The following is a 226355-nucleotide window of genomic DNA, read 5'->3' as shown; positions in this document are numbered from 1 at the left end:
AGGCGCGTCAAGTCTTTGGCGCAAACGACTGAACCCACGCGGATTTTCTCTGATTATCATGGATAAGGACGGGCAGGTGAAGCAGCGCAAGCCCTCACCGTGGAGCGTGCGTGCGATTTCGCGGGCAATCGACAAGTTCCCGCTGCGCCGCGAAGAGATCGGCCGTGTCGGGCTGAAACCTTGATTCTTGCGCAAACCCGTCCTGGCGCCTATATTTGAGGCATCAGAAGGGAGTTTGCGCCATGTCCGCAAATTATACGCCGAAGCCAATTACCGTGAGAACCGGCCCGCGTCCGGGCTACTGACCCGTCCGGTCCCGTCCATATTGGACCGGATCGCCGCCATCGCGGCCTCACCCAACTCGATCGCACCGAGTTTCATAGAGATATAATCGCGATACATCGCCGCGGCCCGCTCGGGGCCGATTTTCGCCGTGTCGAGCACGCGAAGATCGGCAATCATCGCGCCAATCGCATTCAACTGGCTGTAATACAGAACCACCGGGTCGACCGTCCCGCGTGGCAACACGTGCAACTCGCTGAGGATCGCGCGAAAAATCGCGTCGTTATGCTCGGTCGGGATGACGGGGAAATACCCCGGCTCGGCGATGATGCGCTCGGCGATCTCGGCGCCGTAATCCTGCACCTGATCGCGTTCGAGCACCGCCACATGGGCGCGGATCTCGGCAAAGATGGCGCGCTGCACGTCGCGCACTCGCTCGGCCCGGCTTTTCGCATCGCGCCGGCGGCTCTGGAAGGCGACGACCCACCAGCCCGCGGCAATGAAGAACCCGGCAATCACCGCCGATTGCGCCTGAGGCGAGATGAATTGATCCAGCGGTGCGGCCATGCTTGGCGTCCTGCGTCGGTGGCGGGTCCGTCATGGATAGGCCATTCCCCGCGCCGTGTCAGCAGCGCAGCGACCTGACAGAGCCGCGCGATGCAAAAACGCCGCCCGCGGGGAAAATCGGGGCGGCGTTTCGTCAGCCCTGGGGCTGTAAAGCGCGCTCGGCCTTACTGGCAGAAGCGAACATCGTTGCACAGCGCACCGGCTGCGGCACCTGCGGCGGCGCCTTTATAGACGTCGCTTTCATCCTTGCCGGCGACATGAGCGATGGTGGCGCCCGCCGCCGCGCCGATCGCTGCGCGGTCGACATCGGTGGGGTTGATGTTCTGGGTGCAACCGGCGACGGCAAGCGCAACAAGCGCGGCCGCAGCCGAAAACTTGAATTTGGACATATCGGAGTTCTCTGTTCTGGGCCCGGCATCTGCCATTCGGTCAGTGTCCCGGGCGAGGGATGGCTGCGGCCGCCGTGACGGCAGCCGCGTCGCCGTGATGAAGGTTACTGCGCGCAGACGCCCGCGTCGTCGCAAAGCGCGCCAGCGGCTGCGCCGAGCACCGCGCCGGTCCCGACATCTTCGTCAAAGGCCTTGGCGGCCACGGCACCGGCACCGGCACCCACCAGGGCGCGCTGCGAATCCGCGGACATATAGGTGCCACCGCCATAGGGCCCCTGGGCACAAGCCGAAAGACCGGCGATCGCGAGAACGGCACCGGCGAGGCGGAGAGAAGTCTTGGTCTGCATGTTGCACTGCCTATGTTTGGTCGCCCATTGGCGGGCATTTCTGTTTGCGAACACCACATTGCCACATTGTGTGGCTTCGGAAAACTGACAAGCGCGTGACATGGTTGCGAGCGGCAACCGCTTGCTCATGCCGGGTCGTCATCCTCTGCCGGACCGTCCTCCCAATCTTCGCCGAACTGATCGTCATCGGCAAAAATTTCGGGAAATCCGGCCTGTGCCTTTGACATGTCGACTCGCAGAAGCTGGTCGTAATCGGTCGGGTCCAACTTTCCGACCGCCACCACTTCGCGCCCCAGAAGCCAGGAAAGACGTCCGGCGTCCAGATTGCCGCGTTCGAATTCCTCTTCGCCGAAATGCGCGATCAGCGCTGCCAGAAACCCCGCATCGGCACGCCGGTCGGCGGGGCTGCGGTCGCGATAGCGCTCTCGCGCAGTCAGCTTGGTCGCGCCCTTGGGATTGGCGCGGCGGATGGTGAACTGGAAATCAGTCGAAGGCAGGCGGGAGGGAAAGCCGCGATGCTTCAGCATGGCGTGGTCCTCTGTGACGTGACGCGCGGTGCGCCAGAGGCGTCCGCGCGTCGGTCGCCAAGATCAGTTGGCGCCGTATTTGCCCGTATAGACCGGCTCTTGGGTGACGGGCTGCCCGACCGGCATGGTCACTTCGGGCTGGCGCGGCTGGCATGCGGCCAGAACGCCCATCGCAACGAGGGCAAGCGCGATTTTTTTCGACATGGTCTGCTCCTGTATGGTGGGGCTTCAACGCCCCTTTCTTGTCGGTTGTCGCGCGGATGCGCGGACGCGCTGATTCTAGGGGGGAAATCCGCCCCGCGATAGCCGGGTTCGCCCGGCTCGGCGCGTCTTCGCCGAGATGTGGCAGCGTTGCATCAGGTCTCAGAACGGTTCCCAGATACAGGCGTCACGTCCTTCGGGGAGGCTGAACGCCTCGAAAAGCTGCACCGCGCCGACGGCAAGCCCGGTCTCGTCAAGCTCGCGATCGGCCAGCGAGATCACGATCTCGGTCGGGGGCGGATCGGTCTCGGCCAGCCGGGGCAGGACGAAATGCTCGCACAGCCAGACGATGTCATCATGCATCGGGTCACGGACCAGCAGATCGGGGGCGCGCGGCACGGCCGTCGCGGGGTCGGCGCCGCTGCCCCCGTTATCCTCGGCCAGCGCCCGCGTCGCCGCAGCGATACCGTTGAAGGCGACAAGCGGCAGTTGCTCGAGTTCTTCGGCCGAGATCAACCCGTCCTGTAGCGCGTCGGCCAGAATTTCCGCCGCGGGGTCGCGTTCGGAGGCGGCAAGATCCTCGAGCGCCGCCATATCCTCATCGGTCAGCCGCTCCATCGGCTCGGGCTCGGCGGGGGGGATAAGATAGGCGAGGCCCGGCGCCACGAAGCGAAAACGATGGGTCAGCCCGTTCGGACCTTCGCGGCCTTCGATCAGATCCTGAAAATAGATCTTCTGGCCCGAGGGAACGGGCAGCGGCGCCGTTTCCTCGGCCAGCGCCGGCAGGCCGATCAGGGCAAGGGAAATGGCAGCGATGAGGGGATTCATGCCGCCCCCGCGCTGCCGGTATCCGGGGCGGGGCGGAAGGGCGCAATCGCGCAGACACCCGGCAAACCCGCCGGAGACGATTGCAATGACTGATGATACTCGTTCAACATGGCCGTCCCGATGCCTGCTCGATGCCAGCTTTCGGCGCGGCAGACAAGAGAACAACCGCAAAATGGTAAACTGTTGCAGCGCCGCAAGACCACGAACCGCTGAGGCAGAGCGCTTGACCTTGTCAGCCGTGCCGCGCAAGAGAAAATCATGGTTCTGAAAATAGACAGCTCCGCCCTCAGGGCGAATTATCACGCTCTTGCGACACGTTCCGGCCAGGCGCGCGCCGGTGCGGTGGTCAAGGCTGGCGGGTACGGGCTTGGCGCGGGCGCTGTGGCGCGGATCCTTGCCGAGGCGGGGGCAGAGGATTTCTTTGTCGCGCTCGCTTCCGAAGTGGCCCCGGTGCGCGCGGCGGTGGGCGATGCGGCGCGGGTCTATGTGTTTGCCGGGCATATGGAAGATTGCGATCCCGGATCGGCGATCCCGATGCTGAACAGCGCCGAACAGTTCTTCCGCGACCGCGCCATGCGCCCCGGCCAGCCCTTCGGCATCCAGCTTGACAGCGGCATGAACCGGCTGGGGATGGAGCCGGGCGAATGGGCCGCGATCCGGGACGAGGCGCTCGGCCAGGGACCGGCGCTGATCATGTCGCATCTGGCCTGTGCCGACGAGCCGGACCACCCGATGAATGCACAGCAGCTGCGATGCTTTCGCGAGATGACCGACGGTGTCACGGCGCCGCGCAGCCTTGCGGCCACCGGAGGGATATTGCTTGGTCCGGAGTATCACTTTGACGTGACAAGGCCCGGGATCGGGCTTTATGGCGGGCAGCCCTTCGCCGAGGCGCAGCCGGTGGTCCGCCTGTCGCTTCCCGTGATCCAGACCCGCGAGGTGCTGGAGGGCGAGACGGTCGGCTATGGCAACAGCTGGACCGCAAAGTCGCGGACCCGCGTGGCCACGGTCGCTGCGGGCTATGCGGATGGCATTCACCGTGCGCTTTCGTCGGACGGAGATGCGCCGCGTATCGCGCTCTGGGCTGGGGATAAGGCCTGCCCGGTGATCGGGCGCGTGTCGATGGATCTGATCACGGCGGATGTCTCGGCGCTGCCGGATGTGCCGCCCGCGCTTGACCTGCTCGGGCCCCGGCAGGGTATCGACGCGGTGGCCGACGCAATCGGCACCATCGGTTACGAGGTGCTGACCTCGCTCGGGGGCCGCTATGAGCGGCAATTCCTCTGAGCGCGGCGCGACTGGCATCCGGAATGACGTGAAGTTTGCGTGACAGCACAGCCGAATTTGATCGAAACACTTGTGAAAACCCGCATCGCACCCCACCATGAGGGGGAAACCAGACCGGAGACCTCATTGGGCCTGACCCCGACCGCACCCGATACCGCCGCGCAAGACGCCACCACCCAGGGCGAGACGCTTCTCGAATTTCCCGACAACCGGCTGTTGATCGAACTCTGCGGCCCGGCTGACAAGAACCTCTCACAGATCGAGGCCGCGCTCGGCGTGCATATCCTGCGCCGCGGCAATCTGCTGGCCGTGGTCGGCGAGGCTCAGGCCCAATCCGAAACCGCGCAGCTGCTGCGAGCGCTCTACGCCCGGCTGGAACAGGGCCGCCCCGTGACATCGGCAGAGATCGACGCCGCCTTGCGCATGGGCCCGGATGCGGAACCCGCCTCGCTCTCGCCGGATGAGCAGCTGGAGATGTTCGGCAAGGGTCCGATCGAGCTGCGCACCCGCAAGAAGACCGTCGAGCCGCGCACCGATGCACAGAAGGATTATGTGCGCAATCTCTTCGCGAATGAGTTGGCCTTCGGCATTGGCCCGGCAGGGACGGGCAAGACCTATCTCGCGGTGGCGGCGGGTGTCACCATGCTGATCGGCGGCCATGTCGACCGCATCATCCTGTCGCGCCCGGCGGTCGAGGCGGGCGAGCGTCTGGGCTTTCTCCCCGGCGATATGAAGGAGAAGGTCGATCCCTATATGCAGCCGCTCTATGACGCGCTGAACGATTTCCTGCCGTCGAAACAGCTCGCCAAGCTGATGGAGGAAAAGCGGATCGAGATCGCGCCGCTGGCGTTTATGCGGGGCCGCACCCTGGCCAATGCCTTCGTGGTGCTGGATGAGGCGCAGAATGCCTCGACCATGCAGATGAAGATGTTCCTGACCCGCCTCGGCGAGGGCTCGCGCATGGTCATCACCGGCGATCGCAGCCAGATCGACCTGCCGCGCGGGACCCAATCGGGGCTGGTCGATGCCGAAAAGATTCTGCGCGGCGTCAAGGGCGTCAGCTTCAACTATTTCACCGCCAAGGACGTGGTGCGCCATCCTCTCGTCGCCCGCATCATCGAAGCCTATGACGCCGCCGATGCCGAGGCGCTCGCGCGGGGCCAGGAGACGCCGCGCGGCAGCTATGCGCCCCGCCGCACGCCCGGATCCTCGGGGCAGGGTCGCAGCGATGGCTGAGATCGACGTGGTCATCGAGGATGACCGATGGGAAGCGGCCCGGCTCGACGAGTTGGCGCGGCGTGCGGGGCAGGCGGCGCTCGACTGGCTGAACATGGATGCCGATCTCTGCGTGATGGGCTGCGACGACAGCCGCATCGCCGCGCTGAACGGCGATTTCCGTGACAAACCCGCGCCGACCAATGTGCTGTCATGGCCTGCGGTCGAGCATGTCGATCACCCGGCCGGAGCCAACCCGCCGCGACCCGACACGGATGAGCTTGGCGATATCGCGATCTCCTTCGATAGCTGCGCGCGCGAGGCTGAGACGCAGGGCAAGGCGTTTGATGCGCATGTGACCCATCTTCTGGTCCACGCGGTGCTGCATCTCGCCGGCTACGATCATCTGAACGATGCGGATGCCGAAACCATGGAGGCTGCCGAGCGTTCCATTCTCGAACCGCTCGGCATTGACGACCCCTATCAGGAGAGGAATTCATGAACAGCGACGCGTCCCGAAGTCCGGAAACCCATGCCGCTCCGGCCGATGATCCCGCCGGCTGGGCGGATGGCGTCGGCGGTGAGGGCCGGGACTTGCCGACCTCACGAGGCAGTTTTTTCGGGCGGTTGCTGGGGGCCTTTGGTGGCGGCGAGGAGGATGATGAGATCCCGGATGCGCATCGCGCGCCGCAGCCGGTCGCGCCGGGCATGGTCAATCTGCGCCGGATGCGAGTGGATGACGTCGCGATCCCGAAAGTCGAAATCGTGGCCGCGCCGGTCACTTCCAAGCTTGAAGAGCTGGTCGAGATGTTCCGCGAGCATGGTTTTTCGCGCGTGCCGGTGTTTCGCGGCACGCTGGACAGCCCGCTTGGCCTCGTGCATCTGAAAGATCTGGCGTTGAAACACGGCTTTGGCGCGAAACCGAGCGGCAAGTTCTCGCTGCGGCCGATGCTGCGCCCGCTGATTTACGTGCCGCCGTCGATGCCGATCGGCGTGTTGCTGCAGCAGATGCAGAAAGACCGCATCCACATGGCGCTGGTGATCGACGAATATGGCGGGGTGGACGGGCTGGTCACCATCGAAGATCTGATCGAGCAGGTGATCGGCGAGATCGAGGACGAGCATGACGAGGCCGAAGGCGGGCTCTGGCTGGCCGAAAAACCCGGGCACTGGCTGGTGCAGGCGCGCGCGCCTTTGGATGAGCTCGAGCAGGAGACGGGGCTGCGTCTCGTCCCGTCCGAGGAAGAAGATGATATCGATACGCTCGGCGGGCTGATCTTCATGCTGACCGGGCGGGTGCCGGTGCGCGGCGAGGTGATTCCGCATGAATCCGGTGCCGAATTCGAGGTGGTCGATGCCGATCCCCGGCGGATCAAGCGCGTACGTCTGCGCCTGCCTTCTCAGGCCACGGGGCAGGTATCTTCGACATCTGCGCAAGCCGATGGTCAGCACGGAAAGGCTGCCAGCGAAGGCTGATTGCGTGACGTGGCTCTTGCGGCGGCGTGCGATCGATGGGTGTACTCACCGCTCACCGCTCACCGCTCACCGCTCACCGCTCACCGCTCACCGCTCACCGCTCACGGCTGCCTTTCCTGAGTGAGGGCGCTGTGTTGAACCGATAGGCTGGACGGGTGGACGGCTTTCCGGCGTTTGAAATCTGGCGGCTGCGTGGCATGTGAGGCACATCGCCGCATGCATTCCGGATTTCTACCTCGGGTTTCTGCACGACCGCAGCCGAAGACAACGTCTTCAGCCCTCGCCGCGGCGGCGGAGCCAGCAACGATCAATAGCTTCGGATCAACCCCACAAGGCGACCTTGCACCCGAACCTTGTCCTCAGGCAGGACGCGCGTTTCATAGGCAGGGTTGGCGGCTTCCAAAGCGATCATCGCGCCCTTGCGGCGAAAATATTTGAGGGTCGCCTCATGCTCCTCGACCAGGGCGACGACGATGTCGCCATTATGCGCCGCGCTTTGTTCACGGATTACGACGAGATCGCCGTCATTAATCCCGGCCTCGATCATCGAGTCACCCTTCACTTCAAGCGCGAAATGGGTTTGGCGGCCAGACAGCATCGTGCCGGGCACGGCGACATGATGCGAGATTTCTGAGATCGCCTCGATCGGGACACCTGCCGCGATGCGACCCATCACCGGAAGGTCGACCGCATTTGAACTGACGGGCATGCCCCCAGAGGGCGGGGCGGACAAATCGCGACGATCCCCGTCAATGACCTGAGGCCGGAAGCCCTGTGCAGATTGCGCCAGCGATTCGGGAAGGCGCAGAATTTCGAGTGCCCGCGCACGGTGCGGAAGCCGTCGGATGAAGCCCCGTTCCTCGAGCGCGGTGACAAGCCGGTGAATGCCGGATTTCGATCGCAGGTCGAGTGCGATTTTCATTTCATCGAAAGATGGCGGTATACCATCCTGCGCCATGCGCTTTTGAATGAATTCGAGCAGTTCGATCTGTTTCTTTGTCAGCATGTTCCGGCCCCGTTGCGCGGTCGTTCGATAAATGTTCTGGCATGGATGAATCTACAGGTCAACACTCTGTGCGTGTTTCGGTAAATATCCGGTTAATCGAGCCGCATGAACTCGACGAACGTCCCCTTTTTACGCGCCGGGTCATTTGGCGGGCGCACCAGCAACGCGTCGGCCTCTGCCAGCAGACCGAGCCTGGCAGAGTCCTGGTCGGGAAACGGGGTGACCACCTCTTCGCAATTGACGTTCTCCAGCGCCGCGCGCAGGAAATGCATCCGGTTACCTTCCGCGCTCAGATCACTGCCCAGACGGCCCCGCCGCAGGCGCTCTTCACGGGGCAGCCCCACCATTTCGCGGAGCAGGGGTCGCATGAAAATTTCTGCGCAAACGATTGACGAAACAGGATTTCCAGGAAGTCCAAGCATTGCAGACCCCTTGATCTTGCCGGCAATCAGCGGCTTGCCCGGACGCATTGCAACCTTATAGAATTCACGCTGCATTCCCAGCCCTTCGGTGACCGCAGCGATCAGGTCGTGATCGCCGACCGAAGCACCTCCGATCGTGACGATCAGATCCGCACCGGCAGCACGGCTGAAGCGGTCCCGAAGGCTGTCAATGCTGTCCGCGGCAATCGGGAGGCACTCTGCCTCGGCCCCGGCGAGACGCGCCACCGCCGCGACGGCGATGTCGTTCGAGCAGATGATCTGATCGGGCGAGGGAGTGCTGCCGGGCGGGACCAGCTCATCTCCTCCGGCGATAATGGCGACGCGCGGGCGGCGAACGACCCGAAGTTCGGCAATGTTCATCGCCGCAATCAGGCCGAGATCCCGCGCGCTGAGGGGGCGCCGAGGGTCGAAATGGGTTCCTTTATGAAAATCAATACCTTGAGACCGAATATTGTCGCGTTTCTGCGCTTCGATCACGCGGATATGGTCCGTCTCGCGTTTCACATCCTCCTGCATGACGACGAGATCGTAACCCTCTGGGACGGGTGCGCCGGTGAAGATCCGAACGGCCGTTCCCGCAGCGGCTTCTCCTGTCCAGGGCCGGCCCGCCGCGGCTTCGCCGATGACCCTCAAAGGGCCATCAAGATCTGTACGGCGGAGCGCGTAGCCATCCATCGCCGCCGAATGAAAAGGTGGCTGTGTCAGCTCTGCCTGCACCGGCGCGGCGAGCACCCGACCCAAGCCTTCGGACAGCGGAATGCTTTCTGAAGGCAGCGGTCTGGCCAGGGAAAGAACCCGCGAAACTGCATCGCTGACAGAGATCATTTTGCGCTATAATACCCTGATTTTCCGCCGGTTTTTTGGATCAGGCGGATCTGCTCGATGCGCATTCCCTTTTCCGCAGCCTTCAGCATGTCATATATCGTCAGGCAGGCGGTCGTGACTGCGGTCAGTGCCTCCATCTCGACACCGGTCCGGCCGGTCGTTCGCACGGTGGCAGTCACGCGGATGCCGGGAAGTGACGGGTCGGGCACAAGGTCAAGCGCCACTTTCGAGAGCGGAAGCGGGTGACAGAGAGGGATCAGATCGGCCGTCCGCTTGGCCCCCATGATCCCCGCAAGCCGCGCCACCCCCAGCACATCTCCCTTTGCCGCGCCGCCCTGCGCCAGGTCGAGCGTTTCAGTCGTCATGATGACGCAGCCCTCGGCCACGGCCTCGCGCGCGGTCTCCGGCTTGGTCGAGACATCGACCATATGTGCCTGACCTCGCTTATCAAAATGCGTGAGGCTCATGCCGCCCCCAGAAGGTCGCGCGTGGCGGCGGTGACATCAGGCTGACGCATCAGGCTTTCCCCGATCAGGAAGCGCCGCGCCCCGGAGCGCGCCATCCGATCGAGATCGGCGCGCTCGAACAAGCCGCTTTCGCAGACCAGTTCACGGTCGTCGGGCAGATGGGCCGCGAGGCTTTCCGTCGTCGCAAGATCCAGCTCGAAGGTCTTGAGATTGCGGTTGTTTATTCCGATCAGCTCGGATTTCAGCCGCAGCGCGCGATCCAGCTCAGCCCGGTCATGCACCTCGATCAGCGCGTCCATGCCCCAATGCAGCGCCGCATCCTCCAACTCGGCGGCCAGATTGTCGTCCACCGTGGCCATGATGATGAGAATCGCATCGGCGCCCCAGCTTCGCGCTTCGGCGACCTGATAGGGGTCATAAAGAAAATCCTTGCGCAGCGCCGGCAGATCGACGGCAGCGCGGGCCGCCGAAAGGAATTCCGGAGCGCCCTGGAAGGATGGTGTATCGGTCAGAACCGAAAGACACGCCGCGCCGCCATCGCGATAGGCAGCGGCAAGGGCAGGCGGGTTGAAGTCTTCGCGGATCAGCCCGCGCGAGGGGCTGGCCTTCTTGATCTCGGCGATCAGCGCATAGCCGGTCCTGGCCTTTTCACGCAGCGCATGGGCGAAGCCGCGCGGAGGCTCGGCTTGGCGCGCGTTCTCTTCGATCTCTGCCAGCGAACGGGTCGCCTTGGCGGTGGCGATTTCGTCGAGCTTATAGCTCTTGATCCGGTCGAGAATATCCATGCGCGCGACCTTAATCGCGCTGTGTCGTCAGGGAAAGCCCCGGAGACTGCGCGGCGGGGTCAAAGCGCGTTTCGATCCATCAGCAGCGTGCCCCATAGCGCGATCAATAACGCCAAGCCTGACGCCACGGTCCGGACGATATTCCATCTCTGCCAAGGCGCGGAATAGGCGTTCCAGATCCGCCCTGCTTCCTCGATGCTGTCGGGGACGGCGATCCGGGCCAGCGCCTCGTTCATCGGCACATTGACGGTCATGGTCAGCACCAGCCCGCCGCAGAGATAGATTACCGCCGCGGCGCCGAAACACATGGCCGGCGCGCGTTGCGTGGGCAAGAGCAGCGCGGCGACGGCGCCAAGCGCCACCGGGGTCAGGAAGAAGGACGGGAAGAAAACGGCATTGCGGACCGAGGCGTTCATCGCCTGCATCGCCGCAAGGGCGTTGCGCGGATCGGCTGCGTCCAGACCCCACATGGTCGAGCAGATCCAGGCGTAAAAGAAGCCGAACACCGCTGCGTTCAGCATCAGCGCGGTCATGGTCAGAGAGAGGATGACAGGTTTCATTTGCGCCTCCGTAAGCGTATAAACTGATACGGTTACAGTTTGGCGTATTAATGTATACGCTTTATGTCAATGCGGAACGGAGCAGCTATGCGCGACGAAAAACGACGAGAGCGGCACGAGGCGATTGCCGCGGCCGCCTATGAAGCGCTTGCCGCACATGGCTATGGGGGTGCGTCCATGCTGAGGGTGGCGAAGGCGGCGCGGGCTTCGAACGAGACGCTGTATCGCTGGTATGGCGACAAGGACGGGCTGTTCGCGCAGATGATCGCCGATAATGCTGCCGAGACGCGCGGGCTTCTCGACGCGGCTCTGGGCAGTGGCGCCGACCCGGTTCCGGCGTTGCGCGAGGTGGCGCCGGTGCTGCTCGGGATGCTGGTCGGCACGCGCTCGGTTCTGCTGAACCGGGCGGCAGCGGCGGATGCGTCGGGACGTCTGGGCGCGGCGATCTCGGCGGGCGGTCGCGGCGAGGTGATGCCACGGCTGGAACGGCTTCTGGCGCCGCTTTGCGCGGGGCAGGGCTTCGATCCGGCGCAGGCGGTGCGGTGGTTTCTGTCGCTTCTCATCGGAGACTGGCAGATCCGCCGGGTGATCGGCGACATGGAGGCGCCGAGCCGCTCCGAGATTGCGGCGCGGAGCCAGAGCGCCGTAGATGATCTGCTGCGCTTGATCGGGCCCGCATCCTAGCGCTGTGTATTTCCGATCCAGTCGATTGGCGGCTCGCCGCACGCGCGCAGCCACGCATTCACCCGCGAGAAGGGGCGCGAGCCGAAGAATCCGCGCCGCGCCGAAAGCGGGGAGGGATGTGCCGTTGCGATCACCAGATCCTCGGGGCGCGGCAGGTCGGAAAGCGCCTTCTGCGCGTGGTTGCCCCAGAGAATGAAGGCCTGGCGGCGATGGCGCTGCGCCTCGGACACGGCCTCGCGGGCGAGCCGGTCCCAGCCCCATTTCGAATGAATGCCAGCCGCACCCGGCATGACCGAGAGCGAGCTGTTCAGCAAAAGCACGCCCTGCCGCGCCCAATGCGAGAGATCTCCCGAGGGCGGGCAAGCCTCAAGATCGTCGCGCATCTCTTTGAAAATATTGCCGAGGCTGCGTGGCAGAGGCGTGGTTTCCGTCACCGAGAAGGCCAGCCCATCGGCATGGCCAGGTGTCGGATAAGGGTCTTGCCCAAGGATCACGACACGCGTGGCATCGGGCGGGGTCAGCTCCAGCGCGCGAAAGATCGCCTTCGGTCCCGGCAGGAAGTCCAGCCCCGCCAAACGCGATTCGAGCTCGGGCCAGCGGTCGCGAAAGAACGGCAGATGCGCCCATTCTTCGGGTGGGGTCACACCGGCACCGCGCGGGCGAGGGCGGCAAGCTTGGTGCCCGCCGCGCCCGAATCGATACTCTCCGCGGCCATCGCGGCCCCTTCGCGCAGATCGCCCGCGCGCCCCGCAACCAACAGAGCCGCAGCGGCATTCAGCAAGACCGCATCGCGGTAGCCGCTTTTTTCGCCGTCGAGCAGCGCTCGGACCGCTGCGGCATTATGCGCGGCGTCGCCGCCCACGATCTCGGAGAAATCATGACGCGGCAGCCCGGCATCCTCCGGGGTGACGGTGAACTCGGTGATCTCGCCGTCTTTCAGTTCGACCACAAAACTGTCGCCAGAGATCGCAAGCTCATCGGTTCCGTCCGAGCCGTGCAGCAGCCAGACATGGTCCGACCCCATCTCGCGCAGCGTTGCCGCCATCGGGCGGCACCATTTCGCGTCGAATGTGCCGGTCAGCTGGCGCTTGACCCCGGCGGGATTGGTCATCGGGCCGAGCAGGTTGAAAATCGTGCGCGTCCCCAGCTCGGCGCGGGGCGGGCCGACATGGCGCATCGCCGGGTGATGGACCGGCGCCATCATGAAGCAAAGCCCGGCTTCCTTCAGCGCCGCCTGCGACTGCGCCGGGGTGGCCATGATGTTGATGCCAAGCTCGGTCAGCGCATCGGCCGCGCCGGATCTCGACGAGAGCGCCTTGTTGCCATGCTTGGCGACTGGCACTCCGGCGCCGGCAACCACAAGCGCCGCAGCGGTCGAGATGTTCAGCGTCTTGCGCCCGTCTCCGCCGGTGCCGACAATGTCCATCGCGCCTTCCGGTGCGGTGATCCGGTTCATCCGCGCCCGCATCGCGCCGGTGGCGGCGGCCATTTCGTCGACCGTCTCGCCGCGCACCCGCATCGCCATCAGCAGGCCGCCGATCTGCGCGGGCGTCGCAGCCCCTTCGAACAGCGCGGCAAAGGCGGCGTCGGCCTCTCCCTGTGTCAGGGGGCGTTCGGCGGCAAGCCCGATCAGCGGGCGGATATCGGTCGTCATGCAGGTTCCGGCGTTGAGCAGCGTTGCAGAAAGTTGCGGATCATGGCGTGACCATGTTCCGAGGCGATGGATTCGGGATGAAACTGGACGCCTTCGATGGGCAGCGCGTGATGGATAAGCCCCATGATCGCGCCGTCATCCGTCCGCGCGGTCACGCGCAGCGCATTGGGCAGGCTGTCGGGCGCGACGTTCAGCGAGTGATATCGCGTCGCTTGCAGGGGCGAGGGCAGCCCTGAGAAAACCCCGGTCGCGTCATGGCTGATCGCGTCCACCTTGCCATGCATGATCCGGTCGGCGCGGACCACGCGACCGCCAAACGCCTCGCCGATCGCCTGATGGCCCAGGCAGACCCCGAAAAGCGGCAGGTCTTTGCGTTCGGCCACCGCCCGGATCAGATCGAGGCATATCCCCGCCCGTGCCGGGTCGCAGGGGCCGGGAGAGATCACGATGCCGTCAGGCTGCATGGCGAGCGCATCGGCCACCGAGAGCGCATCATTGCGCCGCACCTCGACCTCGGCGCCTTCCTCGCCCAGATAATGCACGAGATTCCAGGTGAAGCTGTCGTAATTGTCGATAAGCAGGATCATGTCAGTCCGTGGCGATAGGGGGTGAACCCGGCGGGATCACGTCTTATAGATGTGCGAAATGGTCCGGCGGGGCAAGCCGCCGGGCGCAGGAAATGGAGCAGGGATGGCGAGATCTGACGGATTCGGGCGCGGTATTCTGCATGGCGGGCTGATCGGCATCGCCGCTCTGGCAGGGTTGTCGCTGGCCCTGCCGGTGCCGCGCGGCGATGGGCGCGACGCGCTGCCTGCGCTCGATCCGCCCGAGGAGACGGTCGCTGCACCCGACACCTCTGACGCCGGTGACACAGGCAGCGCGCAGGATATAGCGCCGGAAGACATCCCCGCCATCGGGACGGACGCCGCCGCCGATGCAACGCCCGATGCTCCGGAGAATACAGTGACGCCCGCGCCAGACAGCGCGAGCGAAGACAGCGATGCCGGACAGGCTAGCAATGCGGCTCCCGCGACCGAGATGGCGCCGCCCGCCGGATCGGAATTCGCCCGCGCCGAGGATCTGCCGCCGACGGTGCCGGGGGTGGGCGCGGCACCGGACACGCCCGATCTTGCCGAAGCGCCCGTCGTCGCCGCCCCCGCCGCCGAAACCGCGCCAGAGCTGGCCACTTTGCCGGCGGATCGCCCTGAAACTCTGGACCGGACCGATATTCCCGAAGCTGCCGCCGACAGCGCTCAGACGGCGCCTGCCGCGCCGGATGCCGAGACCGCGCGTCCGGCTGCGGCGTCGCTGCCCGAGCGCGTGGCTGAGCCGGGACCGGATGCCGGGCTAGATGCGGAATCGCGCGAGGCTCCCGAAGCTCCGCAGCCCGACCCGGTCGCTGAGGAGACAGGCGATGCGGCGACCGAAGGCTCGGGAACCGCGGCGCAAGCCACGCGGGGTTCGCCGCCGAGCCTCGTGACGCCCGACTCGACGCGCGAAACCGTGCCAGAAGCGCCCCAGCCTGCCGGGGCGGATGCGGCCGACAGCATTGATGCCGAACCCGAGGCGGCAGATGCAGAGGAGCCAGACAGCGCAGCAGCGGCCATGCCGACAGAGCCTGTTCAGCCCGACACAACCCCGGCGGTGACGCTGTTGCCCGCGACCGGCGCGGCAACGCCAGCCGAGACCGACGACGCCGAGGGCGACGCTGCCGAAGCACCCGCCAGCGCGCCGGCCAGAGATGCCGCCTCCGCCGACACGGACGCGGCTGACCCCGGCACCCCCACATCGGATTCCGCAGCCGAACGCCCCTCGCTGTCTGCGCCCGATCTCGGCATTCCAAGCATTTCCTTCTGAGGCTGCCATGACGCCGACAAACCCCGCCCTTGCCACGACCTTCGCGCCTCCGGTGATGGAAGCGCGGCGCTGGCTCGCCGGCGCCGAGTTTCCACCCGACCGTCCGCTGCTGAATGTCAGCCAGGCCGCCCCGGTCGAGCCGCCGCCCGAGCCGCTGCGCCGGGTCATTGCCGAGGCGGCGATGATGCGCAACGAGGCGCATCTCTACGGTCCGGTCCTCGGCAATGACGATCTGCGCGAGACGCTTTCCGCCAGCTGGTCGCGCTTTTACGATCACCCCGTCGCCCCGGACCGGGTTGCGATCACGCAGGGATGCAATCAGGCCTTCTGTGCGGCCATTGCCTCTTTGGCCGGTGCGGGGGATGAGGTCATCATCCCGGTGCCGTGGTATTTCAATCACAAGATGTGGCTTGACATGCAGCAGATCCGCGCCGTGCCGCTTTGCTGCGGGCCGGACATGGTCCCGCGTGCCGGGGATGCGGCGGCGCTGATCGGACCGCGCAGCCGCGCCATCGTGCTGGTCACGCCGAACAACCCGACAGGCGCCGAATACCCGGCAGATACGCTGCGCGAATTCTATGAATTGGCCCGCGCGCATGGTCTGGCGCTGATCGTTGACGAGACCTATCGCGATTTCGACAGCCGTGACGGCCCGCCCCATGACCTGCTGCGCCAGCACGGTGCGGAGGAGACGCTGATCCAGCTTTACAGCTTTTCCAAGGTGTTCCGACTGACCGGGCATCGCGTCGGTGCGCTGATCACCGGACCGCAGAGGCTCGCAGAGATCGAGAAATTTCTCGATACGGTGGCGATCTCTACCGGGCAGCTCGGTCAGATCGCGGCGGAGTGGGGCTTGCGCAATCTGACCGGCTGGGTGGCCAGTGAACGGCAAGAAATCCTCGGGCGGGCCGATGCGATGCGGGAGGCGACGCGGGATCTGCCCGGCTGGAAGCTGCTCTCGGCCGGGGCCTATTTCGCCTGGGTCGAGCATCCGTTCGATCAGGGGGCGGAGGTGATCGCGCGCCATCTGGTCCGCGAGGCCGGCGTGCTGATGCTGCCGGGAACGATGTTCATGCCCGATGGCGAGGGTCGGCAGGCGATGCGCATCGCCTTCGCCAATATCGACCGACAGGGCATCGCCACGCTGACCGCGCGGCTGGCCGGGTTCAGCCGCAACGGGGCCGCTAACGCGCGCACTTGAAGCGCGCGTCGCGCGCCCCTACAACCGCTGCCGAACGCTTAGAAGGATATGACGCATGAGCAGCCTGCGCACCAAGGGCAAATCGACCATTGTCTGGATCTTGATGGGGCTGCTGCTGCTTGGTCTGGGCGGGTTCGGGGTCACCAATTTCTCGGGCGGTTCAACCGAGATCGGTTCGGTCGGCGCGACCGAGATCGACGCGCAGAGCTATGCCCGCGTGCTCGACAACCAGCTGACCGACCTGGCCCGGCAGACTGGCCAGCGGATGAGCATGGATGAAGCGCGCAGCATGGGCGTGACCCGCTCGGTGCAGGCGCAGCTTTTCACCTCGGCGGCGCTTGAGGAAGAGGCGCGTCAGGCGGGCGTCTCGGTCGGCGATCGCAACGTGGCCGAAGCGATCACCGGCGCGGGTGCGTTTCAGGGGCCGGGCGGGTTCGACCGCGCCGCTTACGCCGAGGTGCTGCGCCGCGAGGGCCTGTCCGAGGGCGAGTTCGAGGACGATGTCCGCGCCGACCAGTCCAAGCTGATCCTTCAGGATGCCGTCGTGTCCGGCGTCGAGGCGTCTCCGGCGCAGGTCGAGCGTCTGGTCGAATGGACGCTCGAGCAGCGCGACGTGTCATGGATCGAGCTTACCGAGGCGGATCTGACCGCGCCGGTCAGCGAACCGGATGAGGACACGCTGCGTGCATGGCATCAGGCCAATGAGGACCGCTTCACCGCGCCAGAGATCCGCAAGATCAGCTATGCCTGGCTGACGCCAGAGATGCTGGCCGGCTCGGTCGAGCTGGATCAGGACGCGCTGCGCGATCTCTACGCGTCGCGGGCCGATGAATACGATCAGCCGGCGCGGCGTCTGGTCGGGCGGCTCGTGTTCGAAAGCGAAGAGGCGGCGCAGGCGGCGCGGGATCGCATTGATGCGGGCGAGGCGAATTTCGAGACCATTGCCGGGGAGCGCGGGCTGAGCCTTGCCGATACCGATCTGGGCGAGGTCACCGAGGCCGGGCTGGGCGCTGCGGGCGGCCCGGTCTTTGCGGCCGAGGATAACGGCGTTGTCGGGCCGGTCGAGACCGATCTGGGCCCGGCGCTGTTCTCGGTCAATGCGATCCTCGATCCGGTGAGCATCAGCTTCGAGGAGGCGCTGCCCGATCTGCGTGCCGAAGCCGCCGCCGACCGCGCCCGCCGGGTCATCGCCGATCAGGGGCCCGGCATCGAGGATCTGCTGGCCGGCGGCACGACGCTGGAACAGCTTGCCGAGGAAACCGAGATGGCGTTCGGTCAGATCGACTGGACCGATGAGAACGAGCCGGTGCCGGGTGAGATCGGCGGTTACACCGCGTTCCGCCAGCAGGCCGCGGCGGTCACGCAGGAGGATTATCCCGAGCTGTTCGAGCTGGATGATGGCGGGATCTTCGCGCTTCGGCTGGATGAGATCGTGCCGCCGACGCTGATCCCCTTCGAAGAGGTGCGCGACCGCGTCGCCGAGGACTGGGCACAGGCCGAGGCACGCCGTCAGCTTGTCTCGATCGCCGAGGAGATGGAGGTGCAGGCCGTGGCCGAAACCATCCCTCAGCCCGATGCGGTGACGGTGCGCGACGGGGATGCGGATGCAGCCGGGGAAAGCGCGACGGCCAGCCCGGCGGAGGGCGAAGGATCACAGTCCGGTCAAGCCGCCTCGGGCGGCGCGGCGGAGCCTGCCGCTGCATCCGAGACCATCGCGGCGCCGCAAAACTGGATCACCGAGAAAGGTCTTTATCGCGACGGCTATGTCGAAAACGCGCCGGCCTCGCTGGTCCCCGAAGCCTTCGCGCTCGATGAGGGTGAGACCGAGATCCTCGAGGATGGCAACCGCGTGGCGCTGATCCGCGTGGACCGGATCATCCCCGCCGATCTGGAGGGGCAGGTCGCGGCCGATGCCACGGCCAGGTTGCAGCAGCGTATGAACGGGTCGTTGCAAACCGATATTTTCGATTATTACGCCCGCGCCATACAGGCCGAGAACGGGATCTCGATCAACCAGTCGGCGGTGGCCGCCGTCGAATCGCAGATGTGAGCGATGCGCATTTCTCCGGATTTCGAGGCGTTTCGCCCGGGCTGGGACGAGGGCCGCAACCAGCTTCTGACGATGCGGCTCGCCGCTGATCTGGACACGCCTGTCAGCCTGATGCTGAAACTCGCCGAGGCGGCGCCGAACAGTTTCGTGCTGGAAAGCGTGACCGGCGGCGAGGTCCGGGGACGCTATTCCATCGTCGGGATGCGGCCCGATCTGATCTGGGAATGCCGCGCCGGACAGGCCCGGATCAATCGCGAGGCACGCTATTCCGATAGGTTTGCCGATGACGATCGCCCCGCTCTGGATAGCCTGCGCGCGCTGATCGCGGAAAGCCGGATCGAGATGCCGGATGATGTGCCTGCCGCGGCGGCGGGGCTGTTCGGCTATCTCGGCTATGACATGATCCGGCTGGTCGAACATCTGCCGGATGTGAACCCGGACCCGCTCAACGTGCCGGATGCGATGCTTTTGCGGCCTTCGGTCGTGGCGGTGCTGGACGGGGTGAAGGGCGAGGTCACTCTTTGCGCGCCGGTCTGGCACGACAGCGCGATCAATGCCCGCGCCGCCTATGCCCAGGCGGCAGAACGGCTGGCCGAGGCGCTGCGCAGCCTTGACCGGATGCCGCATGAGCCTCGCGAGATGGGCCGCAGCCACGACATCGGCGCGCCGCGTTCGAATTTCACCCATGAGGGCTACAAGCAGGCGGTCGAAAAGGCAAAGGACTATATCCGCGCCGGCGACATCTTCCAGGTCGTGCCGGCGCAGCGTTGGGCGATGGAGTTCCCGCTGCCGCCGTTTTCGCTGTATCGCAGCCTGCGGCGCACGAACCCGTCGCCCTTCATGTTCTTCCTCAATCTCGAACCCGAAGAAGGCGGCTTCCAGATCGTCGGTGCCAGCCCCGAGATCCTCGTGCGGCTGCGCGACGGCGAGGTCACCATCCGGCCCATCGCGGGCACCCGTCCGCGCGGCGGGAACGAGGCCGAGGACCGCGCGCTCGAGGCCGATCTGCTGGGGGACCAGAAAGAGCTGGCAGAACATCTGATGCTGCTCGATCTGGGCCGCAACGATGTCGGGCGCGTGGCCAAGATCGGCACGGTGCGCCCGACCGAGAAATTCGTGATCGAGCGCTATAGCCATGTCATGCATATCGTCTCGAACGTCGTCGGAGAGCTGCGCGAGGGCGAGGATGCGCTGTCGGCATTGCTGGCCGGATTGCCCGCGGGGACGGTTTCCGGCGCGCCAAAGGTCCGTGCCATGCAGATCATCGACGAGCTGGAGCCTGAAAAGCGCGGCGTCTATGGGGGCGCGGTCGGGTATTTCGCCGCGAATGGCGAGATGGATATGTGCATCGCGCTGCGCACCGGCGTCATCAAGGACCGGCAGCTTTACATCCAGTCGGGCGGCGGCGTCGTCTATGACAGCGATCCCGAGGCCGAATTTCAGGAAACCGTCAACAAGGCCCGCGCGCTGCAACGTGCCGCCGAAGAGGCCGCGCGCTTCGTGCGTGGCAATGGCTGACGGCACGCCCCCGGTAGTCCCGCATCACGGATTGCAGGCGCTGCGTTTCTTCCGCAGTCTGTAACCCTGCGCGGGATGGCCTGGCCATGACCGAAATCACGGAAGGAGGCAGGGGATGCGCATTCTCATCACGGGTGCCAATCGCGGCATTGGCGCGGGTCTGAAAGCGGCCTTCGAGAAACGGGGCGATGAGGTGATCGGCACCAGCAGGGGCGGCGGGGACGGGTTGTTGCGCTGCGATGTGACCCAGCCGGAATCGGTCGCCGCGCTTCGCGACGCTGTCGGGGCTGACGGTCTCGACCTGCTTATCTGCAATTCGGGGGTCTATCTGGACAAGGGCGCACCGCTGGAAGGCGGCTATGATGCCCAGATCTTCCAGCAGAGCTTTGCGGTGAATGCGACCGGCGTGTTCCTGACCATCGAGGCGCTGCTGCCCGCCTTGCGCGCGGCCAAGGGACGGATCGCGATCCTGTCCTCGATGATGGCTTCGGATTCGCGGGCGCCAGGTGGGAGCCTTGCCTATCGGGCCTCGAAGGCAGCGGCGCTGAATCTGGGGCGAAACCTGGCGCGCGAACTGGAAGGCTGCGGCATCGCGGTCGGGATTTATCACCCCGGCTGGGTCCGCACCGAGATGGGCAGCCAGGCGGCGGATATCTCGGTCTCGGAATCTGTGGCGGGTCTGGTGCAGCGTTTCGACGCGCTGAGTCTGTCGGATACGGGCTGTTTCGAATCCTATGACGGGCAGCGCCTGGAGTTCTGAGCCGCACGGCAACCAAGACGCAACGCAAAAAGGGCGGCCCAGGGGCCGCCCTTTCGCATTCGGATCATCGCAGCGGTTACTGGGTGGTTTCCGCTTCGGTTTCCGTCTCGGCTTCCATGGCCGCATCGGCTTCCGGTGCGGTCTCCATGGCGGCGTCGCCTTCCATACCAGCGTCACCTGCGGCCGGTGCCGGGGCAGGGGCCGCCTCACGCTCGCGGAACACGTATTCCGGCGCGGCTTCGGCCTCTTCCTGCGTCAGCTCGGTGGTGATCTCTTCCGCGTCATAATTGACGGTCAGCTGATCCCACGGCACGGCAATCTGCTTTTCACCGATCCCGAGGAAACCGCCAACGCCGATGATCGCAGCGATCATGGAGCCATTTTCGGTGTCGAGGATCAGGTCGTTCACATCGCCGATGCTGTCGCCATCGGGCGACGTCACCGAAGCGCCGGTGATCCAGTCAACGCGCAGCTCGTTCATCGACTGCTCGCGAGCGATCTTGTCGCTATTCGCCATTTCGGCTTCCAGAGCGGCCTCTTCAGCGTCTTCGGCAGCAGCTTCCGCGTCAACGGCTTCGGCGTCGGCCTCCATGGTGTCGGCTTCCATGGTTTCAGCTTCCATGGTTTCCGTTTCAGCGGCATCGGCCTCGGTCGTCTCGGCGTCCATAGCGTCGGCAGCCTCGTCGCCGGCTGCGTCCGCGGCGTCGGCGGCCTCATCCGCCGCATTATCGGCCGATGCAGCCGCGTCTTCGGCGGCGTTTTCGGTCGCGTCGGCGGCGTCGTCAGCAGCTTCACCCGCCGCATCAGCCGCGTCGCCTGCCGCGTCAGCCGCATCACCCGCAGCATCGCTGGCCGCATCAGCAGCGTTACCGGCAGCGTCGCTGGCCGCGTCGGCAGCGTCACCGGCAGCGTCGGCGGTGGCTTCAGCGGCGTTTTCCGTCGCCTGCGCCGTGTTTTCGACCGCCTCTTCAGCAGCATTATCGGCTTCCTGAGCGATGGCGAAACCGGACAGCGGCAGCACCAGAGCAGTGGTCAAAAGAATCTTACGCATGTGATTATCTCCTCAAGCGTTTTGACGAGCACCGAGCCGGCGCCCGCATCACGCAGACAATCCGCACCGGGCAGTTTTGGTTCCGGGCTTGACAAATTATTGAGCGGCGGATTTCCGCCGAAGCCATCCAGGTTTGACGCCCGTTCAGCCGAATGCTCAGTCGTCGCCGCGATAGGGCCGCACATATTGCAGCGCCATGTCCCACGGGAAAAAGATCCATGTGTCCTGACTGACTTCGGTCACATAGCTCTGCACCATCGGCTTGCCCTTGGGCTTGGCATAGACGGTGGCGAAATGCGCCTTGGGATACATATCGCGGATCAGTTCGAGCGTGCGGCCCGAATCCACCAGATCGTCGACGACGAGAATGTCCTCGCCATCCTTCATCAGCCCGGCATCCGGTTCCTTCAGCACCTGTAGATCGCCCTGACCCGCCGAGGCCGCCACACCGCGATAGGATTTGACAGAGATCGTGTCGATGGTGCGGATATCCAGCTCACGCGCGACAATCATCGCCGGGACCATGCCGCCGCGTGTCACCGCCACCACTGCGCGCCAGTCCGTGCCGTCAAGCCGCCAGGCAAGTGCGCGGGCGTCTCGGTGCAGCTGATCCCAGCTGACATGGAATCCCTTTTCATGCGGGAGGCGGTCTTTATCGGTCATGGTCCCTCTCAGTTCTTGAAGATCAGCAGCGCGGCCAGCACGAACAGCGTCAGCGCCGCAGTCCGGTCGATCCAGAATTTCGCGCCAAAATAGCGCCGCCGCGGCCCCGCTGTCGACATGCCAATCGTCACCACCGCGTACCAGAACAGCTCGGTCGAGAGTGCCGTTGCGTAAATCGAGGCCTGGCGGGGCAGGGTCAGTTCACCGGGGAAAAGTTGCAGGATGAGCGTGGCATAGAACAGCGCCGGCTTGGGATTGGCGAGATTCAGCAGCACCCCGCCCATGAATCCGCGCCCGAAGCGCTTCTCGGCGGCCTCCGGCAGCGGATCGGGCGCGCTGCGCCAAAGCTGGAAGGCGATCCAGCCGATATAGATGCCGCCGAGGATCTTCACGCCGTGATAGATCTGCGGATGCGTCTCGAAGATCAGCGCCAGCCCGGCCAGCGCAAAGAGGCACCAGAGCGAGGCGCCGAGCGCAAGCCCCAGCCCGAAGGGCAGGGCGATATCCCGCCCGCGCGAAAAAGAGGTCTGGATCGCGGCGACGATGGCCGGTCCCGGCGACAGCAATGCGACCGTTATCAGCCCGATCAGCGCCAGATAGGGTTGCAGCCCGTCCAGATCAGCCGTCCTTGCGCCCCGACACCACGTCGATATCCGGCGCATCGACGGCTTTCATGCCGACCAGATGATAGCCTGCATCGACGTGATGCGTCTCGCCGGTGACGCCGCTGCCCAGATCGGACAGCAGATACAGCGCGGAGCCGCCGACCTCGTCCTGTGTGACATTCCGCCGCAACGGCGAGTTCAACTCGTTCCATTTCAGGATATAGCGGAAATCCCCGATCCCGGATGCGGCGAGCGTCTTGATCGGCCCGGCACTGATCGCGTTGACGCGGATGCCGTCCTTGCCGAAATCCTCGGCGAGATAACGGACCGATGCCTCGAGCGCGGACTTGGCAACGCCCATGACATTGTAATGCGGCATGACACGTTCGGCGCCATAATAAGTCAATGTGACCATGCTCCCGCCTGCCTCCATCAGCGCTGCCGCGTGACGTGCGGCCATGGTGAAGGAATAGACAGAAACATCCATCGTTTTCAGGAAGTTGTCGCGCGTTGTTTCGGCGTAGCGTCCGCGAAGCTGGCTCTTGTCCGAATAGCCGATGGCGTGGACGAGAAAGTCGAGCTTGCCCCATTCCTGCGCCAGCGCCTCGAACATCCGGGCGACCGTTTCCTCGTCGGTGACATCGCAATCGAAAAGCTGAGTGCTGCCCAATTCGCGGGCCAGCGGCTCGGCCCGCTTCTTCATCGCCTCGCCCTGATACGAGAGCGCGATCTCTGCCCCCTGATCGGAGAGCGCCTTGGCGATTCCCCAGGCAATCGACTTGTCGTTGGCCAGACCCATGATGAGTCCGCGCCGCCCCGACATCAGCCCTTGGCCTTCGCTGCTTGACATGCCCCTCTCCGTCTTACCTTTTTGGCAGGATTAGGCCAAAGAGTGAGGGGCATCAAGCATGAGCGCGCGCGAGGGGATATTCGCCGGCGACGATCCGTTCGGGATCGCACGGCAATGGCTGAGCGAGGCCGAGGCCTCGGAACCCAACGATCCGAGCGCCATCGCGCTGGCGACGGTGGATGAAAACGGGATGCCAGATGCCCGCATGGTGCTGCTGAAGGAAATCGAGTCGCATGGCAATGGCGACGGCGCTTTCCTGTTTTATACGAATTACGGCAGCAGCAAATCGCGCCAGATCGCGGCGACCGGGAAGGCTGCCTTCGTGATGCACTGGAAATCGCTGCGCCGCCAGATCCGGGTGCGTGGCACGGTGACCCGTGAAGAGGGTGAACAAGCTGATGACTACTTTGCGAGCCGGGCGCTTGAGAGCCGCATCGGGGCCTGGGCATCACGGCAGAGCCAGCCAATCGAATCGCGGGACGCGCTGCTGCGTGAGGTTCGGGCCCAGGAGACCCGCCAAGGCACCAACCCAGCGCGACCGCAATTCTGGGGAGGGTTCCGGATCTCGCCTCTAGAAATCGAGTTCTGGGGTGACGGCGCGTTTCGCTTGCATGATCGCTTCCGTTGGACCAAAACGGCATCCTCAGCCGACTCGCCTAAGGCTGGGCAAACCACTTGGAAAGTGGAGCGATTGTCTCCGTAGAAAGATGTAAAAGCGTATATGATTGAAATGTATGGGCTGAAAGCGTCTTTACGTAGCGTCAAGTAATCTATGTTAATGGGGACTACGCGGATTAGTTATGTGACAATTTCGGTGGTAGAGTGACTCTGGGTGTGCCGCCGGGGTTCGCGTCGGGGCAAACTTAAAGCAGTGGTATGACGATAGCAGACGACAGTTTGGTTACCGAGGTCAGCGGGTCGATAAAGTGGTTCGATCCTGCACGCGGATTCGGCTTCATCATCAGCGATGAGGTCGGGCCGGACATTCTGCTGCACACCAATGTCCTGCGGAATTTCGGACAGGGTTCGGTGGCTGACAGGGCGCGGATCACCGCGCTTGTCCAGCACACCGCGCGCGGGCTGCAGGCAGTGAAGATTGTGTCAATCGAGCCGCCGGAAGGCGATGGCGGGCCGCCGATCAGCGACCTGGCCGATACACCGCCCGAAAAGCTCGCCGAGCTGCCTTTCCTTCCGGCTCGGGTCAAATGGTTTGACAAATCGAAGGGCTTCGGTTTCGCCAATATCTTCGGTCAGTCGGGCGATGTCTTTCTGCATTGCGAGGTGCTGCGGCACTCGGGTCTTTCCGATCTCGGCGTGGGCGAGGCCGTCGCCTTGCGGGTCGTCGACGGAAGGCGCGGCTTGATGGCGGCGCAGATCGCACCCTGGGAGAAGGGCAGCAGCGCCGCCGAAGACGAGGCAGAGATGGAAGACAAAGGCTGATGGCCATGAATGCCCGCCAGCTCGCGTCGCTTATGCTGGCGGTGTTGCCGCTGCCGCTTTGGGCGGCGCCGCAATGCGATCCGGGGCAGGCCATCTTTCCCGACGCCGATGTGAGCGTCGCGGTCGAGATCGCCGATGACCCTGGCGAGCGTGCGCAGGGCCTGATGAACCGAGAAGAGCTGGCCCCCGACTCGGGCATGTTGTTCATCTATGAATCCCCGCGTGAGGCGTCGTTCTGGATGAAGAACACGCTGATACCGCTGGATATGATCTTCATGGATGAGACCGGCACGATCCGGCATATCCACGAAAACGCGCAGCCGCGTGATCTGACCCCGATTCCCGGCGCCACGCCCGACGACCCCGACCCCGAGCGGCTGATGGTGCTGGAGGTGGATGGCGGCGATGCCGCGCGTCTGGGGCTGAAAATCGGTATGGCGATGGCGCATCCGCGGCTCGATCCGGATCTTGCCGCCGCGCCGTGCCAATAGGGCTTTCCCCCCGCCGCATCTGGCGCTAGAACCTCTTGCGTCGGGGCGTGGCGCAGCCTGGTAGCGCGACGGTTTTGGGTACCGTAGGTCGTAGGTTCGAATCCTATCGCCCCGACCATCCCTTGATCCGCATCATCGACGGCAACCGCCCTGGCGCGGGCGCAGCCCTGCCATGCGCGGCTTGAAGCGAGAGGGGCGCAGTGACTACATCCTGCGCAACAGGGCCGGAACAGGTCGGTCAGATATTCGGAGCAAGCTTATGAAGAAGATTGGTTTTCTGTCCTTTGGCCACTGGTCGCCAGAGCGCGGCTCTCAGGTCAAGACCGCCTCGGACGTGCTCACCCAGTCGATCGAGCTGGCCGTCGAGGCCGAGAAGCTTGGCATCGACGGGGCCTATTACCGCGTCCATCATTTTGCCCGTCAGCTCGCCTCGCCATTCCCGCTTCTGGCGGCGGTCGGGGCGCGGACCTCGTCGATCGAGATCGGCACGGGCGTGATCGACATGCGCTATGAAAATCCGCTCTATATGGTCGAGGATGCCGGCGCGGCGGATCTGATCTCGGGCGGGCGGTTGCAGCTGGGGATCAGCCGGGGCTCGCCAGAGCAGGTGATCGATGGCTGGCGCTATTTCGGCTATCAGCCGCGCGAAGATGAAGATCACGCCGCGATGGCCCGCCGTCATGCGGCGGTGTTCCTGAAACAGCTCGAAGGCGAAGGCTTCGCACAGCCCAACCCGCAGCCGATGTTCCCGAACCCGCCCGGATTGCTGCGCCTGGAACCGCATGCGCCGGGTCTCCGCGAGCGGATCTGGTGGGGCGCGGCCTCGGACGCCACGGCACGTTGGGCCGCTGAGATGGGGATGAACCTGCAAAGCTCGACGCTCAAAACCGACGAGACGGGCGAGCCGTTCCATATTCAGCAAGCCAATCAGATCCGCGCCTATCGCGAGGCGTGGAAGGCGGCGGGGCATGAGCGCGAGCCGCGCGTTTCGGTGAGCCGGTCGATCTTTGCGCTGATGACGCCCGAAGACCGGATGTATTTCGGACGCGGCGGGAAAGAGCAGGATCAGGTCGGGATCATCGACCGGACCCGCTCGATCTTCGGGCGCGGCTATGCCGACGAGCCTGACAAGCTGATCGAGCAGCTACTTGCGGATGAGGGCATCGCAGAGGCCGACACGCTGCTTTTGACGGTGCCGAACATGCTGGGCGTCGAATATAACGTGCATGTGCTCGACAGTATCCTGCGCCATGTCGCGCCTGCGCTCGGCTGGCGCTGAGCTGAACGAAGCGATGCGCCCGGATTTTTTCCGGGCGTTTCCTTTCAAATTAAGGGGTTAAGCCAAAAAAATTTCGCGCGGCGCTCAGTCTCGTTTCTGGGCCGCGCCACTGCCGCGTATCACCTCTGGCGCGGGGACATATTCCTGCTTGTCGTCCACCGGCAGATCGAACTGGCCTTCGCCCCAATTCGCTGCGCGCCATTCCTCGCGGGCGTGGCGGATCTTGTCGCGGCTCGAGGCGACGAAATTCCACCAGATATAGCGCGGGCCGTTCATCGTCGCCCCGCCAAGCGCCATCAGCCGCGCGCCTTGCGGGCCGGCGGCGACGGTGATGCGGTCGCCGGGGCGGAAAATCATCATCCTTCCCGCCTCGAATTCGTCCCCCGCAACCGTGATCGAGCCTTGCGTGACATAGATGCCGCGATCCTCGTGATCGTCCGGCAGGGGGAAGCGCGCCCCGGGGGCGAGCGTCACATCGAGATAGAATGTGTCCGAATATAACGTCGCCGGGGCTTGCGCGCCGTAGGCGTGGCCGAGGATCAGCCGCGCCTCGATCCCCTCAGCCTCGAAATGCGGCAGTTCGGTCTTGCCGTGATGTTCGAAGATCGGCTCCATCTCTTCGCGCTCTTCTGGCAGGGCGATCCAGGTCTGAATGCCGAACAGGCTATGCGGCCCGCGCCGCGCCTGGGCAGAGGTGCGTTCGGAATGGGTCACACCCTTACCCGCGACCATCCAGTTCACCGCGCCCGGCAGGATCACCTGATCGGTGCCGATACTGTCACGATGGTGGAAATCGCCCTGATAAAGATAGGTCACAGTCCCCAGCCCGATATGCGGATGCGGGCGCACGTCGATGCCTTCGCCGGTCAGGAACTCTGCCGGGCCGGCCTGATCGAAGAAGATGAACGGCCCCACCATCTGCCGCTGCGGAGCGGGCAGGGCGCGCTTGACCTCGAAGCCGCCAAGATCGCGGGCACGGGGCACGATCACCGTCTCGATGGCGTCGAGCCCGATTTCGTCGGGATTGCCGGGTGTCAGGGTGGGATTCCAGCTCATGCCGTGCTCCTTGCCACGTGGCGCTGCGGTGCTGGTCAGACAACGCCACATATGCTTAGCTGGTTCAAACCGATGAAAGCCGCGCGCCATGCAAGACGACACACCGCACAAGCCCTATAAAAGCCCCGCCGGTGGCTGGGGCGCCGCCGCCGCAACGGCGAAAGTGCTGATTGAACAGAGCGTTGTCAGAAAAGGTTCGCGCGCCCTTCTGGAGATGAACCAGCCCGGCGGGTTCAAATGTCCGAGCTGCGCTTTTCCCGACCCGGCGCATCGCAAGAAGCTGGAATTCTGCGAGAACGGCGTCAAGGCGCTGGCTCACGAGGCGACGCGGCATCGCATCACCCGCGACTTTTTCGCGCAGCACAGCGTCTCCGAACTCTCCGCGCAGAGCGATTACTGGCTGGAGATGCAGGGGCGGCTGACCGAGCCGATGCGCTATGACAAGGCGAGCGATCATTATGTGCCGGTGTCATGGGATGACGCCTTTGCGTTGATCGCCCGTCATCTGAACGCGCTCGACGATCCGAACCGGGCAGAGTTCTATACGTCGGGCCGGACCCCGAACGAGGCGGCATTCCTGTTCTCGATCTTCGTGCGCGAATTCGGGACCAATAACTTCCCCGACTGCGCCAATATGTGCCACGAGCCGACCAGCCGGGGCCTGCCCGCCTCGATCGGGATCGGCAAGGGCACGGTGGTGATGGAAGATTTCGATCACACGAAGGCGATCTTTATCTTCGGGCAGAATACCGGGACCAACTCGCCCCGCATGATGGCCAATCTGGTCGAGGCGCGCAAAAGGGGTGTGCCGGTGGTGGCGGTCAATCCGCTGCCGGAACGCGCGTTGATGCGGTTCGCCGATCCGCAGAACCCCGCACATATGGCGACGTTTCAGGCGACCGACATCGCGACGGAGTTCGTTCATGTGAAGGTCGGCGGCGATCTGGCCCTGCTGAAGGGCATCATGCGGGCGCTGTTCGAAGCCGATGCGGCGGGCGAGGCGGTGCTGGATCACGATTTCATCACCGCGCACACCCACGGGATCGAGGCGCTGAGGGACGACATTCTGGCGCAGGACTGGGCCAAGATCGTCGCCGCTTCGGGCATCGCGGAAGATCAGATCCGCGCGCTGGCCCGGATCTATGCCGCCTCGGAAGCCTCGATGTTCTGCTACGGCATGGGGCTGACCCAGCATCAGAACAGTGCCGAGCTGTTGCAACAACTGGCCAATCTGCTGCTGCTGCGCGGCAATTTCGGCAAGCGGGGTGCGGGGATCGTGCCCATTCGCGGTCACTCCAACGTGCAGGGCGATCGCACCGTCGGAATCGACGAGAAGCCGACCGAGACCTATCTGGATCGGGTCGAGCAGGTGTTCGGCTTTTCGCCGCCGCGCGCGCATGGCCACAACGTGCTTGAATGCCTCTATGCGATGGAATCCGGCGAGGCACGGGTCTTCATCGGCATGGGCGGCAACTTCATCCGCGCGGTGCCCGACACGCCCCGCGCCGAAGCGGCGATGCGCGGCATGGATCTGACCGTTGGCATTGCCACCAAGCTGAATCGCGGGCATCTCGTGCATGGCTCCGACGCGCTGATCCTGCCGGTGGTGCCGCGATCCGAAATCATCCGCACCGTCAAGGGTGAGCAATTCGTCACGATCGAGGATGCGATGTGCAATGTCACGGCCTCGCGCGGCCCGCTGGAACCGGCGGCCCCGGATCTGCTGCCCGAGGTCGAGATCGTTTGCCGCATGGCCATGGCGACGCTGCCCGACAGCAAGCTGCCCTGGGCCGAGTTCATCGAGGATTACGACCTGATCCGCGACCGGATCGCGGATGTCTATCCGGGACTCTTCAAGGATTTCCGCAGCCGGATCAGGGCGCCGGAAGGGTTTCATCTGGATGTGCCGCCGCGCCGCCGGGAATGGAACACCGAGACAGGGCGGGCGAATTTTCTTGTCTTTGCCGGGCTCGATACCGATGAGCCGGTCGCCGAAGAAGGCATGCTGAGGCTGGCGACTCTGCGCTCGCATGACCAGTTCAATACGACCATCTACAGCCATAACGACAGGTATCGCGGGGTCCGGGGCGACCGAATGGTGCTGTTCATGAATGCCGAGGACATGGCAGAGCGGGGCATCGCCAAGGGCGCCTCTGTGGCGGTCGAGACGATCAGCGCCGACAACCGGTCTCGGCGCGTCGCAGGGCTGAGCGCCATTGCCTATCCGCTGCCGCGCGGCTCGGTCGCCGGATATTTCCCCGAGCTGAACCCGTTAATGCCGTTCGAGCATCATGACCGCATGACCGGGACTCCTGCGGCGAAGTCGATCCCGGTGCGGGTGGCGGCGGCGGTCCGGCCCTGAACGCTGCGCGCAGCCGGTGGCTGGACCTCGGCCCTCGCGGCGCGTAAAGACCCGGCCAGACCGAAACCACCGCACGGGATCGAGACATGGGTTTTCGCATGGGGATCGTCGGGCTGCCGAATGTCGGCAAGTCCACGCTGTTCAACGCGCTCACGCGCACCGCAGCCGCGCAGGCGGCAAATTTTCCTTTCTGCACCATCGAACCCAATGTGGGCGAGGTGGCGGTGCCGGATCAGCGGCTCGACAGGTTGGCAGGCATTGCCAAATCCAAGCAGACCATCCCGACCCGGATCACGTTCGTCGATATTGCGGGCCTCGTGAAAGGGGCCAGCAAGGGCGAGGGTCTGGGCAACCAGTTTCTTGCCAATATCCGCGAGGTGGACGCCATCGCCCATGTGCTGCGCTGCTTCGAGGACGGTGACGTCACCCATGTCGAGGGCCGCGTGGACCCGCTCGCCGACGCCGAGACCATCGAGACCGAGTTGATGATCGCCGATCTGGAAAGCCTCGAAAAGCGGCTGGCCAATCTCGCGCGGAAAATCAATGCGGGCGACAAGCAGGCCAAGGAAGATGCGCGGCTGATGAACGCGGCGAAAGAGGCGCTGGAGGCAGGCCGACCGGCACGCACGGTCGAGATCGCCGAGGATGACCGCAAGGCGTGGACCATGCTGCAATTGCTGACCGCGAAGCCGGTGCTCTATGTCTGCAACGTGGCTGAGGACGAGGCTGCGACCGGCAATGACTATTCGGCACAGGTCGCGAAGATGGCCGAAGAGCAGGGCGCGGGCCATGTCGTGATCTCGGCCAGGATCGAGGAAGAGATCAGCCAGCTCGACGCCGAGGAAGCCGAGATGTTCCTTGGCGAGATGGGGCTGGAAGAGGCCGGGCTGGACCGGCTGATCCGCGCCGGATACGAGCTGCTTGGGCTGCAGACATATTTCACCGTCGGCCCCAAGGAAGCCCGCGCCTGGACAATCCGGCAGGGCACGCTTGCCCCGGCAGCGGCGGGGGTGATCCACGGCGATTTCGAGCGCGGTTTCATCCGGGCCGAGACCATCGCCTATGACGACTATGTCGCCGGCAATGGCGAAGCGGGCGCGCGCGAGGCGGGCAAGCTGCGGGTCGAAGGCAAGGGCTACGAGGTCAAGGACGGCGACGTCCTGCATTTCCTCTTCAACGCCTGATCGGCGCGGCGGCGCATTCAGCCGCGCGCCACCTCGGCAATGGATACGGTCTTGAGGATCGCATAGACGCGGCAGCCCGGTTCCAGCCCGAGCGCGCGCAGCGAGCGCGGCGTGATCCGCGACAGGATCGCGGTGTTCTCGGCCAGCCGGACCTGAACCAGAACACCGCCGGGCCCATCGGTTTCGATCCGCGCCACATGGCCCTCGAACAGGTTCAGCGCCGAGATCCGATGCGGCTTTTCGGTCGCGAGCATCACCTCTTGCGCCAGAACCCGGACCCGGACCGGGGCGCCCGGCTTCAGATCAGGTCGCGCCACCCATATCGGCCCCGCCGGGCCTTCCAGCCGAGCCAGCCCGTCCGGCTCTTGCGCGGCGACCCGCGCCGGGATCAGCGCCCCGGTCTCGCGCCCCAATGCGGCGCCGCTCGCCGGGTCCGACAGCAGTTCGGCCACCGTGCCATCGGCGGTGACGCGACCCTGATCCAGCATCACGACCCGGTCGGCGAGACGGGAAATCTCGGCGACATTGTGGCTGACATAAAGGATCGGAAGTCCCAAGTCGCGCAGCGCTTCGAGATAGGGCAGGATTTCGGCCTTGCGCGCCTCGTCGAGCGCGGCGAGCGGTTCGTCCATCAGCAGCAGCCGCGGACCGGACAGGATCGCGCGGCCAAGCGCCACGCGCTGCCGCTCTCCGCCCGACAGCGCGCCGGGACGCCGGTCCAGAAATGCGCCGATCCCCAGCAGATCGACGATCTCTGTGACGCGCCGGTCATCGGGGCGGTCCGCGCGCGGGGCGAAGCGGCGGCCATAACCGAGATTGCCGCGGACGCTCAGATGCGGGAACAGCCGGGAATCCTGAAACACATAGCCAATCCGGCGCATCGCCGGCGGCACGAAGATCCCGCGCGCCGTATCGGTCAATATATCGGTGCCAAGACGGATAACTCCGGCATCCGGGCGCATCAGCCCGGCCACCGCGTTGACCAGCGTCGTCTTGCCCGCGCCGGAACGGCCGAACAGCGCCGTGACGCCCGATCGTGCCTGAAACGCTGCCTCCAGCGTCAGACCGTCGAAGCGGTGGCGGATATCGACCGAGAGATTCATCGGCCCGAAATCCGTCTTGCCACGGCGCGCCCGGCCCATTCCGCAGCGATCAGCGCCAACAGCGCGATGGACAGCGACACCAGCACCAGCCGGACCGCCTGCGCCTCTCCGCCCGGAACCTGCAATTGCGCATAGATCGCGGTAGGCAGCGTCTGGGTCTGGCCGGGAATGTTCGACACAAAGGTGATCGTCGCGCCGAACTCGCCGATGGCCTTGGCGAAGGCGACGATGCTGCCTGCAAGGATGCCGGGCAGGATCAGGGGCAGGGTGACGGTGGCAAAGACGGGCAGCGCGCGCGCGCCCAGAGTGGCGGCGGCCTGTTCCAGCTTCGGGTCCACCGCGTCGATGGACAGGCGGATCGTGCGCACCATCAGCGGAAAGGCCATCACCGCTGCCGCCAGAGCCGCCCCGGTCCAGCGAAAGGCGAAGCTGACGCCGAACCACTCGGCCAGCGGAGCGCCCAGGACGCCCTGCCGCCCGAAGGCGATCAGCAGCAGATAGCCGGTGACGACCGGTGGCAGGATCAGCGGCAGATGCACCGCCATGTTCAGCACCTGCCGACCCGGAAAGCGCCAGCGCGACAGCGCATAGGCGACGAGGATCCCCAGCGGCAGGCTGAGCGTCACCGCCCAGAAGGCCACCCGCAGCGAGAGCGCCACCGCCTGCCATTCCTCAGGGGCGAGCCAGCCCGCCATTATGCCCCGCGCTCAGTCAAGCGGCGCGAACCCGTGCGCGGCAAAGATCGCGTCCGCTTCATCTTCCGAAAGCGCCGCGAAGAACCCTGCCGCTGCATCCGAAGCGCCGTCGAGCAGCGCGGCGGGATAGGTGATCGGCGGGTGGCTGTCCTCGGGGAATGTCCCGGCCAGATGAACGCCCGCTTCGGCCTTGGCGTCGCTGGCATAGACGATCCCGAAACCGGCCTCGCCCCGGGCCACGAGCGCGAGTGCGGCGCGCACATTATCGGCCTGCACCACCTGCGGTGCGACCGTATCCCACAGCCCGAGACGGTCGAGCGCCGCCTTGCCGTACTGGCCCGCCGGAACCGCCTCCAGCAGACCCATCGCCAGCTTTTCGGCGCCGATAAGGGCGGCGAGATCCAGATCCGCGCCGATCTCGACCGGCGCCACTCGGTCATGGGCGATCAGCGCCAGCCGGTTGCCCAGCACATCGCGTCGCCTCCCGGCCGTGCTCAGCCCGGCCCCTTCGACGGCATCCATCCAGCCAGGATGGGCCGAGATGAAGATCTCGGCCGGCGCGCCCGCGACGATCTGTCGGGCCAGAAGCCCGGACCCGGCATAGGAAATCGCGATCTCATCGCCGGTCTCGGTCTCATAGGCCACGGCGACCTCATCGAGCGCGTCCTTCAGCGACGCGGCTGCAAATACGGTGATCTGCGCCGCCGCCGCCGGGACCGCAGCGACAAGCAGCGTCGCAAGCGCGGCAAGCAATCTCATGAGCGGAGCCCCCTGATGATCCGCCGCACATATTGACTGTTCGTGACAGACAGGCAACCCATCGGACAACAACGATGCTGGAGGCGCGTATGACCGGATACGGAACCGAATGGTGCCGCGCACAGGCGATGCGCCTGCTGGAATTTCATGCCCCTGCGCTGAACCCGGCAGGCGGTTTCTACAAGCTGGCAACGGATGGCACGCCCTTGCCCGACACCACCCGCGAGCTGCACGAGACGACGCGGATGATCCACGCCTATGCGCAGGGTGCGCGGCTCGGTTTTGCCGGGGCAGAGCGGATCATGGATCACGGGATCCGATTTCTTTTCGAGGGTCATCTCGATCTGGTGCATGGCGGGTTCTGGTGGAGCGTCGATGATGCCGGTCCGGTTGATCGCCGCAAGCAGGCTTATGGTCACGCTTTCGTTTTGCTGGCCGCGGCTTCGGCGGCGCAGAGCGGCCATCCCGATACGTCGCGACTGCGCGAAACGGTGATGACGGTGCTGCGTGGCCGGTTCTGGGAGGACCCTCCCGGCGCGGTGTCGGACATGTTCGAAGAGGACTGGACCGGCGCGCCGGATTATCGCGGCGGCAACGCCAATATGCATCTCACCGAGGCGCTCATCGCGGCCTATCGGGCCTGGGGTGACACGGCGGATCTGGAGATGGCGCGGTCGATTTCCGGCTTCATGATCGACCGTCACGCGCGCGCCCAAGGCTGGGTCGTGCCCGAGCATTTCACCCCGGATTGGAGGATCGACCGGAATTTCGCCGGCGACCCGATGTTCCGCCCGCCCGGCACAACGCCGGGCCATGCGATTGAATGGGCGCGGCTGATCCTAGAACTGCGCGAGGCTGGCAGCGCGGCGGCGCGGGATGACTGGACGGTCGGGGCGGCGCGGGCGCTGTATGACCGCGCCCTGCGTACGGCGTGGCTGCCCGAGGGCGGCTTTGCCTATACGCTCGACTGGCAGGACGGCATCGACAACCGGCGCCGCCTGTGGTGGCCCGTGGCCGAGGCGGTGGCGGCGGCCAATACGCTGCACCAGCTGACGGGCGAGCAACGCTACCAGACCGATGCGCATCGTTTCTGGCAGCATCTCGACCGCCATCATCTCGACCACGAGCGCGGCGGTTTCTTCGCCGAGATCGACGGCAACAGCGCGCCGGTCGAGACGCTGTTCCCCGGCAAGCCCGACATCTATCATGCCATGACGGCCCTGGTTTCGGGGATCTGAGCAGCAGCGAAAAGGTTCCGCGCGCGCCGATACAGCGCCGCAGCGTGGCGAAGCGGCCACAGCACAAACCGCGCGCCCCACCGCCAGCCCTGCATCGCCTGCCATGCGGCGCGACCGGATGCCGCATCCGGCGTCGCGCGGGGGACGGACAGATGTCATCTCCATTGACATTTTACCGGGCGCGTCGGAACCTGTCTTTACCAAACTTCGGGTAGGCAAATGGGAGGTGACCATGAATATCGACCTCTCGCGGCGCAGTTTTCTGAAACTGGCAGGCGCGGGTGTGGTGGCGACGTCGCTGGGGTCTATGGGCTTCGGCGAGGCTGAGGCTCAGGAACTTGCGCATATCAAGCCGTTCCGCCTGGCGACGCTGACCGAGACCCGCAACACCTGCCCGTATTGCTCGGTTGCCTGCGGCATCATCATGTATTCCGAGGGCGACGCCCGTGAGGGCCAGGCTGAGCTGATCCATATCGAAGGCGATGTGGACCATCCGACGAATCGCGGCACGCTCTGCCCGAAGGGCGCGGCGCTGAAGGATTTCGTGAAATCCGACACGCGCCTGACCGAGCCCAGGATCCGCCGCCCCGGCAGCGCCGAGTTCGAGCCGATCAGCTGGGACGAGGCGCTCGACCGCATCGCGCGGGCCATGAAGGACGACCGCGACGAAAACCTCGTGCAGTTCAACGAGGACGGGGTGCCCGTCAATCGCTGGACCACCGCCGGGGTCCTGGCAGCCTCCGCCACGACGAACGAAACCGCCTGGGCGACCTTCAAGGTCATCAAGGCGATGGGGATCGCGGGATTCGATAACCAGGCGCGCGTCTGACACGGACCGACGGTGGCCAGTTTGGCCCCAAGCTTCGGTCGCGGTGCGATGACCAACTCCTGGACCGACATCAAGAACACCGATCTGGTGATCGTGATGGGCGGGAATGCCGCAGAAGCCCACCCCTGCGGTTTCAAATGGGTCACGGAAGCCAAGGCGCATCGCGGCGCCAAGCTGATCGTGGTCGATCCCCGCTTTACCCGCACGGCGGCGGTCAGCGATTACTATGCCCCGATCCGGCCCGGCACCGATATTGCCTGGCTGATGGGCATGATCCGCTGGATGATCGAGAACGATAAGGTCCATTGGGAATATGTCCGCAACTTCACCAATGCGGGCTTCATCGTGAAGGATGAATTCGGCTGGGAAGACGGACTGTTTACCGGCTATGACCCGGCGACGCGCGACTATGACCGGTCGAGCTGGGATTACGTGATCGGCGAGGATGGCTATGCCCAGACCGATCCGACACTGGAAAACCCGCGCTGCGTCTGGCAGCTTCTGCGCGCCCATGTCGATGCCTATACGCCCGAGATGGTCGAACGGATCACCGGCACGCCGGCGGACAAGTTTCTCCATATCGCCGAGATGATCGGCGAGACGGCGGCGCCCGACAAGACCATGACCTCGATGTATGCGCTGGGTTGGACACAGCATTCCAAGGGCAGCCAGAATATTCGCGGCATGGCGATGTTGCAGCTGATCCTCGGCAATATCGGGGTGATGGGCGGCGGGATGAACGCGCTGCGCGGGCATTCGAACATCCAGGGCCTCACCGATATGGGGCTGATGTCGAACCTGCTGACCGGCTATCTGTCGATGCCGACCGAGGCCGAGGTGGACTATGCCACCTATATGTCCACGCGCGAATTCAAGCCGCTCAGACCCAACCAGACCAGCTACTGGTCGAACTATTCCAAGTTCATGGTCTCGTTCATGAAGGCGATGTTCGGCGATGCCGCGCAGCCCGAGAACGACTGGGCCTATCACTATCTGGCGAAGCTCGATGTGCCGAATTACGACGTGCTGCGCATGTTCGAGCTGATGAATGAAGGACAGGTGAACCTGTATTTCTGCCAGGGCTTCAATCCGCTTCTGGCCTTCCCCAACCGGGGCAAGCTGACGGCGGCGCTGTCCAAGCTGAAACTGCTGGTCACCATCGACCCGCTGGAGACGGAGACCGCGCGGTTCTGGGAAAATCACGGCGAATATAACGACGTGGACCCGGCCTCGATCCAGACCGAGGTGATTCAGCTTCCCTCGACCTGCTTTGCCGAGGATGAGGGCTCGCTGACCAATTCCGGGCGCTGGCTGCAATGGCACTGGCCGGGCTGCACGCCTCCGGGCGATGCGAAGCTGGACACCTGGATCATGGCGCAGATCTTTGTGCGGGTGCGCGAGCTTTATCGGCAGGAAGGCGGTGCTTTCCCCGACCCGATCCTCAATCTCAGCTGGGAATACGAGGATGAGGGCGAGCCCTCGGCGCAGGAACTCGCGATGGAGGTCAATGGCCGTGCGCTCAGCGATGTCAGCGACGGTGAGAACTCCTCCGAGGTGCTGCTGAGCGCGGGGCAACAGGTGACGAACTTCACCCAGCTCAAGGATGACGGCTCGACCATGTGCGGTTGCTGGATCTATTCCGGTTGCTGGAACGAGGACGGCAACAACATGGCGCGGCGGGACAATTCCGACCCGTCGGGGCTTGGCGTCTATCAGAACTGGACCTGGTCCTGGCCGGTAAACCGGCGGATCCTCTATAACCGCGCGTCTTGCGATATCGAGGGCCGCCCCTACGATCCGGAGCGGATGCTCATCGAGTGGAACGGAGAACGCTGGGTCGGCAACGATGTGCCCGATATCGGCGTGACATCGCGCCCCGAAGAGGTCGGTCCGTTCATCATGAATCCCGAAGGCACGTCGCGGCTCTTTGCGCGCGGCATGATGCGGGACGGGCCGTTCCCGACCCATATGGAGCCCTTCGAAAGCCCGATGGCCAATGTGTTCAACGCAGAGATGCGCGGGAACCCCGTCGCGCGGGTCTTCGAATCCGATGTGGCCGATCTGGGCACATCGGACGAGTTCCCCTTTGTCGGCACCTCTTACCGGCTGACCGAGCATTTCCACTACTGGACGAAGCACAACAAGGTGAACTCGGCGCTACAGCCCGAATTCTTCGTCGAGATCTCGGAACAGCTCGCCGAGGAGAAGGGCATCGCCAAGGGCGGTCGGGTCCGGGTCTGGAACAAGCGCGGCTCGATCACGGCGGTCGCGGTGGTGACCAAGCGGATCAAGCCGCTGATCTGTGACGGCAAACCCGTTCATGTCGTCGGCATTCCGCTGCATTGGGGCTTTACCGGCGTGGCGAAGAAGGGCTTCGGGCCGAACTCGCTGACCGTGTTCATCGGTGACGCGAATATCGAAACGCCGGAATCCAAGGCCTTCCTGGTCAATATCGAACCCGCAGAGGAGCCCGTGGCATGAGCAATACAGCACCGGCCCCGACTACGGCCGTATCGAACCCCTCCGTTGAGCCGCTATCGCCGAATTTCGGCGATGGCGCGGTGATGCGGGCCTCGGCCACGCCAAATCTGCCAGAGCCGACCCAGCAGATGGAAAAGGTCGCCAAGCTGATCGACATTTCCAAATGCATCGGCTGCAAGGCGTGCCAGTCGGCCTGCGTGGAATGGAACGAAACCGATCCCGAGATCGGGACATGCAACGGGACCTATGACAACCCGCATGACCTGACCTCCGAAATGTTCACGCTTATGCGGTTCAACGAATGGGAGGACCCCGACACCGGCAACCTGGAATGGCTGATCCGCAAGGATGGCTGCATGCATTGCGAGGACCCGGGCTGCCTGAAGGCCTGCCCGGCGCCGGGTGCGATCGTGCAATACACCAATGGCATCGTTGACTTCATCCACGATAAATGCATCGGCTGCGGGTATTGCATCCAGGGCTGTCCCTTCGACATCCCGCGCATGTCTCCGACCAAGAACGTGACCTATAAATGCACGCTCTGTTCGGATCGCGTGGCGGTGGGGCAGGGTCCGGCCTGCGCCAAGGCCTGCCCGACCCAGGCCATCGTCTTCGGCACCAAGGACGACATGATCGCCCATGCCGAGACCCGCGTCGAGGATCTGAAGTCGCGCGGCTATGACACCGCCTCGATCTACGATCCGCAGGGCGTCGGTGGCACCCATGTCTTCTATGTGCTGCCCATCGGCGACAAGCCCGAACTCTATTCCGACCTGCCGGCCGATCCGCAGATATCGACGCTGGTCGAGGGCTGGAAGGGGCCGGCCAAGACGGTCGGGCTCGCGGCGATCGGTCTGGCCGCGGCGGGCTCGATCCTGCATTCCATCTTCGGCAAGGCCAACACGGTGAGCGCCGAGGATCAGGAAGAGGCCGCGGAACTCGTCGATGCCGAGATGGCCAATGGCGAGATCGACCCCGGACCGCAGGACAGGGAGCAGATCTGATGGCACGGCGGGAATATTCGGAATCGACCGACAAGATCGTGGCGACCGAACCGGTCGAGATCCGCCGCTATGCCACGCATACACGGATCAATCACTGGTTCACCGCGATTCTCATCATTCTGCTGATCCTGTCGGGCTTTGCCCTGTTCCACCCCTCGCTGTTCTTCCTGACAGCGCTGTTCGGGGGCGGGCAGGCGGCGCGCTATATCCACCCGATTTTCGGCGTGGTCGCCTGTATCAGCTTCCTGCTGCTGTTCATCCAGCTCTGGCGGCTGAACCTGATGCGGCGCGAGGATCTGACCTGGGCCAAGAACATCAACGAACTCCTTGCCGGTAACGAAGAAAAACTGCCCGAGCTGGGCAAGTATAATTTCGGCCAGAAAGTGGTGTTCTGGGGGATGTTCTGGCTGCTGCTGGCGATGGTCGTCTCGGGCGTCATGATCTGGCAGCAATTCTTCCCGAACCTCGTCTCGATCGAGACGCGGCGTTGGGCGGTGGTGGTGCATTCCGTGTCGGCCGTGCTGTCGGTGCTGATCATCATCGTGCATATCTACGCGGCCTTCTGGACGCGGGGCACGCTGCGCGCCATGACCAGCGGGCGGGTCACCGGTGGCTGGGCCTGGAAGCATCACCGCAAATGGCTGCGGGAAGTTGCTAGACGTCAGGATACACCTCCGGCAGAATAAGAGGCGGCCCGGTCGCGGGCCGCTTTTTTTCCCAGCCGGCAGGTGGTCATGAGCCTTCGTCCCGATCCGTCCGTCATCAGCAATATCTCGACGCCGGATTTCGCCCGGCTGCCCGATCCGCATCGGCTTTTCGCCACCCGCGCAGCGCGGCTGCGCAAGCTGGCTGAAGGGGCGCGGCTGGCACCATATCTGAACTTTCTGGCGGATCTCTGCGAAATACAGGCGCAGCTGGTGACCGATTTGCCCGCCCCGCCGCCGGTCGATGCCGATACGGTGGCGCGCAACCGCTCTTACCGGATGCCACCGCTGGATCGCGCTGAGCTGGTCGGATCGGCGGCCCTGTCCGAAACGGTGGGCGCGTTACTCGAACGTGCCAGCAAGATCGAGATGCCCGATCAGGCCCGCGCCGCGCTGCGGGCGCTGCGCGACGCGCCCGAGCAGGATCGCCGGGCATTGCTGTCGGACATCGCTTCGGACCGCGTGCCTGAAGGGTTTGCCGCGCCTGCGGCATTTCTCGCTGCGGCCTTGCAGCTGCTCGCTGTACGGATGGCGGCGGGGCTTGATGCGGAACAGCTTGTGCCGATTCGCGTGGGTATCTGCCCATCCTGCGGCGGACGCCCCTCGGTCTCGATGGTGACGGCCACGCTGCATACCGAAGGCGCGCGCTATTGCTGCTGCGCGACCTGCGCGACCCAGTGGAACGAGGTGCGGGTGAAATGCACATGCTGCGGCTCGACCAAGGGGATCGGCTATCGCGCGGTCGATGACGGCGCGGCGAGCGATCAGCCCATCAAGGCCGAGATCTGCAAGGAATGCAAAAGCTGGGTGAAGATCCTGTATCAGAATGTCGATACCACGCTGGAGCCGTTCGCCGATGACGTCGCCAGTCTCGGGCTGGATGCGCTGATGCGCGAGACGGAATGGGACAGGGGCGGCTTCAACCCGTTCCTGATCGGCTATTGACCGAGGCGCTTCGGCATCTCCCCTCGGTCGACAGGCTGTTGGGAAGCGATGCGGGCGCGGCGCTGACCGCGGCGCATGGCCGTCTGCGAGCGACCGAGGCGATCCGCGAGGCCGTGGCCAGCCTGCGCAAGACGGTTCTGGGCGGCGAGGCCATGCCCTCCGATCCCGGAGCTTCGGTGCTGGCGGCGGCCGAGGCGTCGCTGAGCCGTCCCGATCCGCTGCGCCCCTGCCTGAACCTGACAGGCACGGTGCTGCACACCAATCTCGGCCGGGCGTTGCTGCCCGAAGACGCGATTACCGCCGCGACAGAGGCGATGCGAACGGCGGTGGCGCTGGAGTTCAGCCTTGAAACCGGCGGGCGCGGCGAGCGCGACGATCATCTGCGTGGACTGCTTTGCGAATTGACCGGGGCCGAGGACGCGACCGTCGTCAACAACAATGCCGCCGCCGTTCTGCTGGCGCTGAATACGCTTGCAGCGGGGCGCGAGGCGGTGGTCTCGCGCGGGGAGCTGATCGAGATCGGCGGCGCATTCCGCATCCCGGACATCATGGCGCGAGCCGGTGCAAGGCTGGTCGAGGTCGGCACCACCAACCGCACCCATCCGAAGGATTACCGCGCCGCGCTTGGTCCCGAAACCGGGCTTGTGATGAAGGTGCATTGCTCGAATTACCGCATCGAAGGCTTCACCCGTGAGGTCGAAGCGCCCGATCTGAAGCCCATCGCGGCCGAGGCCGGAGTGCCCTTGATGAATGATCTCGGCTCGGGTTCGCTGATCGATATGTCGCGCTATGGGCTGCGGCGCGAGCCGACCGTGGCCGAGGCGGTCGAGGCCGGGGCGGATCTGGTAACGTTTTCCGGCGACAAGCTGCTTGGCGGACCTCAGGCGGGTTTCATCGTCGGTCGGGCTGATCTGATTGCGCGGATCAATGCCAATCCGATGAAGCGAGCGATGCGGCTCGACAAGATCCGTATCGCCGCCCTGGCCGCGGTGCTGCGGCTATATCGCGATCCCGACACTGTGATGGCGCGGGTGCCGACGCTGCGGATGCTCAGCCGTCCGAAGACCGACATCGCCGCCCAGGCCGAGCGGCTGCGCGCGCCGGTGGGGGTTCTTCTCGCACCGCTCGGGGTCGAGGTGAGCCTTTGCGATTGCGACAGTCAGGTCGGATCGGGCGCACTGCCGACGGACACGCTGCCGAGCAGCGGGCTGCGTCTTGTCGCCGCTGGCGGCCCCGGCGGCCGAGACCCAGAGCGCCTCGCCGAACGGCTTCGCGGCTTGCCCATGCCGGTAATCGCGCGCATTTCCGAGGGGGCGGTGATCCTCGATCTGCGCACGCTGCGCGACGACGCCCAGCTTCTCGCCGCTTTGGAGGATGCCGCGCCGTGATTCTCGGCACGGCTGGCCATATAGACCACGGCAAGACGGCGCTGGTGCAGGCCCTGACCGGGGTGGATGCGGATCGGCTGGCCGAGGAAAAGGCGCGCGGCATCACCGTTGATCTTGGCTTTGCCTATGCGGATCTGGGCGATGGCTCGATCACGGGTTTCGTCGACATGCCGGGCCATGAGCGGCTTATCCACAACATGATCGCCGGGGCGGGCGGCATCGACGCGGCGCTGATCGTGATCGCTGCCGATGACGGGATCATGCCCCAGACCCGCGAGCATCTGGAAATTCTGTCGCTGCTTGGGCTGCGTCGCGCTGTGGTCGCGATCAGCAAGGCCGACCTGGCCGGCGATGAGCGAATCGAAAAGCTGCGCCGCGATATCGGCGCGACGCTTGCCGCGACGCCCATGGCCGGGGCAGAGGTGATCGCCGTCTCGGCAAGATCCGGTCGGGGCATTGCCGATCTGCGCGACCATCTGGCCGGCATGGCCGCCGAGACCGCCGAGCGAAGCCGGGCGGGGCGCTTTCGCATGATCGCTGACCGTGCTTTCACGCTGGACGGGGTCGGCACGGTGGTGACCGGGATGGTCGTGTCGGGAACAATCGCGCCGGGTGACGATCTGATCATCTCTCCGGCCGGGCATGAGGCGCGCGTTCGCGGCCTGCGCGCCCAGAACCGCAAGACCCTCCGAGCCGGGGCGGGCGAACGGGTCGCCGTCAATCTGAGCGGCATTGCCAAGGAGGGGATCCATCGCGGCGATGTTCTGCTGGCACCATCGCTTCAAGCGCCGAGCGCGCGGGTCGATGCGGTGCTGCATTGGGTCGATGCCAGGGCGTTCACCAGCGGGCTGCGCGCGCGGCTGCATGTCGGTGCAGCCGATGCCGAGGTGCGTGTGGTTTCGCTGGGCGGCAGGCTTGGTGCAGATGGCGGGAGGCTGGTGCAACTCGTGCTCGACCGCCCGCTTGCACTTGGCTGGGACGAGGCTTTTCTGCTGCGCGATCTCTCGGCGACGCGCACATTGGGCGGCGGCCGATTGCTGGATCTGCGCCCGCCCGCGCGCCGCCGTGCAACCGAAGAGCGCCGCGCGACCTTGGCGGCGATGGCGGAACCCGACCCGGAGGCCGCGCTGCAAAAGCTGCTCGACACCTCGCCGCATCTTGTCGATCTCGACGGTTTTCTGCGCGACCGCGCGCTGGCCGATGATGGGGCGGTCGTTCCGGGCGCGGCGATCCTTGGCGCGTCCCCGCGCTATCTTCTGTCGGCCGAGCAGCACGCGGCGCTGATGGCGCAGCTATCCGAGCGGCTTGCGGAGTTTCACGCCGCCAATCCCGACCTTCAGGGCATGGCGCGCGAGGCGCTTCGGCTGGCGCTGCGCCCGCGCCTGCCCAAACCCGGTTTCGCCGCATTGCTGCGCGAGGCCGCGGCTGCCGGGCAGGTCGCGCTCGATGGCGGATTTGCCCGGCTGCCGAGCCATGCACCGCAGATGAGCGCCGAGGACGAGACGCTGTATTCGCGCATCGCTCCGGCGCTCGGGGGCGAGACGCGGTTCCGTCCGCCGCGCGTGCGCGATCTCGCCGCCGAGACCGGCGTGGACGAGCGAGAGATCCGGCGGATGATGAAATTCGCCGCCCGGCTCGGCCGGGTGGACCAGATCGCGCAGGATCATTTCTTCCTGCGCGAGACCACTGCCGAGATGGCCGAGATGGTGCGAGCGCTGTCGGACGATGCTGACGGTGGCTGGTTCACCGCCCCTGCCTTCCGAGACCGCACCCGGAACGGGCGCAAGGTGGCGATCCAGATCCTCGATTTCTTCGATCGCGTGGGGCTGACCCTGCGGCGCGGTGATCTGCGCCGTGTGAACCCGCATCGCGCCGAGCTGTTCTGAACTGCGATGCGCCAGCTCGATCTGCGGGCAGTTCCGTTAACCGGAAGAACTTTATCCGGTCCAACGCCTTGATAGCCCAAAATTCCGGCATTAGGGTTCGGCAGAGTAAATTTTCATCGCTGCGGGAGGAGAGATGTCCGAGAGGGATGACCGGGCGCTGCTGCGCGTGGACGATCTGTCGATTGCCTTCGGCGGGGCCGATCCGGTGGTTCGCGACCTCTCTTTCGCGGTGGCGCGCAACGAGACCCTGGCGATTGTCGGCGAATCGGGTTCGGGCAAGTCAGTCAGCTCGCTGGCTGTGATGGGTCTTTTGCCGCATGTCGGCGGGCGGCGTGTATCGGGCCGGATCGAATTCGACGGCGCCGATCTGACCCAGGCCCCGCAACAGGCGTTGCGCAAGCTGCGCGGCAATCGCATGGCGATGATCTTTCAGGAGCCGATGACATCGCTCGACCCGGTCTTTACCGTTGGCGACCAGATCGGAGAGGCGCTTCGGCTGCATCGTGGCATGACCGGATCGGCAGCGCGGACCGAGGCGGCGCGGCTTCTCGACATGGTGCGGCTTCCCAATGCGCGCGATCAGCTGAAGCGCTATCCGCATCAGCTTTCGGGCGGGATGCGGCAGCGGGTGATGATCGCCATGGCGCTGAGCTGCAATCCCGACCTCCTGATCGCAGACGAACCGACCACGGCGCTCGACGTGACCATTCAGGCGCAGGTGCTCCAGATCATCCGCGACATGCAGCGCGAACTGGGCACCGCGGTGATGTTCATCAGTCACGATATGGGCGTGGTTTCGGAAATGGCCGACCGCATTCTGGTGATGCGGCATGGCGAAAAGGTCGAGGAGGGCCCGGCCGAGCGGGTCATCCGCAATCCGGAGGCCGATTATACCCGCGCGCTGATGGCCGCGGTGCCGAAGATCGGGGCGATGCAGGGCCGGATCCGCCCGGCCAAGTTCGATCTTCCCGGACAGCCACCGCAGACGGGCGATCACCCCGACCCGGCAAAAGAGCAGGGCGACATGCCGCTTTTGCGGGTCGAGGATCTGTCGACGCGCTATGATCTCAGCTCGGGGCTGCTCGGGCGGGTCACGCGGCGCGTCCATGCCGCCGAGAACATCAATTTCGACATTCGCGCCGGTGAGACGCTGGCGCTTGTCGGGGAATCCGGCTCGGGGAAATCGACGGTCGGCAAGACGCTGCAGCAGCTCGTCAGCCCGAGCGAGGGCCGGATCCTGTTTCGTGGCGTCGATGTGCTGGCGCTGTCGGCGGCCGAGCGGATGCGCTTCAAGCGCGAGATCCAGTATGTGTTTCAGGACCCCTATGGTTCGCTGAACCCGCGGCGCACGATCCGGCGCAGCCTGCTCGAGCCGATGCAGGTGCATGGGCTGGTGACCGATCCCGACCGGCAGGTGGCCGGCTTGCTGGAATCCGTCAATCTCTCACCCGATCTGGCCGGGCGCTATCCGCATGAATTCTCGGGCGGGCAGCGGCAGCGGATCTGCATTGCCCGCGCGCTTGCCTGCCAGCCCTCGCTCATCATCGCCGATGAGGCCGTCTCGGCGCTCGACGTGTCGGTGCAGGCGCAGGTCATCAACCTGCTGATGGATCTTCAGGCCGAACGTGGGCTGGCCTATCTGTTCATCAGCCATGACATGGCGGTGGTCGAACGGGTCAGCCATCGCGTCGCGGTGATGTATCTGGGACAGATCGTCGAGCTGGGCACCCGGCAACAGATCTTCGAAGATCCGCGCCACCCCTATACGCGCCGGTTGCTTGAGGCGGTGCCGGTGATGGATCCCGGCCGCGCCCCGCCGCGACGCGAGATGACCGGCGACATTCCGAGCCCGATCCGCCCGGTGGATGATCCGCCGCCGCTGCATCGACTGATCGATCTTGGCGATGGGCATTTGCTGGCCGAAAATCACGAAGAATTCGAACAACAGGAAGGAAAAGCAGCATGACAAATTTCAGGACAACACTCGTCTCCGCCGCGCTTGCCGCGCTGATCGGCATGCCGGCCATGGCCGAGGGCACGCTGACCGTCGCTCAGCGGCAGGATGCGAATAACTGGGATCCGATCGACACGTTTCTGGTCGCCTGGTCTTCGCCCGGGGGAAGCATCTTCGACGGGCTGATCCGGCGCGACGAAAATCTTGAACTGCAACCCGGCCTCGCCACTGAATGGGAAGTTCTGGAAGACGGGATGCGGCTGCGCTTCAAGCTTCGCGAGGGCGTCAGCTTCCACAATGGCGAGCCTTTCAACGCCGAGGCAGTGAAATACACTTTCGACCGGCTATTGGGCGATGAAGGGGCGGCGGGGCCTCAGCGTTCCAACTATACCTCGATCGAAAGCGTCGAGATCGTGGATGACAGCACCGTCGAATTTGTCATGAACAAGCCCGATCCGGTGATGCTGACCAAGCTTTCGGGCTATGGCGCGATGATCGTGCCGCCGCAATATATCGAGGAAAACGGCGAAGAACATTTCGACCTGAACCCGGTCGGCACCGGCCCGTTCAAATTCGTCTCTTACGAACCGAGCGCACGGCTCGAGCTTGAGGCCAACCCCGATTACTTCGACGGCGCGCCCGAGCTGGACAAGCTGATTTATCGCTTTATCCCCGAGGCCTCGACCCGTCTGGCCGAGCTGCAATCGGGCGGTATCGACATCGACCATAACCCGGTCTTCGCCAACCTGCCGGTGCTGGAAGGCACGGACGGGATCGAGGTGATCTCGGTGCCCGGCCCGACCGTCTATGGGCTGCGCTTCAACACCAAGGAAGGCATCACGACGGATGCGAATGTGCGCCGCGCGCTGATCATGGCGACCGACCGGCAGGCGCTGATCGACGCATTTCTGGGCGGCAACGGCCAGATCATCGCCGAGATGCAGGGGCCGCTGTCATTCGGATATGACGAAGCGCTGGAGCCCTATCCCTATGACCCGGAGCAGGCGAAGCAGCTTCTGGAAGAAGCGGGCGTCGAGCAGGGGGCAGAGATCACCATAGATTACCGTGCCTCTCACGCCGATTTCGGCGAGGTGGTGCAGGCGATGACCGGCTTCTTTGCCGAGGTCGGCATCAATGCCAGCGTGAACCCGGTCGAGGATGCTGTGTTCCTGAACGAGCTGGTGCCGCAGGGTCAGGTGAACGAGCTGTTCGAATTCGCCTGGGGCGGATGGACCTTCGATTACGACAACACCGCCTATCTGATTTATCACGACGGCGAGGTCTGGAACCCCTTCGGCACCACGCCCGAGATGAACGCGTTGCTGGAAGAACAGCGCGAGGTGGCCGACCCCGATGAGCGGCTGCGCATCCTGCGCGAGATCGCCGAGATGGCCAAGGACGAGGCTTATCACCTGCCGGTCTATAACGAGAACCAGATCTACGCCGTCTCGGACCGGGTCGAGGGTTTCGTGCCGGCGCCCGATCAGCGGGTGCGCTATACCGAAGTCAGCGTGACCGAATAATCCCGGAACCGGGCGGCCCTCGCTTCGGGGGCCGCCTGATCGCCAGACAGGGAAGCGATGCCTTTTCTAAGCTATATCCTCAAGCGTCTCTTCCAGGCGGTCTTCGTGATCGTGGTGGTGACGCTGTTCGTCTCCTACGCGATCCGGCTGACCGGCGATCCGGCGGTGATGATGACCGGCAACAGCGCCAGCGTCACCGAGGCGGATCTGGAACGTATCCGCGAGGCGCTTGATCTGAACCGGCCCTTCATCGAGCAGTATCTTGGCTTCATGGGCGGGCTGTTCACCGGCGACCTGGGCAACAGTTTCTTCCGAGGCTCGGTCGCGGGGCTGATCGCGCAGGCGCTGCCGGCGACGCTGCTTCTGGCGTTGAGCTCTATCCTGATCTCGATCCTGCTGTCGATCCCGCTTGGCGTCTATGCGGCGACGCATCGCGGCTCGATCGCGGATCAGGCGATCCGGATCTTTTCTCTGGTCGGGCTGTCCTTCCCGAATTTCTGGCTGGCCATCATGCTGATCCTGCTGTTCTCGGTCAAACTGCAATGGCTGCCCGCATCGGGCTTTGACGGTCTGCAATCGCTGATCATGCCGGCCGCGACGATGGGGGTGATCCTGACCGCGACCAATCTGCGCATCGTGCGCACGACCATGCTCGACGTGCTTTCGGCGCAATATATCATGGTCGCCCGCGCCAAGGGGCTGGCCGAGCGGCAGGTGGTCTATAAGCACGCGCTGCGAAACTCCTCGATCGCGCTCGTCACCTATCTGGGCCTGCAATTCGGCGCGCTGATGGGCGGCGTCGTGGTGGTCGAGATGGTGTTCAACTGGCCCGGCATGGGCTCGCTCGCCTTGCAAGCGATCAGCCAGCGCGACTATCCGGTGCTTCAGGCGGTGATCTCGATTCTCGCGATCATGATCGTGCTGGTGAACCTGCTGGTCGATCTTGCCTATGTCGCGCTCGACCCGCGCATCCGGCTGGAGTGAGGCGATGAAGGCATTTCGGAATCTCGAACTGTATCTCGGCGCCGGGCTGATCATCATCATCGGCGGCATCGTCCTGTTCGCGCCGCTGCTGTTCCCCGATGGCGGATCGAAGATGGATCTGACGGCGCGGCTGATGCCGGCGTTCCAGGACCCTGCGCATCCTCTGGGCACCGACACGCAGGGGCGCGACCTGCTGGCGCGCATCGCCCATGGCGGGCGGGTCAGCTTTCTCGTCGGGCTTTTATCGGCAGCGGGCGCGGTGGTGATCGGCACGGTGATCGGGCTGATGGCCGGGTATTACCGGGGCTTTGCCGACATGTTCCTGATGCGCTTCGCCGATGTGCAGTTGGCGCTGCCCTTCATCCTGCTGGCGATGACGGTGATTGCGATCATCGGGCCGGGTCTGGACCGGATCGTGATCCTGATGATCGTGGCGCAATGGGTGCAGTATGCGCGGCTGATCCGCGGTGCCACGCTGACGCTGCGCGACGCGGAATATGTGCAGGCGGCGCGCGCCTATGGGCTGGGCAATATGCGCATCATCTTCGGGCATATCCTGCCAAACGCCATGGGTCCGCTGGTCATCCTCGCCACGCTGAACGTCGCCAATAACATCCTGCTGGAAAGCAGCCTGACCTTCCTCGGCTTCGGCATCGACCCGCTGACACCAAGCTGGGGCGGCATGCTGGCGAGTGCGCGGAACTATGTGCAGACCGCGCCCTGGCTCACCATCTTTCCCGGCCTGGCCATCATGCTGACGGTGCTTGGGCTGAACCTGCTGGGCGACTGGCTGCGCGACCGGCTGGATCCGCTGGGCCACACCAAATGAGCTGGACGGAATTTCCGCGAACGCTGGATCATCTGCCCGCCGACGCGCAGGAGGCATGGCTGTTCGAAAGCCCCGCTGCCCGGCAAAGCGCCGAGAGGCGATTGGGGATCAAGCTGCGCTCTGCCTATAAGACGCTGCTGCATGAGGTGCTGGAGCGCGGATTGCTGCGCGGGGCCGAAAGCGCCTCGATCCGCTGCCCTGTGGTTGAGGGGGACGATCCCGACCGCTTCCGGCTCGAATGTTATCCGCTGAGCGATCTGGTCGCCACCCGCATCCGCTATGAGATGGTGCCCCATCTCGGGGACGGGTTGCCGTGCTATCACATCCTGCGCGATGACGGGATAACCCACGAGGTGCCGGTGCCGGTCCGCTGGCGCGAGGTGGCCGGGGTGCGGCTGCTCTCGGCCTGCGGCTGGCAACGCAGCAATGACCGGCCGGGAAGCCATCTGCCAACCGAATATGAGGCGATCTTCGAGGCGGTCTGTAGCCATCTCGGGCAGATCGACATCTCGGGCAGCCCGCCTTTCTTCGACCGGCTGGAGATCCGGGTAGAAGCGCCGTTCGAGGATGTGCCGCTGCCGGTCGGTGACGAACATATCTCGCTGGCCGAGGCGCTGCATGAGGATTTGTATTTCACCGCGCTTGAGATTTTCCAGCATCGGCTCGGCCTGCCCGAGCTTTCGCGCAGCTTGCTTCCGGGGCAGGTCGCGCCCTTCATCCGCTTCGGAGAAACGCCGCGGCTGAACATCCGAACGACCCGTCCCGATCCGGGCGAAGATCCAGAGTTCGGCGATGCCGCCTCGCTGGAGCGTGCAGGCCACTGGATCGGGGCCGCGACGATCAAGGCACATCTCGACCGGCTCGGCGGCACGGCCTTCGAGGCGAGCTCGCGGCAGGGCAGGCCGGTCTGGGGGCGGGTGGTGAACGAGGCGGCCCCGATGCGGCTCGCGCTCAGCGCGGGGCAGCACCCGAACGAGACCTCGCCGATGGTCGGTGCGATGCGCGCGGCGCAGGCGCTGGCGGGGCAGGGGGTCGGCTTTACCTTCTGCCCGCTGCTGAACCCCGATGGATATGCGCTGTTTCGCGAACTCTGCGCGATCCATCCCGGTCACATGCATCACGCCGCGCGCTATACGGCGGGGGGCAACGATCTGACCTTCGGCGAGGGGTTCGAGAACGACGCGCTGCAACAATCCCGCGCCCTCAGCCGCGCCGATGTGCATGTCAATCTGCACGGCTATCCCTCGCATGAATGGACGCGCCCGCTGACCGGCTATGCGCCGCGCGGCTTCGCACGGTGGGCGATCCCGAAAGGCTTCTTCCTGATCTTGCGGCATCATCCGGGATATGAGGATCTCGGGCGGCGGGTTCTCGACGCCGCGATCGGGGCCGTGGCCGGGCATGATGCGCAGATGCGGGTCAACCGCGAGATGTTGGCCCGGTATCGCAGCATCTTTCCCGAGCCGGATTTCGAGATTGCGGCGGATGCGATCCCCTGCGACGTGCAGATGCGCGAGGACGAGCTTTTCCCGGTCACGCTGATCACCGAGGCACCCGACGAAACCATTCAGGGCGAGGATTTCCGCATCGCCCAGGAAACCCAGTTCCGGGTCGTCATGGCCGTCGCCAATGCTCTGTCGGGAGACAGCCTGTCTGTGTGATGCCGGGGCGGCGATCAGCCTAGCTGCGCGGCTCGCCTTTCAGCGAAAGCCCCGATGCAACGGGCGGCTGCCATGTCTTCGATTGCGGCACCGCGCCCGCAGCGGTGGTGCCGATCTGAGCGCCGCCCGTGCCGCCGGTCCAGCCGGTATTGCCGGCATTCTCGGGCGCGGTGGCGTCCTCGCCCGGCGCGGGCTGTGTTTCCGGCGTGGCGACTGCACCGGTTGAGCCGACCTCTTCCTGGGTGCCCTCCTGCGTGGCCTCGGCGGGCTGATCGGCCTGCGCCTGCTCGCCGGTATCGGCAGCGGCGCTTTCCGGCGCGGGGTCGGCCTCGCTCTCCGCTTCGGCGGTGGCCTCTTCCTCGGGTACGCCATCGGGACCTGCGATCTCGGAACTGCTCTCTGCCGCGTCGCTGTCTGCGGTTGCGGCCTCGTCAGATGCTGGGTCTGCGTCCTCGGACGCGTCCGGCGATGTTTCATCGTCTTCGATGATCGTCACCGCCTGAGTCGTATCGGCCTGCGCTTGCGTGGCACCGGTCGTCGCTTCAGCAGGGGTGGCGGCGGCGGTCGTGGCATCTGTTGCGCCATCCCCTGGCGCGCCATCTTCGCTGAGGGGGCGCACCGTATCAGAGAGCGCCGGGCTCTCTGCCGCAGGCACCGCGGCGGTGCCAAGCTCTTGCCCGGCATAGCTCTGCGCGGCGGGCGCGTCCGGGATCGGCTCGGGAGAGGCATCGGCCCAGACGGGCAGCGCGACGGTTGCGACGAGAAGCGGCAGCAGGGATTTGCGCATGACGTTTCCTTTTCTGGCCTTGCGTCGGGCTGGGCATCAGCGGCAAAACGCATGCCGGGGATGGTGGTTCCCGACATGCTAGGCGCGACGGGCGCGGCGCAGCAAGCGAAATCGCGGGGTTGACCGTTGCGGCGCGGCGCGGTTCAGTCCCGGCATGACAGGCAGGGGCAGGATATGAGCGTGATCGGTGTCAGGGCGAACCGGCTGTCGGACGGTGCCGATATCGCGGTCGATCTGGCCGAGGAAACCGCCATCGCCATCACCTATGACGGCACCACCCAGGCGGTGCTGATGGGCTCTCCCGCCGATCTGGAGGATTTCGCCTATGGCTTCTCGCTGACCGAGGGGATTGCCACCCCCGATGAGATCGACGCCGTGGCCCCCGAGCAGGTGGAGAACGGGATCGACCTCCGGGTCTGGCTGAAACCTGAGGCGGGGCAGCGCTATCTGGGTCGGCGGCGGCGCACGGTCGGCCCGGTGGGCTGCGGGCTTTGCGGGGTCGAGACGCTTGCCGCCGCCATGCGCGCCCTGCCGCAGGTCAGCGGCGCGTGTCGGATATCGGCGGATGCGCTCGACACGGCGGTGGCCGCGATGGATGAGGGGCAGGCGCTGCGCGATGCGACCGGCGCCACCCATGGCGCGGGGTTCTTCCTTCCCGGCGAGGGGCTGGTGGCGCTCCGCGAGGATGTCGGTCGTCACAACGCGTTGGACAAGCTCGCCGGGGCACTGCTGCGTGCCGGTTATGGGCCGCGCATCGGCGATGGGGCGGTGGTGATGACCAGCCGGATCTCGGTCGATCTGGTGCAGAAGACAGCGATACTCGGCGCGCCGGTGCTGATCGCGCTCGCGGCGCCGACCTCTGCGGCGGTCAGCGCGGCACAGGGCGCGGGGATCGGGCTGGCGGCGCGGGCGCGGTCCTCGGAGCGGGCCGAGATCTATGCGCGGCCCGACCGCTTCGGCTGAGGCGGATCAGTCGCGCAGCCAGTGCATCAGCACCCATGCGAGCGCGGAACAGATCAGCGCCGCCGACATCACCGGGACGGTGGTGCCGTCATAGGCCAGCCCCACCGGCGTGGCGAGCGCCACCGCGCCGAGCGCCGACAGCGCCGCCACGATGCTCGCCGTCATGCCCGCCAGATGCGGCATATGCTGTAGCGCGAGCGCGTTGAGATTGCCGAATGTCACGCCGGCCATGAAGAACAGGCTGACCGCCCACAGGAAGAAGGCATAAAACGCCGCGTCGCCCTGCAACGCGCCCGTTCCGACCAGCAAAAGCGCCAGCGAGGCCGATACGACCTGCATCGCATAGGCCGCCCGCGCAATCCGCCGCATCCCGAAGCGCATGACATAGCGCGCATTGATGATCGTCCCAAGGCCCGACAGCAGCGCCATCACCGCGAACCAGCGCGTGAAGCTGTCTGCGCGGCCAAAGGTCTCTCCGAAAAGCTGCTCGGAGCTGGACAGAAGCGAGAACATCTGCGCGAAGCCGAAGGTCAGGGTGAGCGTGCACAGCATGACCTGACGGTTCGACAGCACTTCGCGGGTCGAGGCAACGAGCCGCCTTGCGCTCAGGGGGATGCGCCGCTCGGGTGGCAGCGTCTCGGGCTGGCGCAGCCCGACCCATGTCACGCCGATCAGGCCGAAGGCGATGAAGGCGCCAAAGACGCCGCGCCAGCTGCCGGTCAGTTCGATGATGACCTCTCCGAGCGCGGGGGCGAGTGCCGGGATCATGATGAAGATCATCATCACGAAGCTGGTGATACGGGCCATCTCGCGCCCGGAATACAGATCGCGGATCAGCGCCGTGCCCGCGATGCGCGGCCCGGATGCGCCCATGCCCTGAAAGAAACGAAGCACGAGCAGCGGGGTCAGGCTTTCGGCAAAGATCGCGCCCGCCGCCGACAGGATATAGATGGTCGAGCCGATCATGATTGCCCGCTTGCGGCCGATCGCATCCGAAAGCGGCCCGGCGCAGGCCGTGCCGACCCCCATCCCCGCCATGAACGAGATCAGCACAAGCTGGGCGCGGTTCTGGTTTTCGGGCGACAGCTCGGCGGCGATGTTCGACAGGGCCGGAAGCATCGCGTCAATGGAAAACGCCACCGTGGCAAACAGCACCGCCAGCATGGCGACGAATTCAGGCAGGGGCAGTTTGCGCGGCTCATCGGCAGAGACGGCAGAGATCGGGTCGGGGACCTGCATGGGTTTCACCTTTGGAACATGAAGGCGCATATACCCCGGCGCGTCTTTGGGCAAGCGCGCCGTCAGCATGTCGGGCTTGCGCAGGGCGCGCGGCGGATGCAGTTATCCTCGGCAAGCCGCCCGCCGGGAGACACCATGCCGCAACGCCATGTGCTGATGAGCGCGATGAAGGATGAGGGGCCCTTCGCGCTCGAATTCATTGCCCATCACCGCGCCATCGGGTTCGACGAGATCCATGTCGCCAGCAATGATTGCAGCGACGGAACCGATGCTTTGCTGGAGGCGCTCGCCTCTGCCGGGGCGATCACCCACACCCACAACCGCGTCGCGCCGGGGGAACGTCCGCAGCGCAAGGCCTATGACACGATGCGCGAGGCATTCGGGCTGGACCGGGCCGACTGGATCATGGCGCTCGATGTGGACGAGTTTCTTTATGTCACGACCGGCGCCGGGCGCGTCGCCGACCTGACCGCGCAAGCCGGACCAGAGGTGGATGTCATCTGCCTGAGCGCGCTCAGCTTCGGGACTGACCCCGACGACCCGCATTGGCATCCCGGCCGCGTCACCGCGCGCTTTACGCAACGGGTGGCGGCGGACAGCCCGCAAAACGGTCCGGTCAAGAGCCTCAGCCGGGGCGGGGGGCGCTGGCGCGGCATCCAGAACCATCACCCGGTCGGCTATCGCGGCGGCGAGACGATCACGGCGATGCGCGGCGATGGCAGCCTGATGAAAGTTCCCAATGCGCGGCTTTGGGAACATCTGCGGCATTTCCGGCCAAAGCGGATCGCGCACGGGTTAGGCTGGTATCAGCACTATCCCATCAAGACGCCGGACAGTTTCCGCCTTCGCGCGTTGCGCGGCAACGGGGCAGAGCCCGCGGGCAGGCCGGGCGCGCCGCGCTGGGATGACGGTTATTGGCGCAAATTCGCCCGCGCCCGGATCGAGGACCGGCGCTTCGAGTCGCGCTACGGCGCGGCGCTGCGCGACGAGATGGCGCGGCTTCTGCAGCTGCCGGGCGTGGCACAGGCGCAGCACGAGGCCGAGCATCGCTACGCAGGCAGGATCGCCGCGCTGCCCGAAGCCGAGCCGAAGGGCGGTGGACAGGGCGGTTGACTTCGCGCCGTTTTCCGCGCATCCCGCCTTGCGACATAACCCGCAACCGGGCGTTCCGTGGGCGCCAAACCGACGAGGAGAAGGCCATGAGCCAGATTTCCCTGACATTTCCCGACGGCAATTCGCGCGACTTCCCCGCCGGGGTCACCGCCGCCGAGGTCGCTGCCTCGATCGCGCCGAGCCTCGCCAAGAAGGCGATCTCGGCCAGCCTCGACGGGCGGCATATCGATCTGGCTTGGCCGATCCATGACAGCGGCGCCATCGCCATCAACACGATGAAGGACAGCGACCCGGCGCTGGAGCTGATCCGCCACGATCTCGCCCATGTCATGGCCCGCGCGGTGCAGGAAATCTGGCCTGACGTGAAGGTCACCATCGGCCCGGTGCGCGATTACGGCTGGTTCTATGATTTCGACCGCGAAGAGCCGTTCACGCCGGAGGATCTCGGCCAGATCGAGACGAAGATGAAACAGATCATCGCCGCGCGCGACCCGATCCGCACCGAAATCTGGGATCGCGACCGCGCCATCGCGCATTACAAGGACCAGAACGAACCCTTCAAACTCGAGCTGATCGACCGCATCCCCGAGGGCGAGGATGTGCGGATGTACTGGCATGGCGACTGGCAGGATCTCTGCCGCGGCCCGCATTTGCAGCATACCGGCCAGATCCCGGCGGATGCGTTCAAGCTGACCCATGTGGCCGGGGCCTATTGGCTGGGCGACAGCTCGCGGCCGATGTTGCAGCGCATCTATGGTGTGGCCTTCCGCAACAAGGACGATCTCAAGGCGCATCTGCACATGCTGGAAGAAGCCGCCAGGCGCGACCACCGCAAGCTGGGCCGCGAGATGGAGCTGTTCCACATGCAGGAAGAGGCCCCGGGCCAGATATTCTGGCATCCGAATGGCTGGACCATCTACACCACGCTTCAGGATTACATGCGCCGCCGCCAGCGCGAGGGCGGCTATGTCGAGGTGAACACGCCGCAGGTCGTTTCCCGCCGTCTGTGGGAGGAATCCGGCCATTGGGAGAATTACCAGGACCATATGTTCATCGTCGAAGTCGATGAAGAACATGCCCGCACCAAAAGCGTGAACGCGCTGAAGCCGATGAACTGCCCCTGCCATGTGCAGATCTTCAACACCGGTCTCAAGAGCTATCGCGACCTGCCTTTGCGCATGGCCGAATTCGGTTCTTGCAACCGCTACGAACCCTCGGGCGCGCTGCATGGGATCATGCGGGTGCGAGGCTTCACGCAGGACGACGCCCATATCTTCTGCACCGAGGATCAGATCGAGAGCGAGACTGTCCGCTATATCGAATTCCTCACCAATATTTACCGGGATCTGGGCTTTGAGGAATTCCGCGTGAAATTCGCCACCCGGCCCGAGACCCGCGCCGGATCCGACGAGATCTGGGACAAGGCCGAGAACGCGCTTCTGGCGGCAACCCGCGCTTCGGGGATCGAACCCGAAATCAATCCGGGCGAAGGCGCGTTCTACGGCCCCAAGCTGGAATTCGTGCTGACCGACGCGATCGGGCGCGACTGGCAATGCGGCACCCATCAGGTGGATTTCGTCCTGCCCGAACGGTTGGATGCGGAATATGTCGCCGCGGATGGTTCGAAGCAGCGGCCGGTGATGCTGCATCGCGCCACGCTCGGCAGTTTCGAGCGCTTCATCGGCATCCTGATCGAGAACTTCGCCGGCAAGCTGCCCTTCTGGCTGGCCCCGCGTCAGGTGGTCGTCGCCTCGATCGTGTCGGACGCGGATGATTACGTGCACGAGGTGGTGGACCGGCTGCGCGCTGCCGGTGTCAGGGCCGAGGCAGATACGCGCAACGAAAAGATCAATTACAAGGTCCGCGAGCATAGCGTTGCCAAGGTTCCCGCGATAATTGCAATCGGGATGAAAGAGGTCGAGAACGGCACAGTTTCGCTACGGCGGCTCGACAGGCAGGGAAGCGAACCGATGGACACCGAAACCGCGATTCTCAGCCTGTCGAAAGAGGCAATTCCGCCCGATCTCGGCTGAATCATGCCGATGTCATCAAACGTTAGCCAGCACGTAATTTTGAACGATGTTTACTTCTTGCGTTTTAATCAGGCGCGGGCAAGGTGATGAGGCGTGAGCATGACTTTCTACCGCTCCCTTCACGGGGCAGCCGGAATTTCGAAAGGGCTGCACGGCCCGGTCGCAAGCCCGCGGACCGGGAAACTTGAAGGAGAGACGGAATGGCCACTGGCACCGTTAAATGGTTCAACACCACCAAAGGCTACGGCTTTATCGCACCCGACACCGGCGGGAAAGATGTGTTTGTGCATATTTCCGCCGTGGAACGCGCCGGGCTGACCGGGCTGCAAGACAACCAGAAAATCAGCTATGAGCTTCAGGCGGGCCGCGACGGGCGCGAATCCGCCTCGGATCTGAAACTGCTCTGAGAGCTGCGCGGGAAGCGGGCATCCGACCTGCTTCCCGTGTGTCCGCCGCGCATCTGCGGCGCTTTTTCAAGACATGATATCTCTGCTGGCGCGAAGTTCGCGCGGCTGCGTCTGTCTTGCACTCTGTCAATTCGCGCCTGAATGCGCTAGAGGCGGCCTTCCCTCAAGCGGAGATCCGTCATGGCCAGTCTCGATATTTTCGCCGACCCGACTTGCCCCTGGTGCCTGATCGGCAAGGCCGAGCTGGATCAGGCGCTTGCGTCGCGCCCGGATCATTCCGTCGTGGTGACGTGGCATCCGTTCCGGCTGAACCCGGATCTGCCGCCGGGCGGGATGGATCACGTCGATTATATGAAAGCGAAGTTCGGCGACGAGGCCGGGATCATTGCTGCGAACAAGCCGGTGCTCGAAGCTGCAGAGCGGCTTGGTCTATGGATCAACATGGCGGCGATCTCGCGCGTGCCGCCGGTGCTCGATTCTCTGAGGCTGCTGCATTGGGCGGGTATCGAGTCGGCGCAGGACTCGGTGATGAGCGGGCTGATGCAGGCGCATTGGCGCGAAGGGCGCGACATCTCGGATCATGGGGAACTGGCCCGAATCGGGGCCGCGGCAGGGATGGACGGTCAGCTGATCGCGCGGCTCCTGGGAAGCGACGCCGATCGTGAAGAGGTGCTGACCCGCGAAGCCCATGCGCGAGATCGCGGGGTCCGGGCGGTTCCGACCTTCATCCTCGACAATCGCCATGTCGTGTCCGGCGCGCAGCCGGCGGATCTCTGGCGTCAGGTCATCGACGAGTTGGCGGGGCAGGACGGTGCCTTGCTCCACTGAGATCAAGCTGTGCCGAGATTGGCAGGCTTTCCCGTCAGCCACCATTGCAAAGCAAAAGGCCCGCCATCGGGGCGGGCCGTTTCGCAAGACGGGCTGTGACGATCAGGCGCCCCAGCTGCGGATCGGGCCGCAATCCATATGCACGAAATTCGAGCGGGAATATTTGCCGACACCGCCAGCCTTGCAGGCGAGCGCGGCCTTGTACATCTGATTGACCGAGCGCGATTTCAGCCGCAGATCCGCCGCCTGGCCCTTCATGTGGAGCGAGTTGCGCGCCACGCCCGAAGAGCGCGAACGCAGCATGGCGTTGGTCTTGGGCGAGCGATAGCCCGACAGCATCATATAGGGTTCGTTGGTGCGCAGCAGACGCTGCGAGGCGGTCGCGATGTCTATGGTGCGGGGGTCGATGCCGATGGCCTGACCGCTCCGCCAGTCGCGCATGAAGTAATTGATCTCGTTCAGCGCGTCGCGGATATATTTCCCGTCGATCCAGTAGACGGTGTCGATGCTTTCGCCGGTGCGCGGCGAATACATGCTGATCCGGCGGTAATCGCCAGAGCGGCGCAATATGCCGAAAGCGTTGCTGGCCACGGGCGCGGCTGCGACTGTGGTTGCGGCAAAAATACCCATGATGCCGCGGCGGGTGATGTCAAATGTCATTTCAGATCGCCTGTCCTGCTTTTCTTAACTCACCACGATGCGGTGGCTGTGTCCCTTCTAACCGGGACTGGTTAACACTATGTCACCAGACCGTCGCGGCTCGAAACCATTTCGTTCCGGTTCCGGCAGAAATGCGCTATGATAAGCGAAAATCCGCCGATGTGTGATGTGATGAACACGGTTCAGCCAGCAAATCATTCCAAATTGCGACCCCACGACGGGTTGACTGGACCTAATTGTTCAGCACTGCCACAAGAAAAGAAAAAACCCGAGCAGAGGTCAAAACGTGAACGAGTCAACGAATCGCCTTTGGCGAGCAGGCTGTATCGGTCTTCTCGCCTCCGTTGTGCCGCTGGCCGCGGCCGCCATGCCCGCGCCCAAGCTGGATTTCTCTGAATTCGAGATGCGTCTCGCACAGGAGGTCGCGCCCGATCCGGGGCTATCGGCCTTCTATGGCGCGCATCAGCTCAAGCCCGTCTTCGTCGGCGCCGAGGCCGCGCCGCGGCGCGCGGCGCTGATCGACGCCATAGCCACTGCACCCGAGCACGGATTGCCGCCCGCGCGCTATGACGCGGTGGGGCTGTCCCGCGCCGGACAGGCCGAGGATGTCGCGACCGAGCTGCTTTTCGCGCGGGCATTGTCGCGATGGGCCGACGATGTCTCGAACGGGCTTGTCGAGCCGAGCCGCACCGATTCCATGAACAAGCGCCAGGTCGTGCCTGTGGATATGGCCGCGCTGCTCGATCAGTTCACCCGTGGCGATCCGGCGCGCGCGCTCGACACACTGCCGCCGCAGGACCCGACCTATCTCCGCCTCAAGGACATGCTGTCCGATCAGGCGCGTCTCGTGGCGCCCGCCGGCACGCCCGAAGTGGCCGAGGGGCTTTACAAGCGCGGTGTGAGCGGGCCCGACGTGGCAAATCTGCGCGCCCGGCTGGCGGCGATCGGTTTTACCAGCGAAGCTGCGGGGGATGAGCAGCTTTTCGACGACTCGCTCGCCGATGCCGTGTCCCGCTATCAGGATGCGGCGGGGCTGCCGGTCGACGGGGTGGCCGGGCCGAAAACCCTGGCGCAGCTGAACGGCACAACGACCGGGCCGCAAACCCGGCGGCTGATGATCGCGATGGAGCGGATGCGCTGGCTCAACGGGCACGACCTCAATGCCCGCATGATCTGGGTGAATATCCCGAGCTATATCGTCGAGATCCGCGAGGGCGGCGACACCGTATTCCAGACCCGCAGCGTGGTCGGCCAGCCCGATCCCGATTGGGAGACGCCAGAATTCAGCGACACGATGGAGTTCGTCGTTCCCAACCCCTATTGGAATGTGCCGCGCTCGATCACGGCGGAATCCTATCTGCCGAAACTCAAGGCGGACCGGAATGCCGTTTCCCATCTCGAGGTGGTTGACCGCAAGGGGCGCAAGGTCTCACGCGAGAATATCGATTTCGGGAAATATACCGGCAGCAACTTCCCCTATTATCTGCGCCAGAAGCCGTCGGCGGATAATGCGCTTGGCCGGGTGAAGTTCATGTTCCCGAACAAGTACAATATTTATCTGCACGACACCCCGGCCAAAGGGCTGTTCAGCAATTCCAGCCGTGCCGCGTCGCATGGCTGCGTGCGGCTCGCCGATCCCTTCGATCTGGCCTATCAGCTCTTGCGGAGCAACAGCGACGATCCGCGCGGTTATTTCCAGCGGGTGCTGGATCAGGGCGAGGAGCGCTGGATCAAGCTGAAAGAGCCGCTTCCGGTGCATCTGGTCTATTTCACCGCGCTTCCGGGCCCGGATGGCGGGCTGCGGACCTATCGTGACGTGTATGGGCGCGATGCGACGCTGTGGCAGGCGATGCGGAAGGCTGCCGAGGCCGGAAGCTAGGCCGCAACTGCGTGCTGTCATGGTTATTTGACCGGCGATTCGATCGGCGGGGGCTGGCGTTGCGGGGCGCGGATGTCTAGATCTCTCCGCGAAAGGAGACCGCGATGCATGAGGTCACGATCAGCGATCTCGCCCGCGCGCTTGATGCGCAGCTCTGGGGCGATGGGGCGATGCGCGTGCATGGCGCGGCAGAGCCTGCCCAATGCGGCCCCGGCCAGATCGCGCTTGCCATGGCGCCGAAATACGCAGAAGCGCTGAAGCCCGGTTCGGCGGCGATCCTCGCCCAGGGGATGAACCCGGAGGATTACGGTCTCGCCGCCGCGATTTTTGCACCGCGCCCGCGCCTTGTGATGGCCGGTCTGACGCGCAGCTTCGATCCCGGCCCCGACATTGCGCCCGGCATTCATGACAGCGCGGTGATCGACCCTGGCGCCGAGATCGCCGAGGGCGCGGCGATCGGTCCCTTCGTCGTGATCGGCGCCGATGTGCGCATCGGGCCGGAAGCGCGCATCGCGAGCCATGTCTCCATCGCAAGAGGCACGCAGATCGGCGCCCGCGCGCTGATCCTGCAAGGCGCCCGGATCCAGCACGGCATCACCATCGGCGACGATGTGGTGATCCAGCCGGGCGCGATCATCGGCTCGGACGGGTTCTCTTTCGTGACGCCGGAGGAATCAGGCGTCGAGGAAATTCGCAGAACCGTTGGAAAACGCGCGGAAATCAGGAAGCAGTCATGGGAGCGAATTCATTCGCTCGGCACTGTCGAGATTGGCGATAATGTCGAGATCGGGGCGGGGGCGGCCATTGATCGCGGCACCATCCGCGCGACGCGGATCGGCAACGGCACCAAGCTCGATAATCTCGTTCATATCGGCCATAACGTGATCGTCGGCGATGACTGCCTGATCTGCGGACAGGTCGGTATCGCGGGGTCGTCGGTGATCGGCGACCGGGTGGTGCTGGCGGGGCAATGCGGCGTCTCGGACAATATCACCGTGGGCGATGATGTGATCGCGGGCGGCGCCACGAAGATCTTCAGCCGGGTGCCGGCCGGGCGCGTGATCCTCGGCTCGCCCGCCGTCGAGATGACCACGAGAATGGAGATGGACCGCGCCGCGCGCCGCCTGCCGCGACTGGCTGAAAAGGTCGCCAAGCTTCAGAAAACTGTTACAAGTTTGTTGGACAAGGCCTGACCAGACCGGAGAACCCCATGACCGAAGCCATCCGCAACCGTATCCGAGAGATCATTGCCGAACAGGCCATGCTGGACGTCGCGCAGGTCACTGACGGCTCGACCCCCGAGGAGCTCGGCATTGACAGTCTCGGGCTTGTCGATTCGATCTTCGCCCTGGAAGAGGAGTTCGACATCACCATCCCCTTCAACGCCAACGAACCCGAGAAATCCGAGTTCGATATTTCCAGCATCGGCAAGATCATCGCCGCGGTTGAGAAACTGGTGGCGCAGAAAGCATGAGCGCGAAGAAAAACAAGGACTTGAAAGAGAAATCCGCGAAGGCGACGGACGGCAAGGCCGGCCCCGACACGCCGCCCCCCGCGCGCCCGGCGGGATACGGGCCTCGCCGCGTGGCCATTACGGGAATGGGCACGGTCAATGCGCTCGGGCTCGACGTGAAAACCACGATGGAGGCGCTGCGCGAGGGGCGTTGCGGAATCAGCCAGCTCGATTTTCGCGACGTGGACCGTCTCGCCATCCAGATCGGTGCGCAGATCCATGATTGGCAGCCGGAAACCTGGTTCAACCGCCAGCAGATCCTGCTTTACGACAAATTTACCCAGTTCACGCTTCTGGCGGCGAAAGAGGCCGTCGCGCAGTCCGGGCTAGAATTTCACGGCGAGCTCGGTTTCTGCTCGGGCGTGGTGCTCGGCACGGCCGGGGGCGGGCTGAACACCTGGGACGAGAATTACCGGGTGGTCTATGAAGAGGGCAAGAACCGGGTTCACCCCTTCGTCGTGCCCAAGCTGATGAACAACGCCGCCGCCAGCCATGTCTCGATGGAGTTCGGCCTGCGCGGCCCGGCTTTTACAGTGGCGACGGCCTGCGCCTCGTCCAATCACGCGATGGGTCAGGCCTTCCAGATGGTCCGCTCGGGCGCGGCGCGGGTCATGGTGACCGGCGGATCCGAGGCGATGCTGTGTTTTGGCGGCGTGAAGGCCTGGGAGGGGCTGCGCGTGATGTCGCGCGATGCGTGCCGTCCGTTCTCGGCCAATCGAAACGGTATGGTCCAGGGCGAGGGGGCCGGGGTGTTCGTTTTCGAGGATTACGATCATGCCCGCGCCCGCGGCGCCGATATTCTGGCCGAGGTGGTCGGCTTCGCCATGTCCTCGGATGCGCAGGACATCGTGATGCCTTCCGCGCAGGGGGCCGAGCGTGCGATCACCGGGGCGATGCGCGATGCCGGGCTGAACCCCGAGCAGATCGGCTATATCAACGCCCACGGCACGGGAACGGCGGCCAATGACAAGACCGAATGCGCGGCGGTGGCCCATGCGTTCGGGCAGCACGCCGACAGGCTGATGATTTCGTCCACCAAGTCGATGCATGGCCATATCATCGGTGGCACCGGCGCGGTTGAGCTTTTGGCCTGTATCATGGCGCTGCGCGACGGGGTGGTTGCCCCGACAATCGGCTATGAAGAGCCGGACCCCGAATGCGCGCTTGATGTGGTGCCAAACGAGGCGCGCGAGGCCAGGGTCGATGCGGTGCTGTCGAACGCTTTCGCATTTGGCGGGCTGAATGCCGTCATCGCGCTGCGCCGGGTCTGATTACCGAGCTGTGGCAGCGCGTCAGAAACGGTCTGTAACGCGCTGACGCATATGCGTTATTTTCGGTTATCAATCTCAGTCCGGGTGATGGTCGCCACGCAGCCAGCGCAGACCGGCCTCGGTCGTGCTGCGGGGCGTGTATTCCGCCGACACCCAGCCCTGATACCCCGCCGCGTCGAGCGCGCGGAAGAATGCCGTGTAATCAATATCGCCCTCGCGCGGTTCGTTGCGGCCCGGTGCACCGGCGATCTGGACATGATGCACATGATGGCGATGCGCCTCCCATGTCGCCAGAACGTCGCCGGTGATCATATGGGCGTGATAGGCATCGAATTGCAGCCCCAGATTCGGCGCCCCGATCCGGTCCAGGATTTCGGCGGCGAAGTCGAAATCCGACAGGAAATAGCCGGGCATGCTGGCCTGGCAGATCGGCTCGATGGTGAGGCTGGCATGGGGCGCGCGGCGGGCGGCCCAGTCGAGATTGTCAAGAAAGCACTGCTTCGCCGCCGCGCCCTCGGCCTTGCCGGCCATGATATGGATATGCCGCGCAGGCAGCCCCTCGGACAGCCGCAGCGCCCGCTCGAAGTCGCGCCGGAACCTGTCGCGCGCCGAAGGCACCGCCGCAAAGCCGCGCGGCCCGCCAGCCCAGTTCGGCGGAGGGCAGTTGATCAGCACGATCTCCATCCCGGTGCGGCGTGCGGCGCGGCGCAGATCCTCGATGGGGAGATCATAGGGAAACAAGATCTCGACGCCCTGAAACCCGGCACGCTTCGCCGCGCCGAAGCGCTGCATCATGGGGATTTCGTTGAACAGCAGCGTAAGATTGGCGGCGAATCGGGCCATCAGATCTCCAGCGGGAAGAACGCGCCTGCCGAGCGCACCCCAAGCCGCCCATCCGGCCCGGCAGTGGCAGCCTCGGCCAGGCGATAGAAGCTCTTGCGGTCGATCCGGGCCAGCAACCCGCCGCGGATCTCGATATAGGGGCGCGGTTCGGCGGCATTTCCGGCGAGGGTCAGCGGATGATCCGCATCCAGCCGGGCCTTGTCGCCGATATTCGTTGTAAAGATGATCTCGTCATCGCCCAGATCCACATCCACTGCGATGAAGGGTGAATCCTCGACCTCGATCCCGATCTTTTCGACCGGCGTGACGAGGTAATGGCGCCCGTCCTCGAACTTCATGATATTCGAAAACATCCGCACCATTTCCGGACGCCCGATGGGCGACCCCTCATGGATCCAGCTGCCATCCGCGCGGATGACCAGATCCATTTCGCCGCAATAGGGCGGGTCCCACAGATGTACAGGCGCCGGGCCGCGCGTGCCCTGTTTGCGGGCCACGGCGGCGATATCGCCTGCGCGGTCTGCCGCCGGCCCTTGCTCAGTCGATCCGTTGGACGGTTTGCCCATTTCACCTGCGTCCGATCCGTGGTTTCATGTTTCTAGAGCAGCAAGAGAGAATTGTCATGGCCGAGGATGACAAACTGGTTGATGAGATCCTGACGCTTGGAAGCCGCCTTGTCGAGGCGCGATCCAGCGTCGAGAGGCGTTTCGTCGGCCAGCACGAGGTGGTCGAGCAGGTCTTTGCGGCGATCCTTTCGGGTGGCCACGCGCTTTTGGTGGGGCAGCCGGGTCTGGGCAAGACCATGCTGGTCGATACGCTCGCCACCGTGCTGGGCCTCGACGATGGCCGCATCCAGTTCACGCCGGACCTGATGCCCGCCGATATTCTGGGATCGGAAGTGCTGGACCAGACTGCCGATGGGCGGCGCGCTTTCCGCTTTGTCGAGGGGCCGGTTTTCACCCAGCTTCTGATGGCTGACGAGATCAATCGCGCCTCGCCCCGCACCCAGTCGGCGCTGTTGCAGGCCATGCAGGAGGGTCAGGTCACGGTCGGCGGGGCGCATCGTCCTCTCGGTCAGCCATTTCATGTGCTCGCCACCCAGAACCCGATCGAGCAGGAAGGGACCTATCCGCTTCCCGAAGCGCAGCTCGACCGTTTCCTGTTGCAGGTCGATGTCGATTATCCCGATCGCGACACCGAGCGGGCGATCCTGCTGGCCACGACCGGCGTCGCGCAAAGCGCGCCGCATCCGGTGATGGATGCCGAAGGGCTGATCGCGGCGCAGGGGCTTATCCGTCGCATGCCGGTGGGCGAGACGGTGGTCAATGCGATCCTCGATCTTGTGCGGGCGCTGCGTCCCGGTCCAGAGGGCGCGGATTGGGTGGGCGAGACGCTCAGTTGGGGGCCGGGGCCGCGTGCCGCGCAGGCGCTGATGCTGGTGACCCGCGCCCGCGCGGTTCTGAACGGGCGATTCGCGCCCTCGCTGGAAGATGTCGATGCCATGGCCGCGCCGGTGCTGCGGCATCGCATGGCGCTCAGCTTTGCGGCGCGGGCGCGGGGCGAGACCACCGATACCGTGATCGGCCGCATTCGTGACGCCCAGTTCCGGCAGGCGGCGTGAGTCCAGCGACGGCCAGCACCGCCGCAATGCTGCGCGCGCGAGCCGAGGCTGCGGCGGCTGCACTGCCGCCCCTGACGCTGGCGCGCGGACCGATCGCCGCTGCGGTGGCGCCGGGCGGGCACGGGTTAAGGCGTCCGGGCACCGGCGAGGATTTCTGGCAATACCGCCCCGCGCACGAGGCCGATACCGCGCGCAGCATCGACTGGCGCCGCTCGGCCCGCGGAGACGCGCAATATGTGCGGGACCGCGAGCGCCAGACCGCCCGCACGGCGGCAATCTGGATCGGGCGCGGGGCCGGGATGGGCTATGCCGGTCAGGCCGGCTCCGAAACGAAATTCGACCGCGCTTGTCTGATCGGGCTGGCGCTTGGCCTGTCGCTGATCCGGGCCGGCGAACGGGTGTCGCTGCTCGGCGATCCGCCCGGCAGCGGCAATATCCAGGCCGAGCGGCTGAGCTTTGCGCTTGCCGCGCGCGGCCTGTCCGGGCGCGATGGCGATGCGCCGGACCCGGCGGCGGCGCGGCGTGGCCAGATCGTCATCTTGATCGACGATTTCCTGATTGAAGACAAGGATCTGGCTCTCTTTTCTCAGGCTGTATCCAATGCCGGGGCGAGCGGAGTCATGCTTCAGCTCCTGCACCCCGATGAGGAGGCGTTCCCCTTTGACGGTGCTGTCCGCTTCGAAACGGCGGGCGGGCTGCGCCATGACACGCGCGATGCCGATGGGCTGCGCGCGGCCTATCTCGCACGGCTGGAGGCGCGGCGCGCGGCTCTTGCCCGGATGGCGCGCGAGGCGGGGATGCTTTTTGGCACGCATGACCTTGGCCGCCCCGTATCCGAGCCGCTGATCTGGCTGCATGGCGTGCTGTCGGCGCTATGATGATGCTGGGCCCGATAGGTTTCGCGGCGCCGCTGGTTCTGGCGGCGCTGGCCGTGCTGCCGCTGCTGTGGTGGCTGCTGCGGGCGCTGCCGCCGGTGCCGCGGCGTGTGCGGTTTCCGGGCACGGCCTTGCTTGGCGGGCTGCGCGATCCGAACCCTGTCGCGCGGCGCACGCCATGGTGGCTTCTGCTTCTGAGGATTCTGGCGGTTGCGGCGGCGATCCTCGCCTTTGCGCAGCCGATCTGGCGTCCCGCCCCGCCGCAGGAAGAGGGCGATGCGCTGTTGATCGTGATGGATGCAGGGGCCACCGCCGCGTCGGGCTGGCCCGCCGCGCGAAATCGGGCGCTGCGGGCCGCCGCGACCGCGACCTCGGAAGGGCGTCCGGTCGCCGTTCTGCTGGCCGACGGGCAGGGCGGGGATGCGCCGCTGGCCTTTGCCGCCGACGAGTCGATCACCGCAGCGCTGCGCGCCGCCGCGCCGCAGCCCTGGCCGGGGCTTTATCCCGAAAACCCGGCGGCGCTGCTTGGAAATACACCGGAGGGGCGGCTGCGCACGCTGTGGCTCAGCGATGGTCTGGACCATCCGAACCGCGCCGCATGGCTTGAAGATCTCGCCAGACGCGGGCCGGTCGGGGTGGTGCCGCCCGCGATCCCGCCGCAAGCCCTTTATCTGGTCGAAGATGGTGCCGAACCTTTGCTGGAGATCGCATCTCTTGGCGCGGAGAGCGCGGCAGAGATCCTTGCCCTCGGCCCCGATCCCCAAGGCATCCCGCGAGAGCTGGCGCGGATCGCTCCGGGCGAGGCGGCGCAAGGCGCAGGGGCAACGGGGGGCGTGGTGACGCGACCCGTCCGCGTCGATCTGCCGCCGGAATTGCTGGGCCGGGTGACGCGTTTCCAGATCGACGGGGTGAACTCTGCCGCTGCCGTCGTGCTGGGCGATGACCGCCTGCGCCGCCCGGCGGTGGCGCTGATCGGTGAGGCGCGTGCGACATCCGAAAGCCAGGCGCTGCTCTCGCCCGCGCATTACCTGCGCAATGCGCTGGAGGGCTCGGCGCGGGTGATCGAGGCCGGGCTTTCCGATGCGCTGACCGCCAGTCCCGATGTGATCGTGCTGATGGACCAGACCGGCATGGCGGCGGATGGCACCCTTGCGCGATGGGTCGAAGAGGGCGGGCTGCTGATACGCTTTGCTGGCCCGCGCATGGCCGCCGATCCCGATTTGGGCAACGAGCCGCTGCTGCCGGTGCGGCTGCGACCGGGCGGGCGGGACATGGGCGGCGCGCTCAGCTGGGGCGAGCCGCGTCCGGTGGCGGGCTTCGATGCCGAAGGACCGTTTGCCGGGCTGGAGATCCCCGAGGATGTCACCGTGCGCGCGCAGCTGATGGCCGAGCCGTCACCCGATCTGGGGACACGCAGCATTGCCGCGCTGACCGACGGCACGCCGCTGGTGACGCGGGCCGCGATGGGCGAGGGGCAGCTTGTGCTGTTTCACGCCACGGCGAATGCGGACTGGTCTTCGCTGCCGATTTCCGGGCTCTTCGTGCAGATGATGGAGCGGTTGATCGCCACGGCAGGCCGCGCCGCCGCACCCGCCGATGCCGCACCGCGCGACGGGTTCTGGACCGCTGAGCGGGTTCTGGACGGCGCCGGGCGGCTGACGGAGGCGCGGGACCCGGCACCGGTCGAGGCGGCGGCGCTCGAACAAGGCGCTGCGCCGGGGCTGCCTGCCGGGATCTATGCCTCGGGCGAGCGCTATGCTGCGTTGAATGCAGGTGGTCCGATCATCGCGGCGAGCTGGCCCGGTGCTGCGGTCGAATCGCGTCAGGCCGCCGGTCTGCCACTTTTGGGCTGGTTGCTGCTCGCCGCGGCGGTGGCGCTGACCCTCGACATGCTCGGCTCGGTCATGCTGCGCCGGGGAAGCGTTGCGGCGGCGCTGATCGCGGCGCTGATGATCCTGCCAGGTCCGCCGCCGCGCGCGCAGGAGGTCGATCCCGATCTGGCCCGTGCCGCCAATGAGTTCGCCCTCGGCTATGTGCTGACCGGCGATCCCGAGCTGGACGAGATCTCGCGCTCCGGGCTGACCGGGCTTTCGGCCACGCTGACCGCACGCACCACGGTCGAGCCGACGCCGCCGGTGGCGGTCGATCTCGAAACTGCCGATCTCAGCCTGCTGAGTTTCATCTACTGGCCCATCGGCAGCGCCCAGCCAGAGCTGTCCGCCACCGCCTATCTGGCGCTGAACCGCTATCTGCGCGGCGGTGGCATGATCCTGTTCGACACGCGCGATTCCGATCTCGCGGGGACCGGGCCGGACAGTTCGGCGGATCTGCGCCGCCTGGCCGGGCCGCTCGACATGCCGCCCCTGCAACCCGTGCCCGAGGATCACGTCCTCACCCGCAGCTTCTATCTGCTGGACGACATGCCCGGACGCTATGCCCAGGGCGAGGTCTGGGTCGAGGCGAGCACCGCGCAGGATGGGACGGTCAATGACGGTGTTTCTCCTGTGGTGATCGGCGGCAATGGCTGGGCCGAGGCCTGGGCGGTGGATGATCGCGGCCTGCCGCAATACGCGGTCGGGGCCGGGATCGACGGCGAGGAACAGCGCGAAATGGCGCATCGCTTCGGCGTCAATCTGATCATGTATGTGCTGACCGGCAACTATAAATCCGATCAGATCCACGTTCCGGCCCTGCTCGACCGGCTGCGGATGGAGGAGCGCGGATGAGCTGGAACGGCCTTGTGCTGGACCCGATCCTCGCCCCGCTGATCGGCGCGGCGGCGGGCTGGGTGGCCGCGGCGATTGCGCTTCTGGCAGTGACGGTCGCGGCCGTGTCACGCTGGCGCGGGCTGCGCGGGGCGTGGTGGCGCGGGGCGACGCTGCTGCTGATCGCGGCGGCGCTTGCCGGGCCTTCTCTGGAACGCGGCACGTCGCAGCCGCTTTCGGATATCGTTCTGCTCGTTGACGATCAGAGCGCCAGCCAGAACCTGCCCGGCCGCCGCGCGCAGAGCGATGCGGCGCTTGCCGCGATGGAAGAAAGCCTCGCCACATGGCCCGATACCGAGATCCGCCGCATCACGGTCGGCGATGATGAGGATGGCACGCTTTTCGGGGCGGCGCTGTCGCGTGCCATCGCCGCCGAGCCCGCCAGCCGGCTGGCCGGGGCGGTGGTGGTCAGCGACGGGCTGGCCCATGACCAGCCCGCCATGCCGCAGGACGCCCCGGCGCCCGTGCATCTGTTGCAGACCGGCGCGCCCGAGGACTGGGATCGCCGTATCGTCATTGACGAGGCGCCGCGCTTCGCCCTGATCGGCGAGCCGAGCGTCATCCGGCTCCATATCGCCGATGACGGTGCCGTGCCCTCAGCGTCGGCTGGCCCGATGACGCTGACGGCGCAGCTCGACGGCGAAGAGATCGCGACCGTCGCCGTGACCCCGGGCACGAGCGTGGAACTGCCGGTGACGCTTGATGCGGCGGGGCGCAACGTGGTCCTGCTCTCGGTCGAGACACAGCAGGGGGAACTGACCCCGCTGAACAACCAGGCAGCGCTCAGCATCAATGCGGTGCGCGACCGTCTGCGCGTTTTGCTGGTTTCGGGAGAGCCGAATCCGGGTGAAAGAACCTGGCGTAACCTTCTGAAATCGGATGTGAATGTGGATCTCATCCATTTCACGATCCTGCGCCCTCCCGAGAAATTCGACGGTGTGCCTGTCAACGAGCTGGCGCTGATCGCCTTTCCGACCCAGGAATTATTCATGGAGCGGATCGCCGATTTCGATCTCATCATTTTCGACCGCTTCCGTATGCGCGGCATCCTTCTGCCGCAATATTACGACAATATCCGCCGCTATGTAGAGGAAGGCGGCGCGGTGCTGGTCTCTGCCGGTCCGGAATTTGCGGGGGTGGACAGCATCGCGCGCTCGGCTCTCGGGCGGGTCTTGCCCGCGCGGCCCACCGGGCGCGTGATCGACCGGCCGTTCCGGCCCGAACTCACCGAGGAGGGGCGCCGCCACCCGGTCACCGAGGACCTGCCCGGCGCGCCCGCCGCAGATGGCTTGGCCTCGGACGCGGATTGGGGGCGCTGGCTGCGCATGATCGAGACATCGCCAACCCCGGATGCGACCGTCGCCATGACCGGCGCCGACGGCCAGCCATTGCTCATGCTGCGCCGCGAAGGAGAAGGGCGCGTGGCGCTGATCGCGTCGGATCAGCTCTGGCTCTGGGGGCGCGGCTTCGAGGGCGGCGGTCCGCAGCTCGACCTGATGCGGCGGGTCGCGCATTGGTCGATGAAAGAGCCGCAGCTCGAGGAAGAAGCGCTGGAGCTCAGCGGCCTGCCGGGGCTGGGGATGGAGATCACGCGCCGCAGCCTGGTTGAGATCGAGGGACCGGCGCGGATCACCGGCCCCGATGGCGAGACCGCCGAGATCGCGCTGGAGGAAACCGGCCCGGGACGTGCCAGCGGGCAATTCACCGCACCCGCGCCGGGGCTCTATACGGTGCGGCAGGGCGATCTGGTCCGCTCGATCGCCATCGGTCCCGCCGCCCCGCGCGAATTCGACCGCACGGTCGCCAACCCCGCCGCTCTGGCCGGGTTGACCGAAAACTCGGGGGGCAGCATTCAGCGTCTCGCGGATGGCATCCCGGAACTGCGCCGCATCGCCGAGGGGCGACCGGCCGAAGGGCGCGGTGTTGCGGGAAACTGGATCGGGCTGACCGCGCGCGAGGCCGAGACGGTGACCGGGTTGTCGCGCAGCCCGCTGCTGCCGGGATGGGCGTGGCTTGCGCTGATCGCCGGCGCGATGCTGACCGGCTGGTTGCTGGAGGGCCGCCGGCGCGGCTAGCCGGTCCTGCCGCTGCTTGCCAATCCGCCCCACGCTTTGCTAGCACCGTTCCCAACCCATTGCGAAAGGCATCCATCATGGCCGAGACCCAGACATCCGACGCCGATATCGGCCTGATCCAGCGGATCATTCCGCATCGCTACCCGTTCCTGCTGATCGACCGCGTGCGCGATATCGTGCCGCATGAATCGGGGGTGGGGATCAAGAACGTGACCTTCAACGAGCCGCATTTTCAGGGCCATTTCCCGGGCCAGCCGGTCATGCCCGGTGTCACCATCGTCGAAGCGATGGCGCAGACCGCGGCTGTGGTGGTCGGGGTAAGTCTCGATCTGGCCGATCGCGGGATGAAGACCTATTTCATGGCCATCGACAAGGTCAAGTTCCGCCGGATGGTGGTGCCGGGCGACGTGCTGGAACTCGCGGTAGAAGTGAAGCGCGGCGGCGGGAAGATCTGGAAATTCGCCGGGCGCGGCACCGTCAATGGCGAACTCGCCTGCGAGGCCGAGTTCACCGCCATGATGGATCCGCCGGCCAAAGGCGATGCGGATGGCTGATGCCAGGATCCACCCCTCGGCCATCGTCGAAGACGGCGCCCAGATCGGTCCGGATGTCACCATCGGCCCGTTCTGCGTGATCGGGCCGCAGGTGCGGCTGGCGCGCGGGGTCGAGCTGAAATCCCATGTGGTGATCGCGGGCGATAGCTCGGTCGGTGAAGAGACGGTGATCTTTCCCTTCGCCTCGATCGGGCAGGATCCGCAGGATCTGAAATTCAGGGGCGAGGACACGCGGCTGGAAATCGGCGCCCGCAACCGGATCCGCGAATATGTCACGATGAATCCCGGCACCGAGGGCGGCGGCGGCGTCACCCGGATCGGCGATGACGGGCTGTTCATGGCCGGCAGCCATGTCGCACATGACTGCCAGATCGGCGACAGGGTGATCCTCGTGAACTCGGTCGCCGTGGCCGGTCATTGTCACCTGGGCGACGACGTCATCGTCGGCGGTCTTTCCGGTATCCATCAATTTGTGCGCATCGGACGCGGCGCGATGATCGGGGCGCTGTCGATGGTCACCGCCGATGTGCTGCCCTTCGGTCTGGTGCAAGGTCCGCGCGCGCATCTGGACGGGCTGAACCTCGTCGGGCTGAAGCGCCGGGGTGCCAGCCGCGCCGAGATCGCCGAGCTGCGCAAGCTTCTGGCGGAACTGACCCAGGGTGCATTTCGCGACCATGCCCGCGCCCTGTCCGGGCAGGAGCACGGCGACATGGCGACCGAGATGCTCGATTTCATCCTCGGTCCCTCCGATCGCAGCTTCCTGAAACCGCTATGAGCCGCACCGCCATCATCGCCGGTCAGGGCCGGCTCGCCCCGGTCATTGCCGGGCTGCTCGATCAGCCGGTCGTGGCCGCGCTGGAAGGTTTCGCGCCCGAGATGCCGCATCGGAGCTTCCGGCTCGAACGGCTGGTGCCGTTTTTCGACTGGCTGGCCGAACAGGGCGTCGAACGTGTCACCTTCGCCGGTGCCGTGCGTCGCCCGCGCCTTGATCCCGAAGCCTTCGATCCCCGCACCGCGCGGCTTGTGCCGCGCATCCTTGCCGCGATGCAATCCGGCGACGATGCCGCGCTGCGCGAGGTGATCGCCCTGTTCGAAGAATTCGGCTTCTCCGTTGCCGGAACGCAGGAGATCGCGCCCGATCTGGTGCCCGGCAAGGGGCTGCTCAGCGGTGAGCCGACTGCCGCAGATATTTCCGACGCCGATTGCGCAGCGCGGATCGTGCGCGGGATCGGCGCGCTCGATATCGGGCAGGGTGCGGTCGCGGCGCAGGGGCTTTGCCTCGCGGTCGAGACGCTGCCGGGCACCGAGGCGATGCTGGATTTCGTCGCCCGCCACCGGGACATGCGCCCGCGCCCCAACGGGCCACGCGGTGTGCTGTGGAAGGCGCCCAAGCCGGAACAGGACCGGCGCATCGATCTGCCCTCGATCGGGCCGGACACGGTGTTGCAGGCCGCGCGGGCCGGTCTGGCGGGGATTGCATGGGAGGCAGGCGGCGTTATTCTGCTGGAACGCGAGAAAGCTGTGGAACGCGCCCGCGCGGCGGGTGTTTTCCTATGGGCGCGCTAGCGGCTCGCCGGTTTCACCTGAGGTTGCGGGGCATAGGATGGACGGGATGCGGCTCTTCCTGATTGCGGGCGAAATGTCTGGCGACAAGCTGGGTGGCGCGCTGATGTCGGGGCTGCGTGTTCTCGCCCCCGAGGCGGAATTCGACGGTATCGGCGGTCCCGAGATGCAGGTGCAGGGGCTCGACAGCCGCTTTCCGATGGATGAGCTGTCTGTGATGGGCATCGCCGAGGTGCTGCCCAAATACCGCCATCTCAAGCGCCGCATCGCCGAGACCGCCGCTGTCGTCGCCGAAACCCGGCCCGATGCCCTGATAACCATCGACAGCCCCGATTTCTGCCTGCGCGTGGCGCGGGCGGCGCGCGATCTGGGTTTCGAGGGCAAGGTGATCCATTACGTCGCGCCCTCGGTCTGGGCGTGGCGCGCGGGCCGCGCGGCGAAGATGGCGAAGACCGTGGATCATGTGCTGGCCCTGCTGCCCTTCGAGCCGCCCTATATGGAAGCCGCCGGGATGAGCTGCGATTTCGTCGGTCATCCGGTGGTGGCCGAGCGCCGCGCCAGCGTCGAAGAGGCGCATCGCTTCCGGGAGGCCCATGACATCGCTTCCGACGCGCCTCTGGTCATGTGCCTGCCCGGATCGCGCAAGGGCGAGGTGTCCCGGCTCGCGCCGCATTTCGACGAGGCGCTGATCCGGGTGCGCGACCGCATCCCCGAGCTGCGCGTGGTGATCCCCACGGTGCCGGGCGTGGCCCGCATGGTGCGCGACATGACCCGCCGCTGGCCGACCGCGCCGATCGTGGTCGAGGACCCTTCCGACAAGCGTGCCGCCTTCCGCGCGGCCGATCTGGCGCTTGCCGCATCCGGGACGGTCAGCCTCGAACTGGCGGCGAATGGCGTGCCGATGGTGATCGCCTATGACATGGCGCCGCTGTCTCGCTGGCTGATCGGGATGTTGCTGAAAACCGATACGGTGACGCTGGTCAATCTGGTCAGCGACACCCGCGCCGTGCCGGAGTTTCTGGGCCGCGACTGTCGGCCCGACCAGATCGCCGGGGCGCTGCTGCAATTGCTGGAGAACCCGGAAACGCGGGCCGCGCAGGCTGACGCGATGGCGCTGACCATGAAACGTCTGGGCGAGGGCGGCCCGCCGCCGGGGCTGCGCGCGGCGCGCTCGGTGCTAAGGTGCCTTCAGCGGCGCGGCTGAATCCAACCGCCGCCGAGCACGCGGCTGCTGCCGGTTTCATAGAACACGCAAGCCTGTCCGGGGCTGACACCCTCTTCGGGATTCAGAAGCTCCACCTCGGCCGAGCGCGGTCCCGTGGCGCGCAGGATCGCCTCGCGCGGGGGACGGGTCGAGCGTATGCGGACCGAGACCTGCCGTTCGACACCGTCAAAGGCGCCGTCGCCGATCCAGTTGACCTCCGCCACCGGCACGATCCGCGTTGACAGAGCCTCGCGCGGCCCGACGATGACGCGGCGCGTGTCCGGGTCGAGCTTGACGACGTAGAGCGGATCGCCGAGCCCGCCGATCCCAAGCCCGCGCCGCTGGCCGATCGTGTAATGGATCACGCCGCGATGCTGGCCAAGCAGATTGCCGTCCATATCGACGATCTCGCCCGGATCGGCCGCACCGGGACGCAGCTTTTCGATGACCGCGGCGTAATTTCCGTTCGGCACGAAGCAGATATCCTGGCTGTCCGGCTTATCCGCCACCGACAGCCCGTATCGCGCCGCCATCTCGCGGGTTTCGGCCTTGCTGGCAAGATGGCCGAGCGGAAAACGCAGAAAGTCGAGCTGCTCCTGCGTGGTCGAGAACAGGAAATAGCTCTGATCGCGATTCTGATCCGTGGCCATGTGCAGCTCGGCACCGTTCGGCCCCATCTTGCGCTGAATATAATGACCCGTCGCCATGCAATCGGCATCGAGATCGCGGGCGGTTTCCAGCAGATCGCGGAATTTCACCCGCTCATTGCAACGGATGCAGGGGACGGGCGTGGCACCGGCCAGATAGGAATCGGCGAATTCGTCGATCACCGATTCGCGGAACTTGTTCTCGTAGTCCAGCACGTAATGCGGAAAGCCGATCCGTTCGGCGACGCGGCGGGCGTCGTGGATGTCCTGCCCCGCGCAGCACGCGCCTTTTTTCGCAAGCGCCGCACCGTGGTCGTAAAGCTGAAGCGTCACCCCGATCACGTCATAGCCCTGCTCGGCCAGATGCGCGGCCACGACAGAGCTGTCCACGCCGCCCGACATCGCTACGACGACGCGGGTCTTTGCGGGGGATTTCGCGAAACCCAATGAATTGAGGCCCGTCTCGGGGCGGATCGGAGTGGCAAGTGTCACGGAATATCCTTTCAGGCAGTCACCGACCGCCAGCTTTCGCGAAAATTATAGGTATTCTGCGTGGCTTCTCAAGGGGCGGGTTTATTCGTCCTTAAACCGTCTGTGGCAGTTATGCGCCAGAAAGGAGCCGCAAATGTATCTGCGAAAAACAACGGGTCCCCGGACCGTGACCCTGCCAGATGGAAGCGTGCTGTCCATGGCCGACCTGCCGCCGCCCGATACGCGGTGGGTTGCCAGCCGCAAGGCGACGGTGGTGAACGCGGTGGCGTTCGGCCTTCTCGGACGTGAAGAAGCCCTGTCCCGATATGGGCTTTCGGAGGAGGAATTCGACAGCTGGCGCAAGGCGATCGAACATCACGGGACCGCCGCGCTGCGGGTGACGGCGCTTCAGCGATATCGGCAACCATAAGTTGAAAATTCCATCGAAAAATGGCATAGTAACGGGATGTTAACTATTTGACCTGATGGTAAAGCCCGGAATGCAGGTCTAAATGGGAAACACGAGCAATGCGTATACTTCTGGTTGAGGATGATCCAAGCACGGCGCGCAGTATCGAAATGATGCTGACCCATGCCAGCTATAATGTCTTCCTCACCGATATGGGCGAAGAGGGTATCGATCTCGCCAAGCTCTATGACTACGATCTGATCCTTCTCGATCTGGATCTGCCGGATATGCATGGCATGGATGTGCTTCGCCAGATCCGCCTGTCGAAGGTCGATACGCCGATCCTGATCCTGACCGGTTCGGACGACACCGAAAACAAGCTGCGCGGATTCGGCTTCGGTGCCGATGATTACATGACCAAGCCCTTCCACCGGGAAGAGCTGGTGGCCCGAATCGCCGCGATCATCCGCCGCTCGAAGGGGCACAGCCAGGCGGTGATCCGCACCGGCGATCTCGTCGTCAATCTGGATGCCCGCTCGGTCGAGGTGAATGGCAAGCCGGTCAACCTCACCGGCAAGGAATACCAGATTCTCGAATTGCTCAGCCTGCGCAAGGGCACCACGCTCACCAAAGAGATGTTCCTGAACCATCTCTATGGCGGCATGGACGAGCCCGAGCTGAAGATCATCGACGTCTTCATCTGCAAACTCCGCAAGAAGCTCTCTCAGGCACTTGGCGGTGAAAACCATATCGAAACGGTCTGGGGCCGCGGCTATGTGCTGCGCGACCCGGAACCTGCGGATGTCGGACGTCTCGCCCTGGGAGCCTGACCCGAGCGCGTCGGCCCCAAGTCCCGAGGGGGTGTCTCAACCTCCTGCACCCCCTCGGTGACGGTCGCGGCTGGTCAGCCGCGCATGCAGGGTCTATCACCCCAATTGGACGTCGCGAAACCGGATGCGGCGGCAGGAACGGGGGCAGGTGATGGCCGGGTCGGATCAGGACAGCGACAGGACGCAACGGGACGATGGCGCGGCTTCGCGTGACGCGAATGCGATACCGGACCCGGCGCTGATCGAGGATGAGGTCGAGGCGGCGGATCACATCGCCCAGCTGACCGAGAGGCTCGCGCAGGCCAATCTCGACTATCATCAGCAGGACGCACCGACGATTTCCGATGCGGAATATGACCGCGCCAAGCGCGCTCTCGCGGCGCTCGAAGAAAAATTCCCCCAGCTCGCCCATCCGGACAGCCCGACGCGCCAGGTCGGCGCCCCGGCCTCGGAGGCGTTCGGCAAAGTCACACATGCGCAGCGCATGATGTCGCTCGCCAACGCCTTCGATGAAAGCGAGATCGCCGATTTCGTGGCGCGGCTGCGCAGCTTTCTAGGTCTGGACACCGACACGCCGCTGGATTTCACGGCCGAACCGAAAATCGACGGGCTGTCGCTCTCGCTGCGCTATGAAGGCGGCAAGCTGGTTCAGGCGGCGACGCGTGGCGACGGCACGGTCGGCGAGAACGTCACCGAGAACGCTCGAACCATCGCGGATATTCCACAGACGCTGAAAGGCGACGCGCCCGAGATCGTCGAGATTCGCGGCGAGGTCTATATGTCCCATGCCGATTTCCAGGCTCTGAATACCGGTGACCGGGTTTTCGCCAATCCGCGCAATGCCGCCGCAGGCAGCCTCCGTCAGCTTGACCCGAAAATCACCGCGGCCCGCCCGCTGAGATTCTTTGCCTATAGCTGGGGCGCGCTGTCTCAGCCGCTGGCCGAGACCCAGATGGGCGCGGTGGAACGGCTGGCCGCGCTCGGGTTCCAGACCAACGCGCTGACAAGGCTGTGCCGTAGCGCCACAGAGATGATCGCGCATTGGGAAACCATCGAGGCGCAGCGCGCGAGCCTCGGCTATGATATCGACGGGGTGGTCTATAAGGTCAACGATCTGGCCTATCAGCAGCGGCTCGGCTTCCGCTCGACCACGCCGCGCTGGGCGATTGCGCATAAGTTCCCCGCCGAGACCGCTTGGACCCGGCTGAACAGGATCGAAATCCAGGTCGGCCGGACCGGCGCGCTGTCCCCGGTGGCGCGGCTTGATCCGGTGACGGTGGGCGGGGTGACCGTCTCTAACGCGACGCTGCATAACGAGGATTACATCGCCGGGATCAACTCGAACGGAGAGCGGATCCGCGACACCGATATCCGCGTCGGCGACTGGGTGAAGGTGTATCGCGCGGGCGACGTGATCCCGAAGATCTCCGATGTGGATGAGGAGAAGCGCAGCGGTGACGAAAACCCCTACAGCTTCCCCGAAACCTGCCCGGAATGCGGATCCGACGCGATTCGCGAACCGGGCGACGCGGTACGGCGCTGCACGGGCGGGCTGATCTGCCCGGCGCAGGCCATCGAGAAGCTGAAGCATTTCGTCAGCCGTGGCGCTTTCGACATCGAAGGGCTCGGCGCCAAGCAGGTCGAGGCGTTCTATCACGACGACAGCCTGCCGATCCGCGCGCCCGCCGATATCTTCACCCTCGCGCAGCGCGACAGCGACGCTCTCGCCAAGCTGAAAAACCGCGATGGCTGGGGCGAGACCTCGGCGCAGAATCTCTTCGATGCCATCGAAGCGCGGCGGACGATCCCGCTTGCCCGGCTGATCTATGCGCTTGGCATCCGCCATGTCGGAGAGGTCGTCGCCGCCGATCTGGCGCGCTACTTTGGCAGTTGGGACAGGTTCCTGGCCGAGGTCGACTCGGCCATTCCCGCCGCCGAGCGCCATATGCAGGCCGATGAGGCGATCCTTCAGGAACGCGCCGCCGCCGAGGCCGAGGGGCGCCGCGCCCGGATCAGCGCCACCCGCGACCAGGTGCTGGCGCAGGACCCGAAGCTGCCGAAAGAGGCACTCGCGGCTTACGAGACGCTCACCAATATCGACGGGATCGGGGCGGTCGTCGTCCAGTCGCTCTGCGCGACCTTCTCGCAGGAGAAAGAGCGCGCCAGCATCGACGCCCTGACCGCGCAGTTGACCATCGAGGACGCCGAGATCCCGCAGAGCTCGGGCAGCCCGGTCTCCGGCAAGACCATCGTTTTCACCGGCACGCTGGAGAAAATGACACGCGCCGAGGCGAAGGCGCGGGCCGAGGCACTTGGCGCGAAGGTTTCGGGCTCGGTTTCTTCCAGGACAGATCTGCTGGTCGCGGGGCCGGGGGCGGGGTCCAAGGCGACGAAAGCCGCCGAGCTGGGGGTCGAGGTCATTGACGAGGACGCATGGCTGAGCCTGATCGGATAGCGCCAAAGGGCCGCCCGCCGGTCCTGTTTCCGCTTTTTGCCGGGATCGAAACCCTGCCGGGGATCGGACCCAAGGCGGCAGAAGCCTTGGCGGGGGTCAACATTACCCGGCCGCGCGACCTGATCTTTACGCTGCCCCATGCCGGGATTGCGCGTCGGGCCGTGGCGCGGGTGGCCGATCTGCGGCCGCCCGAGATCGTGACCATGACCCTCAGCCCATCCCGCCACGCCGCGCCGACAGGCAAGGGCCGCCCCTATCGGGTGATCTGCGAGGACGGGCAGGGCGGCGATCTGGTGCTGGTCTTCTTCCATCCCCGCCGCGACTGGCTGGAACGCGAATTGCCGATCGGTCAGCCACGCATTGTATCGGGCAAGGTCGAGCTGTTCGACGGTATCGCCCAGATGGTTCATCCCGACCATATCCTGCCAGAACACGCCGCCCCGCCCTCGGATTACGAGCCGGTCTATCCGCTGACCGCCGGGGTGACGCAGCGCCAGATGGGCAAGGGCGCCGAGGCCGCGCTGACCCGCGCGCCCGAACTGGCAGAGTGGATCGACCCGGACCTGCTGAAGCGCGAGGGCTGGCCGGGATGGCAAGCCGCGCTGATCCAGGCCCATGCGCCGAAATCGCCGGCCGATCTGGCGGTGTCCTCAAAGCCGCGGGAACGTCTGGCCTATGACGAGCTGTTCGCACATCAGATGACACTCGCGCTCGCCCGGCGCCAGCATCGGCGCGGCAAGGGGCGGCAGAGCCGGGGCGATGGCGGCTTGCGGCAGAGGGTTCTGGACAGCCTGCCCTGGCCCCCGACCGGGGCGCAGCGCCGGGCCGTGGCCGAGATCGAGGCGGATCTGGCCGCGCCCGAGCGCATGAACAGGCTGCTTCAGGGCGATGTCGGCGCGGGCAAGACGCTTGTGGCGATGCTCTCGCTGCTGATCGCGGTGGAGGCGGGCGGGCAGGGCGTGCTGATGGCCCCGACCGAGATCCTTGCCCGCCAGCATCTCAAGGCGCTGATGCCGCTCGCGCAGGCCGCCGGGATCCGGATCGAGGCGCTGACCGGGCGCGACAAGGGCGATGCGCGGGCCAATATCCTGACCGATCTGGCCGAGGGGCGGATCGATATTCTGGTCGGCACCCATGCCGTGTTTCAGGACGAGGTGCGGTTCCAAGACTTGCGGCTGGCGGTGATCGACGAGCAGCATCGTTTCGGCGTCGCACAGCGGGTCAAGCTGGCCGCGAAGGGAGAGGCCGCCCCGCCCGACGTGCTGGTGATGACCGCGACGCCGATCCCGCGCTCGCTGGCGCTGTCGCAATATGGCGATCTCGACCTGTCGGTGCTGGATGGGAAGCCGCCGGGGCGAAAGCCGATCACCACGGTGATGCTGGATGACCGTCGCATGGACGAAATCGTCGACCGGATCGGCAAGGCGGTCGCGCGCGGGGCGCGGGCCTATTGGGTCTGCCCGCTGGTCGAGGAGTCCGAGCTGTCCGACCTGACCGCCGCCGAGGCGCGCTTTTCGGCGCTGCGCGCGCGGTTCGGCGAAGCGGTGCGCATGGTGCATGGCCAGATGCCCGCCGAGGAACGCGATGCGGCGATGGCGGATTTTGTCGCGGGCCGGGCGCAAATCCTTGTGGCGACAACGGTGATCGAGGTGGGCGTGGATGTGCCCGAAGCCTCGATCATGGTGATCGAGCGGGCCGAGAGCTTCGGGCTGGCGCAGCTTCACCAGCTGCGCGGGCGGGTCGGGCGCGGGCAGGCGGCGTCGAGCTGTGTGCTGATGTATCACGCGCCGTTGTCCGAGACCGGGGCGAAGCGGCTTCAGACCCTGCGCGAGACCGAGGACGGGTTCCGCATCGCCGAGACCGATCTGGAGATGCGCGGCGCGGGCGATCTGATCGGTACGGCGCAATCCGGCCTGCCGCGATTCCGCATCGCCGATCCGGAACGGCAGGGCGGCCTGATGCAGACCGCGCAGCGCGACGCCCGCGCCTTTCTGGAACGCGACCCCGAGATGAGCAGCGAGCGCGGCCGGGCCGTGCGGCTTCTGCTGTGGCTCTTGGAGCAGGATCAGGCGATCCATCTAATCAAGACAGGTTAAAATGTTCTTAAAAAGTTCTTGCCGAATCGGGCGGAACATGAGAACAAAATGGCAACTCGTAAGGAGATTGCCATGACCCGCGCTGTGAAATCCGTCCTGACCGCCGAAAACGCTTCGGTGCGCCAACTCGTCAGCGATGCACTCGGTGTGATCGCGATCTCGGTCTCGACCGTCGCCGTGCTCTGGCTTCCTGCGATTCTCTCTGCCTGACCTGTTCCGCTTTTGGCTCCCCTGCCTTCGGATCGGTTGCCTGTGGGCGATGCGGCTTCGGCCCATCGCCCGCTTTTTTATGCGCCGTTGCGGCAGAGTGCTGAATCGCCTACCAAGTCGAGCACGAAACAGGCAGGACGACGATATGGACCGGCGCAGAATTAACCTTGCCCTTCAGGGCGGCGGCTCGCACGGGGCTTTCACCTGGGGGGTGCTCGACCGGCTGCTCGACGAGGAGTGGCTGGATATCGCCGCCATCAGCGGCACCTCGGCGGGGGCGCTGAACGGCGCTGCATTGCAGGCCGGGCTGGCTGCGGCGCCGGGACGTAACGGGCGGCGTGCCGCGCGGGAAAATCTTCAGCATGTCTGGCGCGAAGTCGGGCAGGTCAGCGATTCGCGTCTGGTGCGCTGGATTCATTCGCTCATGCCGGTGCCGCGCAGCTTCCAGCGCATGACCGAGCTTTTCTCGCCCTTTGCCTGGCTGGACAACATGACCCGTCTGTTCAGCCCCTATGATTACGGGCCTTTCTATACCAACCCGCTGCGCTCGATCCTGCGGACCATGCCGCACCCGCATTTCGGCGGGAAATGCGACACGAGGATTTTCGTGAACGCGACCAATGTGCGCACCGGCCAGCCCCGCGTCTTCGCCGATGAAGAGGTGACGGTGGACTCGGTGCTCGCCTCGGCCTGCCTGCCGACGATCTATCGTGCGATCAAGATCCATGATCCCGTCACCGGCGAGATGGAGGAATATTGGGATGGCGGCTATTCCGGGAACCCGTCGCTTTGGCCGCTTTATCATCCCGATCTGCCGCGTGACATCGTTGTGGTGAACATCAACCCGATGCGCCGCGACGACGTGCCCCATACCCCGGCCGAGATCGCCGATCGGGTGAACGAGATCAGCTTCAACACCGCGCTTCTGTCAGAGCTTCGCGCAGTCAACTTCGTCAAGCGGCTGCATAATGAGGGGCGCCTGGAGGGCAAGGTGATGAAGAATGTGCTGCTGCACATGATCCTCGATGACACGCTGATGAACGACCTCACCGCCCGCACCAAGATCCTGCCCGATCCCGGTATGCTTGAACGCATGTACGAGGCCGGAAAGGTTTCGGCGGACAGTTTCCTGGAACAGCATGCCGATGATATCAATCAGCGGGATTCGGTCGATATGTCGGCACTTTTCCCCCGCGCGGCGGCAGCGGCCGCGGCCGCTGCTGCGGCATCGGTGGTGTCGGCCGGGTAGACGAGCCCGCCCGAGATCACCAGCTTGGCGGCCTCTTCCGGGGTCATGTCGAGGATATGCACATCCTGCTCCGGAACGAAAAGCAGAAAGCCCGAGGTCGGGTTCGGCGTGGTCGGCACGAACACGGCAAGGAACCGGCCCTGACCGCGTGAGGCGGCCATTTTGGCGACTTCGCCCTTGGCCGGGCCGGCCACGAAACCCAGCCCCCAGACGCCGCGACGCGGATATTCGATCAGGCAGGCGCGGTCGAACTTGCCGTCGCCCTGGCTGAGGATCGTTTCGGCGATCTGTTTGATGCCGCCATATATCGCGCCGATGATCGGCATGCGGGCGAAAAGCGCCTCGCCGGTGCCGATGATGAGCTTGCCGAACCAGCCCCGCGCCAATGAGCCGATCAACAGCGTGACGATCAGGAACACCACCACGCCAAGCCCGCGCAGGTCGATGCCGATATGCTGCTCGGGCCGCCAGCGAAGCGGGATGAGCGGCAGCACCCAGCTGTCCATCCAGCCGGTCAGCGTCCAGATCAGCCAGACGGTGATGCCGATGGGCGCGATGACGATCAGCCCGGTCAGGAACGAGGCGCGCAGAGCTGCCAGAGGCCCGGTGCGGCGACGCAGCAGGCGGGCAGGGCGGTGGGGCGGGTGGTCGTCATTCATTGTCGGGCGGGTTCCTTCGCGCATATGGTTAGGGCCGCCCCACGCTGCGTCAAGATCCCGCGCGCTGCCGGGAGCCGGCAATCGCGATGCGCGCGCCCAGCCGGGCGTTGTTCATCACCAGGTCGATATTTGCCGCCAGCGAGCGCCCCTCGGTCAGTTCGAAGATCCGTTGCAGCAGATAGGGCGTGACGGCCTTGGCCGCGATGCGATGGCGGGCCGCATCGGCCAGCGCCTGATCGACGATGGGGGCGATGGTGGCGCGGGGGATTTCGGCATCTTCCGGGATCGGGTTGGCGACCAGCTGGCCGCCGGGCAGGTTCAGCGCCGCGCGGGTAGCGGCGGCGCGGGCGATCTCGGCTGGATCGTCCATGCGCAGCGGCGCGCGCAGCCCGGAGTCGCGCGACCAGAAGGCGGGAAGCTCATCCTGTCCGAAGGCGATGACCGGCACGCCGAGCGTTTCCAGCACCTCGAGCGTCTTGGGCAGGTCGAGGATCGCCTTGGCGCCGGCACAGATCACCGTCACTGGGGTCTGCGAAAGCTCTTGCAGATCCGCAGAGATGTCAAAGCTGCTTTCGGCACCGCGATGCACCCCGCCGATCCCGCCGGTTGCAAAGACGCCGATTCCGGCGCGATGGGCGCAGATCATCGTGGCCGCGACGGTGGTCGCCCCGGTCCGACCGGTGGCGACGCAGACCGCCAGATCGGCGCGCGACAGCTTCATCACCTGCGCCGACGGGGTTTTGGCCAGGCGCTGCATCGCGTCATCGTCCAGACCGATGCGGATGCGCCCCTCGATCACCGCGATGGTGGCCGGAGTCGCACCTTCGGCACGGATCGTCGTCTCGACCTGGCGGGCCATTTCGAGATTCTGCGGATAGGGCATGCCGTGGGTGATGATGGTCGATTCGAGTGCCACGACCGGCGCACCGGTTCTCAGCGCCTCGGCAACTTCAGGGGTGAACTCCAGCAATTCGTTCATGGCATGTCCTTTCCCGACACATGGGCTGCGGCGGCCTCGGTCGCGCGGTGAAGCGCCGTCTCGCGGTCGGCGCGGTCTCGTTCAGCGGCAAGATGGGCAGCGAGGAAACTGTCGCCCGCCCCGGTCACCCGCGCAATCGCGACGCAAGGCGGCGTCGCCCGGATGATCGCATCGCCTGCCAGCCCGTCCGCGACCTGATTGCCGCCATCGGTGACGATCACCCGGTGCATGCCGCGATCCAGCATGGCCTGCGCGGCCTGCGCGGCGTCGCCGAGTTCTCGCCCGGCAAGGATCTCGGCCTCGTAGCGGTTCAGATAAAAACAGCCCTGCGCCGCGCCGATCAGCGGTGCCAGACGCTCGGCCTTGCCGGGGCTGGCCGGCACGATCCGAAGATCCGCCGAGACCAGGCCGGGTTCAGTGGCGATGCGGGTGAGCTGTTCGGTGGTCAGATTGCCGTCGATCACCGCGACGCCACGCCAGGGCCGCTCGGCAGAGGCCAGCCGCCCGTCGCGGATCGGCCCAAGAATCATGTCGCCCGCATCTTCCAGAGAATGCGCGTCGGCAATGGCGGCGATCAGGCCGTTCGCATCCTCGATCGCCATATAGACATCGGTCGGCCCGCCCTCACGGCACAGATGTTCCGTCAGGACACCGTTGTTGCGCGCCGCCGCGATCAGCGCCTCGCCCTCGCTGTCGCGCCCGACTGCCGACAGGATCGCGGGCCTCAGCCCCCATCGCGCCACGGCGAGCGCGACGTTCAGCGCGACCCCGCCGGGAATATGGGCGATCCGCCCCGGCATGTCGTTGCCATGCGCCATCACCCGGCTGCTGCGGCCGATCACGTCCCACAGCATCGCGCCGATACACAGGAGATCGGGCTGTCGGTTCAACTGACTGTCGGTCATATATGTTTCTCTAAGCCGGACGCCGCGTTTTGCAAGGCCGCAATTCAGCCGCTTCCCGCGCTCTGTTCTGGCGCCGCGTCTCGGGCGGGCGCGGCAGCGGGTTCGGGAGCTGCCGGATTTGCGCCCGAGGCGGGCACAAGCCGCGTTACCCCGGCCGCGGCTGCCCGCGCCAGATCGGGATCGAGCGACATCGTCACATATTCTCCGCGCCGCCAGCGCGTGGCGAGATCGTCGTAATGGCGCGAGAAGGGATGCCCGGATTGCCCCGAGGCGATCACGAAGACCGAGCTGTCGGGATCGGCGAGATCATAGACACCGCGATAACCCGAGCCGGTCGCCGGCTGAAAGGGCTGCGGCCCGCGACCGAGCGCCGGGGCGCGGGCCAGCGTCGTGTCTCCGCCGGACAGCGACTGGCGAAGATTGAAGATCCAGCCGAGCCGCGGGATCGGGCCAAGCGCGGGATGGATCTGGATCGCCTCATGCGCATCGCCCCACCGCCAGCTTGTCACGTTCGGCCCGTAGCGATCGGTGAGGTCGAGGATCGCCGCATCCAGCGATTGCCGCGCCAGGGTTGAACAGGTCTCGACCGCCGCAGACTGCCGTATATCGCACCATGAGGCGGCGTTGTTGCGGTTGCGATACACGCGTTCGAGAAAGCCCGGCTGCAAGGTGGTGATCCCGTCGGCCAGCGGGCCGAGATCGTCGCGGATCAGCCGATCTTGAAGCGCGGTGAGCCAGGCCGCATAGATCAGCGGCTCGGGCAGATGCTCGCTCATCGCGCCGTCCCATTCGGCCAGCAGGCGCAGCGCATCCTGCCTTTGCCGCTCGGGCGTGCCGGGGGCGGCGGGCTCGCCGGTGAACCAGAGATCGGCGCCGATCAGCGGCAGAAGGCTGCGCGCCGCCGGGCTGACGATATCAAGCTGGGTGTCGATGAAACTGTCGCGGCTGTGGATTTCGCGCCCGTCGAGAAGCCGACGCAGCCGGTCCTCGCGCAGAGCATCGCCGCCATCGAAGCCGAGCGGCATCTCGCCCTGAAGCGGTGGCAGCATCCCGGTCGTATAGGCCAGCCCGCCGGCGCTGTTGTCTTCGTCATTCGCCTGCTCGACGCCCTCCCAGCGATTCTGCGCGACCCAGCCCGGCGTCGGCATCCGGCCGAGCGTGGCGTGTTCGGGGCGGCGCTGCGGGACGCGGCCGACCAGCCGTTCCGAGACGCCCTCGTCATCGGCCAGCATGACGCGCGCGGCGGGGGTGCCCCAGCCCTGCACGGCCTGGGCTGCCGATGCCCGGTCCGGCGCGGTCATCACGCCCATAAGCGCGCTCATGGTGCGATCCTCGGCTGTGGCGCCGGTCCAGGACAGCGACGCCGCGTAGCCGACCGGGATCACCGAGTTCAGCCCGAAAGCCGCAGCGCTCAGCAGCGGGCCATTCTCGGTTTCGCGCAATGTGATGGCACGGTCGGTGCCGTCGCGCACCCGGATGATCTCGCGCCGCACGGCGAAGTCGCGCCAGCCCTGCGGGCCGCGGTAACGGTCCCTGTCGCCCGGCTGGATTTCTTCGATATGCAGATCCGCATCGTCGATCTGCGCCGGAGCCGTGCCCCATGCCAGCCGCGCCGAACGCCCGGTGAACATCACCGGCATGCCCGGGATCGTTGCGCCGATCACATCGCCCGAGGTCAGCCCGAGCCGCGCAAGATACCACAACGAGGGCAGGGTAAGCGCCGCCTGCGGATCGCTGGCAAGCAGCGCCTCGCCCGCCGCGGTGCGGGTCTCGCCCGCGGCGAAACCGCTGGCCGAGAGCCCCGAAAACGGCCGCAGATACCCGGCCAGATCCAATGGCCAGCCGGGCGCGTCGGCGGCTGTCGCAGCCGCCAGTCGGGCATCGGGAAACAGGCTCGCATAGGGCGGCAGCGCCGGTTCGCCAAGCCCCGCCACCAGATCCTGACCGCGTTCCGGCGCGGCCAGCGACAACTGCGCGCGCAGCACCTCGGCGGGAAGCTGGCGGCTGGTGGCGGCGGCATAAAGCTTGAGGATCGCCAGCGAGTCGGCGGGCTGCCAATAGGCGATCTCGTCCGGGACGAGGAAGAATTCCGGCGCCCCCCGCCCAAGCGCATCGCGATTGACGATGGCGACCCATTGATTGACCCCATCCGCATAGGCGGTCAGCGCCGCGCGGGTGGCGTCGTCCTGCAACGGAAATGCCGCGCGCGCATAGCGTGCAAAGCCCATCCGCCGGGCCAGATCGTCGGCAGCGAAAGCGCGCTCGCCATAGATCTCGGCCAGCCTTCCCTGCGCCGCGCGCCGCAGCACCGTCATCTGGAACAGCCGGTCCTGGGCATGGGCGAGGCCAAGCGCGAAAAACGCGTCATAATCGCTTTCGGCGAAGATATGCGGGACATTCTCGGTGCTGCGCACGATCTCGACCGGCGCGCCGATCCCCGAGACGTAATGCCGCGCGTTGTAATCGGGCAGCGAGCGCATCGCGAAATACCAGACCAGAACCCCGGCGAGGCACAGCCCGATGATCAGACCGACGGTCAGCCGAAGGGTCCATCGGAACAGGGTCAGCATCTCGGGGCAGAGTCCTTCGCAGCGCGCCTCGCTTGACCGCGGGGCCGGGGGGTGGTGTCTTGGCCTGTGTAGTAGGCCAAGCGGTTTTGGCTTTCAACGCGCGAATATCGGCATAAGCAGGGGGCGAAAATGGCCAAGCTGGCATTTCTGGGACTGGGTGTGATGGGATTTCCGATGGCGGGTCATCTCGCCGGGGCGGATCACGAGGTGACGGTCTATAACCGGACCGGAAAGAAGGCCGAGCAGTGGACGGCGAAGCATGGCGGCAAGGCGGCGCCGACCCCGCGCGAGGCGGCCGAAGGGGCCGAGATGGTCATGGCCTGCGTGGGCAATGACGACGATCTGCGCAGCGTCTGCCTCGGCGATGACGGGGCGTTTGCCGGGATGAGCGACGGCACGGTCTTTGTCGATCACACCACCGTCTCGGCCCGCGTGACCCGCGAACTGGCCGAAGCCGCCGCGGAGAAGGGGATCGGCTATGTCGACGCGCCGATCTCGGGCGGGCAGGCAGGGGCCGAGAATGGTCAGCTTTCGGTGATGTGCGGCGGCGAGCAGGCGCATTTCGACCGCGCGCAGCCGGTGATCGAAATCTATTCCAAGATCTGCCGCCTGATGGGTCCGGTCGGCGCGGGCCAGACCACCAAGATGTGCAACCAGATCGCCATTGCGGGCCTGGTGCAGGGCCTGTCGGAATCGCTGCGCTTCGCCGAGGCGTCGGATCTCGATATCGAAAAGGTCGTCGAGGTGATCAGCCAGGGTGCCGCCGGAAGCTGGCAGATGGAGAACCGCCACAAGACCATGAAGGCGGGCGAGTTCGATCACGGTTTCGCTGTGGACTGGATGCGCAAGGATCTGGGCATCTGCCTCGACACCGCCGACGATATCGGCGTCAGCCTGCCGGTGACCGCGCTCGTGGACCAGTTCTACAAGGAGGTGCAGGCGATGGGCGGCGGGCGTTGGGACACCTCGGCGCTGATCGCGCGGCTGCGGCGCTGAGCTAGACCACGCCGAGCGGCAGGATATCGGCCAGCTTCGGCGGCACTTCGGCGGCGTCCGCATAGGCCCAGATCCCCATCGGGCGCATGTTCATCTGCGCGCGGATGCGGGGCTGGTCGGCCATGAAGGCGGCGGGGGTGCGGAAATGCAGCCCGCGCCGACTGCCGAGTTCGGCTGCAAGCGCCTGCATGATCCCGGTCGCTTCGGCTTCCAGCCCATAGGCGCGCATCGTCGCGGCGACCGAGTAGTTGAAGCCGACCAGAACCTCGTCCCATTGCAGCCCTTCCTCGCCCTTGGGCGCATAGAGAGCCGAGCTATGCGTGGCCGAGCTCATCGCCATGACGCCGCGCGCCCGGCCCGCCTCGCGGAAATTGCGCCGATGCACCTCGCGCAGCGCCATGCGGGCCGCATCCGGTGGCGCGATGTCGCCCAAGCCCAGCATCCGGGCAAGTCCGGGGCCGTAAAGCTGTTCAGCGAACACCGCATCCTGAAATGCGCCCTCGCTGTCCACCCGGTAATAGCTGCCGGTCCACAGCGCCTCATGCCATGCTTTCGCGCCGCGCTTGGCCATGTCCTGCCACGCCTCTGCCTTTCCCGGATCGCCCGCCCGCCGGGTGATCTCTACCGTGGCCCGCAGCGCGGCCAGCCACAGCCCGCCGCAATAGGCGCTGATCCCCTTCATCGGGATATTGTCGAAGGTCTGGTCTGGGAAACCGTCATTCTCGATCACCCCGTCGCCGTCCCGGTCGAATTGCAGCAAGGCCTCCATCGCTGCGTTGATTGGCCCTGAGAGCGGCGCCGCGAGAGCCTCATCCTGACGCACATCCCGCCACGCGCAGATCGCGAACATGGCGTTGAGATCCTTCCACCGGCTGCTGTCCTGATAGGCGTAATCATTCGCGCGGATGAACGGATCGGCATTCGGCGCGCCCAGATCATGCGGGGCCATGCCCGCGCGCTGACGCGGAAACCGCCCGGCCGAGCGCAGGTGAAAGCGCGGCTGCGGGTCGTCGCGGGCGATCTCGGCGGCGAAATCTCGCGTCACCTGCGCGGCGATGTCGGGGAAGAAGCGCGAGACCGAGGCCGCCGCATAGACCCAGAGATCGAGCGTGTTGTAGAGCGGATAATCCGGGCATTCGATCACCCCGAAATGGGCGGGCTGATCTGCGTCGGCTGCGGTCCAGACGGTCAGCCCGTCATTCATCATGTAAAGCTCGTTGATCGCCAGATGCGCGACCGGAGCCGGGGCGGCGATCCCGCGCACCGCGCGTTGATGGAAACCGGAGGCGGCCTCGAACCAGTGATCCGCGCGGGTCAGCGCATGGGTTGCGATGGCGGCGGCGCTCTGCCCGTCGCGGCCCCATCTGGCGGTATAGTGGCGATAGTGACGGCGGCCCTGACCGAAGCGGATCACCGGCATGTCCCAGGCCAGCGCCATGTCGATCTGCCGCGTCTCGCCGGGCCCGAGGCGGGTTTTCGCGGCAATCGCGGCGCAATGGCGGGGCGGAGGAAATTCGCTGAACCCGCCGCCGCTGCCCCAGCCTTCGCCGGGCGCGGCGATGCGCCCCTCGGTCGAAAAGCTTTCCCAGATCGCCTTTCCCTCGCGGCGCGGGTCGAAGGCGGCGGCGAGGGTCAGATCCCACCCCTCGGAGGGGCGCGCGGCGAGCAGCATCTGGCCCTCGCCCTCATCCATCTCATCGGCGTCGCGTGACATCAACACGCCGCGCAGACCATCGGCCTCGACCGCTCGGTTCCACTGCCCCGACACACCTGCCGGCTGGCCCGGAGGACCGAAGCCCTGAAACCAGCCGATCAGGTTGAGGAAGCTGAACATCGCCGCTGCCTCGGTTTCGGAGGCGCCGTGATTGGACAGCGTCAGCCGGAAGATCCCGGCGGGCAGGTCTCTGTCATCGCCCAGATCGGGCAGCACCGGGGTGATCTGGTCGATCCGCAGCGAGATGTCGCCCGAGCGGTAATCATGGCTCAGCCGCGGGAACAGCGCGGTTTGCGTGCCCTGCGGGTCGAACGCCCAGCCCTCGGGCGCGTCATCGCCTTCGGGGCGCAGGCAGCGCGCGCCATGGCCCCGGTGCCAGAGCGCGAAACCATTCGCCGCCCAGTCCTGCATATGCAGCCGCCCGGCCTTGAGCGACCATCGCGTGAAACCGCCATTCACCCCGCGCGTGATCGCGCCTGCGCCGATCCCGCCAATCGCGACGCTGACATCATCGCCCGCATCGATCTGGGCGGGGATCTTGCGGCGCTGCGCGGCGTCGGCTTGCCAGGGCAGGGCGACGGTCCAGCCTTCGGGCATGTCGGATCGGGTCATGGCGGGACTTCCTTGAAATTGCGAAGGGCGGCGGAAGACACCGCCGCCCCTCGAATGCTCAGACCGGCGGCGCTTACTGGATATCGGCGTCGCGCGCGGCGTTGATCTCTTCCTCGGCGGCGGCCACGGCCTCCTCGAGCGCGGCGAAGGCTTCCTCGCCGCCATCGACATTCTGCTGGAACCAGTCATAGACCGGCGCTGCGGCGTCGGCGAAGGCCTGCTTTTCCTCCGGGGTCGGGACGTAGAGATCGCCGCCACCGGCCACGAATTCCTCATAAGCCGCGATGGATTTCCGCTTGGGGCTGGCGAAGGTCGCCTGCTGCAACTGGTAGAACCCGTCCACCACGACGCGGCGCAGATCCTCGGGCATCTCCATGAAGCGGTCATTCGACATGAACCAGAGCGCGCCCATATAGGCGTGCTGATCCAGCGTCATGTATTGCAGACCGGCATCGGGGAATTTCATGTTCATCACGTCGGTGATGCCGTTCTTGGACCCGTCAACCACGCCGGTCTGGAACGAGGTGAACAGCTCGGGCCACGGGATCGGCGTCGGCGAGGCACCGAGCGCGCGCACCAGCTCTTGCGGCAGGTCGGCGACCACGGTGCGGATCTTCAGCCCCTCCATATCGGCGGGGGTCTGGATGCGCTTCTGCGTGTTGGCGAAGTTGCGCCAGCCGCCGGTATTGCCGATGGTCATCAGCCGGATCTTGCCGCCGCTGTCTTCCAGCGCCATGTCGCGAATGGTGCGCGTGAAGTCGCCCGAGAGGACATGCTCGGCCACGCGGTCATCGCTCATCAGATAGGGCAGGTCCAGCACCTGAATATAGGGGAAGATCCCGGCCGCGCCGCCCGAGGTCGAGATGAAGATGTCGATCGAGCCGTCGGCCACGCCCTGCAGACATTCGGCACCGTTACCGCATAGCTGCGTGCCGATGAACAGCTCGACCGCGATGGCGCCGTTCGAGGCGCGTTCGACATAGTTCTTGAAGACGACGAGCCCGTCATAATCCTCGTCCTGCTCGTTCGAGTTCGCGGTGGCGCGCAGCGTGTATTCCTGCGCCGCCGCCTGTCCGGCAAGCCCGAGCGTCGCGGCAAGGGCGAGTGAGGTGAGTGTCTGTTTCAGCATAAATGCCTCCCTGTTTGATTATGCATTCTGGCTCAGTCCGCGAAGCCCGTCATGCGGGGAATCCACATGGACAGCGCCGGAATATAGGTGACGAGGAAGATCACCAGGATCTCCATCGCGAGAAACGGCAGGATCGCTTTCGAGATCGCCGAGATGCGCTCGCCCGAGACCGACGAGGCCACGAACAGCACCAGCCCCATGGGCGGGGTGGCGAGGCCGACGGTCAGGTTTACGGACATGATGATCGCGAAATGGATCGGGTCGATGCCCAGATCGGTGAAGACCGGGCCCAGCACCGGGCCGAGGATGATGATCGCCGGCCCCGCATCCAGGAACATGCCGACGATGAACAGCAGCAGGTTGATGAGGAACAGCAGGATCAGCGGATTCTCGGACAGGCCGAGGATGATGTCGGCCAGGATCTCGGGCGCGTGGGACAGGCTGACCACGGTCTTGAAGGCCATTGCCGCGCCGACCAGCAAAAGCACCACTGCCGAGGTCGCCGCCGAACGGTGGAACACGCCCGACAGGTCGCGCGGTTTCAGCGTGCGCATCACGAACATGCCGATGAGCAGCCCATAGGCGGCGGCAACGGCGGCGGCCTCGGTCGGGGTGAAAATGCCCAGAAGAATGCCGCCCATGATGATGACCGGGGTGAGCAGCGGAAAGAACGCCTTGAGGCTGGCCTGGCCACGTTCGGCCCATGTCGTTTTGCGGCTGGCGACGGGGAAGTCGTATTTATCGGCGAGCAGCTTGACCATCAGCATCAGCGACAGCCCGACAAGCGCACCGGGAATGATCCCGGCCAGAAACAGAGCCGCGACGCTTTCGCCCATCACATAGGCATAGATGATCATGATCCCCGAAGGCGGGATGATCGGCCCGATGACGCTCGACGCGGCGGTGATGGCAGCGGCGAAGCGGCGGGTATAGCCCTGTTTCTCCATCGCCGGGATCAGCATCGACCCGAGCGCCGAGGTATCCGCCACGGCCGAGCCCGACAGCCCCGCGAACAGCATCGATGAGAGGATGTTCACATGCGCCAGACCGCCGCGCAGATGGCCCATCAGCGCCTGGCTGAACTCGACCAGCCTCTCGGTGATCCCGCCCCGGTTCATCAGCTCTCCGGCGAGCATGAAGAAGGGGATCGCCATCAGCGGAAAGCTGTCCATCCCGTTATAGACATTGCGATAGAGCAGGGCGACATCGCGTTCCTGCCCGTTCAGCCACAGAAGAATTCCGGGCGCCGCCAGCAAAGCGAAGAAGACCGGCAGGCCGACCATCAGGAAGATCAGGAAGACCGGCAGAAACCAGATCAGCATCACTCGGCCTCCGGAAGTTCGGCCGCGGGGATCGGCGTCAGGGCGTCGTCATGCCCGAATATGGTGGCGACGCTGCGCAGGATCAGCTCGATATTCACAAGGCTCAGCAGCACGAAGCCTATGAAGATCGACATATACATCCAGGCGAGCTTGATGCGCACCGGCTCCATCCCGATCAGGTCGAGCGGCAGGCGCAGCGAGGAGGAGTTGAACAGCCAGCCCGACTGAACATGTTTCCAGCCGAAATTCAGCGCCATGACCAGCACCGCCATCGACACCAGCAGGAGAAACAGCGACAGCAACGCGCCGGCACGGCGCGGCAGGGCGGCGTCCAGCATGTCGATGGCGACGAAACCGCCCTGCCGATACACGGCAGGCGCGGCCAGCCCGGTCATCCAAAGCATCAGGAACCGCGCCGCCTCTTCGGGCCAGGGCAGGGCGTTGTTCAGGACATAGCGATAGAAAACCTGCAAGAGAATCGCGACCACCATCACCGCAAGCGCCACAGCCGCGATGCTGCTGCCGATTCGGAGCAATCTGCTGTTCACCCATTGCAGCGGCGAAATTGCCGCGAGCAGCATGTTTTTCATTCCCCCTCCCCAACCCGCTTCCGTCCCGGCGCGAGCGTCATGCAGCGGGCTCAGCCCGTCTGCGCAAAACCTCCGATTCGCCCCTTGTAGAACAAGAGCGGGGCGCCGTCCGTCGTGGTCGTTCGCATCACCTCTCCGACGACGATGGCATGATCTCCGGCGTCATGCACGGCTGATTGCACACATTCGAAGCGCGAGAGGCAACCCTCCAGAAGCGGCACGCCCTCGGGGCTTGCATGCCAGTCCAGCCGGTCGAACATGTCGGGCGTCCTGGCGAAGCCCATGCAGATCTGCGCCTGCGTTTCGGACAGCACATGGATGGCGAAATGCTGAGCCGCGGCAAAATGGCGGAAGCGCCGCGACGCCTTGGCGGGCGACCACATGACCAGTGGCGGCTCCATCGAGATCGAGGCGAAACTGTTGGCGGTCATCCCGACCGGACCGTCATCGCCCATCGCCGTGACCACGGTGACGCCGGTGCCGAACTGGCCGAGCGCGTCGCGGAAAGCTCGGGCATTTTCCGGCGAGGGGACGAAGCTGCGGCTATGTTTCATCTTTTGTCCTTTGCGCGGTTCATGGCACTTCGGCACCGGTGGCGAGTTCATAGAGCGTGAACCAGGTTTCGCGATCCAGCCGGATCTTGGCCGCCTCGGCGATGCTGCGGATGCGGCCGAGATTGTTGGTCCCGAGCACCGGGATGATCTGCGCGGGGTGGCGTAGCAACCAGGCGATGGCGACGGCGCTTTCATCGGTGCCGTAATCGGCCCCGATCCGCGCCAGCTCTTCCCTCAGCGCCTCGTGTCCCGGCCCGAACAGCGCCCCGCCGCCAAGCGGCGACCAGGCCATCGGCGGAATGCCCCGCTCCTGCATGAAGGCGATGTCGCCATTGCGAAACGGCTCGGTGCTGAGCAGGCTCAGCTCGATCTGGTTGGTGGCCAGCGGCGTGCGCATGGCCGATTGCAGCAGGGTCCAGTCATGCGGTCGGAAATTCGACACACCCACCGCGCGCAGCTTTCCCGAGGTGACCAGCTCGTCCAGAACCGCGCCGGTCTCGTGATGATCCATCAGCGGATCGGGGCGGTGGATCAGCAGCAGATCGAGATAATCCGTGCCCATCTCGCGCAGAGAGCGTTCCACCGAGGCGCGGATATAGCCTGCCTCGGTGTTGTAATGCTTGACCTGTCGGTCGGGAAACTTGTCCGAGATCAGCGCGATGTCGCATTTCGACACGATCTCGATCTTGCCGCGCAGCTCGGGCGCATCTTTCAGCGCGCCGCCCAGAACCGTCTGGCTTTCGTAATCGCCATAGATATCCGCCTGATCGAAGCTGGTGATACCCTGTTCCAGACAGGCATCGATCTTGGCGCGGACATGGCCGGCGCTGCGATCTTCGTCATCGGCCAGACGCCACATGCCATAGACAATGCGGCTGAGATCGAGATCGGCATTCAGCGGCAGACGTTCCATCAGCGGCGCTCCCCGGCGGCGAGCGGCGTGGCGGGCGGTGTGGCCGGCACACGGCCATATTCATGCGGCAGAGAGCAGGTCTCAAGATGCGGCATCACCAGCCGGCCGAAATGCTCGGCCTCCTCGATATGGGGGTAACCCGAAAAGATGAAGGCGCGGATGCCCATCTTCTTGTAGTCCTCGATCCGGCTCAGGACCTGGTCGGCCGAACCGACAAGTGCCGCGCCGCAACCCGACCGCGCCCGGCCCACACCGGTCCACAGATTGGGTTCGATGAAGCCTTCCATATCCGCGATGTCCCGGTTCTTCGCCTGATGGGAAACGCCCAGCGATCCGGCATCGAGCGCCCGCTCGCGGATCGCCCGGCCCTGTTCGTCATCCAGTTTCGAGACCAGCTCGCGCGCATATTCCCGCGCCTCGGCCTCGGTGTCGCGCACGATCATGTGCACCCGCAGCCCGTAATCCAGCGTGCGGCCGTGGCGCTGCGCGACCTCGTTCACGGCCTTCATGCGCCCGGCAAGCTCATCCTTCGTTTCGGGCCACATCAGATACACATCGCAATGCTCCCCGCAGAGTTCGAGCGCGGCGGGAGAGTAGCCGCCGAAATACAGCAGCGGCCCGCCATTCTGCTGATAGGGCTTTGCGGGTTCCGTGGTCACGCCGTGGAACTGATAGACCTCGCCGTCGATATTGATCTCGTCCTGCGTCCAAGCCTGTTTCAAGATCTCGACCACCTCGCGCGAGCGCTGATAGCGGAAGCCGCTTTCGGCTTTTTCGCCGGGAAAGTCGCTGCTGATGATGTTCACCGTCAGCCGCCCCTCCAGCATGTGATCCAGCGTGGCGATGGTGCGGGCCAGCATGATCGGCTGCATCTCGCCGCAGCGCACCGCCGCCAGCAGGTTGATCCTGTCGGTGATCGGCGCGCAGCCGGCCACGAAGCTGAGCGTGTCCTGCCCGACCTGATAGGAAGAGGGGCAGAGAATATTGCGGAATCCCTGCGATTCGGCGGTCTTCACGATGTCGGAACAATGTTCCCAGCTTGACCGCAGCCCTCCCTCCGGGACGCCGAGATAGCGGTAATCATCGGAACATAAAGCTGAAAACCATGAAATTTCCGCGGCGGTCAGATCGGGAGAGGTAATCGGAACGATGCTCATGTCATCCACTTCTGGCTGAAATTTCCTCTTGCGTAACAGGCTCCTTGATGTAGATCAATACTGTATCAATTTGCTGAATAGAGATCATGGACACCCATTCTGCCCTGCCGCTTTATCTTCAGCTCAGCGAGATGCTGGCCCGTGATATCGCGGCCGGGCATCTGCTGGATGGCGAGCGTCTGCCGCCCGAACGCGAGATGGCGGCGAAGATGGGCACCTCGGTCGGAACGCTGCGCAAGGCCCTGGCCGAGCTGACCGAACGCGGCCTTCTGGAACGGCGGCAGGGCTCGGGCAATTATGTGCGCCGTCGCCCGGATGCGCAGAACGTGTATGCGTTCTTCCGCATCGAATTGCTGGCGGGTGGCGGGTTGCCCACGGCGCGGCTTCTGTCGCTGGACCGGATGGTAAAGCCAGCGGCGCTGCCCGATTTCGGCAGTTCGGACCATGCGCATCGGATCCGCCGTCTGCGTGCGCTGAACGGACGGCCCTGCGTTCTGGAAGAGATCTGGCTCGACGCCGGCTATGCCGACCGGATCGCGGCGAGGGATCTGTCGGAGTCGCTGTATCTTTATTATCGCACGCGGCTGAATCTCTGGATCGCGCATGTCGAGGACCATGTCAGCATCGGCAGCGTCCCGGACTGGGCTCCCGATGATTTTGCCCCGCGTCCCGGCGCCACAACCGGGTTCTTTCAGCGCCTCAGCTTCGACAGGGACAACCGCAGCGCTGAATTCTCGCATAACTGGTTCGACCCGGATATCGCACATTACGTCACCCGCCTGAGATAGGAACGACATGACCGACCTCGTAAGATACGGCATCATTGGCTGCGGCATGATGGGGCAGGAGCATCTGCGCAACATCCGGCTTCTGCCTCACACCCAAATCGCCGCCATCTACGAGCCGGACGGGCAGATGCGCCAGGCCGCGGCGCTGATCGCGCCCGAGGCCGCGTTCTGCGACACGCTCGATGCGTTGCTGGCGCGGACCGATCTCGATTGTCTGGTGATCGCCTCGCCCAATAGCGACCATATCAGCCAGCTGGAGCGCGTGGCCGAGGGGCGGCATCTGCCGGTTCTGGTCGAAAAGCCGATCTTCACCCGGCGATCCGACCGCGACAGGCTCGACGCCATTTCCAGAGGATATACGGCGCCGATCTGGGTGGCGATGGAATATCGCTACATGCCGCCCATCGCGGTGTTTCTGCAACGCATGACCGAGGCGACGGGCGGGCTGAAAATGCTCTCGATCCGCGAGCATCGTTTTCCCTTTCTGCCCAAGGTCGGGGCCTGGAACCGCTTCAACCGCAACTCGGGCGGAACCATGGTCGAGAAATGCTGCCATTTCTTCGATCTCATGCGGCTCGCCACCGGCTCGGAAGCGGTGCGGGTCATGGCGAGCGCCGGTCAGGCGGTGAACCATCTCGACGAGCGCTATGGCGATGAAACGCCGGATGTCTGGGATAATGGATTCGTCATCGTCGATTTCGAGAACGGCACCCGCGCGATGCTCGATCTGTGCATGTTCGCGGAGGGTTCGCGCTATCAGGAAGAGATCAGCGCTGTCGGTCCGACCGGCAAGATCGAGGCCCTCGTGCCGGGTCCGGGGCGGTTCTGGCCGCCGCATCTGGGCGACCCGCCCGTGCCGCAGATCATCGAAAGCCCGCGCGTGCCGCGCGGTCCTGTGGTCAGTGGCGTGCCGGTCGATCCCGCGCTTCTCGAAGCGGGCGATCACAACGGCGCAACCTTCTATCAGCATCAGCGCTTCAACGCCGTGGTGCGCGGGGCAGGGGTGCCCGAGGTCGGGCTGGAGGACGGCGCGCGCGCAGTGCTGATCGGGCTCGCCGCACAGGAATCGGCGATGACGGGCCGGGCGGTCGAGCTTGATCCCGGCGCTGCCGAAGCGCGTCAGTCGCGCTCGGCGTGATGCGGCTTGCCGGATAAAGCGGCGGCCACGGCGGGCGCGCGCGGCATGGCACGGGCTGGTGCCGAACCACGGGAGACAGCACGATCATCGTCGCTTGCGCGCAAGACCGGAGCAAAGCGCGCCGGGTTCCGCGCAGTCGCAGCAAAACGCCGCCCCCTCTCAGGATCTACCGGGCGCCCAGCTCGATGAACTCGATATCGGAGCGGGCTCTTAGCCTATCGAGATCACGCTGATAAAGCTCGTCCAGCCGTTGCTTTTCTTCGTCGCTGAGCGGGTCGAAGCCTTTCCATTTCTCGCCCTTCGGATATTCGCGCACTGCGGCGAACACATCATTGAAGGTGACCTGCCGAGTCTGGCTCAGCGCGTAGAGCGAGCGCACGGCCTTGTGCGAGAACCCCTCGCGCCGTGATTGTTCGGGAAAGCTGAACGCTTCGGGCGGAATACCGGTCACATGCGAGAGAAGCTGCCGCTCATTGCCGCGCAGATCCTCGGCGCGATAAACACCGATGGGCGAATCGGGGAAGGTGCGGCGGATCCGGTCAATTACCTCGTCCCAGGCTAGACGATGCCGGTCGGGACGATAGAATCTCGAAAACGGCTGGTAGGGCGTCGATTTCAGCGTCTCGCAGAAAAGCGAGGGCAGGAAACCGGTAAAGCTGCGGATCCCGAAAAAGATCCTCGGCGCGTCGAGGCCGAAATAATCCGCCATGATCCGGCTGCGGGATTCGAGATCGGGATAGAGACCCTGCGCGCTGAGAACACTTTGCACGAGATCTGGGATGTTCTCGTCGAAATACAGGTTCAGCTTCGGCATCGGCTCGTGCGGCTCGCCGTAATCCCCGCTATATATCAGGGGACGGGTATAGCGACGGCGGAACCGGTCCAGGGGCATGTAATGATAGCCATGCTTGCGCAGCACCGGCCTCGACAGTTCCAGGGCGCTTTGCAGCGTCGTGGTGCCGGTCTTATGCGCGCCCAGCCATAAAATCGGGATGTGCGTCATGAACCTGCCCTTTCGGTTGGTCTGGTCACAGGCGCGCCCGCGGCAGGGGCGACGACGTCAGCCGTTTTCATTCTGCCGGTCAAGCTTTTCGCGCAAATCTGCCACCTCGCTGCGCAAGGCGCGCAGATCGCGTTGCAGAACGACCATCGCCGTCATCAGATCGGCGTGATCCAGGACCTCGGTCGCGGCATTTTTGCGGCGCGCGTTGCGGATGACCTCGGACAGGCCCAGGCGATCCGAAACATAGCGGCCGGTCATCTTCGCCGTCTCTTTCGGGCCGGAGTTCCGCAGATGGAACATGCCGCGCCCCAGCACGGAGCTGGAGTGATGGCGCGCGCCGATCGTGGCCGGCGCTGCACCCAACGACGTGTCAGCCCATCCGGCCGCCGTCGAAAAGGCCTCGAAGTCCTGAGCCAGAAGCGCGCGCAGCATCTGCGCCGTCCTGCCCGTCCCGTTGCGGCTTTCCAGCTCGGCGATGTCGTTCGCGTCGTAATGCGCCATGATCGGCACCAGCCGATCATAGAGCAGCTGCTGCATCTCGCCGGTCGTGCGCGTCGAGACCCAGGAGAGCTGCGCGGCAAGCCAGCCCAGCAGATCCTGCTGATAGGTGCTCAATTCGGACTGCGCGATCAGCCAGTCGCGGATGATGTCATGGTGATAGAAGATCCGCAGCAGCTTTTCGTCGACCGTGGACATGGTCTGTCCCACGCGCGCCACGCGGTGCTTGCACAGCGCCTCGGGGACGAGCGCGATGCGGTTGGCGCCGATTACCGCGGCCCAGTGGAAGGGATTGTCTTCGAAGAAGAAATCCCCGACCGGATAGCGCAGCTCGATCCGCTCGACGAGATCGCGGCGATAGAGCTTGCGCCACGGCACCGAGATGAAGCGCAGCATCTCGCTGCGGTTTTCCTCGGTCAGATCGAAAGCGGTCGGCGTCGGATAAGGCGCCCAGCGGTCACGCTCGGCCGGGGCGGCTTCCTCGCCAGTGCTGGCGTCGAGCAGCGTATAGCGGCACATCGACAGATCGGCATTCGCATCCACCGCCGCCTGGTAGAGCTTTTCGAACATGGCCGGATCATACAGATCATCGCCATCCGCGAAGCCGATGAAATCCCCCGTCGCGGCGTCCATCCCGGCATTCGCCGCCGAGGCGACGCCGCCGATCGTGTTGGTGTCGAAGAGGATCGGCTTGATCCGGTCGTCCTTCTCCGCATATTCGCGGATGATGTCGGGCGTAGCATCGGTCGAACCGTCATCGACGACGATGATCTCGATATCCTCGATCGTCTGCGAGGTCACGTCATCCAGGCTCTGCCGGATATAATTCTCGATGTTATAGGCGGTGACGATGATGGAGATTTTGGGCATGGTCGGCTCCGTCACAGCATGATCTTCTGGGAGATATGATTGGCAAGATCGGGTGAGCGTTTGACCCGCATGCGTACGTAATCCTCCAGATCTATCCGGGACAGCAGCCTGGAATAAAGCTCATCCAGCTCGAGCTGCAACTCGGGCGAGAGCCGTGGCCTGGCCCAGGCGATGAGATTGCGGGCAAAACCCCAGAAATGATGTGAGTAGCGGCGCCGCATCGCGGGATGTTTCTCGAGCAGATCGTAAAGCTCGGATAGCGCGGTGATGACCTGCAGGCGATTGCTGTTGAACTGGTTCGTGAGGTTCGCACCGGTAGGATGCACGATATGGTGGCAAAGAACCTCTTCGGATACGAGGATCTGCCGCGCAAACAGCAGCGCATACCAATGTCCGAGGATATCGTTATTGACCTTGGTCGAGCCGAATTTCATTCCGGTTTTCCGGAACCGCTCGGTGCGCAGCAGCTTGTTCCACGGATAGTTCGTAAACCCGAGCAGCCGGGCGAATTCTTCCAGCCTCCCGATCTGCTGCGACTGGCCCTTCAGCAATTGGGTCATGATGGCCTTGTCGGTATAAGACATGTCCGTAAAGCTGGATGTGTCGTCGCGTTCATAGCGATAGGCGAAGACTGCCGTGTCCACATCGGGTTCGGCGTCCAGCCGGGCAAGGGCGGGCGGGATCACATCGGTCATGAGGTGATCATCGGCATCGAAGAACAGCGTATAGCGCCCCGTGACAGCCTCCCAGCCGCGATTGCGGGCAATGCCAGCGCCGGCATTTTCCGCCCCCAGCATCGGCACGATATCGTTGCTGAGTTTTGCCAGCTCGGCGATGACCCCGGCACTGTCGTCGGTAGAGCCATCATCCACAAAGATGAGTTGAACCTTCCGGTCATGATCCCGGATTTTCAGGATATCGTCGCAAAGCCGTTCCAGATGATCCGCTGCGTTATAGACCGGGACCACGATACTCAGATCTGTCATCTTCTTCCTTCGACGGTATGGGTCGCAGAGCATCCGGCGCGCCAGCTTCGGACACGCATCGCTCCTGACCACCTCACCTTGAACCACGCCTCTCGCTTGGCCCGGCTGATCGCGAGGTTTGGTCGCAGAAATGTCTTGCGAGTTCAAGAGCCCGGAACGTGCCGTCACGCCCTGCAATGCAGAAGACGCGGGCCTTTCGACACCAGAGGAGCTCACTTGGTGATGGCGGGGATGAACTCCTGCACGACGGCCTCCGCGATGCCGGCTAAACAGAAGACGCGCGTCGCCCGATCGTCCAACGATGGGCTGCGGCGCGGCGCTGGAAGAAAATTGTCCTGCGCCTTCGCTTCGGTTCAGACGAGCGGACAAAACAGGCGCCTTATGCGCTGATTTTCTTCGATCAGGAATGATAAATGGCAGCCCGTAGGGGAATCGAACCCCTCTTTCCAGGTTGAAAACCTGGCGTCCTAACCGATAGACGAACGGGCCAGCCTTGGCGTTCCGGGGCGTTGCCCCGTGGCGTGGAGCGGTGTTTAGGTCAGCCGCGCCGGGGCTGCAAGACGAAAATTTGCCTCTCGGGGAAATTTCTTCCCTCAGAGCGCCGCAGCATCGTCGAGGCGCAGACGGACACGGCTTCGGCCGCCCCAATGGGACAGTTCCAGCTTGCCGGCGAGGTGGAACCGGCGCCCCTTCGCCCCGAGCAAAGCAGGGCCCAGAGGCGTTGCCATCGCGCCCCAGGCGACCACCTCGAGCGGCGCCTGGCCGGCAACGCGGAACCCGGCACGCAGATGGGCCTCGCCCATGGTCGCGGCGCTGTCGAGGATCAGATCGGAAAACGCGAAGCGCGGGGCCGGGGCGGCCTGGCCGAACGGGCCAGCCGATTCGATCTGCGTCATCAGCTCCGGCGTGGCGGCGGCGGGTTCGAGCAGCCCCGAGATGCGCAGATCGCCGGTGCCGCTGCGGCGGTCGAGTTCGGGGCGGATCAGTTCGGAAAGCCGGGCCATTGCCGCTTCTATCGCGGTCTCTGCCACGGTCAGCCCGGCGGCCATCATATGACCGCCGCCTTTCTCGATCAGCCCTTCCGCCGCGAGGCGCTGCACGGCGCGGCCCAGATCGACGCCGGGAACCGACCGCGCCGAGCCCTTGCCGATCCCGCGCTCGACCCCGATCACGACAGAGGGCAGGCCGGTCCGTTCCTTCACCCGCGCCGCGACGATGCCGACCACGCCCGGATGCCAGCCATCGCCTGCCGCCCAGGACAGGGCCTCGTCGCCGCGCGCCTCGACCTGGGCCAGCGCCTCCTCGCGAACCGCTGCCTCGATGGCACGGCGGTCCCGGTTCAGCTCATCCAGCTTTTCGGCGAGCTGCCGCGCCTCTGACGGGTCGGCCGTCGACAGGCAGCGCGCCCCGAGATCCGCTTTGCCGACCCGCCCGCCAGCATTCACGCGCGGCCCGAGCATGAATCCCAGGTGAAAACTGCTCGGCGCCGTGTCGAGCCGAGACACATCCGAAAGCGCCACGAGCCCGGGCCGCTCGCGCCGCGCCATGATGCTCAGCCCCTGGCGGACAAAAGCGCGGTTGACGCCGATCAGCGGCGCCACATCCGCCACGGTCGCCAGCGCCACGAGATCCAGAAGCGGCAGCAGCGCCGGTTCGGCCCGGCCTTGCGCGCGCAGCACCCGCCCGGCCTGCACCAGCGTCAGAAACACCACGCCAGCGGCGCAGAGATGGCCAAGGCTGCCATCCTCATCCATCCGGTTCGGATTCACCACCGCAAGCGCCGGGGGCAGGGTTTCGCCGCCCAGATGGTGGTCGAGCACGATCACGTCAGTGCCATCCGCCGCTGCGAGCGCCTCATGCGAGAGCGTCCCGCAATCGACACAGACGATCAGGTCATGCGCGGCGGCAAGGGCCTGCATGGCGGGGGCGTTGGGGCCGTAGCCCTCGTCGATCCGGTCAGGGATATAGAGCGTCGCCTCTCGCCCCTGCTGGCGCAGCCAGTCGATGAGCAGCGCGGCAGAAGAGCCTCCATCCACATCGTAATCCGCGAAAATCGCGATCCGCTCGCCTGCTGCCATCGCTGCGACGAGCCGTTCGGCGGCGGGTTCCATGTCGCGCAGCCGCAGCGGGTCGGGCAGCATCTCGCGCAGTGTCGGCGACAGATAGCCCTCGACCTCTTCCGGAGCAATGTTGCGTTCGGCGAGGATGCGGGCGACGGCGAGCGGCAGCTCGGCGCTCTGCGCCAGCGCCTCGGCGCGGCGCGTGACAGCTTCGTCCGGACCGATCCAGCGGCGCCCGGTCAGCGATGTCTCGACATTGAGTAAGGCGGTCATGGCGGTGTCATGGCCCAGCTCTGCCGGGTGGCGCAAGGGTGGAAACGGGGAAGCAACGGAAAAGAGAAGGGGGGCTGTCCGCCCCCCGCCGCCGTGACGGCGGCCCCCCCCGAGGATATTTCGGTCAGGATGAAAGGCCCTCACCCTGGCGCAAATATCCTCAGCGGGTGAATGGCCGACAGGCCAGAGGGGGCGCGAGCGCCCCTTCTGCCGTGCTCAGCGGATCGGATTGCGATAGATCATGCGCCGCACCGAGCCGGTTTTCGAGCGCATCAGGATGGTTTCGGTTTCCAGGAATTTCGGCTCGCGCTTCACGCCACGCACGATCGAGCCGTTGGTCACGCCGGTCGCCGAGAAGATCACATCGGCCTGCACCATGTCGTCGCGCGAATAGATGCGGTCGAGATCGGTGATCCCGGCATTGGCCGCGCGGCCCTTTTCGTCGTCATTGCGGAACATCAGCCGGCCCCACATCTGCCCGCCCATGCATTTCAGCGCCGAGGCCGCCAGCACGCCTTCGGGGGCACCGCCCGCGCCCATATACATGTCGATGCCGGTCAGCTCGGGTTCGGCGCAATGCATGACGCCCGCCACATCGCCATCGGTGATCAGCCGGATGCCGGCGCCGGTGGCGCGGACCTCGGCGATAAGATCCTCGTGGCGGGGCCGTTCGAGGATACAGACGGTGATGTCGGTGGTCTTGACGCCCTGCGCCTTCGCCAGGGCCTCGACCCGCTCGGTCGGGCTCATGTCGAGACTGACCACGTCCTTGTCATAGCCCGGCCCGATCGCCAGCTTGTCCATATAGACATCCGGCGCGTGCAGCATGGTGCCGCGCGGGGCCATGGCGATCACGGTCAGCGCGTTGGGCATGTCCTTCGCGGTCAGTGTCGTGCCTTCGAGCGGGTCGAGCGCGATATCCACCTCGGGCCCGTTCCCGGCACCGACCTCTTCGCCGATATAGAGCATCGGCGCCTCGTCGCGCTCGCCCTCGCCGATCACCACCACGCCCTTGATATCCAGCTTGTTCAACTGGTCGCGCATGGCGTTGACCGCCGCCTGGTCCGCGGCTTTCTCATCCCCGCGGCCGATCAGCGTGGCCGAGGCATGGGCCGCCGCCTCGGAGACACGGGCGAGGCCCAGAGACAGCATGCGGTCGTTGAAATCCTTGGGCGCGGGCATCGTGTTCTCCTGATTACACATCTTGGCGACTGCATAGGCGGGCCGGGGCAGCGCGGCAAGACTGGGGGCGCTAACGGCGGCGGCACCCCGCCGGTCTTGGCAGCGCCGGTCATATCGGCTAAGGCGGGGCCATGATCGCACGCTGCACCATCTGCTGCATTATCCGCTGACGCATTTCATGCGGGGCAAGATGCTGTGAGCAGGTCCCGCGAGGGGGACTTCATGGTCGAGATCCGGCTGACCAACACGCGCACCCGCAAGAAGGAACGGCTCGAGCCGATCGATCCCGGACATATCCGCGTCTATGCCTGCGGGCCAACCGTCTATGACCGGGCGCATCTGGGCAATGCGCGGCCCGTCGTGGTCTTCGATGTGCTGTTTCGGCTGCTGCGTCATGTCTATGGCGAGGATACCGTGACCTATGTACGCAACTTCACCGATGTGGATGACAAGATCAACGCGCGGGCGGCGGAAACGGGACGCCCGATCCGTGAGATCACCGAAGAAACCATCGGCTGGTATCACGACGACATGGATGCGCTTGGCGCATTACGGCCCACGCAGGAGCCTCGGGCGACGGATTACATCCCGCATATGGTGGCGATGATCGAGGATCTGATCGCCAAGGGGTTTGCCTACGCCGCCGAGGGGCACGTGCTGTTCGAGGTCCGCAAATTCCCCGAATATGGCAGGCTGTCGGGACGATCGCTGGACGACATGATCGCCGGTGCGCGGGTCGAGGTCGCGCCTTATAAGCGTGATCCGATGGATTTCGTGCTGTGGAAGCCCTCGACCGGGGACCAGCCGGGCTGGCAATCGCCCTGGGGATACGGGCGTCCCGGCTGGCATATCGAATGCTCGGCCATGTCGGCAGAGCTTCTGGGCGAGGTGTTCGACATCCATGCGGGCGGGATCGACCTGCAATTCCCCCATCATGAGAACGAGATCGCCCAGAGCCGTTGCGCCCATGGCTCCGAGGTGATGGCCAATATCTGGCTGCATAACGAGATGTTGCAGGTCGAGGGGAAGAAAATGTCGAAAAGTCTCGGCAATTTCTTCACCGTGCGGGATTTGCTGTATCAGGGGATACCGGGCGAGGTGATCCGGTTTGTGTTGCTGATGACGCATTATCGCAAGCCGATGGACTGGACAGCGGAGAAGCTGCGCGAGGCAGAGGCGACCTTGCGCAAATGGCGTGGCCTGACGGCGGGCGTCGAACCGGCAGCCAGTCCCGCGCCCTCGATCGTCGCGGCGCTTGCAGATGATCTGAATACGGCGGGCGCGATCGCGGCTCTGCATGATATTGCGCGGGACGGCAAAGCAGCAGAGCTTAGGGCGTCGGCGGAAATGCTGGGGCTTCTTGGCGATGATCTGGCCGACTGGCTGGATGCCGAGCCGGATCTTTCGCCTTTGGCTGAGAAACTGAACGTGCTTCGCGCCGAGGCAAAGGCCAGCAAGGATTTCTCGGCAGTCGACTCGATGAAACAGAAACTGACCGACGCAGGGGTTGAGGTCCGTATGAATGCCGCAGGTATTGAGCTGCTGCCCGGACCCGGCTTTGACGCAGGCAAGCTGGACGGGATTTGATGAACCGCCTCTATCTCTACGACACCACCCTTCGCGACGGGCAGCAGACGCAGGGGGTGCAGTTCTCGGCTTCGGAGAAGATCGAGATTGCGCAGATGCTCGACGCGCTCGGTCTGGATTATATCGAGGGAGGCTGGCCCGGCGCGAACCCGACCGACAGTGAGTTCTTCGACAACCCGCCCGAGACCCGCGCCACGCTGACCGCCTTCGGGATGACCAAACGGGCAGGGCGCTCGGCCGGCAATGACGAGGTGCTGGCGGCGGTGCTGAATGCCGGGACGCAGGGCGTCTGTCTGGTCGGCAAGACCCATGATTTCCATGTCCATGAGGCTCTTGGCATCTCGCTGGACGACAACCTCGAAAATATCCGCGCCTCGCTCGCGCATCTCGTGGCGCAGGGGCGCGAGGCGATTTTCGATGCCGAGCATTTCTTCGACGGCTGGAAGGCCAACCGTGATTACGCGCTTGACTGCCTGCTGGCGGCGCGGAATGCGGGGGCGCGGTGGATCGTCTTGTGCGACACCAATGGCGGCACGCTGCCGCATGAAATCGAGGCGATCACCGCAGACGTCATCGCCGAAGGTATCCCCGGCGACAGGCTGGGCATCCACACCCATGACGATACCGGCAATGCGGTGGCCGGCAGCCTCGCGGCGATCCGGGCCGGGGTGCGGCAGGTGCAGGGCACGCTGAACGGGCTGGGAGAGCGTTGCGGCAATGCCAATCTGACCACGCTCATCGCCACGCTCGCGCTGAAAGAGGAATTTGCCCCGCTCGTGCCGCAGATCAGCAAGGACGCGCTTCGCTCGCTGCTGAAGGTCTCGCGGCGGCTCGATGAGATCCTGAACCGCGCACCTGCGCCGGGCGCTCCCTATGTCGGGCCGTCGGCATTTGCCCACAAGGCCGGGCTGCATGCCAGCGCCATCGTCAAGAACCCGGCGACTTATGAACATGTCTCGCCCGAGGCGGTCGGCAATGCCCGCATCATCCCGATGTCGAACCAGGCCGGGCAATCGAATCTGCGCGCAAGGCTGGCCGAAGCCGGGCTGGAGTTGCCCGAATCCGCCGACCTCGCCGCGATCCTGTCAGAGATCAAGCTGCGCGAGGATCAGGGCTATGCCTATGACGTGGCTCAAGCGAGTTTCGAGTTGCTGGCCCGCCGACATCTGGGGCAGTTGCCGCGCTTTTTCGAGGTCGAGCGATATCGCGTCATCGTCGAGCGGCGCCGCAATGCGATGGGACAGCAGATCTCTGTTTCGGAAGCGGTGGTGGTGGTGCAGCTCGACGGGCAGCGCTTCATGTCGGTGAGCGAATCTCAGGGAGAGAGCGACGCCGATGATCGCGGCCCGGTGAACGCTTTGTGGCGGGCTGTGGCCAAGGATCTGGGGCGGTATCAGGCGACGATCGACGATATGCGTCTGGTCGATTTCCGGGTCAGGATCACCAATGGCGGCACCGATGCGGTGACACGGGTGACCATTGACAGCGAGGACGGGCAGGGGCGGCGATGGTCCACGGTCGGGGTGTCTCCGAATATCGTGGATGCGAGCTTTGAAGCCTTGCAGGAAGCGATCATCTGGAAGCTGATCCGGGACGGCGCGCCATGACGCCCGATCACTGCGCCGGGCTGCTGCGCGAGGCCGATCAGGATCGGTTCGCCAGCGTCACGGCAGCGCAGCCGGGGGACCGCGCGCGGCTGGCGACGCTTTATGCTGCTAATCTCGAGATCGCACGGGCCGGGCTGGCTTCGGCCGAGCCGCTGATCTCGGAGATGCGGCTGCAATTCTGGGCCGATCAGATTGCCGGGATGGCGGCGGGTCATGCGCCGACAAGACACGAGGTTGCAACGCCGCTTTTCGATGCCTGGGGCACGCGCATCGCCGCGCTGGCTCCGCTGGTCGAGGCGCGCCGCCGCGACGCGCATCGACGCCCCTTTGCCGCCGCGGATGAGGTTATTTCCTATATCGATCAAAGCGCCGGGACGGTGATGGCTCTTGCGGTCGAAGGTTGCGGCGGCGGTGCCGATGCAACGCTGATCCGCGACCAGGCGCGGGGGGCGGGGCTGGCCTCCTGGCTGGCGGCTTATCCGGCCCTGCGCTCGGTGCATCTCGGGCTGGAACGCGATCCCGCCGAGGCGCTTGCGGCGCTTGCAGAGGTCGGGCTGGACGGGCTTGATTCGGCGCGTCGCGCGCCGTCTCCGCCGCGGCGGGTGGCAGCGGCGCTTTATGCAGGGGCCGGGGCGCGACGACATCTTAGCGCGGCCATGGCAGGGCAAAGCGCGGAAATCCCGGCATTCGCCGCGAATATGTCGCGGCTTCGACTTGCCTTTTTCGGGCATTGGGCAGGCTAGCGGCGACGTTAAACTTATTTTCATCCCTCTCTGCCAGTCTGCGCGAGAAGCTATGAATGGGAGAGGTGAATGAAGGGCGTATCGTGTCGTGCAGCCGGCCGGGGCACCGCATGAATCCTGTTCGTGTGCTCATTGTCGATGATTCGGCCACCATGCGCGGGCTGATCCGCTTTCGGCTCCGCTCGGACCCGCGGATCGAGGTTGTGGGAGAGGCCGCGAATGCCGAAGAGGCGCGAAACCTGATCACCCGATATTCGCCCGATGTGCTGACGCTGGATGTCGAGATGCCGGGCAAGTCGGGGCTCGATTTCCTGCGCGAGATCATGCGTGTGCAGCCGATGCCGGTCATCATGGTTTCTGCCGAAACCCAGCGCGGCAGCGCGGCGGCGGTCGAGGCGCTTTCGAGGGGGGCCATCGACTGCATCGGCAAGCCCCGCAGTGGCGAGGTGAACAACGCCTTCGGCAATCTGACCTCGCTGGTGCTGACCGCGGCGACGGCCAATGTGCGCAGCCGCGCCGAAGGGCGCGCCGCTCCGGTGCATTTCACAGCCGAGGATTTCGAGTGGAACAAGAAGATCGTGCTGATCGGGTCGTCCACGGGCGGGGTCGACGCCATCGAGCAGATCATCGCCGGGCTGCCGATCAACTGCCCGCCAATCCTCATCACCCAGCACATGCCGGCGGGCTTCCTGCCCAGCTTCGCGCAGCGGCTCAACAGCCGATACGGGCCGCGTATCACTCTGGCAGAGGATGGATTGCAGATCCAGCAGGGCACGATCTATCTCGCGCCGGGCGGTGAATATCATCTGCAGATTTCCGGGGGGCTGCGTCCTTCCTGCAAGCTGCTTGCCGCCGAGAAGGTCAGCGGACACCGGCCCTCGGTCGATATGCTATTCGAATCGGCCGTGCCCATCGCCGAACGGATCGTGTCGGTAATCCTCACCGGGATGGGCCATGACGGCGCGCGGGGCATGCTGGCGCTTCGCCGGGGGGGCGCAGTCTGCATGGCGCAGGACGAGGCCAGCTCGGTGGTCTGGGGTATGCCGCGCATCGCCTGGCAGAATGGCGGCGCGCAAAATCTGGTCGCGCTCAGCGATATCCCGGCCGAAATCCTCGGCGCGACCGAGCGCAAGCCGCGCCCGGCGCGGAATGCCACATGAGCGCAGGCCGCGTCCATGTCATCCAGGGTCAGTTCGAGGTGTCGCGCGACGATCCCTCCTGTTGCCTGACGACGGTTCTGGGCTCCTGCATATCGGTCTGCATGTTCGACCCGCTCGCCCGCGCAGGCGGCATGAACCATTTTCTTCTTGCCTCAGGCCAGGCCGGCGGGGCCGCTTCGGCGAGCTATGGCGTGAACGCGATGGAGTTGCTCATCAATGCGCTGCTGAAACAGGGCGCACGCCGGGCGCGGCTGCGCGCCCATGTCTTTGGCGGTGCCAATATGATGGCGGGGCTTGGCAGTATCGGCACCCGAAATGCCGAATTCGTCGCCGGTTTCCTGCGGCAAGAGGCGATCCGCGTTCTCAGCAGTTCGACCGGTGGAAACCGGGCGCGACGGGTGAATTTCTGGCCTTGCAGCGGCCGGGTCGAAGAAAACTTCGTCCGCGAGCGCGTGGAAGAGAAACCGGTCGCGCCCGCAACGGCAGGCGGCGGGGTCGAGCTGTTCTGACCTGCGCTGCCCCCGCCCTGACGCCGCGTCCGGGCTATGCGTCAGCCCGTGGCATTGCGGCCTGTGCCCCGTCCCGGCATAAACTTGGCCAGCCCGAATCGTCCCAACATCCGGGCCTGACAAGGAAGATGCGCCAGATGCAATATGAACAGCCCGGCCCCGTCGAACAGAACTGGTCGGATGCGATCTCCGGTATTTCCGAGATCATCGAGGATGCCCGCAATGGCCGGATGTTCATCCTCGTCGATCACGAGGATCGCGAGAATGAGGGTGATCTGGTCATTCCTGCCCAGATGGCGACGCCCGACGCGATCAATTTCATGGCCACCCACGGGCGCGGGCTGATCTGTCTCGCCTTGCCCGGGCAACGCATCGACGCGCTTGGGCTGACGCTGATGTCGCCGAAGAATTCCAGCCGTCACGAAACCGCCTTCACCATGTCGATCGAGGCGCGTGAGGGCGTGACGACCGGCATTTCGGCACATGACCGCGCCCGTACCGTGGCCGTCGCCATCGACCCGTCCCGCGGCGCCGCCGATATCGCCTCTCCGGGACATGTCTTTCCGCTGCGCGCCCGCGAGGGCGGGGTGCTGGTCCGCGCGGGCCATACCGAAGCCGCTGTCGATGTGGCAAGGCTTGCCGGGCTGAACCCGTCCGGTGTCATCTGCGAGATCATGAACGAGGATGGCAGCATGGCGCGGTTGCCCGATCTGGTGTCCTTCGCGCAGAAGCACGGGCTGAAGATCGGCACGATCAGCGACCTGATCTCGTATCGCCGCCGCCACGACAATCTGATTGCCGAGCGTGCGCAGCGCCGCGTGCATTCGGCCTTTGGCGGCGATTGGATGATGCGCATCTTCGCCGACGAAACCCAGGGGGCCGAGCATATCGTGCTGTCGAAGGGCGATCTGTCGACGCCGGAGCCGGTGCTGGTCCGGATGCACGCGCTCGATCCGCTGCATGACGTGCTGGGAATCGATCGCGACCGCGCCGGCGACGTGCCTCAGGCGATGGAGATGATTGCCGAGGAGGGGCGCGGTGTCGTCGTGCTGATCCGTGATCTCACCAAGACGCTGCCGGTGGAGGGCGAGGCCAGCCCGCAGACGCTGCGCCAATACGGGCTCGGCGCGCAGATCCTCTCGGCGCTCGGCCTGACCGAGCTGATCCTGCTCACCAATTCCGCGCCGCTGAAAGTGGTCGGGCTGGATGCCTATGGGTTGTCGATCGTCGACACCCGCGCGATCGGGAAGGAATGATATCATGGCCGGTGTCACGCATTATGAATTGCCCTTGCCGCGCTTCGACGCCGCGCCGCGGCTGTTGATCGTCGTCTCGCCCTATTACCGCGAGATCGCAGACGGGCTGATCGCAGGTGCGCGCGGGGTGGCCGAACAGGCCGGTGCCGTGGTCGATCTGATCGAGGTGCCCGGCGCGCTGGAAATTCCCACCGCCATCGGACTGGCCGCGCGCAGCGGGCGGTATGACGGTTTCGTCGCGCTCGGCTGCGTGGTGCGTGGCGAGACGACGCATTACGAAACAGTCTGCAATGACAGCTCACGCGGGCTGACCCTGCTGGGGCTGGACGGTCATGCCATCGGCAACGGCATTCTCACGGTCGAGAATATGGATCAGGCCGCGGTTCGCGCCGATCCCGGCGGACAGAACAAGGGGGGCGGGGCGGCGGCTGCGGCCTTGCATCTTGTGGCTTTGTCGCGCAAATACGCGGCCAGCTTCAGCCGGCCGGTCCCCAGGGCGGAGGATCGCGATCCGATCCGGCTGGCAGGACGACTGGAAGGACCGACCGGCGCATGAGCAGCCCGAAACCACAGGATGAACGCCGCCAGCGGAGCACCGCGGCGCGGCTCTACGCCGTGCAGGCGCTGTTTCAGATGGAAGCCGCCGGACAATCGGCGGATCGGGTTCGGCGCGAGTTCGAGGATTGGCGCATCGGCGCCGAGACCGAGGGCGAAGCCGCGCCCCAGGCCGATGAGGCGCTTTTCGCGCGCATCCTCGACGACGCCGTCACCTGGCAGGGCCGCATCGACAAGCTGACCGACCGCGCGCTTGTCGCCCGCTGGCCGATCGACCGGATCGATCCGGTGCTGCGCGCGGTGTTCCGTGCGGCAGGGGCCGAGTTCACCGCCGCCAAGGCGCCGCCCCGCGTCATCATCAGCGAATATGTCGGCATCGCCGATGCATTCTTCCCGGAAGGGCGCGAGATCAGCTTCGTGAATGCGGTGCTTGATCATATGTCGCGCAATCTCCCGACGCCCGCAGCAGACGGCTGAGGCCGTCCCAGCCGGCGCCGGCCTCCCTCATGCCTCATGGGTTCCATCTCGCCCGCGCGTGTCTCGCCGTCACGCCTGTCCTGAACCTGACGATTTAGACAGGTTCGGGTGAGTCGTTTTGCCTGCTACCGGTGGGTAACCGGGCGATGCCGCATGGAACCGGCAGGAAGCTGCCTAAAACACGTGGATTGACGCGCTGCGAAGAGGCTGTGCTTGTTGCATTCGCGCAACGTGGGGCCTCACATTTTGCCCGATAACGTTACAGTTTGGTAACGCGAACACTCACTCCGTGATCGCTCGGTGATCGCAACCGCCCGGTTCACTTCGCTCCGAAGCGTCGAAATAGTATTAACAATTTATGAAGGCCTTTCATCTCACGCGACTTAGCGTAGAGAGTTTCATCTCGGATCTTCACGTTTCCGCGACCAGATTGATGTCGCCGGGCCGCTGGAAACCCCCCGCCCACGGGCATAGTTGATGCAGCGGAAATGAAGCGACGCGAGTTTTTGCGCTTCATAACTTTGATGAGGATAGAAACCATGAAAGCAGTTGCTCTTCTTGCTGGTGCTACCGCCCTCGCGACCGGCTTCTCGGTCCCGGCGTTTGCTCAAACCGAAATGTCGACCGGCGCGGATGTGACAGGTGTGAGCCAGGTCGAAGACCGTCTGGACGACATCGAAGAGTCGGTTGAAGACGACTTCGCCCGCGCCAACGACGCCGACCGCTTCGGTCCGCAAGACCGCCGTCAGGGCCTGTTCGGTGGCGTCTCGATGACCTATGCCGGTTCGACGGGCAACGACGAGAGCCAGGACTTCGCTCTCGCTGGCCGCATGTCGTATAACCAGGGTCCGTTCGCCCAGTCCGTCGGTCTCGGCATCGAGTTCGGTGAAGACAGCGACGGTGACAAGGATCAGGAAGAAACCTACGCGATCTATGACGCGCAGTATTACTTCAACGATCGCTTCTATGCCTTCGCTCTGGGCCGGATTAACCAGGACGGCATGGTCGAGGAAGAACTGAACGACCTGAATGACGGCCTGCTGACCGCCGAAGAAATCGACGAGCTGGACGGCCGCAAAAAGCGTGACGCGTTCCTCGGCTTCGGTCCGGGTTACCGCATCCTGAACACCCCGGACACCACCTGGCGCGTTCAGGCCGGTGTTGGCGTGCGCTACACCCAGGCTGTGGACTACACCGAGGACGACAACCTCGCTTCGGATACCGAAACCGGCTACATCGCGTCGTCGCGGTTCTACCACCGCTTCAACGACATGATCTTCGTCACCAACGACACCGACTACATCACCTCGGATTCGGCTGGCGACGAGATCACCAACGAGTTCGGCGTCAACTACAAGATGTCGGATCAGCTGGCGACCCGCGTGTCCTACTCGACCGAGTATCAGGAAAACCGCGAAATCCGCACCGACAACGTGCTGGGCGTTTCGCTGGTGTACGGCTTCTGATCCATCCCTCGGATCTTAAGTCTCTCGGGAGGGGCGGTCTTCGGACCGCCCCTTTTCCGTGGCGCATCCGCGATGGATGCAAAGAAAAAGCCGCCCCCGAGGGGACGGCCTGTGGCGAGAACCGCAGCGACCGTGGGCGCGCAGGTTTTCCCGAAAGCCTGGAGTACCAGGTGGGCGCCGGGTAACATGACCAGGGCCATGACAGAGCCAGCTCCCATCGAGAAATTATAGGCCAGTGGAAAAAATGGCCCTCACGCGAAGAGCAGAAACTCGCCGGAGGCAAGAGATAAGCGGGGCAGGGGGCGCTTTCAAGGGGCCGATCCGTCCCGGCTGCTTGCAATCTGTTCCCGATGTGTTCATGTTGTCCGCATGTCCCTCAGCGCCGCCAGCACGACAGAAGATCCCAGCCTGCCCGGCCAGCCGGGATTCCGGCTGGCGCGCGGCGTGGCGCGGATGCTGCGCAGCTTCGATCACGCTGTGCTGTGCGAATTCGTCCCCAAGCGGGGGCTGCGGGTGGACGCGATCTCGATCTCGCCGCAGGGAGAGATCTGGATCGTCGAATGCAAAAGCAGCCGAGCCGATTTCACCGGCGACCGGAAATGGCAGAATTATCTGGAGTGGAGCGATCGCTTTTTCTGGGCGGTCGATGGCGAATTCCCGCAGGATCTTTTGCCGGATGATACCGGGCTGATCCGCGCCGACGCGTTCGGGGCCGAGATATTGCGCGACGCACCGCTGAGCAAGATGGCCGCGGCGCGGCGCAGCCGGCTGACACGGGACATTGCGCGGATCGCCTCGATCCGGCTTCAGGCGCTGCATGATCCGGTCGGCGCCGGGTTCGGGGCAGGGGAGATTTAGTGCCGCATCGGACGCCTTGGCCCGGGGTCAGCGTCGCTTCTTGCCCTTCTTTCCCGTGCCCATGCCACGCGCAACCTCGACCGCGGCCATGAGTTCTTCGGCAATCTCGGTCGCCTCGTCCGGGTCGAAATCCAGCGGCAGATCGACGCCGTCGCCCTCGACATAAATCCGCACCATGCCCTGATCGGTCGGACCGATCTGCAGATTCGCGGCGATATCGCTTTCGCTGTTGATGCCCATGACGCTTTCCTTTTTTCCTCTCCTATCCCGGCTGCGATTTTGCGGCAAGTCCGGCCTTGCATCCTGCCCCGCGTGGCGCTAAACGACGCGGACCGTGCCGCCTTAGCTCAGTTGGTTAGAGCGCTGGATTGTGGATCCAGAGGTCCCCCGTTCAAGCCGGGGAGGCGGTACCACTTTCCCCGATTCCGATCTGACGCATTGCCAGAGGCGGGACCGCCCCGTTCGGCGCAGCGGGTTAATAAACAGCAGTTTTTGAGGAACGAGGCCGGGGCGATCTGCGTTTCATCCGGGAACGCATTGATTGCACAGGAGAGCCGAGATGGCCGAGAATGAGTATACCGCACGCGATCTGAAAGACGATGCCAAGGTCGCCGCACGCGACATTTCCAATGAAGCGAAGGGCGTTGCCGAAACCGCGCGCCTGCATGGCGAAGAGCTGTCGGAGCGCGCGCAGCAGGTTGCCCGCAACGCACGCGGTCGCGCCGGCGAATATGCCGAGAACGCGCGCGAGATGGGGCGTGAATATGCCGAGGTCGCCCGCGACGAGGCCCGCCGCCTGTATCGCGAAGGCGAGCGCCGCGCTGGTGAAGTCGCTGAATATGCCGAGGAATATTACGACGAGGTTTCGGCGATGGTGCGCCGCAACCCGGCGCAGTCGCTTGGCATCGCGGCGGGTGTCGGCTTCCTCGTCGGGCTGATGATCGCACGTCGCTGATCAGATGTTCGATTACGCCAACAAGCTGCAACTGGCGCTTGGCGACAAGGCGCGCCGCACCGGGCTGAAGCTCGGTGCGGGCGTCGTGGGGCTGATTGCGCTCGGCTTTCTGCTATCCGCGCTGTGGAGCTTTCTCGCCTGGCGGCTGGAGCTGGGCCCGACCTATGCCTCGCTCATCATCGGGGGCGGCTTTCTGCTGATCGCGATCATCATGCTGGCGGTTTCCAACGCAGAACGTCACCGGATGCCGACGACGGATGAGCTGAAGAGCGAGGTCGAGGCGCGGCTGAGCCTTGCCACCGACACGGCGCTCGACAAGGCGAAGGGCAAGGCCGAGGAAACCATGAGCAGCGCTCAGGCGCGCGTCGCCTCGCTGTTCGGCCGGGCCGAGGGCAAGGCCCGCAGCCTGGTCGGCAAGGCCGGTGAGCATGCGCAGGATGCGGGTGCCGATCTGAGCGAGACGCTCAGCGAGGTAAAGCGCAAGGCCGAGGACGGCCTCGAAGAGGCGAAGGACAGCTTCGACCGCGCGATGGATACCCGTGCCCGGCCGGGCGTCGGTTTGGTCAGTGCCTTTGCCGTGGGTCTGGCCATCGCCAGATCGTTGAAGGGCAGGCGGGACGATTACGATCCCTATTATGATCCTTACTACGGCGATGACGACCCGTATTACGACGACCTCTACGCAGAGGAAGCCTTCGCTGCGGCCCGTTCGCGCGATCAGAGGCGTTCGACGGGCGAGGAAGCGGATTGGTATTCGGGTGCGTGACAGGGTTCGTTACGCCGGCATCAACAGACAAAACCCGCCCTCTCGGGCGGGTTTTTTGTCGCCATCGCGCATATTCAGGATTCCGGGCAGGGGCGTAATGTAATGGCCTCGCCCGGCTCTGCGCCGATCTCGCGGCAGTCATCGCCGTCGCAGAGCAGCCAGGCCGAGGGCGTCGCCCCTGAAGCGGCCAGCACAAGCTCAGGCTGCGGCGGCAGGTTCGGACGCCAGACCCACCAGTCGCCATCGCGGACGGCATTCGGGCCCGGCTCCATTCCCGCGCCAGAGCCTTTGACCCACGCCTTCAGCAACCGCAATCCGCGCCGGTTGACGATCCATTCCTCGCGCCACTCGATCTTTTCAACCGAATGGGTCCATTCCAGCGTGAAACGGTCGCCGGACAGGGCGAGCGCCACGGCTCCGATCATCAGGCAACTGCTCATGCGTGTCTCTTTCGTGCGAACCACCAGCTTGCGGCGAACAGCGCCGCCAGCGCAAACCCGATTTCATCGGTCAGGGGCAGGGCGGCAATCAGCGTGAAGGCGGCAGCGGCGGTCAGCCCGCGTTGCCACAGCGCCAGCCTGTGTCCCAGCCAGCCAATCACAGTCGCGCCCCACAGGCCGATGGCCAGCGCGCATTTCAAGACGATATAAGCGACCGCAAGCGGGAAGCCTACCGCATCCGCAAGAGGCCCGCCCGCCTGCAACATGAGCGCTGGCGTGAACACGGCCATATAGGGGATCACGAAGCCCGCAGCCGAAACCTTGATCGCTTCGAGACTGATCTTGAAGCCGGATTCCTTGGCGATGGGTGCGGCCGCGAAGCAGGCAAGCGCCACGGGCGGGGTCAGATCGGCGAGAATGCCGAAATAGAAGACGAACATATGGCTGACGATCAGCGGCACACCAAGTTCCAGCAACGCGGGCGCCGCGATGGAAGAGGTGATGATGTAATTCGGGATTGTGGGAATCCCCATCCCCAGCACGATGCAGGTCAGCATGGTCAGCACCAGGGACAGAAGCAGCGAGCTTTCTCCGACGCCGACGATGAAGATCCCGAATGTGTTTGCGGCCCCGGTCAGGGTCATGGTGCCGATGATGACCCCGACAAGCGCGCAGGCAACGCCGACGGGCAGGGCGGTCTTGGCGCCTTCGGCGAGGCTTTCGATGACTTGCCAGACGGTTTCGCGCCCGCCCTTCGTGACGGCGCTGATGACGATGAGCGCCAGCACCAGATACCAGAGCAGCGCCTCCTGCCGCTCGCGCAGGATAAAGCCCACGATCAGCGCCAGCCCGATCCAGAATATCGACCGGATCACCAGCGAGGGCAGCCCCAGCATCAGCGAGGCGCCGAGGATCAGCATCACCGTCAGCGCTAGCCCGACAGCGCCGGCGAAAAGCGGGGTAAATCCGGAAAACAGCAGGAACACCAGCACGGCGAGTGGCAGGATCAGATACCAGCCCTCTCGCAATGCGCGGCGTGCCGAGGGCAGCTCCTCTTTCCTCATACCGCTGAGCGACCGCCGCCCGGCCTCGAGATGGACCATCCAGAAGGCCGAGGCAAAATAGAGCATTGCCGGGGTGATCGCCGCGCGAACCACCTCGATATAGGCCACGCCAAGCGTCTCGGCCATGATGAAGGCGACCGCGCCCATCACCGGCGGCATGATCTGCCCGCCCATCGAGGAGGTCGATTCCACGCCCCCCGCGAAGGCCGCGCGATAGCCGAAGCTTTTCATCAGCGGGATGGTGAACTGCCCCGTGGTCACGACATTGGCGACGCCCGAGCCGGAAATCGTGCCCATCAGACCCGAGGACACCACCGAGACCTTCGCCGCACCGCCCATGCGATGCCCCACCATGCCCAGAGATACGTCGGTGAACAGCTTGATCATCCCGGCTTTTTCAAGAAATGAGCCAAACAGGATGAACAGGAAGATATAGGTCGCGCTGACATAGAGCGGCGTGCCATAGATGCCCTCGGTCCCGAAGGACATTTGTTCGACCACCTGGTGCAGCGAATAGCCCCGCGTCTGAAGCGCGCCCGGAAAATACTGCCCGAACAGCGCATAGATCAGGAACAGCCCGGCCACGATGGGCAGGGCCGGGCCCATCACCACCCAGGCCGCGCCGAAGACCGCAATCAGCGTCGCGATGCCGATCACCGTGTCCAACGTGTTGATATCTCCGGCGCGCAGCATCAGCGGCACATAATTCACGTGCTGATAGAGCGCGATCCCGACCCCGATCAGAGCCATGGCCCAGGCCAGACCGCGCCAGGGCAGCGAGCGGCCGCGCAGCAGCGTCAACAGCGGAAATCCCAAAAGCAGCAGAAAGCCCAGATGCCAGGCGCGCTGGATCTGGCTGTTGAGATTCAGCAGATGCGCCGCCGTGGTGATCTGATAGAGCGAGAACAGCACCGCGATCCAGAACAGGATCCGGCCTTCGAGCGTCTGCGGAAAGCTTTCGGCAAGCGGGTCGTGCAGCCCCAGTTCAGGATCGGCGGGGCGCGGCTGCGTATCTGTCATTGGAGGACTTTCGGGCCGAAAAAAAGCGGGCCGGGGCATCTGCGCCCCGGCCCCGATAGCATCATTCGGCGCTGACGCCGACCTCGTCGTAATAGCGCTGCGCGCCCGGATGGACGGGCACCGGCATGCCGTTCAGCGCCTGCTGCACGTCGATCGCCTCGGCGGCGGAATGCGCCGCGCGCAGCTCGTCGAGATTGTCGAAAATCGACTTCGCCAGGAGATAGGCGTCGTCGTCGCTGACGGCGTCCGAGCTGACCAGATAGTTGCGGATCGCCACGGTGGACACTGCCTCGTCCTGGCCCTCATAGGTGCCGGCCGGGATCTCGCCCGCCTCGTAGGGCGCGCCGAGCGTCTCGGACACTTCGGCCGGGACAGACACCACGGTGATCGGGATCGAGGTAGACAGATCCTTCAGCGAGGCGACGCCCAGACCCGCGGATTGCAGCGTTGCATCAAGCTGGCGGTTCTTCATCAGCTCGACCGATTCCGCGAAGGGCAGATATTCGACCTTGCCGAGATCGTCATAGCTCATCCCGGCCGCCTCGAAGATCTTGCGGGCGTTCAGCTCGGTGCCGGATTTCGGCGCGCCGACCGAAACCGATTTGCCCTTCAGATCCTCCAGCGTGGTGATGCCGGATTCCTCGCTGGCGACGATCTGGATATAGTTCGGATAGATCGCGGCGATCCCGCGCAGCTTGTCGAGCGGGGCAGGGAAGCCGGCTTCGGCGTCGCCCTCGGCGGCCAGCTTGACCGAGTCGCCGAGCGAAAAGCCGATCTCGCCATTTCCCTGCTGGAGCAGGTTCAGATTCTCGACCGACGCCTTGGTCGATTGCACCTGCACGCGCGCGTCGGGCATGGCTTCGGAATAGATCTTCGACAGCGCCACGCCCATCGGGTAATAGACGCCCGAGGTGCCGCCGGTCAGGATGTTCACGAAATCGGCGGCGGATGCGCTAAGCGGCATGGCAGCGGCCGAAAGCCCCAGCATGGCGGCGGCAAGACGGTTGCGGATGGTCATTGTTATCCTCCCAGTTTTCTGTCGCGACAGGTTAGGAGCGATTGCGCCGCGCGTCAAAAGGAAAGCCCCGCGCTGGGGCGGGGCTTTCAGACATTCATCAAGATAAAAAACACCTTTCAGATCAGGCGTTTGCCTCACGTATCTTGTCCGCGGCTTCCTTATTATAGCCGACATCCTTCTGGTCGAACAGCTGATCGAGCTCACCCGAGAGCGTCATCTCGGTGATGATGTCGCAGCCGCCGATGAACTCGCCCTTCACGTAAAGCTGCGGAATGGTCGGCCAGTCGGAATAATCCTTGATCCCCTGGCGCACACCCTCATCGGCGAGCACATTCACATCGCGATAGGCGACGCCCATATAGTTCAGCACCCCGGCCACGCGGCTGGAAAACCCGCATTGCGGCATTTCCTTGGTGCCTTTCATGAACAGCACGACATCGTTTTCGTCCAATGCCTGCTGGATCTGCGTGCGTGCATCCGTCATGTCTTCGTCCTTATTCCGGGGCTTTCGTGGTCAGCGCCAAAGCGTGAAGTTGACCGTCGGGCCCATCCATTTTCCCGTTCAGCGCGGCATAGACCGCGCGCTGCTGCTGCACGCGGTTCTGGCCCCGAAACGAGTCATCGATAACCTCGGCGGCATAGTGGTTGCCGTCGCCGGCAAGGTCAGTCACCGAGATCTGAGCATCGGGAAACGCGGCGCGGATCAGGGCTTCGATTTCGTGAGCTTCAATGGCCATGCAGCTATCCTTTGCTTTCTGCAATGATGTAGGGGATGGGTCGGGCGGTCGCAAGGGCGGGCGCTGCGGAAGCCTCGGTTCCAGCGTTCTAGCCTGTCAGCTAATGTTTATAATCAGTATTATGTAACTAACTTGATATGCCGCAGGGGCTGACAGGCGCTTCTATGCTTTCATTCTCGCCCGGTACTCCTAGATTTACCCCAGCGTTCATGAATTGAGGTTCTTATGGCTGTCTCTCCACCCGTATGCGATTTCGGCGCCGCAATGCCGTCCTTCATTTTGCCCGATCCCGATGGCACGCTTCACAGCAGCGAGGATCTGCGCGGGCGCAACGGGACGCTGGTGATGTTCATCTGCAATCATTGCCCCTATGTGCAAAGCATTATCGACCGGATCGTTCGCGATGCCGCCGCGCTTCAGGATCAGCACGGGATCGGCGTTGTCGCGATCTCGGCCAATGACGCTGCCGCCTATCCGCAGGACGCGCCCGACCATATGCGAACCGAGGCAAAGCGGCACGGATTTACCTTTCCTTACCTCTATGACGAGACGCAGGACGTGGCCAAGGCCTTTGGCGCCGAATGCACACCGGATTTCTTCGGCTATAATGCCGACGGAGCGCTTCAGTATCGCGGCCGGCTGGACAGTTCCACCCGCCAGGCCGGTCCCGCCGATGCAAGGCGCGAATTGTTCGAGGCGATGGTGCAGATCGCGGAAACCGGCGAAGGACCACGTGAACAAACGCCCTCAATGGGCTGTTCGATCAAGTGGAAAAGCTGATCACGTCTCGACGCCGAGCGCCCGTTTGACGTTCTTGGTCCAGCCGAGATAATGCGCGCCTTCGGCCTCGATCGCCGGGCGCTTCATCAGCGGCGGTTTCGCCGAGAGCATGTCTTCGGGCTGTGCCTCACGTTCCTCATCCGACATGCCGCGCCAGGTCAGGCTGGCGCGGTTCACCAGCTTTTCGCCGAATGCAACGAGCAGCTTCGACCATTCGTCCTTGCTCGGCGTGTCTTGCTTCACGTCGCGAAACTCGATTTCCCAACCGGCCTCCTCAAGCGCGGCGCGCGCTTTCTGGACTGTCGAGCAATAGTCGAGACCATACATTTTCAATGACTTGGGCATTAGACTTAGACCAGGGGAACGAAGGGCACGTTGCAGGCGGACAGTGCCAGAACGGCGGCGAGGGTCAGTATGATTTTCATCTCATGTCTCCTTTTGAGGATGTTATCGCCGCCCTGCCCCGACGCGTCCAGTCAAGAATGATGGATCGCCGCCTTGGCCCGGCGCAGTCCCATCCAGACCAGCCCGACAACCAGCGGTGTCGCCAGCGCCATCAGCGCCGTCTTTCCCAGCCCCAGAGGCTCGGCCAGCGGCGCGGCCATATAGCCCAGTAGCCCGACCGCATAATAGCTGATTGCCACCACCGAAAGCCCCTCGACGGTGTGTTGCAGACGCAATTGCAGCTCGGCCCGGCGATCCATGCTTTCCAGCACAAGCTGGTTCTGCGCGCTGCGATCCACCTCGACGCGGGTGCGCAGCAACTCGCCCGCCCTGCCCGTGCGTTCGAGCATCTGGCCGAGACGCGCCTCGGTCGAGGTGACGGTGCGCATGGCCGGATCATAGCGGCGCGACATGAATTCCGAGAGAAGCTGACGGTCGCGGAACCGTTCTTCGCGCAGCACCTCGATGCGGTTCATGACGATCGCCTCATAGGCGCGGGTCGCCCCGAAGCGGAAGGCGCTCTGCGTGGCCAGCGCTTCGAGCCGCGAGGCGATGGACAGCAGACGGCGCAGCGTCGTTTCGGCCGGCCCGTCCTCCATCCCGTCGACCATCGCCGTCAGTTCGGGTTCCAATGCGTTGAGTTTGTGCGATAATTCCTGCGCGCGGACGAGGCCCAGCATGGACATGGCGCGATAGGTCTCGATCTCGCCGATGCGCTGAATGATGCGCCCGGTCCGTCCTTGCCCGGTGCCGGGCCGCAGGAACACGGCAAAGCGCATCCAGCCATCGGGATCTATGCGGAAATCCGACGCGATCAGCGCCGCGCGGTCCAGCACAAAGAAGGCCGCCAGCCCGTCGCGCCGGAACCATCCCGCAAGCTCGGTGTCGATCTGGTCGAGATCCTCGGGCAGTTCCGCGACACGGACCATGGCGGCGGTGACGCGCCGGCCCGGCGCTGCCTCCTGCCAGTCTGCGGAAAAGATCGCCCCGCTCGCCGGATCGAAGGGGCGCGGCGGCAGCCCTTCGGCGATGGCGGTATAGCTGACGAACTCGGTATGGCTTTCCCAGACGACGCGGTGACGGCCGAGCGTGGCTGAATAATGGCTGTCCCCCGGCGTCGGTTTCGGCGCGCCGTGACGCTCGGCCAAAGCCGCCAAATGCGCGATATCGCGGTCGCGGTCACGCGCGGCGGCCTCTCCGGGTTCCTTGAAGGCCAGATAGATGGCGTGACACGGTGCGGTGACGCGCGGCGACGGGCGCGCGTGAAGCTCGTTCACAAGCCGTGTGCGCAGCGGATGATCCAGTTTGCGATCCATGCGCGCATGCTAGCTGCGCAATCCCTCCGCGAAAACAGAGACGTAACGCCACCGCTCAAGCTGACGTGAAGCGTGGCTGCATTGCACCGCCCTGCCCTGACAGGCAAAGTGTTGCCAAATCTGAATATGAAAAAGGCAGGGACAGAATGCGTCGCGATTTTCTCAAGCTGATGCTGGGCGGAGCCAGCCTTCTGGCAATTGCGGGCTGTGCGAGCCAGACCATCGAGCCCCGGTTTCTCAGCTATGACGGCCCGCCGGTCACGCGGGTCGAACTGTACAAGTCGCAGCGCATGATGCGGCTTTTCTCCGGCAACACGGTGCTGAAGCAATATAATTTCGGCCTCGGATTCGCGCCGGTCGGCAACAAGCTTTACGAGGGTGACGGCAAAACCCCCGAGGGGCTCTACTATGTGGATCGCCGCAACCCCAAAAGCCGCTATCACCTGTCGGTCGGCATCGATTATCCGAATGAGCGCGACAAGGCCCGCGCGCTGGCTGCCGGGGTGCCGGTGGGCAGCGACATCTTCATCCACGGCCAGGGGCCCGAAGGCCGCGTCGCCAAGGAACGCGACTGGACCGCGGGCTGCGTCGCCGTGACCGACAGCGAGATCGAAGAGATCTACGCCATGGTCAAGGACGGCACCCCGGTGATGATCTATCCCTGACCGGGGCCGATCCCGCGCTCGGCAAAAACATCCGCCGCCGCGTTCAGGCCATTGATCGCGGCGGGCATCCCCCCATAGACCGCCATCTGCCAAATGGCCTCGGTGATCTCTCGCGGGGTCGCTCCGGCAGCAAGCGTATGGGCAATGTTCACCTTCAGCTGCGGCCCGGTCTGACCGCCAAGCGCGGTGAGCGCGGCCACGGTGCAGAGCTGGCGTGTCTTCAGATCCAGCCCCTCGCGCGCATAGGCATGGCCGTAAGCCCACTCGATCAGGCTGTCGGCCATTCCGGGCAGTATCCGGTCGTATTTATCGGACAGCGCGTCTCGCAGCCCCGGGCTCAGCCGCTCGGCGATCTGCTGGCCCTTCCGGTGACGAATCTCGGTCATGATCCCGTTCCATATCTAGATAGGTGTCGATCTTGGCATCCAGGAAATCCAGCGACTCCGTCAGCATCCTGATCTGCGCCGCCACCGCGCGGCGATGCGCTTCGATCATCGCGCGCCGCTCTGCCAGCGTGGCATCGCCCTTGCGCCGCAGCTCGGCATAGCGGATGCGGTCGGCCTGTTTCATGCCGGTGGCGTTGAGCCGCGCGAGAAACGCGACCCATTCCAGAACCCACGGCCCGTAATCCCGCCGCCCTGCCCCGTCGCGTGCGGGAGGGTCGATCAGACCGATCTTCTCATAAAAGCGCAGCGTGTCGATGCTGAGCCCCGAGCGGCGCGAAACCTCTCCGATCTTCATCCCGAATCTCCTTGCCGACACCTTTTCTAGTGGCTGGAGCGCGGTCCAGATCAAGACGGAAATTCAGCCTTGCCGACGCGGGCTGGATGAGCGCGGAAGCGCCGCCTATTCGATCTTGACCAGCATGGTGAACGGCGCGGCCTGAACGGCGCGGAAGGTCTGATGCACCCAGAGCTCATAGCGGCTTGCATCGGCGACGAACTCGAACCTGCCGCGATTATCGCCGATGCCGGGTATCGAGATCGCGATATCTTCCTGCCCGGCGACGATCTCGGCAAAGAAATTCTGGCCCGGCCGAAGATCGACAGAGAAACATTGCGATCCTTCGGCGGGGGCCTGGCCCTCGACAAAGGCGCCGGTTTCACCGGGTGAAAACCGGATGGTCTCGCAATCCTGAGCCGCAGCAGCCGTGGCGAGAAGGGTGAAGAAAACAGCAGTTCCGAGGCGCATCGAGATATCTCCTGATCGTTACCGTATGATCAGAATAATGCTGTTTCATGTCCGAAGAACGAAAAAAGGCGGGCCGCGATGGCCCGCCCCTGCTTCGCAGCTTTCAGGATCACTCCACCAGCGGCAGAAGCGCGTTGATCGAATCCTTCGCGTCGCCATAGAACATCCGCGTATTGTCCTTGAAGAACAGCGGATTCTCGATCCCCGAATAGCCGGTGCCCTGCCCGCGCTTGGACACGAAGACCTGCTTGGCCTTCCACACCTCCAGCACCGGCATCCCGGCGATGGGGCTGTTCGGGTCCTCTTCCGCGGCGGGGTTCACGATATCGTTCGAGCCGATGACGATCACCACATCCGTGTTGGGGAAATCATCGTTGATCTCCTCCATCTCGAGCACGATGTCATAGGGCACCTTGGCCTCTGCCAGCAGAACGTTCATGTGACCGGGCAGACGCCCCGCGACCGGGTGAATGGCGAAGCGGACATTCTTGCCCTGCGCGCGCAGCTTGCGGGTCAGCTCGCTCACGGCCTGCTGTGCCTGCGCCACCGCCATGCCGTAGCCCGGCACGATGATGACGTCATCCGCCTCGTTCAGCGCGGTTGCGACGCCATCCGCGTCAATCGGCACCTGCTCGCCCTCGATCTCCATCGCGGGTCCGGCATCGCCTCCGAAACCGCCGAGGATCACGCTCACGAAATTCCGGTTCATCGCCTTGCACATGATATAGCTGAGGATCGCACCGCTCGAGCCGACAAGCGCCCCGGTGACGATCAGCAGATCGTTGGACAAGGTAAAGCCGATGGCCGCCGCCGCCCAGCCGGAATAGCTGTTCAGCATCGAGACCACGACCGGCATATCCGCCCCGCCGATCCCCATGATGAGATGCCAGCCGATGAAACCGGCCAGAAGCGAGATCAGGATCAGCCAGAAGAATGACGGCCCGACATCGCCGATATACATCAGCCCGAGGATCAGCGACAGGATCGCGGCAGCCGCGTTCAGCAGATGCCCGCCCGGCAGCTTCTTGGGCTTCCCGTCGATCTTGCCGGCCAGCTTGCCGAACGCCACGATCGAGCCGGTGAAGGTCACCGCGCCGATGAACACGCCGAGAAACACCTCGATCTGAAGCATGTTGATCTCGGCCGGGGTCTTGGTGGTCAGCACTTCTGCAAAGCCGCGGAACAGGTTCAGCGGGATGACGGCCGCGCCATCCTCTCCGGTGATGGCGACCGCGTCGGGCATTCCGGCGGCCTTGGCGCGCAGCACCCGGCCCAGCTCGAGCTGTGCATTGAAGCCGACAAACACCGCCGCCAGACCGACAAGGCTGTGCATCGCGGCGACGAGCTGCGGCATCTCGGTCATCTGCACGCGCTTGGCGACGACATAGCCGCCCGCACCGCCAATCGCGATCAGGATGACCGACAGCCACCAGTTCCCTGCGCCTGGACCGAACAGCGTGGCCAGCACCGCCAGCCCCATGCCGACAATGCCGTACCAGATCGCGCGCTTGGCGCTTTCCTGCCCCGACAGACCCCCGAGAGAGAGGATGAACAATATGGCCGCGACGACGTATGCGGCAGTGGTAAATCCGTATTCCATGCGTCCTCTCCCCTTACGATTTCTGGAACATCGCCAGCATGCGGCGGGTGACGAGGAAGCCACCGAAGATATTGACGCTCGCCATCAGCACGGCAAGCGCGCCGAGGATCACCACCAGCCAGTGGCCAGAGCCGATCTGCATCAGCGCCCCGAGAATGATGATCGAGGAAATCGCGTTGGTGATCGCCATCAGCGGGGTATGCAGCGAATGCGCCACATTCCAGATCACCCGGAAACCCACGAAGCAGGCCAGCACGAAGACGATGAAATGCGACATGAAGCTGGCAGGGGCGACGAGCCCGATCAGCAGCAGCAGAACCGCGCCTCCGGCCAGCAATGTGACCTGGCTTTTCGTCTCTGCCTTGAAGGCGGCGACCTCTTCGGCGCGGCGTTCCTCGGGCGTGAGGTCTTTCTTCTTTTCCTTCGGCTTCTGAGCGGCGATGGCCGCGACCTTCGGCTTGGGCGGGGGATAGGTCACCTCGCCCGCATGGGCCACGGTCGCGCCGCGGATCACGTCATCCTCCATGTCGTGATTGACCTGCCCGTCCTTCTCCGGGGTCAGATCGGTCATGAAGTGGCGGATATTGTTGCCGTAAAGCTCGGAGGATTGCGTCGCCATACGTGACGGGAAGTCCGTATAGCCGATGATGATGACGCCATTATCGCTTTCGATGCGCTTGTCGGCCTCGGTGAGTTCGCAATTCCCGCCCTTTTCCGCGGCGAGATCGACGATCACGCTGCCGGGCTTCATCGCCTCGACCATGTCCTTGGTCCACAGCACCGGCGCATCGCGGCCCGGTATCAGCGCGGTGGTGATGACGATATCCATCTCGGGGGCAAGCTCGCGGAATTTCTCGAGCTGCTTTTCGCGGAATTCCGGGCTGGAGGGCGCAGCATAGCCGCCGGTCTCGGCGCCATCCTTGGCCTGTTCCTCGAAATCGAGATAGACGAACTCGGCCCCCATCGATTCAATCTGCTCGGCCACTTCGGGGCGCACATCGAAGGCATAGACCTGCGCGCCAAGGCTGGTCGCTGTGCCGATCGCGGCAAGACCGGCAACGCCCGCGCCGATCACCAGCACCTTCGCCGGGGGCACCTTGCCCGCCGCCGTCACCTGGCCGGTGAAGAAGCGACCGAAATTATTCGCCGCCTCGATCACCGCGCGGTAACCGGCGATGTTGGCCATCGACGACAGCGCGTCCATCTTTTGCGCCCGGCTGATCCGCGGGACCATGTCCATGGCGATGGCGGTGATGCCCTGATCCCTGGCCTTGTTCAGCAGATCTTCGTTCTGGGCCGGCCAGAAATGCGAGATCAGCGTCTGCCCCTCGCGCATCCGCGCGATCTCGCCCTCCTGGGGTACGCGGACCTTGGCGACGATATCGACGGTCTCGGTCAGCTCTTCTGCGGAGGGCAGGACGGTCACGCCCGCCGCTTCGTAATCGGCATCCGAAAATCCGGCCTTCGCCCCGGCCCCGGTCTCGACATAAACGTCATAGCCGAGCTTTTGCAGATACGCGGTGGATTTCGGCGTGATCGCCACCCGCGCTTCGCCGTCATGGCTCTCCTTCAACGCGCCTATCTTCATCGCCATCCCCTTTCGATGTCGGTCCGCCTTTGTCTAGCACCGCGCAATAAAGTTTCACAAGCAAGTGAGGCGGTGACATTTGCGAAAATTAATCTGAGGATGTGCATGGCCCATGCTATCCGGCATGAAAACGCCGCCGCATGTGGCATGCGGCGGCGCAATCTTCTCGGTCCGGTCAGCGCCTCATGGCGCGTCGGATCAGTTGGTGGTGGCCGGCTCTTCCTCGATCACTACCGCGTCGTCGGCATTGTCAACGGCGTCGTCGACGGCATCCGCAGCGTCGCTCGCCGCGTCGCCAACGGCGTCTGCCGCGTCGCTGGCCGCTTCACCGGTCGCATCGACAGCGTCCGAAGCCGCATCGGCGGTCGCGTCAGCCGCATCCGAAGCAGCTTCGCCGGTGGCTTCGACCGCGTTATCAGCCGCGGCAGCGGTGTCTTCGGCAGCTTCTTCGGTCGCAGCAGCCGCATCCTCAGCGGTTTCTTCGGTCGCCGCAGCGGCGTCCTCGACAGCTTCCTCGGTCTCGGCAGCAGCTTCATCCGCAGCGGCTTCGGCGTCGGCAGCAGCCTCTTCGGCGTCGTCGGCGGCGACTTCGGCCTCGACAGCATCGGCGTCGGCGTCTTCTTCGACGATGGTCGCTTCGGTGGTTTCCTCGGTCACCACTTCTTCATCGTTACCCATGAAACGGGTCAGCACGAAATACGCCAGAGCCAGCGCCAGCAGGATACCGATGATCAGCGGCAGAGGCGAAGAACGCTTCTCGACCGGCTCGACATAGGTCTCGCGCACCGTGGTTTTGTTGGGATCGTTCGGATCATAATTGGCCATATTGGTCTCCTTACAAATCGTTCAGCCGGGCCTTTTCTGCCCACGCCGGCGGGTGTTGTCCCCGTCGCGGCTTGCGAGGCGGCTATCCTGCGCTTAACTCGTGCGCAAGACGACAAGTTCCCAGAGCAGAAGCTTTTTTCCGAAAGGCGCGATGATGAGCGAAACCCGGCCAAGCCAGAAACCGACATTTCTGTCCGATTACGAGCCTTATCCTTTTGAACTCGACGAGACCCGGCTGGATGTCACGCTCGACCCGCAGAAAACACGGGTCAGGGCCGAGCTGGCGCTGCGCCGCTTGCAGGATGCAGAGCTGGTCCTCGATATCGGCAAGGATGTGCAGTTGGACCGCATCGCCATCGACGACACACCTTTGGACGACGATCAGTGGCAAAGGGATGGCGAGACGCTGCGCATCGCCGCCACGATGCCCGAACGATTCACGCTTCAGACGGAAACCGTGATCAATCCCTCGGCCAATACCGCCTTCGAGGGGCTGTATCTCTCGGGCGGCATCTTCTGCACCCAATGCGAGGCCGAGGGCTTTCGCCACATTACCCCCTACCCCGACCGCCCCGACGTGATGGCGCCGTTCCGGGTCACGATCCGCTCGGACCTGCCGGTGCTGATGTCGAACGGCAATCCGGTCAGCGAATCCGACGGCGTCGCGGTCTGGCACGACCCCTGGCCCAAGCCCGCCTATCTTTTTGCGCTGGTTGCGGGCGATCTGCGCGCCGTGTCCGAGACATTCACCACCATGTCGGGCCGCGAGGTGGATCTGAATGTCTGGGTCCGCCCCGGTGACGAGGACCGCGCCGGCTATGCGATGGAAAGCCTCATCCGCTCGATGGAATGGGACGAGCGGACCTATGGGCGCGAATATGATCTCGACGTCTTCAACATCGTGGCCGTGGATGATTTCAACATGGGCGCGATGGAGAATAAGGGGCTGAACATCTTCAACTCCAAGCTTGTGCTCGCCTCGCCCGAGACCGCGACCGACAGCGATTACGAGCGGATCGAGAGCGTGATCGGCCATGAATATTTCCATAACTGGACGGGCAATCGCATCACCTGCCGCGACTGGTTTCAGCTTTGCCTGAAGGAAGGGCTGACCGTGTTTCGCGACCAGCAATTCACTTCGGATCTGCGCAGCGCCGCGGTAAAGCGGATCGAAGACGTGCTGGCCCTGCGCGCCCGTCAGTTCCGCGAGGATCAGGGACCGCTGGCCCATCCGGTGCGGCCCAATTCCTATATCGAGATCAATAATTTCTACACCGCAACGGTCTATGAAAAAGGCGCCGAGCTGATCGGCATGCTCAAGCGACTGGTTGGCGATGATGGCTATTACAGGGCGCTCGATCTCTATTTCGACCGCCATGACGGCGATGCTGCCACGATCGAGGACTGGTTAAAGGTGTTCGAGGATGCGACCGGACGCGACCTTGGCCAGTTCAAGCGCTGGTATACGGATGCTGGCACCCCGGTTCTCACCATGACCGAACACTGGAGTGACACCGGGCGGCTGACGCTGCGCTTCGCCCAGCACACCCCGCCGACGCCCGGGCAGAGCGACAAGCCGCCGCGGGTCATCCCGATTGCGGTCGGACTGATCTCGCCCAACGGCGATGAGGTGGTCCCGACCACCTTGCTGGAAATGACCGAGGCCGAGCAGGAGTTCAGCTTTGACGGTCTCGCCGCCCGGCCGACCGTCTCGGCGCTGCGCGGCTTCTCGGCTCCGGTAGTGCTGAAACGCGATCAGAGCCCGGGCGAACGCGCCTTCCTGATGGCAAATGACACCGACCCCTTCGCGCGGTGGGAGGCCGGGCGCCAGCTGGCGCGCGAGACGCTGCTCGCCATGCTGCGTGGCGACGAGGCCGGGGCGGATTATCTTGGCGCCTTTGGGCAGGTTCTTGCCGATGCCGAGGTCGATCCGGCCTTCTGTGCGCTGTGCCTGCGCCTGCCCTCGGAAGAAGAGATCGCCGGCGCGGTCTCGGATAGCGGCGCGACGCCCGATCCCGAGGCGATCCACGCCGCGCGCGAACAACTCGCCCGTCAGATTGCCGAGCGCCATGCCGACGCGCTCGACCGGATCTATCGCAGCCATGAAGTGCCGGGCCCCTACAGCCCCGAGGCCGGGGATGCCGGCAAGCGCGCCTTGCGGCTGGCGGCGCTGGGGCTGCTGAACCGTCTCGACGAAGGCGAGCGGGCGGCGCAGCTTTACCAGAGCGCGGGGAACATGACCGAACGTTCGGCAGCTTTGTCGCTGCTGATCGCGGCCGGAAAAGGAAAGCCGGAGGTCGAGGATTTCTATAATCGTTTCAAGGATGTGCGACTCGCTCTTGATAAATGGTTCATGCTGCAACCGCTCTCTGCCCCGCCACGGGACGCGGTCGGGACCGCCCGCGAACTCGCTGCACATCCCGATTTCGACTGGAAAAATCCCAACCGCTTCCGCGCGCTGATCGGCGGGCTGAGCGCGAATCACGCCGGCTTCCACGCCGCGGACGGCTCGGGCTATGATTTTCTCGCCGACTGGCTGCTCAGGATGGATGCGGTGAACCCGCAGATCGCCGCGCGCATGTCATCCGCCTTTGAAAGCTGGGCGCGCTATGACGAGACGCGGCAGGGCCACGCCAAGGCGGCGCTGGATCGCATTCTCGCGGCACCGGAGCTTTCGCGGAATCTGGGCGAAATGGTGGGGCGTATCCGAAACGCCGCATAATTCCCTGGGCCGGATCGCGGGCTCTTGCGGGCGCCCGCGCGCGAGGCGATAATCGTGGCGCTATGAACCGAACCCTGGTTAATCCCCGCGATGAGATGCAGGCCCGTCTCGACCCGCTCATCGAAGAGCGGGCGCCTTGGCTGTTTTCGGGGCGTATGCATCACCGCATCGCGCGCCGCCTGCTGATGAGCATGCTCGGCTATCCCCGGACGCTCGATCTGGGGGCCGAATTCCGCGATCGCCGCACCGATGAGATCTTCGCCGAGATGGAGCGGATGATGATCCGCGATCTCGAAGTGGCGGGGCTGGAACATATCCCCAAGACCGGCCCCGCGCTCATCGTGGCCAACCATCCGACGGGTATCGCTGACGGGATCGTGCTGTATTCGCTGATCGGGCGGGTGCGGCCGGACCTGTTCATCTATACCAATCAGGACATTCTGCGCGTGCTGCCGCAGCTCGAGAACATGATTGTGCCGGTAGAATGGCGCACCGAAAAGCGCAGCCACGCCAAGACGCGCGCGACGATGGAACAGACCCGCGCCTGGCTGGCCGAGGACCGGATCGGGCTGATCTTCCCCTCCGGGCGGCTGGCGAAGCGGCGCGGGCTGACCCTGCATGAGCGGCCTTGGATGGCCTCGGCGGCTATGATCGCGCGCAAGATGGGCGTCCCGGTCATCCCGCTGCGCATCCGCGCGCGCAATTCGATCCTGTTCTATCTGTTTGACGCGATCCACCCGACACTGCGCGATGTGACGCTGTTCCATGAGGTGCTCAACAAGGCCGGACAGCAATATCAGGTTTCTGTCGGCGCACCGGTCTCGCCGGGATCACTGCCCGCGAAAAGCGAGGAAGCGATCGAAATGCTGCGCCGGATCGTGCTGTCCCTGCCCGAGCCGGACGACACGCGCCCGGTCTCGACCTCGCGGCTGATGAAGCGTCGTATCATCAAGCACGTCTGACAAGTCATTGACGAGCGATAAAAAAGGGGCCCGCACGGGCCCCTTTCTGGTGCTTCTGACATGGCTCACTGCGCCGGGGCTGCCTCGCCCTCGCCCTCACCCTCGTCAGCGGCTTCGGCGGCCTCGCGCAGCTCGGCGACGGCGGTTTCCAGCGCCTCGTAACCCGCGGTGAAGCCGGTCAGCGACATCGCAAGATCGACAGCCTGATCGGCGGGCGCGCCATAGGGCAGGATGCTGACCGTCGCGACATTGCCGCGCTTCATCGCGTTCAGCTCGCCCGAGGTGAAGCCCACGCGCGAAATGCAGCCCATCGGCGCGCAGACATTGAACGGATAGGCGCGTGCCTGCCCCGAATCGACCTGCATCCGGATGCCCTGGGTCAGATCGGTCTCCAGCGGCGCCACCAGCGTCGCGCCGGTCACCGCGTCGCCGCCGTTTTCCAGCGGGATCATGGTCACTTCGGCGACCGAGTTGCCACCGGAATCGCGCAGCAGCTGATAGAGATCGCAGGGATCGGCTTCGTCTTCGGTCTTGATGCAGCGCAGCGTCCAGTCGCCGTGGGTTTCGCGGACATAATACTGCCCGACCTGCGGTTCCGCCGGGGCGCTGGCGGTTTCGGACGGTGCTTCCGCTTCGTCCGTTTCCGCCGGCGCATCGGCGGCGTCCTCGTCAGCGCTTGCGTCGTCGGCCCCCCCGGCATCGCTGGCGGGCTCGGCGCTGTCGTTCTGCGCAGCGGTCCCTGCGGACGGCGCTGTTTCAGCCGCATCCGCCGCTGCCTCGGCATCGGCCTCGGTCGCCTCGGTGGCTGCCTCCGGCGCGGAAGTCGCATCATTCGCCTCTGTCTCAGCCGGATCCGCCGATGCCGCCGCGTCCTCGGCTGCATCGCTTACGTTCTCCGCCGCATCACCCGCGGCTGCCGCGGCGCTGTCAGCCGCCTCGCCCGCTGCATCCGCCGCGCTATTGGCCGCGTCCTGCGCTGCAGCCGCGGCATCTTCGGTAGCCTGGCTTGCCTCTGCCGGGGCGTCGGTTGCGCTCTGCGCCAGAATCGGCGTCGCGCTCAGCATCAGGATTGCGGCGAGCGCGGTCGAGCTGGTCTTCGGTGACATGCGGGTCTCCTTGCGTGTTGGACGGTCGATCAAAGCGTTAACACCTGATTCCGGGATTGTCAGGGCAGAAGATATGGCCCGGATTCACGGTTCTGTCAGGAAACCGGGACTGCGACATTATGCCGCGAGTGAACACTGTCCAGCACAACGGCAACGCGAGTCGAGCATTTCCGCGCTAAAATACTGTTTTCATTGAAAAAAGGGTCATGAAAACATGACCCTTTCCTCTCCCTGCCGGACTGGCCGGTCTTAGCTATTGCCGGGACGGTAAAGAGGCTCCGGAAGGTGGTCAACTATCCTTTCGGACAGGTTTACACTTCGGCGAAACTCGAAAAAAGCCGCGCCCGAGGGCGCGGCAGTCCAACAGGGAGGAAGTGTTCGGGAGGAACGCGAAAGCGCCCCGCGAACAATCACAGTGTGGCACAAAAATGTTAAAATTGTATTGTAATTCCGCACGCCTCTGGCGAAACGCCTGAATTCTATTGCGGAAAGGCCTCACATGCAGCTGATCGACCCGGAAAACGGCACCATCTTCATTGGCGGCGCCGGCAAGGATTACGCCGCGCCGGAACATCTTCTGATGAAATATGCCAATCGTCACGGGCTGATCGCCGGCGCGACCGGCACCGGCAAGACGGTGACGCTGCAAACCCTGGCCGAATCGCTTTCGGTCATCGGGGTGCCGGTGTTTCTGTCCGATGTGAAAGGCGATCTGGCCGGGCTGGCGAAACCGGGCTCGACCGGGGCGAAGCTGCATGACGCCTTCGCCAAGCGCGCCGGCACGATCGGGCTGGATCTCGATTACCAGCAATTTCCGGTCACGTTCTGGGACGTGTTCGGCGAGAAGGGCCATCCGGTGCGCACCACCCCCGCCGAGATGGGGCCGCTGCTGCTGTCGCGCTTGCTGGATCTGACCGATGTGCAAGAGGGCGTGCTGAACATCGCCTTCCGCGTCGCAGACGAGCAGGGGCTGGCGCTTCTGGATCTCGCCGATCTGCAATCCATGCTGGTCTGGGTCGGGCAGAACGCCTCGGATCTGTCGCTCAGCTATGGCAATGTCAGCACCGCCTCGGTCGGCGCGATCCAGCGGGCCCTGCTGACGCTGGAAAACGAGGGCGGGGATTCGCTGTTCGGAGAACCGGCGCTGGAACTGGCCGATCTCTTGCGGCGCGACGAGAGCGGAAAGGGCATGATAAACATCCTTGCCGCCGACCGGCTGATGAACGCGCCGCGGCTCTATTCGACATTCCTACTCTGGCTGCTTTCGGAACTGTTCGAGCAGCTTCCCGAGGTGGGCGACCCCGAAAAGCCCGTCGCGGCCTTCTTCTTTGACGAAGCGCATCTGTTGTTCGACGATGCGCCCAAGGCGCTTGTCGACAAGATCGAGCAGGTGGCACGGCTGATCCGCTCGAAAGGGGTCAGCGTCTGGTTCATCAGCCAGAACCCGACCGACGTGCCGGAGGATGTTCTGGGCCAGCTTGGCAACCGGGTGCAGCATGCGCTGCGGGCCTTTACCGCAAAGGATCAGAAGGCGCTGCGGCTCGCGGCCGAGAATTACCGCCCGAACCCCGATTTCGACACGGCCGAGGCGATCACCGAGGTTGGCACGGGCGAGGCGGTGACGTCGTTTCTCGAAGCCAAGGGCGTGCCCGGCGTGGCGATGCGGACATTGATCCGCCCGCCTTTCTCGCAGCTTGGCCCGATCACCGATGCCGAGCGCAGCGCGGTGATGGCGACCTCACCGATGGCGGCCAAATACGACAAGAGGCTGGACCGGGATTCGGCGCGCGAGATCCTCACGAAGCGCGCCGAGGAAGCCGCAGCCGAGGCGCAACAAGCGGCGACGCCCTCAACGGATGACGATGATCTCTGGGTGGTCGGCGGAGAGAAGAACGAAAGCTTCACCCGCGCGCGGCGCTATAATCCGGACCTCACCTTTTCCAAGAAGAAAAGTAGCGGTGGGCGGCGCAGCTCGCGCAGCGACTCGGTGCTGACCACCTTGGGGAAGACCGTCGCCCGCGAAATCGGGCGCAGCGGCACGCGCACGATCATGCGCGGCGTTCTGGGCGGGCTGTTCCGGGGTCGCTGAACGCGATCACCCGCAGCCCCGGCTTTCTGCGCCGTCCCGCGCCCATCGGCGTGATCTCCCGAGCGTCACTTTCGGGCGCGGCGGTGATTTCGGCCAGCAACGCGATCAGCAGCAGGATATGGCGATGCGGATCATATTCCGCGCGCCCCGCCCGGCGTGCGGCATCTATTTGCGCCTCGGCCTCACGCAGCCGGATGAGCGCCGCCTGACGCGGCGGGGCCGTTTCGCAGCGCAGCACGCGGGGCAGATCCCTCGCACGTTTCCATGCCCCCTGCCCGGCCTTCGCCGCCCGGATCAGGCAGACGGGGCGCCGCAGCACGGCACCAGGTTCAGGCGGCGCATCATTCAGCGGAACAGACGCGATATGAAAGCGGCGCGGATCGTCGATGAAGCTCATGGTCACATCCCTTGCTGTGTCGTGCCGCGCCAAGGTGGCACAACCTTTGCGTGCGTTGCGTGACGGGGCGATGCAACGCACGATCCCAAAGGATTTCTTTAGGGAATGTTAGGAAAAATGGCGTTCTCCTTAACCTACACCTGTCCAAAGCGACAGGTAGCATCAGGCAAGGGCGAATAGCTGCTGCCTCGCCCGATCAATGACAAGGGAAGAACATGACCATTTTGACGCCAGATTTCGACGTGGCCGGTGCGGTCTTTTCCGATCCGCGTGTGGGCGCGCTGGATCGGGGCGCGCGCCGCGCGGTCGAAGCAGCCAGCGACGGGGCGCTTGCCTCGGATGCGCAGCTTTATCTGCGCCATGTCGAGGGCGGCGAAACCATTCGGGCGCTGGCTCGGGAGACGGGTCACCACCCCTCGACGATCCTGCGCCGCATCCGCCGCTTCGAAAGCCGGCGCGACGATCCGCTGGTCGATGAAGCGCTGAAAAAGATGGGCGTGTCCGACCTGCCTTCCCGCGCTGACCGCCGCGCCGAGGTTCAGATGCGTCAGATCCTGCGCCGCCTCTCGGAACCCGGGGCCGAGCTGGTCGTCGCACCGGGCATGGAGAAGGCCATTGTCATGCGCGGCGAGATCCGCACCGCCGTGCTCGACCGCCCACTGGCCGAGCGTCTCGCGCTGAATGAGTGGGTCGAAAAACGGGCCGGCAGCCATCGGATGCTGCGCTATCGTCTGTCGGGCGCCGGGCGCGGCGCGCTGCGCCGGCTCGGGCGCGGCGATGGCGGGCTGCCCCGCGCGGGCGATTTTGCCGATGCCAGGCCGGTCGCGTCCAAGCCCGCTCAGTCTGGCATGGCGGAGGGTGCGGCCACCTTCGATCACGCCGAGCGGCATCGTGTCTGGGCCGATCGCCAGCTGCCCGACCCAGAGAGCGGACAGCCTCGCCGGATGCGCGTCAATCTGGCAGAAAGCCCGCTGCTTCTCCTTGCCCGGCGCCGCGACGCGAAGGGCAGACCATTCCTCGCCCCCGAGCTGGTCGCCGCCGGGGAACGTCTGCGCGAGGATTTCGAACTGGCGCAGATGGGGCCGAGCGTCACCCAGAACTGGGACCGGTTCCTGACGGCCGGGATCGACATCGGCGCAAGGCCTGGCGGCCATGCGGGCGGATCGGAAAGCGCCCGGACCCGTGTTGCCGAGGCACTGCGCGAGCTTGGCCCCGGCATGGGCGATCTGGTGCTGAGGGTCTGCTGCTTCCTCGAAGGGCTCGAAATGACCGAACGCCGTCTGGGCTGGTCGGCGCGCTCGGGCAAGGTCGTGCTGAAACTGGCGCTCGAACGGCTGGCGCGGCATTACGACGACCGCTACGGCCCCGGCGCCCCGATGATAGGCTGAGCCTGCGAAAGGTCGTCCTGAGGGGCGGGCTGTTCCCGTCCCGCCGGGCCGAGCCCCGGCGCAGAGGGCATGGCAGGGCTTCGCGCGACGCCGTTGATCACGCAGCGGAAAGCGATTAGGTCTGGTGCAACTCCGCCAAGAGGCCACCATGACCGAACAGCCCCCTGCCCTCCGCGCCCTCTCCGCCCGCGCGCGCCACCCCGAAAAGGCGCATCGCCCCGATCAGGCCCAGCCCAAGAAGCCTGACTGGATCCGGGTCAAGGCGCCAACCTCGCAGGGCTACAAGGAGACGCGCGACATTCTGCGCGAGAACCGTCTTTCGACCGTCTGCGAGGAAGCCGGCTGCCCGAATGTCGGCGAATGCTGGTCGCAGGGTCACGCCACCATGATGATCATGGGCGAGATCTGTACGCGGGGCTGTTCCTTCTGCAACATCATTACCGGCAAGCCCGATGCGCTCGACCCGTTCGAGCCGGGGCGCGTCGCCCATGCGGTGCAGAAGCTGGGGCTGAACCATGTCGTCATCACCTCGGTCGACCGCGACGATCTGGACGATGGCGGGGCCGAGCATTTCGCACAGGTGATCCGCGCGATCCGGCATCGCTCGCCCAAATCCACCATCGAGGTGCTGACCCCGGATTTCCTCAAATGCGGCCCGGAAGCGCTTGAAACCGTTGTCGAAGCGCGGCCTGACGTGTTCAACCACAATCTTGAAACCGTGCCCGGCCTGTATCCTTCCGTGAGGCCCGGTGCGCGTTATTTCCACTCGCTGCGGCTGTTGCAGCGGGTGAAAGAGCTCGATCCGGCCATGTTCACCAAATCCGGCATCATGGTCGGGCTGGGCGAGGACCGGCAGGGCGTCTTGCAGGTGATGGACGATATGCGCGCCGCGAGTGTCGATTTCATGACCATCGGGCAGTATCTGCAACCGACGCCGAAACATCACCGCGTCGACCGCTTCGTGACCCCGGACGAGTTCCGCGGCTATGAACGCGCTGCCTATGGCAAGGGTTTCCTGATGGTGTCGGCCACGCCGCTGACCCGGTCGAGCTATCACGCAGGCGACGATTTCGCCCGGCTGCGCGATGCCAGGCTCGCCAAGCTGGGCCGGGCATAATTGGCTTGCGGCACGGCGTCGGGGCGGCTATCTCCGGATAGCCCGTTTCTGGGCCCGAGTGGCGGAATGGTAGACGCAGCGGATTCAAAATCCGCCGGAGCAATCCATGCCGGTTCGAGTCCGGCCTCGGGTACCATCTTCACGGCGGAGCTTGCCTGACATGTCTCATCCGGCTCTGCGCATCGTCGGCCTGCCCGTGATCGGGATCGTGCTGCTGTCGGGCTGCGCCGATTCGAGCGTCGATTATCCGGCGCTGCTGCCCACGGACCAGCTTCTCGCCCCGCCCTCGATTCCCGGCCATGCCGAGATCGCGGCGACCAGTCCCGATCAGGTTGTCTCGGATCTCGAATCGGCCGGGGCGGCGCTGGCGGTATCCTCGGCCGAGGTCACGGCGGCGGACCCGGTGGATGCGCCCGCGCTCGACAGCCGCGCCGAGGCGTTGCGCCGCCGCGCCGAGGCGCTTCGGCAGCGCGATGCAGAATGCGGGGATCTGCCCGACGATCCGGATTGCTGATCCGCCGCCGCGATCACCGCGGCATCGATTCTCCGACCGATGCTGCCGCAAGAACGGCATAGCGACGCCAGCCCCGCCGCTGAAAGCGCGGCTGGCCGGACATCCGCGCGCTCAGTTCGACAGACCGGGCGGCGGGCCGGACAGAGGGTCCATCGCCCCTCCGCCTGCCGCATCGCCCTGCTCTGGCGCTGGCGCATCGGTTTGCGCCTCGTCCGCTGCGGGGGCGGTCTCTGCGAGGGTTTCGGCGCCGTCGCTTTCCGCCGCCGGTCCTCCGAAATCGGGCGCGCCGCCCAGCGGGTTGAGATCGCCGGACCCGCCGGGCGCTGCGCCCTCGCTGCCTCCGTCAGAGCCCGCGCCCGTTGCTCCGCCCGGTGCCGCATCGCTGCCGAAGGGCGCGTCCAGATCGCCGAATCCGCCCAGACTGCCGAAGCCGCCATTCTCTCCGCCGCCCATCGGCACCTGGAAATCGACGCTGTCCAGATCCACCGGCGCGCCGCGATAATGCATCACCAGTCCGGGGAACATGATGACCACGACGATCATGACGATCTGGATGAGCACAAAGGGCACCGCGCCCCAATAGATCTGGCTTGTCTTGACCGGCGCCATCACCTGCCCGGTCAGCTTGTCCTCATACGAGACACGCGGCGCCACGGATCGCAGATAGAACAGCGCGAACCCGAAGGGCGGATGCATGAAGGATGTCTGCATGTTCACGCCCAGAATCACCCCGAACCAGATCAGGTCGATGCCAAGGCTTTCCGCCGCCGGTGCCAGCAACGGCACGATAATGAAGGCCAGTTCGAAGAAATCGAGAAAGAAGGCCAGCAGGAAGACCAGCACCGAAACAGCGATCAGGAAGCCATATTCCCCGCCCGGCAGCGAGGTCAGCAGATGCTCGACCCAGATATGTCCGTTCACCCCGTAGAAGGTCAGCGAAAAGACCCGCGCCCCGACAAGGATGAACATCACGAAGCTGGCCAGCCGGATCGTCGCGGCAAGCGCCTGGCGGATCACATCATAGCTCAGCCGCCGCTTCATCGCCGACAGGATCAGCGCGCCGACCGCGCCCATCGCGCCGCCCTCGGTCGGGGTCGCCCAGCCGAGAAAGATCGTGCCGAGCACGAAGAAGACAAGCGCCAGCGGCGGCACCAGCACGATGATGACCTGCTGCGCCAGCTTGCTGAGGATCCCGAGACGGTGCTCGTCGCGCGGGGTGAAATCGACCACGCCCGACAGCAACCGCATCAGCAGCGTAAAGATCACGAAGGCCAGGATCGCCGCGCCGAACAGCACCACGATCAGCAGCCCGACCTGGGGGTTGGTCGATAGCGAAGACACGAAATCGGAATTCACGATGGCCGACAGCGCCAGCCAGGCCAGCCCCGCAGCGACCGCTGCCGCGCCGACCTTGACCAGGAAGCGCCAGCCCTCCTTGTCGGTCATGGCGACGAGGAACAGGAACCCGACCGCCGCCGCCGCGCCGAGAATATCGGCATTGCTGCCCTGCGTCGGGTAAAGATAGTGATGCGAGGCAAAGGCCACCCCGACCGCAATCGCGATCACGATCAGCAGCGACGTCACGCCCGATCCCAGCGTCCGCGCCTCTTTCGGCAGCGCCGGCACCGAGCTGGGGCGGATCAGCGACATCACGAAGACATAGCCCAGATAGATGCCGGTCAGCACCAGGCCGGGGATCAGCGCACCCTTGTACATATCGCCCACCGAGCGGCCGAGCTGGTCGGCCATGACGATCAGCACGAGGCTCGGCGGAATTATCTGCGCCAGCGTCCCCGATGCGGCGATGACCCCGGTGGCAATGCGCCGGTCATAGCCATAGCGCAGCATGATCGGCAGCGAGATCAGCCCCATCGCGATCACCGAAGCCGCCACCACCCCCGTCGTTGCCGCGAGCAGCGCGCCCACGATGATGACCGCATAGGCAAGCCCGCCGCGCACCGGGCCGAAAAGCTGGCCGATCGTGTCCAGCAGATCCTCGGCCATGCCGGATTTCTCCAGCAGGATGCCCATGAAGGTGAAGAAGGGAATCGCCAGCAATGTCTCGTTCGACAACACCCCCCAGAGCCGGTCCGGCATGGTGCCGAGAAGATTCCAGTCGAGATAGATCGAGCTCGACAGCGGTGCGAGTTCGACGCCGATCACGAAGAACAACAGCCCGTTCGCGGCAAGCGCGAAGGCCACCGGATAGCCGAACAGCAAAAACAGGATCAGCGAGACGAACATGATCGGCGCCATGTTCTGCGCGATAAGCTCCATCATGACCGCGTCTCCCGCCCGCTGTGGTCGCGACCGTCGCGCCGCGCCGTGTCGCGGTCGGGGTCCAGCTCGGTCATCGGATGGTCCGGATCGGCAAAGCCCGCCCCGTCGCGCAGCGACTCGTCGATGTCGAGCGGGGCGTGATGGCCGCGCAGCTCATGCGGGTCGTCGATCTTACCGCGCATCACCGCGATCTTCTTGATGATCTCGGAAATGCCCTGAAGGAACAGCAGCAGAAAGCCGATCAGCAGAATCGCCTTGGCCGGCCAGAGAATCAGCCCGCCCGCGCTCGCCGAGACCTCGCCGCGCGCATAGGAACGGGTGACATAGGGCCAGAGGAAATAGATCATCAGCGCGGTGAAGGGCATGAGAAACAGCACATGGCCGATCAGGTCGATCCAGTGCTGAACCCGCCGCGACCAGGCGCCATAGACGATGTCGATGCGGATATGCTCGTTCTCAAGCAGCGTATAGGCGGCCGCCCACATGAAGGCCGCGCCGTACAGATACCACTGCAATTCCAGCCACATATTCGACGAGGTGCTGAACACCTTGCGCACGATCGCATTGCCGGCGCTGACCAGAACGGCCAGCAGAATCAGCCAGGACACCGCCTTGCCGACCGCCGCGTTGAAACGGTCTATGCCGCGCGCAAGGCCCAACAGACCACTCATCGGAACTCCTCCCCGTGGCGCCGCGCATCGGTTGCGACGCGGCGCGTAAAGCATTTGCGTTTATCCTTGCCGGGCGGGCCGCATTCAACCCCAAACCGGCGCGGCAGGCACGGCGCAGCCCCTTCGCCCGGCGCCCGCCATCCGCGAGGATCGCGATGCTTGCCGTCCCGCCATGCGCAACTTGACGCGGCGTCCCCGCCTGATGTGTCGCGAAGCCTTGCCTGTCGGTTGAATTTGCCTAACCTTGTTCCATTCCGGCGCGCAGGAGACGCGCCCATCCAACACGGGAGATCACCCTATGACGAAACTCCTCATGTCGACCGCGCTCGCGCTGTCCTTCGCCCTGCCCGCCACTGCGGCCACGGTGGCCGATGGCGATGAGCTGGCCGAGACTCAGGAATATAATTTCTGGCTGCTCGACGCGATCAAGACCACCGATCCGCAGCTGAACACCGATGTCGAAGGCTCGGACGTGCTGCGCCAGCTCTTCGAGGGGCTGATGAACGAAGACCTGCAAGGCGGCATGGTGCCCGGTGTGGCCACCGATTACGAGGTCTCTGAAGATGGCCTGACCTATACGTTCAACCTGCGCCCCGAGGCCAAGTGGTCGAACGGAGAGCCGGTGACCGCGCAGGATTTCATCTATGGCTGGCAGCGCGCCGTGGATCCGGCGAATGCGTCGGAATATGCCTGGTTCATCGAGTTGATGAACGTCGTCAACGCCAGCGAGATCGTGAATGGCGAGGCCGAGCTGGACACGCTCGGTGCCACCGCCATCGACGACAACACGCTGGAGGTCAAGCTGACCAAGCCGACCCCCTATTTCATCAAGATGCTCAGCCATCCCACGACATTCCCGGTGCTGAAAAGCGTCGTGGACGAACATGGCGACGACTGGACGCAGGCCGGCAATCTGGTCGGGAACGGCGCATATGTCCTGACCGATCACGATCTCGGCGTTCAGATCACCATGGAGAAGAACCCGGAATACTGGGACGCCGACAGCGTGATCCTTGAAAAGCTGAACGGGATCACCGTCAACGACATCAATGTCGCGCTGACCCGCTATCAGTCGGGCGAGCTTGACCGTGTCGACATCCCCGCCGGCCAGTATCCGCGCCTGAAGGAGGAATACCCCGAAGAGGCCTATTCGCTTCCCTATGCCTGCTCCTATGCCTATCTGGTCAACTTGTCCGACAAGGGCCGCGAAGAATTGCAGGACCCCAATATCCGCCGCGCGCTGACGCTGGGCCTGGACCGGGACATCATCGTCGAGCAGGTGCTCCAGGGCGGTCAGCGCCCCGCCTATAACTGGACCCATTGGGCGATGGAGGGCTTCGAGATGCCCGAGATCGAGATGGCCTCCATGTCGCAGGAAGACCGCGTCGCGGAAGCCAAGCGCCTGCTGGAAGAGGCAGGTTTCGGTCCCGACAACCCGCTGAACCTGACCCTGAACTACAATACGTCGGAGGATCACAAGAAGATCGCCGTGGTCGCGCAGCAGATGTGGAAACCGCTTGGCGTGAACCTCACGCTGAACAACATGGAGTGGAAGGTCCACACCGACCGCATGCAGGAACAGGATTTCGAACTGGCCCGCTATGCGTGGTGCGCGGACTATAACGAAGCTTCGACCTTCCTCGACTATTTCCGGTCGACCGGCTCGAATTACGGCGAGTTCAACAATGCCGATTACGACGCGTTGCTGGATGAGGCCGTCACCTCGGAGAACCCGAACGAGCAATATACCCAGGCCGAGCAGATCCTCGCGCAGGAACTGCCGCTGATCCCGATCTACCACTATGCGCAGGTCGATATGATCAAGCCCTATGTGAAGGGTCTGCCGTTCGATAACGTGATGAACAGCTGGTACGGCAAGGACATGTATATCGCCGCCGAATAAGGCGTCGCCATATCGCGGACCGGGACGGGGCGGACCTGTCCCGGTCGTTTCACATCGCTTCTCGCGTCACGCTCTCGGGCACCCAATCGGAACCAGAGAATGTTCGGATATATTCTGCGACGGCTGGCTGTTGCCATCCCGACCCTGCTATTGCTGATCATCTTTTCTTTCATGCTGATGCATGCCGCCCCCGGCGGGCCTTTCACTCAGGAACGCGAAGTGCCGGCGCAGGTGCTCGCCAATCTCGAGGCGAAATACGGGCTGGACGACCCTTTGTGGAAGCAGATCGTCGATTACGTCTGGGGCATTCTGCGGCATTTCGATTTCGGCCCCAGCTTCGTCTATCCCGACCGCTCGGTGAACGAGATCATCGCCGCCGGCTTCCCGGTGACGCTAACCTATGGTCTGCTGTCCTTCATTCTGGCGGTCGTGGTCGGCGTGGCACTCGGCGCGGCGGCGGCGGTCCGGCAGAATTCATGGCTGGACTATCTGGCCGTCGGCATCTCGATCGGGGCGCAGGTGCTGCCGAATTTCGTCATGGCCCCGATCCTGGTGCTGATCTTCACCCTCTCGCTCGGCTGGCTGCCCGGCGGCGGGTGGAGCTTCAACAACCCCGATTACTGGATCATGCCGGTGATCGCGCTTGGCACCTCGTATATGGCGTCGATTGCCCGGATCACCCGGTCGTCGATGCTGGAGGTGCTGAGTTCGAATCATATCCGCACCGCCCGCGCCAAGGGCCTGCCGGAACGTCGGGTGATCTGGAAACACGCGCTGAAACCCGCGCTGCTGCCGGTGATCTCTTATCTGGGGCCGGCTTTCGTGTCGATGATCACCGGCTCGGTGGTGATCGACATGTATTTCTCGACCGGCGGGATCGGCAAGAGCTTCGTCGATTCGGCGCTGAACCGCGACTATGCGGTGATGATGGGGGTCACGATCCTTGTCGGTGCGCTGACCATATTGTTCAGCCTAATCGTCGATATCCTCTATGCGTGGATCGACCCCAAGATCAGGTATTGATGACATGACCATGATCGAACACGATAAAATCAAGGGCCTCTCGGACCGTATGGCGGCGGAAGAGGTCAGGGGCCGCAGCCCCTGGGCCGATGCCCGCAAGCGTTTCGTGAAGAACAAGGCGGCGATGGTCGCGCTGATCGTTCTGGTGCTGGTGGTCCTGTTTGCGATCTTCGGGCTGTATCTCGCGGAATGGGATTACGATTCCATCGACTTCATGGTGATGGGCTCGGCGGCCACGCAGGGCGCGCCCTCGCTCGAGAACGGGCATTATTTCGGCACCGACGATCTGGGCCGCGACATCTATGCCCGTACGGTCATGGGCACGCGGATCTCGCTGATGGTCGGCACGGTCGGCGCGCTTGTCGCCGTGGTGGTCGGCACGCTTTACGGCGCGACCTCGGGCTATGTCGGCGGGCGCACCGATCAGGTGATGATGCGGATCGTCGATATCCTGCTGTCGATCCCTTATATGTTCGTGCTGATCCTGCTGCTGGTGATCTTCGGCCGACGGCTGGAGATGCTGTTTCTCGGCATCGGGCTGATCTCGTGGCTGGAAATGTCGCGCATCGTGCGCGGCCAGACCCTGACGCTGAAGAACCGCGAATTCATCGAGGCGGCGCGCGCCACCGGCGTGCCGACATGGAAGATCATCCTGCGCCATATCGTGCCCAACCTGCTGGGCGTCGTCGCCGTCTATGCCACGCTGCTGGTCCCGCTGATGATCCTGACCGAAAGCTTCATCTCGTTCCTCGGCCTCGGCGTGCAGGAACCGCTGACCTCCTGGGGGGCGCTGATCTCGGAGGGGGCCGGCACGATGCGTTACGGGACGATCTGGCAGCTTGGCTTCCCGCTCGGTTTCTTCTGCGTCACCCTGTTCGCGCTGTTCTTCATCGGAGACGGGCTGCGCGACGCTCTGGACCCGAGGGACCGCTGATGGCTTTGCTGAACGTCAAGGATCTGAACGTCACCTTCCAGACCAATGATGGCGATGTGCACGCCGTCAACGGCATCAACCTGTCGCTCGACCGGGGCGAGACGCTCGGCATCGTGGGCGAATCGGGGTCGGGCAAATCGCAGCTTGCCTTTTCGATCATGGGGCTGCTGGCCAAGAATGGCCGCGCCACCGGCAGCGTCACCTTCGACGGGCAGGAGATCCTGAACGCGAAGCCGAAGCTGCTGAACAAGATCCGGGCCGAGCGGATCGCGATGGTGTTCCAGGACCCGATGACCTCGCTCAACCCTTATATGCGGGTCGCCGACCAGATGGCCGAGGTGCTGGTGTTGCATCATGGCATGTCGAAGCGCGAAGCGGTCGATGAATCGATCCGTATGCTGGATGCGGTGCGCATTCCCGACGCCAGGGGCCGTGCGCGGCTGTTTCCGCATGAATTTTCCGGCGGAATGCGGCAGCGGGTGATGATCGCGATGGCGCTTCTGTGCAAGCCCGATCTGCTGATCGCGGATGAACCGACCACCGCGCTCGACGTGACGGTTCAGGCGCAGATCATGACGCTGCTGGATGAATTGCAGGACGAATTCGGCATGGCGATGATCCTCATCACCCATGATCTCGGCGTCGTGGCAGGTTCGTGCGAGCGGGTGATGGTGATGTATGGCGGCCGGGTGATGGAACGCGCCCCCACCGACCCCGCCTTCGCCGATCCCAGCCACCCCTATACCCAGGGCCTGCTGGCGGCGATCCCGCGCGTCGATCAGAAGGGCGACCGGCTTTCCGCCATTCCCGGCAGCCCGCCCAACATGACCCGGCCGCCCGCCGGCTGTCCCTTCGCGCCGCGCTGCGACTATGTGATGGAGCGTTGCCGGACCACCATGCCGCCGCTCGACGGTTTTGCGCCGGGGCGCGAGCGTGCCTGTCACGCCCCGATCGAAGCCGTCCGCGCCGGGCCGCCCGCCCATGACGACCTGCCCATCGAGGCTGCCGCCGATGAACAGGGCGCGGCCTCCACCCCGGAGCCCGAGCCGCAGATTAAGGACGGCGTCACCGTCGGCCCCGCCAGTGCCGGAACCCCGCAGGAGCTTCCCGATGACCAACGCTAAGCCGCTGCTCGATGTGCGCGATCTGCGCGTGACCTTCGACATCCGCCGCGAAGGCGACATGCCCTGGACCCCGCCCCGGCTGCTTCATGCGGTGGGCGGCGTGGACTTCACGCTGCAACCCGGCGAAACGCTGGGGATCGTGGGCGAATCTGGCTCGGGCAAATCGACGCTGGCCCGCGCGCTGATCGGGCTTGCCCCGGCGACGGGCACGGCAACATGGCAGGACGGCACCGATCTGATCGGGCTGAGCCCGCGCCGGATGCTGAAATATCGCAGCGACATCCAGATGGTGTTCCAGGACCCGCTGGCCTCGCTGAACCCGCGCATGACCGTAGGCCAGATCATCGCCGAGCCGCTGCGCACGCATCACCCCTCTCTGCCCCGCGCCGAGGTCAAGACCCGCGTCAAGCAGATGATGGAGCGTGTCGGTCTGCTGCCCAACCAGATCAACCGCTATCCGCATGAATTCTCGGGCGGGCAGTGTCAGCGCATCGGCATCGCCCGCGCCCTGATCGTCGAGCCCAAGCTGGTGATCTGCGACGAGCCCGTCTCGGCGCTGGATGTCTCGATCCAGGCGCAGGTCATCAATCTTCTGGGCGATCTGCAACGCGATCTCGGGCTGGCGCTGATCTTCATCGCCCATGACCTGTCGGTGGTGAAGCATATCTCGGACCGGGTGCTGGTCATGTATCTGGGCCGGGTGATGGAACTGGCCGAGGCCGAGTCGCTCTATGCACAGCCGCAGCATCCCTATACCCAGGCGCTGCTTTCTGCGGTGCCTGTGCCGGACCCGGATCTCGAACGGTCCAAGACCATCATCCCCCTGACCGGCGAACTGCCCTCGCCCATGTCGCCCCCCTCGGGCTGCGTCTTCCGCACCCGCTGCCCGCGCGCGCAGCCGGCCTGCGCCGAGCGGGTGCCCGAACTGATCGGCGATCCCCAGCATCTGACCGCCTGCCATTTCCCGGGTCCGTTGGATGACGCAGAAATTGCGCGCGCGGCAGAGGCCGAGGCCGAACCCGTTTAGGCACCAAGGCAACAGATGCGCGGAATTATTAACCTTTATTAGCTCACGCCCTGTTGAACGCGGTTCCCGCATCTGATCTTAACCCGGCGACATCGCTGGTGCCGGTGTGCGATACTTCGCTGAAGGTCTCGCCAGCTTAACCATTCAGACGGGGGGTGTGATGGCGGATTATTCATTTGGCGGGCTGCTTGACGCCGACGGCGCTTTCACCTGGGTCTCCGGTGGCACCAACCCCGGCCTGACGATTGACGAGGCGAGCAACGGCCTGCCCGAGGTCTCGGCGGGGCAGGTCTTTACCTATAATGGCGGCGGCAAGGAAGCCGTGGTCGTGACCGACGACGACACCGGCTTTTTGGAAAGCGACAGCAGCCAACAGCGTCTTGCCGAACCCGCGACGATCAACGGCGTCAGCTATGGCGCCGGGACTCAGATCACCAGCACCGGGCTGATCCTGTTCCGCGACCCTGATACCGGCACCGAATACACCGTCTATACCGGCACGATGGGCACCAATAGCGACCGGGAAACGAGTGCGACCGAGTTCTATATCTGGCAGGATGGCAAAGAGCCGCCCGACGGGACCGACCTGACCGTGGTATCCCGATCGCAGCCCCGCTCGATCCCCTATAGCACCCTGCCCGCCCCGTGTTTCTGCAACGGCACGCTGATCGAAACGCCCGACGGGCCGCGCCCGGTCGAAGACCTGAGCGAGGGCGATCTTGTCATTACGGCTTCGGGCCGCGCGATGCCGATACTCTGGATCGGGTCTCGCGAGGTGCAGCCGCAAGAGCTGCTCGCCCTGCCCAACCTGCGGCCGGTGGTGATCTCTGCCGGCAGCCTCGGTAAAGCCCGGCCCGCGACGGATCTGATGTTGTCACCGCAGCACCGCGTCCGGATCTCTTCGGCGATCACGCAGGCACTGGCCGGCACGGCCCATGTGCTGATCCCGGCGATCAAGCTGCTTGGGGTGCCGGGCGTCCGCCTGCATGATGGCAATGTGCCTTTCACCTATTTCCACCTGCTGCTTGAAGCGCATAGCTGCGTGCTCAGCAACGGCGCATGGACCGAGTCGCTGTATCTCGGCAAAGAGTTTCTGGGCAGCCTCTCTGCGGAGGGGCGGGCCGAGCTGGAGATGATCTTCCCCGAGCTGTTCGACGCGGATTTCCGCTATCCGCTCGCCGCCCCGATCATGTCGCGCCGCAAGGCGGTGGACCGGCTGATCGCCCATCATCTGAGTGAATCGTCACCGCTGAGCTGAGCGCGCCCGCGCCGTCTGACCGAGGCTGGCTGCAAGACGCTGGCTGTCCGGCGCCCGCTGCATACCCGGTGTGCCGGCCGTGGGCGTGTCTGGGGGATCAATCCTCCGCCGTCGCCTCGGCCCTGCTCTTGCCCGAAACATCCAGCGCCAGCGTCGCGGCCATGAACGCGTCCAGATCGCCATCCAGCACGCCCTGCGTGTCCGAGGTCTCATGCGAGGTGCGCAGATCCTTCACCATCTGATAGGGATGCAGCACGTAGGACCGGATCTGGTTGCCCCATCCGGCATCGCCCTTGGCGTCGTGCTGGGCATTGATCTCGGCATTTCGACGGTCGAGCTCTTGCTGGTAAAGCCTTGCTTTCAGGGCATTCATCGCCGCTTCGCGGTTCTGGTGCTGGGACTTCATCGAGCTGGTCACCACGATCCCGGTCGGCAGGTGGGTGATCCGCACCGCCGAGTCGGTGGTGTTGACATGCTGCCCGCCCGCGCCGGATGACCGATAGGTGTCGATGCGGATATCGCTGTCGGGCACGTTGATCTCGATATTCTCATCCACCACCGGATAGACCCAGACCGAGGAGAACGAGGTATGCCGCCGCGCCGAGCTGTCATAGGGCGAGATCCGCACCAGCCGGTGCACACCCGACTCCGTCTTCAGCCAGCCATAGGCGTTATGCCCCGAAATCCGGTAGGCGGCCGAGCGGATGCCCGCCTCGTCGCCGGCGGATTCTGAAATGAGTTCGACGTCATAGCCCTTCTTCTCGGCCCAACGCACATACATCCGCGCCAGCATGGACGCCCAGTCGCAGCTTTCCGTGCCGCCCGCGCCCGCGTTGATTTCAAGGAAGGTGTCGTTGCCATCCGCCTCGCCGTTCAGCAGCGCCTCAAGCTCTTTCTGGGCGGCTTCCTCGGCCAGCTTCTTCAGGTTGCTTTCCGCTTCCGAGACCAGTTCATCGTCGCCCTCGGCCTCGGCCAGTTCGACCATCTCGGCATTGGCCTCCAGATCGCCCTCGATGCGGCGATAGCCTTCGACGGCATCGGACAGCGCCTGACGGTCGCGCATCAGCTTCTGGGCGCGGGCCGGGTCGTTCCACAGCTCGCCATCCTCGATCATCGCGTTCAGCTCTTCCAGCCGGTGCGGCGCGGTCTCCCAATCCATGCGCTGCGCCAGCAGCCGCAGGGATTTGCGGATCGCATCGACGGTGGCAGCGGTTTCGGCGCGCATGGGGTCGGTCCTTCCGTAACGGGTGGATGGTGAGATAACGCGAGACGGCCGCCCTCACAAGGGCGGCCGGTGCGGCGCAGGCGGATGGGTCAGTACAGCCCGCCCGACGAGAGCGTGCCGAAATCGGCCTTTTGCGGGATGACCTTCTTCTTGCCCGAAGAGGTGGTCACGGTCTTGGCCCGGCTGCCGCCACCACTGCTGGATTGGGGCAGTTCCTTCAGCGTCAGCGGTATTCCTTCGACCTTCGGCATGATCTTCGCCTCGAAGCCGCCGTCGATGGCCTGCATCCCCGAGCCGAGCGGCACGGTGCCGTTGCGGAAGAATTCCGAGATGACGTTGTCGCCCGAGGCATCCGAGGACAGCGGCGCGCCGGTGAAGCGATCGATCTTGCGGAAATAGCCGCCTTCGGGAACCTTGAACCGGGTGCCGCCATATTCGCGCACAGCCTCGCGCATGAAGGCGTTGAAAACCGGCACACAGAGCGTGCCGCCATACGCATTCTTGCCGAGCGTGCGCGGCTGGTCATAGCCCAGATAGCAGCCCGCGACGATATTCGACGAGAACCCGACGAACCAGACATCCTTCGCGTCGTTGGTGGTGCCGGTCTTGCCCGCGATCGGCACTGGCAGGTTCACCCCCTTGCCCGAGCCGCGCTTGACCACGCCTTCCATCATCGAGGTGATCTGATAGGCGGTCACGGCATCCATCACCCGCTCGCGATTCGTGTCGATCTCGGGCGAGCTGCCGGCGGGCAGCGCGTTCTGCGAACACCCCACGCAATCACGCTGGTCATGACGATAGACGGTGCGGCCCAGCCGATCCTGCACCCGGTCGACAAGTGTAGGCTCGACCCGCTCGCCGCCATTGGCGAACATTGCATAGGCCGCGACCATGCGGAACAGGGTCGTTTCCTGCGCGCCGAGCGAGTTGGCGAGGAAGGGCTTCATCTCGCCCTCATCATAGACGCCGAAGCGCTCGGCGTAATCGGCGACGGTGTTCATGCCGATATCCTGCGCGACCCGGATCGTCATCAGGTTGCGCGACTGTTCGATCCCGGTGCGCAGCGGCGTCGGGCCATAGGTGCGGTTCGATGCGTTCTTGGGGCGCCACAGCCCGTCGGGCGTGTTGATGGCGATTTCCTCGTCCACCACGATGGTGGCCGGGGTGTAACGGTCATCCAGGGCCGCCGCATAAACAAAGGGCTTGAAGCTCGATCCCGGCTGGCGCATCGCCTGCGTCGCGCGGTTGAAGACGGAGGACTGATAGGAAAATCCGCCCTGCATGGCCAGCACGCGGCCGGTATTCACGTCCATCGCCATGAAGCCGCCCTGCACCTCTGGCACCTGACGCAGGGTCCAGCGGATGAAGCTGCCATCGCTGTCGCTGGTCATGGCGCGCACCATCACCACATCGCCACGCTGCGCCAGATCCCCTACCCCGTTCGCGCGCGGGCCGAGAGAGCCATCCTCGCGTTCCGGGCGGGCCCATTGCGCGTCCTTGGCCGGGACCCAATGCCCGTCCGCGTCTTCCTCGATCCCTTCGATACCGATCCGCGCATTGCCGCTGTCGCTGAGTTCGAGAATCACGGCCGGCATCCAGCCCGGCACGTCACGCGGGGCGTCCTTGACGTCGAACAGCGCCGCGCGCCAATCGGCCTCGGAGCCAAGCTGTTCCTCAGGAATGGTCGCGATCACACCATGCCAGATGCCCCGGCTGCGGTCATAATCCTCCAGCGCCTCGCGCAGCGCGTCCGATGCCACGGACTGCATTTGCGGCTCGACCGTGGCGCGGATGGTCAACCCTCCGCCGAAAAATTCATCCTCGCCGAATTCCTCGGATAGCTGGCGGCGGATCTCGTCGGTGAAGTAATCGCGCGGCGGCAGCTTTTCCTCAAAAGCCTCGAAATCGCCGTTCTGCACCGAGCGCAGCGGTTTGGCGGATTCGGCCTTCATCGTCGCTTCGTCGATATAGCCGTTCTGCCACATCTCGCGCAGAACATAGTTGCGCCGTTCGGTCACGCGATCCTTCGCGCGGACGGGATGATAGCGGCCCGGCGCCTGCGGCATCGCGGCCAGCGTCGCGGCCTCATGCGGTTCCAGCTCGGCCAGGGTCTTGTTGAAATAGGTCTGCGCCGCCGCGGCCACGCCATAGCTGTTCTGGCCGAGGAAGATCTCGTTCAGATAGAGTTCGAGGATCTGATCCTTGGTCAGCGACTGTTCCAGACGCGTGGCAAGGATCAGTTCCTTCACCTTGCGCTCGACCGTGCGATCCGAGGACAGAAGCAGGTTCTTCGTCACCTGCTGCGGAATGGTCGACGCACCGCGCAGATTTTCCCCCCGCGACACGACCGCATCGCGCGCCGCCGCCACGATGCCGCGCATGTCATAGCCGCTATGCTGGTAGAAGTTCTTGTCCTCTGCCGAGACGAAGGCCTGCTTGACCAGATCGGGGATCTCTTCGCCCGGCACGAAAAGCCGCCGCTCCTGCGCGAATTCGTCGATCAGCCGCCCTTCGCCCGAATAGACGCGGCTGATGGTCTTGGGGGCGTATTGGGTCAACTGTTCATGACTGGGCAGGTCACGCCCATAGGCCCAGAACACGCCGCCGAGGATCAGGAAGCCGAACAGCATCCCGGTCACCAGCAGCGAGAAGATGGTGCCGAAGAAAGAGAGGATGAACCGGAACAATGACCTGCCTCTTTAATTGTTAGGCGGTTTATTAACCGCGCAGCGATGCGAGGTCAAAACAAGCTTGGGTGAAACGGAGCATTTCCGTTACGGAATTTGCGGCGGTTTTGGCCGGGCCGCGTTCAGTGTCGGCGCAGCGCGGCCAGCGAGGCATCGTCGGCCAGCCAGCCCGACACCCCGTCGGCAATGGCCTGCGACATCGTCGCCCGCCAGCCCGGATCGGTCAGATTGGCACGGTCGCCCGGATCGGTGAGAAACCCCAGCTCGACCAGGATCGAGGGAATATCGGGCGATTTCAACACGCTGAAGGCGGCCCCCTTGACCGGGTTGCGATGCAGCGCCAGCCCGGCCTGCGAGAACCGCGCCGACAGATGCTTGGCCAGCGACTCGGATCGCGGATGTGTGTCGGCGCGCGCCATGTCCATCAGTGTTTCCGCGATCTGGTCGTCGGTCCCTTCCAGATCCAGTCCCGCCACCAGATCGGCCCGGTCATGCCGCGCGGCAAGCTGGCGCGAGGCACGGTCATCGGCCTGGCTGTTCCAGGTAAAGATCGCGGCGCCCGCCGCCTGACCCTCGGGCAGCGCATCGGCATGAAGCGAGATCAGCAGATCGGCATTCGAGGCCCGCGCCTCGGTCATCCGTGCCTCGAGCCCGACAAACACATCCTTGCGCCGCGTCAGCACCACCTCGAACCCGGCGCGGATCAGTTTCTCGGTCAGCTCATGTGAGAAATCCAGCATCAGATCGGATTCGCGCAGGCCGGACTCCACGGCGCCGGCATCGACGCCGCCATGCCCCGGATCGATCGCGATGCGCAGCGGGCGCGGCCTTGACGGATCGACGACCGGCGTGGTCGGCTGCGGCAGGTTCCACAGCGCCGACATGGCATTCGGCGCGCCCTGATACGCCTCGGCCGCCACCGGATCGAGCCTCAGGATCAGCTCTGCACCCGGACGCGCATCGGTCCGCATCGTCGCCGCGCTGATTTTTCGCGGCCCGCGCAGCTCAAAGACCAGCCGCGACCAGCCGGGGCGGAACGGGGCGGCCCGGACCGCCTGGAACAGCGTCGCGCCCTCCATGTCGTCGATCTCGCCCGGCGCGACGTTCAGCCCCCTCGCGTCGATCACCAGCCGCCGCGGCTCGTCGAGCAGCATCAGCCGGTAAGGCACCGCCGCGCTCAGCCCCAAGGAGAGAACCAGCGTCTCATCCTGCTGCGTGACCGAGGACCGCCCTGCCTCAAGCGTCGCGCCCTGCGGCTGCGCCAGCGTCGCCGCGGGCCAGATCAGACATAGGAGCGACAGCAGGATGGCCGCCGGCCGCATCAGCGCGTCTCCATGAAGCGCGTGAGCCGGGTGATCGCCTCGGCAATCTCTTCGCTGCCGCGCGCATAGGAAAAGCGCAGCGTGGTCTTGCCACGGCGCGGATCGAAATCCAGCCCCGGCGTCGCCGCCACACCGGCGCCTTCGAGAATCTCGGCTGCAAAGCGGCTGCTGTCATCGGTCAGCGAAGAGACATCGGCGTAAAGATAGAACGCCCCGTCGGGCGGCGCGATCCGGTCGAAACCGAGCCCTGGCAGCGCTTGAAGCAGCATCTGCCGGTTCTCGGCATAGACCGCCAGCCGCGCCTCGCATTCTTCGGTCGCCTCGAGCGCCGCGAGTGCCGCAACCTGGCTGGCATGGGACGGGCAGATGAACATGTTCTGCGCCAGCCGCTCGATCGTGCGGACATGATCGGGCGGCACCACCATCCAGCCGATCCGCCAGCCGGTCATCGAGAAATATTTCGAAAATGAGTTGATGACATAGACGTCGTCGCTGATCTCGAGCGCGCTGTGACAGCGCCCGCCATAGCTGAGCCCGTGATAGATTTCGTCCGAGATCACGCTGATCCCGAGTCCGCGCGCGCGATCCAGAAGGCCCCGATAATCGTCCGGCCCCAGCATCGTGCCGGACGGGTTGCCGGGCGAGGCCAGCATCAGCCCCTGAACATCCCCGGGAATCTCCTCGGGGCGCGGCTGATAACGATGCTCGGGCGCGGTCTGGATGCCGACCGGTTGCAGCGACATGGCGCGCATGATCTGGCGATAGCTGGGATAGCCCGGCTCTCCGATGGCGACGCGGTCTCCCGCGTCGAACAGCGCCGCGAAGGCCAGCATGAAGCCGCCCGAAGACCCCGCCGTCACCACCACCCGTTCCGGGTCCAGATCCAGCCCGTACCAGCGTCGATACAGATCCGCAATCCCCGCACGCAGCGCCGGCAACCCGAGCGCAACCGTATATCCCAGAGGCTCGTCCAGCCGGTCGCGAAGCGCCGCGCGTGCGGTTTCGGGCGCGCCGGTGGCAGGCTGGCCGATCTCCATATGGATGATCCGCCGCCCGGCGGCCTCGGCCCGGCGCGCGGCCTCCATCACATCCATGACGATGAAGGGATCGACCTGACCCCGTTTCGACTGCCGCATCTTCGCCTCTGCTCGTTTTGCAAGGTCTATGCCCGCCGCGACACGGTCCGGTCAAGCCATCCGCGCCGCGTCTCGCGTCATTCACGCAGCCGTTGCTTGTGCTTTGCGGGTTTTGCAGCCAGTCTTCGTGCCAAGCCCCATGAAGGACCGGACATGAAAAAACTGCTCGCCGCGCTGCTGCTGACCGCCACCCCCGCCCTGTCGCTGGATCTCGGCGCCATGACCGACGCCGAGAAAGAGGCTTTCGGCGCCGCAGTGCGCGACTATCTGGTCGAAAATCCCGAGGTGATGGTCGAGGTGATGACCGCGCTCGAAGAGCAGCGCCTTGCGCAGGAGGCCGAGAATGACAGCGTGATGCTCAGCCAGCTCGAAGACCAGATCTATAACGACGACAATAGCTGGGTCGGCGGCAATCCCGATGGCGATGTGACCATGGTCGAGTTCATCGATTATCGCTGCGGCGTCTGCCGGCAGGTCTTTCCCATTGTCGAGGAAACGCTGGCAAGTGACGGAAATATAAGGCTTATCCTGAAGGATTTCCCGATCCTCGGCGAGGAAAGCGAGCTTGCGGCCCGCTTTGCCACCGCGGTGAAGCAGATCGAGGGGGACGAGGCCTATAAGCAGGTCCACGATCATTTCTACAACATGCGCGGGAATGTCACGACCGAAGCCCTGCGCGCCACCGCCGAAGAGATGGGCTTCGCTGCGGATGAGATCATGACCGCGATGGACAGCGACGCGGTGAGCGAGGTGCTGGCCGATAACGCGCGGCTTGCCAGCCAGCTCGGCCTGTCCGGCACGCCCAGCTTCATCATCGGCGACACGCTGCTGCGCGGCATGCCCCGCACCGGGCTGGCGCCGGTGATCGAGGAGGCCCGCGCGGCCGCCTCGGAAGGCTGACCGCAAGCTTTTTCATCCGCCAGGACAAGGCGATCAAGACATGACGATATCGGGGGTCGCGGCTGCGCCCAGGCCCTGACGGCGGGTCTATTCCGCCGCCTCGGCAGTCTTGGCGGCTTCGATCCTGGCGGCGCGTTCCTCGACCAGTTCGACGATATGATCGACCATCTGGTCATTGCTCATCTTGTGGTCCTGCCGTCCGGCCATATAGACCATCCCGCTGCCCGCGCCGCCGCCGGTGAAACCGATATCGGTCATCAGCGCCTCGCCCGGTCCGTTCACCACGCAGCCGATGATCGACAGGCTCATCGGAGTCTTGATATGCTCAAGCCGCTCTTCCAGAATCTCGACGGTCTTGATGACGTCGAAACCCTGCCTTGCGCAGGAGGGGCAAGAGATGATCTGCACGCCGCGCGTCCGCAGACCCAGCGATTTCAGGATCTCGAAACCGACCTTCACCTCTTCGACCGGATCGGCGGACAGGCTGACGCGGATCGTATCGCCGATCCCGGCCCAGAGCAGGTTGCCCAGACCGATTGCCGATTTCACGGTGCCGCCGCGCAGCCCGCCCGCCTCGGTGATGCCAAGATGGATCGGCGCGTCGGTGACCTCGGCCAGCTGCTGATAGGCTGCCGCCGACAGAAACACGTCCGAGGCTTTCACGCTGATCTTGAATTCGTGGAAATCGTGATCCTGCAACAGCTTGATGTGATCCAGCCCGCTTTCGACCATCGCGTCCGGGCAAGGTTCGCCATATTTTTCCAGCAGATGCTTTTCGAGACTGCCCGCATTCACCCCGATACGGATCGAGCAGCCGTGATCCTTCGCCGCGCGGACCACTTCGGCCACGCGATCGGCGCTGCCTATATTGCCGGGATTGATGCGCAGACAGGCCGCGCCGGCCTCGGCGGCTTCGAGGGCGCGCTTATAGTGAAAATGGATATCCGCAACGATCGGAACCGGACTTTCGCGGCAGATTTCGCGCAGCGCTTTCGTGGTGTCCTGATCGGGGGCCGAGATGCGCACAATATCGGCGCCTGCATCGGCGGCGCGGATGACCTGGTCCAGCGTCGCGCGCACGTCATGCCCATCGGTGTTGGTCATGGTCTGCACGCTGATCGGCGCGTCGCCGCCGACCGGAACATTTCCGACCATGATCTTGCGGGATTTGCGCCGTTCGATATCGCGCCACGGACGGATCGGATTATGCGTCATCGCTGACTCCCTTGCCTGCGCCCCAGATAGTGCCTCGGGCCGCTGCGGGCAAGCTCAGCGGCGGTCCTGCCCGGCGGGGAGGATCACGGTAAAGCGAGATCCTTTCCCTTTTTCCGATTCGATGCGCAGCTTGCCGCGATGGCGGCTGACGATATGTTTCACGATCGCCAGACCCAGCCCTGTGCCGCCCTGCTGGCGCGAGCGATGGCTGTCGACGCGGTAGAAACGCTCGGTCAGCCGCGGCAGATGCATCTCGTCGATCCCCTCGCCCTTGTCGATGACCGAGACCGCCACGGCCGGGCCGCGCAGCACCGGCTCATGCGCGATATGGCGAAGGGCGAGCGTCACCTCGCCGCCCGCGCCGCCATATTTCACCGCGTTCTCCACGAGATTGTGAAACACCTGGGTCAGTTGGTCAGGATCGCCCCGCACGAAAACCGGCGCCTCCATGCCCTGCTGTTGAAAGCGGACATGGCCGGTCCGCGCCTGCATCGACAGCGTCGCCACGACGCTGTTCACCAGCATGGACAGGTCCACCCGCTCGGCGGGGCGGCGGCGTTCCTCGGATTCGACGCGGCTCAGCGACAAAAGATCCAGCACCAGCCGGTTCATCCGCGCCGCCTCGGATTCCATGATGGCAAGGAATTTCTCGCGCGCGACAGGATCTTCGCGGGCAGGTCCGCGCAGCGTCTCGATAAAGCCCATCATCGCGGTCAGCGGCGTGCGCAGCTCATGGCTGACATTGGCAACGAAATCGCGGCGAAGCTGTTCGGCCTGTTCCAGACCCGAGCTGTCCTCGATCACCACGAGCGCCCCGTTCCGGCCCGGCAGCCCCGAGACGGTGACCTCGGCGGGAATGTCGCGCCCCTGTGCCGAGATCACCAGCCGGTTGCGATAACCGCCCGATTCGACCGCAGAGAGAGAGGGGTCGGGCACGGGCGGGCGGACATGGGCCGGATCGATGACGGAATCCACGGCCTGCACGATGGTCGGGTGGCGCAAAGCGGTGACGAAGGGGCGATCTGTCAGCCGGTCCCCCAGAAGCGTGGTCGCTGCCGCGTTCACCGCGGTGATGCGCCCGCCCGCATCGACCGCGATCACCGCAACCGGCAGCGCCGCGATCAGATCGTGGATCACCTTGCTGTCCATGCGCGCGCCTCAGTCGAGCCGCTTCAACCCGGCCCGGAACCGCGCAGCGTTTTCCTGATAGCGGCGCGCCGATTCGCGCAGCCCGGCAAGCGCCTCGTCGTCGATCTCGCGCACGATCCGGCCCGGCGCGCCCATGACCAGGGCGCGGGACGGGATCTCTTTGCCCTCGGAAATCAGCGCCGCGGCCCCGATCAGCGACCCAGAGCCGATGCTGGCACCGTTCAGCACCGTCGCGCCCATACCGATCAGCACATCCTCGTCGATGGTGCAGCCATGCAGGATGGCGCGATGCCCGACGGTGACATTTGCGCCGACGGTCAGCGGAAATCCCGGATCGGTGTGCAGGCAGCAAAGATCCTGCACATTGGCCCCGCGGCCGATGCGGATTTCCTCGTTATCGCCGCGCAGCACCGCGCCCCACCAGACGCTCGCGCCGGGCTCGATGACGACACGTCCCATGATCTGCGCATCCGGCGCGATCCAGGCATCCTCTGCGATTTCGGGGGCGACCCCGTCCAGTTCCCAGATCATGCGCTGTCTTCCTCCATCAGTCGTTTCACGAAACCGCCCAGCCCCTTCTGCCGGTCGCGGCGCAGCCGCTCGGCGGTGAGGATCGCGGTCAGCCGCTCGAACGTCGCGTCGAGATCGTCATTGACCAGAACATAATCATATTCCGCCCAATGGGAAATTTCCCCGCGGCTCTTCTCCATGCGGCCGGCGATCACCTCGGGCGCGTCCTGCCCGCGAGAGATCAGCCGCCGTTCAAGTTCGGGCAGCGATGGCGGCAGGATGAAGATGCTGACCACCTGCCCGCCCAGTGCCGAGGCGCGGATCTGCTGACCGCCCTGCCAGTCCACGTCGAAGATCGTGTCGCGCCCGGCCTGCATCGCCGCCTCGACAGGAGCGCGTGGCGAGCCATAGAGATTGCCGAACACCTCGGCATGTTCCAGCATGTCGCCAGAGGCCACCATGCGGGCGAACTCGTCGCGGGCGATGAAATGATAATGCTGGCCGTCCATCTCGCCCGGGCGCGGGCTGCGCGTGGTGGCCGAAACCGAGAAGGACAGGGTCGGGTCCCAATCGATCAGCCGCCGCGCCAGGGTCGACTTGCCCGCCCCCGACGGCGAAGACAGGATGATCAGAAGTCCGGTCCGGTCCATGCCGCCCCCTTTTGATGTTTGGCGCATTTGCCAGCCCGAGCGCCAGAGAATCAAGCCTGTCGGCTTAACCAGGTGATAAGAATTTCCTGCTTGGTCCGTTCGGGCTTTGCTAGAATGGTCGATGCAGAGCGATCTGCGGCGGTCGGGGGGCCGCCTGTCTGGGGCAGCGGGTTTATGTTTCATGGGTGATGAGCGGGACGACAAGCGCAAGGGTGTGGATCGCATCGGCGCAGAGCATACGGGCGACAAGATCGCGGGCGCAGCGGCGGACGGGGTTTCGGGCGGCGGCAGTGTGGGGAAAGGGACTGGCGGCAATTGCGAGATCGTCTCGATCAGTGCCGTCGCGCCCGATCCCGGGCGGATCACCGCCGAGATGCGCGCCTATTGGGAATCGCTGCGCCGCGGCCGGGCGATCCCGGAACGCGCCGATGTCGAACCCAACGGCATCCGGCAGGCGCTGGATTATGCCTTCATCCTGGAACGCATCGCGCCGGGCGCGGCGCGGTTCCGCCTTGCCGGGCGGCATCTCGTCGATCTGATGGGGATGGAGGTGCGCGGCATGCCGGTCTGCGCGCTTCTGAATACGGAAAGCCGGGGCCGGTTCTCGGACGTGCTGGAAACCGTGTTTCGCGGCCCGCAAATCGCCGAGATGGTCTTGCGCGCCCCGCCCGGATATGGCCGCCCGGAGCTTTGCGGCAAGATCCTCGTGCTGCCGCTGAAATCCGATCTCGGCGACATCACCCGCGCGCTCGGCTGTCTGGTCACCAAGGGGGAGATCGGGCGCGGCCCGCGCCGTTTCGATGTCGCCGCCGAAACGCTGTTTCCCGTGATCGACGGCGCGCAGACCCTGCCGCCCAGATCTGGCAAGCCGACAGGGACACCCGCCGCCGGTCCCGGCCCGAACCTGCCCCGCCCGGTTCTGCAACCGCTGAGCGACAAAGACTCGCCCGAGGATCGACGCGCCCGATTCCGCGTCATTGCGACCGAAGATCGTCGCTAAGCGGGCTGGCCGTCGCGCTGGCCGCAAGATGGCCCGCGCAAGGCGCAGCGGCCCCACCGCATATCCACGCGCGGCGCGTCGAGGCCTGCCGCCCACAAAGCGCATTCCCCCGCTGGCGATGCGGGAAAAATTCCGCTAAACCTTGCCGCCGAAGCCGCCGCGGGCCAGGCGCCCGCATGTCGCCAATCGGAAGGAGCCATCATGCCGGCCTATCGCTCTCGGACCTCGACCCATGGACGCAATATGGCGGGTGCGCGCGGATTGTGGCGCGCGACGGGCATGAAGGACGACGATTTCGGCAAGCCGATCATCGCCATCGTCAACAGCTTCACCCAGTTCGTGCCGGGCCATGTGCATCTGAAGGATCTCGGCCAGCTCGTCGCGCGTGAGGTGGAAAAGGCGGGCGGCGTCGCCAAGGAATTCAACACCATCGCGGTCGATGACGGCATCGCGATGGGCCATGACGGGATGCTGTATTCCCTGCCCTCGCGTGAGATCATCGCCGACAGCGTCGAATATATGGCCAATGCGCATTGCGCCGATGCGATGGTCTGCATCTCGAATTGCGACAAGATCACCCCCGGCATGCTGAACGCGGCGATGCGGCTGAACATCCCGGCGATCTTCGTCTCGGGCGGCCCGATGGAGGCCGGCAAGGTCGTGCTGAAGGACGGCAAGCTGCACGCGCTCGATCTGGTCGATGCGATGGTCGCCGCCGCCGACGACAATGTCAGCGACGAAGACGTGGCCGCAATCGAACGCTCGGCCTGCCCGACCTGCGGATCGTGCTCGGGCATGTTCACCGCCAATTCGATGAACTGCCTGACCGAGGCGCTTGGCCTGTCCCTGCCGGGCAATGGCTCGACGCTGGCGACCCATGCCGACCGCAAGCGGCTGTTCGAAGAGGCCGGTCAGCGCATCGTCGGGCTGGCGAAACGCTATTACGAGCAGGAGGACAGCAGCGTCCTGCCCCGCAACATCGCCAACAAGAAGGCGTTCGAGAACGCTATGTCGCTGGATATCGCGATGGGCGGCTCGACCAACACCGTGCTGCATATTCTCGCCGCCGCTCACGAGGGCGGGATCAATTTCGATCTCGAGGATATCGACGCGCTCAGCCGCAAGGTGCCATGCCTGTCCAAGGTCGCGCCCGCCAAGCAGGATGTGCATATGGAGGATGTTCACCGCGCCGGCGGCATCATGGCGATCCTCGGCCAGCTGGATCGCGGCGGGCTGATCCATCGCGACAGCCCGACCGTGCATTCTGCGACTATCGGCGAGGCGATCGACCAATGGGACATCTCGCGCACCGAGGACGAGGCCGTGCATCGCTTCTATTCCGCGGCGCCGGGCGGCGTGCCGACCCAGACCGCCTTCAGCCAGGACAAGCGGTGGGAGACACTGGATCTCGACCGTCAGGGCGGGGTGATCCGGGCGGTCAACGCGCCGTTTTCGGCCGATGGCGGGCTGGCCGTGCTGCGTGGCAATATCGCGCTCGACGGCTGCATCGTGAAAACCGCCGGTGTCGATGAGTCGATCCTGAAATTCGCCGGCCCGGCGGTGGTCTATGAAAGCCAGGACGCGGCGGTCAGCGGTATCCTGACCGGCAAGGTCAAAGAGGGCGACGTGGTCGTGATCCGCTATGAAGGCCCCAAGGGCGGGCCGGGCATGCAGGAAATGCTGTATCCGACCAGCTATCTGAAGTCGAAAGGGCTTGGGAAGGCCTGCGCGCTTGTTACCGATGGGCGGTTTTCCGGCGGCACCTCGGGCCTCTCCATCGGCCATTGCTCGCCCGAGGCGGCGAATGGCGGCGCCATCGGTCTGGTCCGCAATGGCGACCGGATCGAGATCGACATCCCCAACCGGACCATTCATCTGGCCATCCCCGAGGATGAGCTGGCCTCCCGCCGCGCCGAGCAGGACCGCACAGGCTGGAAACCTGTCGAGAAGCGCAAGCGGAATGTCACAACGGCGCTGCGCGCCTATGCGACCTTCGCGGCAAGTGCTGACAAGGGCGCGGTGCGGGTGCTGCCGGAGTAAGAGGTCATTACTCTGACCATCGGCACGATAGCCGTGGTGGGTTCACCCTGCCCGGCCATCGCGACCAATCGTCCGGACGATGAAACCGCGCATTCAGCTGCCAAGAAAAACTTGGGCAGCCTCAAAAAAGCTAGTTTTTACGCACTAAACTTATTATTTTCGCAAAACTTTATCGACCTTATCCTTTTCTGCCGGACTCAACATAATTGTGCCGCGTCGGTCCCTATTTTCTTCAAATTTACGAGGCACGCTCAAAACAGAATTGAAACTTCCAGCTAAGGAATTCAGGAAAACTGCATCTTTCCGTTGATAAGTGTAAATCTTATCAAAAAGATCGCCGCTCACGCTGACACTCTCACAAAATTCGTTCGTCGCCCCCTCAAAGATCGCCGCAATCTTATTTCGAGATCTCTGACATTCATGGGGGTCGTGACGGCTATATGCGTATTGCAGGGCAGCCAACGACTTGACGGAAAATCTCTCATTCCGCCGCCGCGTGGGAGGACGCTTTCCAGACCATCGGCGAAGCAGGTCCGCAAAACCGTCCTTTGGCTGAACGTCGAGAACTTGATCTAGATATTCGGTTATATCTTGGCCACCAAGGTCGGAGCGCTCGGTGGACAGAACGCGGATTGAAGTCTCGGGCAACTGTTCTTTGATCTTCAAAAAGATATCGCGATACGAAAATGGGTAAAAACCGCGCTTTCGATGCACGAACTCAAAATACTCCCCTATTGCGGCGCCATCATTCTTAAAGAAATTTTTATGATTTATCCCGTAAAGTCCACCTTTCAAGAACTGGGCGTAAGAAGATTCAGCGAGCTCAAAGTGATTTCTAATGCATAAAACAACCTTGACACAACCCGCCCCGAACGCCTCGTTAATCAATTCAACCAGTGCAGGCAAATTACTAAAAGTTTTTTTATTGCCCGTACACTCTTCGTAAGAGAGAAAGATTTTATTTGAACGACGACTTTCTCTCGCAATGTTTGCAAGAATTGCTAGTTTTTCCTCAATTGTCGTATCATTGCCAAGTAGGACTTGATGATTTCGATAGCCGCGGACTGTTCGTCCGGCGTGGGGGTAGCAAAGACCAGCCCTTTTATAATTCAAGTAAGATTCCGCAAAATGGAATTGGATCGAGGATGACGCACATTTCGGCAACCCAATATGTAGGTAAACAATCTTGCTAGAATTATTATTCATCATAGGAATACCTGACAGTAGAGTAATAAAGTAAATTTAATCTATTTCTCATTAAAGCTTTTTACGTGTTCGGAAATCAAATTCAACCGATATCACGTTAGGAAGCATATCTAAACCAGCTAAGACATGTCCAACAGGATGACGGTACTTACATCTCCAAGAATTCAGTAGTGTTTTCAACTCAAGCTTTTTTCAAATTGACGCAGCAGATGCCGGGGCAACGGAGCGGCATGTCACGTTCGCCAGACCGCCACAACAACTCAGATCAAATGAAAGCCAATCAGGTCACCCCCCCCTCACACCACCATATCATCCCGATGCACCAGCGCCGCGCGGCCTTCATAGCCCAGGATCTCGGCGATCTCTGCGCTGCGATGGCCGGCGATGGCGCGGGCTTCCTGAGCGGTATAGCGGACCAGCCCGCGTGCCAGTGTGGCGCCGTCGGGGGCGGTGATGGCGACGGGGTCTCCGCGGCCGAAATCGCCCGAGACCGAGGTCACCCCAGCGGGCAGAAGCGACTTGCCCGCGCCGAGCGCGGTGGCAGCGCCCGCATCGACGGTGATCTCTCCGCGCGGCTTCATCGCCGCGATCCAGCGCTTTCGGGCCAGCTGCGGATCGCCGTCGGGCAGGAACCATGTCACCCGCGCGCCCCCGGCCACCGCGCTCAGCGGCCGCAGCACCGAGCCCTCGGCAATCGCCATGGCGCAGCCGCCCGAGACCGCGGTGCGCGCCGCCATCAGTTTGGTCTTCATCCCGCCCTTCGACAGGGCCGAGACCGGATCGCCGCCCATCGCCTCGATATCCGGGGTGATCCGCGCCACCACCGGCAAGTGCCGCGCCGCGGGGTCGGTCTTGGGGTTCGCGGTATAAAGCCCGTCCACATCCGACAGCAGCAGGAGCTGATCCGCCCCCGCCGTCACCGCGATCTGGGCGGCGAGGCGGTCATTATCGCCATAGCGGATCTCATCGGTGGCGACGGTGTCGTTCTCGTTCACGATCGGCACCACCCCGTGCGACAGCAGCGCCTGCATCGTGGCGCGGCTGTTCAGATAGCGGCGCCGGTCCATCGTGTCTTCCAGCGTGACCAGCATCTGCGCCGTGGTCACCCCATGCGGGGCAAGCGCCTCTTCATAGGCGCGGGCGAGCCGGATCTGCCCCACCGCCGCGGCGGCCTGCGCCTGTTCCAGCGACAGCGCACCGCCCGGCAGGCCCAGCACACGCCGCCCAAGCGCGATCGACCCGGACGACACCAGAACCACATCCGCGCCTCGCCGCCGCCAGGCCGCCACATCGTCGCAGAGCGCGCGCAGCCAGTCGCCGCGCAGCCCTTCGGACCCGACCAGCAGAGCCGAGCCGATCTTGACCACCAGCCGTTTCGCCGCCGCGATGTCGGGGCTCAGGGGCGCCATTCGCCTTCGTCCTTCTTCGCCACCGCCCGCGAGGGCGCGATCTCGGTCCAAAGCGCGCGCAGCACCTCCTGCACTCCCTTGCCGGTCGCACCGGACATCAGCATGACCTGCGTGCCCAGCTTCTCGGCCAGCATGGCGCGGGTCTCGGTCAGCGTCTCGTCATCCACCGCGTCGATCTTGTTCAGCACGGTGATACGCGGCTTCTCGGTCAGGATCTGCGAATAGGCGGAAAGCTCGTCCAGAACCGTCTGCGCATCGGCCAGCACATCCACCGCCGTGGCGTCGATCAGATGCAGCAGGACCGAGCATCGCTCGATATGGCCAAGGAACCGGTCGCCGATCCCCCTGCCCTCGGACGCGCCCTCGATCAGGCCGGGAATATCCGCCATGACGAATTCGCGCCCGTCCACGCCGACCACGCCCAGATTGGGATGCAGCGTGGTAAAGGGATAATCCGCGATCTTGGGCCGCGCATTCGAGGTCGCAGCGAGGAAGGTCGATTTCCCGGCATTGGGCAGCCCGACCAGCCCGCCATCCGCGATCAGCTTGAGCCGCAGCCAGATGGTCCGCTCGACCCCCGGCTGGCCGGGATTGGCGTTGCGCGGCGCACGGTTGGTCGAGGATTTGAAATGCAGGTTCCCGAATCCGCCATTGCCGCCGCGCGCGAGCGTCACGCGCTGCCCGACCTCGGTCAGGTCGGCGATCACGGTTTCCTGATCCTCTTCCAGGATCTCGGTGCCGACCGGGACTTTCAGCACGATATCGTCGCCGCCCGCGCCGGTGCGCTGCCGGCCCATGCCGTGCTGGCCGTTCTTGGCAAAGAAATGCTGCTGATAGCGGAAATCGATCAGCGTGTTCAGCCCCTCGACCGCCTCGGCCACGACATCGCCGCCGCGCCCGCCATCGCCGCCATCGGGGCCACCGAATTCGATATATTTCTCGCGCCGGAAGCTGACGCTGCCCGCGCCGCCCGCGCCGGAACGGATATAAACCTTGGCCAGATCGAGGAATTTCATCGCGGCTCTCCTTTGGTCCCGCGATACGCGCTGTGCCTGCTGGCCGCAAGAGATGCGCCCTTTTCATTTCGCGCGCCGCCCCTATGTGTTGGATCATGAACGCACCCGTTTTCGATAACAGCTATGCGACGCTGCTGCCGCGCATGTTCGCCAGGGTCGAGCCGGCGGGCAGTCCCGACCCGACGCTGATCGCGCTGAACGAGGCATTGGCGCAGAGGCTGGGTCTCGATGCCGACTGGCTGCGCAGCGCCGAGGGGCTGGCAATGCTGTCGGGCAACACGCTGCCAGAAGGCGCGGCCTCGATCGCGCAGGCCTATGCGGGGCATCAGTTCGGCCATCTCTCGCCGCAGCTTGGCGACGGGCGGGCGCTGATGATCGGCGAGGTGGTGGCCCCGGACGGGGCGCGGTTTGACCTGCAACTGAAGGGTGCCGGGCGCACGCCGTTTTCGCGTCAGGGCGACGGGAAAAGCTGGCTCGGCCCGGTGCTGCGCGAATATCTCGACAGCGAGTTCATGGCAGCGGCCGGGGTGCCGACCACCCGCGCGCTTGCCGCCGTGGCGACGGGCGAACGGGTGCAGCGCGAGACCGGCCTGCCCGGTGCGGTGATGACGCGCGTGGCCTCCAGCCATATCCGCGTCGGTACATTCGAATATTTCGGGGTCCGTGGCGATATCGAGGCGCTGCGTGCGCTTACCGATCACGTCATGGCGCGGCATTACCCCGAGGCCGGGACACCGCTGCAATTGCTGGAACAGGTCGTCGCGGCTCAGGCGAGGCTGGTCGCGCAATGGATGGCGCTCGGCTTTGTCCACGGGGTGATGAACACCGACAACATGGCGATCTCGGGCGAGACCATCGATTACGGTCCCGCTGCCTTCATGGACGGGTATCACCCCGACACGGTGTTTTCCTCGATCGACCGGCATGGCCGCTACGCCTGGGCCGAGCAGCCGCATGTGGCGGTGTGGAACCTTGCGCAGTTCGCCTCCTGCCTGATCCCGCTGATGGGCGCCGATCAGGACAAGGCCGTCGAAGAGGCGACCCGCGCCGTGCATGGCTTCCCGGAGGTCTATCAGACAGCGTGGAAAGAGCGCTTTTCCGCCAAGCTGGGGCTCGCCCCGACCGATGAGGCGGTGACGCTGGTCAACCGTCTGCTGGACCTGATGGCAGCCGAGCGCGCCGATTTCACCCGCGTCTTTGCAGGTCTCGCAAGTGGCGCGGCGCGTGACGAATTCATGTCGCGCGAGAAATTCGACGACTGGGCGCAGGACTGGCAGAAGGCCGGGCCTGACCCGGACCGCATGGCCCGGGCCAACCCGCTGCGCATCCCGCGCAATCACCGGATCGAGCAGGCCATCCAGGCCGCTGTCGAAGGTGATTACGCCCCGTTCCACCGGCTCGACGCGGCGTTGCGCGCACCGTTCGAGGCCCGCGCCGATTGGGATGATCTGGCCAATCCACCCCTTGCGGAGGAACGCGTGACCCGCACATTCTGCGGGACATGAAGTTACGAGTCGCCTCTTACAATCTGCATAAATGCCGTGGCCTGACAGGCCCGCACGCGCCCGAGCGCAACTTGCAGGTCATCGCTGAACTCGACCCCGATATCATCACTCTGCAAGAGGTGGATTTCCGGCTCGGTGCCCGCCCCGAGGCGCTGCCGCGCGACATGATCGAAGAGATGACCGGGCTGGTTCCGGTGCAGATGCGCACCACCGGCGAGACCTCTCTCGGCTGGCATGGGCAGGCGGTGCTGCTGCGCCCGGAACTGGCATCGGAGGCGGTGATGCGGCGTCTGCCCCTTCCCGGGATCGAGCCGCGCGGGGCGCTTGCGCTGCGCGTCGCGGGGCTGACGCTCATCGGTGTGCATCTGGGGCTTGCGCGGTCATCGCGGCGTCAGCAACTCGCCCGGCTGGCCTCCAAGGCTGCGCGTCTGGCCGGGGATGCGGTGCTGCTGATGGGCGATTTCAACGAATGGCGCGACGATCGCGGGCTGGAATCGCTGGGCAGTCTGCGGGTTCTGACGCCCGGCCCGTCCTATCCCGCGCCGATGCCGCGGCTTCGGCTGGACCGCATCGCCCTGTCGCGTCGGATCGAGCTGCTCGACAGCGGCGTCGCCGATACCGAGCTGGCAAGGCAGGCTTCGGATCATCTGCCGATATGGGCTGAAATCCGGCTGCCGTGAAAATTGCGCCTTTCGGCTTGACCCGATGGCAAGTAAGTAAGCGCTGACGCAGAACATCGGAGGGACCAGATGACCGCCATTATCGATATTTTCGCCCGCGAGATCCTCGACAGCCGCGGCAATCCGACCGTCGAGGTGGATGTGCTGCTGGAAGACGGCACGATGGGGCGCGCGGCGGTGCCCTCGGGCGCCTCGACCGGCGCGCATGAGGCGGTCGAGAAGCGCGATGGCGACAAGGCGCGCTATCTGGGAAAGGGCGTGCTCGAAGCGGTCGCGGCGGTCAATGGCGAAATCGCCGAGAACCTTCTGGGCGAGGATGCGACCGATCAGCGCGGCATCGATGCGCTGATGATCGAACTGGATGGGACCGAGAACAAGGGCCGCCTGGGTGCGAATGCAATCCTCGGCGTGAGCCTTGCGGTGGCGAAGGCCGCGGCCGAGACCTCAGCCCTGCCGCTTTACCGCTATGTCGGCGGTGCCTCGGCGCATGTGCTGCCGGTGCCGATGATGAACATCATCAATGGCGGCGAACACGCCGACAACCCGATCGACATTCAGGAATTCATGATCATGCCGGTCAGCGCGGAAAATATCCGCGACGCGGTCCGCATGGGCTCGGAAGTCTTCCATACGCTCAAGAAGGAACTCTCCGCCGCCGGGCTTTCGACCGGTATCGGCGATGAGGGCGGTTTCGCACCGAACCTGTCCTCGACCCGCGACGCGCTCGATTTCATCCTGAAGGCGGTCGAAAAGGCCGGCTACAAGCCCGGTGAGGATATCATGCTGGCGCTCGATTGCGCTTCGACCGAGTATTTCTCGGGCGGCAAATACGAGATGAAGGGCGAAGGCAAGTCGCTGAGCCCGCAGGAGAATGTCGATTATCTGGCGGCGCTTTGCGGCGATTACCCGATCCTGTCCATCGAGGATGGCTGCGCGGAAGACGACTGGGAAGGCTGGAAGCTGCTGACCGACAAGCTCGGCGGTCGGGTGCAGCTTGTGGGCGACGATCTCTTCGTGACCAATCCCAAACGTCTGGCCGAGGGGATCGAAAAGGGCTGCGGCAACTCGCTGTTGGTCAAGGTCAACCAGATCGGTACGCTGACCGAGACGCTGGACGCCGTCGCCATGGCCACCCGCGCCGGCTTCACCAGCGTCATGTCGCACCGCTCGGGCGAGACCGAGGACGCGACGATTGCCGATCTCGCCGTGGCGACGAATTGCGGCCAGATCAAGACCGGCAGCCTCGCCCGCTCGGACCGGCTGGCGAAATACAACCAGCTTATCCGCATCGAGGAATTGCTGGGTGAGGCGGCGGTGTTTGCCGGCAAGTCGATCCTGCGCTGAGACCGCTTCGCGAAAAATGAGACATAAGGGGGCCGCGCGCCCCCTTTTTCATTGCCCGCCCCCCCCGGCACGCGACGGTCAAATTGACATGCGCGGCGGATTGCGGCATCGCCGAGACCGGCTTATGCAGCGCGCAGCCCGGCGCGGCTGGCGATATGAGATGAGTGCAATCCGAGTGTCCGCAAACCGACCGACCGACCATCGCGCCAATCTGACCGGCAGCCTGTGGATGATCGCCGCCATGGCCGGTTTCGCGGTCGAGGACGCTTTGCTCAAGGCTGCGGCGACGGTGCTGCCCATCGGTCAGATCCTGATAGTCTTCGGGCTGGGCGGCGCAGCGGTTTTCGCGGCGCTGATCCGGATCTCGGATGCGGCGCTTTATACTCCCGACGTGCGCTCGCGCCCGATGCTGATCCGCATCGTCTTCGAGATCACCGGGAGGCTTTTCTATGTGCTCGCCATCGCGCTGATCCCGCTTTCGACGGCAACCGTGATCCTTCAGGCAACGCCCATCGTTGTCGTGGCCGGGGCCGCGCTCGTCTTTCGCGAGCGGGTCGGCTGGCGGCGATGGACCGCGATCATCGTCGGGCTGTGCGGTGTGATGGTGATCCTCAAGCCCGGCACGGACGGCTTTTCGGCGCTGTCGATTCTGGCGGTGATCGGTATGCTCGGCTTCGCAGGTCGCGATCTTGCCAGCCGCGCGGCACCTGCCGCGCTCAGCACGGCGATGCTGGGATTATACGGCTTTCTCTCGGTGGTCGCCGCCGGCGCGCTTTTCGCGCTGTGGGAGGGGCGTGTCTTTCTGCTGCCCGACAGCGCATCGACGATGTATCTGCTGGGTGCCGTAGCGGCGGGGATCTGCGCCTACAGCTCGCTGATGAAGGCCATGCGCACCGGCGAGGTGTCTGCGGTGACGCCGTTCCGCTATACGCGTCTGATCTTCGGCATCGGGCTGGGGATGCTGCTGTTCGGCGAGGCGCTGACGCCGTCCATCCTGATCGGCTCGGCGCTGATCGTGGTTTCGGGTCTCGTCATATTGTGGCGCGGGAAAAAGGCGAAACCGCCGGTCTGAGCCATCTCGCATCGTGCCGCCCCGCTGCCGGGACGGGTCCGCTCTGCCTGTCTCAGCCCGCCTCGGCGAGCCTCGCGACATAGCGGGCGAGCGTGTCGATCTCGAGATTGACGCGATCCCCGACCGCGACATCGCCCCATGTCGTGACCTGCTGCGTATGCGGAATCAGGTTCACGCCGAAACGATGCCCCTCCACCTCGTTCACCGTCAGCGAGGTGCCGTTCAGCGCCACCGAGCCCTTCGGCGCAATGAATCGCGACAGATCCCCGGGCGCGGCAAAGGTGATGCGGGTGCTGTCGCCCTCGTCCCGCAACCCGACGATTTCGGCCACCCCATCGACATGGCCCGAGACGATATGTCCGCCAAGCTCGTCCCCGACCTTCAGCGCGCGTTCCAGATTGACGCGCTTGCCGCTTGCCCAGCCATTATGTCCGATATTCGTCTTCGAGATCGTCTCGGCCGAGATGTCGACATCGAACCAGCTCTCGCCCTTGGCGACCACGGTCAAACAGACGCCGTCACAGGCGATCGACGCCCCCAGCTCCACCCCGCTCATGTCATAGCCGGTCGCGATCCGCGCCCGCATGTCGCCGCGTTTCTCGACGCTGGTGATGGTGCCGATATCGGTGATGATGCCGGTGAACATGGGATCTCCTGATCTGGTCTGTCGCGTCGTTAATCCGCGCTGCGCTGATAGGCGGTCGACGCCGCGCCGTAAAGCTATTGCCGAGAACTGCGCTTTTCAACTCGTCCGGAACCTGCAAGATACGGGTCTTCGATCTGTTCCAGCCGACCGGGCGACATGCCGAGATTGACCCTGCCTCCCCCTGCTTCCCAGGATGCCGCGCCGCCGCCGCCCGGCGATGCGACGGCGCGCGTGTTCCTGATGCTTCAGGGACCGCATGGACCGTTCTTCGACGGTCTCGGACGGCTGCTGCGCGACACCGGGGCCGAGGTCTGGCGGGTCGCCTTCAATGCCGGGGATGCATTCTTCTGGTCCGACAAGGACCGGCTGGTGCTGCATGACGGCGCGCCCGAAGACTGGTCCGGCCATCTCGACCGGCTCATCGCCGAGAAAGCCGTCACCGATATCGTCCTGTACGGAGATGTCCGCCCCGTTCACGCCGCCGCCCGCAGTGCCGCCGAGCGACACGGTCTGACGCTGCATGTCTTCGAGGAGGGCTATCTTCGCCCGTTCTGGATCACCTATGAACGCGGTGGCTCAAACGGTCACTCGCGACTGATGGAAATCTCGGTGCCCGAGATGCGCGCCGCGCTGCGCGGGCGTCAGGGCGAGATCCCGCGCCCGCCTGCCCACTGGGGTGATATGCGGCAGCATAAATTCTACGGCGCGCTGTATCACTTCCTGATCCTGACCGCGAACCGGCGCTTTCCGGGCTATCGCACCCATCGCGACATCTCGGTGCTGCGCGAATTCCGGCTCAATCTGCGCCGCCTTCTGCTGAGCCCGGTCATCGCGCTCGACCATTTCATCCGTTCTCGCCGTATCCGGCGCAGCGGGCACCCTTTTTCGCTTGTCCTGATGCAGCTGGAACATGATGCCAGCTTTCAGGCCCATTCCGATTATCCCGACATGGCCGCATTCACCGCCGAGGTGCTGGAGGCATTTGCGGCCAATGCCCCGCGGCATCACCATATCGTCTTCAAGGCTCACCCGCTGGAGGACGGCCGTTCGCGGCAACGGCAGGACATCATGACGAAGGCGGCCGAGCTTGGGATTGCAGAGCGGGTCCATCACGTGCCGGGCGGCAAGCTGGCACCGCTTCTCGGGCATGCGCGTTCGGTGGTGACGGTGAACTCTACCTCGGCGCAGCAGGCTTTGTGGCGCGGCCTGCCGGTCAAATCAATGGGCCGGGCTGTGTTCGATAAGCCACAGCTTGTCTCAGAGCAGGATCTCGCCGATTTCTTCGTGCATCCGGAACGGCCGAACCCGCATATCTATCGCCGCTATCGCGACTACCTTCTTGAAACCAGCCAGATTCCGGGCGGTTTCTACGCCGCGCGGGCGCGATCTCCGGCCTTCCGGCTGGTCGTTGACATGATGCTCTCGACGATGGATCCCTATGACGCGTTGACCTTCGGACGCTCGGAAATGAGGCAACAACCTGGCGGCGATTAACGCTAAATCACAATAACATATAGATAAATCACGAATCACCGGGTAATTTGGCGGCGAGTTGCCGGCTGTTCCGGCCTGAAGCAGGAGTTGAGAGTTTGACCGCAATAGAAACGAGAACCGCAACCAATCGCGGCATTCGCCTGCCGTTGATGCTCGCCATGATCGCCGTCACCGCACTGACCGCATGCGGACTTCCCCGCTCCGGCCCCAACAAGAAAGAGATCTTGTCGGGCGCCGTCGAGAACGGGGGCGACGCGCATGTCATCTATGTCAACAATCACGTCAATCGTACGGCCAACTATACCCCGGCCTACGGCTTCTCGAACGAGTTTCTCGCCGCCGGCACCGTCGGCGCGGATGAGATCCGGCCGGGCGATACGCTGGGCCTGATGATCTGGGAAAACGTCGATGACGGCCTGCTGGCTGGTCTTGGGCAAAGTTCGACCCAGCTTCAGCAGCTTCAGGTAGACAGCGCCGGCTATATCTTTGTCCCCTATGCGGGACGGGTCCAGGCGGCGGGGCGCTCGCCCGAACAGCTGCGCCAGGCGATCACGGCGCGGCTCGAAAACCAGACCCCGGATCCGCAAGTCACGGTGACCCGCGTTGCCGGTGACGGGGCGACCGTCTCGGTGATGGGCAAGGTCTTCGGCCAGGGCGTGTATCCGATCGAGCGTCCGACGCGCACGCTTTCCTCGATGCTGGCGCAGGCCGGCGGGGTGAATATCGAACCCGAGGTGGCGGTGATCACCGTCAAGCGCGGCCGCGAGACCGGGAAGGTCTGGCTGTCGGACCTGTATTTCAACCCGTCCTATGACATCGCGCTGCGCCCCGGCGACGTGATCCTGGTCGAAGAGGATCAGCGCAACTTCACCGCGCTTGGCGCCTTTGGCCAGCAGACCAAGGTTCCGCTCGGCAATGAACAGATCAGCGCGGTTGAGGCTGTGGCGATGGTCGGCGGTCTTCAGACCAACACGGCCGACCCGACCGGCGTCTTCGTGCTGCGCGACGAACCAGCACGGGTGGCCTCGGCGGTGCTCGGCCAGCCGATCAGCGGAACGCAGCGCATGGCCTATGTGCTGGACCTGACCCGGCCCAACGGGCTGTTCCTGGCCCGTGACTTCCTGGTCCGCGATGGCGACACGATCTATGTGACCGAAGCACCCTATGTGCAGTGGCAAAAGATCCTTGGCGCGATCACCGGCAGCGCCAGCTCGATCAACTCGCTGGAGAATATCGGCAATTGACGACGCCGCCATGCGATCAGGCCGCCGGGGGCGATCCCCGGCGGCTTTTCGTTTATAATGGCGGCATGCTGCGCGGCACCGTGCGCCGCATTCTGGAGCTTGCCGGGTGGTCTCCGCGTCTGGGTCTGCCGGGAACAGCCGACGCGGTCGGCATCTGGGGCGCGGCGGGCACGTCCTGGCGCGGGCGCGCGATCGCCGCCCGCCACGGCGCTGATCTGGTTCATGTCGAGGATGCTTTTCTGCGCGGTATTCTTCCGGGACGCGCCCGGGGCGCGCGCACCCGGCGCGGGCCGCTCGGGCTGATCGTCGATCCGGTCGGGCTGCATTTCGATCCGCGCGAACCTTCGCTGATCGAAACGCTGATCCCTGAATCGGACAGCGCCGGATGGCGCCAGACGGCGCGCGCCGGGATCGACCGACTGATCGCGGCGGATCTGTCGAAATACAACGCATATCTGCCCGATATCGCGGCGCCTGAACCGGGCTATGTGCTGGTCGTCGATCAGACCGCTGGCGACGCCGCGCTGATGGGGGCCGGTCGGGCGGCCTTTCTGGACATGCTCAACGCCGCCCGCGCCGAACATCCGGGCCGCCCGATCCTGATCCGCAGCCATCCCGAAACCGCGCGAGGGCTGCGGCCGGGCCATTTTCGGCCCGAGGACCTGCGCGAGGGTGAGCTGCTGCACGATGCGCCGCTTTCGCCCTGGCGGCTGCTCGAACATGCGGCGGCGGTCTATACGTTCAGCTCGCAGCTCGGGTTCGAGGCGATTCTGGCAGGTCACCGCCCCCGCGTCTTCGGCCAGCCATTCTATGCGGGCTGGGGGCAGAGCGACGATCAGAAGCCCATCCCCCGGCGCGGCCTGGCCCCGGTCGAGGCGATCTTTGCCGCCAGCCATCTGCGCGCGCCGATCTGGTATGACCCCTGCCTCGACCGGCTGACCGATTTCGACGGCGCGGTAAGCCAGCTCGAGGCCGAGGCAAAGGCCTGGCGGCAGGACCATGCCGGGCATCTGGCTTACGGTATGCGGCTGTGGAAACGCCGCGTCATTGCCCGTGGTTTCGGCAGCGGGAAGGGCGTTCGCTTCACCGGGCGTGCTTCGCCCGAGGTCACGCTGGCCTGGGCGGGCCGGGCGGAAGATCTGGCCGCGCCGCATCTGCTGCGGGTCGAGGACGGGTTCCTGCGCTCTCGCGGGCTCGGGGCGGCGCTGACCCCGCCGCTCTCGCTGGTGGCGGACGATCTGGGCATCTATTACGATCCGCGCCACCCATCGCGACTTGAGGAACTGATCGCCGGGCCGCTGCCGCCGGGCGGGGCCGAACGCGCAGCACGGCTGCGCAAGGCGCTGATCTCGGCGGGGCTGTCGAAATACAATCTCGGCGCGACAGCCACCGCGCTGCCGCCACGCGACTGGCGGCCGCGCATTCTCGTGCCCGGTCAGGTCGAGGATGACGCCTCGATCCGCTTTGGCGCCGGGGCCGAGCGCCGCAATCTGGATCTGCTGCGCCGCGCCCGGCACGACAATCCCGACGCGCTGCTGATCTATAAGCCGCATCCCGATGTCGAGGCCGGGCTGCGCCCGGGCGAGATCGCCCGCAGAGAGCTAGAGCAGCTTGCCGACCATATTGCGCGCGAGGCTGATCCGGTCACGCTTCTGAGCGAGGTCGATGAGGTCTGGACAATCACCTCCACGCTCGGCTTCGAAGCATTGCTGCGCGGGGTGCCGGTCACCACGCTCGGCGCGCCGTTCTATGCCGGCTGGGGACTGACCCGCGATCTGGGGCCGGTGCCCTCGCGGCGCCGGGCGCGCCCCGGTCTGGACGGGCTGACCCATGCCGCGCTGATCGCCTATCCGCGTTATCTCGATCCGGTTTCCGGCCTGCCCTGCCCGCCCGAGACCGCACTGGCGCGGCTGGCCGATCCGGGCCTGCGCGTTAAGGGTCCGCGTCTGCGGGTTCTTGCAAAGCTGCAAGGCGCGTTTGCCGGACAAAGCTGGCTCTGGCGGCGTTAGCGGCGGCGCGTCCAGATCTGGCAGAGATCCGCGCCAAGGCGCTGAGTGCGGCTGATCCCGAAGCGCGGCAGAGCGGCCAGAGCCATATCGGGCAGCGCCGCCACCGCCGGGCGCGCCGCGGCGCCCATCATCAGCCCGGCCTGATAGATCACCAGCTCATCCACCAGATCCGCAGCTATCAGCCCGGCCGCGAGCACACCGCCCCCTTCGCAAAACACCCGTGTCAGCCCCCGCGCGCCGAGATCGCGCAGCAGATCCGGCAGCGGACCCGAGAGCTGCCAGAGCGGGCCGTGATCGGCGTCCTCGGCCGGCATGGCGGGCAGGTCGCGCGATGACACCACCACCCGGACCGGCTGCCTCACCGCGCCGAAGCCGCGTACATTCAGAGAGGGAAGATCGGCGCGCGCGGTGCCGCCGCCCACCATCACCGCATCATGCTGCATCCGCAGCAGATGCACATGGCGGCGCGCTCGCGCTCCGGTGATCCACTGGCTTTCGCCGCTGGCAGTGGCAATCCGCCCGTCAAGACTGGTGGCCAGCTTCAGCGTCACCATGGGCCGAGCTTGCGTCACGCGGCAGAGAAACCCGCGCTGCAACGCCCCGGCCTCATCGGCGCGCACGCCTTCGGTCACCTCGATACCCGCCTCGCGCAGGATGGCATGACCACGCCCGGCAACGCGCGGATCGGGATCGGTCAGCGCCGAGACCACACGCGTTACCCCTGACGCGGCCAGCGCCTCGGCACAGGGTGGCGTGCGGCCGTGATGGGCACAGGGCTCCAGCGTGACATAGGCCGTTGCGCCCCGCGCGGCCGTGCCGGCCTGCGCCAGAGCCATCCGCTCGGCATGGGGACGCCCGCCGGGTTGGGTCCAGCCACGCCCGACGACGCGCCCGTCCCGGACCAGCACACAGCCCACGGACGGGTTCGGCCAGGTATTTCCCAGACCGCGCCGCGCCAGACGCAGCGCGTGGTCCATGTGACGCAGATCGCCGCTCACGCGTCGTCGAGACTCGGCGGGCGCAGTTCGGACACGAATTTGTCGAAATCGCCCGCATCCTGAAAGTTCTTGTAAACGCTGGCGAAGCGCACATAGGCGACATTGTCGATGCGGGCCAGCGACTCCATCACGATCTCGCCGATCACCTTCGAGGGGATGTCCGTCTCGCCCATGCTTTCCAGGCGCCGCACGATGCCGGAAATCAGCTGATCGATCCGCTCGGGATCAACCGGGCGTTTCTGCATCGCGATGCGGATCGAGCGGGCCATCTTGTCGCGGTCGAAATCCTCGCGCCGGCCATTGGTCTTGACCACGACCAGATCGCGCAGCTGCACGCGTTCATAGGTGGTGAAGCGACCGCCGCAGCCCGGGCAGAAACGCCGCCGCCTGATCGCCGCATTATCTTCGGCCGGGCGGGAATCTTTGACCTGGGTATCGGCATTTCCGCAGAACGGGCAGCGCATGTCCTCTCCCTTATCTGGAGTTTATGGGAGAGTTATCCACAAGGAGCGCCGAAAGCGCAACAGGATTTGTGGATCAGGGTTCCGACGCCACCAGATGCGGATCAGGCGCGGGTGAAGGCCAGCGCCACCTCGCGCCGATGCGGTGCCGTGCGGTGTTCGACCAGATAGATCCCCTGCCAGCGGCCCAGCAGCAACCGCCCCGCCCGTACCGGCACCGACAGCGAGACCGGCAGGATCGCGGCCTTGATATGGGCCGGCATATCGTCCGGCCCCTCGCTGCGATGGGTGATCCAGCTCATTGCGTCTGTGTCGGCCTGCGGTGCCGTGCGGTCGAGCCAGCCGAGAAGATCGCGCTGCACATCTGGATCGGCGTTTTCCTGAATCAGCAGGCTCGCCGAAGTGTGGCGGATCATTGCCGTCAGCACCCCGTCCTTCTGCCCCGACACGAAGCGCGCCAGAGACGGGGTAATTTCATGCATCGCCGGACCGTTCGTGTCCACGATGACCATGTCAATCATGCTCACTCACTCCTCCTCGGGGGGCGGCAGCGCATCCGTCTTGTCGTGATCCATCTCGATCCGCTTCTGCGCCCGCGCGCCCAGTTCGCGCAGCATCTCCACCTGCCGGATCACGTTACCCGTGCCACGTGACAGACGGTCGACAGCCTTGCGATGCGCATCCGACGCCTTGCCGAGCGCGGTCCCGACATCCTCCATCGCATCGACGAAGCCCGAAACCTTGTCATACAGCGCCCCGGCCCGCCTGGCGATCTCGAGCGCATTGGATTCGCGCCGCTCTACGGTCCAGATATGTTCGACGGTGCGCAGGGTCAGCATCAGCGTCGTCGGCGTGGTCAGCCCGACACGGCGGTCCATGGCGAAGCTGGCAAGCTTGGGATCGACGCGCAGCGCCTCGGAGAAAGCGCCCTCGATGGGGATGAACATCAGCACATAATCCACCGCGCCATCATCAAGCTGATCATAGCCTTTGCCTGAAAGCGCCGTGATATGGGCGCGCACCGCATCGACATGGCGCTTCAGCGCGGCGCTTCGGCTGAGATCGTCCTCGGCATTCACGGCCTGTTCATAGGCATTCAGCGAGACCTTGCTGTCCACCACAAGCAGTTTTTTCTGCGGCATCTTTACAACCACGTCGGGCCGCCAGGTCTTGCCGTCCTCATCCGTCCAGCTGGACTGAAGATCGTAATGCATCCCCCGTTCCAGCCCGGATTCTTCGAGGATCCGCTCGAGGATCATCTCGCCCCAGGCACCCTGTTTCTGCTTGTCGCCTTTCAGCGCACGGGTCAGCGCGCTCGCCTCCGAGCCGAGATTGGCAATCTGGTCGCGCAGTCGGGCGCCTTCCTCATCGAGAATGCGGTTGCGGTCACGCAGCTCACGCTGGAAATGCTGCACCTGCTCGCGAAATGGGGTCAGCAACGCGCTGAGCTGTTCGCCATGGCTCTTCTGCATGTCGGCGCCCTGAACGCGCAGCGTCTCATTGGCCATCAGCCGGAACTGCCCGGTCATTTCGTCGCGAAGGTCGCGCAGCTGTTTCAGATCATGCGCGGCGCGTTCGCGATCCTTTTCGGCGCCAAGCCGGGTGCGGGCGAGATCGGCTTCCAGCGCCGAGAGCTGCTGACGCGCGGCATAGAGCGCGTCGTTCAGACCGTCGCGTTCCTCTGACAGCTCGGCCAGACGGGTGCCGCGCTCTTCCAGCCTTGTCTCAAGCTGTCTGGTCAGCAAGTCACGCTCACGCGCCGCGCCGGTTTCCTCATTCAGCCGGTCGCGAAGCTCACCCGCTTCCGCACCAAGCCGTGACACGTCTTCGTCGCGCTGCGCGACTTCGCGAGTCAGTATTTCGCGCGCTTCACTCAGGCGCGCCACCGAGCCGCGCAATCGCTGAATGATGACAAGAAAAATGACAACACAGGCAAATAGCCCGATGACGATCCACATCGCCTGCCGAGGATCGCCAAGCCAAAGCTGCAGCTGCGCCAGAAAGCTCTCGCCCATATCGCCCCGCCGTTGTTCTTGTTTTGTGCCTAGCGGATCGTCGGGCCTGTCGCAAGGGCCTTGGCCGGGTCAGCCGTCCAGATCAGGCGGCGCGCAGGGCGAGGAATTGATAGAGGCATTCGCCGTAGCGGCGCAGATCGTGCGAATTTGTGCCCTGCTCGGCCAGATAATCGAAAAGCGGCGCCTGCTCGCCATTGGAATAGCCCATCGTCCAGCTGGGAAAGCGACGCTCGGCGATCGGACCGCTGGCATAGACCGTCAGATCACGGTGGCGCTTATCGGCCTGAAGGCTTTCGATCACCTCGTTCAGCGCATCGTCAGGGCCTTCCAGCCACTGCACGAACATCCCGTCTTCGGCATGCAGAAACCCCGTCAGCCCGAGCGCCTTGTTGCGCTTCCGGGCTGTCCGCAGGATCTCCTGGCAGTCCTTGTCGAACTGATCCAGCCGACCCGAACTCCGGTAAAGGATGTGAGAAAACGCCATAAACTCCTGTCCAATTTGTTAACTCAAGCTATGGCGCATTTGTTAACCAACGCAACAAGTTATTGCGTCGATTAAGAAAAATTATGCGCTTACTGGTCGAGGAAACTGCGCAGTTTCCGCGAGCGGGACGGGTGCTTCAGCTTGCGCAGCGCCTTGGCCTCGATCTGGCGGATCCGTTCGCGGGTGACGCTGAACTGCTGGCCGACCTCTTCCAGCGTGTGATCGGTGTTCATGCCGATGCCGAAACGCATCCGCAGAACCCGTTCCTCGCGCGGGGTCAGGCTGGCCAGAACGCGGGTTGTGGTTTCCTTCAGATTTTCCTGAATGGCGGAATCCAGCGGAAGAACCGCGTTCTTGTCCTCGATGAAATCGCCGAGCTGGCTGTCTTCCTCGTCGCCGATGGGCGTTTCAAGGCTGATCGGCTCCTTGGCGATCTTCATCACCTTGCGGACCTTTTCCAGCGGCATCTGGAGCTTGTCGGCCAGTTCCTCGGGCGTCGGCTCGCGGCCGATCTCGTGCAGCATCTGGCGACCCGTCCGCACCAGCTTGTTGATGGTTTCGATCATATGGACCGGGATGCGGATCGTGCGGGCCTGATCGGCGATGGACCGGGTGATCGCCTGCCGGATCCACCATGTCGCATAGGTGGAGAATTTATAGCCGCGGCGATATTCGAATTTATCCACCGCCTTCATCAGGCCGATATTGCCTTCCTGAATGAGATCAAGGAATTGCAGGCCCCTGTTCGTGTATTTCTTGGCGATCGAGATCACCAGACGCAGATTCGCCTCGACCATTTCCTTCTTGGCCTGACGCGCCTCGCGCTCACCGCGCTGCACCTGGTTCACGATGCGACGGAATTCCTCGATATCGACGCCGACATATTGGCCGACCTCGGCCATGTCGCCGCGCAGCTTTTCGACGTTATCCATGCTGCGCTCGAACAGCGCCTGCCAGCCGCGGCCCTTGTTTTCGGACATGCGGTCGATCCAGGCCGGGTCCAGCTCCGAGCCGCGGTAGGCATCGACGAATTCACGCCGGTTGATGCGCGCGGCATCGGCCAGCTTCACCATGCCGGAATCGATGGTCACGATCCGGCGGTTGATCCCGTAAAGCTGATCGACGAGCGCTTCGATGCGGTTGTTATGAAGATGTAAAGAGTTCACCAGCACGACGATTTCGCCGCGCAGCTTCTGATAGGCCGATTCATCGTTGGTCGAGAAGCTGCCATCCTCGTTCAGCGTCGCCGACATGCGCTGATCCTGCATATGGGCCAGCTCTTCATAGTCGCGGGCAATGGCCTCCAGCGTTTCCAGCACCTGCGGCTTGAGGCTCGCTTCCATCGCGGCGAGCGACAGATTGGCGCCGTCATCCTCGTCATCATCGTCGTTTTGCAGAGGGTTGCCGTCGGCATCGGTTTCCGGCGCCTTGTCGGCAGAGCCGCTTTCGCCGCCGGTGGCGGATGGCGCGGCCGCAGAGGGGGAAAGCTCTTCTTCGTCGCCATCCTCCATCGACTGACCGAAGGTGGTCTCCAGGTCGATCACGTCGCGCAGCAGAATATCCTCGTCCAGAAGTTCCTGCCGCCACATGGTGATCGCCTTGAAGGTCAGCGGGCTTTCGCACAGCCCGGCGATCATGGTGTTGCGCCCGGCCTCGATCCGCTTGGCGATGGCGATCTCGCCCTCGCGCGAGAGCAGCTCGACCGATCCCATTTCGCGCAGATACATACGCACCGGATCGTCTGTGCGGTCGAGTTTCTCGGTCTCGGTCGTCGCCACTGCGACCTCGCGCGAATTCGAGGTGGTCACCACCTCGCCGCCGCTATCGCCGTCTTCGCCCTCTTCTTCGTTCTCGACGACCTGGATGCCCATTTCGGACAGCATCGACATCACATCCTCGATCTGGTCAGAGCTGACCTGATCGGGCGGCAGAACATTGTTCAGCTGGTCATAGGTGATATAGCCGCGCTCTTTCGCCTCGGCGATCATCTTCTTGACCGCCGTCTGGCTGATATCGAGCGAGTGGGCGTTTTCCTGGCTTTCGTCGCGAGAGCTATCTTCGTCCTTGGCGGCCATAGGCATCCTGTCAGCGTAGTGATTCGGGGGCGTCCGAATCATGTGGGGATCGGAGACGTTTTAGACAAGATGAGCCGTTCTTCAAAGGCCGGGTGATTCGGGCTGACGATTTTGTCAGGCGAATCACCATGTTCACCGGCGTTTGCGGCTTGGCTTGGTGTCGAAATAGGCAGCGAGCCGGGCGGTCAGCGCGTCGCGATCCTCGTCCAGATCGGCGCTGTCCTCCAGCTCGGGATGTTCGGCGCGATGTCGGGCGCGGGCCGATTCGCTCATCCGCCAGGTCAGCCCCTCATCGACGAGCCCCTGGATTTCGGCCTCGGCGCGGGCAAGTTCCGAAAGCGCCGCGCGGCGTGCCTCGATCTTGTCGAGGATATTCGACAGCACTACCGCCGCCTTGGCCGGATCGCCGGGTTGCCGGATCATCGGCGCGGCGCGGACATAGCTGTCCTCCATGATCCGCGCCAGAGCCGCGCGACCCGCGCCGCTTTCGCCGCCGCACAGCAAGTCGTGGCACAAGGCGGCGCGTCCGGGATCGGCCGGATCAAGCAATTCGAGCCGGGATTCGACGCGGGCGGCCAGGCCGGGATAGCTGGCACAGATCGCAAGCGCCATCGCTTCAAGCGTCATGTCGCCCGCATCCTGCTGGCCCAGCGGGGTGGCGCGGGTCTGGGCGCGCGGCGCCATCTCTGCGCCTCGCCGCTCGCCGGGGCGCGGGGTCAGCCGCCCTGCCCCGCGCCGTCCGCCGAACAGGGCAAAGCGCCGCTCGCGCAGCGCCGCCGTGTAGTGGTTGCGCGTCGCCTCGTCCGGGATCAGCCCGACCGCCTTGCGCAGGCTCGCATCCAGGGCGGCGCGGCGTTCCGGGCTGTCGAAATCGCGTCCCTCGACCTCGCGCTCCCACAGCAGGTCGACCAGCGGACGCGCCTCTTCCAGCACTTTCTGCATCGCCCCCGCACCATGGGCGCGGATCAGATCGTCAGGGTCCGTTCCGGCCGGCAGCACCGCAAAGCGCAGCGCCTGCCCCGGCCCGGTCATCGGCAGCGCCAGATCGATCAGCCGCCGCGCTGCGCGTTGCCCCGCGGCATCGCCGTCCAGCATGATCACCGGCTCGGGGCTGATCCGCCACATCAGCCGCAGCTGATCCTCGGTGATCGCTGTCCCCAGAGGTGCCACCGCGCCCTCGAACCCGGCCAGCACCAGCGCGATGACATCCATATAGCCCTCGGCGACGATCAACGGCGCGCCTTTGCCGACGGCGCTGCGCGCGGCGGCGATGTTGTAAAGATTGCGGCCCTTGTCGAACAGCGCGGTTTCCGGGCTGTTCAGATATTTGGCCCGTGCATTCGGGTCCATCGCCCGGCCACCGAAGGCGATCACGCGGCCTCGCGCATCGCGGATCGGAAAGATGATCCGGCCACGGAACCGGTCATAGGGCGCGCCGCCATTATCCGGTCTGGCGGCAAGACCGGCATCGACGATCACGTCGTCAGCCATGCCCTTCTCGCGCAGCGCATGGAACAGCCCCTGCCGCATGTCCGGGGCGAAGCCCAGTTCGAACCGGTCGATGCCTGCCTGTTCCAGCCCGCGACGGGTCAGATAGTCGCGCGCCCCGGCCCCTTGCGAGGTGCCGAGCTGCATCCTGTAATGGCGTGTCGCAGCCTCCATCGCGTCGGCCAGCACGCTGCGGCGATCGGCACGCTTTGCCTCGGCCGGATCACGCTCGGGCATGGGCAGCCCGGCTTCGGACGCGATCACCTTCACCGCTTCGATAAAGTCCAGACCGTCGGATTCGCGCAGGAAGGTGAGCGCGTCACCCTTGGCGTGGCAACCGAAGCAGTAATAGAACCCCTTCCGGTCATCGACATGGAACGATGCGGTCTTTTCACCGTGAAACGGGCATGGCGCCCACCAGTCGCCCTTGGCCTGGTTCGACCGGCGCAGATCCCATGTCACCTTGCGCCCGACGATCCGGCTGACCGGGACGCGATTGCGCAGCTCGTCGAGAAAGGCGGGTGAGATGGACATGGGCGCCAATATCGGTTGCGCCGCGCGCCACGGCAAGAGGCTTACGCCCCGACCGCCCCGCGCACGAGACCGGCATAATGGCGATGCAGCGCGGCGCGATCCAGCCTCCCACCGGCACGATACCAGTTGGTCACCCCGGTCAGCATCGCGATCAGCGCCATCGTTGCCAGCCGCGTATCGGCGACGCGCATCACGCCTGCCGCAACCCCGGCATCGAGGATCGCCTGCAGCGCATTTTCGTAGCAACGGCGAAGCGCGGTGATCTCGGCGTGGTTGTCGGGGTTGAGATTGCGCAGTTCCATATATGAAAGAAACACGCCATCCGCCCGGTCGAGGCTGGTCTCGATGTGGAAATGCACGAAACTGTCGAGCCGGTCGAGCGGCGCTGCATCGGGCGCATCCTGCCAGTCCGTCAGAAGCTGCTCCATATGGTCGCGCAGCAGATCGGCCAGCAGAGCCTGCTTGTCCTCGGTATAGGCGTAGATCGTGCCGACCTGCACGCCGACCGCCTTGGCGATCTGGCGCATCGAGACCGCCGCATATCCGTGCTGCGCGAAGAGTTTGCGCGCGGCCTCGCGGATCAGCGGGCCGGTGATCTCTGCGCGCGATCCCTGTGTCCGCGCCATCAGATTTTCGGCGGCGAGCCGTGGTGCGGGTTCACCCCGATCAGCTCATGGAAATTATCGGGCGCCTGGTCCAGCAATTCCTCGGCCAGATCGCGACCCATTCCGGGGCCGTCCGCCGCCAGCCCCTCTCGCTCGCCGCGAAAGACCTGACTGCCATCCGGCAACAGGATCTCGCCGCGCAGCCAGAGCCGGTCCCCTTCCAGCAAAGCCAGCCCCGCAATCGGCGTTTCGCATGACCCGTCAAGCGCCGCCAGAAAGGCCCGCTCGGCCGAGACGCGCAGCCTGGTGTCTTCATGGGCAATCGCTGCCAGCAGCGCTGCCACTCGATCATCCTCGCGCCGCCGCTCGACCCCGATGGCGCCCTGCGCGATGGCGGGCAGCATTTCTTCGGGGGCGATCGCGCCGCGGGCAATCTCCGGCTCTCCGAGACGGTTCAGCCCGGCCATCGCAAGGAATGTCGCCTCTGCCACGCCCTCGCCCAGCTTTCGCATTCGCGTCTGCACATTGCCGCGAAACGTCACCAGTTGCAGGTCGGGCCGCCGGTGGATCAGCTGCGCCCGCCGCCGCAGCGACGAGCTTCCGACCACCGCGCCCTGAGGCAGGTCGCTGATCGACGCGTGTTTCAGGCTGACAAACGCATCCCGGCAATCCTCGCGCGGCAGGTAGCAGTCGATCACCAGCCCGTCCGGTTGCAGGACCGGCATGTCCTTCATCGAATGCACCGCAATGTCGATCTTGCGATCCAACAGCGCGTCCTCGATCTCGCGTGTGAACAGCCCCTTGCCGCCGATCTCCTGCAAGGGCCGGTCGAGGATCTTGTCCGCCGTGGTCTTGATCGGCACGATCTCGAACGCCTCGGCACCAAGACCATGTGCCAGCATCAGCCGGTCGCGGGTCTCGTAGGCCTGCGCCAGCGCCAGCGGCGAGCCGCGCGTGCCGATTTTCAGCCGGTCGTCCTGAGTGGGCCAGTCAGTCATGGCCCTGCCATAGCGACGGGGCGCCGCCTTGACAATGCCGGGCCACCCCCGTTGAACGGTGCGCGAAAGAGAGGCCCCATGACCAAGACGATCCTGCGTGCGCTCGCGGGGGAGACCCTTCCCACCCCACCGATCTGGATGATGCGGCAGGCGGGGCGCTATCTGCCCGAATATCGTGCCACGCGCGCAAAGGCCGGGGATTTCCTGTCGCTGTGCTATAACCCCGAACTCGCCGCCGAGGTGACGCTGCAACCGATCCGCCGCTATGGTTTCGATGCGGCGATCCTGTTCGCCGATATTCTTCTGGTGCCGCAGGCGCTCGGCGCGGATCTGTGGTTCGTGACCGGAGAAGGCCCGCGTCTCTCGACCATCACCGATGCCGAGGGCGTCGCGGCGCTGAAACCCGCCGATGCGGTGCATGAGAAGCTTTGGCCGATCTATGAGACCGTGCGTATCCTTGCTCGCGAATTGCCCGCCGAGACGACGCTGATCGGCTTTGCCGGCGCGCCCTGGACGGTCGCCACCTATATGATTGCCGGGCGCGGCACCAAGGATCAGGGGCCGGCCCATGCGTTCAAACAGGCCGACCGCGCGGCGTTCTCGGCGCTGATCGACCGGGTGACCGAGGCCACCATCGAATATCTCTCGGCCCAGATCGAGGCCGGGGCCGAGGTGGTCAAGCTGTTCGACAGCTGGGCGGGCAGCCTGAGCGGGCAGGATTTCGACGATTTCTGCATCGCCCCTGCCGCGCGCATCGTCTCGGCGCTGAAACAGCGCCACCCCGGCATCCCGGTCATCGCCTTCCCGCGTGAGGCGGGCGAGCGCTATGTGGGCTATGCCGAGGCGACCGGGGCGGATTGCGTGGCGCTCGACAACTCGGTCGATGCCGGATGGGCCGCGGCGCATGTGCAGCGCGATGGCTGCGTGCAGGGCAATCTCGCGCCGGGCCATATGGTGACCGGCGGTCAGGCCCTGATCGACGAGACCCGCGCCATTGTCGAGGCGTTCCGGGGCGGCCCGCATATCTTCAATCTCGGCCACGGGATCACCCCCGATGCGGATCCTGAAAATGTCGCGCTGATGATCGACACGGTGCGGAACGGCTGATCCGATGTGGGTGCTGGCCACGCTGATCGCGGCCCTGGCGCAGACCGGGCGCAACGCGGCGCAGGCCGGGCTGACCGGACAGATCGGTACGATCGGCGCCACGGCGGTGCGCTTCGTCTTCGGGCTGCCCTTCGCGGCGCTGTTCCTGCTGGTCATGTCGACGCAAAGCGCCCTGCCCCCGGTCAGTGCCGCGACGCTGGGCTGGACGGCGCTTGGCGCCTTCAGCCAGATCGCCGCCACCGCCTTCATGCTGGTCACCATGCGCGGCCAGGGGTTCGGCGTCGCCACGGCGCTGATGAAGACCGAGCCGGTGACGCTGGCGGTCTTTGGCGTGCTGTTCCTGTCCGAACCGCTCGGCCTGCCCCGGCTCGGAGCGATCCTGCTGGCCACGTTCGGCGTGATCCTGATGTCCGGCGCGAACTGGTCCCGCGCCCGCGCCACCTCCATCGCCATCGGCATCGCCGCCGGAGCGCTGTTCGGCCTCTCGGCCATCGGCTTTCGCGGCGCCATCCTGACCCTCCCCGATGGCGGCCCGGTCCTGCGCGCGAGCGTCGTTCTGGTGATCGCACTCGCCATGCAGTCCGCCGCCATGCTGGCCTGGCTGGGCCTGCTCGACCGCGCCGTGCTGCGCGCCATCGCCCGAAGCTGGCGCATCTCGCTGGCGGCGGGGGCGCTTGGTGCCTTTGCCTCGCTGTTCTGGTTCATCGGCTTCGCCCTGACCTCGGCCGCCAATGTCCGCACGCTGGCGCTTGTCGAGGTGATCTTCGCCCAGATCCTCTCTGCCCGGTTGTTCCGCCAGGGCGCGAGTCTGCGCCAGATGACGGGCATGGCCATGATCGTCGCCGGGGTGATCCTGCTGATCCGCGTCGCCTGAGCGCCGATCCGACAGGGCAGAGATTTTCCGCTTGTGGTCCGCGCGCCGGGGCTGCTAAACGCGTCGGCGGAGACGTGGCCGAGTGGTCGAAGGCGCTCCCCTGCTAAGGGAGTATACCAGAGATGGTATCGAGGGTTCGAATCCCTTCGTCTCCGCCATAACACACTAAAACAATGGCTTAGGTCTTGACAGGCAAGTGCGACACAAAGTGGAGCGCACCGCCCATGAAACTGTCCGCCTATCTTTCGCCATCACGTCACGGGGTCTACTACTTCCGTTGGCCTCTCCCTCGGGCTGAGAACCAGAAGCGCCGCACAGTCAGAATATCCTTACGCACAAAGTGCCCAGATCGGGCTGGCGATCTTGCCCGTCATCTTGCATCCTGTGGCAGATTGATGCGCGAGAACAAGACTTTGGCTAGGCTCAGACAAGACGAGATGCGGGATATGGTGCGAAGCTACTTTGCGGCTTCGCTGGATCGGTATGTGGAGCGTTTGAACGATACCGGGCTGTCTGAGCGGTCCCTTGATACCCTGCGCCAAGAGTTGGACGTGCATGAGGACGCCATAGGCGGCTTTGACGACTTGTCAGACCTCTACCTTGATGCAGGCACCTTTGACAGCTTCCGGGCCTCAACGGGCCTCACAGAGGCTCAGTGGACCGAAAATGAGCCAGCCCTGCGCCAAGAAATGCGCAAGGCCCGCCGGGATCAGATCAAAGCCATTCTGAGCGCCGCTGAGCGCCTTGAGGGCTATTCCTTCACCGAACCCGCCCAGACAGCGCCAAGGCCACCACAGGCCCGCTCCGCGTCTCTGGGAGAGGCAATCGAGGACTTCATGGCTGAGCCGCAATGGTCTGACCAGATGGCCGCGAAGGCGAGAGCTTTCTTGTCTGTGCTGTTGGAGTATTTCGGGCCGGATCGTAGGATGGCGGAAATAACTCGCCATGACGCTGCCGAAGTCAAAAAGGTGGTGCAGTCCCTGCCGCTCAATCGGAAAACCAAGAATGAAACGAAAGACTTACCGCTTCTTGAGGCGATAGAAGTGCCGGGAATGAAGAAGGTATCTGTTGAGACGGTGAATAATCATATGGCCATGTTCTATCGCTTCTGGAAATGGGCCGTCACGCATGGTGTAGCCACCGAGAAGCTATTTGAAGAAATGAAGATCAAGGCGCGGAAAAAGCCGGATGACGGACGCAAGGCATTCTCGCCAGCCCAAACCAAGCGACTGTTCCAAGAACTGACTGAGAACACGTCGGGGTTTGTGAAGGAGGACGATCACAAGTGGGGTGCGCTTCTGGGCCTCTACACGGGCGCAAGACTGCGCGAGATTGCCCAGCTTGACGTCGCCGACATTCGACAAGAAGGCGATATCTGGTACCTCGATATCAATGATGACGGGCCAAACAAGAGCCTCAAAACCCCTGCCGCCAAGCGCCGCGTGCCAATCCACTCGGACCTGATCGGGCTGGGCTTCCTCGATTGGGTCGGGAGCAAGCCTAAGGATCAGCGGCTATTCCTATCGTTCAGCTACAATGCCAAGGAGGGCTATGGCCGCAACTTGGGTCGCCGGTTCAACAACGTGCTCTTGCCGGGGCTGGGCATGAAGGAGGGCGGTCTGGTGTTCCACAGCCTGCGCCACACGATGGTTACGCGGCTTGCGCAAGCAGGTGTGCCCGAGCCGCTGTTTCAGGACATCGTGGGCCACGAACGCGCAGGCGTGGCGCAACAGGTCTATTTCAAGGAAGGGCACACGCTGGCACAGAAGCAGGAGGCCCTTGAGAAGTTCATTGCATAGGGCGCAAAGTACGGTGGTGTCTTGTGCTACTTCGCATCACTACAACTCAAAGGTGTTGCGATGTAGTCTCGACAGAAGCATTATCGACAACAAACAATAATGAGCAGATATCGGCATGTCGCATCCATACAAGCTGAAACCAGCGTGCGTTCTAACACGCCTGACGGAAGCTGATGAGTCATCTGAAAGCTATTGCGCTGGTTTTGAACTCAGTGAATGGCGCTGCGATGGGCTTGCTGACAATCTTATGGAGTGGATTACTGACTATGCGCTGAAGTCAGATGAACTGCGAAACAGCAATCACACAAATAACTACGTGCGTCTTAAGCAGGCAGCTACACGTGTTTACATAAGCGAAAACTACAAACGCCGTGGAGAAGTTGGTGAGATTGCAGCACATGCGATTTGTAGAACTTACTTTGACACGATACCTATTGCTGCGCGAGTGAACTACTTAAGCGCATCAAATGATCCGGTGAAAGCATTCGATCTAGTTCATGTCCGCTACGTCAACGATGGAGACATAGAACTGTGGTTAGGTGAGGCTAAGTTTTTCAAGACACGCAGTAGCGCCATAAATGACGCCATTACGTCTATTGAAAGTCATATAACCGCAGGCTTCTTAAAGAACGAAAAGTTGCTACTGGGTCCACAAGTCTCGGACGACATTCCGCACAGTGCAAAGATCAAAGAGCTGCTAGCCTCCGAAACCTCTCTTGATGAACTCTTTAGCAATGCTGTTTTCCCGGTACTCATCGCAGCAAACAGTGGTGCAACGAAAAAGAACACTGAGCCCTGCGAAAAATACAAAACGGGGGCAGCGAAAGAGATGGCAACTCTTTGGGAAACACTCAAAGCATCTGGATTGACGAAAAAGATCAAGGTGAGGCTCATCTATGTCCCGTTAGGAGACAAAGACAAGCTCAACACTGCTTTCGACAATCGCCTCAAAGCACTTCAACAGTAGGGCAAGAACATGTCTAAACTTGAGGTTGACTGGAATGCTCTAAACGCACTCAAAGGTGCGGAACTAAAGCGCGCCACCTTTAAGACCATTCAGCAGGCGGCTTTCTGCATTCAAAGCACGCAGACTGATGATCCCTCGTTACTTGAAGCGGTGCCTCGGCTTTCTGAGCTAGTTGGCCGAAACCCACAAGAACTTGGCGCGTTTCAGCAGTTGGTCAGTTCGTTGGCAAGATCGACGGGCTTATGGAACTACATTGATATCAAAAACGCTGATGCAAGCGATGCCTTTGTAGCCGAGGCCGCAACAGCATATGAGCTTGATGGCGTAACTTTTCATCGTGAACAGATAAACGCATTGGATGCACTGCTTTCCGGGCGCAACCTTATTCTCAGTGCGCCTACAAGTTTCGGCAAGAGCCTACTTGTCGATGCATTGCTTGCTACAAACAAGTATCAACGCATTGCAGTGGTACTGCCAACCATCGCGCTTCTTGACGAGTTCCGGCGGCGCTTTCGTCATCGCTTTGCAGACAGGTTCAATATCGTGATGCACCAAAGCGAAACTTCATCAGACGGGCCCACCATATTCCTCGGGACACAAGAGAGACTAATCTATCGCGAAGACTTGGGACGTTTAGACCTAACAGTTGTTGACGAGTTCTATAAACTTGATCCTGCAAGGCGTGATGACCGCAGCGTTACGCTTAATGCGGCAGTGTATCGACTACTCAAGCGTTCAAAGCAGTTCTTCTTTTTGGGACCAAACATTGATAAGGTTTCTGTCGCGCCGGATGCGCGATGGAACTTCGAGTTTCTCAAAACACGTTTTTCAACGGTCGCAGTAGACACTCTCGACCTTAAAGATATTGCTGACAAACGTGGACGGTTGATTGACGAGATTGGCGAAGACAAGAACTGGCCTGCTCTCGTTTTTGTTTCATCACCGGGAAAGGCGAACAAGCTGGCTATCGAACTATCCGAAAAGATGGCTGTCTCCGAACTGAGCGGAGACTTTTCAGCTTGGCTCAAGGAAAACATCGGAAGAAAGAACTTCCTCTCTGAGGCTGTTGAATATGGGTTTGGTGTCCACCATGGGCGCATACCTCGTGCCATTGCGGCACATATGGTCAGATTATTTAATCAAGAAAAGCTGCCAGTTTTGCTATGTACCTCAACTCTGATCGAAGGCGTAAACACTGCTGCGAAAACCGTCATGATCTATGACAAGACAATCAATCGCGACAGTTATGACTTTTTTACGTTCTCGAACATTAGAGGGCGTGCGGGTCGTCTCGGGCAACATCATATCGGACAAGTTATGGTCTTCAATGATGTGCCTGAGCAAACCGAACTCGAAGTTAACCCCACCATGTTCTCAGATGATGATGACTTTCCTGATGAATACATCATACACATTGATAAACCTGATCGCTCAGACCGGTCAGACGACCGGTTCCGTTACTATAGAGATCGACTTGAACTCGACGGCGATGACTTAAAACTTGCGTCTTCGATTGGACTTGAGACGTCGATACTGATAAAAGAGGCAGTTCGTCGGTCTTTGAGGCAAAGTGATCGGCTGATATGGAGCAACTGGCCAAGTTGGCCAGAAATAAAGGAAGTATGCGACGTTTTCTGTGAGCCGCAAAAGGTTGGCGCATTTGGAGCATACAGCACAAAGCAACTTGCCACGCTTATCAATAAGCTCAGACAAGCATCGTCCTTTAAAGGCTTTTTGCTAACCCAAGACGCGAGCTACCCCGGCAAGCCCGAAGAACAAGACAACATCTTTAAGTTCCTCAGAGCATGTGAATATGGCTTACCTCAGAACTTCGCGCTTGTGGAACTTTTCGTTCGTCAAGTCGCCCCGCAAGCTGACTACAGCCTATTCCTTGGAAGTGTCGCCAGTTGGTTCCGCCCTGAAGTTCTTAAGGAGCTAGATGAGGAAGGTGTTCCAATACAGATATCTGAACGCTACTACGTCGAAGGCGACGATAAGCCTAGACTTAGGGCACGGCTATTGGACGAGTGCCAATCCCCAACATCGCAACTCTCGGACTTTGAAAGGGAATGGCTTCAGCAGGCTGTATAGGTATATCGACGGAAGTCTTGCGTGCTGAGTAGTTTTCGAGTTTTCCGGACCGCTGGAAAATGAGCCGGATTTTTTGAGCGGTCATTTCTTCACCGACAAGGCCGCAGTTTCCCACATTGTCCCTTCCGCCCAAGGGCGTGGCCCTGCGACTTGGCAGAGCATTGAAGCTTTTCTGACCTACCGCTGAACTTTCATCCAGCCGCGACCGGAGCCCGGTTAGTGTTTATGCCGATTGGCGCAGGTTGAGCAATCGCCCGACGCGCGGAGCTTTCATCTCGCGCAGCGGGGCGGGCGATTGCGGTGGTCAGGGCCCGTGCGTAGTCAGCCGGGGTCTGGTAGCCCAAGGCCGAATGCGGACGCTCGGTGTTGTAGTCGGCAGCCCAAGCGGCGAGCGGCCTAGTCATACTCTGGTTTGGTATGGCGACCGAAAAACCACAACGAGCCTCACACGCCCGGAAATCGCGTTCAGGCGTCGGCCTGCCCTTTTGCTATGGTCGCCACGATCTCCGACACCGCGTCCAAGCCGTCGCAGGCTGCCATCCACTTGGCGAACTCGATCACGTCGAGCCTGCGTTCCTGCGTCTCGACCTTCGCCACGAAGGATTGCGGCTTGTGCAGCCGTTCGGCCAAGTCCGCTTGGGTCAGCCCCGCATCAACGCGCACCTGCCTAAGCCGCTGGCACAGGTAGACGTGTTCCGGTGTGCGAAGGGTCTTGCTCAAGTGACTGCCTGTTGATCGGGTGCAGGCAGTCGGGTAATCCCAACTTAGGATAATCAGGCTATCCGGGCCGTTGGGGCCGAGGGCGGTCGTCGGATTGGAAGGGCTTCATATGTGGATCGTGGTTATCCTCTGCATCGGGACGGCGCTGGTCTGGTACTCCAACAAGCGCCGCGCTCAGAGGTTTGTCCGGGCGGTTCACTTTCTCGACTTGCTGGACAGTGGAGCGAATACAGACGAGGCAAACGGAAAAGTCGCCCGGTTGTTCACCAAGCACTCAACACCTGAAACGGACGTTGCAGCTATCGAATACGCGACAGACAAGGCCAACCGCATGACTGAAGGCAAACAACTGCCTTGGATTGACGAAGCCCGACAACGCGGTTTCGCAATCGACAGTGGCGATACGCGCTTGGACATGGCGCACCTGTCACAAGCGCAGGCCCAGACGAACCGTTCTCAAGATTTTGCGGCAGATTTTTCCGAGGGCCAATCTACTACTGCAGCGCACCGGACTTTCCCCCATGCCCCGTCCGTTCTGACAGACACCTACCATGCCGGGTTTGAGAAGATCGAAGCCAACAAGGACGCGCTGAGGTCTGCCTTGCAGGCGATCATCTTCACAGGCGCGCGCTGGGGCGTGCGCGGCGCGGGGGCGGGGTTTGTTTTCGGACTTGTCGTCCCGAGGCTGGGCGTCCTCAGCTACTATGAAATATGGGCCGTTCCCATCGTCGTCGCGTTCTTTTTCGCTATGGCAGGGGTGGCGCTGGGGGCAGTCTACGGCCTTATGCGTTGGCTTTTTTCAGCCTGACCAACTTGCCCCGGACGAACGTCCCGGCGTCCGGTATCTATCTGTTTTCCATCATAACTAGCCTAACAGCCGACACAGCCTTGCAACAAGCCGATGCGTCCCGAAAGCACTCCCCGATACTATAGGACAAGAGGTTGTACGGTGTTCGCTGCCGCCTTAAGCCATCCTCTTGTTTCCATGAGATAAATCTATCGCGCCACCTATAGGACAGAAGGCCATGCAGTATCTGTCTGGCCAGATAATCAATCATCTGCTTTATTAAATCATTTATAATCAATATCTTACAATATATATTCAAAACCGATTGCCTTCCTGCTTCATCTCAATCTTCGATGTATCCAGCTTCCAAACACGCAATCCAAAAACCAATATCACATCCACCTACATCCAAGAATATTTATACTTTTCGGACACTTAAGCTGAAACCATGGATAAAACCTTCTCCGGTTACCCAAACAGATACCTTTGACTTTTCCGAAACATCCGGGCTACACAGTGGCACACAAAGTGAGACACACGAGCAACCTTCGCTCTTGTATGTCCAGTTAAGTCAAAGGCTTAGATTTGTGGTGGAGCCTCCCTTCGTCTCCGCCATTAATCATTAACTTCTATCTTATAGATTGACGCTCAGCCAATCCCGCCCTCGGGATCCTCTGGCAGTGACGGCTCACCGCCGTGGCGCAGACAGGGGGAGGCATTGCGTTGATACCGTCCTCGTCCGTCACTGGCCGGCCCGGCAGCGTGAGGTAAGGCGAAGCACCGCGTCTACCCCAGCCGGCTTCAACGAAGTGTCGCCGCAGCTGACTTAACGCGGCCTGGCACATTTTCTGTCAGTGATCTGATGGCTGTCTTTCTGACCGGCTTTTCGTGAGAATCGCGCTACCGCCATCTTATTCACCAAGGTTTTGCCGACATGCCGCACGCACCGGCAATATCCCGCGCGCCCTATTTCCATCCATCCCCGCACCCTGCCCTTGACGGAGACAGTCTTCCTGATGCCAACTGGCTTTGGGTAAACGGCGCGCCGCCGGGCCGGAGGGTGTGTGCGCGCGGGTCGAAAAATCGACAGGGAGGTTGATATGACACGGAAAATTCTCGCGAGCAGCGCTGCGGCAGTGGCGATGGTTGCCGCAGGGGCAGGCTGGGCGGACAAGGCCAATGACACGCTGCGCGCCGCCTTCACCAAAGAGCTGGAAAGCGTCGACAGCTATTTCAACTCGGCCCGTGAAGGCGTCGTGCTGCAACGGGCGATCTGGGACGGGCTGATCTATGCGGATCCGCAGACCGGCGAGTATACCGGCAACCTGGCGACCGACTGGGAATGGATCGACGACACGACGCTGGAACTCAAGCTGCGCGAGGGCGTCACCTTCCATGACGGCAGCGCGTTCAACGCCGACGACGTCGTCTATACGGTGAATTTCGTTGCCGACGAATCCAATGGCGCGGTGACCCAGCGCAACGTGAACTGGATGGAGAGCGCCGAGAAGATCGACGACTTCACGGTTCGGATCAACACGCGAGAGCCCTTCCCCGCCGCTCTGGAATATCTTTCGGGTCCGGTCTCGATCTATCCATCGGATTACTATGAAGAGGTCGGTCCTTCGGGCATGGGGCTCGAACCTGTGGGCACCGGCCCCTACAAGGTGGTCAGCGTCGAGCCGGGCAAGCGCTTCGTGCTCGAAAAGAACGAAAACTATTTCGACGGACCGAAGGGCCAGCCGAGCATCGGCAATATCGATATCCGCACCATCCCCGATGTGAACACCCAGATCGCCGAGATCTTCAGCGGGCAGCTTGACCTGATCTGGCAGGTGCCCTCGGATCAGGCCGAGCGGCTTGAGCAGATGGACCAGTTCACCGTCGCCAATGAAAGCACCATGCGCGTCGGTTATCTTGCGATGGATGCGGCGGGCCGGTCCGGTGAAGACAACCCGTTCACCAAGATCGAGGTGCGCAAGGCCGTCAACCACGCGATCAACCGGCAGGAGCTCGTCGATGAGTTGCTGAAGGGCAAGTCCATCCCGGTCCACACCGCCTGTTTCCCCAGCCAGTTCGGCTGTTCGCAGGAGGTGACCGAATATGAATACGATCCCGAGAAGGCAAAGGAACTGCTGGCCGAGGCCGGCTATCCGGACGGGTTCACCACCGAGTTCTACGCCTATCGCGATCGCGAATATGCCGAGGCCATCACCAGCTATCTGAACGCGATCGGTATCACCACCGACTTCAAGATGCTGCAATATTCGGCGCTGCGCGATCTCAACATGAAGGGCGAGGTGCCGATCTCGTTCCAGACATGGGGGTCGTTCTCGGTCAATGATGCCTCGGCCATGGTGAGCCAGTTCTTCAAGCATGGCGAGTTGGACGATGCGCGCGATGACGAGGTGCTGGAAGAGCTGAACATCGCCGACAGCTCGACCGATCCCGCCGTGCGCGAAGAGCATTATCGCAACGCGCTTCAGCGCATCGCCGATCAGGCTTTCTGGGCGCCGATGTTCTCCTACAACACGAATTACGTGTTCACGGACGAGGTGTCCTATACCCCGACGGCCGACGAGGTGCTGCGGTTCCACACCATGAGCTGGAACTGATCGCATCTATGCCAGCATTAGCGCACGGCCTTCGGGCCGTGTGTCAGCCCGCAGGAAGGAGAAGGCAGGATGCTTCGCTTTATTCTCAAGAGGCTCGGTCTCGCGCTGCTAGTCGCGCTGACGGTCTCTTTCATCAGCTTCAGCCTTCTCTACCTGTCGGGTGACCCCGCCATCGCCATGGCCGGCGAAAGCGCCAATGCCGAGGATGTCGCCGCGATCCGCGAGCTTTACGGCTTCGACCGTCCGATGCTGGTGCAATATGGCGACTGGTTATGGAGCGCGCTTCAGCTCGATTTCGGACAGAGCTATTATTTCCGCCTGCCCGTCGCGGATCTGATTGCCGAGCGGTTGTCGGTAACGATGACGCTCGGGGTGTGCGGGATCGTCTTTGCCCTTGTCACGGCGGTGCCTCTGGGGGTGATTGCCGCGATCCGGCCGAATTCACTGATCGACAGGCTGGCGCTGTTTCTCTCTGTCGCCGGTCAGGCCATGCCCAGCTTCTGGTTCGGGCTGATCCTGATCGTGGTCTTCGCGATCCAGCTCGGAGTGCTGCCCGCGTCGGGCGCCGATAGCTGGCGGCATTTCATCCTGCCGACCATCGTGCTTGGCTATTACGCGATGCCGGCCATCATGCGGCTGACCCGCGCCGGGATGCTTGAAGTCCTGTCCGCCGACTATATCCGCACCGCGCGGGCCAAGGGGGCGTCGGAAAGCAAGGTGCTGTTCAAACACGCGCTGCGCAATGCGATCATCCCGGTGGTGTCGCTGGCCGCTGTGCAGATGGGGTTCATGCTGGGCGGGTCCATCGTGGTCGAGTCGGTCTTTGCGCTGCACGGCGCAGGCTATCTCGCCTGGGAATCCATCGGCCGGAACGATCTTCCCACGGTGCAGGCGCTGATCCTCGTCTTCGCGCTGTTCTATATCGTTTTCACCTTCCTCGCCGACGTGATGAACGCCTGGCTGGACCCACGGATGCGGAGTTCCTGACATGACCGCCCTGCCCGACGTCCAGGAGATCACCGGCCCGACCCCGCGCCAACAACTCCGCGCCCGCATGTTCGGCCATCAGGGCTTTCTGATCGGCGCGATATTCCTCTCTGTCCTCGTCGTCATCGCCATTCTCGCTCCGGTTCTGGCACCGCATGATCCCTATGCGCAAAGCCTCGGAGACCGGATGCTGCGCCCGGTCTTTATGGGTGGCACGTGGGAGCATCCGCTTGGCACCGATCATCTTGGGCGGGATTACCTGTCGCGGCTGATCTATGGCGCGCGGGTCTCGCTGCTGATCGGCGCGGTGGCCGCGCTGATCTCGGGGCTGATCGGAACGGCGATGGGCGTGGCGGCCGGGTATTTCGGCGGTTGGGTCGATACGGTGGTGACGTTTCTGATCAATGTGCGACTGGCCATGCCGGTGGTGCTGGTGGCGCTTGCCGTTGTCGCCATCCTCGGCGGTTCCCTGACCGTGGTGATCGCAGTGCTGGGCCTGCTGCTCTGGGACCGGTTCGCCGTGGTCATGCGCGCCTCGACATTGCAGATCCGGGGCCGGGAATTCGTCGCCGCCGCGCGGTCTATCGGCTGCTCGACGCCACGGATCCTGCTCTCGGAAATCATGCCCAACATCATGAACAACCTGATCGTTGTGGTGACGCTGGAAATGGCTCATGCGATCCTGCTGGAGGCGGCGCTGTCCTTCCTGGGACTTGGCGTGCAGCCGCCGACACCGAGTTGGGGTCTGATGGTGTCCGAGGGCAAGAACATGATGCTGTTCGAGCCGTGGCTGGTGCTGATCCCCGGCGCGGTGCTGTTCGTGCTGGTGCTTGCGATCAACCTGATGGGCGACGGTCTGCGCGACGTGACCGCCCCCGAGAACCGCAGCTGACAGGAGAGCCGAGATGACCGACGATCCCATTCTTTCGGTCCGCGGGCTGACGCTGGATATCCCCACCGCAGCCGGCACGCTGCATGCGGTGCGCGGCATCGATTTCGACCTGCGGCGCGGCGAAACGCTGTGCATCGTGGGCGAGTCGGGGTCGGGCAAGTCGCTGACCTCGCTCGCGGTGATGGGTCTGCTCGCGCCCAAGATCCAGAGGCGCGCCGAGCGGATGGAGTTCGACGGCACCAATCTTCTGAAGGCCTCGCGCCGGCAGATGCGCAATCTGCGCGGCGGGCGCATGTCGATGATCTTTCAGGAACCGATGACATCGCTGAACCCGGCTTATACGATCGGAGACCAGCTGACCGAGGCGCTTCTGCTGCATCAGAAGGTCGGGCAGTCCCAGGCCCGCGCCCGCGCAATAGAGCTTCTGGAAAAGGTCGGCATCACCGCCGCCGAAAGCCGTCTGGCGCAATATCCGCATCAGCTTTCTGGCGGGCTGCGGCAGAGGGTGATGATCGCCATGGCGCTGATGTGCGAGCCCGAGCTGATCATCGCAGACGAGCCGACGACCGCGCTCGACGTGACCATCCAGGCGCAGATCCTCCGGCTTCTCGTCGATCTTCAGCGCGAGATGAACATGGCAATGATCCTCATCACCCATGATCTCGGTGTGGTGGCGCGCGTCGCCGACAACGTCGCCGTCATGTACGCGGGCGAATTGGTCGAAACCGGCCCGGCCCCGGCGATCTTTCGCAACCCCGCCCATCCCTATACGCGCGGTCTGATCAATTGTATCCCGGTGCCGGGACGCAATGATCGCGGCGCACGGCTTGGCACCATCCCCGGCATCGTGCCCTCTCTGGTGGGCGAGATCACCGGCTGTCCGTTCCGCTCGCGCTGCGATCAGGCCATCGATGCCTGCAAGGGCGAGATCCCGCTGCACCGGCTCGATGGCGGGCGGCACACGCTGCGCTGCGTGCACGAGGATGGCTATCGCGACAGGGCGGCAAGAACGGCAGAGGTGACGGCATGAGCGAGGCCCCGGTTCTCGAACTGCGCAATGTCAGCAAGGTCTATCAGGTCAAGCAGGGGCTCTTCGGCACCCCGAAACCGCTGCGGGCGGTGAATGACGTCTCGCTGCAACTCGCCCGCGGCGAGGTGCTGGGGCTGGTCGGCGAATCCGGCTGCGGCAAATCGACCCTCGCCAAGATCCTGCTCGGGCTGGAGCCGCCGACCGATGGGCAGGTGCTGGTCGATGGCGAGGCTCTGGCGGCACAGGACCGCATCGCCCTGTCGCGCCGCATCCAGCCGATCTTTCAGGACCCCTATTCCTCGCTGAACCCCCGCAAGAGCATCGAGGACATCGTCACCCTGCCCCTGCGCGTTCACGGCATCGGCGACAGCGCCAGCCGCGACCGCGAGCTGCGCCGGATGCTCGACACGGTGGGTCTGCCCGCCCGGGTGGCGCAAAGCTATCCCAGCCAGATGTCGGGCGGGCAGCGGCAGCGCGTCGCCATCGCGCGCGCGCTGATCATGAAGCCGGAGATCGTGGTCTGCGACGAGCCGACCTCGGCGCTTGATGTGTCGGTGCAATCGCAGATCCTGAACCTGCTTGCCGATCTGCGCGATGAATTCGGGCTGACCTATCTGTTCATCAGCCATAACCTCGCCGTGGTGGAGCATCTCGCGACGCGGGTCGCGGTGATGTATCTGGGCCGGATCGTCGAAGAGGCCGGCGTTGCGACGCTGTTCGAGGAATCGCGTCACCCCTATTCGCAGGCCCTGCTGGCCTCGGTGCTCACCCCGGACCCGGAAATGGGCGTGCCGGACACCCAGCTGGGCGCGGCCTATCCCAACCCGATTTCGCCGCCATCGGGCTGTTCCTTCCATCCGCGCTGCGCGAAGGTCATGCCGCATTGCCCGAAAGTCGCGCCGCGCCCGGTGCCGACGCCGGACGGGCATGTCGAGTGCCATCTTTACGATGAAAGCACCGCCCGCGCGGCAGGCTGAAGGAGAGATCATGACTTCATCGCTGTCCCGCACTCAGATTGTGCGCAAGACCGTGCCGAAGACCCGCGCCGGCGTTGTCGCGGCGCAGAACTCGCGGGCCGCCCGGATCGGTGCGCAGGTTCTGGCCGAGGGCGGCAATGCCGTCGATGCCGCCGTCGCCGTATCGTTCGCCATCGGCGTGCTCGAACCCTGGATGAGCGGCCCGGCCGGGGGCGGCGCGATGATGCTCTGGCATGGCGATGCGGGCCGTGCCGAAACCGTGTTCTACGGGATGCGCGCGCCCTCTGCCCTGGACCCGGCGGATTATCCGCTGGCGGGCACCGGCAAGGCGGGCGATCTGTTTCCCTGGGATGCGGTGGTTGGCGACCGCAATATCCGCGGCGGGTCCGCCGTTGCCGTTCCCGGCGTGGTGGACGGGATCGGCGAAGCCCATGCCCGCTATGGTCGGATGCCCTGGCGCGAACTTCTGGCTCCCGCCATCAAGATCGCGCGCGAAGGTCTGCCGGTGGACTGGTATGCGGCGCTGATGATCGCCTCGGCGACGCGCGGGCTGGCGGAAGATCCCGATGCAGCGGCGATGTTTCTGGAAGACGGGCAATGGCCCACCGTGGCGGGGTGGACCAGCACTCAGCAGAAGACGCTCAGCCTGGATGGCATGGCCGCCACGCTTTCAGAGATCGCGGAACAGGGTCACCGTGCGCTTTATGACGGCGATCTGGGCGCGTCGCTGGCGCGGGACATGCAGGAAAAGGGCAGCAGGCTCTCGCATGGGGATCTGCGCGATTATCACGCCGAATTTCAGACCCCGCTCAGCTTCGCGCGCGGCGCGGCGCGGTTTCATGTCACCCCGCATCTGACCGCGGGTCCGACATTCCGCGATATTTTCGCGGCCCTCCCCTCATTCTCGGGTCAGCCGGATGCGGCGGCGTTCAGCGCCTTTGCCGAGGCGCTGAAATCGGCCTATGCGGCCCGGCTGGACGGGATGGGCGATGACGGGGAAAGCCCCGCGCAGCCCGGCTCGACCACCCATTTCGCGATCACTGACCGCGACGGCAATATGGTCTCGATGACCCAGACGCTGCTATCGGCCTTTGGTGCGCATACCGTCTCGCCCTCGACGGGGCTGTTGATGAATAACGGCATCATGTGGTTCGACCCTGTGCCGGGGCGGAGAAATTCACTGGCGCCCGGCAAGCGATGCCTGATGAATGTCTGCCCGGTCATCGGCGAGACAGGCAGCCGCCGCTTCGCTTTCGGTGCGTCGGGCGGGCGCAAGATCGTCGGCGCGGTGGCGCAGCTTTCCTCTTTCGTGGCCGATTTCGGCATGGATCTGGAAGCGGCCTTTCATCACGGACGGATCGACGTCTCGGGCGGGGATCTGGTCACCGCGGACGAGTCGCTGCCCGCAGAGCTGCTGCGCAGCCTTTCCGAACGCCACGACGTCACCCCCTTCCGCCGCACCGTGTTCCCCTACGCCTTCGCCTGCCCCGCCGGGATCATGCGCGACGGCGAGATCAACAGCGGCTGCACCGAGATCATGTCGCCCTGGGGCGACGCCATCGCCGAACCGGAGACCCAGCCATGACCCGTGATGCCGCCATTTCCGAGGCCGAACGCTATTTCGACAGCGGCCGCTTCCAGAGCGATCTGGCCGGGCTGGTCGAATATCAGACCGAAAGCCAGAATCCCGATCAGCGCCCGGAGCTGTATCGCTATCTGGCGGAGGCAATGCTGCCGCGGCTTAAGGCCATGGGGTTCGATTGCGAGATCCATGACAACCCCGATCCGCGTGGCGGTCCGCTGCTGATCGGTGAGCGGGTCGAGGATTCATCGCTGACCACCGTGCTGACCTATGGGCATGGCGACGTGATCCGCGCCCAGACCGAGCAATGGCGCGAGGGGCTGCACCCGTTCCGGCTCGTCGAGGAAGGCGACCGGCTTTACGGGCGCGGTACCGCCGATAACAAGGTCCAGCATCTCATCAACATTGCCGGTCTGGAATCGGTGATCGCGGCGCGGGGCCGTCTTGGGTTCAATGTGCGCATCGTGATCGAGATGTCCGAAGAGGTCGGCTCTTCCGGCCTGCCGGAATTCTTCGCTGCCCATAAGGACAGACTTGCCGCCGATGTGCTGATCGCCTCGGACGGGCCGCGTCTTCAGCCCGATGTGCCGACCATGTTCATGGGATCGCGCGGCGGGGTGACATTCGATCTGGTGCTGGATCTGCGCGAGGGCGCGCATCATTCGGGCAATTGGGGCGGTTTGCTGGCCGATCCGGCGATGATCCTGTCCCATGCGCTGTCCTCGATCTGCGATCGGCGCGGACAGATCCGCATCGCCGAATGGCGCCCCGACAGCCTGACCGACAATGTGCGGGCGGCGCTGAAGGATCTGCCCGTGACCGGCGGCGAAGGCCCGAGCGTGGACGCGGATTGGGGGGAGGAGAGCCTGACCCCGGCCGAGCGGGTCTTTGGCTGGAACAGCTTCGCGGTGCTTGCGATGACCTCTGGCGTGCCCGAGGCTCCGGTCAACGCGATCTCGTCCAGGGCGCGCGCGACCTGCCAGCTTCGCTATGTTGTGGGCACCGATCCCGACGACATCCTGCCGGCCCTGCGCCGCCATCTCGACGCCGAGGGATTTCAGCAGATCGGCATCGAGCCTCATGATCGCGGGTTCTTCCGCGCCACGAGGCTGGACCCCGACCATGAATGGGTGCGCTTTACCGCCGCTTCGCTCGAGCGCAGTTCGGGACGCAAGCCGCATATCCTGCCCAACCTCGCCGGGTCGCTGCCCAATGACAGCTTTACCGATATTCTCGGCCTGCCGACGGTCTGGGTGCCGCATTCCTATCGCGGCTGTTCGCAGCACGCCCCCGACGAGCATGTGCTGAAGCCGCTCTCGCGCGATGCGCTGCGGGTCATGGCCGGGCTGTGGTGGGATATCGGCGCGCGGAGCAACAGCTCTGCGGGCTGATGCCGGGAAAGCGCCGATGGCACCCGGACCCCGCTCAGTATCCTTTGTCGGGGTCAACCAGCCCCACGGGGTCCTCTCCATCCAGATAGCGGCGGATATTCGCGGCGGTGGCTTCAGCGGCGGTCTCGGCACGGGTATTGCCGGCCGCGTGCGGGGTCAGGATCACCCGCGGATGAGACCAGAGCGGATCGCCCTTTGGAAGGGGTTCGGTCTCGGCCACATCGATGAAGGCCGCCCCGAGCTGACCGCTGTCGAGCGCCGCAAGCAACGCGGCCTGATCCTGATGGCCACCGCGCCCGGCCTGGACCAGCCCCGCCCCGCGCGGCAGCTTTGCAAACAGGCGGGCATCCAGGATATGCCGCGTCTCGGCGGTCAGGGGCAGCAGGCACACGAGAATATCCGTGCCCGCGAGCATCGCATCGAGCCCGTCCGGCCCGGCATAGGTCTCGACGCCGTCGATGGTCTTTTCGCTGCGGCTCCAGCCGGCCAGCTTGAAGCCCATGCCGCGCAACACCTCGATCGGTCCCCGCGCCATCTCTCCGAGGCCCAGAAATCCGACCCGGCGCTGATCGGCCCAGACGAAATCGCGGGTCTGCCAGATCTGCGCGCGCTGCTGTTGCAGATAGCCCGGCAGGTCACGATGCAGGGCCAGCACGCTCATCACGACGTAATCGCGCACCAGCGAGGCGACCCCGCTTTCCACCATCCGCACCAGACGCGCCCCAGCCGGCAGCGCCGCGCCGATCAGCTGGTCGATGCCTGCGCCGGTCGAAAGCACCAGCTCTAGATTGGGATAGCGGCGCGCCAGGTCATCGGGAAACTGCCACGCCATGAGGAAGCGCAGTTGACGTGGATCGACATCTGCCGGGTCCGAGGCGAAATGCAGATCGGGCAGTTCGCGCGCAAACACCTTGCGGAAGACGCGGACCCGGTCCTCTTGTGAAAGCAGCAGAAAACTCATGGCCGTTACCGTGTCGCACGGCGGAAGGCGCGCCTGTCCTGCAGCCGATACATCGAAATGAAGGCAGGCATGAACCACGGCTTGCCAGCATAGAACGGGATCGCCGCAGGCGGCCGGAAATCGAAGGCCGAGCCGGGGGCGCGATCTTCGCCGATCAGCTTGCGCGCGGCGCGATAGCCCAGCCAGTTGGCCCAGACCACGCCCGAGCCGCAGAACCCGGTCGCATACAGGATGCCGTCATGGGCGAAGATACGCGGCAGCATGTCACGATTCATCGCGACATAGCCCCACCAGCTATGGCTCAGCCCGACATCCGCCAGCTCGGGGAAGAGCCGCGCCAGATCGCCGCGCAGCCGCTGATTGCCGGCGTCGGAATTGCCCATCTGCACCGAATCCCGCCCGCCGATCAGGATGCGCGTGCCGTCCGGCGAGGGGCGATAGTAATTTCCCACCTTCTTGAATTCACCGAACATGCTGCGCCTTGGCATCAGCCGGTCCATCACCTCGGGCGCCAGCCTTTCGGTCGCGATGATCCGGCTGCGCACGGGCACCAGACGGCGGCGAAGCCAGGGGTCGGCCCCATCGGTATAGCCATTGGTGCAGACGAGAAGCTTGCCCGCCGAAACCTCGCCCCGCCCGGTCACGACGCGAAAGCCCCGGACATCGCGTGAGACGCTGCTGACATGGGTGCCGGAGTGGATCTCGACCCCGGCTTCCTGCGCAACGCGCAGCAGCCCCGCATGGAGCTTGGCCGGGTGCAGCCCGCCAATATCCATGCGCACCGAGCCGCCGCGGTAATGATCGGTGCCGATATAGCTGTGTTGCTCGGCATGGGGCACGGCAAAGGCGTCGATCCCCAATTTCTTCGCCAGCTTTTCCGCGTTGCGGGCAGCGGTGTCGTATTGTTCCTGACCGATGGCGCCGTTGAAGCGGCCGGTCAGTTGCAGGTCGCAATCGATCCGCTCGGTCGAGATGACATCATAGAGATAATCCCGCGCGTCCTTGCCTTCGGCCTCGATGGCCAGGGCCCGCGCCTCGCCATGCCGTTTGACAAGCGCGTCGAAGCCGACGCGGATATTGCCGCTGGTAATGCCGCCATTGCGTGATGACGCGCCCTCGCCCGGATTCATCCGGTCCAGCGCAACCACCGAGCGGCCCTGCCGCGCAAGCTCGATAGCGGCGGAAAGCCCGGCATAGCCTGCGCCGATGATGACCACATCGGCCCTTTTGGGCAACGGCGTCTCTGGCAGCGGCACGACCGGCGCGGCCTCCCACCAATAGGGGGTATCCTTGGGCCCTGTCGCTTGGCTGGTCATTCTCTCTGCCTCCCATATCCGACCCGCGCGGGGTCACAAATGCCGGTCGAAACGCACCGCGCCGATGATCCACAGCAACTCGACCGGCGCATCTCCGAGATTGCGCAGGCTGTGCGGCCGGGCGCTGTCGAACACCGCGCTGTCACCCGCATGCAGCGTCGCCACCTGATCGCCCACATGCAGCGTCAGCGCGCCGCGCAGCACCAGAGCCGCTTTCTCTGCGGGATAGCTGAGCGCCCGCCCGCCCGATTCGCCGCCCGGCGCAATGGTCAGGATCATCAGCTGCAAATGATGCGCGTCGGTTGGCGTCAGCAATTCCTTGTGGATCAAGTCCAGGTCGATCTGCGGGCGCTTTCCCGCCCGGCGCACAAAGGCCGGATCACCGTCCGGCTCGGCCGAGGGACCGAGCGTGGCGCTCTCGCCGAACATTTCCTGCATCGAGATGTTCAGCGCCCGGCGCAGCGCCGTCAGCAGACGGATCGAGGGATTGGCCAGCCCGCGCTCGACCTGGCTGATCATGCTGACCGAGACGCCCGATTCCTGCGCGAGCGCCTGCAGCGACATTTTCTTCTGCTTTCGCAGCCGCCGCAGCGTGGCACCCACGCGATGTTCGGTCGCGTCTGCCCTTTCGCCCCCGCCTGAAGCCTCGTCCATGATCTCTCCGCGCTCTGCATCCCGATCTTTACGGGGTCGCAGAAATTTTTCAATATATCCAAAGACTGAAATTCGCCTTGTTCCGCCGCACGCGGGATTTTTTCAGCGTGTTCAGATAATTTAGTCAATATAATCATACATCTATGTAGAATAACTACCTTCAACAGGCAGAAGCGTTCGCGCGTCGGTCTTGTCAGGTTTTTCATTATATGCTTGCATCTGCCTGTCGGCCCTTCACCGAAGGTTATGATTTTGTCGAACATACCCGATCCAAGCGAAACGCCCGCCCTGACCGTCACCGGGCTGACCGTCAGCCTTCCCAAGGGGATGGAGCGGGCGCATGCGGTCGAAGATATCTCTTTCGATCTGAAGCGCGGCCAGATCCTGTGCGTGATCGGCGAATCGGGCTCGGGAAAATCGGTCACGGCGAACACGGTGATGGGGCTGCTGCCGCCGGCGATCCGCGCCACGGCGGGCTCGATCACCGTCGAAGGGCGCGAGGTGCTGAACGCGCCGCCGAAAACCATCCGGGCGATGCGGGCGCGCGATGTCGCGATGATCTTTCAGGACCCGCTTTCGGCGCTTAATCCCTTGATGACCGTCGGCGACCAGATCACCGAGGTCATGCGCGCCCACGGCGTCGGCACCCCGGCAGAGCGCAAGGCGCGCGCCATCTCCCTTCTCACCGAGACCGGCCTGCCAGAGCCGGAGCTCATGTATCACCAATATCCGTTCAGGCTCTCTGGCGGGCAGCGGCAGCGGGTGATGATCGCAATGGCGCTGACGCTCGAGCCGTCAATCCTGATCGCCGATGAGCCGACCACCGCGCTCGACGTGACGACACAGGCGCAGATCCTCGAACTGATCCGCGAAATTCAGCGGCGCAAGGGGATGAGCGTCATGTTCATCACCCATGATTTCGGCGTCGTGGCCGAGATCGCCGACAGTGTCGTGGTCATGGAAAAGGGCCGGATCGTCGAACAGGGCCCGGCAGACAAGGTGCTGCGCGCGCCCGAGCATCCCTATACGCAACGGCTGATCGCCGCCGTGCCGCATCTCACCGATGAGGACCGCGCGCAGCAGGGCAGCCCCGCGCCGGTGCTGACCGCAGAGAAGCTGGTCAAGACCTATGTCAGTGGCAACCGCTTCCTGGGCAGCCAGCGCATCACGCGGGCGGTGCGCGACGTGTCCTTCGAGCTTTTGCCGGGCCGCACGCTCGGCATTGTGGGCGAGAGCGGTTCGGGGAAGTCCTCGCTCGGTCGGCTGATCGTCAAGCTGATGGAGAGCGATGGCGGGCGCATTCTCTTCGAGGGCAAGGATATCGCGGCGATGAGCGAGGCCGAATTCAGGCCGATGCGGCCGAAGATACAGATGATCTTTCAGGACCCGTTCAACTCGCTGAACCCGCGCTCGACCATTGGCCATATCCTGACTGTCGGCCCCATCGCGCATGGGATGCGCCGCGCCGATGCCCGGCGCGAGGCCGAGGCGATGCTGCGCCATGTCGACCTGGATGAGGGGGCTTACGGGCGCTATCCGCATGAATTCTCGGGCGGTCAGCGGCAGCGTATCGGCATCGCCCGCGCGCTGATGTTCAAGCCGCGCGTTCTGGTCGCAGATGAGGCCGTCTCGGCGCTTGACGTGTCGATCCAGGCGCAGATTCTGGAATTGCTCAACCGGGTCCAGCAGGAGACCGAGGTGGCGATGATCTTCATCACCCATGATTTGCGCGTGGCCAGCCAGGTTTGCGACGATATCGCGGTCATGCAAAAGGGGGAAGTCGTCGAATATGGGCCGCCGTCGCGGATCTTCCGTGATCCGCGCTCGCCCTATACGCGCCAGCTTGTCGCCGCCATCCCCGGAGAGGAGCGGCAGACCGTCTCGGCCTGAGACAGCCAAGAAACACGGGCCGGACCGGCCCGAGTCACCACAAGGGAGGATGACCATGACCACAAGGAAAACAGGAACCACGCGGCGCGGTGCGCTCGGACTGATGGGCGCTGCGGGCACGGCAGCGCTGCTTGCGCCAAATCTGCTCGGCCGACCCGCTTTCGCACAGGAACCGCCCGCCGCGCCGACCGGGCGCGTGATCGTCGGACTTTCTCAGGAACCGACCGTCTTCAACCCGCTCATGGTCAAGATCGAAGTCGATGACGGCGTGCATTTCGCCCTGTTCGACGCGCTGTTCCGCATCAATCCCGAGGGCGAGATCGTACCCAACCTGGCCACCGAAGTGCCGTCGCAGGAAAATGGCGGCATCTCCGAGGACGGTCTGGAGTGGCGCATCAAGCTGCGCGACGACGTCACCTGGCATGATGGCGAGCCCTTCACCGCCGAGGATGTGAAATTCACGCTGGAGCTGATCGTCAATCCGGATTTCCGCGCCTGGCGGACCACCGGTCATTCGCTGCTGCGTGACATCACCGTCGTGTCGCCGACCGAGATCACCTGGCGGATGGAAGAGCCCTTCTCGCCCTATCTCAACTTCCTCACCGAGACCTTCATGGTGCCGAAGCACATCCTCGAAGGTGCCGAAGACCCGAATACAGCCTCATTCAACGAGGCTCCGATCGGCACCGGGCCTTTCAAATGGAGCAACCGTGTCGCGGGGGACAATATCCAGCTCAGCGCCAATACCGAATATTTCGGCGAAGGCCCCTATCTCGAAGAGCTGATTTTCAAGTATATTCCCGATCTGACGGTGCTTTATACCCAGTTCAAAAGCGGCGATATCGACGTTGTGGGCCGCCAGTATATCACCCCGGACAACTATGCCGAGGCGCAGACCCTGTCCGACCGCGTGATCGAGGTCGTGCCCGCAAGCTCGGTCGAGGGGATCTATCTCAATCAGGAACGCCCGCAATTCCAGGATCTCGCCGTGCGTCAGGCGCTTTACGCGGCCATCGACAAGGCCTCGATCATCGACGCGCTCTATTACGGGTTGCCGACACCGACAGAGACCTTCATGCCGCAGGCCTCGTTCTATTATAACCCGGACCTCCCGCAGCAAGAATTCAACCTCGACGAGGCCAACCGGATCCTCGACGAAGCCGGCTGGGAACGCGGCGGCGACGGGATCCGCGAAAAGGACGGCGTTCGTCTGGCCTTCGAAAACTCGACGACGTCGGGCAATCACCTGCGCGAGCAGACCCAGCAATTCCTGCAACAGACCTTTCGCGAGATCGGCGTCGAGATGACCATCTCGAACCTGCCCGCCGCGGTGATCTGGGGCGAGTTCTGGCAGCAATCGCAGTTCGATTCCGTGGTCGTTGGCATCACCTATCTGATCGGCACCGACCCGGATGTCACAAGCCGCTTCGGGTCGAACTCGATCCCCGCCGCGGGCGGATCCGGCTCCAATGTTGCACAATATCGCAATGAGCGGGTGGACGAGTTGCTGGCACAGGGCACGCAGGTCTTCGACCCCGAAGAGCGCAAGGCGCTCTATTTCGAGGTTCAGGAGATCATCCGCGAAGATCTGCCCTTCCTGCCGCTTTACGCCAATTCCGAAGTGCGCGGCTGGAAGGCCGGGCTCGAGAACGTGACGCCCAACACCAACACGCGGACCGAATCGTGGAACGCCGCAAGCTGGTACTGGGCGGAATAAGCCGTGGCCGCCGCCCCGCCTGACACGACGGGGCGGCGGCTGATCCGCAAATCACCAAGGCGCAAGGGGGTGACATGCTCGGCTTTCTGCTGAACCGGCTCTGGCAGAGCCTCGTGCTGCTGATCATCGTCTCGATCGTCGGCTTCACGGTGCTGAACCTGATCCCGGGTGGCCCGCTGGCGCAATTCGCGCTGGACCCGGGAATGACCCAGGCCGATATCGACCGGCTGGCCGAGCAGATGGGCCTGGATCGCCCCCTGCCCGTGCAATATCTGGACTGGGCCGGACATCTGGTTACCGGGGATTGGGGCCGCTCGTTCCGCGATGGGACACCGGTCTTGCAGGTCATCATGCGGCATCTGGGCGCGACGCTTCTGCTGATGGGCACATCGACCGCCATCGCCATCGCCGTGGGCACATGGCTGGGCATCCGTGGCGCGACGCATCGCTATTCGACCTTCGATTACGTGGCAACGATCGGCGCGATGGTCGCGCTGTCGATCCCGACCTTCTGGTTCGGACTGGTCGGCATCTATATCTTCTCGCTCGAACTCGGCTGGCTTCCCGCCGGCAACATGTACACGATCGGCGATCAGTCCGTTCTGGACTATCTGCACCACCTCATCCTGCCCAGCATCGTTCTGTCGCTGGTCAATGTCGCCATCTGGAGCCGCTATATGCGGACCGCGACGCTCGACGTCATCAACCAGGATTTCGTCAAGACGGCCCGCGCAAAAGGGCTGAGCGAGCGGCGCGTGGTGATGAAACATGTCGTGGGCAACGCGCTGCTGCCCATGATCACGCTCGCTGGGATGCAGCTTCCCAATATCATGAGCGGCGCGCTTGTCACCGAGACCGTGTTCACATGGCCCGGCATGGGACGTCTGTTTCTCGACAGCCTCGGTTACAGCGACTACCCGGTGGTCATGGGGCTGCTGATGTTCTCGGCGCTCTTCGTCGTGATCGGCAACCTCATCGCCGATATCGTCGTCGCGCTTGTCGATCCGCGCATTCGTCTCGGCTGAAGCGGTGGAAAGGAGCTTTCATGTCTGACGCCCTCACCGATCCCGCCCCGAGGCAACGCTGGTGGAACAGCCGCGCCGCGCGGCGTTTCCGTAATCACCGGCTGGCGCTGACCGGGCTGGCGATGATTACGCTGCTGACGCTGGCCTGCGTCTTCGGGCCCTATCTGCTGCCCTATGATTCACTCTATATCGACCTGCGCGCACGTTTCGCGCCGCCGTTGACCGGGGACCATTATCTCGGCACCGACCCGCTGGGGCGCGACATCGCCGCGCGGCTGCTGATGGCGGGGCGGATTTCGCTGCTCGTCGGCTTTGCTGCGATGCTGCTGTCGACGGCGATCGGGGCGCTTGTCGGGATCCTCGCCGGCTATCGCGGTGGCTGGACCGCGACCATCCTGATGCGGCTGACCGACGCATTCCTTGCCTTTCCGTCGATCTTCCTCGTTCTGGTTCTGGCCGCGCTGATGGAACCGTCGCCGGTCATGATCACCATCATCATCGCCGTCACCAGCTGGATGGAGATCGCCCGCATCGTCGAGGCCGAGACCCGTTCGCTGCGCGAGCGCGAATTTGTCGAGGCCGGGCGGATGCTGGGGCTGAGCCAGTGGCACATCATGTTCCGCGAGGTGCTGCCCAACGTGATCGGCCCGATCATCGTGGCCGCCAGCCTGACCGTCGCCCGCGCCATCCTGCTCGAAGCCTATATCAGCTTTCTGGGCTACGGGATCCAGCCTCCGTTGCCAAGCTGGGGGAACCTGCTGAACGGGGCGCAGCAATATCTGGGCAGCGCGCCCTGGCTCGCCATCGTGCCGGGCATCGCGATCACCATCGCCGTGACCAGCTTCAATTTTATCGGTGACGGGCTGCGCGACGCGCTCGATGTGCGCAGCGATCCGGTGTGATCGTCGCGGAAGCGTGGCGGAAGAGGCGGGAGTCGAACCCACCGGAGACGCCGCGCGCCCCCCTCCGGATTTGAAGTCCGGGCACCCCACCGGGAATGTCGCTCTTCCGCGGGCGACGCTATACCGGGTTGGTCCGCGCGGCAAGCGGACCTGGATCGGTTGCGCAATCGGCATCGCTCAGCTTCGGCAGCTTCATCCGCGCCCGCACCCGGACCGAGATCCGGTCGATCACCGCGCTTGAGAATGCGATGGCGATCAGCAGCACCACCGCGCGGTCGATGCGCAGCTCGGCCAGGGCGCTGTCGATGAAGAACCCGAGCGTGGCGATGCCGAGAATGCCCATCACGGCACTTTCGCGCAGGATGATCTCCCATCGGTAAAGGCACAAGGCCAGGAAACGCCCGAAGATGCGCGGAACCAGCTCCCACCCCCAGAGAAGCAGCCCGCGCGGATGGTCGGCGCGCAATCCGGGGATCAGCGCATCGGCCTCGCGCCCGAGAAGATGGCCGATGATCGCGCCGTTATGCAGCCCGAGCGCCAGGATCGCGGGCAGGAGCGACGGCCCGAAGATTTGCAGGAACAGATAGGCCAGCATATATTCCGGCAGGCTGCGCAGCACGACCAGAGCCAGATGCCCGATCACGCTGCCCCAACGCCCGGCAATGGCGGTGATGGTGCTGCCAAAGCTGAGAAATGCGATCAGCCCGGTCAGCACGAGCGCGATCTGCGTCGCGATCAGCGTGTTCCACAACCCCGGACCGATCTCGGACAGCGTGATCTCCTGCAACCACGGTATCAGCCCGGCCGGACCCTCGCCGCCGCGCAGGGGCTGCGGGATGATGTCCTGCGACAGGAAACGCCACAGCGCGCCCTCGCCCATCGGCGGCGCGTTCAGCGTGGCCAGCATCGCGACCGACGCCACGATCCACAGCGGCGCGAGACGCGGGCGCATCCACCATCTCAGCGTCGCGATCATCACGATGTAACAGATCAGCACCGCCGAAGCCGCGCCGTAATCTCCCTTGCGGAAGAAACTGTCCAGCTGAAAGCCGAGCGTCGGCAGCCCGATGAAGCCGATCACCGCGCTCGCCCGCATTCCGCATTCCAGCCGATAGAGGCAATAGGCCAGCATCGGGGCGCGGATCAGCGGCATGGCGGCATAGGCAAAGCGCGAGACCGCATCGCTGCGTGGCGGCAAGGCGCAAGACGGGCGCGGATCGGCCTCTTCGATCTGTTCGGCAAAGACCTTGGCAAAGATCCCCGCATAGGGCAGCGCCAGCGCCAGCACTCCCGCCGGGGCGCCAATGCCGATGGCCTGGATCAGCAGCAGCGCCCAGAAGATCTCATGCACCGAGCGCAGCGCCACGCAAAGCGCCCGCGGCACGGCACGGTCATAGAACGGGGCGAGGGCCAGCCCCGCCGCAGCGCCCAGCGCCACCCCGGCCACGGCGAAGGCCACGGTCATCGCCAGCGCACGGGAAAGCGCCTCGACCGCGCCGAAATCGGGCCGGGCGAACCCGGATAGCATCCGGCCGATCATCGCCCACGGATCATGGCCCGCGAGTTCCAGATCCGCGACCGGCAACGCAAGGACCGCGACGGCGGTAAACCCCGCCACCACGCGCATGGGCGACAGCCGCTCAGCCATAGAGCGCCGCGATGTCTCGATCATCCAGCCTGCTCGCGGGTCGGTCGAACATGATCCCGCCATCGCGCAGCCCGACGATGCGGGTGGCGAATTCCCGCGCGAGCGTCACGTCGTGCAGCGCAATCAGGGCCGTGTCGAACCGCCCCGCGATGAGCCTCAGCGCCTCGCGGGACCGCACCGGGTCGATGGCCGAAACCGGCTCGTCGGCGAGAATTGCCCTGCCCCCGCGATAGAGCGCCCGTGCAAGTGCGGTGCGCTGTTGCTGGCCGCCCGAAAGCGCCTCGACCGGGCGCTCGGCGAGCCCGGCGAGACCGAGCTGCGACAGGATCGCCTCGATCTCGGCCCGGATCTGGCGCGGCAGAAAGATCAGACGCGACAGGTTGACCGCCGCAGTGTGATCGTCGAGCCGACCCATATAGACATTGCGCCGCACCGAAAGCTGCGGCACCAGACCGTGATGCTGCGGGACGAAAGCCACGCGCGCGTCTTGCCCGGCAAGCTGCGCGTAAATCGCGTTCAGCAGGGTGGATTTCCCTGCCCCGGACGGACCCAGCAGAACGACGCGCTCGCCGGGCTCCAGCGAGATGCTGATCCCGCGAAGCACGGTTTTCCCGGCATAGCCAAGCGTGGCGTCATCCAGCCTAACCATCATTCGATCAGGCCAAGCTCCCGCGCGACGGCTTCGATCGGGGCGTAATCCGCATTCTCGGCGGGGACGAAGCCCGAGCGCGGGAAGCTGGCCAGCAGATCGGGGTCGTCCATATCGAGCAGGGCCTGCTGAACACGCTCGGCAAAGCCCTCGCCGAAGCGCTCATCGACATCGCCGCGAATGGTCCAGTTGTAATCGGGATATGGCGGGGTCTTCCAGATGATCGGCGCGGTCTCGACCTCGGGCAGCCCATCCTCAACCGCCTTGTCATAGACCGAGAAATTCAGCGCCCCGACCTCATAGGCCCCGCTGGCCACGAGACGCAGCGTCTGGGCATGGTCGCCCGAGAAGCCGACACGGTCGAAAAACGCCTCGGGCGCCTCGCCCGTCTCCTGGCGCAGGTGATATTCCGGCATCAACCGCCCCGAGGTCGAGGTCTTGGCACCGAAAGTAAAGCTGTGGCCGCGCATTTCCTGCGGGAAGCTTTCCGAAGGGGTCAGCCCGGTCGCCTCATTGGCGATGAAATAGGTCACGAAGCTCTGATCCTCGACGCCCTGCGCAATGGCCCGCGCCCCCGGCGTCGCCAGCCGCGCCTGCACCCCTGTCAGACCGCCGAACCAGGCCAGCTGCACCTGATCGTTGCGGAAGGCGGTGACCGAGGCGCCGTAATTCTTGACCGGCAGGAAGGCGACATCGACGCCAAGTTCCTCCTCCAGATAGGCAGCGACACGGTCGAAGCGGGTCTTGAGTGCCGTGTCGTCTTCGTCGGGAATGGCCGAGAAATAGAAGGTCTGCGCCCCGGCCAAGGACAATCCGGCCAGAACGAGAGCAGCGGCAGTCAGGGCAGCGCGTAGAAACATGGTGGTCATCCGTTTACGGTGGAACGGCCTGCTTATACCGCGCCGCGATGGGGTTGACGAGGCACGCAACGCGACAGATCCGCATCACGCCGCGCCCGCTCCTCATGTGATTGCGCGGCAGGCGCGGCTGGCTTAGATCAGGCGCCATGCAGGATCTGGACCATATCGCCGTCATCATCACCGCCGCCGGACGCGGCGCCCGCATGGGCGGGCCGCCGAAACAGTGGCGCGAGCTGGACGGCGCGAGCGTCCTCTCGCGCAGCATCGCTGCGTTTGCCGGTTTCGGCCGCATCGTCGTGGTGCTGCATCCCGAGGACATGGCGCGCGGCGCCGAGGAACTTGCCGGGGCGGTGACACTGGTCGCGGGCGGCGAGAGCCGGGCGGCCAGTGTGCGCGCCGGGCTTGAACTGCTAGAGGGCAGCGATGTCACCCATGTGCTGATCCATGACGGTGCCCGTCCCCTGGTCGGGACAGAGGTGCTCGCAGGCGTTCTCGACGCGCTGCGCGCAGGCGCGGTTGCGGCAGCGCCGGGCATCCCGGTCAGCGATGCGCTCTGGCGGGGTGCGAAGGGCAATGTCGCCGGGATACAACCGCGTGACGGGCTGTTCCGCGCCCAGACCCCGCAGGGTTTCCGGCTGGACGTGATCCTCGCCGCGCATCGCACCCATTCGGGCGATGCCGCAGACGATGTCGAGCTGGCGCTGAAAGCCGGATATGAGGTGGCCATCACCGCCGGTTCGGAAGATAATCTGAAACTCACCTACGGGCCGGATATGGACCGCGCCCGCCGCATCATGAGGGGCGCCATGGATATTCGGCTCGGCAATGGTTTCGACGTGCATGGCTTTGACGAGGGCGATCACGTCACGCTCTGCGGCGTTCACATACATCACGATCGCGGCCTGTCCGGGCATTCCGATGCCGATGTCGGCATGCATGCGCTGACCGACGCCATTTACGGGGCGCTCGCCGAGGGTGATATCGGCCGCCATTTCCCGCCCAGCGATCCGCAGTGGAAAGGTGCTGACAGCGAAATCTTCCTGCGCCACGCGGCGGGTATGGCGCGCGAAAAGGGGTTCCGCATCGGCAATGCCGATGTCACGCTGATCTGCGAGGCGCCCAGGATCGGCCCCCATGCCCGCGCCATGCAAGCCCGTCTGGCGGCGATCATCGGCATCGAGCCGACGCGGGTCTCGGTCAAGGCCACCACCTCGGAACAGCTGGGCTTCACCGGGCGCGGCGAAGGGATTGCCGCCATCGCCACCGCCACGCTGATCGGAGGGTGAGAGATGGAAAAGCTGCTCTGCACCTGGTTCGGTGCCGGCCAGATGCGCCCGGCCCCCGGCACATGGGCATCGGTGGTCGCCGTCGCTCTTGGTGTGCTGATCCATTGGGTGGGACATTTCCCGCTGCTGCTTGTGGCAACGCTCGCGGTGACGCTGGCCGGGTTCTGGGCGGTGCCGCGCTATACGAAGGGGATGGAGGATCCCGACCGCTCGGAGATCGTGATCGACGAGGTGGCGGGGCAATGGCTGGCGCTGTGCTTTCCGTCCTTCGGCTTCTGGTATGCCGGGCTCGACGCGACGAATTTTCCCTATCCCGGCTGGCTGGCGGCGCTGATCTTCTTCCGGCTTTTCGACATCTGGAAGCCGTGGATCATTGGCCGGGCGGACCGGCGCGGCGGTGTGCGCGGGGTGATGTATGACGATCTGCTGGCCGGGCTCTTTGCCGGGATCGCGGTGATGATCGCCGCGGCGTTCAGCCATCTGGTGCTGATGTGAGCGCCGCCGCCCTGCTCGACGCGGCGCGCGCGCGCGGGCTGATGATCGCCACCGCCGAGAGCTGCACCGGCGGGCTGATCTCGGCGGCGCTGACGGCGGTGCCGGGATCGTCCGATGTGGTGGATCGAGGCTTCGTCACCTATTCCAACGCCGCCAAGCAGGAGATGCTGGGCGTTCGCGCCGAAACGCTCGAAACATATGGCGCCGTCAGCGAAGAGACCGCCGCCGAGATGGCCGCCGGCGCTCTGGCCCGCAGCGCCGCGGGGCTGGCGGTTGCGGTGACCGGGATCGCCGGGCCGGGCGGCTCGGCGCATAAACCCGAGGGACGGGTCTGTTTCGGCATCGCGACCCAGACAGGGACACAAAGCGAGACGGTCGATTTCGGCGCAATCGGACGGCAGGAGGTGCGCGCAGCCACGGTCGAACATGCGCTGCGGATGATGATGCGCGCGCTGGCCTAGACAGCGGCGCGGCCGGAAGGCCGCGCCCTGTATTCGTCCGACGCTGGATCAGCGCGAGGTTTCGCGTGTCACCTCGCCATTTTCGTCAAGCGTCAGCGTGACAGGCTCACCCTGAGGATTCACCGCCTCGACCGTGGCGCCATCGTCCTGCGGGTTCACGCGGCCAAGATCGGTGTAACCCGCTTCGCCCAGCCGGTCGCGCAGCGCGCCCTCGGGCGACGGTGCAGCGCCCGCATCCGGGGCGGACGCCCCGTCGCGGCCCGGATCGCGCGGAGCGTTACCGCGGCGCTCTGCGTCGCGAGGCCCGTCGCCGCGCGGCCCATCGCCATGCTTGCCACGCTCACCGCGCTGGCCGTCTTTCGGACCCTTATCGCCGCGCATCTCGCCCTTCGGGCCGTGACGCATCCCGTCGCCGCGTTCGAAATGGATCAGCTCGCCCGCGTCATCGAAGGCGATGCGCAGCGCGTCGCCCGACTCGTCCTGACCCGAGATCATCATCGAACCCTCGCGCGTGCCGATGGCATTCAGCTCGGTGATTTCGGCAGTCACGGGGTGGTTGCGGACCGCCTCGGGCAGAAGCGACTCGATCAGCTCATCCGGCAGCGCAGTGCCTTCTGCGGTGCGCGCCGCGACCAGCTCGCCCTCAGGGTTCAGCATCGCGTCGAAATCCTTGCCGCTCTCTGTCAGGCTGCCCTGCAGGATCGTCGAACCTCGCGGCCCTTCGCGGCTTGTGACGTCGCTGAACCCCGGACCCTGAAGGATCTCGGGGATCTCGACCTCGGCAGGATCATCGGCAGGGGCCGGCTGGGTCTGCATCTGCGCTTGCGGCTGATCCCCGGCTTCGCTGCCCGTGCTGCTCTGCGCCATTGCCAGATCGCTGCCGAACACGGCGACGAGAGCCAGGGCGGCCACGGATGTCTTGAAATAATTGCTCATGTCTTTTCCTTTCAAACTCGCAGAGGCATCGCCTCCGATGAAGACGGTCTAGCGAATCGATTGCGAACCATTCACCAATGAGCCATTTGGATTCCGTTTATCTTCACCCGGCTAGGCTTATCGCATGCTTCGCATCGTCCTGACATGGCTGGCGCTGAGCCTGCCACTGGCCGCCGAGCCGCCGCGGCAGCCGCTGCCGCTGCCGCTTCACGACGTCGTGACGATCATCGCTGCGCGCTATGAGGGACGCCTGCTCGCGGCGCGGCTCGACCCGCCCGATCCGTTCGAATATGCGCTCGGCACCGATCTCGTCCACGAGCTGACCCTGATCTCGCCGCAGCGCAACGTGATCCGCATCAGGCTGGACGCAATGACCGGGCGGGTGCTGGATGTGCGCGGGCGCGGGCTGATCGCGGCGCGGGTGCCGCCACAGACGCGAAAGGAGCGATAATGCGCTGCCTCATCATCGAGGATGACCCGACCCTGTCGGACCAGCTTGTGCAGGCGCTGCGCGATGCAGGCTTCGTGACTGACCATGCGTCGGATGGCGAAGAGGGCGAATTTCTCGGCGCGACCGAAACCTATGATGTTGCGGTGCTCGATCTTGGCCTGCCGGGATTGTCGGGGATCGAGGTGCTGGAAAGCTGGCGCGCTCAGGGCATCTCGATGCCGGTGCTGATCCTGACGGCGCGCGGCGAGTGGGCCGATAAGGTGGCCGGGTTCCGCGCCGGCGCCGATGACTATGCGGTCAAGCCGTTCCGGCTGGACGAGGTGGTGATCCGCGCTCAGACCCTTGTGCGCCGCGCGGCAGGCCATGCGCAGCCCGTGATCCCGGCGGGCGCGCTGTCGCTGGACAGCCAGCTTGGCGTCATCACCCGCGATGGAGTGCCTCTGCGGCTGACCGCCTTCGAGACCCGGATCCTGTCCTATCTGATCCATCACAAGAACCGCGTCGTCTCGCGCGCGGAATTGTCGGATCATCTCTATGATGCGCAGGCGGATCGCGATTTCAAATCCATCGAGGTGGTGATCGGGCGGCTGCGCAAGAAGATCGGAGATGGCGTGATCGAGACCCGGCGCGGCGAGGGCTATGTGCTGCGCGCGACCCGATCCGGGCAGAAGGCGGCAGAGGATTGATCGGCTGGCACTCGATCCGGGGACGGCTGTTGTGGCTGTCGGCGGCGTGGCTGACGGCGGCGCTTCTGGCCGCATATCTGGTGATCGGCGGCGTTCTGGAACGCTTCATCACCGCCCGTTTCGATGCCGAAACCGCCGCCATTGCCGATGCCCTGATCGCCGCGACTCGGGCTGACGCGCAGGGGCTGGCGCAGCTTTACGCAGTGCCCGGAGATCCGCGATTTTCGGCGCCGCTCTCGGGCTGGTACTGGCAGATCGCGGCGGATGGCAGCAGCTTCGCCAGTTCCGAGTCGCTTTATGACGGCACGCTTCCGGCCCCGGGCGAGGCGATGGGCGTCGCGGCGCAAGGCCCCGATGGCGCGACGCTGCGACTGACCGGGCGCGCCTTTACCGTTCCCGGCAGCGACGAGGCGCTGAATGTCGTCGTTACCGCCCCGCGCGCCGAAATCGACGCCGCGCTCGCCTCGGTCCGCCATCCGCTGGCGCTCACCCTGGCGCTTCTGGGGACCGGTCTGGCGGCGGCGGTGATCGTGCAGGTGACGGCGGGACTGTCATCCCTGCGCCGGATGGGCCGCGATCTGCGCTCGGTGCGCGAGGGCAAGGCGGCAACCCTGCCCCGCCCGGATGTCTCGGAGCTTCAGCCCGTCGCGGCAGAGATTAACGCTCTGCTGGCTCAGAACCGCGAGCAGTTGTCCCGGACGCGCGAGCAGATCGGCAATCTCGCCCATTCCCTGAAAACGCCGCTCATGTCGCTCCAGGGAGAGCTTGCGCCCGACGATCCCGGTCAAGCCATGATCGCCCGCATGGACCGGCAGGTGGCGTGGCATCTGAAACGCGCCCGCAGCGCCGGAGGGCGGCGGGTGCTGGGTCAGGTCACTCCGCTCGATGCGGTGCTGGACGATGTCCTGCTGGTGCTGCGCCGTCAGCTGGAAGAACGTGGGATAACGGTCATGCGCGATATTCCGGTCGGGCTGACATTGCCGGTCGAACAGGAGGATGCGCAGGAAATGATGGGCAATCTGCTGGAGAACGCCACGAGATGGGCCACGCGCCACATTTCCATCCGCGCCGAGGCCGCGCCCGGCCAGACCCGCCTGCTTATCGCCGATGACGGCCCGGGCATGGCCGATGCGGATCACGCGCGGGCCCTGTCACGCGGCACGCGGCTCGATGAACGCGGCGCGGGGGCCGGGCTGGGCCTGGCCATCGTGGCCGATCTCGCGGCGCTGAATGGCGGCGGATTGCAACTCGGTCGCGATGCGGAACTGGGCGGACTGGCGGCGCGGATCACGCTGCCGGGATAAGCGGCCTCGCCGCCCCTTGCGCATCGGCTGCGCGCGATGCCCCCTGACCGCTCAGCGTTTCGGCCCGAAACGCTCCACCCAGTCGATCAGCTTCGGCAGACTCTGCCGCCTCAGATCATAGCTGTCGAGGATCGTCTGCCGTGCCGCCGCGCGGATCGCTCCGGCCTCCGGGTCGCTGCCGGAGAGCCCGCGGATCAGCGCCTGCGCGATCCGCTCGCAGTCGAAGAACGGCACGAGCCGCCCGTTCTCGCCATCGCGGATCAGCTCTTGCACCGGCGCCGTGTCCGAAGCCACGATATAGGCCCCCGCCGCCATCGCCTCGGTCAGCGACCAGGACAGCACGAACGGATAGGTCAGATAGCAATGCACCCGCGCGAGCTGGATGACCCTCCGGTAATCGCCGTAACTGACCCGGCCCAGAAAATGCACCCGGTCGAGATCGATGCGCCCCCCGGTCTCGGCCAGCATCTTCGCCTTCCAGCTCTCGGCATCGGGCGGTTTGCGGCCATAGCTCACCCCGTCTCCGCCGATCACCACCACCTGCGCCCCGGGCCGCTCTGCCATGACCTGCGGCAGCGCGCGCATGAAGCTGTGAAAGCCGCGATAGGGTTCGAGCGAGCGAGACACATAGCTCAGCACCTCGTCACCCGCGCGCAGCACAAGCCCGCTGGGCAGGGTGAAGCGCGCCTCCGGGTCCGGGCGCATCTTGTCGGTGTCGATTCCGTCATGGATCACGGTGATCTTGCTTTGCAGCTCGGGCGGGAAGCTTTCGGCCTGATAGCGCGTCGGCGAAAGCGCCGCGTCGCATTGCAGGATGCCAAGCGCCAGATGCGCATTCCGCGCCACGCTGCTGAACCGCGCCAGATCGGCATCCTGCGTCGTCTCGGGGTCGAAGGCAACGTCATGCCCGCGCGTGCGATACATCAGCTCGGCATAGATCAACAGCGTCGCATCAGGCCAGATCTCGCGCAGAAACAGCGTCTCGCCCCAGCCGGAATGGCCAAAGATCACGTCGGGCACATAACCATGCCGGTCGCGCAGGGCCCGAGCGCCCCGCGCCGCCAGATAGCCGCGCTCGACGTGATCGGCATAGCTCCGCGCCAGGGACTGGCCGCAGCGCGTCTCGCCCGGGGTCTTGTATTTCACCACCCGCACCGGGCTTGGCCGCTCGTTCTTGAGATCGGTCAGCGCCAGCACCTCATGCCCGCGACGGGCGAGCGCGGGGGCGAGATGCAGGAACTGACCGGGAAAATTCTGGTGGACGAACAGGATCTTCATGACGCCTTGTCGCGGAAGGCGGCGTTCATCAGCGTTCGCGTATAATCGCTTTTCGGCGCATCAAAGATCTGCGCCGTGCTGCCCTGCTCGACGACTTCACCGGCGCGCATCACCATGATCTGATGCGACATGGCGCGCACCACCCGGAGATCGTGGCTGATGAACAGAAAGGCCAGCCCGTGATCGCGTTGCAGCCGGCGCAGCAACTCGACGATCTGAACCTGCACGGTCATGTCGAGCGCGCTTGTCGGCTCGTCCAGCACGACCACGCGCGGGCGCAGGATCATCGCCCGCGCGATCGCGATGCGCTGGCGCTGCCCGCCCGAGAACTCATGCGGATAGCGATGCATCGATTCGGGCTTCAGCCCGACCTCCGCCATGATCTCTGCAACCATCTCGCGGCGGTT

General features: G+C 64.6%; 207 protein-coding genes, 6 tRNA genes, 1 other RNA gene and 2 pseudogenes (2 of these 216 running past the window's edge). 119 read left to right on the top strand and 97 right to left on the bottom strand.

The window, feature by feature from the left end:
• Positions 1–184, top strand: the 3' portion of a protein-coding gene (locus PAF18_RS05820) for a DUF4174 domain-containing protein (RefSeq protein WP_271117664.1). Its footprint begins 344 nt before the window's first position; only the last 184 of its 528 coding nucleotides appear in the window; its start codon lies beyond the left edge, outside the window; its stop codon occupies positions 182–184.
• Between the two features lie 86 nt (positions 185–270).
• Here the strand turns inward: PAF18_RS05820 and PAF18_RS05815 are convergent, their stop codons facing one another.
• The 6 genes from PAF18_RS05815 to PAF18_RS05790 all read right to left on the bottom strand — a co-directional run bounded on the left by PAF18_RS05815 (position 271) and on the right by PAF18_RS05790 (position 3141).
• Complete coding sequence (locus PAF18_RS05815; RefSeq protein WP_271117663.1) at positions 271–849, bottom strand: hypothetical protein; 579 nt, start codon at positions 847–849, stop codon at positions 271–273.
• Between the two features lie 164 nt (positions 850–1013).
• Entirely contained in the window at positions 1014–1238 is a 225-nt protein-coding gene (locus tag PAF18_RS05810) for a YMGG-like glycine zipper-containing protein (protein WP_271117662.1), read from the bottom strand.
• 104 nt (positions 1239–1342) lie between these two features.
• Positions 1343–1714, bottom strand: a complete 372-nt coding sequence (locus PAF18_RS05805) for a hypothetical protein (RefSeq protein WP_271117661.1) — start codon at positions 1712–1714, stop codon at positions 1343–1345.
• The gene (locus PAF18_RS05800; protein WP_271117660.1) at positions 1711–2112 is read right to left on the bottom strand and encodes a hypothetical protein; all 402 of its coding nucleotides are present in this window, start codon (positions 2110–2112) and stop codon (positions 1711–1713) included. Before PAF18_RS05800 ends, PAF18_RS05805 begins: the two co-directional genes overlap by 4 nt.
• 63 nt (positions 2113–2175) lie before the next feature.
• Positions 2176–2316: a hypothetical protein gene (locus PAF18_RS05795; RefSeq protein ID WP_271117659.1), complete on the bottom strand. Its 141-nt coding sequence runs from the start codon at positions 2314–2316 to the stop codon at positions 2176–2178.
• A 159-nt stretch (positions 2317–2475) separates the two neighbouring features.
• Positions 2476–3141 carry a DUF6497 family protein gene (locus tag PAF18_RS05790; protein ID WP_271117658.1) on the bottom strand — a complete coding sequence of 222 codons (666 nt, stop codon included), beginning with the start codon at positions 3139–3141 and terminating at the stop codon, positions 2476–2478.
• Between the two features lie 258 nt (positions 3142–3399).
• On the opposite strand from PAF18_RS05790, the gene alr reads away from it, so the two are divergent.
• The 4 genes from alr (at position 3400) to PAF18_RS05770 (ending at position 7119) form a co-directional block, all read left to right on the top strand.
• Positions 3400–4428 (top strand): alanine racemase, encoded by a 1029-nt coding sequence (gene alr / locus PAF18_RS05785; RefSeq protein WP_271117657.1) that lies wholly within the window; start codon positions 3400–3402, stop codon positions 4426–4428.
• A 126-nt stretch (positions 4429–4554) separates the two neighbouring features.
• The gene (locus PAF18_RS05780) at positions 4555–5664 is read left to right on the top strand and encodes a PhoH family protein (protein WP_271118067.1); all 1110 of its coding nucleotides are present in this window, start codon (positions 4555–4557) and stop codon (positions 5662–5664) included.
• Positions 5657–6145 (top strand): rRNA maturation RNase YbeY, encoded by a 489-nt coding sequence (gene ybeY, locus PAF18_RS05775; RefSeq protein ID WP_271117656.1) that lies wholly within the window; start codon positions 5657–5659, stop codon positions 6143–6145. Before PAF18_RS05780 ends, ybeY begins: the two co-directional genes overlap by 8 nt.
• Positions 6142–7119 (top strand): hemolysin family protein, encoded by a 978-nt coding sequence (locus tag PAF18_RS05770; RefSeq protein WP_271117655.1) that lies wholly within the window; start codon positions 6142–6144, stop codon positions 7117–7119. Before ybeY ends, PAF18_RS05770 begins: the two co-directional genes overlap by 4 nt.
• A gap of 307 nt (positions 7120–7426) precedes the next feature.
• On the opposite strand, the gene lexA is transcribed toward PAF18_RS05770, so the two are convergent.
• The 5 genes from lexA to PAF18_RS05745 all read right to left on the bottom strand — a co-directional run bounded on the left by lexA (position 7427) and on the right by PAF18_RS05745 (position 11205).
• Positions 7427–8125: a transcriptional repressor LexA gene (gene lexA / locus PAF18_RS05765; protein WP_271117654.1), complete on the bottom strand. Its 699-nt coding sequence runs from the start codon at positions 8123–8125 to the stop codon at positions 7427–7429.
• A gap of 92 nt (positions 8126–8217) precedes the next feature.
• Positions 8218–9393 (bottom strand): molybdopterin molybdotransferase MoeA, encoded by a 1176-nt coding sequence (locus PAF18_RS05760; RefSeq protein ID WP_271117653.1) that lies wholly within the window; start codon positions 9391–9393, stop codon positions 8218–8220.
• Positions 9390–9860 carry a cyclic pyranopterin monophosphate synthase MoaC gene (moaC, locus tag PAF18_RS05755; protein WP_271117652.1) on the bottom strand — a complete coding sequence of 157 codons (471 nt, stop codon included), beginning with the start codon at positions 9858–9860 and terminating at the stop codon, positions 9390–9392. The genes PAF18_RS05760 and moaC overlap by 4 nt, the downstream gene beginning before the upstream one ends.
• Positions 9857–10645, bottom strand: coding sequence for an indole-3-glycerol phosphate synthase TrpC (gene trpC / locus PAF18_RS05750; protein ID WP_271117651.1), 789 nt, complete (start codon positions 10643–10645; stop codon positions 9857–9859). The genes moaC and trpC overlap by 4 nt, the downstream gene beginning before the upstream one ends.
• A gap of 59 nt (positions 10646–10704) precedes the next feature.
• Positions 10705–11205, bottom strand: coding sequence for an anthrone oxygenase family protein (locus PAF18_RS05745; RefSeq protein ID WP_271117650.1), 501 nt, complete (start codon positions 11203–11205; stop codon positions 10705–10707).
• 87 nt (positions 11206–11292) lie between these two features.
• Between PAF18_RS05745 and PAF18_RS05740 the strand changes: the two genes are divergently transcribed.
• A complete protein-coding gene (locus PAF18_RS05740) occupies positions 11293–11889 on the top strand; it encodes a TetR/AcrR family transcriptional regulator (RefSeq protein WP_271117649.1) in 597 nt (198 codons plus the stop codon).
• Here the strand turns inward: PAF18_RS05740 and PAF18_RS05735 are convergent.
• The 3 genes from PAF18_RS05735 to PAF18_RS05725 are packed head-to-tail and all read right to left on the bottom strand — an operon-like array spanning position 11886 to position 14130.
• A complete protein-coding gene (locus PAF18_RS05735; protein WP_271117648.1) occupies positions 11886–12533 on the bottom strand; it encodes a uracil-DNA glycosylase in 648 nt (215 codons plus the stop codon). The two genes, PAF18_RS05740 and PAF18_RS05735, sit on opposite strands and share 4 nt — an antisense overlap.
• A complete protein-coding gene (gene trpD / locus PAF18_RS05730) occupies positions 12530–13543 on the bottom strand; it encodes an anthranilate phosphoribosyltransferase (protein ID WP_271117647.1) in 1014 nt (337 codons plus the stop codon). Before trpD ends, PAF18_RS05735 begins: the two co-directional genes overlap by 4 nt.
• Positions 13540–14130: an anthranilate synthase component II gene (locus PAF18_RS05725; RefSeq protein WP_271117646.1), complete on the bottom strand. Its 591-nt coding sequence runs from the start codon at positions 14128–14130 to the stop codon at positions 13540–13542. The genes trpD and PAF18_RS05725 overlap by 4 nt, the downstream gene beginning before the upstream one ends.
• Before the next feature lie 103 nt (positions 14131–14233).
• Between PAF18_RS05725 and PAF18_RS05720 the strand changes: the two genes are divergently transcribed.
• The 5 genes from PAF18_RS05720 (at position 14234) to PAF18_RS05700 (ending at position 20929) form a co-directional block, all read left to right on the top strand.
• Complete coding sequence (locus PAF18_RS05720; RefSeq protein ID WP_271117645.1) at positions 14234–15400, top strand: hypothetical protein; 1167 nt, start codon at positions 14234–14236, stop codon at positions 15398–15400.
• Positions 15401–15407: 7 nt separating this feature from the next.
• On the top strand, positions 15408–16601 hold the full coding sequence (locus PAF18_RS05715) for an aminotransferase (protein ID WP_271117644.1): 1194 nt from the start codon (positions 15408–15410) through the stop codon (positions 16599–16601).
• A gap of 55 nt (positions 16602–16656) precedes the next feature.
• Positions 16657–18651 (top strand): peptidylprolyl isomerase, encoded by a 1995-nt coding sequence (locus PAF18_RS05710; protein ID WP_271117643.1) that lies wholly within the window; start codon positions 16657–16659, stop codon positions 18649–18651.
• A 3-nt stretch (positions 18652–18654) separates the two neighbouring features.
• Positions 18655–20169 (top strand): anthranilate synthase component I, encoded by a 1515-nt coding sequence (gene trpE / locus PAF18_RS05705; protein WP_271117642.1) that lies wholly within the window; start codon positions 18655–18657, stop codon positions 20167–20169.
• 115 nt (positions 20170–20284) lie between these two features.
• Positions 20285–20929: an SDR family NAD(P)-dependent oxidoreductase gene (locus tag PAF18_RS05700; RefSeq protein WP_271117641.1), complete on the top strand. Its 645-nt coding sequence runs from the start codon at positions 20285–20287 to the stop codon at positions 20927–20929.
• 76 nt (positions 20930–21005) lie between these two features.
• On the opposite strand, the gene PAF18_RS05695 is transcribed toward PAF18_RS05700, so the two are convergent.
• The 4 genes from PAF18_RS05695 to fabI all read right to left on the bottom strand — a co-directional run bounded on the left by PAF18_RS05695 (position 21006) and on the right by fabI (position 24098).
• Positions 21006–21980 carry a PRC-barrel domain-containing protein gene (locus PAF18_RS05695; protein ID WP_271117640.1) on the bottom strand — a complete coding sequence of 325 codons (975 nt, stop codon included), beginning with the start codon at positions 21978–21980 and terminating at the stop codon, positions 21006–21008.
• 156 nt (positions 21981–22136) lie between these two features.
• On the bottom strand, positions 22137–22643 hold the full coding sequence (gpt, locus tag PAF18_RS05690) for a xanthine phosphoribosyltransferase (RefSeq protein WP_271117639.1): 507 nt from the start codon (positions 22641–22643) through the stop codon (positions 22137–22139).
• A gap of 8 nt (positions 22644–22651) precedes the next feature.
• Positions 22652–23305 (bottom strand): LysE family translocator, encoded by a 654-nt coding sequence (locus PAF18_RS05685; protein WP_271117638.1) that lies wholly within the window; start codon positions 23303–23305, stop codon positions 22652–22654.
• Positions 23262–24098, bottom strand: a complete 837-nt coding sequence (gene fabI / locus PAF18_RS05680; RefSeq protein WP_271117637.1) for an enoyl-ACP reductase FabI — start codon at positions 24096–24098, stop codon at positions 23262–23264. The genes PAF18_RS05685 and fabI overlap by 44 nt, the downstream gene beginning before the upstream one ends.
• 58 nt (positions 24099–24156) lie before the next feature.
• Between fabI and pdxH the strand changes: the two genes are divergently transcribed.
• The 5 genes from pdxH to PAF18_RS05655 all read left to right on the top strand — a co-directional run bounded on the left by pdxH (position 24157) and on the right by PAF18_RS05655 (position 27308).
• Complete coding sequence (gene pdxH / locus PAF18_RS05675) at positions 24157–24801, top strand: pyridoxamine 5'-phosphate oxidase (protein WP_271117636.1); 645 nt, start codon at positions 24157–24159, stop codon at positions 24799–24801.
• A gap of 173 nt (positions 24802–24974) precedes the next feature.
• Positions 24975–25538, top strand: a complete 564-nt coding sequence (locus PAF18_RS05670; RefSeq protein WP_271117635.1) for a cold-shock protein — start codon at positions 24975–24977, stop codon at positions 25536–25538.
• Complete coding sequence (locus PAF18_RS05665) at positions 25538–26029, top strand: DUF192 domain-containing protein (protein WP_271117634.1); 492 nt, start codon at positions 25538–25540, stop codon at positions 26027–26029. The genes PAF18_RS05670 and PAF18_RS05665 overlap by 1 nt, the downstream gene beginning before the upstream one ends.
• A 41-nt stretch (positions 26030–26070) precedes the next feature.
• Positions 26071–26147 (top strand) — tRNA-Pro (locus PAF18_RS05660).
• A 141-nt stretch (positions 26148–26288) separates the two neighbouring features.
• Positions 26289–27308, top strand: coding sequence for an LLM class flavin-dependent oxidoreductase (locus PAF18_RS05655; RefSeq protein ID WP_271117633.1), 1020 nt, complete (start codon positions 26289–26291; stop codon positions 27306–27308).
• Between the two features lie 84 nt (positions 27309–27392).
• On the opposite strand, the gene PAF18_RS05650 is transcribed toward PAF18_RS05655, so the two are convergent.
• Positions 27393–28364, bottom strand: coding sequence for a pirin family protein (locus tag PAF18_RS05650; protein WP_271117632.1), 972 nt, complete (start codon positions 28362–28364; stop codon positions 27393–27395).
• 88 nt (positions 28365–28452) lie between these two features.
• Between PAF18_RS05650 and PAF18_RS05645 the strand changes: the two genes are divergently transcribed.
• Together PAF18_RS05645 and ychF are read left to right on the top strand one after the other, a co-directional pair.
• Positions 28453–30726, top strand: coding sequence for an FdhF/YdeP family oxidoreductase (locus PAF18_RS05645; protein WP_271117631.1), 2274 nt, complete (start codon positions 28453–28455; stop codon positions 30724–30726).
• Positions 30727–30812: 86 nt separating this feature from the next.
• Positions 30813–31910, top strand: a complete 1098-nt coding sequence (ychF, locus tag PAF18_RS05640) for a redox-regulated ATPase YchF (protein WP_271117630.1) — start codon at positions 30813–30815, stop codon at positions 31908–31910.
• A 17-nt stretch (positions 31911–31927) separates the two neighbouring features.
• Here ychF and modC read toward each other — a convergent pair whose 3' ends face one another.
• Genes modC through modA form a run of 3 tightly spaced genes read right to left on the bottom strand, consistent with a single transcriptional unit; the run spans position 31928 to position 34467 of the window.
• Entirely contained in the window at positions 31928–33013 is a 1086-nt protein-coding gene (gene modC, locus PAF18_RS05635) for a molybdenum ABC transporter ATP-binding protein (RefSeq protein WP_271118066.1), read from the bottom strand.
• Positions 33010–33708 carry a molybdate ABC transporter permease subunit gene (modB, locus tag PAF18_RS05630; protein ID WP_271117629.1) on the bottom strand — a complete coding sequence of 233 codons (699 nt, stop codon included), beginning with the start codon at positions 33706–33708 and terminating at the stop codon, positions 33010–33012. The genes modC and modB overlap by 4 nt, the downstream gene beginning before the upstream one ends.
• Positions 33709–33720: 12 nt before the next feature.
• Positions 33721–34467: a molybdate ABC transporter substrate-binding protein gene (gene modA / locus PAF18_RS05625; protein WP_271117628.1), complete on the bottom strand. Its 747-nt coding sequence runs from the start codon at positions 34465–34467 to the stop codon at positions 33721–33723.
• Between the two features lie 89 nt (positions 34468–34556).
• Between modA and PAF18_RS05620 the strand changes: the two genes are divergently transcribed.
• The 13 genes from PAF18_RS05620 to PAF18_RS05565 all read left to right on the top strand — a co-directional run bounded on the left by PAF18_RS05620 (position 34557) and on the right by PAF18_RS05565 (position 51893).
• The gene (locus tag PAF18_RS05620; protein WP_271117627.1) at positions 34557–35705 is read left to right on the top strand and encodes an AGE family epimerase/isomerase; all 1149 of its coding nucleotides are present in this window, start codon (positions 34557–34559) and stop codon (positions 35703–35705) included.
• Positions 35706–35937: 232 nt separating this feature from the next.
• Positions 35938–36534: a molybdopterin-dependent oxidoreductase gene (locus PAF18_RS17580; protein ID WP_491899799.1), complete on the top strand. Its 597-nt coding sequence runs from the start codon at positions 35938–35940 to the stop codon at positions 36532–36534.
• 12 nt (positions 36535–36546) lie between these two features.
• Positions 36547–39015 (top strand): formate dehydrogenase-N subunit alpha, encoded by a 2469-nt coding sequence (gene fdnG, locus PAF18_RS05615; protein ID WP_491899798.1) that lies wholly within the window; start codon positions 36547–36549, stop codon positions 39013–39015.
• Positions 39012–40019, top strand: coding sequence for a formate dehydrogenase subunit beta (gene fdxH, locus PAF18_RS05610; RefSeq protein WP_271117625.1), 1008 nt, complete (start codon positions 39012–39014; stop codon positions 40017–40019). Before fdnG ends, fdxH begins: the two co-directional genes overlap by 4 nt.
• Positions 40019–40705: a formate dehydrogenase subunit gamma gene (locus tag PAF18_RS05605; protein ID WP_271117624.1), complete on the top strand. Its 687-nt coding sequence runs from the start codon at positions 40019–40021 to the stop codon at positions 40703–40705. Before fdxH ends, PAF18_RS05605 begins: the two co-directional genes overlap by 1 nt.
• Positions 40706–40753: 48 nt before the next feature.
• Entirely contained in the window at positions 40754–41668 is a 915-nt protein-coding gene (gene fdhE / locus PAF18_RS05600; protein ID WP_271117623.1) for a formate dehydrogenase accessory protein FdhE, read from the top strand.
• The gene (selA, locus tag PAF18_RS05595) at positions 41665–43056 is read left to right on the top strand and encodes an L-seryl-tRNA(Sec) selenium transferase (RefSeq protein ID WP_271117622.1); all 1392 of its coding nucleotides are present in this window, start codon (positions 41665–41667) and stop codon (positions 43054–43056) included. Before fdhE ends, selA begins: the two co-directional genes overlap by 4 nt.
• Entirely contained in the window at positions 43053–44942 is a 1890-nt protein-coding gene (gene selB, locus PAF18_RS05590) for a selenocysteine-specific translation elongation factor (protein ID WP_271117621.1), read from the top strand. The genes selA and selB overlap by 4 nt, the downstream gene beginning before the upstream one ends.
• Positions 44943–45075: 133 nt before the next feature.
• The gene (locus tag PAF18_RS05585) at positions 45076–46908 is read left to right on the top strand and encodes an ABC transporter ATP-binding protein (RefSeq protein WP_271117620.1); all 1833 of its coding nucleotides are present in this window, start codon (positions 45076–45078) and stop codon (positions 46906–46908) included.
• On the top strand, positions 46905–48419 hold the full coding sequence (locus PAF18_RS05580) for an ABC transporter substrate-binding protein (protein ID WP_271117619.1): 1515 nt from the start codon (positions 46905–46907) through the stop codon (positions 48417–48419). The genes PAF18_RS05585 and PAF18_RS05580 overlap by 4 nt, the downstream gene beginning before the upstream one ends.
• Before the next feature lie 57 nt (positions 48420–48476).
• Complete coding sequence (locus tag PAF18_RS05575) at positions 48477–49403, top strand: ABC transporter permease (RefSeq protein ID WP_271117618.1); 927 nt, start codon at positions 48477–48479, stop codon at positions 49401–49403.
• 4 nt (positions 49404–49407) lie between these two features.
• Complete coding sequence (locus tag PAF18_RS05570) at positions 49408–50232, top strand: ABC transporter permease (RefSeq protein WP_271117617.1); 825 nt, start codon at positions 49408–49410, stop codon at positions 50230–50232.
• Positions 50229–51893: a M14 family metallopeptidase gene (locus tag PAF18_RS05565; protein ID WP_271117616.1), complete on the top strand. Its 1665-nt coding sequence runs from the start codon at positions 50229–50231 to the stop codon at positions 51891–51893. Before PAF18_RS05570 ends, PAF18_RS05565 begins: the two co-directional genes overlap by 4 nt.
• Before the next feature lie 19 nt (positions 51894–51912).
• Here the strand turns inward: PAF18_RS05565 and PAF18_RS05560 are convergent, their stop codons facing one another.
• The gene (locus PAF18_RS05560) at positions 51913–52680 is read right to left on the bottom strand and encodes a hypothetical protein (protein WP_271117615.1); all 768 of its coding nucleotides are present in this window, start codon (positions 52678–52680) and stop codon (positions 51913–51915) included.
• 174 nt (positions 52681–52854) lie between these two features.
• Between PAF18_RS05560 and fdhD the strand changes: the two genes are divergently transcribed.
• Positions 52855–53643 (top strand): formate dehydrogenase accessory sulfurtransferase FdhD, encoded by a 789-nt coding sequence (fdhD, locus tag PAF18_RS05555; protein WP_271117614.1) that lies wholly within the window; start codon positions 52855–52857, stop codon positions 53641–53643.
• A 6-nt stretch (positions 53644–53649) separates the two neighbouring features.
• Here fdhD and PAF18_RS05550 read toward each other — a convergent pair whose 3' ends face one another.
• Positions 53650–54882 carry a multidrug effflux MFS transporter gene (locus tag PAF18_RS05550; RefSeq protein WP_271117613.1) on the bottom strand — a complete coding sequence of 411 codons (1233 nt, stop codon included), beginning with the start codon at positions 54880–54882 and terminating at the stop codon, positions 53650–53652.
• A 135-nt stretch (positions 54883–55017) separates the two neighbouring features.
• Here PAF18_RS05550 and PAF18_RS05545 point away from each other — a divergent pair, with 135 nt between their 5' ends.
• From PAF18_RS05545 to PAF18_RS05530, 4 genes are all read left to right on the top strand, one after another.
• On the top strand, positions 55018–55995 hold the full coding sequence (locus PAF18_RS05545) for a glycosyltransferase family 2 protein (protein WP_271117612.1): 978 nt from the start codon (positions 55018–55020) through the stop codon (positions 55993–55995).
• Positions 55996–56081: 86 nt separating this feature from the next.
• A complete protein-coding gene (gene thrS / locus PAF18_RS05540) occupies positions 56082–58028 on the top strand; it encodes a threonine--tRNA ligase (protein ID WP_271117611.1) in 1947 nt (648 codons plus the stop codon).
• A 200-nt stretch (positions 58029–58228) separates the two neighbouring features.
• Complete coding sequence (locus tag PAF18_RS05535; RefSeq protein WP_090521677.1) at positions 58229–58435, top strand: cold-shock protein; 207 nt, start codon at positions 58229–58231, stop codon at positions 58433–58435.
• 180 nt (positions 58436–58615) lie between these two features.
• A complete protein-coding gene (locus PAF18_RS05530; protein WP_271117610.1) occupies positions 58616–59263 on the top strand; it encodes a DsbA family oxidoreductase in 648 nt (215 codons plus the stop codon).
• Between the two features lie 102 nt (positions 59264–59365).
• On the opposite strand, the gene mepK is transcribed toward PAF18_RS05530, so the two are convergent.
• Positions 59366–59923, bottom strand: a complete 558-nt coding sequence (gene mepK / locus PAF18_RS05525) for a peptidoglycan L,D-endopeptidase MepK (protein ID WP_271117609.1) — start codon at positions 59921–59923, stop codon at positions 59366–59368.
• Between the two features lie 346 nt (positions 59924–60269).
• Here mepK and PAF18_RS05520 point away from each other — a divergent pair, with 346 nt between their 5' ends.
• The 4 genes from PAF18_RS05520 to PAF18_RS05505 all read left to right on the top strand — a co-directional run bounded on the left by PAF18_RS05520 (position 60270) and on the right by PAF18_RS05505 (position 64586).
• Entirely contained in the window at positions 60270–61802 is a 1533-nt protein-coding gene (locus tag PAF18_RS05520; protein ID WP_271117608.1) for a L,D-transpeptidase family protein, read from the top strand.
• Between the two features lie 104 nt (positions 61803–61906).
• Positions 61907–62995: a UDP-3-O-(3-hydroxymyristoyl)glucosamine N-acyltransferase gene (gene lpxD, locus PAF18_RS05515; protein ID WP_271117607.1), complete on the top strand. Its 1089-nt coding sequence runs from the start codon at positions 61907–61909 to the stop codon at positions 62993–62995.
• 17 nt (positions 62996–63012) lie between these two features.
• The gene (locus PAF18_RS05510) at positions 63013–63276 is read left to right on the top strand and encodes an acyl carrier protein (RefSeq protein ID WP_271117606.1); all 264 of its coding nucleotides are present in this window, start codon (positions 63013–63015) and stop codon (positions 63274–63276) included.
• A complete protein-coding gene (locus PAF18_RS05505) occupies positions 63273–64586 on the top strand; it encodes a beta-ketoacyl-[acyl-carrier-protein] synthase family protein (protein ID WP_271117605.1) in 1314 nt (437 codons plus the stop codon). The genes PAF18_RS05510 and PAF18_RS05505 overlap by 4 nt, the downstream gene beginning before the upstream one ends.
• A 75-nt stretch (positions 64587–64661) precedes the next feature.
• Here the strand turns inward: PAF18_RS05505 and PAF18_RS05500 are convergent, their stop codons facing one another.
• Both PAF18_RS05500 and PAF18_RS05495 read right to left on the bottom strand, forming a co-directional pair.
• Entirely contained in the window at positions 64662–65429 is a 768-nt protein-coding gene (locus tag PAF18_RS05500; RefSeq protein ID WP_271117604.1) for a hydroxypyruvate isomerase family protein, read from the bottom strand.
• Positions 65429–65995, bottom strand: coding sequence for a DUF1285 domain-containing protein (locus tag PAF18_RS05495; RefSeq protein WP_271117603.1), 567 nt, complete (start codon positions 65993–65995; stop codon positions 65429–65431). The genes PAF18_RS05500 and PAF18_RS05495 overlap by 1 nt, the downstream gene beginning before the upstream one ends.
• A gap of 56 nt (positions 65996–66051) precedes the next feature.
• Here PAF18_RS05495 and PAF18_RS05490 point away from each other — a divergent pair, with 56 nt between their 5' ends.
• From PAF18_RS05490 to lpxB, 8 genes are all read left to right on the top strand, one after another.
• On the top strand, positions 66052–67050 hold the full coding sequence (locus PAF18_RS05490; protein WP_271117602.1) for an AAA family ATPase: 999 nt from the start codon (positions 66052–66054) through the stop codon (positions 67048–67050).
• A gap of 26 nt (positions 67051–67076) precedes the next feature.
• Complete coding sequence (locus tag PAF18_RS05485; RefSeq protein ID WP_271117601.1) at positions 67077–67928, top strand: DUF58 domain-containing protein; 852 nt, start codon at positions 67077–67079, stop codon at positions 67926–67928.
• Entirely contained in the window at positions 67925–70651 is a 2727-nt protein-coding gene (locus tag PAF18_RS05480; RefSeq protein ID WP_271117600.1) for a DUF4159 domain-containing protein, read from the top strand. The genes PAF18_RS05485 and PAF18_RS05480 overlap by 4 nt, the downstream gene beginning before the upstream one ends.
• Positions 70648–72765 carry a hypothetical protein gene (locus PAF18_RS05475; RefSeq protein ID WP_271117599.1) on the top strand — a complete coding sequence of 706 codons (2118 nt, stop codon included), beginning with the start codon at positions 70648–70650 and terminating at the stop codon, positions 72763–72765. The genes PAF18_RS05480 and PAF18_RS05475 overlap by 4 nt, the downstream gene beginning before the upstream one ends.
• A gap of 77 nt (positions 72766–72842) precedes the next feature.
• The gene (gene fabZ, locus PAF18_RS05470; RefSeq protein ID WP_271117598.1) at positions 72843–73319 is read left to right on the top strand and encodes a 3-hydroxyacyl-ACP dehydratase FabZ; all 477 of its coding nucleotides are present in this window, start codon (positions 72843–72845) and stop codon (positions 73317–73319) included.
• Entirely contained in the window at positions 73312–74094 is a 783-nt protein-coding gene (gene lpxA, locus PAF18_RS05465; RefSeq protein WP_271117597.1) for an acyl-ACP--UDP-N-acetylglucosamine O-acyltransferase, read from the top strand. Before fabZ ends, lpxA begins: the two co-directional genes overlap by 8 nt.
• Positions 74091–74885, top strand: a complete 795-nt coding sequence (locus PAF18_RS05460; RefSeq protein WP_271117596.1) for an LpxI family protein — start codon at positions 74091–74093, stop codon at positions 74883–74885. The genes lpxA and PAF18_RS05460 overlap by 4 nt, the downstream gene beginning before the upstream one ends.
• Before the next feature lie 46 nt (positions 74886–74931).
• The gene (gene lpxB / locus PAF18_RS05455) at positions 74932–76086 is read left to right on the top strand and encodes a lipid-A-disaccharide synthase (RefSeq protein ID WP_271117595.1); all 1155 of its coding nucleotides are present in this window, start codon (positions 74932–74934) and stop codon (positions 76084–76086) included.
• Here the strand turns inward: lpxB and mnmA are convergent.
• Complete coding sequence (mnmA, locus tag PAF18_RS05450) at positions 76071–77225, bottom strand: tRNA 2-thiouridine(34) synthase MnmA (RefSeq protein WP_271117594.1); 1155 nt, start codon at positions 77223–77225, stop codon at positions 76071–76073. The genes lpxB and mnmA overlap by 16 nt on opposite strands.
• Before the next feature lie 133 nt (positions 77226–77358).
• Between mnmA and sciP the strand changes: the two genes are divergently transcribed.
• The 6 genes from sciP (at position 77359) to PAF18_RS05420 (ending at position 84453) form a co-directional block, all read left to right on the top strand.
• Positions 77359–77634 (top strand): CtrA inhibitor SciP, encoded by a 276-nt coding sequence (sciP, locus tag PAF18_RS05445; protein ID WP_271117593.1) that lies wholly within the window; start codon positions 77359–77361, stop codon positions 77632–77634.
• 98 nt (positions 77635–77732) lie between these two features.
• The gene (ctrA, locus tag PAF18_RS05440) at positions 77733–78443 is read left to right on the top strand and encodes a response regulator transcription factor CtrA (protein WP_271117592.1); all 711 of its coding nucleotides are present in this window, start codon (positions 77733–77735) and stop codon (positions 78441–78443) included.
• Positions 78444–78567: 124 nt separating this feature from the next.
• The gene (gene ligA, locus PAF18_RS05435; protein ID WP_271117591.1) at positions 78568–80898 is read left to right on the top strand and encodes an NAD-dependent DNA ligase LigA; all 2331 of its coding nucleotides are present in this window, start codon (positions 78568–78570) and stop codon (positions 80896–80898) included.
• On the top strand, positions 80877–82994 hold the full coding sequence (gene recG / locus PAF18_RS05430; RefSeq protein ID WP_271117590.1) for an ATP-dependent DNA helicase RecG: 2118 nt from the start codon (positions 80877–80879) through the stop codon (positions 82992–82994). The genes ligA and recG overlap by 22 nt, the downstream gene beginning before the upstream one ends.
• Positions 82995–83066: 72 nt before the next feature.
• Positions 83067–83204, top strand: a complete 138-nt coding sequence (locus PAF18_RS05425; protein WP_271117589.1) for a hypothetical protein — start codon at positions 83067–83069, stop codon at positions 83202–83204.
• Positions 83205–83349: 145 nt separating this feature from the next.
• On the top strand, positions 83350–84453 hold the full coding sequence (locus tag PAF18_RS05420; protein WP_271117588.1) for a patatin-like phospholipase family protein: 1104 nt from the start codon (positions 83350–83352) through the stop codon (positions 84451–84453).
• On the opposite strand, the gene PAF18_RS05415 is transcribed toward PAF18_RS05420, so the two are convergent.
• From PAF18_RS05415 to PAF18_RS05400, 4 genes are read right to left on the bottom strand one after another with little or no spacing between them, the layout of a single operon-like run.
• Positions 84360–85112: a DUF502 domain-containing protein gene (locus tag PAF18_RS05415; protein ID WP_271117587.1), complete on the bottom strand. Its 753-nt coding sequence runs from the start codon at positions 85110–85112 to the stop codon at positions 84360–84362. The two genes, PAF18_RS05420 and PAF18_RS05415, sit on opposite strands and share 94 nt — an antisense overlap.
• A gap of 49 nt (positions 85113–85161) precedes the next feature.
• Positions 85162–86091, bottom strand: coding sequence for a pseudouridine-5'-phosphate glycosidase (locus PAF18_RS05410; RefSeq protein WP_271117586.1), 930 nt, complete (start codon positions 86089–86091; stop codon positions 85162–85164).
• Positions 86088–86996 carry a PfkB family carbohydrate kinase gene (locus PAF18_RS05405; RefSeq protein WP_271117585.1) on the bottom strand — a complete coding sequence of 303 codons (909 nt, stop codon included), beginning with the start codon at positions 86994–86996 and terminating at the stop codon, positions 86088–86090. Before PAF18_RS05405 ends, PAF18_RS05410 begins: the two co-directional genes overlap by 4 nt.
• A gap of 44 nt (positions 86997–87040) precedes the next feature.
• Positions 87041–89566: a penicillin acylase family protein gene (locus PAF18_RS05400; protein WP_271117584.1), complete on the bottom strand. Its 2526-nt coding sequence runs from the start codon at positions 89564–89566 to the stop codon at positions 87041–87043.
• Positions 89567–89695: 129 nt separating this feature from the next.
• Here PAF18_RS05400 and PAF18_RS05395 point away from each other — a divergent pair, with 129 nt between their 5' ends.
• Positions 89696–90562: an NAD(P)-dependent oxidoreductase gene (locus tag PAF18_RS05395; protein ID WP_271117583.1), complete on the top strand. Its 867-nt coding sequence runs from the start codon at positions 89696–89698 to the stop codon at positions 90560–90562.
• Between the two features lies 1 nt (position 90563).
• Here PAF18_RS05395 and PAF18_RS05390 read toward each other — a convergent pair whose 3' ends face one another.
• The 7 genes from PAF18_RS05390 to PAF18_RS05360 form a co-directional block, all read right to left on the bottom strand.
• On the bottom strand, positions 90564–92888 hold the full coding sequence (locus tag PAF18_RS05390) for a non-lysosomal glucosylceramidase (RefSeq protein WP_271117582.1): 2325 nt from the start codon (positions 92886–92888) through the stop codon (positions 90564–90566).
• 73 nt (positions 92889–92961) lie between these two features.
• Entirely contained in the window at positions 92962–94017 is a 1056-nt protein-coding gene (locus PAF18_RS05385) for a TRAP transporter substrate-binding protein (protein ID WP_271117581.1), read from the bottom strand.
• Positions 94018–94049: 32 nt separating this feature from the next.
• Positions 94050–95339 carry a TRAP transporter large permease gene (locus PAF18_RS05380; RefSeq protein WP_271117580.1) on the bottom strand — a complete coding sequence of 430 codons (1290 nt, stop codon included), beginning with the start codon at positions 95337–95339 and terminating at the stop codon, positions 94050–94052.
• Positions 95339–95929 carry a TRAP transporter small permease gene (locus PAF18_RS05375; protein ID WP_271117579.1) on the bottom strand — a complete coding sequence of 197 codons (591 nt, stop codon included), beginning with the start codon at positions 95927–95929 and terminating at the stop codon, positions 95339–95341. Before PAF18_RS05375 ends, PAF18_RS05380 begins: the two co-directional genes overlap by 1 nt.
• A 50-nt stretch (positions 95930–95979) precedes the next feature.
• On the bottom strand, positions 95980–96483 hold the full coding sequence (locus PAF18_RS05370; protein ID WP_271117578.1) for a flavin reductase family protein: 504 nt from the start codon (positions 96481–96483) through the stop codon (positions 95980–95982).
• 19 nt (positions 96484–96502) lie between these two features.
• Positions 96503–97396: an aldo/keto reductase gene (locus PAF18_RS05365; protein ID WP_271117577.1), complete on the bottom strand. Its 894-nt coding sequence runs from the start codon at positions 97394–97396 to the stop codon at positions 96503–96505.
• Complete coding sequence (locus PAF18_RS05360) at positions 97396–98553, bottom strand: LLM class flavin-dependent oxidoreductase (protein WP_271117576.1); 1158 nt, start codon at positions 98551–98553, stop codon at positions 97396–97398. The genes PAF18_RS05365 and PAF18_RS05360 overlap by 1 nt, the downstream gene beginning before the upstream one ends.
• An 86-nt stretch (positions 98554–98639) precedes the next feature.
• On the opposite strand from PAF18_RS05360, the gene PAF18_RS05355 reads away from it, so the two are divergent.
• Entirely contained in the window at positions 98640–99341 is a 702-nt protein-coding gene (locus PAF18_RS05355) for a GntR family transcriptional regulator (protein WP_271117575.1), read from the top strand.
• A 7-nt stretch (positions 99342–99348) separates the two neighbouring features.
• Positions 99349–100479, top strand: coding sequence for a Gfo/Idh/MocA family protein (locus PAF18_RS05350; RefSeq protein WP_271117574.1), 1131 nt, complete (start codon positions 99349–99351; stop codon positions 100477–100479).
• A 166-nt stretch (positions 100480–100645) separates the two neighbouring features.
• Here PAF18_RS05350 and PAF18_RS05345 read toward each other — a convergent pair whose 3' ends face one another.
• The 6 genes from PAF18_RS05345 to glpX all read right to left on the bottom strand — a co-directional run bounded on the left by PAF18_RS05345 (position 100646) and on the right by glpX (position 107351).
• A complete protein-coding gene (locus tag PAF18_RS05345) occupies positions 100646–101482 on the bottom strand; it encodes a hypothetical protein (RefSeq protein WP_271117573.1) in 837 nt (278 codons plus the stop codon).
• 57 nt (positions 101483–101539) lie between these two features.
• Entirely contained in the window at positions 101540–102850 is a 1311-nt protein-coding gene (locus PAF18_RS05340) for a glycosyltransferase family 2 protein (RefSeq protein ID WP_271117572.1), read from the bottom strand.
• A gap of 11 nt (positions 102851–102861) precedes the next feature.
• The gene (locus PAF18_RS05335) at positions 102862–103836 is read right to left on the bottom strand and encodes a glycosyltransferase family 2 protein (protein WP_271117571.1); all 975 of its coding nucleotides are present in this window, start codon (positions 103834–103836) and stop codon (positions 102862–102864) included.
• Positions 103837–104250: 414 nt separating this feature from the next.
• Positions 104251–104325, bottom strand: a tRNA-Glu gene (locus tag PAF18_RS05330).
• Between the two features lie 104 nt (positions 104326–104429).
• Complete coding sequence (gene recJ / locus PAF18_RS05325; RefSeq protein WP_271117570.1) at positions 104430–106169, bottom strand: single-stranded-DNA-specific exonuclease RecJ; 1740 nt, start codon at positions 106167–106169, stop codon at positions 104430–104432.
• Positions 106170–106385: 216 nt separating this feature from the next.
• Positions 106386–107351, bottom strand: a complete 966-nt coding sequence (gene glpX / locus PAF18_RS05320) for a class II fructose-bisphosphatase (protein WP_271117569.1) — start codon at positions 107349–107351, stop codon at positions 106386–106388.
• Between the two features lie 222 nt (positions 107352–107573).
• Between glpX and cysS the strand changes: the two genes are divergently transcribed.
• From cysS to PAF18_RS05275, 9 genes are all read left to right on the top strand, one after another.
• On the top strand, positions 107574–108938 hold the full coding sequence (gene cysS / locus PAF18_RS05315; RefSeq protein ID WP_271117568.1) for a cysteine--tRNA ligase: 1365 nt from the start codon (positions 107574–107576) through the stop codon (positions 108936–108938).
• On the top strand, positions 108938–110545 hold the full coding sequence (gene cimA, locus PAF18_RS05310; protein ID WP_271117567.1) for a citramalate synthase: 1608 nt from the start codon (positions 108938–108940) through the stop codon (positions 110543–110545). Before cysS ends, cimA begins: the two co-directional genes overlap by 1 nt.
• The gene (locus tag PAF18_RS05305) at positions 110542–111288 is read left to right on the top strand and encodes a squalene/phytoene synthase family protein (RefSeq protein ID WP_271117566.1); all 747 of its coding nucleotides are present in this window, start codon (positions 110542–110544) and stop codon (positions 111286–111288) included. The genes cimA and PAF18_RS05305 overlap by 4 nt, the downstream gene beginning before the upstream one ends.
• A 110-nt stretch (positions 111289–111398) precedes the next feature.
• Positions 111399–112448: a protein-glutamate methylesterase/protein-glutamine glutaminase gene (locus PAF18_RS05300; protein ID WP_271117565.1), complete on the top strand. Its 1050-nt coding sequence runs from the start codon at positions 111399–111401 to the stop codon at positions 112446–112448.
• Positions 112445–112957 (top strand): chemotaxis protein CheD, encoded by a 513-nt coding sequence (locus tag PAF18_RS05295; RefSeq protein WP_271117564.1) that lies wholly within the window; start codon positions 112445–112447, stop codon positions 112955–112957. The genes PAF18_RS05300 and PAF18_RS05295 overlap by 4 nt, the downstream gene beginning before the upstream one ends.
• Positions 112958–113094: 137 nt before the next feature.
• Positions 113095–114213 carry a 3,4-dihydroxy-2-butanone-4-phosphate synthase gene (gene ribB, locus PAF18_RS05290; protein ID WP_271117563.1) on the top strand — a complete coding sequence of 373 codons (1119 nt, stop codon included), beginning with the start codon at positions 113095–113097 and terminating at the stop codon, positions 114211–114213.
• Positions 114214–114217: 4 nt separating this feature from the next.
• Complete coding sequence (locus tag PAF18_RS05285) at positions 114218–114769, top strand: 6,7-dimethyl-8-ribityllumazine synthase (protein WP_271117562.1); 552 nt, start codon at positions 114218–114220, stop codon at positions 114767–114769.
• On the top strand, positions 114766–115245 hold the full coding sequence (gene nusB / locus PAF18_RS05280; protein WP_271117561.1) for a transcription antitermination factor NusB: 480 nt from the start codon (positions 114766–114768) through the stop codon (positions 115243–115245). Before PAF18_RS05285 ends, nusB begins: the two co-directional genes overlap by 4 nt.
• Positions 115246–115784: 539 nt before the next feature.
• Positions 115785–116711 (top strand): DUF481 domain-containing protein, encoded by a 927-nt coding sequence (locus PAF18_RS05275; protein ID WP_271117560.1) that lies wholly within the window; start codon positions 115785–115787, stop codon positions 116709–116711.
• Positions 116712–116825: 114 nt separating this feature from the next.
• Here the strand turns inward: PAF18_RS05275 and ssrS are convergent.
• A non-coding RNA gene (gene ssrS / locus PAF18_RS05270) (6S RNA) lies at positions 116826–116983 on the bottom strand.
• Positions 116984–117080: 97 nt separating this feature from the next.
• Between ssrS and PAF18_RS05265 the strand changes: the two genes are divergently transcribed.
• Positions 117081–117569, top strand: a complete 489-nt coding sequence (locus tag PAF18_RS05265) for an MmcB family DNA repair protein (RefSeq protein ID WP_271117559.1) — start codon at positions 117081–117083, stop codon at positions 117567–117569.
• Between the two features lie 27 nt (positions 117570–117596).
• Here PAF18_RS05265 and PAF18_RS05260 read toward each other — a convergent pair whose 3' ends face one another.
• On the bottom strand, positions 117597–117809 hold the full coding sequence (locus PAF18_RS05260; RefSeq protein ID WP_271117558.1) for a DUF6324 family protein: 213 nt from the start codon (positions 117807–117809) through the stop codon (positions 117597–117599).
• A gap of 96 nt (positions 117810–117905) precedes the next feature.
• Between PAF18_RS05260 and PAF18_RS05255 the strand changes: the two genes are divergently transcribed.
• From PAF18_RS05255 to PAF18_RS05245, 3 genes are all read left to right on the top strand, one after another.
• Positions 117906–117982: transfer RNA gene (locus PAF18_RS05255), tRNA-His, on the top strand.
• 146 nt (positions 117983–118128) lie between these two features.
• Positions 118129–118524 (top strand): ElaB/YgaM/YqjD family protein, encoded by a 396-nt coding sequence (locus PAF18_RS05250; protein ID WP_271117557.1) that lies wholly within the window; start codon positions 118129–118131, stop codon positions 118522–118524.
• Positions 118525–118528: 4 nt separating this feature from the next.
• Positions 118529–119290, top strand: a complete 762-nt coding sequence (locus PAF18_RS05245) for a CsbD family protein (RefSeq protein WP_271117556.1) — start codon at positions 118529–118531, stop codon at positions 119288–119290.
• 74 nt (positions 119291–119364) lie between these two features.
• Here the strand turns inward: PAF18_RS05245 and PAF18_RS05240 are convergent, their stop codons facing one another.
• The 5 genes from PAF18_RS05240 to PAF18_RS05220 all read right to left on the bottom strand — a co-directional run bounded on the left by PAF18_RS05240 (position 119365) and on the right by PAF18_RS05220 (position 123569).
• Complete coding sequence (locus tag PAF18_RS05240) at positions 119365–119730, bottom strand: DUF1850 domain-containing protein (RefSeq protein WP_271117555.1); 366 nt, start codon at positions 119728–119730, stop codon at positions 119365–119367.
• A complete protein-coding gene (locus PAF18_RS05235; RefSeq protein ID WP_271117554.1) occupies positions 119727–121814 on the bottom strand; it encodes a TRAP transporter permease in 2088 nt (695 codons plus the stop codon). Before PAF18_RS05235 ends, PAF18_RS05240 begins: the two co-directional genes overlap by 4 nt.
• 61 nt (positions 121815–121875) lie before the next feature.
• On the bottom strand, positions 121876–122832 hold the full coding sequence (locus tag PAF18_RS05230; protein WP_434802240.1) for a TAXI family TRAP transporter solute-binding subunit: 957 nt from the start codon (positions 122830–122832) through the stop codon (positions 121876–121878).
• 121 nt (positions 122833–122953) lie between these two features.
• Positions 122954–123316 (bottom strand): Grx4 family monothiol glutaredoxin, encoded by a 363-nt coding sequence (gene grxD / locus PAF18_RS05225; RefSeq protein WP_271117553.1) that lies wholly within the window; start codon positions 123314–123316, stop codon positions 122954–122956.
• A 10-nt stretch (positions 123317–123326) separates the two neighbouring features.
• The gene (locus tag PAF18_RS05220) at positions 123327–123569 is read right to left on the bottom strand and encodes a BolA family transcriptional regulator (protein ID WP_271117552.1); all 243 of its coding nucleotides are present in this window, start codon (positions 123567–123569) and stop codon (positions 123327–123329) included.
• A 225-nt stretch (positions 123570–123794) separates the two neighbouring features.
• Here PAF18_RS05220 and PAF18_RS05215 point away from each other — a divergent pair, with 225 nt between their 5' ends.
• A complete protein-coding gene (locus tag PAF18_RS05215) occupies positions 123795–124349 on the top strand; it encodes a thioredoxin family protein (protein WP_271117551.1) in 555 nt (184 codons plus the stop codon).
• On the opposite strand, the gene PAF18_RS05210 is transcribed toward PAF18_RS05215, so the two are convergent.
• Both PAF18_RS05210 and PAF18_RS05205 read right to left on the bottom strand, forming a co-directional pair.
• The gene (locus PAF18_RS05210; RefSeq protein WP_271117550.1) at positions 124350–124694 is read right to left on the bottom strand and encodes an arsenate reductase family protein; all 345 of its coding nucleotides are present in this window, start codon (positions 124692–124694) and stop codon (positions 124350–124352) included. It lies immediately after the preceding gene.
• 131 nt (positions 124695–124825) lie between these two features.
• The gene (locus tag PAF18_RS05205; RefSeq protein WP_271117549.1) at positions 124826–126109 is read right to left on the bottom strand and encodes a DUF3422 family protein; all 1284 of its coding nucleotides are present in this window, start codon (positions 126107–126109) and stop codon (positions 124826–124828) included.
• Between the two features lie 146 nt (positions 126110–126255).
• On the opposite strand from PAF18_RS05205, the gene PAF18_RS05200 reads away from it, so the two are divergent.
• The gene (locus tag PAF18_RS05200) at positions 126256–126774 is read left to right on the top strand and encodes a L,D-transpeptidase family protein (RefSeq protein ID WP_271117548.1); all 519 of its coding nucleotides are present in this window, start codon (positions 126256–126258) and stop codon (positions 126772–126774) included.
• Here PAF18_RS05200 and PAF18_RS05195 read toward each other — a convergent pair.
• The 6 genes from PAF18_RS05195 to PAF18_RS05170 form a co-directional block, all read right to left on the bottom strand.
• The gene (locus PAF18_RS05195) at positions 126765–127160 is read right to left on the bottom strand and encodes a carboxymuconolactone decarboxylase family protein (RefSeq protein WP_271117547.1); all 396 of its coding nucleotides are present in this window, start codon (positions 127158–127160) and stop codon (positions 126765–126767) included. The genes PAF18_RS05200 and PAF18_RS05195 overlap by 10 nt on opposite strands.
• Positions 127081–127515: a MerR family transcriptional regulator gene (locus PAF18_RS05190; protein WP_271117546.1), complete on the bottom strand. Its 435-nt coding sequence runs from the start codon at positions 127513–127515 to the stop codon at positions 127081–127083. The genes PAF18_RS05195 and PAF18_RS05190 overlap by 80 nt, the downstream gene beginning before the upstream one ends.
• Before the next feature lie 105 nt (positions 127516–127620).
• A complete protein-coding gene (locus PAF18_RS05185; RefSeq protein ID WP_271117545.1) occupies positions 127621–127965 on the bottom strand; it encodes a hypothetical protein in 345 nt (114 codons plus the stop codon).
• Positions 127966–128074: 109 nt separating this feature from the next.
• Positions 128075–129565, bottom strand: a complete 1491-nt coding sequence (locus PAF18_RS05180; RefSeq protein WP_271117544.1) for an NAD(P)(+) transhydrogenase (Re/Si-specific) subunit beta — start codon at positions 129563–129565, stop codon at positions 128075–128077.
• Positions 129566–129578: 13 nt separating this feature from the next.
• Positions 129579–131153, bottom strand: coding sequence for a Re/Si-specific NAD(P)(+) transhydrogenase subunit alpha (locus PAF18_RS05175; RefSeq protein WP_271118064.1), 1575 nt, complete (start codon positions 131151–131153; stop codon positions 129579–129581).
• A gap of 198 nt (positions 131154–131351) precedes the next feature.
• Complete coding sequence (locus PAF18_RS05170; protein ID WP_271117543.1) at positions 131352–131978, bottom strand: hypothetical protein; 627 nt, start codon at positions 131976–131978, stop codon at positions 131352–131354.
• A gap of 154 nt (positions 131979–132132) precedes the next feature.
• Between PAF18_RS05170 and pepN the strand changes: the two genes are divergently transcribed.
• Both pepN and PAF18_RS05160 read left to right on the top strand, forming a co-directional pair.
• Positions 132133–134700, top strand: a complete 2568-nt coding sequence (gene pepN / locus PAF18_RS05165) for an aminopeptidase N (RefSeq protein WP_271117542.1) — start codon at positions 132133–132135, stop codon at positions 134698–134700.
• A gap of 62 nt (positions 134701–134762) precedes the next feature.
• The gene (locus PAF18_RS05160) at positions 134763–135662 is read left to right on the top strand and encodes a lysophospholipid acyltransferase family protein (protein ID WP_271117541.1); all 900 of its coding nucleotides are present in this window, start codon (positions 134763–134765) and stop codon (positions 135660–135662) included.
• 65 nt (positions 135663–135727) lie between these two features.
• On the opposite strand, the gene PAF18_RS05155 is transcribed toward PAF18_RS05160, so the two are convergent.
• Positions 135728–136768 (bottom strand): invasion associated locus B family protein, encoded by a 1041-nt coding sequence (locus tag PAF18_RS05155; RefSeq protein WP_271117540.1) that lies wholly within the window; start codon positions 136766–136768, stop codon positions 135728–135730.
• 499 nt (positions 136769–137267) lie between these two features.
• Between PAF18_RS05155 and PAF18_RS05150 the strand changes: the two genes are divergently transcribed.
• Entirely contained in the window at positions 137268–138857 is a 1590-nt protein-coding gene (locus tag PAF18_RS05150; RefSeq protein WP_271117539.1) for a helicase HerA-like domain-containing protein, read from the top strand.
• Here the strand turns inward: PAF18_RS05150 and PAF18_RS05145 are convergent.
• Complete coding sequence (locus PAF18_RS05145) at positions 138817–139254, bottom strand: DUF6477 family protein (RefSeq protein WP_271117538.1); 438 nt, start codon at positions 139252–139254, stop codon at positions 138817–138819. The two genes, PAF18_RS05150 and PAF18_RS05145, sit on opposite strands and share 41 nt — an antisense overlap.
• Positions 139255–139469: 215 nt before the next feature.
• On the opposite strand from PAF18_RS05145, the gene PAF18_RS05140 reads away from it, so the two are divergent.
• From PAF18_RS05140 to PAF18_RS05125, 4 genes are all read left to right on the top strand, one after another.
• Entirely contained in the window at positions 139470–140642 is a 1173-nt protein-coding gene (locus PAF18_RS05140) for a DUF6456 domain-containing protein (RefSeq protein ID WP_271117537.1), read from the top strand.
• A 148-nt stretch (positions 140643–140790) separates the two neighbouring features.
• The gene (gene lipA, locus PAF18_RS05135) at positions 140791–141759 is read left to right on the top strand and encodes a lipoyl synthase (RefSeq protein ID WP_271117536.1); all 969 of its coding nucleotides are present in this window, start codon (positions 140791–140793) and stop codon (positions 141757–141759) included.
• Positions 141760–141811: 52 nt separating this feature from the next.
• A tRNA-Leu gene (locus PAF18_RS05130) sits at positions 141812–141895 on the top strand.
• 24 nt (positions 141896–141919) lie between these two features.
• The gene (locus tag PAF18_RS05125) at positions 141920–142273 is read left to right on the top strand and encodes a hypothetical protein (RefSeq protein WP_271117535.1); all 354 of its coding nucleotides are present in this window, start codon (positions 141920–141922) and stop codon (positions 142271–142273) included.
• A gap of 111 nt (positions 142274–142384) precedes the next feature.
• On the opposite strand, the gene PAF18_RS05120 is transcribed toward PAF18_RS05125, so the two are convergent.
• Together PAF18_RS05120 and PAF18_RS05115 are read right to left on the bottom strand one after the other, a co-directional pair.
• Positions 142385–144553, bottom strand: coding sequence for a TRAP transporter large permease (locus PAF18_RS05120; protein ID WP_271117534.1), 2169 nt, complete (start codon positions 144551–144553; stop codon positions 142385–142387).
• Entirely contained in the window at positions 144550–145224 is a 675-nt protein-coding gene (locus PAF18_RS05115) for a TRAP transporter small permease subunit (protein WP_271117533.1), read from the bottom strand. The genes PAF18_RS05120 and PAF18_RS05115 overlap by 4 nt, the downstream gene beginning before the upstream one ends.
• Positions 145225–145522: 298 nt before the next feature.
• Between PAF18_RS05115 and PAF18_RS05110 the strand changes: the two genes are divergently transcribed.
• From PAF18_RS05110 to PAF18_RS05085, 6 genes and pseudogenes are all read left to right on the top strand, one after another.
• Positions 145523–147127, top strand: coding sequence for a peptide ABC transporter substrate-binding protein (locus tag PAF18_RS05110; RefSeq protein ID WP_271117532.1), 1605 nt, complete (start codon positions 145523–145525; stop codon positions 147125–147127).
• A gap of 99 nt (positions 147128–147226) precedes the next feature.
• A complete protein-coding gene (gene oppB / locus PAF18_RS05105; protein ID WP_271117531.1) occupies positions 147227–148150 on the top strand; it encodes an oligopeptide ABC transporter permease OppB in 924 nt (307 codons plus the stop codon).
• Positions 148151–148160: 10 nt separating this feature from the next.
• Entirely contained in the window at positions 148161–149084 is a 924-nt protein-coding gene (locus PAF18_RS05100; RefSeq protein WP_271117530.1) for an ABC transporter permease subunit, read from the top strand.
• Positions 149084–150052, top strand: a pseudogene (locus PAF18_RS05095) (oligopeptide/dipeptide ABC transporter ATP-binding protein); the annotation flags it as partial. The gene PAF18_RS05100 and the pseudogene PAF18_RS05095, both read left to right, overlap by 1 nt.
• 142 nt (positions 150053–150194) lie before the next feature.
• On the top strand, positions 150195–151235 hold the full coding sequence (locus tag PAF18_RS05090) for an oligopeptide/dipeptide ABC transporter ATP-binding protein (RefSeq protein WP_271117529.1): 1041 nt from the start codon (positions 150195–150197) through the stop codon (positions 151233–151235).
• Positions 151236–151395: 160 nt separating this feature from the next.
• Positions 151396–152493 (top strand): Hint domain-containing protein, encoded by a 1098-nt coding sequence (locus PAF18_RS05085; protein ID WP_271117528.1) that lies wholly within the window; start codon positions 151396–151398, stop codon positions 152491–152493.
• A 97-nt stretch (positions 152494–152590) separates the two neighbouring features.
• Here PAF18_RS05085 and prfB read toward each other — a convergent pair whose 3' ends face one another.
• The 4 genes from prfB to PAF18_RS05065 all read right to left on the bottom strand — a co-directional run bounded on the left by prfB (position 152591) and on the right by PAF18_RS05065 (position 158863).
• Positions 152591–153718: a peptide chain release factor 2 gene (gene prfB / locus PAF18_RS05080; RefSeq protein WP_271117527.1), complete on the bottom strand. Its 1128-nt coding sequence runs from the start codon at positions 153716–153718 to the stop codon at positions 152591–152593.
• 89 nt (positions 153719–153807) lie between these two features.
• Positions 153808–156405: a penicillin-binding protein 1A gene (locus tag PAF18_RS05075; protein ID WP_271117526.1), complete on the bottom strand. Its 2598-nt coding sequence runs from the start codon at positions 156403–156405 to the stop codon at positions 153808–153810.
• Between the two features lie 122 nt (positions 156406–156527).
• A complete protein-coding gene (locus tag PAF18_RS05070) occupies positions 156528–157727 on the bottom strand; it encodes an N-acetylmuramoyl-L-alanine amidase (RefSeq protein ID WP_271117525.1) in 1200 nt (399 codons plus the stop codon).
• Positions 157727–158863: a pyridoxal phosphate-dependent aminotransferase gene (locus PAF18_RS05065; RefSeq protein ID WP_271117524.1), complete on the bottom strand. Its 1137-nt coding sequence runs from the start codon at positions 158861–158863 to the stop codon at positions 157727–157729. Before PAF18_RS05065 ends, PAF18_RS05070 begins: the two co-directional genes overlap by 1 nt.
• Before the next feature lie 153 nt (positions 158864–159016).
• On the opposite strand from PAF18_RS05065, the gene PAF18_RS05060 reads away from it, so the two are divergent.
• Complete coding sequence (locus PAF18_RS05060) at positions 159017–159763, top strand: DsbA family protein (RefSeq protein ID WP_271117523.1); 747 nt, start codon at positions 159017–159019, stop codon at positions 159761–159763.
• A gap of 87 nt (positions 159764–159850) precedes the next feature.
• On the opposite strand, the gene ispG is transcribed toward PAF18_RS05060, so the two are convergent.
• Genes ispG through gmk form a run of 4 tightly spaced genes read right to left on the bottom strand, consistent with a single transcriptional unit; the run spans position 159851 to position 163287 of the window.
• The gene (gene ispG / locus PAF18_RS05055) at positions 159851–160978 is read right to left on the bottom strand and encodes a flavodoxin-dependent (E)-4-hydroxy-3-methylbut-2-enyl-diphosphate synthase (protein WP_271117522.1); all 1128 of its coding nucleotides are present in this window, start codon (positions 160976–160978) and stop codon (positions 159851–159853) included.
• Between the two features lie 54 nt (positions 160979–161032).
• On the bottom strand, positions 161033–162127 hold the full coding sequence (locus tag PAF18_RS05050) for a sensor histidine kinase (protein ID WP_271117521.1): 1095 nt from the start codon (positions 162125–162127) through the stop codon (positions 161033–161035).
• A gap of 9 nt (positions 162128–162136) precedes the next feature.
• Entirely contained in the window at positions 162137–162658 is a 522-nt protein-coding gene (locus tag PAF18_RS05045) for a gamma carbonic anhydrase family protein (protein WP_271117520.1), read from the bottom strand.
• Complete coding sequence (gene gmk, locus PAF18_RS05040) at positions 162655–163287, bottom strand: guanylate kinase (protein ID WP_271117519.1); 633 nt, start codon at positions 163285–163287, stop codon at positions 162655–162657. Before gmk ends, PAF18_RS05045 begins: the two co-directional genes overlap by 4 nt.
• Before the next feature lie 181 nt (positions 163288–163468).
• Between gmk and PAF18_RS05035 the strand changes: the two genes are divergently transcribed.
• On the top strand, positions 163469–164287 hold the full coding sequence (locus PAF18_RS05035) for a PAS domain-containing protein (RefSeq protein WP_271117518.1): 819 nt from the start codon (positions 163469–163471) through the stop codon (positions 164285–164287).
• Positions 164288–164488: 201 nt separating this feature from the next.
• Positions 164489–166327 (top strand): dihydroxy-acid dehydratase, encoded by a 1839-nt coding sequence (gene ilvD / locus PAF18_RS05030; protein ID WP_271117517.1) that lies wholly within the window; start codon positions 164489–164491, stop codon positions 166325–166327.
• A gap of 153 nt (positions 166328–166480) precedes the next feature.
• Here ilvD and PAF18_RS05025 read toward each other — a convergent pair whose 3' ends face one another.
• The 3 genes from PAF18_RS05025 to obgE form a co-directional block, all read right to left on the bottom strand.
• Entirely contained in the window at positions 166481–167440 is a 960-nt protein-coding gene (locus tag PAF18_RS05025; RefSeq protein ID WP_271117516.1) for a hypothetical protein, read from the bottom strand.
• A gap of 389 nt (positions 167441–167829) precedes the next feature.
• The gene (gene proB / locus PAF18_RS05020; protein WP_271117515.1) at positions 167830–168942 is read right to left on the bottom strand and encodes a glutamate 5-kinase; all 1113 of its coding nucleotides are present in this window, start codon (positions 168940–168942) and stop codon (positions 167830–167832) included.
• Positions 168930–169958: a GTPase ObgE gene (gene obgE, locus PAF18_RS05015; protein ID WP_271117514.1), complete on the bottom strand. Its 1029-nt coding sequence runs from the start codon at positions 169956–169958 to the stop codon at positions 168930–168932. The genes proB and obgE overlap by 13 nt, the downstream gene beginning before the upstream one ends.
• A 95-nt stretch (positions 169959–170053) precedes the next feature.
• On the opposite strand from obgE, the gene PAF18_RS05010 reads away from it, so the two are divergent.
• From PAF18_RS05010 to PAF18_RS04995, 4 genes are all read left to right on the top strand, one after another.
• Positions 170054–171463: a protein adenylyltransferase SelO gene (locus tag PAF18_RS05010; protein WP_271117513.1), complete on the top strand. Its 1410-nt coding sequence runs from the start codon at positions 170054–170056 to the stop codon at positions 171461–171463.
• Complete coding sequence (locus PAF18_RS05005; protein WP_271117512.1) at positions 171460–172143, top strand: endonuclease/exonuclease/phosphatase family protein; 684 nt, start codon at positions 171460–171462, stop codon at positions 172141–172143. The genes PAF18_RS05010 and PAF18_RS05005 overlap by 4 nt, the downstream gene beginning before the upstream one ends.
• A 69-nt stretch (positions 172144–172212) precedes the next feature.
• Positions 172213–173487, top strand: coding sequence for a phosphopyruvate hydratase (gene eno / locus PAF18_RS05000; RefSeq protein WP_271117511.1), 1275 nt, complete (start codon positions 172213–172215; stop codon positions 173485–173487).
• A 229-nt stretch (positions 173488–173716) separates the two neighbouring features.
• Positions 173717–174559: a DMT family transporter gene (locus PAF18_RS04995; RefSeq protein ID WP_434802251.1), complete on the top strand. Its 843-nt coding sequence runs from the start codon at positions 173717–173719 to the stop codon at positions 174557–174559.
• Positions 174560–174611: 52 nt separating this feature from the next.
• On the opposite strand, the gene PAF18_RS04990 is transcribed toward PAF18_RS04995, so the two are convergent.
• Complete coding sequence (locus PAF18_RS04990; protein WP_271117509.1) at positions 174612–175205, bottom strand: riboflavin synthase; 594 nt, start codon at positions 175203–175205, stop codon at positions 174612–174614.
• 156 nt (positions 175206–175361) lie between these two features.
• Here PAF18_RS04990 and PAF18_RS04985 point away from each other — a divergent pair, with 156 nt between their 5' ends.
• The 3 genes from PAF18_RS04985 (at position 175362) to PAF18_RS04975 (ending at position 179952) form a co-directional block, all read left to right on the top strand.
• Positions 175362–176699, top strand: a complete 1338-nt coding sequence (locus PAF18_RS04985) for a capsule polysaccharide biogenesis protein (RefSeq protein ID WP_434802239.1) — start codon at positions 175362–175364, stop codon at positions 176697–176699.
• Between the two features lie 149 nt (positions 176700–176848).
• Complete coding sequence (locus PAF18_RS04980) at positions 176849–177943, top strand: polysaccharide biosynthesis/export family protein (RefSeq protein ID WP_271118062.1); 1095 nt, start codon at positions 176849–176851, stop codon at positions 177941–177943.
• A gap of 65 nt (positions 177944–178008) precedes the next feature.
• The gene (locus PAF18_RS04975) at positions 178009–179952 is read left to right on the top strand and encodes a capsule polysaccharide biogenesis protein (protein ID WP_271118061.1); all 1944 of its coding nucleotides are present in this window, start codon (positions 178009–178011) and stop codon (positions 179950–179952) included.
• Here PAF18_RS04975 and ribD read toward each other — a convergent pair.
• The 9 genes from ribD to hemC form a co-directional block, all read right to left on the bottom strand.
• Positions 179949–180929 carry a bifunctional diaminohydroxyphosphoribosylaminopyrimidine deaminase/5-amino-6-(5-phosphoribosylamino)uracil reductase RibD gene (ribD, locus tag PAF18_RS04970; protein ID WP_271118060.1) on the bottom strand — a complete coding sequence of 327 codons (981 nt, stop codon included), beginning with the start codon at positions 180927–180929 and terminating at the stop codon, positions 179949–179951. The genes PAF18_RS04975 and ribD overlap by 4 nt on opposite strands.
• A 17-nt stretch (positions 180930–180946) precedes the next feature.
• Positions 180947–181414: a transcriptional regulator NrdR gene (gene nrdR / locus PAF18_RS04965; RefSeq protein ID WP_271117508.1), complete on the bottom strand. Its 468-nt coding sequence runs from the start codon at positions 181412–181414 to the stop codon at positions 180947–180949.
• Positions 181415–181515: 101 nt separating this feature from the next.
• Positions 181516–181932, bottom strand: a complete 417-nt coding sequence (locus tag PAF18_RS04960) for a secondary thiamine-phosphate synthase enzyme YjbQ (protein WP_271118059.1) — start codon at positions 181930–181932, stop codon at positions 181516–181518.
• 6 nt (positions 181933–181938) lie between these two features.
• The gene (locus PAF18_RS04955) at positions 181939–183426 is read right to left on the bottom strand and encodes a DNA recombination protein RmuC (RefSeq protein ID WP_271117507.1); all 1488 of its coding nucleotides are present in this window, start codon (positions 183424–183426) and stop codon (positions 181939–181941) included.
• 82 nt (positions 183427–183508) lie between these two features.
• Positions 183509–183910 carry a BLUF domain-containing protein gene (locus PAF18_RS04950; protein WP_271117506.1) on the bottom strand — a complete coding sequence of 134 codons (402 nt, stop codon included), beginning with the start codon at positions 183908–183910 and terminating at the stop codon, positions 183509–183511.
• A gap of 89 nt (positions 183911–183999) precedes the next feature.
• The gene (rpoD, locus tag PAF18_RS04945; RefSeq protein WP_271117505.1) at positions 184000–185985 is read right to left on the bottom strand and encodes an RNA polymerase sigma factor RpoD; all 1986 of its coding nucleotides are present in this window, start codon (positions 185983–185985) and stop codon (positions 184000–184002) included.
• 132 nt (positions 185986–186117) lie between these two features.
• A complete protein-coding gene (gene dnaG, locus PAF18_RS04940) occupies positions 186118–188007 on the bottom strand; it encodes a DNA primase (protein WP_271117504.1) in 1890 nt (629 codons plus the stop codon).
• 41 nt (positions 188008–188048) lie between these two features.
• Positions 188049–188633 carry a TetR/AcrR family transcriptional regulator gene (locus PAF18_RS04935; RefSeq protein WP_271117503.1) on the bottom strand — a complete coding sequence of 195 codons (585 nt, stop codon included), beginning with the start codon at positions 188631–188633 and terminating at the stop codon, positions 188049–188051.
• Positions 188633–189610: a hydroxymethylbilane synthase gene (gene hemC, locus PAF18_RS04930; RefSeq protein ID WP_271117502.1), complete on the bottom strand. Its 978-nt coding sequence runs from the start codon at positions 189608–189610 to the stop codon at positions 188633–188635. Before hemC ends, PAF18_RS04935 begins: the two co-directional genes overlap by 1 nt.
• Positions 189611–189688: 78 nt before the next feature.
• Between hemC and hemE the strand changes: the two genes are divergently transcribed.
• The 6 genes from hemE (at position 189689) to PAF18_RS04900 (ending at position 196448) form a co-directional block, all read left to right on the top strand.
• Positions 189689–190717 (top strand): uroporphyrinogen decarboxylase, encoded by a 1029-nt coding sequence (gene hemE / locus PAF18_RS04925; protein WP_271117501.1) that lies wholly within the window; start codon positions 189689–189691, stop codon positions 190715–190717.
• Positions 190718–190721: 4 nt separating this feature from the next.
• Positions 190722–191591, top strand: a complete 870-nt coding sequence (locus tag PAF18_RS04920; protein ID WP_271117500.1) for an EamA family transporter — start codon at positions 190722–190724, stop codon at positions 191589–191591.
• A 68-nt stretch (positions 191592–191659) separates the two neighbouring features.
• Positions 191660–191749, top strand: a tRNA-Ser gene (locus PAF18_RS04915).
• 237 nt (positions 191750–191986) lie between these two features.
• Positions 191987–193390 carry a site-specific integrase gene (locus PAF18_RS04910; protein WP_271117499.1) on the top strand — a complete coding sequence of 468 codons (1404 nt, stop codon included), beginning with the start codon at positions 191987–191989 and terminating at the stop codon, positions 193388–193390.
• 115 nt (positions 193391–193505) lie between these two features.
• Entirely contained in the window at positions 193506–194357 is an 852-nt protein-coding gene (locus PAF18_RS04905; protein WP_271117498.1) for a HamA C-terminal domain-containing protein, read from the top strand.
• 9 nt (positions 194358–194366) lie between these two features.
• On the top strand, positions 194367–196448 hold the full coding sequence (locus tag PAF18_RS04900; RefSeq protein WP_271117497.1) for a DEAD/DEAH box helicase: 2082 nt from the start codon (positions 194367–194369) through the stop codon (positions 196446–196448).
• Positions 196449–196639: 191 nt separating this feature from the next.
• Here PAF18_RS04900 and PAF18_RS04895 read toward each other — a convergent pair.
• Both PAF18_RS04895 and PAF18_RS04890 read right to left on the bottom strand, forming a co-directional pair.
• Positions 196640–196840: pseudogene (locus PAF18_RS04895) on the bottom strand (integrase core domain-containing protein); the annotation flags it as partial.
• 73 nt (positions 196841–196913) lie between these two features.
• Positions 196914–197168, bottom strand: a complete 255-nt coding sequence (locus PAF18_RS04890) for a helix-turn-helix domain-containing protein (RefSeq protein ID WP_271117496.1) — start codon at positions 197166–197168, stop codon at positions 196914–196916.
• 109 nt (positions 197169–197277) lie between these two features.
• Between PAF18_RS04890 and PAF18_RS04885 the strand changes: the two genes are divergently transcribed.
• The 8 genes from PAF18_RS04885 (at position 197278) to PAF18_RS04850 (ending at position 207429) form a co-directional block, all read left to right on the top strand.
• Positions 197278–197976: a hypothetical protein gene (locus tag PAF18_RS04885; protein WP_271117495.1), complete on the top strand. Its 699-nt coding sequence runs from the start codon at positions 197278–197280 to the stop codon at positions 197974–197976.
• Between the two features lie 1121 nt (positions 197977–199097).
• Positions 199098–200570 (top strand): ABC transporter substrate-binding protein, encoded by a 1473-nt coding sequence (locus PAF18_RS04880; protein ID WP_271118058.1) that lies wholly within the window; start codon positions 199098–199100, stop codon positions 200568–200570.
• Between the two features lie 69 nt (positions 200571–200639).
• On the top strand, positions 200640–201557 hold the full coding sequence (locus PAF18_RS04875) for an ABC transporter permease (RefSeq protein WP_271117494.1): 918 nt from the start codon (positions 200640–200642) through the stop codon (positions 201555–201557).
• A gap of 1 nt (position 201558) precedes the next feature.
• Positions 201559–202449, top strand: coding sequence for an ABC transporter permease (locus tag PAF18_RS04870; protein WP_271117493.1), 891 nt, complete (start codon positions 201559–201561; stop codon positions 202447–202449).
• A 13-nt stretch (positions 202450–202462) separates the two neighbouring features.
• Positions 202463–203479, top strand: coding sequence for an ABC transporter ATP-binding protein (locus tag PAF18_RS04865; RefSeq protein WP_271117492.1), 1017 nt, complete (start codon positions 202463–202465; stop codon positions 203477–203479).
• Complete coding sequence (locus PAF18_RS04860) at positions 203476–204456, top strand: ABC transporter ATP-binding protein (protein WP_271117491.1); 981 nt, start codon at positions 203476–203478, stop codon at positions 204454–204456. The genes PAF18_RS04865 and PAF18_RS04860 overlap by 4 nt, the downstream gene beginning before the upstream one ends.
• A 10-nt stretch (positions 204457–204466) precedes the next feature.
• Positions 204467–206041, top strand: coding sequence for a gamma-glutamyltransferase (locus PAF18_RS04855; protein WP_271117490.1), 1575 nt, complete (start codon positions 204467–204469; stop codon positions 206039–206041).
• Complete coding sequence (locus PAF18_RS04850; RefSeq protein WP_271117489.1) at positions 206038–207429, top strand: M20 family metallopeptidase; 1392 nt, start codon at positions 206038–206040, stop codon at positions 207427–207429. Before PAF18_RS04855 ends, PAF18_RS04850 begins: the two co-directional genes overlap by 4 nt.
• 34 nt (positions 207430–207463) lie before the next feature.
• Here PAF18_RS04850 and PAF18_RS04845 read toward each other — a convergent pair whose 3' ends face one another.
• Genes PAF18_RS04845 through PAF18_RS04835 form a run of 3 tightly spaced genes read right to left on the bottom strand, consistent with a single transcriptional unit; the run spans position 207464 to position 210360 of the window.
• Positions 207464–208390, bottom strand: coding sequence for a 2-hydroxyacid dehydrogenase (locus PAF18_RS04845; protein ID WP_271117488.1), 927 nt, complete (start codon positions 208388–208390; stop codon positions 207464–207466).
• 5 nt (positions 208391–208395) lie between these two features.
• On the bottom strand, positions 208396–209706 hold the full coding sequence (locus PAF18_RS04840) for an NAD(P)/FAD-dependent oxidoreductase (protein WP_271117487.1): 1311 nt from the start codon (positions 209704–209706) through the stop codon (positions 208396–208398).
• A 33-nt stretch (positions 209707–209739) separates the two neighbouring features.
• Positions 209740–210360 (bottom strand): helix-turn-helix domain-containing protein, encoded by a 621-nt coding sequence (locus PAF18_RS04835; protein WP_271117486.1) that lies wholly within the window; start codon positions 210358–210360, stop codon positions 209740–209742.
• A 327-nt stretch (positions 210361–210687) separates the two neighbouring features.
• Here PAF18_RS04835 and PAF18_RS04830 point away from each other — a divergent pair, with 327 nt between their 5' ends.
• The 4 genes from PAF18_RS04830 to PAF18_RS04815 all read left to right on the top strand — a co-directional run bounded on the left by PAF18_RS04830 (position 210688) and on the right by PAF18_RS04815 (position 215894).
• Positions 210688–212250 carry a dipeptide ABC transporter ATP-binding protein gene (locus PAF18_RS04830; protein ID WP_434802250.1) on the top strand — a complete coding sequence of 521 codons (1563 nt, stop codon included), beginning with the start codon at positions 210688–210690 and terminating at the stop codon, positions 212248–212250.
• Positions 212251–212305: 55 nt separating this feature from the next.
• The gene (locus tag PAF18_RS04825) at positions 212306–213967 is read left to right on the top strand and encodes a peptide ABC transporter substrate-binding protein (protein WP_271117484.1); all 1662 of its coding nucleotides are present in this window, start codon (positions 212306–212308) and stop codon (positions 213965–213967) included.
• Between the two features lie 74 nt (positions 213968–214041).
• Positions 214042–214992 carry an ABC transporter permease gene (locus PAF18_RS04820; protein ID WP_271117483.1) on the top strand — a complete coding sequence of 317 codons (951 nt, stop codon included), beginning with the start codon at positions 214042–214044 and terminating at the stop codon, positions 214990–214992.
• A 20-nt stretch (positions 214993–215012) separates the two neighbouring features.
• Entirely contained in the window at positions 215013–215894 is an 882-nt protein-coding gene (locus PAF18_RS04815) for an ABC transporter permease (RefSeq protein WP_271117482.1), read from the top strand.
• A 14-nt stretch (positions 215895–215908) separates the two neighbouring features.
• Here PAF18_RS04815 and PAF18_RS04810 read toward each other — a convergent pair.
• The 4 genes from PAF18_RS04810 to PAF18_RS04795 form a co-directional block, all read right to left on the bottom strand.
• A tRNA-Sec gene (locus PAF18_RS04810) sits at positions 215909–216002 on the bottom strand.
• Positions 216003–216012: 10 nt separating this feature from the next.
• Positions 216013–217542 (bottom strand): PhnE/PtxC family ABC transporter permease, encoded by a 1530-nt coding sequence (locus PAF18_RS04805; protein ID WP_271117481.1) that lies wholly within the window; start codon positions 217540–217542, stop codon positions 216013–216015.
• Positions 217535–218194 (bottom strand): phosphonate ABC transporter ATP-binding protein, encoded by a 660-nt coding sequence (locus PAF18_RS04800; protein WP_353620682.1) that lies wholly within the window; start codon positions 218192–218194, stop codon positions 217535–217537. The genes PAF18_RS04805 and PAF18_RS04800 overlap by 8 nt, the downstream gene beginning before the upstream one ends.
• Positions 218191–219051 (bottom strand): putative selenate ABC transporter substrate-binding protein, encoded by an 861-nt coding sequence (locus tag PAF18_RS04795; protein WP_271118056.1) that lies wholly within the window; start codon positions 219049–219051, stop codon positions 218191–218193. The genes PAF18_RS04800 and PAF18_RS04795 overlap by 4 nt, the downstream gene beginning before the upstream one ends.
• Positions 219052–219197: 146 nt before the next feature.
• Between PAF18_RS04795 and PAF18_RS04790 the strand changes: the two genes are divergently transcribed.
• The 3 genes from PAF18_RS04790 to PAF18_RS04780 are packed head-to-tail and all read left to right on the top strand — an operon-like array spanning position 219198 to position 221293.
• The gene (locus PAF18_RS04790) at positions 219198–220337 is read left to right on the top strand and encodes a bifunctional 2-C-methyl-D-erythritol 4-phosphate cytidylyltransferase/2-C-methyl-D-erythritol 2,4-cyclodiphosphate synthase (RefSeq protein WP_271117480.1); all 1140 of its coding nucleotides are present in this window, start codon (positions 219198–219200) and stop codon (positions 220335–220337) included.
• 3 nt (positions 220338–220340) lie between these two features.
• Positions 220341–220832 (top strand): phosphatidylglycerophosphatase A family protein, encoded by a 492-nt coding sequence (locus tag PAF18_RS04785; protein WP_271117479.1) that lies wholly within the window; start codon positions 220341–220343, stop codon positions 220830–220832.
• Complete coding sequence (locus tag PAF18_RS04780; RefSeq protein ID WP_271117478.1) at positions 220829–221293, top strand: CinA family protein; 465 nt, start codon at positions 220829–220831, stop codon at positions 221291–221293. Before PAF18_RS04785 ends, PAF18_RS04780 begins: the two co-directional genes overlap by 4 nt.
• 48 nt (positions 221294–221341) lie before the next feature.
• Here PAF18_RS04780 and PAF18_RS04775 read toward each other — a convergent pair whose 3' ends face one another.
• Positions 221342–222229: a hypothetical protein gene (locus tag PAF18_RS04775; protein WP_271117477.1), complete on the bottom strand. Its 888-nt coding sequence runs from the start codon at positions 222227–222229 to the stop codon at positions 221342–221344.
• A 124-nt stretch (positions 222230–222353) separates the two neighbouring features.
• Between PAF18_RS04775 and PAF18_RS04770 the strand changes: the two genes are divergently transcribed.
• From PAF18_RS04770 to PAF18_RS04760, 3 genes are read left to right on the top strand one after another with little or no spacing between them, the layout of a single operon-like run.
• Entirely contained in the window at positions 222354–222680 is a 327-nt protein-coding gene (locus PAF18_RS04770) for a PepSY domain-containing protein (RefSeq protein WP_271117476.1), read from the top strand.
• The gene (locus PAF18_RS04765) at positions 222680–223366 is read left to right on the top strand and encodes a response regulator transcription factor (protein ID WP_271117475.1); all 687 of its coding nucleotides are present in this window, start codon (positions 222680–222682) and stop codon (positions 223364–223366) included. The genes PAF18_RS04770 and PAF18_RS04765 overlap by 1 nt, the downstream gene beginning before the upstream one ends.
• Positions 223363–224670, top strand: coding sequence for a sensor histidine kinase (locus tag PAF18_RS04760; protein ID WP_271117474.1), 1308 nt, complete (start codon positions 223363–223365; stop codon positions 224668–224670). Before PAF18_RS04765 ends, PAF18_RS04760 begins: the two co-directional genes overlap by 4 nt.
• 51 nt (positions 224671–224721) lie before the next feature.
• Here PAF18_RS04760 and PAF18_RS04755 read toward each other — a convergent pair whose 3' ends face one another.
• Both PAF18_RS04755 and PAF18_RS04750 read right to left on the bottom strand, forming a co-directional pair.
• Entirely contained in the window at positions 224722–225948 is a 1227-nt protein-coding gene (locus PAF18_RS04755; RefSeq protein ID WP_271117473.1) for a glycosyltransferase, read from the bottom strand.
• A protein-coding gene (locus PAF18_RS04750; RefSeq protein ID WP_271118055.1) for an ABC transporter ATP-binding protein crosses the window boundary here: on the bottom strand, positions 225945–226355 show its 3' end. The gene runs 1212 nt beyond the window's last position; the window shows 411 of its 1623 coding nt (coding positions 1213–1623); its start codon lies off the right edge, out of view; it ends in the stop codon at positions 225945–225947. The genes PAF18_RS04755 and PAF18_RS04750 overlap by 4 nt, the downstream gene beginning before the upstream one ends.

The organism is Paracoccus sediminicola (assembly GCF_027912835.1).
GTDB classification, from domain to species: domain Bacteria; phylum Pseudomonadota; class Alphaproteobacteria; order Rhodobacterales; family Rhodobacteraceae; genus Paracoccus; species Paracoccus sediminicola.
This window is presented reverse-complemented; position numbering and strand designations above follow the sequence as displayed.

Excerpts from the sequence above, each read along its gene's own strand:
- PAF18_RS05815 (WP_271117663.1), bottom strand. The coding sequence starts at position 849 with ATGGCCGCACCGCTGGATCAATTCATCTCGCCTCAGGCGCAATCGGCG.
- PAF18_RS05810 (WP_271117662.1), bottom strand. The coding sequence starts at position 1,238 with ATGTCCAAATTCAAGTTTTCGGCTGCGGCCGCGCTTGTTGCGCTTGCC.
- PAF18_RS05805 (WP_271117661.1), bottom strand. The coding sequence starts at position 1,714 with ATGAGCAAGCGGTTGCCGCTCGCAACCATGTCACGCGCTTGTCAGTTT.
- PAF18_RS05800 (WP_271117660.1), bottom strand. The coding sequence starts at position 2,112 with ATGCTGAAGCATCGCGGCTTTCCCTCCCGCCTGCCTTCGACTGATTTC.
- PAF18_RS05795 (WP_271117659.1), bottom strand. The coding sequence starts at position 2,316 with ATGTCGAAAAAAATCGCGCTTGCCCTCGTTGCGATGGGCGTTCTGGCC.
- PAF18_RS05790 (WP_271117658.1), bottom strand. The coding sequence starts at position 3,141 with ATGAATCCCCTCATCGCTGCCATTTCCCTTGCCCTGATCGGCCTGCCG.
- alr (WP_271117657.1), top strand. The coding sequence starts at position 3,400 with ATGGTTCTGAAAATAGACAGCTCCGCCCTCAGGGCGAATTATCACGCT.
- ybeY (WP_271117656.1), top strand. The coding sequence starts at position 5,657 with ATGGCTGAGATCGACGTGGTCATCGAGGATGACCGATGGGAAGCGGCC.
- PAF18_RS05770 (WP_271117655.1), top strand. The coding sequence starts at position 6,142 with ATGAACAGCGACGCGTCCCGAAGTCCGGAAACCCATGCCGCTCCGGCC.
- lexA (WP_271117654.1), bottom strand. The coding sequence starts at position 8,125 with ATGCTGACAAAGAAACAGATCGAACTGCTCGAATTCATTCAAAAGCGC.
- PAF18_RS05760 (WP_271117653.1), bottom strand. The coding sequence starts at position 9,393 with ATGATCTCTGTCAGCGATGCAGTTTCGCGGGTTCTTTCCCTGGCCAGA.
- moaC (WP_271117652.1), bottom strand. The coding sequence starts at position 9,860 with ATGAGCCTCACGCATTTTGATAAGCGAGGTCAGGCACATATGGTCGAT.
- trpC (WP_271117651.1), bottom strand. The coding sequence starts at position 10,645 with ATGGATATTCTCGACCGGATCAAGAGCTATAAGCTCGACGAAATCGCC.
- PAF18_RS05745 (WP_271117650.1), bottom strand. The coding sequence starts at position 11,205 with ATGAAACCTGTCATCCTCTCTCTGACCATGACCGCGCTGATGCTGAAC.
- PAF18_RS05740 (WP_271117649.1), top strand. The coding sequence starts at position 11,293 with ATGCGCGACGAAAAACGACGAGAGCGGCACGAGGCGATTGCCGCGGCC.
- trpD (WP_271117647.1), bottom strand. The coding sequence starts at position 13,543 with ATGACGACCGATATCCGCCCGCTGATCGGGCTTGCCGCCGAACGCCCC.
- PAF18_RS05725 (WP_271117646.1), bottom strand. The coding sequence starts at position 14,130 with ATGATCCTGCTTATCGACAATTACGACAGCTTCACCTGGAATCTCGTG.
- PAF18_RS05720 (WP_271117645.1), top strand. The coding sequence starts at position 14,234 with ATGGCGAGATCTGACGGATTCGGGCGCGGTATTCTGCATGGCGGGCTG.
- PAF18_RS05715 (WP_271117644.1), top strand. The coding sequence starts at position 15,408 with ATGACGCCGACAAACCCCGCCCTTGCCACGACCTTCGCGCCTCCGGTG.
- PAF18_RS05710 (WP_271117643.1), top strand. The coding sequence starts at position 16,657 with ATGAGCAGCCTGCGCACCAAGGGCAAATCGACCATTGTCTGGATCTTG.
- trpE (WP_271117642.1), top strand. The coding sequence starts at position 18,655 with ATGCGCATTTCTCCGGATTTCGAGGCGTTTCGCCCGGGCTGGGACGAG.
- PAF18_RS05700 (WP_271117641.1), top strand. The coding sequence starts at position 20,285 with ATGCGCATTCTCATCACGGGTGCCAATCGCGGCATTGGCGCGGGTCTG.
- PAF18_RS05695 (WP_271117640.1), bottom strand. The coding sequence starts at position 21,980 with ATGCGTAAGATTCTTTTGACCACTGCTCTGGTGCTGCCGCTGTCCGGT.
- gpt (WP_271117639.1), bottom strand. The coding sequence starts at position 22,643 with ATGACCGATAAAGACCGCCTCCCGCATGAAAAGGGATTCCATGTCAGC.
- PAF18_RS05685 (WP_271117638.1), bottom strand. The coding sequence starts at position 23,305 with ATGCGCCGGATATCGACGTGGTGTCGGGGCGCAAGGACGGCTGATCTG.
- fabI (WP_271117637.1), bottom strand. The coding sequence starts at position 24,098 with ATGTCAAGCAGCGAAGGCCAAGGGCTGATGTCGGGGCGGCGCGGACTC.
- pdxH (WP_271117636.1), top strand. The coding sequence starts at position 24,157 with ATGAGCGCGCGCGAGGGGATATTCGCCGGCGACGATCCGTTCGGGATC.
- PAF18_RS05670 (WP_271117635.1), top strand. The coding sequence starts at position 24,975 with ATGACGATAGCAGACGACAGTTTGGTTACCGAGGTCAGCGGGTCGATA.
- PAF18_RS05665 (WP_271117634.1), top strand. The coding sequence starts at position 25,538 with ATGGCCATGAATGCCCGCCAGCTCGCGTCGCTTATGCTGGCGGTGTTG.
- PAF18_RS05655 (WP_271117633.1), top strand. The coding sequence starts at position 26,289 with ATGAAGAAGATTGGTTTTCTGTCCTTTGGCCACTGGTCGCCAGAGCGC.
- PAF18_RS05650 (WP_271117632.1), bottom strand. The coding sequence starts at position 28,364 with ATGAGCTGGAATCCCACCCTGACACCCGGCAATCCCGACGAAATCGGG.
- PAF18_RS05645 (WP_271117631.1), top strand. The coding sequence starts at position 28,453 with ATGCAAGACGACACACCGCACAAGCCCTATAAAAGCCCCGCCGGTGGC.
- ychF (WP_271117630.1), top strand. The coding sequence starts at position 30,813 with ATGGGTTTTCGCATGGGGATCGTCGGGCTGCCGAATGTCGGCAAGTCC.
- modC (WP_271118066.1), bottom strand. The coding sequence starts at position 33,013 with ATGAATCTCTCGGTCGATATCCGCCACCGCTTCGACGGTCTGACGCTG.
- modB (WP_271117629.1), bottom strand. The coding sequence starts at position 33,708 with ATGGCGGGCTGGCTCGCCCCTGAGGAATGGCAGGCGGTGGCGCTCTCG.
- modA (WP_271117628.1), bottom strand. The coding sequence starts at position 34,467 with ATGAGATTGCTTGCCGCGCTTGCGACGCTGCTTGTCGCTGCGGTCCCG.
- PAF18_RS05620 (WP_271117627.1), top strand. The coding sequence starts at position 34,557 with ATGACCGGATACGGAACCGAATGGTGCCGCGCACAGGCGATGCGCCTG.
- PAF18_RS17580 (WP_491899799.1), top strand. The coding sequence starts at position 35,938 with ATGAATATCGACCTCTCGCGGCGCAGTTTTCTGAAACTGGCAGGCGCG.
- fdxH (WP_271117625.1), top strand. The coding sequence starts at position 39,012 with ATGAGCAATACAGCACCGGCCCCGACTACGGCCGTATCGAACCCCTCC.
- PAF18_RS05605 (WP_271117624.1), top strand. The coding sequence starts at position 40,019 with ATGGCACGGCGGGAATATTCGGAATCGACCGACAAGATCGTGGCGACC.
- fdhE (WP_271117623.1), top strand. The coding sequence starts at position 40,754 with ATGAGCCTTCGTCCCGATCCGTCCGTCATCAGCAATATCTCGACGCCG.
- PAF18_RS05585 (WP_271117620.1), top strand. The coding sequence starts at position 45,076 with ATGTCCGAGAGGGATGACCGGGCGCTGCTGCGCGTGGACGATCTGTCG.
- PAF18_RS05580 (WP_271117619.1), top strand. The coding sequence starts at position 46,905 with ATGACAAATTTCAGGACAACACTCGTCTCCGCCGCGCTTGCCGCGCTG.
- PAF18_RS05575 (WP_271117618.1), top strand. The coding sequence starts at position 48,477 with ATGCCTTTTCTAAGCTATATCCTCAAGCGTCTCTTCCAGGCGGTCTTC.
- PAF18_RS05570 (WP_271117617.1), top strand. The coding sequence starts at position 49,408 with ATGAAGGCATTTCGGAATCTCGAACTGTATCTCGGCGCCGGGCTGATC.
- PAF18_RS05565 (WP_271117616.1), top strand. The coding sequence starts at position 50,229 with ATGAGCTGGACGGAATTTCCGCGAACGCTGGATCATCTGCCCGCCGAC.
- PAF18_RS05560 (WP_271117615.1), bottom strand. The coding sequence starts at position 52,680 with ATGCGCAAATCCCTGCTGCCGCTTCTCGTCGCAACCGTCGCGCTGCCC.
- fdhD (WP_271117614.1), top strand. The coding sequence starts at position 52,855 with ATGAGCGTGATCGGTGTCAGGGCGAACCGGCTGTCGGACGGTGCCGAT.
- PAF18_RS05550 (WP_271117613.1), bottom strand. The coding sequence starts at position 54,882 with ATGCAGGTCCCCGACCCGATCTCTGCCGTCTCTGCCGATGAGCCGCGC.
- PAF18_RS05545 (WP_271117612.1), top strand. The coding sequence starts at position 55,018 with ATGCCGCAACGCCATGTGCTGATGAGCGCGATGAAGGATGAGGGGCCC.
- thrS (WP_271117611.1), top strand. The coding sequence starts at position 56,082 with ATGAGCCAGATTTCCCTGACATTTCCCGACGGCAATTCGCGCGACTTC.
- PAF18_RS05535 (WP_090521677.1), top strand. The coding sequence starts at position 58,229 with ATGGCCACTGGCACCGTTAAATGGTTCAACACCACCAAAGGCTACGGC.
- PAF18_RS05530 (WP_271117610.1), top strand. The coding sequence starts at position 58,616 with ATGGCCAGTCTCGATATTTTCGCCGACCCGACTTGCCCCTGGTGCCTG.
- mepK (WP_271117609.1), bottom strand. The coding sequence starts at position 59,923 with ATGACATTTGACATCACCCGCCGCGGCATCATGGGTATTTTTGCCGCA.
- lpxD (WP_271117607.1), top strand. The coding sequence starts at position 61,907 with ATGCATGAGGTCACGATCAGCGATCTCGCCCGCGCGCTTGATGCGCAG.
- PAF18_RS05510 (WP_271117606.1), top strand. The coding sequence starts at position 63,013 with ATGACCGAAGCCATCCGCAACCGTATCCGAGAGATCATTGCCGAACAG.
- PAF18_RS05505 (WP_271117605.1), top strand. The coding sequence starts at position 63,273 with ATGAGCGCGAAGAAAAACAAGGACTTGAAAGAGAAATCCGCGAAGGCG.
- PAF18_RS05500 (WP_271117604.1), bottom strand. The coding sequence starts at position 65,429 with ATGGCCCGATTCGCCGCCAATCTTACGCTGCTGTTCAACGAAATCCCC.
- PAF18_RS05495 (WP_271117603.1), bottom strand. The coding sequence starts at position 65,995 with ATGGGCAAACCGTCCAACGGATCGACTGAGCAAGGGCCGGCGGCAGAC.
- PAF18_RS05490 (WP_271117602.1), top strand. The coding sequence starts at position 66,052 with ATGGCCGAGGATGACAAACTGGTTGATGAGATCCTGACGCTTGGAAGC.
- PAF18_RS05485 (WP_271117601.1), top strand. The coding sequence starts at position 67,077 with ATGCTGCGCGCGCGAGCCGAGGCTGCGGCGGCTGCACTGCCGCCCCTG.
- PAF18_RS05480 (WP_271117600.1), top strand. The coding sequence starts at position 67,925 with ATGATGATGCTGGGCCCGATAGGTTTCGCGGCGCCGCTGGTTCTGGCG.
- PAF18_RS05475 (WP_271117599.1), top strand. The coding sequence starts at position 70,648 with ATGAGCTGGAACGGCCTTGTGCTGGACCCGATCCTCGCCCCGCTGATC.
- fabZ (WP_271117598.1), top strand. The coding sequence starts at position 72,843 with ATGGCCGAGACCCAGACATCCGACGCCGATATCGGCCTGATCCAGCGG.
- lpxA (WP_271117597.1), top strand. The coding sequence starts at position 73,312 with ATGGCTGATGCCAGGATCCACCCCTCGGCCATCGTCGAAGACGGCGCC.
- PAF18_RS05460 (WP_271117596.1), top strand. The coding sequence starts at position 74,091 with ATGAGCCGCACCGCCATCATCGCCGGTCAGGGCCGGCTCGCCCCGGTC.
- lpxB (WP_271117595.1), top strand. The coding sequence starts at position 74,932 with ATGCGGCTCTTCCTGATTGCGGGCGAAATGTCTGGCGACAAGCTGGGT.
- sciP (WP_271117593.1), top strand. The coding sequence starts at position 77,359 with ATGTATCTGCGAAAAACAACGGGTCCCCGGACCGTGACCCTGCCAGAT.
- ctrA (WP_271117592.1), top strand. The coding sequence starts at position 77,733 with ATGCGTATACTTCTGGTTGAGGATGATCCAAGCACGGCGCGCAGTATC.
- ligA (WP_271117591.1), top strand. The coding sequence starts at position 78,568 with ATGCGGCGGCAGGAACGGGGGCAGGTGATGGCCGGGTCGGATCAGGAC.
- recG (WP_271117590.1), top strand. The coding sequence starts at position 80,877 with ATGGCTGAGCCTGATCGGATAGCGCCAAAGGGCCGCCCGCCGGTCCTG.
- PAF18_RS05425 (WP_271117589.1), top strand. The coding sequence starts at position 83,067 with ATGACCCGCGCTGTGAAATCCGTCCTGACCGCCGAAAACGCTTCGGTG.
- PAF18_RS05420 (WP_271117588.1), top strand. The coding sequence starts at position 83,350 with ATGGACCGGCGCAGAATTAACCTTGCCCTTCAGGGCGGCGGCTCGCAC.
- PAF18_RS05415 (WP_271117587.1), bottom strand. The coding sequence starts at position 85,112 with ATGAATGACGACCACCCGCCCCACCGCCCTGCCCGCCTGCTGCGTCGC.
- PAF18_RS05410 (WP_271117586.1), bottom strand. The coding sequence starts at position 86,091 with ATGAACGAATTGCTGGAGTTCACCCCTGAAGTTGCCGAGGCGCTGAGA.
- PAF18_RS05405 (WP_271117585.1), bottom strand. The coding sequence starts at position 86,996 with ATGACCGACAGTCAGTTGAACCGACAGCCCGATCTCCTGTGTATCGGC.
- PAF18_RS05400 (WP_271117584.1), bottom strand. The coding sequence starts at position 89,566 with ATGCTGACCCTGTTCCGATGGACCCTTCGGCTGACCGTCGGTCTGATC.
- PAF18_RS05395 (WP_271117583.1), top strand. The coding sequence starts at position 89,696 with ATGGCCAAGCTGGCATTTCTGGGACTGGGTGTGATGGGATTTCCGATG.
- PAF18_RS05390 (WP_271117582.1), bottom strand. The coding sequence starts at position 92,888 with ATGACCCGATCCGACATGCCCGAAGGCTGGACCGTCGCCCTGCCCTGG.
- PAF18_RS05385 (WP_271117581.1), bottom strand. The coding sequence starts at position 94,017 with ATGCTGAAACAGACACTCACCTCACTCGCCCTTGCCGCGACGCTCGGG.
- PAF18_RS05380 (WP_271117580.1), bottom strand. The coding sequence starts at position 95,339 with ATGCTGATCTGGTTTCTGCCGGTCTTCCTGATCTTCCTGATGGTCGGC.
- PAF18_RS05375 (WP_271117579.1), bottom strand. The coding sequence starts at position 95,929 with ATGAAAAACATGCTGCTCGCGGCAATTTCGCCGCTGCAATGGGTGAAC.
- PAF18_RS05370 (WP_271117578.1), bottom strand. The coding sequence starts at position 96,483 with ATGAAACATAGCCGCAGCTTCGTCCCCTCGCCGGAAAATGCCCGAGCT.
- PAF18_RS05365 (WP_271117577.1), bottom strand. The coding sequence starts at position 97,396 with ATGGAACGTCTGCCGCTGAATGCCGATCTCGATCTCAGCCGCATTGTC.
- PAF18_RS05360 (WP_271117576.1), bottom strand. The coding sequence starts at position 98,553 with ATGAGCATCGTTCCGATTACCTCTCCCGATCTGACCGCCGCGGAAATT.
- PAF18_RS05355 (WP_271117575.1), top strand. The coding sequence starts at position 98,640 with ATGGACACCCATTCTGCCCTGCCGCTTTATCTTCAGCTCAGCGAGATG.
- PAF18_RS05350 (WP_271117574.1), top strand. The coding sequence starts at position 99,349 with ATGACCGACCTCGTAAGATACGGCATCATTGGCTGCGGCATGATGGGG.
- PAF18_RS05345 (WP_271117573.1), bottom strand. The coding sequence starts at position 101,482 with ATGACGCACATCCCGATTTTATGGCTGGGCGCGCATAAGACCGGCACC.
- PAF18_RS05340 (WP_271117572.1), bottom strand. The coding sequence starts at position 102,850 with ATGCCCAAAATCTCCATCATCGTCACCGCCTATAACATCGAGAATTAT.
- PAF18_RS05335 (WP_271117571.1), bottom strand. The coding sequence starts at position 103,836 with ATGACAGATCTGAGTATCGTGGTCCCGGTCTATAACGCAGCGGATCAT.
- recJ (WP_271117570.1), bottom strand. The coding sequence starts at position 106,169 with ATGACCGCCTTACTCAATGTCGAGACATCGCTGACCGGGCGCCGCTGG.
- glpX (WP_271117569.1), bottom strand. The coding sequence starts at position 107,351 with ATGCCCGCGCCCAAGGATTTCAACGACCGCATGCTGTCTCTGGGCCTC.
- cysS (WP_271117568.1), top strand. The coding sequence starts at position 107,574 with ATGGTCGAGATCCGGCTGACCAACACGCGCACCCGCAAGAAGGAACGG.
- cimA (WP_271117567.1), top strand. The coding sequence starts at position 108,938 with ATGAACCGCCTCTATCTCTACGACACCACCCTTCGCGACGGGCAGCAG.
- PAF18_RS05305 (WP_271117566.1), top strand. The coding sequence starts at position 110,542 with ATGACGCCCGATCACTGCGCCGGGCTGCTGCGCGAGGCCGATCAGGAT.
- PAF18_RS05300 (WP_271117565.1), top strand. The coding sequence starts at position 111,399 with ATGAATCCTGTTCGTGTGCTCATTGTCGATGATTCGGCCACCATGCGC.
- PAF18_RS05295 (WP_271117564.1), top strand. The coding sequence starts at position 112,445 with ATGAGCGCAGGCCGCGTCCATGTCATCCAGGGTCAGTTCGAGGTGTCG.
- ribB (WP_271117563.1), top strand. The coding sequence starts at position 113,095 with ATGCAATATGAACAGCCCGGCCCCGTCGAACAGAACTGGTCGGATGCG.
- PAF18_RS05285 (WP_271117562.1), top strand. The coding sequence starts at position 114,218 with ATGGCCGGTGTCACGCATTATGAATTGCCCTTGCCGCGCTTCGACGCC.
- nusB (WP_271117561.1), top strand. The coding sequence starts at position 114,766 with ATGAGCAGCCCGAAACCACAGGATGAACGCCGCCAGCGGAGCACCGCG.
- PAF18_RS05275 (WP_271117560.1), top strand. The coding sequence starts at position 115,785 with ATGAAAGCAGTTGCTCTTCTTGCTGGTGCTACCGCCCTCGCGACCGGC.
- PAF18_RS05265 (WP_271117559.1), top strand. The coding sequence starts at position 117,081 with ATGTCCCTCAGCGCCGCCAGCACGACAGAAGATCCCAGCCTGCCCGGC.
- PAF18_RS05260 (WP_271117558.1), bottom strand. The coding sequence starts at position 117,809 with ATGGGCATCAACAGCGAAAGCGATATCGCCGCGAATCTGCAGATCGGT.
- PAF18_RS05250 (WP_271117557.1), top strand. The coding sequence starts at position 118,129 with ATGGCCGAGAATGAGTATACCGCACGCGATCTGAAAGACGATGCCAAG.
- PAF18_RS05245 (WP_271117556.1), top strand. The coding sequence starts at position 118,529 with ATGTTCGATTACGCCAACAAGCTGCAACTGGCGCTTGGCGACAAGGCG.
- PAF18_RS05240 (WP_271117555.1), bottom strand. The coding sequence starts at position 119,730 with ATGAGCAGTTGCCTGATGATCGGAGCCGTGGCGCTCGCCCTGTCCGGC.
- PAF18_RS05235 (WP_271117554.1), bottom strand. The coding sequence starts at position 121,814 with ATGACAGATACGCAGCCGCGCCCCGCCGATCCTGAACTGGGGCTGCAC.
- PAF18_RS05230 (WP_434802240.1), bottom strand. The coding sequence starts at position 122,832 with ATGACCATCCGCAACCGTCTTGCCGCCGCCATGCTGGGGCTTTCGGCC.
- grxD (WP_271117553.1), bottom strand. The coding sequence starts at position 123,316 with ATGACGGATGCACGCACGCAGATCCAGCAGGCATTGGACGAAAACGAT.
- PAF18_RS05220 (WP_271117552.1), bottom strand. The coding sequence starts at position 123,569 with ATGGCCATTGAAGCTCACGAAATCGAAGCCCTGATCCGCGCCGCGTTT.
- PAF18_RS05215 (WP_271117551.1), top strand. The coding sequence starts at position 123,795 with ATGGCTGTCTCTCCACCCGTATGCGATTTCGGCGCCGCAATGCCGTCC.
- PAF18_RS05210 (WP_271117550.1), bottom strand. The coding sequence starts at position 124,694 with ATGCCCAAGTCATTGAAAATGTATGGTCTCGACTATTGCTCGACAGTC.
- PAF18_RS05205 (WP_271117549.1), bottom strand. The coding sequence starts at position 126,109 with ATGGATCGCAAACTGGATCATCCGCTGCGCACACGGCTTGTGAACGAG.
- PAF18_RS05200 (WP_271117548.1), top strand. The coding sequence starts at position 126,256 with ATGCGTCGCGATTTTCTCAAGCTGATGCTGGGCGGAGCCAGCCTTCTG.
- PAF18_RS05195 (WP_271117547.1), bottom strand. The coding sequence starts at position 127,160 with ATGACCGAGATTCGTCACCGGAAGGGCCAGCAGATCGCCGAGCGGCTG.
- PAF18_RS05190 (WP_271117546.1), bottom strand. The coding sequence starts at position 127,515 with ATGAAGATCGGAGAGGTTTCGCGCCGCTCGGGGCTCAGCATCGACACG.
- PAF18_RS05185 (WP_271117545.1), bottom strand. The coding sequence starts at position 127,965 with ATGCGCCTCGGAACTGCTGTTTTCTTCACCCTTCTCGCCACGGCTGCT.
- PAF18_RS05180 (WP_271117544.1), bottom strand. The coding sequence starts at position 129,565 with ATGGAATACGGATTTACCACTGCCGCATACGTCGTCGCGGCCATATTG.
- PAF18_RS05175 (WP_271118064.1), bottom strand. The coding sequence starts at position 131,153 with ATGAAGATAGGCGCGTTGAAGGAGAGCCATGACGGCGAAGCGCGGGTG.
- PAF18_RS05170 (WP_271117543.1), bottom strand. The coding sequence starts at position 131,978 with ATGGCCAATTATGATCCGAACGATCCCAACAAAACCACGGTGCGCGAG.
- pepN (WP_271117542.1), top strand. The coding sequence starts at position 132,133 with ATGAGCGAAACCCGGCCAAGCCAGAAACCGACATTTCTGTCCGATTAC.
- PAF18_RS05160 (WP_271117541.1), top strand. The coding sequence starts at position 134,763 with ATGAACCGAACCCTGGTTAATCCCCGCGATGAGATGCAGGCCCGTCTC.
- PAF18_RS05155 (WP_271117540.1), bottom strand. The coding sequence starts at position 136,768 with ATGTCACCGAAGACCAGCTCGACCGCGCTCGCCGCAATCCTGATGCTG.
- PAF18_RS05150 (WP_271117539.1), top strand. The coding sequence starts at position 137,268 with ATGCAGCTGATCGACCCGGAAAACGGCACCATCTTCATTGGCGGCGCC.
- PAF18_RS05145 (WP_271117538.1), bottom strand. The coding sequence starts at position 139,254 with ATGAGCTTCATCGACGATCCGCGCCGCTTTCATATCGCGTCTGTTCCG.
- PAF18_RS05140 (WP_271117537.1), top strand. The coding sequence starts at position 139,470 with ATGACCATTTTGACGCCAGATTTCGACGTGGCCGGTGCGGTCTTTTCC.
- lipA (WP_271117536.1), top strand. The coding sequence starts at position 140,791 with ATGACCGAACAGCCCCCTGCCCTCCGCGCCCTCTCCGCCCGCGCGCGC.
- PAF18_RS05125 (WP_271117535.1), top strand. The coding sequence starts at position 141,920 with ATGTCTCATCCGGCTCTGCGCATCGTCGGCCTGCCCGTGATCGGGATC.
- PAF18_RS05120 (WP_271117534.1), bottom strand. The coding sequence starts at position 144,553 with ATGATGGAGCTTATCGCGCAGAACATGGCGCCGATCATGTTCGTCTCG.
- PAF18_RS05115 (WP_271117533.1), bottom strand. The coding sequence starts at position 145,224 with ATGAGTGGTCTGTTGGGCCTTGCGCGCGGCATAGACCGTTTCAACGCG.
- PAF18_RS05110 (WP_271117532.1), top strand. The coding sequence starts at position 145,523 with ATGACGAAACTCCTCATGTCGACCGCGCTCGCGCTGTCCTTCGCCCTG.
- oppB (WP_271117531.1), top strand. The coding sequence starts at position 147,227 with ATGTTCGGATATATTCTGCGACGGCTGGCTGTTGCCATCCCGACCCTG.
- PAF18_RS05100 (WP_271117530.1), top strand. The coding sequence starts at position 148,161 with ATGATCGAACACGATAAAATCAAGGGCCTCTCGGACCGTATGGCGGCG.
- PAF18_RS05090 (WP_271117529.1), top strand. The coding sequence starts at position 150,195 with ATGACCAACGCTAAGCCGCTGCTCGATGTGCGCGATCTGCGCGTGACC.
- PAF18_RS05085 (WP_271117528.1), top strand. The coding sequence starts at position 151,396 with ATGGCGGATTATTCATTTGGCGGGCTGCTTGACGCCGACGGCGCTTTC.
- prfB (WP_271117527.1), bottom strand. The coding sequence starts at position 153,718 with ATGCGCGCCGAAACCGCTGCCACCGTCGATGCGATCCGCAAATCCCTG.
- PAF18_RS05070 (WP_271117525.1), bottom strand. The coding sequence starts at position 157,727 with ATGCGGCCGGCGGCCATCCTGCTGTCGCTCCTATGTCTGATCTGGCCC.
- PAF18_RS05065 (WP_271117524.1), bottom strand. The coding sequence starts at position 158,863 with ATGCGGCAGTCGAAACGGGGTCAGGTCGATCCCTTCATCGTCATGGAT.
- PAF18_RS05060 (WP_271117523.1), top strand. The coding sequence starts at position 159,017 with ATGAAAAAACTGCTCGCCGCGCTGCTGCTGACCGCCACCCCCGCCCTG.
- ispG (WP_271117522.1), bottom strand. The coding sequence starts at position 160,978 with ATGACGCATAATCCGATCCGTCCGTGGCGCGATATCGAACGGCGCAAA.
- PAF18_RS05050 (WP_271117521.1), bottom strand. The coding sequence starts at position 162,127 with ATGGACAGCAAGGTGATCCACGATCTGATCGCGGCGCTGCCGGTTGCG.
- PAF18_RS05045 (WP_271117520.1), bottom strand. The coding sequence starts at position 162,658 with ATGATCTGGGAACTGGACGGGGTCGCCCCCGAAATCGCAGAGGATGCC.
- gmk (WP_271117519.1), bottom strand. The coding sequence starts at position 163,287 with ATGGACCGGACCGGACTTCTGATCATCCTGTCTTCGCCGTCGGGGGCG.
- PAF18_RS05035 (WP_271117518.1), top strand. The coding sequence starts at position 163,469 with ATGGGTGATGAGCGGGACGACAAGCGCAAGGGTGTGGATCGCATCGGC.
- ilvD (WP_271117517.1), top strand. The coding sequence starts at position 164,489 with ATGCCGGCCTATCGCTCTCGGACCTCGACCCATGGACGCAATATGGCG.
- proB (WP_271117515.1), bottom strand. The coding sequence starts at position 168,942 with ATGGCGCCCCTGAGCCCCGACATCGCGGCGGCGAAACGGCTGGTGGTC.
- obgE (WP_271117514.1), bottom strand. The coding sequence starts at position 169,958 with ATGAAATTCCTCGATCTGGCCAAGGTTTATATCCGTTCCGGCGCGGGC.
- PAF18_RS05010 (WP_271117513.1), top strand. The coding sequence starts at position 170,054 with ATGAACGCACCCGTTTTCGATAACAGCTATGCGACGCTGCTGCCGCGC.
- PAF18_RS05005 (WP_271117512.1), top strand. The coding sequence starts at position 171,460 with ATGAAGTTACGAGTCGCCTCTTACAATCTGCATAAATGCCGTGGCCTG.
- eno (WP_271117511.1), top strand. The coding sequence starts at position 172,213 with ATGACCGCCATTATCGATATTTTCGCCCGCGAGATCCTCGACAGCCGC.
- PAF18_RS04995 (WP_434802251.1), top strand. The coding sequence starts at position 173,717 with ATGATCGCCGCCATGGCCGGTTTCGCGGTCGAGGACGCTTTGCTCAAG.
- PAF18_RS04990 (WP_271117509.1), bottom strand. The coding sequence starts at position 175,205 with ATGTTCACCGGCATCATCACCGATATCGGCACCATCACCAGCGTCGAG.
- PAF18_RS04985 (WP_434802239.1), top strand. The coding sequence starts at position 175,362 with ATGCCGAGATTGACCCTGCCTCCCCCTGCTTCCCAGGATGCCGCGCCG.
- PAF18_RS04980 (WP_271118062.1), top strand. The coding sequence starts at position 176,849 with ATGCTCGCCATGATCGCCGTCACCGCACTGACCGCATGCGGACTTCCC.
- PAF18_RS04975 (WP_271118061.1), top strand. The coding sequence starts at position 178,009 with ATGCTGCGCGGCACCGTGCGCCGCATTCTGGAGCTTGCCGGGTGGTCT.
- ribD (WP_271118060.1), bottom strand. The coding sequence starts at position 180,929 with ATGGACCACGCGCTGCGTCTGGCGCGGCGCGGTCTGGGAAATACCTGG.
- nrdR (WP_271117508.1), bottom strand. The coding sequence starts at position 181,414 with ATGCGCTGCCCGTTCTGCGGAAATGCCGATACCCAGGTCAAAGATTCC.
- PAF18_RS04960 (WP_271118059.1), bottom strand. The coding sequence starts at position 181,932 with ATGATTGACATGGTCATCGTGGACACGAACGGTCCGGCGATGCATGAA.
- PAF18_RS04955 (WP_271117507.1), bottom strand. The coding sequence starts at position 183,426 with ATGGGCGAGAGCTTTCTGGCGCAGCTGCAGCTTTGGCTTGGCGATCCT.
- PAF18_RS04950 (WP_271117506.1), bottom strand. The coding sequence starts at position 183,910 with ATGGCGTTTTCTCACATCCTTTACCGGAGTTCGGGTCGGCTGGATCAG.
- rpoD (WP_271117505.1), bottom strand. The coding sequence starts at position 185,985 with ATGGCCGCCAAGGACGAAGATAGCTCTCGCGACGAAAGCCAGGAAAAC.
- dnaG (WP_271117504.1), bottom strand. The coding sequence starts at position 188,007 with ATGTCCATCTCACCCGCCTTTCTCGACGAGCTGCGCAATCGCGTCCCG.
- PAF18_RS04935 (WP_271117503.1), bottom strand. The coding sequence starts at position 188,633 with ATGGCGCGGACACAGGGATCGCGCGCAGAGATCACCGGCCCGCTGATC.
- hemC (WP_271117502.1), bottom strand. The coding sequence starts at position 189,610 with ATGACTGACTGGCCCACTCAGGACGACCGGCTGAAAATCGGCACGCGC.
- hemE (WP_271117501.1), top strand. The coding sequence starts at position 189,689 with ATGACCAAGACGATCCTGCGTGCGCTCGCGGGGGAGACCCTTCCCACC.
- PAF18_RS04920 (WP_271117500.1), top strand. The coding sequence starts at position 190,722 with ATGTGGGTGCTGGCCACGCTGATCGCGGCCCTGGCGCAGACCGGGCGC.
- PAF18_RS04910 (WP_271117499.1), top strand. The coding sequence starts at position 191,987 with ATGCGCGAGAACAAGACTTTGGCTAGGCTCAGACAAGACGAGATGCGG.
- PAF18_RS04905 (WP_271117498.1), top strand. The coding sequence starts at position 193,506 with ATGTCGCATCCATACAAGCTGAAACCAGCGTGCGTTCTAACACGCCTG.
- PAF18_RS04900 (WP_271117497.1), top strand. The coding sequence starts at position 194,367 with ATGTCTAAACTTGAGGTTGACTGGAATGCTCTAAACGCACTCAAAGGT.
- PAF18_RS04885 (WP_271117495.1), top strand. The coding sequence starts at position 197,278 with ATGTGGATCGTGGTTATCCTCTGCATCGGGACGGCGCTGGTCTGGTAC.
- PAF18_RS04880 (WP_271118058.1), top strand. The coding sequence starts at position 199,098 with ATGGTTGCCGCAGGGGCAGGCTGGGCGGACAAGGCCAATGACACGCTG.
- PAF18_RS04875 (WP_271117494.1), top strand. The coding sequence starts at position 200,640 with ATGCTTCGCTTTATTCTCAAGAGGCTCGGTCTCGCGCTGCTAGTCGCG.
- PAF18_RS04870 (WP_271117493.1), top strand. The coding sequence starts at position 201,559 with ATGACCGCCCTGCCCGACGTCCAGGAGATCACCGGCCCGACCCCGCGC.
- PAF18_RS04865 (WP_271117492.1), top strand. The coding sequence starts at position 202,463 with ATGACCGACGATCCCATTCTTTCGGTCCGCGGGCTGACGCTGGATATC.
- PAF18_RS04860 (WP_271117491.1), top strand. The coding sequence starts at position 203,476 with ATGAGCGAGGCCCCGGTTCTCGAACTGCGCAATGTCAGCAAGGTCTAT.
- PAF18_RS04855 (WP_271117490.1), top strand. The coding sequence starts at position 204,467 with ATGACTTCATCGCTGTCCCGCACTCAGATTGTGCGCAAGACCGTGCCG.
- PAF18_RS04850 (WP_271117489.1), top strand. The coding sequence starts at position 206,038 with ATGACCCGTGATGCCGCCATTTCCGAGGCCGAACGCTATTTCGACAGC.
- PAF18_RS04845 (WP_271117488.1), bottom strand. The coding sequence starts at position 208,390 with ATGAGTTTTCTGCTGCTTTCACAAGAGGACCGGGTCCGCGTCTTCCGC.
- PAF18_RS04840 (WP_271117487.1), bottom strand. The coding sequence starts at position 209,706 with ATGACCAGCCAAGCGACAGGGCCCAAGGATACCCCCTATTGGTGGGAG.
- PAF18_RS04835 (WP_271117486.1), bottom strand. The coding sequence starts at position 210,360 with ATGGACGAGGCTTCAGGCGGGGGCGAAAGGGCAGACGCGACCGAACAT.
- PAF18_RS04830 (WP_434802250.1), top strand. The coding sequence starts at position 210,688 with ATGGAGCGGGCGCATGCGGTCGAAGATATCTCTTTCGATCTGAAGCGC.
- PAF18_RS04825 (WP_271117484.1), top strand. The coding sequence starts at position 212,306 with ATGACCACAAGGAAAACAGGAACCACGCGGCGCGGTGCGCTCGGACTG.
- PAF18_RS04820 (WP_271117483.1), top strand. The coding sequence starts at position 214,042 with ATGCTCGGCTTTCTGCTGAACCGGCTCTGGCAGAGCCTCGTGCTGCTG.
- PAF18_RS04815 (WP_271117482.1), top strand. The coding sequence starts at position 215,013 with ATGTCTGACGCCCTCACCGATCCCGCCCCGAGGCAACGCTGGTGGAAC.
- PAF18_RS04805 (WP_271117481.1), bottom strand. The coding sequence starts at position 217,542 with ATGGCTGAGCGGCTGTCGCCCATGCGCGTGGTGGCGGGGTTTACCGCC.
- PAF18_RS04800 (WP_353620682.1), bottom strand. The coding sequence starts at position 218,194 with ATGATGGTTAGGCTGGATGACGCCACGCTTGGCTATGCCGGGAAAACC.
- PAF18_RS04795 (WP_271118056.1), bottom strand. The coding sequence starts at position 219,051 with ATGTTTCTACGCGCTGCCCTGACTGCCGCTGCTCTCGTTCTGGCCGGA.
- PAF18_RS04790 (WP_271117480.1), top strand. The coding sequence starts at position 219,198 with ATGCAGGATCTGGACCATATCGCCGTCATCATCACCGCCGCCGGACGC.
- PAF18_RS04785 (WP_271117479.1), top strand. The coding sequence starts at position 220,341 with ATGGAAAAGCTGCTCTGCACCTGGTTCGGTGCCGGCCAGATGCGCCCG.
- PAF18_RS04775 (WP_271117477.1), bottom strand. The coding sequence starts at position 222,229 with ATGAGCAATTATTTCAAGACATCCGTGGCCGCCCTGGCTCTCGTCGCC.
- PAF18_RS04770 (WP_271117476.1), top strand. The coding sequence starts at position 222,354 with ATGCTTCGCATCGTCCTGACATGGCTGGCGCTGAGCCTGCCACTGGCC.
- PAF18_RS04765 (WP_271117475.1), top strand. The coding sequence starts at position 222,680 with ATGCGCTGCCTCATCATCGAGGATGACCCGACCCTGTCGGACCAGCTT.
- PAF18_RS04755 (WP_271117473.1), bottom strand. The coding sequence starts at position 225,948 with ATGAAGATCCTGTTCGTCCACCAGAATTTTCCCGGTCAGTTCCTGCAT.